This window comes from Motilibacter aurantiacus, from assembly GCF_011250645.1.
GTDB lineage: Bacteria > Actinomycetota > Actinomycetes > Motilibacterales > Motilibacteraceae > Motilibacter_A > Motilibacter_A aurantiacus.
On the sequence record NZ_JAANNO010000001.1, the window covers coordinates 618,053 to 848,244 of the forward strand.

A 230,192-nucleotide genomic window follows, 5' to 3' on the forward strand; every position below is an offset into this window, starting at 1 on the left:
ACTGCGAGGAGGGCGCCGCCGCTGCCGTCGGCTGCGTCCAGGGGCCTGCGGGCGCCGCCGGGCGACGGGCCCGGCGGCGATAGCCTGCCCCCGCCGACCCAGCCCGACCGGAGGAGCAGCCCTCGTGGACGTCGCGATCCTCGGCGCGACCGGGGACATCGGCCGGCAGCTCTGCACGCAGCTGGTCGAGCGCCAGGTCATCCCCTCCACGTCCCGCCTGCAGCTCGTGGGCCGGGAGGACGGGCCGAGCGCCCGCGCCGCCCACGGCCTGCGGACCGACCTGGTGGACGCGTACGACGAGGTCGCCCCGCTGATCGACGTGGCGCTGCGCGCCGAGGACGTCGTGGCGGACGTGGTCGTGATCGCCGCCGGGCGCACGCTCGTCCCCAGGCGCAACGCCGACCGCAACGAGCTGGCGGCGAAGAACGTCGAGGTCTTCCGGGCGTACGCCGACGCGCTGGCGAGGTACGGCAGCGGCCACGAGGTCGTCATCGTCGTGTCCAACCCCGTGGAGCTGGCAGTGGCGGTGTTCGCCGAGCGGCTCGGCCGGCACCGGGTGATCGGCATGGGGGCCTGGCTGGACACCCTCCGCTTCCGACGGGAGATCGCCCTGTCGCTGGGCGTACGCCGCCAGCAGGTCACGGGGTTCGTGGCCGGCCAGCACGGGACCGAGATCGTCCCGCTCTGGTCCACCGTCCGGGTGCACGGCATGGACGCGGACGAGCGGCGGACGCGGATGGCGGCGCTGCGCGGGCCGCGGACGATGGCGACGTTCCCGGCGGAGCTCAGCGCCGTGAAGGGCCGGCTGCTCGCGGAGGCCGAGACCGACATGCACGCGGCGTTCCGGCTGGTCGACGGCTGCCCGCCGGACGTCCGGGCCGCCATGCGCCCGTGGCTGACGCAGATGTCCGGTGCGAAGACGGCGACCGCCACGGCGAGCGCGACGGTCGACCTCGTGGACACGGTGCTCGACGGGCGCGACATCGTCGTCGCGGGGCAGGTCCGGCTCGACGGGGAGCACGGGCTCTCGACGGTCGTCGGGGTGCCGATCGTCCTCACGCCGTCCGGCTGGAGCAAGGTGATCCTCGACGAGCTCCCGCCGGACGAGGAGGCACGGCTCAGCGAAGCCGCCGAGCGCATCGACGAGGGGCTGCGCCCGTGGACGACAGCATGAGCGATCAGGAATCGTCGTTCACCGAACGGCGCTGGGTGTTCCTCGCCGACAGTGCGGACCAGCCCGGCGCCCTGACGAGCATCACCGGGGTCTTCTCGACCCGGGGCGTGAACTTCGACAGCGTCGCCACGAGCACCAGCACGCCGGGGATCGGCACGGTGGTCGGCCTCTTCCGGGCCTCGGAGCGGCGCTGCCAGCAGCTGGCCCGCACGCTTCGGCGGCTGGAGGCGGTCCAGCGCGTCACGCTCCGCCCGGCCGAGGACCCGTCGGTCCGCGCGGCGGCGGTCGTGCGCATGCCCGAGTCCGGGACGTTCACCCCCTCGGCCGCCACCGCCACCACGTGGACAGGTGACGGCAGCGCGGAGCGCCCCCTGCTCGTGCAGGGCTCGCTGCGGGCCGTCGAGCGGGTCGTCGAGGAGGCGCGGCGCTCCGGCGGCACCGCGACGCTCACGGTCCTGGCGCTCTGAGCGCTGCCCGTCAGCCCGCCCGAAGCAGCTGCTCGCGCAGCCGGGCCGCGTCGGCGGCGGGCGGCAGGCCGTACGCCCGCCGGTACTCGCGGCTGAACTGCGTGGCGCTGCTGTAGCCGACGGCGCCCGCCACCGCCGCCGCGGTCGACCCGCCCGCCACGAGCAGCCGGCGGGCTTCCTGCAGCCGCAGGCGTCTCTGGAACTCCAGCGGGCTCATGCCGGTCGCCGCCCGGAAGCGGCGGTGCAGCGTCGCCACGCTCATGTGGGCGACGGCCGCCAGCTCCTCCACCCGCACCGGCCGGGAGTAGTTCGACCGCAGCCAGCCGGTCGCCGCGCGCACCCGCGCCACGGCGGAGCCCGCGACGACGGACTGGCGCAGGGCCGGCCCGAGCGGGCTGGTCAGCAGCCGGTAGAGCACCTCGGCCTCGAACCGCCCGGCCAGGGCGGGGACGTCCGTCGGGGCGTCGAGGAGGCGTACCCAGCGGGTGACGGCCTCGACCAGCTCCGGCGCCATCGGCGCGACGCAGACGGCTTCGGCGGGCGCCTCGGCGGTGGCCGTGTCCCCGAGCTCGAGCAGCAGGCCGGCCAGCACGTCGACGTCGAGCCGCAGCACCGCGGAGCGGTAGGGCACGCCCTCGAACTGCGCCGCCACCGGCAGGTCGTGGGAGCTGAGGAACATCTGCCCGGCCGTGGCGACCCAACTGCGCTCTCCCGCCGTCGTGCGCTTGGAGCCCGACGCCACGAAGCAGACCATCGGCTCGTAGACCATGTCCAGCGTGCCGGGCGGCTCGTCGACGCGGACCACGGTCAGCCGCGGCACGAGGGTGTCGGACCAGAAGGCGCCCGCATGACGGGCGACCACGGCAGCGAGCGGGTCCAGCACGGGCACTCCCGGAGTGAGCGGATCAGGCAACACTATGCGGCTCGCGGCTCATGACGCCGACGCGAGCGGTCCCTAGCGTCGACGGCATGACGAAGAACCCGCACACGCTTGCGCATCGCACGCTCGGCACCGAGGGGCTCGAGGTCGGTGCGATCGGCCTCGGCACGATGGGCCTGACCATGGCGTACGGCGCGCCTGCAGACGAGGCGGCGGCGATCGCCACCATCCACCGGGCGTACGAGTCCGGTGTGACCCTCTTCGACACGGCCGAGCTCTACGGCATGGGCACCGGCAGCAACGAGCAGCTCGTCGGCCGCGCGGTCCGTGGCTTCCGTGACGAGGTCGTGCTGGCCACGAAGTTCGGCTTCGACCTCACCGACCCCGAGCAGGTCGGGGTCGCGCTCGACAGCCGGCCGGAGCACATCCGCGAGGTCGCCCACGCGAGCCTGCGCCACCTGGGCACGGACGTCCTCGACGTGCTCTACCAGCACCGGGTCGACCCGGACGTGCCGATCGAGGACGTGGCAGGGACCGTCGGCGAGCTCGTCGCCGAGGGCAAGGTGCGCTTCTTCGGCCTGAGCGAGGCGGGGCCCGACGTCATCCGGCGCGCCCACGCCGAGCACCCGGTGTCGGTGGTGCAGACGGAGTACTCGGTCTTCGAGCGCGCGGTCGAGGCCGACGTGCTGCCCGCGCTGCGCGAGCTGGGCATCGGCTTCGTGCCCTACTCGCCGCTCGGCCGGGGCTTCCTCACCAGCGACGTGAAGCCCGCCGCGGAGTACGCGGAGGACGACATGCGGCGCTGGGACGACCGGTGGCAGCCGGGCAACTACGAGGCCAACCTCGAGGCGGTACGCCGGCTGATCGGGCTGGCGGCGTCGAAGGGCGTCGCGGTCACGCAGTTGGCGCTGGCCTGGCTGCTCGCGCAGGGCGACGACGTCGTGCCCATCCCCGGCACGCGGAGCCCGCACCGGGTCGAGGAGAACGTCGCCGCCGCCGCCGTCGAGCTCACCCCGGCCGACCTGGCCGAGATCGCTTCCACGCTGCCGCACGGGGCGGCCGGCTCGCGCTACCCGGCCGCCATGATGCCGAGCTGGGAGACGGCCGCGCGCTGAGCGGGCGCGCAGGAGGGTCAGGCCGTGCCGGCCGCCAGCTCCCGGCTCCGGTCCCGGGCCGCCTCGAGCGCGGTCAGCAGCGCGGCGCGCACGCGGTGGTTCTCCAGCTCGCGGATGGCCGCGATCGTGGTGCCGGCCGGGGAGGTGACCGCCTCGCGCAGCGCGACCGGGCTCTCCCCGGCCTCGCGCAGCATGCGCGCCGAGCCGACGGCGGTCTGCACGACGAGCTCGTGGGCGACCGAGCGCGGCAGCCCCAGCAGCAGGCCGGCCTCGATCATCGCCTCGCACATGTAGAAGAAGTACGCCGGCCCGCTGCCCGACAGCGCGGTGACGGCGTCGAGCTGGTACTCCGGCACCTTGAGCACGCGCCCGACCGGGGTCAGCAGCTCCTCGACGTAGGACAGGTGCTCGGGCGTCGCGTGCGCGCCGGCGCTGAGCACGCTCATCCCCTCGTCGACCAGGACAGGGGTGTTGGGCATGACCCGGACGACGGGGGTGCCGGCGGGCAGGTGCCCCTCGAGCCAGGCGGTCGGCAGGCCCGCGGCGACCGACACGACGAGCGTCCCGGGTCGCAGCTCCGGGCCGACCTCGGCGAGCAGCGTGCCCATGTCCTGCGGCTTGACCGCCAGCACCACCGTCGAGGCCGCCCGGGCGGCCTCGACGTTCGACACCACCTCGACGCCGTGCCGGGTGCGCATCTCCTCGGCCCGCTCGGGCTCCTGCGTCGTCGCCAGCAGGTCGTCGGCCGTGTGACCCGAGCGCAGCAGCCCCGCGATGAGCGCGCCGCCCATCTTGCCGGCGCCCAGCACCGCGATACGTCGTCCAGTCAGCCTCGCGTTCATGGGAGCATGCTGGCAGAGCACCGGATCAGCGCGTACGCCGCCGCAGCGTCGCCGCTCCGAGCCCGAGCGCGGCGAGCACGCAGGCCACGACCACGACCAGGTCGCGGGTCAGGGTGCCGGTGACGTCGCCGGACGTCGTCAGCCGTTGCATCGCGTCGACCGCATAGGTCAGCGGCAGCACGCCAGACACCGCCTCCAGCACGCCGGCCATCGACTCGCGCGGGGCGAGCAGCCCGCAGAGCAGCACCTGCGGCAGGACGACGGCCGGCAGGAACTGCACGGCCTGGAACTCGGAGGCCGCGAAGGCGCTCACGAGCAGGCCGATCGCCATGCCGAGCAGTGCGTCGAGCACCGCGACCAGCAGGAGCGCCTGCCATGGGCCGGCGACGTCCAGGCCGAGCACGCCGAGCGCCAGGGCCGTCGCCAGCCCGGCCTGCACCACGGCGACGAGGCCGAACGCCAGCGCGTAGCCCAGGATCAGGTCGAGCTTCGACAGCGGCATCGTGAGCAGCCGCTCGAGGGTGCCCGACGTCCGCTCCCGCAGCGTCGCGACGGACGTCACCAGGAACATCGACACGAACGGGAAGATGCCGAGCAGCGACGCCCCGATGCCGTCGAAGAGCTGCGGCCGGCCGTCGTAGACCCATGCCAGCAGTGCGAGCAGGACGCAGGGGACCACCAGGAGGAGGGCGAGGGTACGCGGGTCGCGGCGCAGCTGGGCCAGGACCCGCGCGGCGGTGGCGAGCGCAGGCCGCGTGCTCATGCCAGCACCTCCTGCCGGTCCACGAGCGCGAGGAACGCCGCCTCCACATCGGCCGCGCCGGTGTGCTCGCGCAGCTCATCGGGTGACGCATCGGCCAGGAACCTGCCTTCCCTCATCAGCAGCAGCCGCTGGCACCGCTCCGCCTCGTCCATGACGTGGCTCGACACGACGAGCGTCACGCCCCGCGCGGCGAGCTCGGCGAACAGCTGCCAGAGATCGCGGCGCAGGACGGGGTCCAGCCCGACAGTCGGCTCGTCCAGGACCAGCAGCTCGGGCGTCCCCAGCAACGCCGCCGCGAGGGAGACCCGGGCGCGCTGGCCGCCGGACAGCCGCGAGACGACGGTCGAGGCGTGGTCGCGCAGCCCGACCTCGGCGAGCACCCGGTCCACGTCCCCGGGCGGGGCGCCGAGGACCGCCGCGAAGTAGCGCAGGTCCTCCCGGACGGTGAGGTCGGCATAGACGCTGGGCGCCTGCGTCACGTAGCCGACGCGGGAGCGCAGCTCCTTGGAGCCGGCCGGCAGCCCGAGCACCTCGACCGAGCCGGACGCCACCACCTGCACGCCGACCACCGCCCGCAGCAGCGTCGACTTCCCGCAGCCGCTGGGCCCGAGCAGGCCCGTGACCGAGCCGCGCTCGATCCGGCAGGACACGCCCGGGAGCACCGCCCGCCCACCACGACGGACGACGAGCTCGCGGGCCTCCACCGCGTACCTCGAATTCATCATGTGATGAATATGCGCCTGTGCGGCGCGGCGGTCAAGACCTGAGCAGCGTCCGCAGCGAGCGCAGTGCCACCGAGAGGCTCGCCAGATCGGGGGCGGCCAGCGCGAGCGCCTGCCGCACCGTGCCGAGCGCCCGGTCGAGCTGCGCCTCCCGGCCGGCGGCCCACGCCTGGACCCGCTCACCGGCCTCGCCCTCGGCGGTCCGGCCCAGGACGTCCGCGGTCAGGGCGGCGAGGATGGCGTAGAGGTCGTAGCGCAGCGAGGAGCGCGCCATCGACTGCCACCGGTCGGACCGGGACAGCCCGCTGACCGCCGTGAGCAGCTCGTCGACCTCGAGCCGGTTGACGAGGGTGAAGCAGACGTCGGCCGTCTCCTCGACCGTGTAGGACGCGTCGCGCGCCACGTCCGTGACGTCGAGGAGCGGGAACGCGTGCAGCAGCACCGCCGCCCGCAGCGCCAGCTCGCGCGGGACGCCCGGCCGCGCCAGCCGATCGGTCGACTCCTCCATCCGCTGCAGCTCTCGCCCACGAAGCAGCTCCGGCACCCGCGGCAGCAGCGCGCCGACGACCGGCGCGTAGCGCCCCCACTCCTGCTCCACGTCGAAGGCCGGCGGCCGCGACTGCAGGAACCACCGGGCGGCCCGGTCCAGCAGCCGCCTCCCCTCCAGCAGCAGCGCACCCTGCGCCTCGGGCGACGCGGCACCGTCGAGCGCCTCGACCTCGCGCCAGAACCCGCCCAGCGCGAACGTCTCGCCCGCCAGGACGTACGCCCGCACGACGTCCTCCACCGGCGCCCCCGTCTCCTCCTGCGCGCGGTGGACGGCGCTCACCCCCGTGCGGTCCACGAGCCCGTTCACCAGGACGGTGGTCACGATCTCGCGGCGCAGCGGGTGCGTCTCGAGGCGGCCACCGAGGCGCTCGACCAGCAGGGGCGGGAAGTAGGAGGAGAGCAGCCGCGCCGTCCAGGGCTCGTCCGGCAGCGACGTCGCCAGCAGGTCGGCGTTGAGCGTGTTCTTGACGTACGCGACGAGCACGGCGTACTCCGGGCTCGTCAGGCCCTTGCCCTCGGCCCGCCGGGCCGCGATCTCCTTGCTCGACGGGAGCCGCTCGAGCCTGCGGTCGAGGATCCCGCGCTCCTCCAGCCGGCGGATCACCCGCTCGTGCACCGAGACCATGGAGGCGGCCTGCATGCGCCCCATGCCGAGGAGCGCGTTCTGCGCGTGGTTCTCCCGCAGCACCAGGGCGGCGACGTCGTCCTCCATGGCCGCGAGCAGCTCGCCCCGCTCCTGCGCGGGAAGGTCCCCGTCCCGGATCGCCGCGTCGATCAGGACCTTGATGTTCACCTCGTGGTCGGAGGTGTCGACGCCGGCGGAGTTGTCGATCGCGTCCGTGTTGAGCCGGACGCCGGCCTGCGCGGCCTCGATGCGGCCGAGCTGGGTCAGCCCGAGGTTGCCGCCCTCGCCGACGACCTGGCAGCGCAGCTGGCCGCCGTCGATCCGGACCGGGTCGTTGGCCTTGTCGCCGACGTCGGCCGCCGACTCCCCGGACGCCTTGACGTAGGTGCCGATGCCACCGTTCCACAGCAGGCCCACCGGCGCCTGCAGGATCGCCCGGATGAGCTCGACGGGCGGCAGGCTCGTCGTCCCCTCGGGCAGCCCGAGCCGCTCGCGCACCTGCGGGGTGACCGGGACCCGCTTGGCGCTGCGCGGGTGGACGCCACCGCCGGCCGAGATCCGGGCGGAGTCGTAGTCCGCCCAGGACGAGCGCGGAAGGACGAAGAGCCGTTCCCGTTCGGCGAAGGCGACGGCCGGGTCCGGGTCGGGGTCGAGGAAGATGTGCCTGTGGTCGAAAGCCGCGACCAGTTTCAGGTGTCGCGAGAGCAGCATCCCGTTGCCGAAGACGTCCCCGGACATGTCGCCGATGCCGACGGCCGTCACGCTCTCCCGCTCCGGGTCCACGCCCAGCTCGCGGAAGTGCCGCTTCACCGACTCCCACGCGCCGCGCGCGGTGATGCCCATCGCCTTGTGGTCGTAGCCGGCCGACCCGCCCGAGGCGAACGCGTCGCCCAGCCAGAACCCGTAGTCCGCGGCGACGCCGTTCGCGAGGTCGCTGAACGTCGCCGTGCCCTTGTCCGCCGCCACGACGAGGTACGCGTCGTCGCCGTCGCGGCGCACCACCTGCGGCGGCGGGACGACCTCGCTGCGGCCGGCGGCCTGCACGATGTTGTCGGTGACGTCGAGCAGCCCCCCGATGAAGGCCTTGTAGCAGCGCTTGCCCTCGGCGAAGACCGCCTCCCGGTCCCCCGCGTCGGCGGGCGGGCGGCGTACGACGAACCCGCCCTTCGCCCCGACGGGCACGATGACGGAGTTCTTCACCGCCTGCGCCTTCACCAGTCCGAGCACCTCGGTGCGGAAGTCCTCCGGCCGGTCGGACCAGCGCAGCCCGCCGCGGGCGACCGGGCCGAAGCGCAGGTGGACGCCCTCGACGTCCGGGGAGTGGACGAAGACCTCGAACGCCGGGCGCGGCTCGGGGCAGTCGGGCACCTGACGGGGGTCGAGCTTGAGCGCCAGCGCCACCCCCGGGCGCTCGTCGTCGAGCCGGAAGTAGTTGGTGCGCAGCGTCGCCAGGATCACGCCGAGCAGCGAGCGCAGGATGCGGTCGTCGTCCAGCGCCTCGACCGCGTCGATCTCCTGCCGGATGCGGGCCGCGAGCCCCTCGGCCACGTCCTCGCGGCCGTCCACCACGGCCGGGTCGTGGCGGGCGGTGAACAGCTGCACCAGCAGCTCGGCGATCCCCGAGTTCCGCAGCAGGGCCTGCTGCACGTAGACCTGGCTGAACGGCAGCCCCACCTGCCGCAGCCACCGGGCGTAGGCGCGAAGCAGCACGACCTGCCGCCACGAGAGCCCCGCCCGCAGCACCAGCGCATTGAACCCGTCGCTGTCGGCCCGCCCGCGCCAGACCGCGACGAACGCCTCCTGGAAGCGGCGCACGGCGGCCGCCCGCGCCTCCGGGCCCGGGTGCAGCAGGCGCGCCTCGTAGCGCAGGCCGAGGTCGTAGACCCAGGCCCGCGGCCCGTCGGCGACCTCGATCTCGTAGGGGCGCTCGTCGTCGACGTCCACGCCCATGCGCGCCAGCAGCGGCAGCACCTTCGACAACGAGACCGGGGCGTCGCGGAACAGCTTGAGCCGCGCCGCCCCCGGCTCCGCGCCGGCGGAGAAGCTGAGCGCCAGCCGGTCGCCCTCCGGGCCCTGCAGCGACTCCAGGTGCGCGATGTCGAGCACCGCCTCGGCCGCGCCGAAGTCCTCCTTGTACGCCTGCGGGAAGGCCCGCCCATAGCGGCGCAGCAGGGCGGCCGCGTCCGTCGGCGAGTGCGCCTCCGTCACGGCAGCGGTGAGCTCGTCCTCCCAGGTGCGGGTCGCGGCCGCCAGGCGGGCCTCGATGCCGGCAGGGTCGACGTCGGGGAGCCGGGCGCCCGGCGGGACCCACGCGACGAAGTGCAGCCGGGCCAGGACCGACTCGGTGACGCGAGCGGTGTAGTCGACGCTCTCCGCGCCGACGGCGTCGCGCAGGACCGCCTCCATCCGCAGGCGGACCGTGGTCGTGTAGCGGTCGCGCGGGAAGTACAGCAGGCACGAGACGAAGCGCCCGTAGTCGTCGCGCCGGACGAAGGCGCGGACGCGGCGCCGCTCCCCGAGCCGGAGCACCTCCAGCACCACCGAGGCGAGCGTCGGGGCGTCGACCTGGAAGAGCTCGTCGCGCGGGTAGGCCTCGAGCACCTGCAGCACCTGACGGCCGGAGTGGCTGGTCGCCACCGTGCCCGCCGCCTGCAGCACGTGCTCGGCCTTGCGCCGCAGCACCGGGATCCGCAGCACGCTCTCGCTGTAGGCCGTGGAGGAGAACAGCCCCAGGAAGCGCCGCTCGCCGACCACGCGCCCCGCCTCGTCGAAGGTCTTGATGCCGACGTGGTCGAGGTAGGCGGGCCGGTGAACGGTGGATCGCGAATTGGCCTTCGTGATGACGAGGACCCGCGGCTCGGCCGCGATGGCGGCGGCCTCCGGGGTGAACCGGCGGACCACGTGCCCCTCGGCCCGGGCCGGGCGGCTCGCCGGCGCGTGCGGCCGCAGGATGCCGAGCTCGGTCCCCGCCACGCGGCGGAGCCCCGCGCCGTCCGGCTCCAGCTCGTAGTCGGCGTAGCCGAGGAAGGTGAAGGAGTTGCGGGCCAGCCAGCGCAGCAGCTCGACCGCCTCCGCCGCCTCCGCCGCGCCGATGCCGGCGGGCGCCCGCGCGGCCAGCTCGTCGGCCAGCCGCAGTGACTGCGCGCGCATCGGCTGCCAGTCCTCGACGGCCACCCGCACGTCGCCGAGCACGCCGTGGACGGCCGCGACGAGCTCCTCGGGGGTGGCACGCCCGCCGTCGAGCTCCAGGTGCATCCACGACTCGGGGGCGCAGCCCTGCGGGCACGCGGCCCCTGCCGCGCCGGCGATCTCCTGCAGCCGGCCGTCGGCGTCCCGCCGGACCGCCAGCTGGGGGTGGAGCAGCCAGGTGATGGCGAACCCCAGCCGCGAGACCAGCGCGGTGAGCGAGTCGACGAGGAACGGCATGTCGTCGGTGACGACGTCGAGGGCCAGCTGCGCGTCGGCGCCCTCGAGCGCGTACGCGCGGGCCAGCGTCTGCGCAGGCACGCGCCGCTCGCCGAGCCCGGCGTGCTCGACGAGCACCGCCTCCGCGTGGCCGTGCCCCTGCTCCTGCAGCTCGTCCGGCGGGACGTGCGCGAAGTACGCCTCGGCCAGCCCCTGCGGGACAGCTGCGCTCGGCGGGGTGGTCTCGGGCAGCTGCGCGCTCATTCCGCGGACTCCTCGGCGACGACGGCGAGTAGGGCGAACACGGGGACACGGGCTTGTTCGGGCGCCACCTGTCTATTCCTACTCCCCCGACAGGTAGCGCTGCAGCGTCGGAGCCACCAGCGCGACCACGTCCTCCTCCGGGGCCGACGCCAGCGGCTCGACCCGGACGACGTGGCGCAGCAGCGCCACCCCCAGCAGCTGGGCGGCTCCCGCCTCCACCCGCAGCCTCCGGTCGGGGTGGTCGGCGATGGGCGAGGCGTCCGCGACGCGGGCGAGCAGGCTGCCCGTGACGAACTCGCGCAGCATCCCCGCGGCCGCCTCGCTGGAGGTCGCCGCCGACAGCAGCCCCAGCAGCGGCTCGCGGGTCGCCGGCTCGGACCAGACGCCCAGGAAGAAGCGCGCCACCCGCTCGCCGAGCCCCTCCGGCGGCCCCGCGAGCACCTCCGGCAGGGCGAGCGCGGGGTCGAACGGCAGCCGCATCGCGGCCACGAACACCTGCTCCTTGCCGGCGAAGTAGTGGTGCACGAGCGCCGGGTCGACCTCCGCCGCCCGGGCGATGCCGCGCAGCGAGGCCTTGTCGTACCCCTTGGCCGCGAACTCCGAGCGCGCCGCGCCGAGGATCCGGTCGCGCGCGTCGGACGTGCCGCTCGGCCGCCCGCGGGGGCTCATCCCGCCCGCCCCCGAGCCAGGTGGTCGCGGGCGAACGCGAGCGCCTCCTCGAGGTCCTGGCGACGGGCGGCCCGGTCGGGCGCGCGCCGGGTGTTGACCTCGACCACCACGGTGCCGGCGAACCCGCCGTGCCCGAGCAGGGCGAGGACCTCCGCGCAGGGCTGCGTCCCGCGCCCCGGCACGAGGTGCTCGTCGCGCCGTGACCCCGAGCCGTCGGCCAGGTGCAGGTGGCCGAGCCGCCGGCCCATCGCATCGAGCGTGGACAGCGCGTCCACGCCGGCCGTGGCCGTGTGGGAGAGGTCGAGGACCAGATGCGGGTACGCCTGCTGCACGGGGTCCCAGCCGGGGGCGTACGCCTCCAGCAGCCGCCCGCGCGCCCGCCACGGGAACATGTTCTCCACCGCGAGCGCCACCTCGGTCCGCTGCTGCCGCTCGGCCAGCCCCTGCACGAACGTGCGCGCGTAGTCCCGCTGCCAGCGGAACGGCGGGTGGATCACGACGGTGCCCGCCCCGAGCTGCTCGGCCAGCGCGTACGACCGCTCGATCTTGACCCACGGGTCGGTGCCCCACACCCGCTGGGTGAGCAGCAACGTGGGCGCGTGGACCGACAGCACGGGGACCCGGTAGTGCGCGGACAGCCGCTCGAGCGCGGACGCGCTCTGGCTCACGGGGTCGTCCCAGACCATCACCTCGACGCCGTCGTAGCCTAGCTCGGCCGCCGCCTCGAACGCCGCGGTGCACCCTTCGGGATAGACCGACGCCGAGGAGAGCGCGACGGGCGGGAGGGCCGCGGTCACGTGGTGGGCAGGGCGTCCAGCCGCCGCAGCAGGATGCCCTCTCGCAGGGCCCAGGGGCAGATGTCCAGCTCCTGCACGCCGAGCAGGTCCATGGCGGCGAGCGCCACCATGGCCCCGGCGAGCAGCTGTGGCGCGCGGTCCTCGCTCACCCCGGGCAGCGCGCACCGCCGGCGCACGGACATCGTCGGCAGCCGCTCCTCGGCCCACTCGGCGAGCGCGTCGCGCTCCAGCACCCGGCGGACGTACGGGCCGTCGGCGTAGGGCGCCGCCCCGCAGAGGCGGGCCAGCGACCGGAACGTCTTCGAGGTGCCCACCACCCGGTCCGGCGTCCCGACGACGAGCACGTCGCGGACGACCTTGCCGAGCTCGGCGCGGATGTGCTTGCGAGCGGCCTTCACGTCCTCGGGCGAGGGCGGGTCACCGCGCAGCCGGTCGCGGGTCACGCGCCCCGCCCCCAGCGGCACCGACACCGCGACCGCGGGCTCCTCCTCGGCCCCGGCCGAGATCTCCAGGCTGCCGCCGCCGATGTCGAGGTCGACCAGCCGGCCGGCGGACCAGCCGAACCACCGGCGCACCGCGAGGAAGGTCAGCCGGGCCTCGTCGCCGCCGGACAGCACCGTGAGCGCGACGCCGGCCTCGTCGCGCACGCGGGCGAGCACGTCCTCGCCGTTGGGCGCCTCGCGGATGGCCGAGGTCGCGAAGGCCAGCATCTGCTCGACGCCCTGGTCGTCGGCGACGTCGACGGCCTCCAGGCAGAACGCCACGAGCTGGTCGGCGCCCTTGCGGGAGATGCTGCCGTCGTCCTCGAGCTGCTCGGCCAGGCGCAGCCGCATGCGATGGGAGTACGCCGCCAGGGGCGGCGCGCCCGGATGGGCGTCGACCACGAGCAGATGGACCGTGTTCGACCCCACGTCGAGGACCCCGAGGCGCACGTCCCGAGCCTAGCCAGCCGCCCGGCCTACCCTGTGGCGGTGCCCGAGGTGCCCCTTGACTTCCCCCGCGCGTGGGTCGAGTTCCCCGACCCCGACGACGCGGCGCAGGTCTACCGCTGCGACCTGACCTGGCTCACCTCGCGGTGGACGTGCATCTTCGGCTCCGGCTGCCAGGGGATCTACGCCGAGCGGCCCGACGACGGCTGCTGCACCCTCGGCGCCCACTTCGCCGACGAGGACGACGAGAAGCGGGTCGCGGAATTCGTGAAGCAGCTGACGCCCGACACGTGGCAGCTGCACGGGCGCGGCCGCAAGCACTGGGTCGAGACCGACGACGAGGGCGCCCGCAAGACCCGGGTCGTCGACGGCGCGTGCGTGTTCCTCAACCGGCCCGGCTTCGCCGGCGGCTACGGCTGCGCGCTGCACACGCTCGCGGTGGGGCTCGGCCGCGAGCCGCTGGAGACCAAGCCGGACGTCTGCTGGCAGCTGCCGGTCCGCCGCTCCTACGACCGGGTCACCCGCCCCGACGACACCGAGGTGCTCGTCACGACCATCGCGGAGTACGACCGGCGTGGCTGGGGCCCGGGAGGGCACGACCTCGACTGGTACTGCACCGGCAACACCGAGGCGCACGTCGGGCGCGAGCCGGTCTACCTGTCCTACCGCGCCGAGCTCGTCGAGCTGATGGGCGCCGCGGCGTACGCGGAGCTGACCCGGCACTGCGAGGAGCGGCTCGCCTCCGCGCTCGTCTTCGCCGCGCACCCGGCCGACGCCTCCGCCGCGCCGCCGCGCAAGCCCCGCCGCAAGGGCAAGGCCGGGGACGCCGAGCCCGCCGCCACCACCTGACCCGCCCCGCGCCCGCCCGCCCGCACGGTCCCGCGCCTCCGACTGCGTGCGGCGCAATGCCGCATCCAGGCGACCCCACGTTGGCGCGATGCCGCAGTCACACCGACCTATCGCCACGATGCCGCATCGGGGCGGGTGGGAACCGGCGCGATGCCGCATCGGGGCGGGTGGGAGGCGCGGGTCAGTCGACGACGGTCGGCCGGGACGGGTCGCGCCACGCCTCGACGCAGATGGCGATCTCGTCGGGCAGGATGCGGGCCGTCGACAGCGGGGGCAGGTCCTGCGGGTCGAACCAGCCCACCTCGAGGATCTCCTTCTCGTCGAGCGGGCCGCCGCGCGAGACCTCCTCGCAGATGAAGAACAGCTTGTACGCGTGCACCGGCATCGGCGGCTGGTGGCCGCGCACCTCGCGGTCGAGCACGGCGGCCAGCCGGACCATCCGGGCCTCGACGCCGGCCTCCTCGCGGATCTCGCGGATCACGTTGGAGGTCGGCGGCTCGAGCACGTCGCACCAGCCACCCGGCAGCGTCCACAGCCCGTCGGACCGCTCGCGGGTCATCAGCAGCCGGCCCTCCGGGTCGAACACCGCGCCGCGCGTGTCGACCTTCGGGGTCGCGTGCCCGCCCTCGGGGTCCACCAGCCGGGCCAGCTCGCCCAGCGGGCCGGCGGTGACGAGGGCGCGCAGCCGCTCGGCCACGTCGCCGACCTGGGCGTACCGCTGCCGGTCGAAGGGGTCCTGGGCGTAGTTGAGGCCGGTCTGCGCGATCGCCGCCAGGTCCACGAACGCCCGGCGCACCGCCTCGGCCGCGTCCGTGCCCGCCGTGACACCAGTGGCCCCGGTGCCACCACTGCCCTCGATGCCCTGCTCGCCCTCGTTGCCCGTCGTGCCATCGGTCTTCGCCATGACCCCGATTCTGCGCAGCCGCGGCCGGGCCGGGTGTGGCCGGTCACCCCCGACTGTCCCCGCCGCCCTCTAGCCTGCCGGGCATGGCGACGAGCAAGGCCGCGAGCTCCAAGGCCACCCCCCGCGGCTACCGCTGCGCCGAGTGCGGCTGGACCACCGCCAAGTGGGTGGGCCGGTGCGGCGAGTGCCAGGCCTGGGGCTCGGTCGAGGAGTCCGGCCCCGTCTCCGGGCCGAGGACGACCGCCGGCCCGGTGACGGCCGCAGCCCGGCCGATCGCGGACGTCGACGTCGAGACCGCGCGCGCCAAGCCGACCCGCATCGGCGAGCTGGACCGGGTGCTCGGCGGGGGCCTGGTCCCCGGCGCCGTCGTGCTGATGGCGGGCGAGCCCGGGGTCGGCAAGTCGACGCTGCTGCTGGAGGTGGCGTCCAAGTGCGCCCGGATCGGCTCCCGGACGCTGTACGTCACGGCGGAGGAGTCCGCGGGCCAGGTCCGGCTGCGCGCGGAGCGGGTCGGCGCGCTCAACGAGCACCTCTACCTCGCCGCCGAGACCGACCTCGGCGCCCTGCTCGGCCACGTCGACGCGGTCCGCCCCCACCTGCTCATCGTCGACTCGGTGCAGACGGTCGCCTCCTCCCAGGTGGACGGCTCGGCCGGAGGCGTGGGCCAGGTCCGTGAGGTGGCCGCCGCGGTCACCCGGGTCGCGAAGGAGCGCGGCATCCCGACCGTCCTCGTCGGCCACGTGACCAAGGACGGCAGCATCGCCGGCCCGCGCGCGCTCGAGCACCTCGTGGACGTCGTGCTGCAGGTCGAGGGCGACCGCTCCTCGCGGCTGCGCATGGTCCGCGCGGTGAAGAACCGCTACGGCCCGACCGACGAGGTGGGCTGCTTCGACCTCGGCGAGAGCGGGATCGTCGAGCTGCCCGACCCGAGCGGGCTGTTCCTCTCGCGCCACTCGTTCCCGGTGCCCGGCACCGCCGTCACCGTGGCACTGGAGGGCCGCCGCCCGCTCGTGGCCGAGGTGCAGGCCCTCGTCGCCCCTACCCCGGCGTCGAACCCGCGCCGTGCGACCAGTGGGGTCGAGGCCTCCCGGGTCGCGATGATCCTCGCGGTGCTGGAGCGGCGCGGCGGGGTCCGGCTGCGCGACGCGGACACCTACGTCGCGACCGTCGGCGGCGTGCGCCTCACCGAGCCGGCCACCGACCTGGCCATCGCGCTGGCGGTCACCAGCTCGGTCCGCGACCTCCCGCTGCCGAAGGGGATCATCGCGCTCGGCGAGGTGGGCCTCGCCGGTGAGGTACGCCCCGCCGCCGGCATCGCACGCCGGCTCGGCGAAGCCGCCCGGCTGGGGTTCACGCGGGCGCTGGTCCCGCTCGGCACCGAGCCCGCCGGCGTCCCGGGCATCGTGGCGATCCCGGTGCCCGACATCGAGACGGCGCTGCGGGCGGTCATGAACACCGCCGAGGCCCCGGGCCGGGCTGCCGCCCGAGCCACCGCGGACGCCGACGGTAGACTCCAGTTGATCACCACTGGTGACCATTGAGGAGCGGCGTGCCAGTCAGCGAACGGCAGGCGGCGGAGGAGCCCCTCCGCCCGATCCTCGCGCTCCTCGCCCCCGGCACGCGGCTGCGTGAGGGGCTCGAGCGCATCCTGCGCGGCCGGACCGGCGCGCTCATCGTGCTCGGCTACGACCGCAACGTCGAGGCGCTCTGCACCGGCGGCTTCGAGCTGGACGTCGAGTTCTCCTCCACCCGGCTGCGCGAGCTGGCGAAGATGGACGGCGCCGTGGTGTGCGACGCCGAGGTGACCAAGATCCACCGGGCCGCCGTCCAGCTCGTCCCGGACCCGTCGATCCCGACCGAGGAGTCCGGCACCCGGCACCGCACCGCCGAGCGGGTGTCCCGGCAGCTCGACGTCCCCGTGGTCTCCGTGAGCGCCTCGATGTCGATCGTCGCGCTCTACGCGGGCGGGCGCCGCTACGTGCTCGAGGACTCGGCGCAGATCCTGAGCCGGGCCAACCAGGCGTTGGCCACGCTCGAGCGCTACAAGCTCCGGCTCGACGAGGTCTCCGGGACGCTGTCCGCTTTGGAGATCGAGGACCTGGTGACGGTCCGCGACGTCAGTGCCGTCGCCCAGCGGCTCGAGATGGTCCGCCGCATCGCCGACGAGATCGAGGGCTACGTCGTCGAGCTCGGCACCGACGGCCGCCTTCTCTCGCTGCAGCTCGAGGAGCTCATCGCCGGCGTGGACGCCGACCGTGAGCTGGTGGCCCGCGACTACCTGCACGGTGCCGGGGGCCGCCGGACGCGCACCGTCGAGGACGTCCTCACCGAGCTCGACTCGCTCGACGCCGCCAGCCTGCTCGACATCGTCGCGATCGCCCGCGCGCTCGGCTTCGCGACCGCGGGCGAGGGCCTCGACGGGGCGGTGAGCCCGCGCGGCTTCCGGCTGCTGGCCAAGGTCCCCCGGCTGCCCGTCGCGGTCGTGGACCGGCTCGTGGAGCACTTCGGCAACCTGCAGAAGCTGCTGGCCGCCAACATCGACGACCTGCAGGCGGTCGAGGGCGTCGGTGAGTCGCGGGCCCGCACGGTCCGTGAGGGGCTCTCCCGGCTCGCCGAGTCCTCGATCCTTGAGCGCTACGTCTGACCCCGCCGCCCGGCCCCAGCAGCTCAGCCTGCCGCCCGCCCTGAGCCGGCCGCTGCCACGCGACGGTCAGAGCGCCTCGACCAGCCCGGCCAGCGACTCCAGGTCCACCTGCAGCACCCGCCCCGGGCCGGGCGCCCCCGGCCGCCGCAGCGCCGCCAGGACGTACGCCGGCAGCCCCTCGGGCAGGTCCGGGTCGGGCTCGAGCCCGTCGTCCTCCAGCTCGGCGAGCACACCGTCGACCACCACGCCGGCCTGCACGGTCGCGAGGACGAGCACGTCCGCGCGGGCCTCGTGCTCACGCAGGTCCACGAGGGGGACGCGCGGGCCCTCCCGGCCCAGGGCGGCGGTCACCGGGGCGCGTACGCCGGTCAGCGGCACGATCTCGGCGTCGCGGAGCACCTCGCGGATCTCCTCCGACCGCACGGCCAGCACCCGCGAGCCCACGAGGAAAGTCACCCAGCCGGCCATGGCGGCATCCTCTCTCGCCGCCGGCTGCACGCCGTCATCGGCCCGCCGCGCAGCGCGGCCGGCCCGGCCGCCAGCGCCGCCTACTGGAGCAGGAAGCGGGCCGCCTCGCTGGTCGCGGTGCCGACGCGGGCGGTCACGACGTACGTCCCGTCGCCGGCGACCGCGCGGCCGGTGCACCCGGGCGCCGATCGCTTGCGCGACCAGGTGACGCTCGTGGACCAGCTCTCCCCGGCCTTCAGCGTGCGCTGCGTGTGCCCGCTGCGGGCGCCGCAGTCGTCCGAGCTCCACACCCGCGCCGGGCCGGACTCGACGACCAGCTCAAGCGCCGCGGACCCGAGGTCGCGCGTGCACGGGCTCTCGGACGTGTTGCGCACGGTCAGGGTGAGCCGGGGGCTCCGGCCCGCCGGGTAGCTGTCGGCGTCGGACTTCGCCGTGACCTCGATCTGCTCGTCGGAGCAGGCCGACCCGTCGACCGGGGCCGACTGCTGCGCGGACGGCTCGTCACCCGCCGAGCCGGACGCGTCCGCGGAGCCCGACGGGCTGCTCGCGTCCGAGGAGGAGGCGGCGGAGGGCTGGGACGTCGGCGCGGTCACCGCGCCGGGGTCGAGGACGACGTCGCCGGCGTTGGCACCGGCCTCGGCGTCCCCGGACGCCTCGCCCCCGCCGTCCGTGCCCTCCGCGTCGCCCGCGTCGCCCGCGGCGACGCCACCGGCGCTGGCCGGCGGGGTCGCGGAGGCCGAGGGCGCCGGGTCGTCGGAGCCCCGCTCGGCCGCGTCGCCCGACCCGCCGGCGAGGACGCGCACGCCCAGCAGCAGGACGACCAGCACGCCGACGACGAGGACCGCCCGGCGCATCCAGTACGTTCCGGGGCTCTCGGGCCCCACCGGCTGCAGCACCACGCGCGACACGCTAGGCCGATCGGATCGCTCCTCCTCGGCACCACGCCGCAGCGCAGCCCTTACGATGCGCTGGAGATGCCCGCCTCGCCCCTGCACGCCCCGGTCCTGGCGTGGTACGACACCGCCGCACGCGATCTGCCGTGGCGGCGACCGGGCACGGCCCCGTGGGCCGTTCTGGTGTCCGAGATCATGCTGCAGCAGACCCCCGTCGCCCGCGTGCTGCCTGCGTGGCAGGCCTGGATGGACCGCTGGCCCACCCCGGCCGACCTGGCTGCCGCCGAGCCGGGCGAGGCCGTCCGGCAGTGGGGCAGGCTGGGCTATCCCCGCCGGGCGCTGCGCCTGCACGAGGCGGCGACCGCCGTGGTGGAGCGCCACGGGGGGCAGGTGCCCGCCGACCACGAGGCACTGCTGGCCCTTCCCGGTGTCGGCAGCTACACCGCGGCCGCTGTCGCCTCCTTCGCCTTCGGTGGGCGGCACGCCGTCGTCGACACCAACGTCCGGCGGGTGCACGCGCGCGCCGTGAGCGGGCGGGCCGAGCCCGCCGCCACGCTCAACGCGGCCGAGACCCGGGTGGCGCACTCCCTCGTGCCGGACGACGCTGCGACAGCGGCGCGCTGGGCCGTCGCGGTCATGGAGCTGGGCGCCCTCGTGTGCACGGCCCGGGTCGCCCACTGCGAGCCGTGCCCCATCCGGCACCTGTGCGCATGGCGAGCGGCGGGCAGCCCACCGTCCCCGCTTCCGGCCCGCCGTGCCCAGACGTACGCCGGCACCGACCGCCAGGCGCGCGGCCGGCTGCTCGCGGTGCTGCGCGAGAGCCCCGGCCCGGTCGACCGGGCGGCGCTCGACGCGGTCTGGGACGATGCGCCCCAGCGCAGACGGGCGCTCGCGGGGCTCGTCGCCGACGGGCTCGTCGAGCTGCTCCCGGGAAGCCTCTACCGGCTGCCGGCCGGTGCTGGAGACTCGACAGGCGTAGCGCGGCGTTCTCTTGGGTAGCGGGCTCGAGGGGTCCCTGAGTCATGCCGGGGCCCAGGTGGGGAGGAAGCACGTGGCGGGGTCGGAGCGGGTGCTCGCCCACCGGGCTGTCGCGTTCGCCCCAGAGCCCGCGAGCGTGCGCCGGGCGCGTTCGGCCGTGTCCGACACCGTCCGCGCGGCGGGCATGGACGAGGACACCGTCGACACCGCCGCCCTCCTCGTGAGCGAGCTGGTGACCAACGCCGTCGTTCACGCCCGGTCCGAGGTCGGCGTCACAGTCACCGTCGCGGGCGACAGCGTGCTGGTCGAGGTCGCGGACCACAGCCCCCACCTGCCGGTGCAGCGGACGTACGAGGACGAGGCCGCCACCACCGGCCGTGGCCTCGGGCTGGTCGAGGTGCTCGCGGCCGACAGCGGGGTCCGCCAGGTCGAGGGCCACGGCAAGGTCGTGTGGTTCACGCTCGGGCCGCCCGGCCCGACGGCCGCCCGGTTTCCCGGAGGGCTGCCGGCGGCGGACCCGCGCCCGCCCCGGCCCGACACAGGCGCGACCGCCGCCGAGCCACCGGACCTGACCGTCCTGCTCGCCTCACTGCCCATCGCGCTCTACTGCACTTTCCAGGAGCACGCGGCGGCGCTGCTGCGCGAGTACCAGCTGACCGTGCTCGACCAGGGCGGCACGGCCGGCGGCGCCGCCGCCGACGAGGCGGCCGCGGGCGGCGAGGCGCTCTCCCTGCTGTCCGAGGCGAGCGCCGACGTCTTCGCCCTGCGCGACTCCGGCCGCGCCGCCGTGGACCACCGGGTCCCGCTGCCGCGGGCCGCGGTCCCCCGCTTCGCCACCCTGCACTCGGTGCTCGACGAGGCGGTCGAGCTGGCCGCCGACGGGCGGCTGCTCGCGCCGCCCAGCCAGCCGGAGATCCGTGCGCTGCGCAACTGGTGCCTGCAGGAGGTGCTCCGCCAGGCCGAGGGCGCGGCGCCCGTCCCGTGGCGCCTGCCGGACGTCAGCCTCTACTCCACCCGCCGCCGGCGGGCCGACTGGGACGACTCGGCGGTGCGGACCTCGCCGCAGGCGCTCGTCGCGGCCGACGACGCCAACCGCATCCTCGCGGTCAGCGAGGCGGCCGCCCGGCTGCTGGGCTGGGAGGTCGACGACCTGGTCGGACAGCGCCTGGTGTGCATCATCCCGCCGCGGCTGCACGAGCTGCACATCGCCGGCTTCGTGCGCTTCCTGCTCAGCGGCCAGCGCCGCATCCTGGGCAAGCCGGTCCCCCTGACGGCGCTGCGCAAGGACGGCAGCGAGGTGCAGGTCCTGATCACGATCGAGCAGCAGCCGGCCCCGCCCGGGCGTACCGTCCTCGTCGCCTCGATGGAGCCGATCGGGAGCCCGCTCGCCTGAGGCCGGTCGCACCCGTCGGCCGTCGCTCGACGGCACCACATCGCCCACGACGAGGAAGGGCCGCCCCCTTGCGGGAGCGGCCCTTCTGCCGTCGTCCGGTCAGAGCGACTTGCTCAGCGTGACCTCGGGCACCGACTTCGGCTCACCACGGAAGGTGAACGTCGCGTCCTTGCCCTCGCCCTCGACGTCGACCGCCACGATCTCGCCGGCCTTGACCTCGCCGAAGAGGATCTTCTCCGACAGGGCGTCCTCGATCTCGCGCTGGATCGTGCGCCGCAGCGGCCGGGCGCCGAGGACCGGGTCGTAGCCACGCTCGGCGAGCAGCTGCTTCGCCTTGTCCGTGAGCACGATGCCCATGTCCTTGTCCCGGAGCCGCTCGTCGAGCCGCGCCAGCATGAGGTCGACGATCCGGATGATCTCGTTCTCGGTGAGCTGGTGGAACACGACGATGTCGTCGATGCGGTTCAGGAACTCGGGCCGGAAGTGCTGCTTGAGCTCGTCCTGGACCTTGGCCTTCATCCGGTCGTAGCCGGTCTGGGTGTCGCCGGCGGCGGCGAAGCCCAGGTTGAAGCCCTTGGAGATGTCCCGCGTGCCGAGGTTGGTCGTCATGATGATGACGGTGTTCTTGAAGTCCACGACCCGGCCCTGGGAGTCGGTCAGGCGACCGTCCTCCAGGATCTGCAACAGGCTGTTGAAGATGTCCGGGTGGGCCTTCTCCACCTCGTCGAACAGGACGACCGAGAACGGCTTGCGCCGCACCTTCTCGGTGAGCTGGCCGCCCTCCTCGTAGCCGACGTAGCCGGGAGGCGAGCCGAACAGCCGCGAGACGGTGTGCTTCTCGGAGAACTCGCTCATGTCGAGCGCGATGAGCGCGTCCTCGTCACCGAAGAGGAACTCGGCCAGCGTCTTGGACAGCTCGGTCTTACCGACGCCGGACGGGCCGGCGAAGATGAACGAGCCACCCGGGCGCTTCGGGTCCTTGAGGCCGGCGCGGGTGCGCCGGATCGCCTGGGAGAGAGCCTTGATGGCCTGCTCCTGGCCGATGACCCGACGGTGGAGCTCGTCCTCCATCTTGAGCAGACGGGCGGACTCCTCCTCCGTCAGCTTGAAGACGGGGATGCCCGTCGCCGTGGCCAGGACCTCGGCGATCAGCTCCTCGTCCACCTCGGCGACGACGTCCATGTCGCCGGCCTTCCACTCCTTCTCCCGCTGCGCCTTCTCGCCGAGGAGACGCTTCTCCTCGTCACGCAGGCGGGCCGCCTTCTCGAAGTCCTGCGCGTCGATCGCGGACTCCTTCTCGCGGCGGACGCCGGCGATGCGCTCGTCGTACTCGCGCAGGTCCGGCGGCGCGGTCATCCGACGGATGCGCATGCGCGAGCCGGCCTCGTCGATCAGGTCGATCGCCTTGTCCGGCAGGAAGCGGTCGGAGATGTAGCGGTCGGCCAGCGTGGCCGCGGCCACGAGCGCCGAGTCCGTGATCGAGACGCGGTGGTGCGCCTCGTAGCGGTCCCGGAGGCCCTTGAGGATCTCGATCGTGTGCGGCAGCGACGGCTCGGCGACCTGGATGGGCTGGAAGCGGCGCTCGAGCGCGGCGTCCTTCTCCAGGTGCTTGCGGTACTCGTCGAGCGTCGTGGCACCGATCGTCTGCAGCTCACCGCGGGCGAGCATCGGCTTCAGGATCGAGGCCGCGTCGATCGCGCCCTCGGCGGCACCCGCACCCACGAGCGTGTGCAGCTCGTCGATGAACAGGATGATGTCGCCACGGGTGCGGATCTCCTTGAGCACCTTCTTCAGGCGCTCCTCGAAGTCACCGCGGTAGCGCGAGCCGGCGACCAGGGCGCCGAGGTCGAGGGTGTAGAGGTGCTTGTCCTTGAGGGTCTCGGGCACCTCGCCCTTGACGATCGCCTGGGCCAGGCCCTCGACGACGGCCGTCTTGCCGACGCCCGGCTCGCCGATCAGGACCGGGTTGTTCTTGGTGCGGCGCGAGAGGACCTGCATCACGCGCTCGATCTCCTTCTCGCGCCCGATGACCGGGTCGAGCTTGCCCTCGCGCGCGGCCTGCGTCAGGTTGCGGCCGAACTGGTCGAGGACGAGGGAGGTCGAGGGCGCGCCCTCCTGCGGGCCGCCAGCGGTCGCCGTCTCCTTGCCCTGGTAGCCGGACAGGAGCTGGATGACCTGCTGGCGGACGCGGTTGAGGTCCGCACCGAGCTTCACGAGGACCTGGGCGGCGACGCCCTCGCCCTCGCGGATCAGCCCGAGCAGGATGTGCTCGGTGCCGATGTAGTTGTGGCCGAGCTGAAGGGCCTCGCGGAGCGAGAGCTCCAAGACCTTCTTCGCCCGGGGGGTGAAAGGGATGTGACCGGACGGGGCCTGCTGGCCCTGGCCGATGATCTCCTCGACCTGCGAGCGCACAGCCTCGAGGGAGATCCCGAGGGACTCCAGCGCCTTCGCAGCGACGCCTTCACCCTCGTGGATCAGGCCGAGCAGGATGTGCTCGGTCCCGATGTAGTTGTGGTTGAGCATCCTGGCCTCTTCCTGAGCCAGGACGACGACCCGCCGCGCACGGTCGGTGAACCTCTCGAACATCTGCACGCTCCTCACGAAGCGGATCGGGCAGTCCCACAGACCCTTGCGCCTGTGCCCCTGTCCTTCCGCATGCTAGCCCCGCGGCCCCTTCCGTGCCCGGCGGTGTCCCAGCACCTGGGTGCCGAGCCCGTCGGACGGAGACGCCGTCGATTTCCCGGGGTCACCGGGTCCAACGGCACCTCACCCCATGGGATTCCACGAACCGCCCCTCGCGTGCATGGGTACGCTCCGGGCGAACAGCGCGCCGGGCTCGGCGGTCGGCCGCCGGAATCGCGGGCGTACGGGGCTGGGCCCGCCGTTGCCGCACGAGCAGGCTCGGAGCAGGGCCCGGCAGCCCTTCCCGGGAGCCCTGCCTTTCTCAGGAGGCCTGCCTTCTCAGGAGCCCTGCCTTCTCAGGAGCCCTGCCTTCAGCGCGCGTCGAAGGCCGGGGAAGCGGCCACTGGCACCGCTCCGCAGCTGCGCTCAGCCCCCTCGAGACCGTCGCGGCCCCCGCGTCTGCGCCGGGCCCACGGCGCTGGGCGCCCGGCGGCGCCGAGGGCTCTCGCGCTCGGCTCAGCCGTGGGCCTTCTCGTACGCCTCGAGGACGGCGGCCGGGATGCGGCCGCGCTCGTTGACCGTCAGGCCGTTCTGCCGCGCCCACTCGCGGATCGAGGCGCTGTCCTGCCGGCGGGCCGGGGCTGCAGCCGGAGCGCTGGAGGCGCGGCTGCCGCGCGAGCTGGAGCGGGCGGTGGAGCGGCCCGAGACGCGGCGGGCGTTGCCGACGTACGGAGCGAGCGCGTCACGCAGCGCCTGCGCGTTGTCCTCGTTGAGGTCGATCTCGTAGGTGACGCCGTCGAGCGCGAACGTGAGCGTCTCGTCGGCGGGGCCGCCGTCGAGGTCGTCCTCGAGCGTGACGATGGTCTTCTGCGCCATTCGTGGTGCCTTTCTCCGCAGTACCCCCGCCGAGAACAATTTGTAGCACGGCGCGGTCGATCACGGCCAATCGAACCACATGGATTGGCCGCGTTCTCCCTCGAATGGGTGCGGCGCGCGCACGAATTCGGGCGGAGGTCAGCTCCGGTCGCGATGCTTCCCGTCCGTCGCGCGGAACGCCGCACGCATGACGAGGATGAAGACGGTGGCCATCACGGCCATAGGGATGACACCTTCGAGGAAGCCGAGCACGCTTCATTCTCCCTCCTCCACCGGGGGTCTGTCACCCGGGCCGCCCCCGATCAGGTGCGGCCGCCACCCCAGGCCTACAGGTGCAGGAGCATCCGGCTGTTGCCGAGGGTGTTGGGCTTCACCCGGCCGAGGTCGAGGAACTCGGCCACACCCTCGTCGTAGGACTGCAGGAGCTGCTCGAAGACCTCGGGAGACACGGGCGTTCCCTCGATCTCGACGAAACCGTGCCGGGTGAAGAAGTCGACCTCGAAGGTGAGGCAGAACACTCTGGCGACGCCCAGCTCGCGGGCGACCTCGATCAAGCGCCGCAGGACGGCCGAGCCCGCCCCCGTGCCGCGCACGGACCGGTCCACGGCCAGCGTGCGCACCTCGGCGAGGTCCTCCCACAGCACGTGGAGCGCTCCGCAGCCGACAACTCGCCCGTCGGCCTCCGCGACCCAGAACTCCTGGACGTCCTCGTACAACGTCACCGTCGCCTTGGACAGCAGGATTCGTTGGGCGGCGTAGAGGTCGACGAGCGCGCGAATCGCCGGGACGTCGGTGGTGCGCGCACGACGCACGACCAGCGGACCGGTCGGGCCGCCCGCGTGGTCGGCGTCCCGGCTCATCGACTCATCCGTTTGCACGAGGCGCTATGGTCCCGATTGCTCACTCGGGGCGTACGAGCGGGAAGAGCACGGTCTCTCGGATGCCCTTTCCGGTGAGCATCATCAACAGCCGGTCGACCCCCATGCCCATGCCCCCCGAGGGCGGCATGCCGTACTCCAGCGCACGCAGGAAGTCCTCGTCCAGGGCCATGGCCTCGGCGTCGCCGCCGGCGGCGAGAAGGGATTGCGCGGTCAGCCGCCGGCGCTGTTCGACCGGGTCGACGAGCTCGGAGTAGGCGGTCCCCAACTCGGCACCGAAAGCGACGAGATCCCAACGCTCCGCAACCCGCGGGTCCTCGCGGTGCGCGCGGGTGAGCGGCGACACGTCCGTGGGGAAATCCTTGTAGAAAGTCGGGAGCACGGTGTGCTCCTCCACGAGGCGCTCGTAGAGCTCCAGCACCACCTGGCCGCGGCCCCACTCCGGCGCGTGCGGGACCCCGGCCTTGTCGGCCAGCGCGCGCAGCTGCTGCTCGGACGTGTCGTTGGTGACCTCCTCGCCGAGCGCCTCGGAGATGGCCGCGTTGACCGTGGTCACCCGCCACTCGCCGCCGATGTCGTGCTCGGAGACCGTGCCGTCGAGCGCGGTGTGGGTCACGACGGTGCCGCCGAGGGCGTCCTGCGCGGCCGTGACCACCAGCTCGCGGGTGAGCCGGAGCATGGTGTCGTAGTCGCCGTAGGCCTCGTACGCCTCGAGCATGGTGAACTCGGGGTTGTGGGTCGAGTCCGCGCCCTCGTTGCGGAAGTTGCGGTTGATCTCGAAGACCTTCTCCACGCCGCCGACGACGAGCCGCTTGAGGTAGAGCTCGGGGGCGATGCGCAGGAAGAGGTCGAGGTCGTAGGCGTTGATGTGGGTGACGAAGGGGCGGGCGTTGGCTCCGCCGTGGACGACCTGCAGCATCGGCGTCTCGACCTCGACGAACCCGGTGCGGGTCAGGGTCGAGCGCAGGCTGCGCACGGCGTCGCTGCGGATCTGCAGCATCCGCCGGGACTCGGGGTTGACGATCAGGTCGACGTAGCGCTGGCGCACCCGGGCCTCGGGGTCGGTCAGCCCCTTGTGCTTCTCCGGCAGCGGGCGCAGGGACTTCGACGTCATCGCCCAGGAGTCGGCGAGCACGGAGAGCTCCCCGCGCCGCGACGTGATGACCTCGCCCTCGACCCCGACGTGGTCGCCGAGGTCGACGTCGGACTTCCACGCGTCCAGGCGCTCCTGCCCGACCGAGTCGAGGCTGAGCATCACCTGCATGTCGTCGGTGCCGTCGCGCAGCGTCGCGAAGCAGAGCTTGCCGGTGTTGCGGAAGAAGATCACGCGACCGGCCACGCCCACGCGCTCGCCGGTGTGCGTGTCGGGCGCGAGGCCGGGGTGCTTCGCGCGCAGCTCGGCGAAGCTCGTGGTGCGCGGGAAGCCGACCGGGTACGGGTCGGCCCCCTCCGCCCGCAGGCGCTCGAGCTTTTCCCGGCGTACCCGCTCCTGCTCGCTCAGACCGTCGGGCTGCAGGGCGTCGGGCTGCTCGTCACTCACCTGTCCAGGCTACCGAGCGGGCGGTCGGCCTTCCGCGCCTGCGCCGCGGTCCTCGGGACGGGGGCTCGACGGGGGCTGAGGACGGTGATCATGACACCCACCGCGCACGAGCCCGCGGTCGAGCCGGGCGCGTCAGGCCGTGGGGTGGTTGCGCTCGAACGCCAGCCGCAGCCCGTGCAGCGTGAGCCACGGCTCGTGCGCGTCGATCGAGGAGGACTCCTCGAGCACGAGAGGGGCCAGCCCGCCGGTGGCGATGACGGTGACGTCGTCGGGGTCGGACGCGAGCTCGCGGGCCATCCGGTCCACGATCCCGTCGACCTGGCCGGCGAAGCCGAAGATGATCCCGGACTGCAGCGCCTCGACCGTGTTGCGGCCGACGACGGAGCGCGGGCGCGCGAGCTCGACCCGCCGCAGCTGGGCACCGCGGGTGCCGAGGGCCTCCACGGAGATCTCGATGCCGGGGGCGATGGCACCGCCCACGTACTCCCCCCGGGACGTCACCGCGTCGAAGGTGGTCGCCGTGCCGAAGTCGACGACGATCGCGGGCCCGCCGTGCAGGTGGACGGCGGCAAGGGCGTTGAGGATGCGGTCGGAGCCGACTTCCTTGGGGTTGTCGGTCAGCACCGGGATCCCCGTCTTCACCCCCGGCTCGACGACGAGCGTCGGGACCGTCGAGTAGTAGCGCCGGCACAGGTCGCGCATCTCCAGCAGCTGCGCCGGGACGGTGGAGCAGACCGCGATGCCGGCGATGTCCTCGTCCGCGCCGAGGGCAGGGTGCTGGCGCAGCAGCGACTGGACGACGACGGCGAGCTCGTCCGCGGTACGCCCAGCGACGGTCGCGATGCGCCAGTGCTCGACGACCTCCGCGCCGTCGAGCAGGCCGAGGACGGTGTGGGTGTTGCCCACGTCGATGGCGAGCAGCACGCTCAGGCCCCGCTTCCGTCGGCGCCCACGGCCCTGCGGCCGGGCTCGTCGAGCGGGCGCAGGTCGAGCCCGATGTCGAGCACCTGGACCGAGTGGGTGAGCGCCCCGACGGCGAGGAAGTCCACGCCGGTCGACGCGACCTTGCGCGCCGTCCCGAGCGTGAGGCCGCCGCTCGCCTCCAGCCGCGCCCGGCCCCCGACGAGCTTGACCGCCCGGCGCAGGTCCGCCGTCGACATGTTGTCCAGCAGGACGAGGTCCGCGCCCGCCTCGACGGCCAGCACGGCGTCCTCGACCGTGTCCGCCTCGACCTCGATGGGCAGGTCGGGGTGGGCCGCGCGGACCCGCTCGAAGGCGGCCACCACGCCGCCGGCGGCCACCACGTGGTTGTCCTTCACCATCGCGGCGTCCGACAGCGACATCCGGTGGTTCTGCCCGCCGCCGCAGCGGACGGCGTACTTCTCCAGCGCGCGCAGGCCCGGGGTGGTCTTGCGGGTGTCGCGGACGGCGGCGCCGGTGCCGCGGACGGCGTCGACCCAGATGGCGGTGAGGGTGGCGATGCCGGAGAGCCGGCCGAGCAGGTTCAGCGCCGTACGCTCCGCGGTGAGCAGGGTGCGCGTGCTGCCCGCGACGCTCGCGATCGCCGTGCCCTCGGCGACGACGGCGCCGTCGGGGACGATCGGGTGCACCACGGCGTCGCCGGCGAGCTCGAAGACGGCCGCGGCCACCGGGAGCCCGGCGACCACCCCGTCGGCGCGGGTCGCCAGGTCGCCGACGGACAGCGCGTCCTCCGGCACGGTCGAGACCGTCGTGACGTCGACGCCGCCGGCGAGGTCCTCGGCCAGGGCCCGGCGCACGAGGTCGACGACGGCCTCCGGGTCGAGCCCCGCGGTGACGAGCGCGTTCCAGGTCTCGTCGCGCAGCGCGCTCATCGGGCGGCCCCGGCAGCGGCCTCGCCGGGGGCGCGCAGCGGCTCCGGGCGTACGTCCAGCCGGCCGTTCGCGAGTGTGGTCACGAGGTGCATCCTCCATGCCTCGTCGTCCCGGGCCGGGAAGTCCTCCCGCCAGTGGCTGCCCCTGGTCTCCTCCCGCCGCGCTGCGGCGGTGGCCAGCGCGGCGGAGACCGTGAGCAGGTTCGTGGCCTCCCAGCACTCGGTGCAGGGCTCGCCGCTGGCCGGCCCGGACAGCTCGTCGATCACCCCAAGGGTGGCCGAGAGGCTCGCCGCGGAGCGCAGCACCCCCGCCCCGTCGGACATCGCGCGCTGCAGCCGGGGGCGTACGCCCGCGTCGAGGACGCCGGCCGGCCGCGGGTCCGGCGCCGGGTCCGCGGGCTCGGGGAGCTCGCCGGCGAGCGTCTCCGCGATGCGGGCGGCGAACACCAGCCCCTCGAGCAGGGAGTTGGACGCGAGCCGGTTGGCGCCGTGGACCCCCGTGCAGGCGACCTCCCCGCAGGCGTACAGCCCGGGGACCGTGGTCCGGCCGCGCAGGTCGGTGCGCACGCCGCCAGAGGCGTAGTGGCAGGCCGGCACGACGGGGACGAGCTCGCGCACGGGGTCGATGCCGTGCTCCCGGCAGCTGGCGAGGATGGTCGGGAAGCGGCGCCGCCACTTCTCCTCGCCGAACCCGCGCCCGTCGAGCCAGACGTGCGGGGCGCCGGTCGCCTGCATGCGTCGCAGCACCGCCTTCGCGACCACGTCGCGCGGGGCCAGGTCGGCCAGCTCGTGCTCGCCCTGCATGAAGCGGTTCCCCGTGTCGTCGACGAGGAATGCGCCCTCGCCGCGCACCGCCTCGGAGACGAGTGGCTGCTGCCCGCCGTAGAGGTCCCCGAGCCAGAGGACCGTCGGATGGAACTGCACGAACTCCAGATCAGTGATCTCGGCCCCGGCGCGCAGCGCGAGCGCGACGCCGTCCCCGGTGGACACCGACGGGTTGGTGGTGGAGGCGTAGACCTGGCCCAGCCCGCCGGTCGCGAGCACCACGGCCCGGCCGAGGGCAGCGCCGACACCGTCACGGGCGCCCTGGCCGATGACGTGCAGGGTCACGCCGCAGGCACGCCCGTCCGCGGAGCGCAGCAGGTCGAGGACCAGCGCCTGCTCCACGATGTCGACCTCGGGGTCGGAGCGCAGCGCCTCCAGCAGGGCACGCTGGACCTCGAGGCCCGTGGCGTCGCCGCCCGCGTGGACGATCCGGTCGCGGTGGTGCCCGCCCTCCCTGGTGAAGACGAGGGCGCCCCTGGAGTCCCGGTCCAGGCGCGCTCCGGCGTCCACCAGCTCGCGCACCCGGGCCGGGCCTTCGGTCACGAGGACGCGCACGGCGTCCTCCTCGCACAGCCCCACGCCCGCGACGAGCGTGTCGCGCAGGTGCTCGTCCGGGCTGTCGTCCGGCCCGAGGGCCGCGGCGATGCCGCCCTGTGCCCACCGGGTGGACCCGGCGTCGAGCCAGGTCTTGGTCACGAGCAGCACGGACAGCCCGGCCCGGCGGGCGCCCAGCGCCGCGGTCAGCCCCGCGATCCCGCTGCCCACGACGACGACGTCCGCTCGTGTCGTCCAGCCGGGCGCCGCCGCCGCGAGCCGCTGCGGCAGCCTCACACCGCCCCCGCGGGGCGCAGCTGTGCCGTGCCGGGGACCGGCTGCGCGGCGTCCCCGCCGACCTCCACGATCGCGTTGGCGTCGTCGACGTGCACGACCCGCGGCTGCAGGCGGCGCGCCTCAGCGTCGTCGACCACCGCGTAGGAGATGAGGATGACCAGGTCGCCCGGGTGGACGAGGTGCGCGGCGGCGCCGTTGATGCCGACGACGCCACTGCCCCGCTCGCCGGGGATGACGTACGTCTCGAGCCGGGCGCCGTTGGTCACGTCCACCACCGAGACCTGTTCCCCGGGCAGCAGGTCGGCGGCGTCGAGCAGGTCGGAGTCCACGGTGATCGAGCCGACGTAGTGCAGGTCCGCGTGCGTCACGGTCGCCCGATGGATCTTCGACTTCAACATCGTGCGAAGCATGCTTCAGCCCTTAGTTTTCGGTAGATCGAGGTTCAGAGGAACGTTGTCGATGAGGCGGGTCTTCCCGACCCGGGCGGCCACGAGCAGGCGCGCCTCGCCGGAGAGCGGCGCGGGCTCGAGCGCCGGGCCGCGCAGCTCCAGGTAGTCGACGACGGCGTCGGGCTCCGCCGCGAGGACGGCGCGGGCGGCGCCGAGCACCGCGTCGGAGCCGCTGCCGGCGGCGTCGGCGCCGGCCCGCAGCGCCGCGGACAGGGCCAGGGCCACGTCGCGCTCGCTCGCGTCGAGGTACTTGTTGCGGCTGGAGAGCGCGAGGCCGTCCGGCTCGCGCACGGTCGGGACGCCGACGACGTCGACGGCGAGGTTGACGTCGCGCACCATGCGACGGATGAGGACCAGCTGCTGGTAGTCCTTCTCCCCGAAGAACGCCACGTCCGGCGTGGTGAGGTGCAGCAGCTTCAGCACGACGGTCAGCACGCCGGAGAAGTGGCCGGGCCGGGCCGCGCCCTCCAGCTGCTCGCCCAGCGGGCCGGGAACGACCCGGACCTGCGGCTCCTCCGGGTAGACCTCGTCGACGCCGGGGGCGAACGCGAGGTCGGCGCCGTGCTCGCCGAGCAGCGTGAGGTCGGCCTGCAGGGTCCGCGGGTAGCGGTCGAAGTCCTCCCCCGCCCCGAACTGCAGCGGGTTGACGAAGACCGTCGCCACCACGGTCCCGGGTGCCCCGACACGCTCGCGGGCAGCGCGGACGAGCGCGGCGTGCCCCGCGTGCAGCGCGCCCATGGTGAAGACGGCCGCGACCGGGCCGCCCCTCCCGGCCAGGGCCGAGCGCAGCTCCGCCCGCGTCGTCACGAGCTGCGGCGCGCTCACGAGCGGCTCCCGGCAAGCACGTCGAGCAGCGCCTCCGCGCGCTCGGGGCTCAGCAGCCCCGCGGCGAGCGCCCGGTCGGCCTGCAGGCGGGCGAGGGCGACGTACGCCGCGGCCGCCTCGGGCGAGACCGCGGACAGCTCGCGCACGTGCGCGGCCACCGTCCCGGCGTCCCCGCGGGCCACCGGCCCGGTGAGCGCCGCGTCCCCGGAGCGCAGGGCGCCGTCGAGCGCGGCGCCGAGCAGGGGCGCGACGAAGCGGGCCGGGTGCTCGACACCGCAGCGGGCGAGCAGCTCGTTCGACTGGGCCACGAGCGTCACGATGCTGTTCGCGGCGCTGGCCAGCGCCGCGTGGTAGAGCGGGCGCGCCTCCTCGGCGACCTCCTGCGGCTCCCCGCCCATCTCGACGACGAGCGCCTGGCCGATGGGCACCAGCGCGGCGGGCGCGGTGACCGCGAAGGAGCAGCCGGACAGCCTGGCGAGGTCGACACTGGTGCCGGTGAACGTCATGGCCGGGTGCAGCGCCAGCGGAAGCGCGCCGACGCGCGTCGCCGGCTCGAGGACCGCGACGCCGTGCCGGCCGCTGGGGTGGGCGATCAGCTGGCCGGGGCGGACGGCCCCCGTCGCGGCCAGGCCCTCGACCAACGCGGGGAGGTCGTCGTCGGGCACCGCGAGCAGGGCGAGGTCGACGTCGGCGACGACCTCGCGCGGGTCGCGCAGCGGCACCCCGGGCAGCAGCGCGTCCGCCCGGGTGCGGCTCGCCTCGGAGACACCGGAGGCGGCGGTCACCGAGTGCCCGGCGGCGCGGAGGGCGGCCCCGAGGACGGCTCCGACGCGGCCGGTGCCGACGACCCCGACGCGGAGCCGCGCCGGGCGCGCGCGGCCGGCGGACGGTTGAGACGAAGACATGGGCGTTCCAGTCCGCGAGGGGTACCAGACGGCGTCAGCCTACTTCGACAGGCGGGATGATCATCTCGTGGCCGGGCCGCTCCCCTACCGAGCAGCGGTCCGGCACGCCCTCTACGGGCCCGCGGGCTTCTACCGCCGGCCCGAAGGCCCGGCCGGCCATTTCCGCACCTCGGTGCACGCCTCCCCGCTGCTGCTGGCCGAGGCGCTGGCTCGCCTGGCGCGGGCGGCCGGGCTGCGCCGCGTCGTCGACATCGGCGCCGGCCGCGGAGAGCTGCTCCTGGCCCTGGCCGAGGCCGACCCCGGCCTTGCCCTGCACGGGGTCGACGTGGCCCCTCGGCCCGACGGCCTGCCCGGGCAGGTCCGGTGGTCCTTCCGGCCGCCGCGCGGCGGGACGGCCCTGCTCCTCGGCCACGAATGGCTCGACGACGTCCCGGTCGACGTCGTGGAGCGGACGCCCGGTGGCGTCCGCACGGTGCTCGTCGACCCGCGGTCGGGCGCCGAGACGCCCGGGCCGCCACCCTCCCCGGCCGATCGGGCCTGGCTGCGCCGCTGGTGGCCGCTCCGGGAGGTCGGGGACCGGGCCGAGGTCGGCCGACCGCGCGACCGGGCCTGGGCCGCCGCGGTCGGGACGTTGCGCGGCGGGCTCGCGGTCGCGGTCGACTACGCGCACCTGCGGGTGGAGCGGGCCGCCGGCGCGTACGCCGCGGGCACGCTGCGGGGGCACCGCGACGGCCGGCTGGTGCCTCCCGTGCCCGACGGCTCGTGCGACGTGACGGCCGCCGTGGCCATGGACGCGGTGGCGGCGGCGGGCCTGGCGGCCGGCGCCCGGGCGTACGTCCTCGCGACCCAGCGCGCGGTGCTCGGCCACCTGCTCCCCGAGCCGGTCGACGGTGGCTTCGCGGCGCTCGAGCGGCGCGCTCGCGTCGCCGAGCTGCGCGACCCCGACGGGCTCGGCGGCTTCTGCTGGCTGGTGCAGGCGGTGGGCGGCTTCGCCCTGCCCGGCCCTCTGGATGGCGTTCCGGGAGCTCGAGGCACAAATGTCTAGAAGCAATTCCCGGTCGTAACGAACAGCATTCCGCTTCATGCCCGGCCGCTGCGACCGATCGGAAAGCACAGCCTCTTTCTCGGTCCCTTCCGCCGCCGCACCGCCCCGGAGACCCCATGTCCACGCGTACCCCCGCCGTCCGCGGCCTCCGCAGCCTCGGAGTCGCACCGAAGATCCTCGTCGCCGTCACGGTGGCGAGCCTCGCCGCGCTCCTCGTCGGGGTGCTCGGGCTGCGCGCCCTGGGCTCCACCGCGGACGACAGCCGCCAGATGTACGAGCAGGACGTCAGCGGCATCTCGCTCGCGCAGGAGATGCGCTTCCAGATGATGACCGTGCGCTTCAACATGGTGAACCTCAACAACGCCAAGACCGAGGAGGACCGGGCGAAGTACACGCAGGGTCGCGACGCCGCGGCGCAGGCCCTGCGCGACACCGCGGAGGCCTACCTCGCGAAGGTCGACCCGAGCGAGCAGGAAAAGGCGCTCCTCACCGGTGCCCTCGCCAACGTCGACGCGTACTTCGACGTCGTGGAGCGGATCGGCCAGGGGACGGCCGAGGAGCAGGCGCAGGCGCTCGCCCAGATCCCGGCGATCACCGGCGGCATCGTGGGCAACCTCGACAAGCTGGCCCAGGCCAACCAGGACAAGGCCGGCGCGAGCGCGAAGAGCGCCGCCGACTCGTACTCCTCGACTCGGGCCACCCTCATCGTGGTCCTGCTGCTCGGCGTGGTGCTCGCGATGGGCGTCGGCGTCGTCATCGCGCGCTCGGTCACCGGCCCGCTCAGCCGGGTGCGCGAGGCGGCCACCCGGCTCGCCGAGGGCGACCTGACCCAGCCGACGGGCGTCAGCCAGAGCGACGAGGTCGGCCAGACCGCCGCCGCCCTGGACTCCGCCCTGGAGTCGCTGCGCCGGGTGATGGGCGCTGTCGTCTCCTCCGCCGACGCCGTCGCCGCCGCGAGCAGCGACCTGTCGAGCTCCTCGGCCCGCATCGCCGCGTCCGCCGCGGAGACCAGCACCCAGTCCGGTGTCGTCTCCGCGACCGCGTCCGAGGTGTCGGGCAGCGTGCAGACCGTCGCCGCCGGCGCTGAGCAGATGGGCGCCTCGATCCGGGAGATCGCGCTCAACACCAACGAGGCCGCCCGCGTCGCGGGCGAGGCCGTCGGCGTCGCCGAGAGCACCACCCAGATGATCTCCAAGCTCGGCGCCTCGTCCGCCGAGATCGGCAACGTCATCAAGGTCATCACCTCCATCGCCGAGCAGACCAACCTGCTCGCCCTCAACGCCACCATCGAGGCCGCACGCGCCGGCGAGGCCGGCAAGGGCTTCGCCGTCGTGGCCGGAGAGGTCAAGGACCTCGCTCAGGAGACCGGGCGCGCCACCGAGGACATCCACAAGCGCGTCCAGGCGATCCAGGAGGACACGGCCAACGCGGTCGAGGCCATCGGCGAGATCGCGGCGATCATCGCCCGCATCAACGACTTCCAGACCACCATCGCGTCCGCCGTCGAGGAGCAGACGGCGACCACCCACGAGATGAGCCGGTCGGTCAGCGAGGCGGCGTCGGGCACGAGCGCCATCGCCCACAACATCACCGGCGTCTCCGCCGCGGCCGAGACGACCAACAGCGCGCTCGGCGCCTCGCAGGCGGCCGTGGCCGAGCTGGCGTCGATGGCCAGCGGCCTCAAGGCGGAGGTCGACCGCTTCACGTTCTGAGGCTCACTCGGGGGGGTGGAGCCCCCGGAGCCCGCTGATCATGGGCAGGTCAGCGCGACACGCCGAGGTGTGCCGCTGATCTGCCCATGATCACCGCCCCAGGGCCGGCCGCGGGAGGGTCAGCGCACCGCCCGGCCGAGGGGCGCTCAGCCCACCGTGACCGGCAGCGTCTCCAGGATGCGGATGATGTAGCCGCGGCCGAGCTCGGGCTCCGCGGCCAGCGCGAGGCGCGGGACGCGGCGTACGAGCTCGGCGAAGACCGTCTGCAGCTCGAGCCGGGCGAGCGGTGCGCCCAGGCAGAAGTGGATGCCGGCGCCGAAGCTGATGTGCGGGTTGGACGAGCGCCCGACGTCCAGCCGGTCCGGGTCCTCGAAGCGCTCCGGGTCCCGGTTGGCCGACCCGAACAGCAGCGCGACCTGGCTGCCACGCGCGACGGGCACCCCGCCGACGTCCGCGTCCTCCAGCGCCCACCGCGAGAAGAGCTGCAGGGGCGTGTCGTAGCGCATGACCTCCTCGACCGCCGTCGGCACCAGGGAGAGGTCCGCACGCAGCCGCTCGAGCTGGTCGGGGTGGCGCAGCAGCGTCGCGACCCCGTTGACCGTGACCCCGACGGTCGCCTCGTGGCCGGCGTTGAGCAGCAGGACGCAGGTGCCGACGAGCTCGTCCTCGGTGAGCCGCTCCCCCTCGTCGACCACCTCGGTCAGCGCGGTGACCAGGTCGTCCTGCGGGCGGGCCCGCCGCTCGGCGGCGAGGGCGCGCAGGTACGCGGCGAACTCCTCGGCGGCCGAGACCGCGCGGGCCTCGTCGTCGGCGGTGGGGCGCAGCTCGTACATCCGGCACATGTCCTGTGACCAGGGGCGCAGCAGGTGGCGGTCCGCCTGCGGCACGCCGAGCAGGTCGGCGATCACGTCCACGGGCAACGGCTCGGCCACGAGCGGCTTGAGGTCGACGGGCGAGCCGTCGGCCCCGGCGGCGAGCAGGTCGTCCACGAGCCCGGTGGCGATCCGGTCGATCGACGCGCGCATGCCCTCGACGCGCCGCGGGGTGAACGCCTTGGCGACCAGCCGGCGCAGCCGCGTGTGGTCCGGCGGCTCGGTGTCGAGCATGCCGTTGCGCACGACGTCCCAGAACGGGGCCAGGTGCAGTGGGTCCTCCGGGCGGCCCATCTCCGCGTGGGTGGCGACCTGGAGGTACGACCGCCCGAACCGCCGGTCGCGCAGCACGGCGTCCACGTCGGCGGCGCGGGCCACGACGTACTGGCCGGTGCGCGGTGACCACGAGACCGGTCCGAGCTTCCGCAGCTCGCCGTAGACGGGGTAGGGGTCGGAGACGAACGCCGGGGAGGCAGGGTCGAAGGCGTCGGGAACCAGCGGCGGAATCATGGTGCGGGCCAGAGTAGGGGGCGCTGACCTGGCCGTCCGGCGAATCGCGCGGCCGTCCCTGGTCAGATGCGCGACGATGAGGACATGTCTGTCCGAGTCGGCACGTCCTCGGCAGCGGGCGCCCTCGCCCTGCTGCTCGCCATCAGCGCCTGCTCCGGCGACGACGGCGAGGAGAGCACGCCGGCCGGGCCGTCCGCCACCTCCCCGGCACCGGTGGGCAGCACGGCTGCCGAGCCGGCGGTGCCGCCGCTGGCCGGGGGTACGCCCGGGGCGCCTGCGCCGGCGGCTCCGTCCGCGCCGGCCGCCGTCACCCCCTCGGCGCCGCGGTCGTCGGGCGCGCCGGGCGCGCCCGCGGCGCAGCCCAGCCCCGCGGGCACCTCGGCCGCCGGCTTCGGCGGCCTCGCCGCGGCCGACCAGCAGGTCGTCGCCCAGGCGCTGGCCCGCGGGCTGAAGGCCGGGCAGCCCGTGGCGGTCGAGCACCGCGCCCAGTTCTCCGACCAGCCGACCCTGGACAGCGTGTCCACCGAGCTGTCCGTCCTCGGGCTGACCGTCACCCCGCTGGCCAACATCCGCGAGGCCGACAGCTTCGAGCTCAGCGCCACGAGCTTCGGCACGCTCGACGAGACGTTCCTGAAGGGCGACCTGGCCGCCGTCCGCGAGGTGGTCGAGCGCAACGGCGGGACCTACACCGGGTGGGACGCCCAGCAGGCGTAGCCGCTCACGGGCCCGGGGCGCGGCAGCGCACCCCGACGCCGACGGGCGACCGGAGGGTCTGGAGCTGCCCGAGCCCGGCGGCGGCCAGGGCGGCCTGCGTGGCGTCGAGGGCCCGGGCCGCCCCGGACGGCGCGGCCGCGTCGTACAACAGGCACAGCGTCCCGCCCGGCCGCAGCGCCGCCGCGAGCACCGCCACCTCCCGCTCCGCGCCCGACGTCCAGAAGACGTTGACGTTCACGGCGAAGGCGCGGTCCACGCTCCCCCGCTCCGGCTCCAGGTCGGCGAGCGCGCACTGCCGGACGGTGAGCCGCCCGGCCTCGACGTGCTCCCGGTTGCGCTGCGCGGCGCGAGCCACGGCGGTCGCGGAGCGGTCGATGGCCAGCAGGTGTCCGGTGGCCAGCCGGGCGCAGACCAGCCCGGCCGCGACGCCTGGGCCGCAGCCGGCCTCGAGCACCCGGTCGGCGGGCTGCGGGTCGAGGACCTCGACCGCCCAGCGCAGGCGGGCGGGGGGCTCGGCGGCGTGTGCGGCCACGAGCCGAGCGTAGGCGCCCCGTCCACCGGCGCCGCGCATCGCGGCCGCGCGGCGCCGCCCGGCCCAGCCGGATGCGCCCCGTTCGTTCGCGTGCTCAACTAGGGCCTCGTGGGGCAGGACTACGAGATGAGCCGACGTACGACCTGCGCGGAGCACGCCGCGTGACGCTGCCCCGTGTCGCGATCCGCTCGATCGAGACCGCCGTGCCCCGCCCGATGCCGCAGCCGGTGCTCCGCGACCTCATGGCCGCCCAGCCCGGGCTCAGCCCGCTGGCGCGCCGGCTCGTGCGCACCGTCTACGACGCGTCGGCCATCGACACCCGGCACACCGTGATCGACGAGCTCGACGGCGTCACGCACGGGGCCCCGCTCTTCGTCGACCCCGGGCGGGCCCTGGTGCTCGCGCCGCCGACGGGCGCGCGCAACGCCGCGTACGCCCGGCTCTCCCGCGACCTGCTCGTGGAGGCGGGGCGGCGGGCACTCAAGGCGGCGGGGCTCGAGGCGTCCGACGTCAGCCACGTCGTGACCGTCTCGTGCACCGGCTTCTTCGCGCCCGGGCCGGACTACGTGCTCGTCCGCGAGCTGGGGCTGCGCCCGTCGACCCGGCGGCTGCACGTCGGCTTCATGGGGTGCTACGGCGTCTTTCCCGCGCTGCGTGCGGCGCGCTCGACGTGCGAGGCCGAGCCGGACGCCGTCGTCCTCGTGGTCAGCGTCGAGCTGTGCACGCTGCACCTGCACGTCGCCGACGACCCGGACACCATCGTCTCCTCCTCGGTCTTCGCCGACGGGGCGGCCGCGGCGGTCGTCACGGCCCGGCCGGCGCCCGCGGGCGAGCCGATCCTCACGATCGACGCCCTCGAGACGGTGCTGACCGAGCAGGGCGAGCAGGACATGGCCTGGACCATCGGCGACCACGGCTTCGACATGGTGCTCAGCAGCTACGTGCCGCGCATCATCGAGGGCGACATCCACGCGGCGCTCGAGCCGCTGCTGGAGGGCCGGCCGGCCGCGCAGATCGAGCACTGGGCGGTCCACCCCGGAGGCCGCGCCATCCTCGACCGCGTGCAGGGGGCGCTCGGGCTCAGCGACGAGCAGCTCGCGCCGTCGCGGGAGGTGCTGCGCGGCTACGGCAACATGTCGAGCGCGACCGTCCTCTTCATCCTGCGCGAGATCCTGTACGCCCCCCTGCCGCCGACGCCGGCCCGGGTGGCCGCCGTCGCTTTCGGGCCCGGGCTGACCGTGGAGACGGCGCTGCTCACGCGGGGAGCCGCCTGATGCCCGGCCTGGCGACGCGCGACACCGAGGCGCGCGAGCTGATGGACGACCCGGCCTGCGACCTCCGGCTGCTGCGGTCTACGTACGCGCAGTTCCGGCTGGTGAACCGGGCCGTGTCCGGATGGCGGCGGGTCTACGTCCGGCGGCTGCGTCCCCTGCTCTCGGCCGACCGGCCGACATCGCTGCTCGACATCGGCTTCGGCGGCGGCGACGTGCCGCGGGCGCTGGCGGGGTGGGCCAGGCGAGACGGGCTGCTGCTCGACGTCACCGCGATCGACCCCGACGAGCGGGCGTGCGCCTTCGCGGCCGCCACCCCGTCGCCCGACGTGCTGTTCCTGCAGGCGACTTCCTCCGACCTGGTCGCCGCCGGGGAGCGGTTCGACCTCGTCGTCTCGAACCACCTGCTCCACCACCTCGACGGCCCCGGGCTCGCCGGGCTGCTGGCCGACAGCGCCGCGCTCGCCCGCCGGCTCGTCGTGCACAACGACATCGAGCGCTCGCCCCTGGCGTACGCCGCCTGGTCGGCCGCCACCTTCCCGCTGCGCGGCCGCTCCTTCGTCCACGTCGACGGGCGGCTGTCGATCCGCCGCAGCTACCGCCGCTCGGAGCTCGCCGCACACGTCCCGGACGGCTGGAGCGTCGAGCGGCAGCGGCCGTACCGGCTCCTCCTGGTGCAGGAGAGAGCATGAACGCCGATGCGCTCGTCCGTGTGGCGGCCGTGAGCTACGCGGCGAACTGCGCACTGGGCACCGCGGCCGCCTCGGGGGTCGACACCCGGCGGGTGCGCTGGCTGCACCACGCGCTCTTCGTCACCACCGCCACGCTGACGGCCACCGCCGCCGGGGCCGGGCTGCTGCAGCGCCGCCCCGCGGCGTACGCCCTGCTGCCCGCCGCGGTCCCGCTCGCGCTCATTCCCCACCTCGGCACGCACGGGCCGCGGCATAGGGTCGTCGCGCTGTCGGCGGCGCCGTTCTACGTCGCCGCCCTCGGACTGAGCAGGAGGTAGGGCGTGGAGCTGCTCGACGCCATCCGTCGACGGAGGACGACCAACGGCGCGATGCTGCCGGACCCGGTGTCCGAGGAGCACCAGCGCATCCTCATGGAGGTCGCCGGGCGCGCGCCGTCGCAGTTGAACAGCCAGCCGTGGCGGTTCGTGCTCGTGGAGGAGCGCGCCACCATCGACGCGATCGCCGACATCAGCGGCGAGAGCATGACGACGGCCATGTCCAACGGCACGTTCTTCGAGCGCTACAAGCCGTACTTCCGCTTCAGCCGCGAGGAGATGGAGCGCCGGCGCGACGGGATGCTGTTCGACAAGCTCCCCGCGCCGCTGCGCCCGTTCACCTCCCAGGTGTTCACCTCGCGGGGGCAGAGGCTGATGAACGCCATGCGGGTGCCGCAGACCCTCGGCAGCGAGAACCGCAAGCTCGTCGCCGGCTGCCCCCTGCTGATGGGCGTCATGCTCGACCGGTCGGAGTACCGCCCCGGCGAGCTGTCGTCGTTCTACTCGGTCTTCAGCATGGGCGCCGCGATGGAGAACATCTGGCTCACGACCGTCGAGCTCGGGATGGGCATCCAGTTCGTCTCGTTCCCGATGGAGGTGCCCGGCCAGTGGGACCGGATCGTCGACCTCCTCCGCGTGCCCGACGACCTCGAGCTCATGGCGGTCTACCGGCTGGGCTACCTCCCGCCGGAGCAGCGCCGACCGGCGATCGACTGGACCAGCTCGCAGCGGAAGCTGGTCTCGCAGTACGTGTTCCGGGAGACCTGCGCGACGCCGCAGACCGGGTGGGACGAGCCGCTGGGCCGGGAGTAGCCCGCCGCGGCACCTGCCGTTCACGTCCGCCGGACACACTGCCCGGGTGAGCTCTGCAGCCGCCGCACCGGAGGGGCCCGCGCTCCGGCGCGAGCTCGGGGTCGCCGACGCCGTCCTCGTCGGGCTCGGCGCGATGCTGGGCGCCGGCGTCTTCGCCGCCTTCGCCCCCGCCGCCGGGGCGGCCGGGACAGGGCTGCTGCTCGCACTGGCCGTCGCGGCCGTCGTCGCCTACTGCAATGCCACGTCGACGGCCGCGCTCGCCGCGGCCCACCCGCAGGCGGGCGGCGCGTACCTCTACGGCCGGCGGCAGCTCGGCCCGGTGTGGGGGTACGTCGCCGGCTGGGGCTTCGTCGTCGGCAAGACCGCCAGCTGCGCGGCCATGGCGCTCACCGCCGGGGCGTACGCCTGGCCGGGGCACCCGCGCCTCGCGGCCGTCGTCGCCGCCGGGGCGCTGACCGCCGTCAACTACCGGGGGATCACGCGGACGGCCGCTCTCAACCGGGCCCTGGTCACGGTCACGCTGGGGTCGCTGGCCCTGGTCGTCGCCGGCTGCCTGGCCGGCGGCGCGACGGACGCGGCCAACCTGCGGCTGCAGGGCTTCGACGGCTACGGGGTGCTGCAGGCCGCCGGGCTGCTCTTCTTCGCCTTCGCGGGCTACGCGCGCATCGCCACGCTCGGCGAGGAGGTGCGCGACCCCGCCCGGACGATCCCGCGCGCCGTGCCCGTCGCCCTCGGCGTCGTCGTCGTGGTCTACGCCCTCGTCGGGGTCAGCGTCCTGCTCGTGCTCGGCGCGGGCGGCGTCGCCACGTCCGCCGCGCCGCTGCGCGACGCGGTGGCCGCCGGCAGCCTCGACGGGCTCTCACCCCTGGTCCGCGTCGGGGCCGTCACGGCCGCGCTCGGGGTCCTGCTCAGCGCCATGGCGGGCGTCGGCCGCACCACGCTGGCGATGGCCCGGGACCGTGAGCTGCCGCCGGCCCTCGCGGCCGTGCACCCGCGCTTCGGCGTGCCGCACCGGGCCGAGCTCGCTCTCGGGGCGGTGGTCGTCGCGATCGTCTGCGTCGCCGACATCCGCGGGGCGATCGGCTTCTCCGGGCTCGGCGTCCTCGTCTACTACGCGGTCGCCAACGCCGGCGCGTGGACGCTGCCGGCGCGTACCGCCCTGCGGCGCCCGGTCGCAGCGGTCGGGCTCACGGGTTGCCTGGTGCTGGCCGCCACCCTGCCCTGGGCGAGCGTCGTGGCCGGGGTCGCCGTCCTGGCGCTCGGCCTGCTGCTGCGGGCTGCTGCCCGCGCCCGGTGACCCCAGCTCCTCGACCGTCGCCGTGGCGCGAGCTCGAGGACAGCCGTCGACCGCCGCGTGTCGTGCGGCGGCCTTGCTCGCGGGCGTCAGCCCTCGGGCCGCTCCGCCCACCGCTCCGGCACGGCCCGCCGGCGGGCCGCCCGTGCCAGCTCCACCTCGCGGGCCAGCAGCTCGCGCGCCTCGACCGCGTCGCGGTGGTCGGCGTACGGGCGGATGCCGGGCGGCAGGTCGATGTGGAGGGAGGCGAGGCCGAGCCGGCGCTGCACCGGGCCCTGCGTCACCCGGACCGACTGCGCCTTGGCGTGCGGCACGACGTCGAGCTCGCGGCGGAGGACGCCGCGCGTCGACACGAACACCTTGTCGTCGGCGCCGACCGCCAGGCCCCTCCACGCGACCGGGTCGATCGAGCGCGCGCGGCGCGGCACGCCGGCCAGGGGCACCGCCTCCGGGCCGGGGTGCGGCCCCACCTCGGCCTGGAGCACCAGCCGGACCAGGTCGTACGCCTCCGCCCGCGGCGCGACCGGCAGCAGCGCGCTGCTCTCCGACGCCGCCTCCTTGCCGTAGCCGGCCACGGACACCTCCACCCGCACCCACCCGCGCGCCCGCCACAGCAGCGGCGAGACGATGCGCAGCGCCTGCACCCGGCCCGGTGGAACGGTCTGGGCGCGCGTCTCCAGCAGCCCGCGCCGCAGCCGAAGCCCGTCCGGCGAACCGGCAATCGTGAAATCGAACTCGCTGATCAGCCGTTGTGCCATCCCGCCGCCGAGGGGGATCAGGACGGGCAGGATCGCGAAGGCGAAGCTCGGCTCGCCTGTCATGGCCACGCCGACCAGCAGCGCCACCGCGAGCACGCCCGACACGATGGTGGGCATCGACAGCAGCACGGAGCCGAGAAGCCGCCCCGGGGGGACCTTGTGCAGCACGACCTCCGGGGCCTCCGGGGCGTCCTCCCCCTCCGCGGCACGGACCCCGGCAGCGCGGGCGAGCAGCTCGGCGCGCAGCCGCACGGCCGCGTCCTCGGACAGGTAGGCGAGGCCACCCTCGCTCGCCTTGCCCCCCACGACCTCCAGCCGCAGCTCCGCCAGCCCCAGCACCCGGCCCAGCAGCGGGCGTACGACGTCGACGGCCTGCAGCCGGTCGAGCCGCACGCGCCGCGACCGCCGGAAGAGCGCGCCGCTCTCGATGAGCAGCTCCTCCCCGTCGAAGCCGAACCGGGTGAACAGCCACGCCACCCAGCCGTAGACGAGGGCGAGCGGCACGACGGCGGCGAGCGCGACGAGCATCGGCAGCGGCGAGCCGCCCCGCCCGTCGGCCGCCTGCTGGCCGAGGATCGCCACGATCACCGCGAGCGCCTTCCAGCCCCGGACGAACGGCGTCAGCGGGTGGAGGCGGCGCAGCTCGACGGCCCGGCCGGTGCCGGCCGCGACGGGCTCGCTCACAGGCCCGCCGCGCGGGCCTCGCCACGGGCGGCCAGCCGGTCGCGCAACCGGGCGGCCTCGGCCGGGGTCAGCCCCGGGATGGACGCGTCGGTCGTGGCCGAGGCGGTGTGCAGCTGGACCCGAGCGACCCCCGCGGCCCGGTCGAGCGGGCCGGCCGTGACGTCCACGAACTGCATCCGGCCGTACGGCACCACCACGAGCCTGCGGAAGAGCACGCCGTTGCGCAGCAGCAGGTCGTCGTCCCGCTCCGCGTAGCCCCACGCCGCCACCTGGCGGCCGACGACGACCCAGGCCCACGCCAGCAGCGCGGCCCCGACGACGACCGGGACCGCCGCCCACCCCGGCGCGGCCACCAGGGCCAGCAGCACCGCGGAGCCCAGGGCCGGGACGCCGATCAGCGCCGCCGCCAGCCCGCGGCGCACGGTCGCCAGCCGCGGCGACACCGGGTGCCACGGGGTGCCGGGCGGGTCGAAGGCGTCAGCACCCGTCGTGTCCACGCTGGGGAGCCTAGGTGCTCGCCCCCCGGCGCCCGGTGACACCATTGCCGCCCGTGCCCGAACTCGTCGTCGGCGTCGGCCTGACGTCTGCCGCAGCCCCGGGAGCCGCCGTCGAGGGCGGCCACCCCTCGCGGGCCGACCTCGTCCTGCCGATCGGCCAGCACCACCCGTCCGCCCACGGCGCGTTCCGGCTGCGGCTGCAGGTCGAGGACGAGGTCGTCGTGGCGGCCGAGCCGGTCGTCGGCTACATGCACCGCGGGGCCGAGAAGCTCTTCGAGGTGCGCGACTACCGCCAGGTCATCGTCCTGGCCAACCGGCACGACTGGCTCTCGGCGTTCGCCAACGAGCTCGGCGTCGTGCTGGCCGTGGAGCGGATGCTCGGGCTCGACCCGCCCGAGCGCGCGGTCTGGGTACGCACCCTGCTCGCCGAGCTCAACCGGGTGCTCGCCGCGCTGATGTTCCTCGCGTCCCCGCCGGACCCGGCGCGTGCCGACGCCGCGACGACGACGTACCCGGACATCCTCGCGCTGCGCGAGACCCTCCAGGCCGTGCTGGAGGAGGTGTCCGGCGGCCGCGTGCACTTCATGTTCAACCGGGTCGGCGGGCTGAAGGAGGACCTGCCGGACGGCTGGACGGGCCGGGCCCGCGCGGCCGTGGCGCACGTGCGGTCCCAGTGGCCGGCGGTCGAGGCCGTGTCGGTCGGGGACGAGCGGTTCCGGGACCGGCTGCGCGGGGTGGGCGTGCTGACCCGAACGGACGCGCTGGCGTACGGCGCGAGCGGCCCGGTCGCGCACGCGAGCGGGGTCGCGGCCGATCTGCGCCGCGACGCGCCCTACCTGGCGTACGGGGAGCTCGACGTCCCCGCCGTGACCCGGGCCGAGGGCGACAGCCTGGCGCGGTTCGAGGTGCTGGCCGAGCAGGCGCGGGTCGCGCTCGACCTGGCCGACGCCTGCCTGGACCGGCTCGCGGCGTTGCCGCCGGGCCCGGTGGACGTCCGGCTGCCGAAGGTGCTGACCGTCCCGGAGGGGTCGGCGTACGCCGTGACGGAGAACCCGCTCGGGCTCAACGGCTACTACCTGGTGAGCCGCGGCGAGAAGGTGCCGTGGCGGCTGAAGCTGCGTAGCGCGTCGTTCGGCAACGTGCAGGCGCTGGAGGCGCTGCTGCCCGGGTGCCGGGTGCAGGACCTGGTGCCGGTGCTCTGCTCGCTGTTCTTCGTCACCGGCGACATGGACCGGTGAGCGCAGCTCAGCCCGCGGGTGTCAGGCGGCGCGGGTGCGGCCGTTGACCCGCCGCAGCGGGATGACGATGGGCAGCGGGCCGGAGTGCGTGCCGGCCGTCCCCGACGCCGGGTAGGCCAGCGCGTGCGACGCGACCGCCGCGGCGTCGCGGGCCGCCTGCGCGGCGACGACCTCCGCCTGGGCCTGCAGCAGCTGCGCCTTCACCGCGCCGAGCCGGGACCTGGTGCCCGAGAGCTCCGCGCGCAGGGCCTGCAGCTCGCCGGTCAGGGCCTCGACCTGGCTGCGCAGCGCGGCGGCCTCGACGGCCAGCTCCGGGGCGGCAGCGGCGGGCTGCGGCACGGCGTGGAGCTCCGGCTGCGGCGCGACAACGCCGGGCGCGGGGGCCGGAGCGGCCTGCGCGAGCGCGGGGGCGGCGGGCGCGGCCGTCACCGCCGGGCGGGCAGCGCGCTGGGCCGGCACCGCGCGTCGCCCGGTGAGGAGCGCCGAGAGCCGCGAGACGAGACGGGCGAAGCGCGAGGGGCGGCGATGCCGGGCAGACATGGGGCCAAGGATACGGGCACCGGCGTGTCCAGCCGACGCGCGGCGCGCGGGCGACCCGTTCGGCTGACGGGCCGCCCGGCACCGGAACGGTGCGCAGACGCCCGCCGGCGCGCTGACCGGGCGGGTCGCCCGGGACCAGCGCGCTCGACGGGGTGCGCGGGAGCGGGACGAGCCGCCCCGGGGCGCTCAGCCCGCGCTGAGCGCGCCGTCGGAGCTGAAGACGAGGCCCAGCGAGGCGCGGCCCTGCTTGAGCGCGGCCTGGGTCAGCGGGCCGCCGGCGTCGAGCGGGGTGAACGACTCGAAGCTCAGGCCGTACGTCTCCTCCAGCCCGGGCTGGCAGAACGGGCGCTCCGGGCACTCGGGCGGCCCGGCGAGGACCAGCCCGGAGCCGCACGCGGCCGCCAGCTCCGAGAGCGTCGAGACCGAGTGCTCGTCGGCGAAGGCCTTGGTGACCGCGAACGCGTTCTGGTCGGCGGCCTCGGAGGCCTCGCCGAACGCCAGCCCGGCCGACTCGCCCAGCCTCGTCAGCGCCGTGACCGTCGCGTCGAGGTCGCTGCTGGCCTGGGCCGGGGCGTTCGCGCCGTTCTCCTGCTTGTTGAGGAACTCGGTCAGCGTCCCGACGTACTCCGGGACGACCTGGACCTGGCCCTTGGTCAGCGCCGGCAGGTAGACCTCGCGGTTGCCGATCGTGCGGGTCGAGGCGTCGAAGCCGGCCGCGTCCAGCGTGAGCGCGTAGATCTCGGCGATCGTCTGGTTCTCGGCGAAGTTCGCCGCGCCGACGACCACCTTGCCCGACCCGCCGGACAGCCCCTGCGCGAGGCCCTTCTCGGCGACGTAGTCCTCGGCGACGTTCGGGGACGTCTCGCGGTCGACGACCACTCGCCGGTTGAGCGCCACCAGGTCGTCGGTGGTCAACACGGCCGAGACCTTGTCCAGCGCGGTGACGAGCGGCTCCGTCGCCGACTTGGCGGTGATCGCCGGGATGATGTTGTCGACCGTCTGCAGCTTCTGGTCGTCGTCGAGCACGACCAGCTCGTCCCCGGCCACCGGCTCGCACGAGCCCGTGCCCGCCGCGGGCGCGCTCCCCGTCGCGCTGGCCGCCGGCGCCGCCGCCCCCTCGTCCGAGGAGGAGCCCTCCTCGCCGCACGCCGCGAGGGCGGTCACGGCGACCGCCACCAACGCCACGCGGAAGGCCTTGCCCCGCCCGCCCTGAATGGTCCTGCGCACCACGTGCTCCTCGCGTCGGTCGCGCCGCCCCTCTGCTCGAGGCGGCGATGGGGGCCACGCGGCTCCCACCGCGACCCACCCCACATGACGGGCGCAGCTGACGCAAGGCGGCTTTCTATTCCGCTCGCATCACGGACGCGCGGGGACGGGATCGGACAGCTCCACCGGCCGAGGACGGCGGGCCGCGAGCGACCGGCCGGGCGTGACGGCCCACTGGGCCGCGGCCAGCAGCCCCTCCGCGGCCAGCGCCAGTGCCGCGACGAGGAGCGCGACGGCGAGCGTCTGCCCGTAGTCCTGCGTGCTGAAGCCGGACCGGATCAGCCGCCCCAGGCCGCCGCCTCCGACGTACGCCGCCAGCGGCGCCGTCGCGAGGACCTGCACCACCGCGGTCCGGATGCCGGCCATGAGCAGCGGCAGCGCCAGCGGGAGCTCGACGCGGAGCAGCGTCTGCAGCCCGGACAGCCCCATGCCGCGAGCGGCCTCCACGACGTCGCGGTCGACGCCCCGCACGCCGACGTAGGCGTTCGCGAGCATCGGCGGCGCCGCGAACAGCGCCAGGGCGTAGATCGTGGGGGCGTTGCCGAGGTCGCCGGTCGCGACGACCAGGATCGTCAGCGCCGCCAGCGTCGGCACGGCCCGGGACGCGTTGGTCAGCGCGACGGTCAGCGTGCCGCCGCGCCCGGCGTGGCCGAGCCAGACACCGAGCGGCAGGGCGAGCACCGCGCCGAGCAGGACGGCCAGCCCGGTGATCTCCAGGTGCTCGACCAACCGGGCCGTGACCCCGTCGGGCCCCTTCCAGTTGAGCGGGTCGTTGAGCCAGGTGAAGGCGTCGGACAGGTAGCTCATGCCGCAGCCCTCCCCCGCGCCCAGGGCACGAGCAGGCGGGTCGCGAGCTGCAGCAGCAGGTCGAGCAGCAGCGCGAGCAGCACGCAGAGCGCGGTGGCGGTGAAGATCTGCGCCTTGTAGAAGTTGTTGTCGAAGCCGCTGACGATCAGCCCGCCCAGCGCGCCGTAGCCGACGACCACGCCGACCGTGACCAGCGCGACGGTGGAGACCGTCGCCAGCCGGATGCCGGTCATCACCGCGGGCAGCGCTATCGGCAGCTCGACCACCAGCAGCATGCGCACCGGGCCGTACCCCATGCCGCGGGCCGCCTCGCGGACCTCGTCGGGCACGCCGTCGAGGCCGGCGAGCACGTTGCGCACGAGCAGCAGCAGGGCGTACATCACCAGCCCGATGAGCACGGTGCGGGCGCCGATGCCGGTCCAGGGCGCCAGCAGCGAGAACAGCGCGAGCGAGGGGATCGTGTAGAGCACGCCCGCGGTGCCGATCACCGGCCCGCGCAGCCACCGCCAGCGCCGCGCGACGACCGCCAGCGGCAGCGCGATCAGCGTCCCGATCACGACCGTCGTCAGCGTCAGCGTGACGTGCTGCTCGAGAGCGGTCAGGATGGTGTCGCGGTTGTCGCGGACGTACCCCCAGTCCACCCAAGGGTTCTGGGCAGCGGAGGAGAGGGCCACGGATGGACGCTACCGGGGATTCGATGATCAGTCTCGACGGCGTGGGCAAGCGCTACGCCGACGGCACGGTGGCCGTGCAGAGCCTCGACCTGGACGTGCGGGCCGGAGAGCTCGTCGCCCTCGTCGGCCCGTCCGGGTGCGGCAAGACGACGACGTTGAAGATGATCAACCGGCTCATCGAGCCGACCAGCGGGCGGATCCTGCTCGACGGCGAGGACGTGACGAGCGCCGACCCGGTCGCGCTGCGGCGGCGGATCGGCTACGTGATCCAGCAGGTCGGGCTCTTCCCGCACAAGACGATCCTGGACAACACCGCCACCGTCCCCCGGCTGCTCGGATGGGACCGCAAGCGCGCCCGCGCCCGTGCCGCCGAGCTGCTCGAGCTGGTGGGGCTGGACCCGAAGCTGTACGCCAACCGCTACCCCGCCCAGCTGTCCGGCGGGCAGCGCCAGCGCGTCGGGGTGGCCCGGGCGCTCGCGGCGGACCCGCCGGTGCTCCTCATGGACGAGCCGTTCGGCGCGGTCGACCCGGTGGTCCGCGACCGGCTGCAGGCCGAGTTCCTCCGGCTGCAGGAGGAGGTCCGCAAGACGATCGTGCTCGTCACCCACGACCTGGACGAGGCGGTCCGGATGGCCGACCGCATCTGCGTGCTGAGCCAGGGCGGGCACGTGGAGCAGTACGACACCCCGTCCAACGTCCTGGGCTCGCCGGCCACCGGCTTCACCGCGGAGTTCGTCGGCGCCGACCGCGGGCTCAAGCGGCTGTCGGTCACCCCCATCGCGGACGGCGACCTCGAGCAGCCCCCCGTGGTCCGCACCTCCGCGCCGGTCGGCGAGGCCGCGCAGGTGCTGCGCCGGGAAGGGGCGGCGTGGGCCGTCTGCCTGGACGACGCCGGGGCGCTGCGCGGCTGGATCGGGGTGGCGGACACCGTGCGGGGGTCGGGCACGGTCGCCGACGTCTGCCACCGGATGGAGGCGTGGGTGCCGGCGCGCGCCTCGCTCAAGCAGGCGTTCCAGGAGATGCTCCAGTACGACGCGGGCTGGGTCGCGGTGCTCGACGGCGAGCGGTACGTCGGCGTGCTCACCCCGCGCACGCTGCACGAGGCGCTCCGGCGCAGCGTCGAGGCGCAGGTCGCGGGCGTACGCCTCGAGGACGCCGCGGTCGACGTCGTCCCCAGCGCCTGACGCTTCGCGCTCCGGCCCGGTGGGCAGGGAGGGGCGGGCGCGGCGAGCGCGGCGCCGGAAAGGGGCCGTCCGATGCCGTTGGAGCTGCAGGCCGGGCTGTGGGGGCTCGTCGGCGGCCTCGCCCTGGTGCTGGGCGCGCTCGTCGCCTGGTTCGTGCGCGTCCCCCAGCGCGTCGTCGCCGCGATCATGGCCTTCGGCGCCGGCGTGCTCATCTCGGCGCTCGCCTTCGAGCTGGTCGACGAGGCCGAGCGCACCGGCGGGCTGGGCCCGACCATCGGCGGCTTCCTCGGCGGCGCTGTCGTCTACTCGCTGGCCAACGTGCTGCTGGCCCGGCAGGGGGCCCGGCACCGCAAGCGCTCGCAGGACCAGCAGCCCTCGGAGGAGGAGGACTCCGGCAGCGGCGCGGCGATCGCGGTCGGGGCACTGTTGGACGGCATCCCCGAGTCCGTCGTCCTCGGCCTGTCGCTGCTCGGCGGCGGCGGGGTCGGGGTCGGGGTCCTCGCGGCGGTCTTCATCTCCAACGTGCCGGAGGGGCTCTCCAGCGCCGCCGGCATGAAGCGGGCGGGGCGCAGCCCGGCGTACGTGTTCGGGGTGTGGGGCGGCATCGCGCTCGCGAGCGGGCTGGCCGCGCTGATCGGCGCGCTCGTCCTGCAGGGCGCCTCGGACGCGACGGTCGCCGCGATCACCGCGGTCGCCGCGGGGGCGATCCTCGCCATGCTGGCCGACACCATGATCCCCGAGGCGTTCGAGAAGGCGGGCCTCTTCACCGGGCTCATCACCACGCTCGGCTTCCTCACCGCGTTCGCCGTCGACCGCGCCTGACGCCGCCGCAAGCCGCTGTCACATTCCCGCCGCCGGCGGTGCTTCAGGAGCATGGAACTGATACGGCACGGAGGAGCGGCCGCGGCCGTGGCCGTGGCGGCCGCAGCGGCGGTGCGCGCGGACACGCCCACCGCGGTCCAGCCCGAACGGAGGGGGCGCGAGGTGGCGGGAACGGCCGGCGGGCCGGTGCGCGCCGACCTGGAGGACGTCTTCCGGCGCGACTACCAGCGGGTGGTCGGCGTCGCCGCGCGCGTGCTGGGCGACCGGCACCAGGCCGAGGACGTCGCCCAGGAGGTCTTCCTGTCCTTCAGCCGCTCGTCCGTTCCGGCCGCCGAGGCGCGCGGCTGGCTCTCGGTCGCCGCGGCCCACACCGCGCTCAACCTCATCCGCTCGGGGCGGCGCCGGGCGTCCCGGGAGGAGACCGCGGCCGCGGCCGAGGAGGCCGTCGTGCCCGACGTCGCGCAGGCCGTGGTGACGCTCGAGGAGCGCCGCCGCGTACGCGCGGCCCTCGCCCGGCTGCCGCGAAAGTCCGCGATCGCCCTCGTGCTGCGGCACAGCGGCCTGAGCTACACCGACGTCGCCACGGCGTTGGACATGTCCCCCGGCAGCGTCGGCACCACCGTGCGACGCGCCGAATCCGCCCTGCGCAAGGAGCTGGACCGTCATGCGTCACCCCACTGAGAGCGCGCTGCGCCGGCTGCTCGACGAGCCCGCCGGCGTGGCGGACGCCGACCGCCGCCACGTGCTCGACTGCACCCGGTGCCTGGGCCAGGTGGCCGAGCAGCGCCGGGACGCCGAGCGCGTCGGGGCCGCGCTCGAGACCCCCGCCCCCGTCGACGTGAAGGCCGGCTGGCAGCGGCTGGCCGCGGCCGCCGCGGCACCGGCGTCCCCCGCCCCGGCCCGGTCGCGGCCCACGCGCCCCCGCGCGCTGCTCCGCCGGCCCGCCGCGGCCGCGCTCGGCGTGGCCGTCGTGCTGGCCGGGGCCGGCACCGCGGCCGCCAACGACTGGCTGACCGTCTTCCGGACCGAGAAGGTCGCCCCCGTCGGCTTCGCCTCGGCCGACCTCGTCGCGCTGCCGGACCTGGAGGCGTACGGCGACATCACCGACGTCTCCGAGCCGCGGCTCAGCAGCGTCGACGACGCGTCCGCCGCCGCGGCGGCGAGCGGGCTCGACGTGCCGCGGGTCGGCGACCTGCCCCGCGGTGTCACGGGCGAGCCGGACTACCAGGTCGGCTCCCGGGCGAGCGCGACGTTCACGTTCTCCGCCGAGCAGGCCGCGCAGGCGGCCGCCGCCACCGGCGAGCAGCTGCCCCCGGTTCCGCCCGGGCTCGACGGCGCGTCGGTCCGGATGACCGCCGGCCCGGGCGTGGCCGAGGTGTGGGAGTCCTCGAGCGGCCTGCCCGCCCTCGTCGTGGCCCGGGCCGTGGCCCCGAGCGCGGACTCCTCCGGGGTGGCGTTCGCCCCGGTGCGCGACTACCTGCTCTCCCTGCCGGGGCTGCCGGTCGAGGTCGCCGCGCAGCTGCGGACCTTCACCGCGGACGGGTCGACGCTGCCGCTGCCGGTGCCGACGGACCAGGTGTCGATGCGCTCGGCGCAGGTCGACGGGGCCGAGGCGACCGTGCTGACCACCCGCGACACGGCGTTCTCGGCCGTCGTGTGGGTGTCGGACGGCCTCGTCACGGTCGTCGCCGGCTCCCCGGACGAGGACGAGCTGCTCACCGTCGCCCGGGAGCTCGGGTGACGGCAGGGCTCGAGGCTCCGGGCGAGGACCGGGCGCTGGGCGCGGAGGCACGGCTGGTCTCCGGCCTGCCCGCCGCGCCCGCGGCGTGGTGCTCGGGCCTGCGCAAGCGGTACGGCAAGCGGCAGGCCGTGGCCGACGTGTCCCTCGAGGTGGGGCGCGGCGAGATCGTCGGCCTGCTCGGGCCGAACGGCGCCGGCAAGACCTCGGTGATCAAGATGCTGCTCGGCCTGGTCCATCCCGACGGCGGCGAGGTCATGCTGCTCGGCCGGCCGGCCGGGGACCCCGCCGCCCGGGCGCGGGTCGGCTACCTGCCCGAGCTCTTCCGCTACCAGCCGTGGCTGAGCGCGGCCGAGGTGCTGGCGCTGCACGTCCGGCTCTCGGGCGCGGACGTGCCGGTGCCCGAGCAGCGCGAGCGGCTCGCGCTCGTCGGGCTCGCCGAGCGGTCCGGGGACCGGGTCGGCGGCTTCTCCAAGGGGATGCAGCAGCGGCTCGGGCTGGCGGTGGCGCTGGTGGCCCGGCCCGAGTTCGTCGTCCTCGACGAGCCGACCAGCGCGCTGGACCCGCTCGGCCGGGCGGACGTACGCGACATCGTGCTCGACCTGCGGGCCAACGGCGTGGCGGTGCTGCTCAACTCCCACCTCATCGGCGAGGTCGAGCGGGTCTGTGACCGCGTCGTCATCCTCGACCGGGGCCGCGTCGCGACCTCGGGGACGCTGACCGAGCTCCTCGGGCAGCGCGAGCTGCGGCTGCAGCTCACGGGGCTGACACCCGCGGCCGAGGCCCTGCTCGCCGCCGCCGGCGTGCTCGAGCGCGCGGGCGAGTGGGTCACGGTCGCGCTGCCGGCCGACGACGACGGAAGCGCGGTTCCGGCGTTGGTCGCCGGTCTGGTCGCCCGGGGAGTCGCGGTGCACGCGGTCGAGCCGGCGCGGATCACGCTGGAGGAGCGGCTGCTCGGCATCCTCCGCTCGTCCTCGGACGGAGGTGCCCGATGAGCACGCTGCGGGTCGTGGGGACCATTGCGGCGCTGACGCTGCGCGAGGCGGCCCGCCGCCGCGTGCTGCTGGCCCTCGGGGTGATGACCGTCCTGCTCCTCGCACTGAGCGCCTGGGGCTTCTCCCGGGTGGCGGCCGAGTCCGGCGACAGCACCCTGACCAGCGGTGAGGCGCGCCTGACCGCGTCCATACTCATCAACCTGGTGATGTTCGGCTTCAGCCTCATCGCCGCGCTCGGGACGGCGTTCCTCGCCGGGCCCACGCTGTCCGGCGAGACGGAGTCGGGCATCGCCCTGTCGGTGCTGGCCCGGCCCATCCGGCGCTCGGCGCTGCTGCTGGGCAAGTGGCTGGGGCTGGTGGCCTTCGGCTGCGGGTTCGTCGTCGTGGCCGGGCTCGCCCAGTGCGTGGTCGTCCACCTCACGGTGGACTACTGGCCCCCCGACCCGGCCACCGCGCTGGCCCTGCTGGGCGGGCAGACCGTCGTGCTGCTCACCCTCGCCCTGCTGCTGTCGACGGCCATCTCCCCCATGGCGTCCGGGGTGGTCGCCGTCGGGCTCTTCGGCACGACCTGGATCGCCGGTGTGGTCGGCGGCATCGGCGGCTCCCTCGACAACGAGGCGGTCGAGCGGGTCGGCTCCGTGTCGCGCATGCTGCTGCCCACCGACGGCCTCTGGCGCGGGGCCATGCACGGCTTCCAGGACCCGTCCGCGCTGGTGCAGTTCGGCGGCGCCGACTCCGAGGCCTTCCCGTTCCTCAGCGTCGCGCCGTTGACCCTCTCCTACCTGGCGTGGGCGGTCGTCTGGGTCGTCATGGTGTGGGCACTCGCCGCCGTGGTCTTCGAGCGCAAGGACCTGTAGCGGTCACCCCGCGGCTCGCTCCCGTCGCGCCAGCCCCGCTCCCCCTGCCCGAGGAGCGAGGCAGGGCCGGCGGGAGCAACGGACGAGGACTTCTCCGGCGCGGATGTCGAGAACGCCGGCCCTGCTCCGTCCCCGGGGCACAGCGGCCAGGATGGGCCGCACCGGCGCGAGGAGACCGACCATGAAGTACCTGCTGCTCAAGCACTACCGGGGAGCCCCCGCTCCGGTGAACGACGTGCCGATGGACAGGTGGGCGCCGCACGAGGTCACGGCTCACGTCCGCTTCATGCAGGAGTTCGCGGCGCGGCTCGTGGAGACCGGCGAGTTCGTCGATGCGCAGGCGCTCGCTCCCGAGGGCACCTGGGTCCGGTACGACGGGGACGGCCGCCCGCCCGTCACCGACGGCCCGTTCGCGGAGACCAAGGACCTGGTCGCCGGCTGAATGGCGATCGACGTCGACAGTCACGAGCGTGCGCTGGAGCTGGCCGCGGAGCTCTCGGCCGCGCCCGGGGCCGGCGGCCGCCCGATCCACGAGTGGCTCGAGCTGCGCCCCTTCCTCACCGAGCCCCCCACCGTCACCGAGTGAGCCTCCCGGGGGACGAGGCCCTGCTGCGCAGCCTGACCCCGGGCGTGCTGGGGGCCCTCGTCCGCCGCGGCGCCGACTTCGCCGCGGCCGAGGACGCCGTGCAGGAGGCGCTGGTGGAGGCGGTACGCAGCTGGCCGGCCGGCCCGCCGCGCGACCCGAAGGGCTGGCTCGTCACCGTGGCGTGGCGCCGCCTCCTCGACATGAGCCGCTCGGACGCCGCCCGGCGGCGGCGCGAGGAGCTCGCCGACGAGGAGCCGGCGCCCGGCCCGGCGCCCGACGTGGACGACACGCTGCAGCTCTACTTCCTCTGCGCGCACCCGTCATTGACCCCGTCGTCCGCGGTCGCACTGACGCTGCGGGCGGTGGGCGGGTTGACCACGCGCCAGATCGCGGCAGCGTACCTCGTGCCGGAGGCGACGATGGCGCAGCGCATCAGCCGGGCCAAGCGCACCGTCGCCGACGTCCGGCTCGACCGGCCCGGCGACGTGGCCACGGTGCTGCGCGTGCTCTACCTCGTGTTCAACGAGGGCTACTCCGGCGACCTCGACCTCGCGGCGGAGGCCATCCGGCTCACCCGCCAGCTCGCGGCCGGGGTCGAGCACCCCGAGGTGGCCGGGCTGCTCGCCCTGATGCTGCTGCACCACGCCCGGCGCGACGCCCGGACCGCTCCCGACGGCAGCCTCGTGCCGCTCGCGGCGCAGGACCGCACCCGGTGGGACACCACGCTGATCGCCGAGGGCGTCGCCGTCCTGCAGGCGGCGCTCGCCCGCGACCGGCTGGGCGAGTTCCAGGCCCAGGCGGCGATCGCCGCGCTGCACGCCGACGCCCCCACTGCCGAGGAGACCGACTGGGTGCAGATCGTGGAGTGGTACGACGAGCTCGCGCGCCTGACCGACAGCCCGGTCGTCCGGCTCAACCGCGCGGTGGCCGTCGGGCAGGCCGACGGCGCACCGGCCGGGTTGCGGGCGCTCGCGCAGGTGAGCCCGACGGTGCCGCGCCACGATGCGGTGGCGGCCCATCTGCACGAGCGCGCCGGCGACCTGCAGGTGGCAGCGGAGCTCTACGTCCAAGCCGCCCGACAAGCCTCCAACTCCCGGGAGAGGGACCATCTGCTGCGGCAGGCCGCGCGGTTGAACTCGCGCGGAACCGCCCGGCGCGAACAAGGGTGAGCGCCGCCCTCCCCGTCCGGGTGGGACCGAGGGACAGGGGAGTGAGATCGTCACGGGGGCCTTCACAGTGCCCGAACCGGCTCACCAGGGAGACGAAGATGTCGGATCGACCGGACCGCGCACGCAACCGACGGGCCGTCCTGGCTCTTGCCCCCGCAGTGCTCCTCGGCGCTCTCGTCCCGTCGCCCGCGAGCGCGGCCGCCCCGGCGCTGACCACCCAGCTGCTGACCGCGGCAGACCTGCCCGGCTTCACGGTCGCGGTGAAGCCCCAGCGCGAGGGCCTCGACGACTTCACGGAGGCCGGGCCGTGCGCCCTCGACGTGCCTGCGAGGTCGGTGGCGGCCTCCACCGTCCTGGACACGTCGACGACGTCGAAGGACAAGCGGCGGACGACGAGCCTGTCGGTCACCGAGACCGCACTGCGGATGCCGTCCGCGGAGGCGGCCGCCGCGGTCTTCGAGCAGATGCGTCGGGTACTGCCCGACTGCCTGCGGGCCGTGCCCGGCGACGAGGACGACGCCGAGGCCGCCCGCATGTCGGTGCGCGTCGGGGCGGCGCGCGCCGTCGAGGGCAGCTCCGCCGGCTTCCGGGTCGATGCCCACCTCAGCTCCACCGTCAGAGAGGACGGGACGCGTTTCACGTCCCGGCAGGCGCTCCGGCAGACCTACTACCTGGCCGGCACCACGATCGTCTCGCTCACGACGAGCCGCAGCGTGTCGGTGGTCCGCGAGAAGTCCATCTCGATCTCGGGCACCCTCGGCCCGGTCGTGAAGCGGGTGGCCGGGCAGGCCGCGGAGGCCGCCGTCGCGAAGGTCGCGGGGTGAGGGCGTGGGAGGACCGCCGGCCGCCGCCGTCCGCTGACCCCCACGGAAGCGACGGCACCGAGGGAGGGCCGGGATGGCAGACGTACTCCTGTTCCACCACGCTCAAGGGCTGACCGCCGGCGTCCAGGCGCTCGCCGGAAGGGCCCGCGCGGCCGGTCACACGGTGCACGTGCCGGACCTCTACGACGGGCGCACCTTCGACGACCTCGGGCCCGGAGTGCGCTACGCGCAGCAGGTCGGCTTCGACACGGTGCTCGAGCGAGGGCGCGCTGCGGCCGACGGGCTGCCGGACGGCCTGGTGTACGTCGGCCTCTCGCTCGGCGTGCTGCCGGCCCAACTGCTCGCGCAGACCCGCCCGGGCGCGCGCGGCGCGGTCCTGGTGGCGTCGTGCGTGCCCCCGGCCGAGCTCGCGAGCGCGTGGCCCGACGACGTCCCGGTCCAGGTGCACGGGATGGACGCCGACCCGGTCTTCGTCGACGAGGGGGACCTGGACGCGGCGCGCGCTCTCGTCGCCACCGCTTCCCAGGGCGAGCTGTTCCTGTATCCCGGCGAGGCCCACCTGTTCGTGGACGAGAGCCTTCCCGCGTACGCCCCGCAGGAGGCCGCGCTGTTCCTCGAGCGCCTGCTCTCGTTCCTCGCCGGACGCTGAGGCCGACAGCGGGCAGGCGCGCTCGGCGGCGCCCTTCCCGCGCCGCCGCTGCGGGGCCAGGATGCAGCCATGACGGCGTGGCGGCTGGTGTCCGGAATGGCCTGGCTCGTGCTGGGCGCCCTCGCGATCGCCTACCGGCAGCACGCCTTCGTCCGGGCGCGCATCGCGGCGCTCGGCGGGGTCGCGCTCGTGGCCATCGGCCTCGCCTCGATCGCCATCGGCATCGCCGGGACGAGCTGACCCTGCGGAGGGCCGGTCTGTGGCAGGGTCCGCCCGGGCCGGCGCCGGGGGCGGCACGATGGCTCATGCGCTCCGAACGCCTCGTTGCCCTGCTCTTCACGCTGCAGAGCCGGCGGTCGGCCACCGTCCCGGAGCTGGCGGCCCAGATGGAGGTGTCCGAGCGGACCGTCCACCGGGACATCGCGGCGCTGCGGGACTGGGGCGTCCCGCTGTGGACCGAGCCCGGCCGGGGCGGCGGCGTCCGGTTGGTCGACGGCTGGCGCTCGCGGCTCGACGGGCTCACCACCCGGGAAGCGGTCGCCCTGCTCACGCTGGGCGCGCCCCGGGCGCTGGCCGGCCTCGGCCTCGGCACCGCAGCCTCCGCGGCGCACGCGAAGGTCGCCGCCACCCTGCCCGGTGCGGTGCGCGAACAGGCCCAGCAGCTGGCCGAGCGGTTCCACCTCGACGCCCCCGGCTGGTTCCGCCGGGAGGACGAGAGCGACGAGCTCGCCACGCTGACGAGCGCGGTCTGGTCCGAGCGCCGGGTACGCGCTCGTTACGGCAGCGGGGACGGGCAGGTGGATCGCGTGCTGAGCCCGCTCGGGCTCGTCCTCAAGGCCGGGACGTGGTACCTCGTCGCCCTGCGCGGCCCCGACGTCCGGACGTACCGGGTCGGCCGCTTCACGGCGGTCGAGGCGCTCGACGAGCGTTTCGAGCGCCCGGCCGGGTTCGACCTCGCGGCCTGGTGGGCCGAGTCGTCCGCGGAGTTCGAGCGCACGCTCCAGCGGGTGGCCGTGCGGGCCCGGCTCAGCCCGCGCGGGCTCCGGGCGCTCCCCCGTGTGCTGGACGCCGACGTCGCCCGGGCCGGCCTGGCGGCCGCCGGCCCGCCGGGGCTGGACGGCTGGGCCGAGGTCGAGCTCCGGCTCGAGGAGCCGGCCGTCGCGGCCGGGCAGCTGCTGGCGCTCGGCGACGACGTCGAGGTCCTCGGCCCACCCGAGGTGCGGTCTGCCTTCGTGGAGCTGCTGGAGGCGATGCTCGCCCGTCACCGGTAGCCGGTCGTGTCCGCCGGCTTGCCTGCGTCCTGGACCTCGACGACGAAGCGCCAGCCGTCCGGGCGGCTCCCGTCGAGGTCGTCGACGTCGTACGCGGTGGCCAGGTCGAAGCTGGACAGCGTCCGGCCGGAGAAGCGTGCGTGCTCCGGGTCGGCGGCGAGCGCGGCCACGCCACGGGCGACGAAGGCGGGCGTCTCCGAGATCGCGAAGTAGGGCTGCTCCTCCAACGCGTCGCGCCAGTTCTCCTCGCGCACCCCGAAGGTGTCGAGCATCGCCTCCGACCGCAGCCATCCCGGGGTCACCGCGACGGCGGTCACGGCGTACGGCTCCAGCTCGGCCGCCTCCCCGACGGCCAGCAGGTGCGCCGCAGCCTTCGCCACGTAGAACGCGAGCGAGGTCCCCTTGCGGTAGCGGGCGTTGTAGTCGGCCGTGCCGTCCGTCAGCTCGACCACGAGGCCGCCCCGCCGGCGGATCACGAGCGGCAGCAGGTGGTGAGCGGTGATGACGTGCGCGTCCAGGCCCAGGTGCAGCATGCGCAGGCTCGCGTCGAGCGGGTGCTCCCAGACCGGCTTGCCCCAGGCGAGGTGCACGTCCCCGCCCCACAGCCCGTCGACGAGCACGTCGACGCGCCCGTGCTCGCGGTCGAGCCGCTCGGCCAGCTCCCGCACCTGCTCCGGCACGAGGTGGTCGACGCGGACCGCGACCCCCCTGCCCCCGGCGTCGTCCACGAGCTGCGCGGTCTGCTCGATGGTCTCCGGGCGATCGACCTCCGACCGCTCGGCGCCGGACGACCTGCCGGTGACGTACACCGTGGCCCCGGCCCGTCCGAGCTCCACCGCGATGGCCCGGCCGGCGCCCCGGGCGCCGCCCGCGACGACCGCGACCCTGTCCTTCAGCGTCTGTGTCATGGGTCGAGGGTCCCGGCCAACCCTGACAAGCGACGTCAAGGTTGATCCACGGGCCCGACCACTGCACGAGCGCGGGGACGTCCCCCAGGGGTCAGGCAGCAGGCCCGGCAGGCCTCGGCCGAGGTGCGGCGAGCGGTGCCGTGCGGCGCACCAGGGCGGCCCACGCCACGAGGATCAGCGCGGCGCCGGCGACGGCGTCGAGCACCCAGTGGTTGGCCGTGACCACGACGACGAGCGCGGTCGTCGCCGGGTACGCCAGAGCGAGCGCCCGCAGCCACGGCCGCGGCGCCAGGTGGGCGAGGACCAGGCCGCACCAGAGCGCCCACCCCACGTGCATCGACGGCATCGCCGCCAGCTGGTTGACCGTCTGCGACGCCCCGCGCACCCCTCCGCCGTGGCCCGCCCACCAACCGACGTCGGAGGTCGCCAGCAGGACGTCCGTGTAGCCCGCGACGAGCCGCGGCGGCGCCGTCGGGTAGGCCAGGTAGCCGACGAGCGCCACCGCGGTGGGCACGACCAGCGCTGCACGCAGCCGGCGGTACTCCCCCGGCCGCCGCCACCACAGCAGCACGAGGACAGCGGGCGTGACGGTGTAGTGCAGGGCGGCGTACCAGTAGGAGGCCGCCACCTCGAGCCACCGGTGCCCGGCGACCGCGGAATTGAGCGTGGCCTCGACGTGCAGGCCGAGCGCCCGCTCGACGTCGAGCAGCTCGCCTGCGTGCCGGAGGGCGACGCCCAGGTCGTCGGTCGCCGCGAGCCGGATGACGTCGTAGGCCAGCAGCATGCCGAGCAGCAGCAGCGCCTCCTGCCACCAGGTGGGGCGCGGGCGGTCCAGCCACCGCCGGACGGCACCGGCCCCGGCGTCCGCACTGACCGGTGCGGACGGGGCGGCCCGCAGGTCGGGCGCTGGCATGGTCATGACTCTCCTCATCGGCACGCAGCGGCGGCGCTGCAGGTCAGGCGCCGACGAGCTCCCGATCGGGGCGGTCGGCCAGCTGCCGGGTGAGCTTCGCGCCCTCCACGTCGACGTTCGGCAGGACGCGGTCGAGCCCGCGCGGCAGCCACCAGGCCTTGTCCCCGAGCAGCGACAGCACCGCCGGCACGATGGTCATCCGCACGACGAAGGCGTCGATCGCCACACCGGCGGCGAACGCGAAGCCGAGCGACTTGATGATCGCGTCGTCGGCCAGGATGAAGCCGAAGAACACCGAGATCATGATGAGCGCGGCGGCGGTCACGACACGCGAGCCGTTCCGCATGCCCGCGACGACCGCGTCGTCCGGCCGGGCGCCGTGGGCGTACGCCTCGTGCATGCCCGCGACGAGGAAGACCTCGTAGTCCATCGCCAGGCCGAACAGGATGCCGATGAGCAGGATCGGCATCAGGCTGACGATCGGCCCGGTCGTCTCGATGCCGAACAGCCCCGCCAGCCAGCCCCACTGGAAGACCGCCACGACGGCACCGAACGTCGCGGCCACGCTGAGCAGGAAGCCGAGCGTCGCCTTGAGCGGCACGAGGATGCTGCGGAAGACCAGCATCAGCAGCAGGAAGGCGAGCCCGACGACGACCGCGAGGTACGGGACCAGGGCGTCGTTGAGCTTCTGCGAGACGTCGATGTTGAGCGCGGTCGTGCCGGTGACCATCAGCTCGGCGTCGGCCGAGCCCGTGAGCGCGGCCGCCCGGTCGCGGATGTCCTGCACCAGGCCCTGCGTGGCCTCCGAGCTCGGCCCGCTGCCGGGGACCAGCGTCATCAGCGCGGTGTCGTCGGCCTGGTTGCCCGCCGGGTCGGTGACCGCGACGACGTCCTCGAGCTGGGCGAGCCCGGCCTTCGCCTGCTGGGCGGCGGCGACGGCCTGCCCGGCGGGCGCCTCGACGACGAGGACCAGCGGCCCGTTGAACCCGGCGCCGAAGCCCTGGCTGAGCTGGTCGTACGCCTTGCGCTGCGTGCTCTCGGGCGCCGCCGTGCTGTCGTCCGGCAGGGCCATCCGCAGGTCGGTGACCGGCAGCGCGACCACGGCGAGCCCGGCGACCGCCAGCCCGAGGACGGGGACCCGGGCCTTGACGACGGCGCGGCCCCACCTCTCGCCGAACGGCACGTGCCCGGACTCGTGCTTGGCGCGCGCCCGCTTCGGCAGCACCCTGCCGCCGGCGAAGCCCAGCACGGCGGGGAGCAGGGTCAGGGCGATGACCACGGCGACCGCGACGGTCGCGGCAGCCGCGAGCCCCATGGCGGTGAGGAACGGGATGCCCACGACGAAGAGCGCGCCGAGGGCGATGACCACCGTGAGGCCGGCGAAGACGACGGCCGACCCGGCGGTGCCGACGGCTCGCCCGGCCGCCTCCTCGCCGTCGACGCCCCTGGCGAGCTCGGATCGGTAGCGGGTCAGGATGAAGAGCGCGTAGTCGATGCCGACGGCGAGGCCGAGCATGAGCGCGAGGGCCGAGGTCGAGGAGCTCAGGTCGAAGAAGCCGGTCGCGACCTGCACCCCGGCGAGGCCGAGGCCGACGCCGAGGATGGCGGTGAGGAGGGGCAGGCCGGCCGCGACCAGGGACCCGAACGTGATCGCGAGGACGACGGCCGCGACCAGGACGCCCATCACCTCGGTGGCGCCGCTGTGCGACGTCTCCTGCGTGGCGTCACCGCCGTACTCGACCTCGAGGCCAGCGGCCTTCGCGGCGTCACCGGCCGCGAAGAGCGCGTCCTTGGCCTCGTGCGTCACGTCACCCGCGCCGACCGAGAAGGTCACGGTCGCGTACGCCGTCCGCCCGTCCTGCGACACCGTGCCCCCGGCGAAGGGGTCGGTCACCGCGGCCACCTGCGGGGCCTCCTGCAGCTGCGCCACCGCGGCTCCGATCGCCGTCTTGGGGCCGGCGGCGTCCAGGCCCTGTGCGCCGGCCTCCGGGGTGGCAGTGAAGACGACGCGTGCCGTGGCGACGTCGCCGGACGAGCCGAGCTTGTCCTCGATGACCTCGAGCGCCCGGCTCGACTCGGTCCCCGGGATCGAGAAGGCGTTCGAGGTGGGGCCGGACAGCGTCGCCGCACCGAGGCCGCCGGCCAGCAGCAGCGCCAGCCACAGCGCGGCGACCAGCCGGCGGCGACGGAAGGCGAGCCTGCCGAGCCGGTAGAGGTACGTGGCCATGTCTGTGCTCCTGAGCTTCCTGGGGTCCGGCGGTGCGTTCTTGCCGCCCGCGCCGTGGCGGAACCAGCTCCACTGCTAGTCGATCGGCAAGCAGAACGTACATCTGAACCTAGCCGGTCGACTAGTTGTTCCTAGCCGAACGGCCAGAGTGACGCTTGCCACTCGGCAAACAGGAACCTCCGGCGGTGACTAGCCTGGGGACATGACGGGGACGGCGGGTGCCTCGCGGGGCGCGCGCACGGGCGACCGGCGCCTCGGACGCGCGGGCGTCGACGAGACGGCCCTGCGGCTCTTCGCCGAGCACGGCGTGGCCGGCACGTCCCTGCAGATGATCGCCGACGCGATGGGCGTCACGAAGGCCGCCGTCTACTACCACTACAAGACCAAGGACGACCTCGTCCTCGGCGTGCTGGCCCCGGTCTTCGCCGAGGTCCGGCGGGTCGTGGAGCGCGCGCAGACCCAGCGCAGCCGGTCCGCGCGCGTGGACACGCTGGTGACCGGGCTGATCGGGATCGTCGTGGAGCAGGGGCCGCGCTACGGCGTCTTCAACGGCGACCTCTACGTCGCCGAGCTGGCGAGCAAGGACCCGTGGCTGCAGTCGGCCGGCCCCCTGGTCACCGAGCTGTTGCTCGGCCCCGACCCGGACACCGCGGGGCTGGTCACGGCCTCCATGTTCTTCGCCTCGCTCACCGGGCCGCTGCGGGACCCGGTGCTCAGCGGCCTGCCGCCCGAGCAGCTGCGCGCCGCGATGCTGGACGGCGCGCACCGGCTGCTGCGCATCCCACGGCGGCCGGCCGGCCGCCCGCCCGGGGCGGACCCCGGCGAGTCAGCCTGAGCGGTTGCCACGCGCAACGGGTAGGACGGCGGGCGAACCCGTCGCACACCCTGGAGGCGCAGTGCAGACCGCGAGGACCTGGCTCATCACCGGCACGTCGCGCGGCTTCGGCCGCGAGTGGGCGGAGGCCGCCCTGCGGCGCGGGGACCGCGTCGTCGCGACCGCTCGCGACACCGGCTCGCTGCAGGGCCTGCAGGAGGCGTACGGCGACGCGGTGCTCGCCCTACCGCTCGACGTCACCGACCGGACGGCGGCGTTCGCGACGGTCGACCGCGCGTTCGAGCACTTCGGCCGGGTCGACGTCGTCGTGAACAACGCGGGCTACGGGCAGTTCGGCATGATCGAGGAGCTGTCCGAGGCCGAGCTGCGCGACCAGATCGAGACCAACGTGTTCGGCGCGCTGTGGGTGACGCAGGCGGCGCTGCCCCACCTGCGCGCGCAGGGCGGCGGCCACATCCTGCAGGTCTCCAGCATCGGCGGCATCTCCGCGTTCCCGAACATCGGCGCGTACCACGCCTCCAAGTGGGCGCTCGAGGGCTTCAGCCAGGCCCTGGCCCAGGAGGTCGCGGACTTCGGCATCCGGGTGACGCTCATCGAGCCCGGCGGCTTCAGCACCGACTGGGGCGGCTCGTCGGCGCGGCACGCGACACCCCTGCCGGCGTACGACGAGTTCCGGGAGAAGGCCGCGGAGCAGCGGCGGCGCCGGACGTCCGCCGCGGGCGACCCGACCGCGTCCGCGGCTGCCGTCCTCAGGCTGGTCGACGCCGAGAACCCCCCGCTGCGGGTCTTCCTCGGCACGGCACCGCTGGGCATCGCCACGGCGGACTACGAGCAGCGCCTGGCCACCTGGCGCGAGTGGGCGTGGCTGTCCGAGCAGGCGCAGGGCTGACCGCCCGGCCCCCACGAGGGGCACGGCCGAGGCCCGCGCCGAGCACGTCGCCCGGCGCCTGACGGAGCGAGGGCGCCCCGAGTCCGGACAGGTGTCGGATGCAGCAGGGTGGACGCGACGGAAGTATGCGCAGAAAGCGCGCCGCTTCCCGAGAGGAACCCGATGATCCGAAGAGTCGCCGCCCTCGGCGCGGCCGTGCTGGCCGCCGCGCTGCTGCCCACCGTCGCCCAGGAGACCGCCACCGCCGCCGTCGGCGAGCCCAGGGTCGTCCCGCTGCAGGTCACCGGCGACGCCGCCGACCGCTTCTCCATGGTCGTCATGGGGGACGGCTACACGGAGGCCGAGCTCCCGGAGTTCCGCGCGGACGTCGAAAAGCACCTCAACGTGCTGTGGAGCATCGAGCCCTTCCGCAGCTACCGCAACTACGTCAACGTCTACCTGGTCGAGGTCCCGTCGGCGGACTCCGGCGTCGACTGCGACCCGGACCTCACCTCGCCGCGCAGGGACACCGCCCTGGGGATGGGCTTCTGGGGCGGCTGCAACCCGAGCAGCGTCCAGCGGCTGCTGACGGTGAACAACACCCTCGCCCGCCAGTACGCCACCCTGGCGACCCCGGACTACGACCAGATCCTCGCGATCGCCAACAGCGACACCTACGGCGGTGCGGGAGGCGCGTACGCCACGGCATCGGGCGGCAACGCACTCTCCGCGCTCATCACCCCGCACGAGCTCGGCCACTCACTCGGTGGCCTGCAGGACGAGTACACCTACTACGGACGAGGTGTCCCGGGCGGACGCTACACCGGCGGTGAGCCCAGCTCCATCCATCACACCCTGCTGACGGAGGAGCAGATGCTGGCGCAGCAGCGCAAGTGGTGGCGCTGGCTCGGCGAGCCCAGCGAGTCCGGCGGGGTGATCGGGCGCTACGAGGGCGGCCAGTACTTCGACAGCGGCATCTGGCGCCCCAGCAAGCACTCGATGATGATCTCGCTGGGCTACTACTTCGACCAGGTCTCCCGCGAGCGCATGACGCAGCGCATCTCCCAGCGCGTCAACCTCATCGAGGACTCGACGCCGACCTCCGCGCCCGTCGGGCGCACCGACGTGCTGTGGGTCGAGACCGCACACCCCGTCCACCACGACCTCGATGTGACGTGGTCCGTCGATGGAACTGTGATTCCCGATACGCAGAACAGCCGTGACCTGGACCTCGAGACGCTCGCGCTCGCACCCGGCTCGCGGGTCACGGCGACGGTCGTGGACCCGACGGCCTTCGTGCGCGACCCGGCCGTGCGCGCGACGATGACCGCGACCCGGGCCTGGACCGTGGGCGAGGCGACGTCGCCCCCCGGCACGACGCCGCTGCGGTTCACGTCGTGGACCCGGACGGAGCGGCCTCTGGGGGCGCAGGACGTCGTCCACGCGGAGACCACGCACCCGGTGGGCTCGGTCCCGACGGTCACCTGGCGGCTCGACGGCACCGTCGTCCCGAGCCCGACGAAGGCGCGCAGCTTCGACCTCGGGGCCCGGGCGATCTCCCCCGGCAGGCACACCCTCACCGCCACCGTCGGGGCAGAGACCCTCACGTGGACGGTCGACTCCGCGCCCCCGACCGTCGGCTACGAGGTCTCCGCGCCGCTCACGACCTTCACCGCAGCGGACGGCACCGCGCACCACGTCTTCAACGAGCAGTTCACGATGGCCCTGCGGCCCACGGACGACGTGGAGGGCTACGTCGTCGGCGAGTTCCGCCGGGACGGGGACGGCTGGCACCACTACTACGGCTGGCCGGACTCCCCGGAGGGGACGCCGTACCACTTCACCCCGCGCGGCACCAACATCGCCGGCCTGGTCTACGGGAGCCTCAGCCCGGAGGGCCTCTCCCCCCAGCCGTGGGAGGAGCGCACGCCGGGCTACGGCACGCACCTTCTGGAGTACCGCGGCATCGACGCCGCGGGGAACATCGGCGGACAGGGCGCTTTCAACGTCTCCGTGCTCCCCTCGACCCCGGCGTGCACGTCGACGGTCACCGGGCGGGTCAGCACTCCACTGAACGTCACTTCTGGTGTCCTCTGCCTCCGGGGCGCCCGCGTCAGCGGGCCGGTGACGGTCGGCGCGGGCGCGTCGCTGATCGCCGACGGAGCCGAGATCCGCGGGCCGGTGACCGCCTCCGGAGCGGGCACGGTCCAGCTGACCGAGACGCTCGTGAGCGGCTCCGTCACGGTCGACGGCGCCACCGGGGGTGTGTCCCTGCTGGGCGCCGAGGTGCGCGGCGCGGTCACGCTCACCGGCAACAACGGCACGGCCTTCGCGCCGGTCGTGGCCGGTACGACGGTGAAGGCGCAGCTGCAGTGCGCCTCCAACGCGGTCGCCCCCGTCGACCTCGGGGTCGCCAACACCGTGAACAGCCGGCGCACGGGGCAGTGCGCCTCCCTGTAGCTGACCGCCGCAACCGGCCCGGACCGGGCGTCTCAGGGCATGAGACGCCCGGTCCGCGCCGTTGACGGGGTGACAGGTCGTCCGAAAGGCTGCAGCCATGTCCGGCACCTGGCTCACGTCCCGCGGTCACATCGACCTGCTGCTCGTCGCCAGCGCCGCCTGTCGGGCCTGCTGACGCGCCTGCCGCCTCGCAGGCACCGGCCCATCCCGCCGCGGGCCGGCCGCGGCCGTACGCCCTGACCCCCCCCCGGCCGGCCGCCCTCCACTCCCACGCCCCGCTTCCGCGTCGGAGCGTTCCCGCACGTCACCCACTCCTGAAGGAGAGCTCTGCCCTCATGCGTCGACCCCACCCCAGGACCGCGCTCGCCGTCCTGACGACCACGCCGCTGCTGGCGGCCCTCGTCGCGGTCCCGTCGGCCGTCCCGGCCTCGGCGACCGCGCTGCCCGAGGTGCCGAGCCGCACGATCGGCTACGACGAGATCCAGGCCTACCCGCGGGAGAACGTCCTGCCGGTGTGGCCGGTCGACGCCGACGACGCGTCGATCGCGATCGGCGTCGTGCCGTACCACGAGATCGCGCCGCGGCTGAACGCCCTGCAGGCCGCCGGCGACCGGGTGTCGGCCGGCGTCGTCGGCAAGTCCTCCTCCGGCTACGACATCTACGCCGTCACGGTCACCTGGCCGGAGACCGCCGCCGAGGCGCGACAGCAGGAGCGGTGGAAGCGCGAGATCGAGAACGAGCCGGCCCAGGCGCAGGACGACGCGCGGCTCAAGGCCGGCTACAAGACGCCGCTCTTCGTCAACGCCAACATCCACGGCAACGAGTGGGAGGGCACGGACGCCGCGCTGCGCGTCATCGAGGAGTTCGCCACGAGCAACGACCCCGAGACCGTCACGCTGCTCAAGCGCAACCGCCTCGTCTTCAACGTCACCGCCAACCCCGACGGACGAGTCCTCGGGACGCGCGCCAACGCGGCGGGCTACGACCTCAACCGCGACCTGACCATCGTGTCGCAGCCCGAGACCGTCGTGATCCGCGACCTCACGATCCAGACCCAGCCGGTCATCGCGCTGGACCTGCACGGCTACGTGTCGCCGACGCTGCTGCACCCGAGCACCCCGCCGCACAACGTCAACGACGAGTACGACCTCTACATCAAGCACGCGCTGCCGAACGCCCTCGGCATCGAGGCCGGCCTCAAGGCCCTCGGCTACCCGGAGACGCAGAGCGCGCGCATCCCCTTCCGCGACGACGCGCCCGGCGTGTGGGACGACTTCCCGCCGATCTACGTCCCCTCGTTCTCCATGCTGCAGAGCAGCATCCCCTACACGATCGAGGCCCCGCTCAACCCGCGCGGCAACCTGACCCCGGCGGAGCGGGTGCGCCGGTCGGGCATCAACACCGACGTCCACGAGGTCGCGATCCGCGAGTCGCTCGACTACATCCAGGAGCACCGCGACGAGGTCCTCTTCGACCAGGCCGAGGTGTTCCGCCGCGGCTGGGCAGGGGAGCCGCAGCGTGACCTGCCCGACGGCTACGTGCCCGGCTGGGGACCGGAGGACAACTACCACACGACGTTCCCGCGCTCTTACGTCATCCCCGTCGGCCGGGGGCAGCGCTCCGACACCGCCGCCGCCCGGCTCGTCGACCTGATCGTCGGCAGCGACGGCCGCGTCACGCAGGCCACCCAGCCCTTCGAGGCCAACGGCAGGAGCTACGAGGCCGGGTCGTACGTCATCGACCTGCACCAGCCGAAGCGCGGCCTGGTGAACTCCCTGCTCGAGCCCGGCGCCGACATCACCGACCGCGTCGACGACCTCTACGCCGGCCCGGCCGCGTGGAGCCAGGCGCTCACCTGGGGCGCGACGGTCGACACGCTGTGGGACGAGCTGCCCGGCGTCCCGACCAGGCGCACGTACGACGGCGTGGCCAAGGGCGGCCTGCCCGCCGGCACCCCGGACCTGCGCCTCGACATCCAGGACGGCGCCGACCTGCTCGCGGTCAACTCCCTGCTCGACCAGGGTGTCGACGTCTACCGCCTCGCCGACGGCTCGGTCGTCGTCCCGCACAGCGGCACCAACCGTCGGCTCGCGGCCGTCGAGACCCGCACCAACAAGGTGACGTTCACCGCCGCCCCCGCGGGCTGGACGGGCACGAAGCTCGACGAGGTCGTCGTCGGCTACCTCGGTACCGTCGAGGAGCGCGACACGCTGCTGGACAACGGCTTCGAGGCCCGCGCCCTGACCGCGAGCAACCTGGCCACGGCCTTGGCCGCGGACATCGACGTGCTGCTCGTCAACAGCAACGTCAACATCGGCGGCCTGAGCGCGCCCAACCGCGCAGCTCTCGACGCCTTCCTCGCCCGCGGCGGCGGTGTCGTCGGGCTCGGCACCCAGGGTGCGACGTTCACGAACGCCACGTCGCTGCTCGACGTGACCGCCACCGCCGGCGCGAGCCTGGCCAGCGGTGTCGTCAACGTGGTGAACAGCAACGGCCCGGTGGCCTCCGGCGCCGCCGCGACCTCCTGGGTCTTCCAGCCGGTCTGGTACACCGACGTCCCGGCGACCGCGACGGTCGAGCAGTCGTACGCCGCCGACCCGCTGCTCTCGGGCTGGTGGGCCTCGACCAGCGCCACCAACGGCCAGGCCGCTGCCGCCGACCAGGCCAGCATCGTCAGCGCGGTGAGCGCCGGCGGCAACGGCGTCGTGCTGATCGGCACCGACCCGACCGTCCGCCTGCACGCCAAGGGGCTGCACTCGCAGCTCGGCCGCGCCATCCTCTTCGCCGCGGAGCGCTGAGCCGCTCCTCCTGACGACCGCTGAGCGGGCCGGGCACGCGACGCGTGCCCGGCCCGTGGCGTCTCCTGACGCGTCTTCCCCCGGCCGTCGGCCGGCTCCCACGTCGCGATCGCCACACGCCGCGGCCGGGGTAGACGCCACCGGGGCGGGCACGGTCCTCGCACAGGACGTCGTCGGAAGGAGACCCCCGTGCGTGCGTTGCGCCTCATGGCGTGGAAGTCCGAGCCGGAGCTGGTCGAGGTCCCCGACCCGGCCCCGGGCCCCGGCCAGGTGGTCGTCCGAGTGGGTGGCGCCGGCGCCTGCCACTCCGACCTGCACCTCATGCACGACTTCGAGGCGGGAACGGTCCCGTGGAGCCCGCCCTTCACCCTCGGCCACGAGAACGCCGGCTGGGTGCAGGCCGTCGGGGACGGCGTGACGGGAGTGCGGGTCGGCCAGCCGGTCGCGGTCTACGGCCCGTGGGGCTGCGGCACCTGCGCGCGCTGCCGGATGGGCATGGAGACGCTCTGCGAGAACGCCCTCCAGTCCCCCGCGCCCGGCGGTGGCGGCGGGCTCGGTGTCGACGGCGGCATGGCCGACCTGATGCTCGTCCCCGACGCCCGCCACCTGGTGCCGCTGCCCGAGGGGCTCGAGCCGGCCACCGCCGCACCTCTCACCGACGCCGGGCTCACGCCCTATCACGCCGTGCGCCGGTCCTGGCCCAAGCTCCCTCCGGGCAGCTTCGCCGTCGTCATCGGAGTCGGCGGGCTGGGCCACGTGGCGGTGCAGATCCTCAAGGCCACCACGGCCACGACCGTCATCGCGGTCGACCGGCGGCCGGAGGCGCTCGAGCTCGCCCGGCGGCACGGCGCGGACCACGCGGTGGCCTCCGACGCCGACGCCGCGCGGACGATCCGCGAGCTCACCCGCGGGCTCGGCGCCGACGTCGTGCTCGACTGCGTCGGCGTCGACGCGACCCTCGCCCTCGGCGCCCAGGTCGCGCGTCCCCTCGGCGACCTCACGATCGTCGGCATCGGCGGCGGCAGCCTGCCGGTCTCGTTCTTCGGCGTGCCGTACGAGGTCAGCATCCAGACGATCTACTGGGGCTCGCGCTCCGAGCTCGTCGAGGTGCTCGACCTCGGCGCCCGCGGGCTGCTCCGGCCGCAGGTCACGAGGTACTCGCTCGACGAGGCGGCCGAGGCGTACCGCAAGCTCGCGGCGGGCGAGGTCGCAGGGCGCGCGGTCGTGACCCCGAACGCGTCCTGACCGCCTTCCCGCCGTGCGGTGCCCCGAGGCCGTGGCGGCCACCGCGGCGCACCTGGCCCGGCTGCAGGAGCAGTCGGGCCACCCGGCCGCCTGACCTGTCGGCATCCGGGAGCCCGCCTCCCCACCGCACGGGCTCCCGGGTGCGCGCCCGCCGCCGCTGCTCGGGGCGACGGCGGGCGCGCTGTCGGTATTCGGAGCCGGCGCTGGCGGGGATGCCCGCTGAGCGCCGTCCCTGCCCCCCGGTCGACGGCTACGGCCGGACGGCGCGGACGAGGTACTGCATCTGCAGCTCGTGGTGGTCCGCCACCCCGTGCGCCGAGTCCAGCGCGTAGATGGCCTCCAGCGGGGTCACGGTGACGTCCTCGAAGCCGGCCTGCTTGACGAGCAGGGCCGTGTCCTCGATGGAGCGCGAGGTGGCGAGCCGCAGCGCGGCAGCGACGGTCTCGTCGTAGAGCAGGGTGAACTCCGGGGTGCCCTCGTCCAGCCCGTCGGGGAACCACGTGGCGTCCACGACCGCGAGCACGCCGCCGGGCCGCAGGACGCGCTTCCAGTTGGCGAGCGCGGTCATCGGCTCGCGCAGGGTCCACATCACGTACCGGTTCGTGATCGCGTCGAAGCTCTCGTCCGGGTACGCCGGGGCGACGGCGTCCCCGAGCTCGATCCGGGGCGGGCTCGCCATGCGCCCGGCGTGCGCCCGCGCGACCTCGACCATGCCCTCGGCGAGGTCGGTCCCGACGACCCGGTGGCCCAGCTCGGCCAGCAGCGTCGACACGTAGCCGCTGCCGGTGCCGAGGTCGAGCACGTCCGCGGGGGCCGCCGGCAGCGCCGCGCAGAACGCCTCGGCCCAGGCCTTCCGGTCGGCCTCGTAGCGCTCGGGGCGCAGCTGATAGGCGTCGTAGGGGACGCTCCGCCCGCTCCAGTAGGCGTTGAGGTTGTCCTGGACGTGCGAAGCGCTGGTCATGCGATCTCCTGGAGTGCGGGGACGGAGAGCGTGTGCTGCGGCCGGAAGAGCAGGTGGAGCTCGCCGTCGACGTCGAGGCGGCGTACCTCCACCTCGTAGACGGGCTCGAGGACGGACGGGACGAGGACCTCGTCGGGGGTGCCGGCGGCGACGACCCGCCCCTTCTTCAGCAGGACGAGCTCGTGGCAGTAGCGGGCGGCGAGGTTGAGGTCGTGCAGCACGACGACCGCCGTGATCCCGAGCGAGCGCACCAGGTCGAGGATCTCGTGCTGGTAGCGGATGTCGAGGTGGTTGGTGGGCTCGTCGAGCAGCAGGTGCTCGGCCTGCTGGGCCAGGGCTCGGGCGAGCAGCACACGCTGCTTCTCGCCGCCGGAGAGGCCGACGAACGGCCGGTCGGCAAGGTGCGTCACCCCGACGCGGTGCAGCGCGTCGGCCACGATGGCCGTGTCCCTGCCCGAGGCCCGCTGGAAGGTCGACAGGTGCGGCGCCCGGCCCAGCATGACCATCTCCGAGACCAGGAGCGGCATGTCCCCGCCGTGCTCCTGGACGACGACGGCGAGCTTGGTCGCCGCCTCGCGCGTGGGCACCTTGCGCAGGTCGGTGCCGTCCAGCAGGACCGTGCCCTGCGACGGCTTCAACGAGGCGTAGAGGGTGCGCAGCAGCGTGGTCTTGCCGCTGCCGTTCGGCCCGATCAGGCCGAGCACCTGCCCCGGCTTCGCCGTCAGGCCGGCCCCCTCGAGGACCTCCGTGCGGCCGTACGCGAAGGAGACCCCGTCGGCGGAGATCACGAGGCGCTGCCGAAGCGGTCGACGATCGCCCGCAGCCCGTCGAGCGCCAGCGGCGACGGCGGCTCGGTGAAGTTGAACAGCTGCGTCATGACGTTGCCGTCCCGGACCGCGGCGAGGTTGCCGGCACCCGGCAGGTCGGTGACCGCCTTCTCGACGGCGGCCGGGTCGCCCTCGGAGTAGAGCAGGACCAGGACGTCGGGGTCCCGGCCGATGAGCTCCTCGAGCGTGACCTCGAAGACGCGCTCGTCGGTGTCGGCGAAGACGTTCTCGAAGCCGGCCGCCTCCAGCTGCGGGTGGGCCATGCTGCGCGTCCCGTAGGCGTACGTCGTGCCGCCGCCGACCGTCGGGTACAGCACCGCGGCCGTGCGACGCTCCCCTGCCGGGGTCTGCGAGGTCGCCTGCTCGACCTCCGCGCGGAAGGCGTCGGCCTTCTGCCGGGCGACGTCCTCGACGCCGAACACCTTGCCGTAAACCAGGAACTGCTCCTCCACGGACGCGAAGGAGGGGTCGGTGGGCGGCTCGGGGCAGAGCGCGGGCTCCTCGAGCAGCGGGATGCCGACGGCGGCGAGCGTCTCCCGGCTGAGGTTGTCGACCGACCCCATGACCAGGTCGGGCTCGAGGTCGAGGACCGCCTCCTTGGAGATCTGCAGGTGTCCGCTGCCGTCGATCTTGTCCGTGAGCAGCGGGACGTCCTCCAGCTCCGCCCACGTGGCGTCGTCGTAGTAGTCGCGGGCGAACGCGCCGGCGCGGGAGATGACCTTGCTCATGACGCCGAGCTCGTGCAGGTAGGGCACCGGCGAGCTCTTGAGCAGCACGACTCGCTCCGGCGCCTTCTCGAACGTGACCTCCTCGCCGCAGTTCTCGACCGTGAGCGGGAACGACCCGCTGCCGGCCGGGCTCCCCGCCGCCGAAGCGGGCGCGGCGGCAGGGGCGGCTGCCTCGTCGCCCGAGCCGCACGCGCTCAGCGTGAGGGCACCGGCGGCCAGGACGGCGGCCACCGCACGGTAGCGCCGGGAGCGGCTGATGCTCATCGTTCTCCTTCAGGTGTTCGCGTTCGTGCGACGTCAGGTGCAGGGCTCACACGCCCGGCGTGTGCAGCCGGCGCACGAGGATCAGGAGGAAGGGCGCGCCCACGAGGGCGGTGACGATGCCGATGGGGAGCTCCTGCGGCTGCAGCACGACGCGTGCGGCGATGTCGGCCCAGACGAGGAAGATCGCGCCCAGCAGTGCCGCGACCGGCAGGGCGCGGGCGTGCGCGGCGCCGATGATGCGGCGGGCGAAGTGCGGGACGACCAGCCCGACGAAGCCGATGCTTCCCGAGGCGGCGACGAGCACGCCGACGCACAGCGAGACCAGCAGCAGCAGCCGGGTGCGGAAGGCCGCCGGCGAGACGCCGAGCGACAGAGCGGTGTCGTCGCCGATAGCGAGCGCGTCCAGCCGCCGTCCCCACACCGTCAGCAGCCCCACGGTCAGCAGGACCACCGCCGCCACGACGGCGAGGGGGCCGTTCCAGGTCGCGAGCCCGAGCGAGCCGAGCAGCCAGAAGAGGACCGACCGCGCCCCCTCCGCAGAGTCGGACGCGAAGATCAGGAAGCTGGTGAGCGCATAGAGCGCGTAGCCGACGGCGACGCCGGCCAGCAGCAGGCGCACCGAGGTCACCCGGCCGGACGTGCGGGCCACCAGGAAGACCAGCGCGGACGCGGCGAGGGCCCCCAGGAAGGCGCTGCCCTGCAGGGCGTACTCGCCGAGGCCGGCGCCGAAGCCGAACAGGATCGCGCCGGCAGCACCGCTCGACGCCCCGGAGTTCACCCCGAGCAGGTACGGGTCGGCGAGCATGTTGCGCACCATCGCCTGCATCGCCGCGCCGCAGACCGCCAGCCCCGCGCCGACCAGCGCACCGAGCAGCACGCGGGGGAAGCGGACCTGCCAGACGATCGCGTCCTGCGACAGGGACCAGGTGCGCTCGCCGGGCAGCCCGAGCAGGTGGTGGCCGACGATCGAGGCCACCGTGCCCGGGCCGATGGCCACCGCCCCCGCGCCGACCCCGACGACCAGCGTGAGGACGAGCAGCGCGGTCAGGCCGGCCAGCCAGGCGACGAACCGGCGGCGCAGCCGGCGCAGCCCCAGGACGTCGCCGCCCGCGGCCACGCTCGCCGCCGCGGACGGCTCGGCGGCGAGGCTCACGAGGACTTGACCGCCACCAGCACCCGGTCCGAGTACCACTGCCACACCGTGTCGACCTCGGCGAAGCCGGCGTCGAGCAGGGCCGCGCGGTGCAGGGCGTACGACGTCGAGCCCTCGGGGCGGGCGACGTAGCGGCTCCGGGCGGCCTCGCGGCGCGCCTCGCGCTCCCGCGCTGCGGCCGCGAGCTCGGGACGGGCGAGCGCCTGCTCCCACCAGCCGTCCCAGTCCCCCGCGCCGCCCTCCACGAACGACTCGGCGTAGTCCGCCGCGTAGGCCTCGTCGGAGACCCGGGTGAGCGTCCCGGCGGCGGGGGCGTACGGCATCCCGTCGCCGTTGAGCAGGACGCCACCGGGCCGCAGCAGTCCGTGAGCGGCGGCATAGACCGCGTGCAGCGAGCCGGGGTCAAGCCAGTGCAGGGCCGTGGTGGAGACGACCGCGTCGAACCCGATGACGGGCAGCGAGCCGGCCCACCCCGGCTCGCGCAGGTCAGCGTCGACGAAGCGCAGCCGCTCCCCCCACACCGGGCCGTACGCTTCGGCGCCGATCGCGAGCAGCACCGGGTCGGCGTCCACCGCGACGCAGGCGGCCCCGGGCAGCGCCCGCAGCAGCCGGTCGGAGGTGGAGCCCGGACCGGCGCCGAGGTCGAGGACACGGGCCTGTGGCCCCGCGAGCCGCGCGACGACGTCGGCCATCACGGAGAAGCGCTCCTCGCGCCGGGGCAGGAAGCCCTGCTGCTGCTCGTCCCAGCTGCGCAGCAGCTCTGCGCTCCAGTCGGCCGCTGTGCCCTGCACGGCCGTCGCCCCGCTCACGTCGTCTCCCTCGCCTCGCCTGCAGTCCGAAGCCCGGGGCGCCAAGAGCTCTCCGGGCGACAGGCCGCCCCGGGTCCGGCACCCACCATGCCCTTACGTGCCCTCTTGATGCAACTGCGAGCTACTTGCAACAAGGTGAACAGCGAGCGAAACCCGCGGCCGCGCCGGCCACATGCGACGGAGTCGGGCAAGAGCTGCTTCGGAGGGGCGAGCGGGGCAGCCGGGGCATCGCCGACGGAGGCGTGCCCACCGGCTGCGCCCGGCTCGGGCGAGCGGCAGTTGATACCCCTGGGGGGTAGGGGTACAGTGGCGGTATGAGGCCCAGCCGACGGGACGAGGAGCACGAGATGACGACAGCGGCCCACGCCACGCCCGGCTACTCCGAGGACAAGGAAGCGCACCTCAAGCGACTGCGCCGCATCGAGGGGCAGGTCCGCGGGCTGCAGCGCCAGGTGGAGAACGACACCTACTGCATCGACGTCCTGACGCAGGTCTCGGCTGCGACCCGCGCGCTGGAGTCGTTCGCGCTGTCCCTGCTCGAGGAGCACCTGCACCACTGCGTCGCCGCGGCGCTGCAGAACGGGGGCGACGAGGCGGACGCGAAGGTCAAGGAGGCGTCCGCCGCCATCGCCCGCCTCGTCAAGTCCTGACCCGGCGACACGCACGTCCCGCCACCCGAGCACCGACCAGAGGAGCAGCACATGACCACCACCACCTACACCGTCACCGGGATGACCTGCGGCCACTGCGTGGGCGCGGTGACCGAGGAGATCAGCCGGCTGCGGGGGGTCACCGACGTCGCCGTCGACCTCAACCCCGGGGGCGCCTCGGTCGTCACCGTCACCTCGTCCGCCCCCCTGGACGAGCCGGCGGTCCGCGAGGCGGTCGACGAGGCCGGCTACGAGCTCACGGGAGCTGCACAGTGACCCCGCCCCGCCGGGAGCTGCCGCTGGGCGCTCGCCTCGGCGGCTTCGCGGCGGTGCTCGCGCTCGCCTTCGCCGGCGCGTACGGCGCCGGCACGGTGCTCGAGGACGGCGAGGCGGCAGCCGGGGCCACGCCGTCGTCCGACCCCAGCCCCGCGCACGGCCACGGCGGCGCACCCGGCACCGGCAGCACCTCCGGCGGGTACGCCCTGTCCCTGCCCAAGGGGTCGGTGCCGGCCGGGGCCACGGTCCCCCTCCAGTTCTCCGTCATCGGGCCCGACGGCACACCGGTGTCCGCCTTCGAGCTGCACGACGGCGCGGCGCTGCGCGTGCTCGTGCTCACCGACGACCTCGCCGACCCGCAGCGCCTCGAGCCGGTCCAGGGCGCCGGCGGCGGCTGGACCGCGCTGGTCGAGCTCGCGGACGCCGGGACGTACCGGCTCGTCGCCGACTTCGTCCCGGCCGAGGGGCCGTCGGCCGGGGCCCGCCAGACCGTGGGGGCCGACCTCGAGGCGCTCGCAGGCCCGGCGCCCGCCGCCCTGGGCCGGGCATCGACGACCGAGCGACCCCAGGAGACACCGTGACCGACACCCAGGTCGCCCGCGAGCAGAGCGTCGAGCTGCTCATCGGCGGCATGACCTGCGCCTCGTGCGCGAGCCGGATCGAGAAGAAGCTCAACCGGATGGACGGCGTCACCGCCTCGGTCAACTACGCCACGGAGAAGGCCAAGGTCACGTACGCCGAGGGGGTGCGCCCCGAGGACCTCGTCGCCACCGTGGAGAAGACCGGCTACACGGCCGAGCTGCCACCGCCACCGAGGAGCTCCGAGGCCGCAGCGGCCGCAGCGGCCGCCGCCGCCGCCGAGCCGGAGGCCGTTGACCTGCTCCGGCGCCGACTGGTGGCCACGGCGGCGCTCAGCCTCCCGGTCCTGCTGCTGTCGATGGTGCCCGCGCTGCAGTTCGACAACTGGCAGTGGGCCGCCCTGACCCTCGCGGCACCGGTCGCGGCCTGGGGGGCGTGGCCCTTCCACCGCGCGGCCTGGGTCAACCTCCGCCACGGCGCCGCCACCATGGACACCCTGATCTCCGTCGGCGTGCTGGCCGCTCTCGGCTGGTCGCTCTACGCCCTCTTCCTCGGCGACGCCGGTGCTCCCGGGATGCGGATGCCGTTCGACCTGTGGCCGGGCGGCGAGCACCGCGGGGACGAGATCTACCTCGAGGTCGCCTCGGTCGTCACCGTCTTCATCCTCGCCGGCCGCTACTTCGAAGCTCGCGCGAAGCGTCGTTCCGGGGACGCGCTTCGCGCTCTGCTCGAGCTCGGGGCCAAGGACGTCGCGGTGCTGCGCGACGGGGTGGAGCTGCGGGCCCCGATCGACCAGCTGTCGACGGGCGACGAGTTCATCGTGCGCCCCGGCGAGAAGCTCGCGACCGACGGGGTCGTGGTGGAGGGCACGTCGGCCGTCGACGCCTCGATGCTGACCGGCGAGCCGGTACCGGTCGAGGTCGGCCCCGGCGACGCGGTCGTCGGCGGCACCGTGAACGCGGGCGGCCGGCTCCTCGTACGCGCCACCCGGGTCGGCGCCGACACGCAGCTGGCGCGGATGGCCCGCCTGGTCGAGGAGGCGCAGAACGGCAAGGCCCAGGCCCAGCGGCTCGCGGACCGGGTGTCGGGCGTGTTCGTCCCGGTCGTCATCACCCTCGCGCTGGCCACGCTGGGGTTCTGGCTCGGCAGGGGCGAGGGGGCCGAGGCCGCCTTCACGGCGGCCGTCGCGGTGCTCATCATCGCCTGCCCGTGCGCCCTCGGGCTGGCCACGCCGACCGCGCTCCTGGTCGGCACCGGGCGCGGGGCCCAGCTCGGGATCCTCATCAAGGGCCCGGAGATGCTCGAGTCCACGCGCCGGGTCGACACCGTCGTGCTCGACAAGACCGGGACGGTCACCGAGGGCCGGATGGCCCTCGTCGAGGTCCTTCCGGTCGCCGGTCAGGATGCGGGCGAACTGCTCGCGGTGGCGGGCGCGCTCGAGGACTCCTCGGAGCACCCCGTCGGCCGGGCGATCGCGGGCGCCGCCAGAGAGCGAGCCGACGCGTTGTCCGCCGTGACCGGGTTCGCGAGCAGCGAGGGCCTGGGCGTGGCCGGCCTCGTGGAGGGGCGCTCGGTCGTGGTGGGCCGTCGGTCCTGGCTGGCGGAGGAGTGGTCCCAGCACGCGCCCGAGGGCCTCGCCCGGGCGGCCGACGCCGCCGCCGCGGAGGGGCGTACGACGGTCTGGGTCGGCTGGGACGGCGCCGTGCGCGGCGCGCTGGTCGTCGCGGACACCGTCAAGCCGACGTCCGCCGAGGCGGTCCGGCGCCTGCGGGAGCTCGGGCTGCGGCCGGTGCTGCTGACCGGGGACAACGAGCCGGCCGCGCGTGCGGTGGCCGCGCAGGTCGGGATCGCCGCGGACGACGTCGTCGCGCAGGTGCTCCCGGCCGGCAAGGTCGATGTCGTACGCCGGCTGCAGGGCGAGGGCAAGGTCGTCGCCATGGTCGGTGACGGGGTCAACGACGCCGCCGCCCTCGCCGCCGCCGACCTCGGCCTGGCGATGGGCACCGGCACCGATGTCGCGATCGAGGCCTCCGACGTCACCCTCGTCCGCGGCGACCTCACGGCCGCCGCCGACGCGATCCGGCTGGCGCGCCGGACGCTCGGCACCATCAAGGGCAACCTCTTCTGGGCGTTCGGCTACAACGTCGCCGCGCTCCCGCTCGCTGCGGCCGGCCTGCTCAACCCGTTGCTGGCCGGCGCCGCCATGGCGCTCAGCTCGGTGTTCGTGGTGTCGAACAGCCTGCGGCTGCGCAGGTTCCGCTGACCGGGCCGGCAGCCGGCCGGCGGTGCTGACCTCCGCCGCGCCAGGGGCACTTCCGCGGTGGCAGGACACCGCGGAAGTGCCCCTGGCATCGCGAAGGTCGCGCCCCGCGCTCAGAACATCGTCTCGCCGATGAAGCCCCCGTCCGCGCACCCCGGCGGGATGGCGAAGACGGCGGACCCGATGGGGATCGTCCACTCGTTGAGCAGGTCCAGCTCGGCCAGGCGCCGCTGCATGGGCACGAACTGGTGGTCCGGGTCGCGCTGGAACGAGGTGAAGATCAGCCCGTGCTGCGACACCGAGCCCGGCTCGACCAGTGCGTCGCCGGGCATGAGGTCGTAGTTGTAGCCGCGGCGGAAGATGCGCTGGCTGGTGTCGTCCATGCGGGCTCGGCGGATGTGGGCGTACTCCGCGATGCGGGGGAAGCCGATCGTGGTCTTCGCCTCGAAGTCGGGCTCGTCGTGCTCGGTACCCCCCGTGAGCGGCGCACCGGTACGCAGGGTGCGCCCCACCGCCTCCTCCCGGCCGCTCCGGTCGAGCCGGTCCCACTTGTCCATCTCGAGCGCGATGCGGCGGACCACCAGGCTGGTGCCGCCGGCCATCCACTCCGGCTCGCCGCGGTTCCACACGAGGTCGGCGAAGTCGGCCGTGCCCGGGACCGGGTTGGTCGTGCCGTCGACCTGCCCGAGCAGGTTGCGCATCGTGGTGCCCGGCATCTGCGAGGCGTGCGCCCGCCGGAAGCCGGTCTGCACCCACGTGACCTTCGCGAAGCTGCGCGCGTCCTTGAGCAGCATGCGCTGGGTGTGGCTCAGCGTGACCGGGTCGTCGGTCGCGATCTGCAGCAGCAGGTCGCCGCCGTTCCACCGCTCCTCCAACCGGTCGACGCCGAAGGGCGGCAGCGGCCGCAGCCAGGCCGGGGCGCCGCCCCTGGGACGGGCGCGCTCGACCAGGCGCGGCCCGAAGCCGAAGGTCACCGTCAGGCCGGCCGGGACCACGGCGAGCTCTGGCTCGGAGTCGGCGAGCGGGGAGAACCCCTGGGTCGCGCGGTGGGCGTCGTCGGTGAGGATGCGCAGCAGCCGCTGCAGGCCGTCCCGATCGACGTCGTCGTCGAGGGTGAGCGAGACCAGCGACTGGTGCGCCTGCGGTTTCATCTCCACGCCGGCCTGGTGCTCGCCGTGGAACGGCACCACGCGCCGTCCGTTCGCCGCGGGGTCCGCCGGGGCCGGAGGCTCCCCGATCGCGGCCCGGGCGTAGCTGCCGCCCACGGACACCGCCGCGCCGACGCCCGCGGCGGCGCCGCCGAGGAGGACCTGTCGTCGGCTCAGCCCGCTCCGCGGCTGCTCTTCCCCGCCGTCAGCTCGTGCCACGGGCGGTCAGGACTCCGCGTCCATGTCCATCGGGGCGCCCGACGTCGCCGCAGTGGGCGCCGGTGTGGAGGGCCCGCCCCCCATCTCCATCTCGCCGCCGGGCACGTAGCGCTCGTTGGCGCCCTGGTAGTCCTTGACCGGCACGGTGAAGGTGTAGTCGCTGCCGTTGGACAGCGTCAGGGTGAACTCGACCTCGTCCCCGGCCTGCAGGGCGCCGTTGAGGCTCATCAGCATGAGGTGGCTCGCCCCCGGCTGCAGGGCGTAGGTCGAGTGCGCCGGGATGACGAACCCGCCGGCCTTCTCCTGCATCATCATCTGGCCGTCGGCGCCCTCGACGGTCTCGTGCAGCTCGATCTCCGGGGACACGTCAGAAGTCGCGGCGGTCACGGTGACCTGCTCGTCGCTGTCGTTGCGGAGCACACCGAACCCGGCCGACATCCCGCTCTCGGCCGCCTTGACCCAGCCGTCCGACATCACCAGCGGGCTCGTCGCCGCGGCGTCCACGGCCCCCGTCGCGGCTGCGGCCACTCCGCCGCTCGTGCCGGAGTCCGAGGACCCGCAGCCGGTCGCGAGGACGAGCGGGAGGGCGAGCAGCAGGGCGGTCGTGCGGCGACGCACGTTCATGAACGGGCTCCTCAGGAGGCTGACGACGAGGCCCGGCCGTCGGCCGGGCGGCGGGAACGGGAGCGGGCGGCCGCGCCGAGGGCGGCGGCGACCAGCAGTCCGGCGAGCGCGCCGAGCAGGCCGTTGCGCAGCAGCCAGGAGCTCGCCGGGCCGGAGCCCGCCGCGACGGGCGCCGCGTCGACGAAGGCGACGGCGTCGTCCGCGGACTCCTCGACCGGCTCGTCACCTGACGCGACGACGGCCACCCTGGCCCCGCCCACGACCTCGCCGACGGCGAAGTCGAACGACTCGCTCAACGGTGAGCCGTCCTCGGACACGACCCGCCACCGGGCCTGGTACCACCCGTCGCCCATGCCGGGGTCGAGCCGCTGGGTGACGACCGAGCCGCGCACCACCGGCTCCCCGGCCGCCCAGTCACGGCCCGCGGGGTCCACGACCATCACCGTGGCCCCGACCTGCAGGGGCGTGCCGCCGAACCGGAGCGTGACGGCGTCCGGCGCGGCGACGAGGCGGGCGTCGCGCTCGGGGCTCTGCGCGACGACCTTGTCGTGCGCCGCGGCCGGCCCCGCGAGAGCCGGCAGGGCCGCGAGGACGAGGACGACGAGCAGCAGGCGCCTGACGTGCACGTCCCACCTCCGCTCGACTCCCGCGTGCATGTGCACTGCCCCGGTAGTCGGCCGGCGCGGCCCGGAAGTTCCCGGGTGTGACGCGCACGACCCGGTGGCCGGTCAGCGGCCGGCGCGGCTCACTGCGCGCCCGACGCCGCCCGGTCGTGCTCCTCGGGCAGCCGCAGCACCCGCTCGAGCAGCAGGCCGGCGACGACGACCAGGCCGGAGGCGACGGCGGCGAAGGCGGCGTCCCAGAGCCTGCGCCCGAACATGTCCGCATCCGGCACGAGGAACACCGCGTAGCCCGCGTAGCCACCGGTCAGCACGGCCCCGACGTGCGACGAGGCCTTCGCCAGGCCCACCAGCCGGGCGGCGGCGAGCGGGTCGACGGGGCGGGCGTGCGGCGCCCCGGCGAGGCGCCGGCGCCAGGCCAGCGCCGACACCCCGAGCCCGAGCGCCACCAGCAGCAGGCCGACGGGGAGCGTCCACGGCACCTCGAGCCACTGCTTCGCCAGCAGGTCGGTGCCGCGCGCGTCGAGCACCTGGAGCAGGGTCCAGGCCGCTGCGGCGCACACCAGCACGGCGGCCACGATCCACGCGATCGACGTCGGGCGGATGCTCGGGCGGGGGTCGCTCACGGCAGCACCAGCGCCAGGTCGTCGCGGCGGCGTACGCCCGCCCGCTCCTCGTCGGCGAGTGCGTGCAGCAGCGCGGACACCGGCCCGTGCCCGGGCAGCTGTGCGGAGGGGTCCGCGGCCGCCCACGGCGCGAGCACGAACGCGCGCTCGGCCGCCCGCGGGTGCGGCAGCGTCAGCTCGGGGCGGTCGGACACGACACCCTCGACGGAGACGATGTCGACGTCGAGAGTGCGCGCCCCCCACCGCTCGGAACGCTCCCGGCCGAACGCCGCCTCCACGCGCTGCGCCTGGGCGAGCAGCGCGTCGGGGGCGAGCGAGGTGTCGGCGAGCACGACGGCGTTGAGGTAGTCCGGCTGCGGCCCGGTGCCCGGGAGCACCAGCGCCACGGTCTCGTAGACGGGGCTGACCGCCCGGAGCACCGTCCCGGGCAGCGCGGCCAGGGCGTACGCCGCCCCCTGCAGCGCGGCCCGCCGGTCCCCGAGGTTCGCTCCGAGCGCCACGACGGCGCGGCGGACGCGGGACCGCTCGACGCGCACGACCACGTCGTCGAAGGGCAGCGGGATCGGCGCGGCCGGCTTGTGCACGGCGACCTGCACCCGCTCGACCAGCGGCCGGGCCAGGCACTCGGCGGCGATCCGCTCGGCGACGGTCTCGATGAGAGCCGCGGGCTCGCCCGCGACGACGGCGGCGGCGTCCTGCGCGACCTCGCCGTAGTTCACGGTCCGGGTGAGGTCGTCGCCGGCGGCAGCGGCGTGCAGGTCGAGGTGGAGCGTGACGTCCACGACGAACTCCTGGCCCAGCGTGCGCTCGGCGTCGAACACGCCGTGCCGGCCGAAGGCCCGCAGCCCGCGCAGCTCGATCCGGTCAGCCGGCATCGGGCCTGCCCCGGCCGCCCGTCGGGTCGTCCTCGTCGTCCAGGGTCGTCTCGTCGTCCGGCGCGTCGTCGTCCTCCTCGGTGGCGAGGATCGGGGACGAGTGGTGGACCTGGATGCGCCAGCCGCCGGCCGTGCGGCGCAGCACCTTGGTCGACACGGCCTGCGCGCCGACGAAGCCGTCGCCCTCGTCGTCGCCGGTCAGCATGCTCTCCGCGCAGGTGACCACCGCGGTGTCACCGTGCACGCGGACCTCGAGGTCGGTGAGGAAGAACTGGACGTACGGGGTTCCCGCCATCACCACCGCCCAGGAGCGCAGCACGGCGCTGCGGCCGCGGACCGCAGGCCAGCCGGGATGGATGCAGACCGTCTCGTCCCCGGCGCTGCCGTCCAGCCACAGCGCGCCCATCAGGTCGAGGTCGCCGTGCTCCACGGCGGTGTAGAGCGAGCGGACCGTGCGCTCGACCGCGCGCACGTCGGCTTCGGCGCTCACGCGCGCCCCTTCCCGGCCGCCTGCACCGCGCGGGCCACGGCGACGGCCGCCCGGTTGGCGCGGGCCTCGTGGACGCGTACGCACCAGGCCCCCGCCGCCGCGGCGAGGGCCGTCACGGCGACCGTGGCGTCCGACCGCTCGGCGACCGGAGCCGGTGCCTGGTCGTCGCCGCTGAGCAGCGTGCCGAGGAACCGTTTGCGCGACGCCCCCACGAGCACCGGGAGGCCGAGCGCCGCGAGGGCGGGCAGCCCGGCCAGCAGCCGCCAGTTGTGCTCCGCGTTCTTGGCGAAGCCGAGGCCGGGGTCGACCACGAGCTGCTCGGGGAGCAGGCCGAGGTCGAGGGCGGCGTCGACGCGCGCCCGCAGCTCCGCGACGACCTCGCCGACGACGTCGTCGTAGACCGCCCGCGACTGCATCGACGTGCTGTGCCCGCGCCAGTGCATGACGACGTACGGGGCCCGGGCGTCGCGCGCCACCTTGGCCAGCTCGGGGTCGGCCAGCCCACCGGACACGTCGTTGACCAGGCAGGCGCCGGCGTCCAGTGCGGCGGCCGCCGTCGAGGCTCGCATCGTGTCCACGCTGACCGGCACGCCCTGGGCGGTGAGCGCGCGCACGACCGGCAGCACGCGGCGATGCTCCTCGTCCTCGGGGACCCGCTGCGCGCCCGGGCGGGTCGACTCCCCGCCGACGTCGACCAGGTCGGCGCCGTCGGCGACCAGCTCGAGGCCGTGGGCGACCGCCGCCCCGGCGTCCATCCAGCGGCCGCCGTCACTGAAGGAGTCGGGGGTCACGTTGAGGACGCCCATGACCAGGCACCGGTCGACGTGCAGCGACTCCGGCAGCCCGGCCGGCCGGGCGCGCAGCGCAGCGTGCGGGCGCGAGGGGGCCACGGTCATCTGCCGAGGATGAGGCTCATCGCCTCGGCCCGCGTCGCGGGGTCCCGCAGCTGCCCCCGGACCGCGCTCGTCACGGTCTTCGACCCAGGCTTGCGCACCCCGCGGGTGGTCATGCAGGTGTGCTCGGCCTCCATGACCACGATCACGCCCCGCGGCTCCAGCACGCGCAGCAGGGCGTCCGCGACCTGGGTCGTGAGCCGCTCCTGCACCTGCAGCCGCCGCGCGTAGACCTCGACGAGCCGGGCGAGCTTCGACAGCCCGGTGATGCGGCCGTTCTCGGCCGGGATGTAGCCGACGTGGGCCGTCCCCCAGAACGGGAGCATGTGGTGCTCGCACGCGCTGGTGAACGCGATGTCCTTGACCAGCACCATCTCGTCGTGGCCCAGGTCGAAGGTCGTGGTGAGGACGTCCTCGGGCTGCTGCCAGAGCCCCGCGAAGAGCTCGCGGTACGCCCGGGCGACCCGGGCGGGCGTCTCGCGGATGCCGTCGCGGTCCGGGTCCTCACCGAGGGCCAGCAGGATCTCGCGGACCGCGCGGCGCACGCGCTCCTCGTCGTACGCCGGGCGGTCCGCGGTGCCGGTCCACGACCGGTCGTCCGAGACGAGGCTCCCGAGGACCGAGCCGTCGAGGTCACGGTCACTGCCGTTCGCGCCGAGTGCGGCGGCAGCCCGCGCCGGGTCGGCGCGGGCTGCGTAGTCGTCGCTGGTCAGGGCAGATCAGCCTTCCGACGGCAGTGGCGAGTCCGGGACGTCCGTCGGCCCGGTGATCCCCATGGACTTCTCGAGCCCGTTGGAGGAGCCGTTGGCCAGCTCCTTGCGCGTCAGGACGGGGCCGGCGCCGGGGCGGAACTTCGGCGAGCCGGTCCAGGCCGGCCGAGCCGGACGACGGCGGACGTTCGCGAAGATCTCCGCGATCTGCTCCTTGTTGAGCGTCTCCTTCTCCATGAGCTCGAGAACGAGGTTGTCGAGGATGTCGCGGTTGTCGACCAGGATCGTCCAGGCCTCCTCGTGCGCCGCCTCGATGAGGCCGCGCACCTCGGTGTCGACGACCGAGGCGACCTCCTCGGAGTAGTCGCGCTGGTGGCCCATGTCGCGGCCGAGGAACGGCTCGCCGCTGGTCTGGCCGAGCTTGATCGCCCCGATGCGCTGGGTCATGCCGTACTGCGTGACCATCGCCCGGGCGACGCCGGTCGCCTTCTCGATGTCGTTCGACGCGCCCGTGGTCGGGTCGGCGAAGACGAGCTCCTCGGCGGCGCGCCCGCCCAGCATGTAGGCCAGCTGGTCGAGCATCTCGTTGCGCGTCGTGGAGTACTTGTCGTCGTCCGGCAGCACCATCGTGTAGCCGAGGGCGCGGCCGCGCGGCAGGATCGTGACCTTGTGCACCGGGTCGGTGTTGTTCAGCGCCGCGGCGACCAGGGCGTGACCGCCCTCGTGGTACGCGGTGAGCTTCTTCTCCTTGTCGCCCATGAGCCGCGTCTTCTTCTGCGGCCCGGCCACGACGCGGTCGATCGCCTCGTCCATCGACGGGGGGTCGATGAGCTTGCGGTCGGCGCGGGCGGTGAGCAGAGCCGCCTCGTTGAGCACGTTGGCCAGGTCGGCGCCGGTGAAGCCGGGCGTGCGCCGGGCCACCGCCATGAGGTCGACGGAGGGGTCGATCGGCTTGCCCTTGGCGTGCACCTGCAGGATCTTGAACCGGCCCTGCAGGTCCGGGCTCTCGACCGCGATCTGCCGGTCGAAGCGGCCCGGGCGCAGCAGCGCCGGGTCGAGGATGTCCGGCCGGTTGGTGGCGGCGATGAGGATCACGCCGCCCTTGACGTCGAAGCCGTCCATCTCGACGAGCAGCTGGTTGAGCGTCTGCTCGCGCTCGTCGTGGCCGCCGCCGAGGCCCGCGCCGCGGTGCCGGCCGACGGCGTCGATCTCGTCGATGAAGACGATGGCCGGCGCGTTGGCCTTGGCCTGCTCGAACAGGTCGCGGACCCGGGAGGCGCCGACACCGACGAACATCTCGACGAAGTCCGAGCCGGAGATCGAGTAGAACGGCACGCCGGCCTCGCCGGCCACCGCGCGGGCGAGCAGCGTCTTGCCGGTGCCGGGCGGGCCGTACAGCAGGACGCCCTTGGGGATCTTCGCCCCGATCGCCTGGAACTTGGCCGGGCTCTCGAGGAACTCCTTGATCTCGTGGAGCTCCTCGACGGCCTCGTCGGCGCCGGCGACGTCGGCGAAGGTCGTCTTCGGCGTGTCCTTGCTGACCACCTTGGCCTTGGACTTGCCGAAGTTCATGACCCGCGAGCCGCCGCCCTGCATCGAGTTCATGAAGAACAGGAACACGATGAAGATCAGCAGGATCGGGACGACGGTCAACAACAGGCTGACGAACCAGTTCTGCCGTGCGACGTCCTCGTCGAAGCCCTGCGGGGGGACGTTGGCGAGCAGCTTGTTGACGATCTGCTGCTGCGTGCCGTCGACGAAGGTGGCGTAGACCTTCTCCGCGTCCGGCGCGCTGTCGATGCGGAAGCCGTCCTTGAGCGTCAGCTCGATGCGCTGGCTGCCGTCGACGACCTTGGCCGACTCGACCTGGCCGGCGTCGATCGCCGCGATGGCGTCCGACGTGTCGACCGCCTTCGCGCCGCTCGAGGAGCGCACCGTCGTGGTGATCAGGACGGCCGCGAGGATGGCAAGGAGCACCCAGAACACGGGGCCGCGGAAGAAGCGTTTGAGGTCCATCGAACCGGGGCGGGTCGCCCCGTCCCTCCTCGAGTAGCAAACGGTCTGCCAGGAACGGTACACCGGGGTACGAGCAGTCGCAGAAAGCTCGCGCTCCACCACACTCCGGAGCACTCTGCCGGTGTCCCACTCGTGCAGCTATCCGGGGCCAACGCCTTCCCGCACGCGGCCGTTCCCACCACCCGCGGCGCTACGCCGTGGGCGTACCGCCCTCCCGCTCCGCTGCCGGTCGCGCAACGGGGTGGGAGACGGTCAGGAGTAGACCGCGGGCGCGAGCAGCCCGACGAACGGCAGGTTGCGGTAGCGCTCGGCGTAGTCCAGCCCGTAGCCCACGACGAACTCGTCCGGGATGTCGAAGCCGACGTACTTCACCGCCACGTCGACCTTGAGCGCGTCCGGCTTGCGCAGCAGCGTCGCGACCTCGATCGAGGCCGGGCCGCGCGACTCCAGGTTCGCGACGAGCCAGGACAGCGTGAGGCCGGAGTCGATGATGTCCTCGACGATGAGCACGTCCCTGCCGGAGATGTCCCGGTCGAGGTCCTTGAGGATCCGCACGACGCCCGAGCTCTTGGTGCCCGAGCCGTAGGACGAGACCGCCATCCAGTCCATCTGGATCGGCGAGCTCAGCTTGCGCGACAGGTCCGCCATCACCATGACCGCGCCCTTGAGCACGCCCACCAGCAGCAGGTCGCGCCCGTGGTAGTCGGCGTCGATCTCGGCCGCCATCTCCTGCAGGCGGGTCTGGATCTCCTCCTCCGTGACGAGCACCCGCTCGAGGTCGCTCCCCATGTCGGCCGCGTTCACGCCGTGCGCCTCCGGTTCAGCTGTTGCCTTGCCCCGCCTCGAGGTCGAGCCTCCCACACCGCCTCCGGGCCTCCACATGCCCGGGCAGCTGGACCGGCCCCTGGCCGTGCCAGGCGACGACCAGCGCCTCCAGCGCGTCGACGTGCACCGCGAACAGCGCCGTGGCCGGGCAGCCCGCGGCCAGCGCCGCGGCGCGCAGGCAGCGGCGGCGCACGGCGGCCGGCAGCGCCTCGAGGGCGACGACGTCGAGCGACCCGTCGGCCGCGGTGAGCGCCGGCAGCTCGCGCTCGGCCCAGCCGTCGAGCGCGTCGGCGTCGTCGCGCAGCAGCCGCGCGGTCCGGGCCAGAGCGGCGGCGACCCCCGGGCCGAGCGACTCCTCCAGGGCGGGCAGTGCGTCCTGCCGCACGCGCACGCGGGCGTACGCCGGGTCGGCGTTGTGCGGGTCCTCCCACGGGTGCAGCCCCAGCGCGGCGCAGGCGGCCCGGGCCGTCGCGCGCGGCAGCCCGAGCAGCGGCCGGCGCCAGAGCCCGCTGGCCGCGGCCATCCCCGCGAGCGAGCGGGCGCCCGACCCGCGGGCGAGCCCCAGCAGCACGGTCTCGGCCTGGTCGTCGAGGGTGTGCCCGAGCAGGACCGCCGCGGCGCCGTGCCGCCCGGCCGCGGCGGACAGCGCGGCGTACCTCGCCTCTCGGGCCGCCGCCTCCGGCCCCCCGGCCCTTCCGACGGTCACGGCGACGACCTCCACCGGGGCCAGCCCCAGCGCCCGCAGCGCGTCCCCCAGCCCGGCCGACCGCACGGCCGACCCCTCCTGCAGGCCGTGGTCGACCACGACCGCGCCGGCGGCCCGGCCCGCGCGCGGGGCGACGAAGGCCGTGCAGGCGGCGAGCGCGAGGGAGTCGGCGCCGCCGCTGCACGCGACGAGGACAGGCCCCGGGGGCGCCCCGGCGAGAGCGTCGCGGACGGCCACGCGCACCGCCGCGACCGCGGGGTCGAGCCGCCCGCCCACGCCCCCTCCCGTTCCTAGAGGACGCGCTTGACCCAGGCCGCCGGGTCGGCGATCTCGGCCGGCAGCGGGAGGGTCTCCGGCCCGGCCCACACCTGGTTGAAGCCGTCCATGCCCGCGCGGTCGAGGACGCCGCGGACGAACGTCGCGCCGTCGCGGTACTGCCGCATCTTGGCGTCGATGCCGATGAGCCGGCGCAGCACCTGCTCACCGGGGCGCCCGGAGCTGCGCCGCTTCTGGAAGCGCTTGCGGATCTGCTCGACGCTGGGGACCACGTCCGGCCCCACCCCGTCCATGACGACGTCGGCGTGGCCCTCCAGCAGGGACATCACGGCGGTCACCCGGTCGAGCGCCTCGCGCTGGGCGGGTGACTGGACCGCCTCGAGCAGCGAGGGCGCGCGCTCGTCGCCGCGGACCGCGCCGTAGACCGCCCGGAAGACCCCGCGCAGCCGGGCGAGCAGGGCCGCCGGCTCGAGGTCGGCGTCGTCGACGAACCCGGTGATCTGGTCGAGCAGGTGGTCGCGCAGCCATGGGCTCGCCCCGAACTGGACGCGGTGGGTCTCCTCGTGCAGGCAGACCCAGAGCCGGAAATCGCTCACGTCGACAGTGAGCTCGCGCTCGGCGGCGACGATGTTGGGGGCGACGAGCAGCAGCCGGCCGCCTGCCGCGTTCGGGGTGAACAGCTCGTACTGCCCGAGCACCTTGCCGGCGAGGAAGGCGAGCAGCCCGCCGGTCTCCAGTCCGGTGAGCACGCTCCCGACGGCCTCGACCACGGGGCTGTCCGGGCCCGTACGCCGCCGCGCGGCCTTCTCCGAGAGCCGGGCCACGAGCGGGTCGAGCACCACCCGGAAGCCCTCGACGTTGGCGCGCACCCATCCGGGGCGATCGACCACCGCGACGGCCGAGGTGCCGCCCTCGGCGACCAGCCCGGTGTACGCCCGCACGTGCGCCTGCGCCTCGGTGGCCCGCTGGCGCAGCTCGGCGACGGCGGCATGCGCGTCGGCCCGGCTGACCTTGGGCCCCTTCGGCACCAGCCGGACGGCGGTCGCCGTCGCGAGGTCCCAGTCGACCGTCACCGACATGCCGCCCCCAGCCCGCCGCTGCGCTCCATGCGGCCACGCTACGGGCTGCCGGGCCCGCGGCCGGGCTGCCTGCGGCGGTTACGCGGTCAGCGTGACGATCCCCGGCGCGACGAGCAGCCCGAGGACGACGAGCGTGACGCCCGCCATCAGCTGGTCGCGGACGACGGTGGCGATGCCGGCGACGACGAGGACCACCGCGAGGACCCACAGCAGCGTGCCCACGTCAGCTCCCGCACCCGCAGCGGGCCAGCGCGGTCGCCGCCTCGTCCAGCGCCTGCCGGGCGTCGAGCGTGCTGCCGGGCACGCGGTCGGCGAGGAAGGCGAAGACCAGCAGCGCGCCGTCGCGGCCACGGACGACCCCGGCCAGCGAGCTGACCCCGGTCAGGGTCCCCGTCTTGGCCCGCACCTGCCCGCGGGCCGCGTCGAGGGCTCCGTCGGGGGCGTAGCGCTCGGCGAGCGTGCCGGTGAGCCCGGCGACGGGAAGCCCGGTGAGCACCGGGCGCAGCTCCGGGTGGCCCGGGGACGCGGCCGCCCGAAGCGCTCCGGCCACCGTGGCGGACGGGAGCCGCGAGCCGCGGGCCAGCCCGCTGCCGTCGAGCAGCAGCGCCCCCTCGACGGGCACACCGGCCTCCCCCGCCGCCGCGAGCACCGCCGCACCGCCGCCCGCCGCCGTCGCCGGGTGCCCGCGCTCGGCGGCGACCAGCCGGGCCAGCCCCTCGGCGAGGTCGTTGTCGCTCTCCTCGAGCATCCGCTCGACCAGTCGCGACACCGGTGGCGACGCGACGGACGCTAGCTCGCCGGCCCCGGCCGGCGCGCCGCCCCGGCCGACGCCCTCCACGACCTGGACCCCCGCGGCCTGCAGCAGCGCGGCGAAGCGCCGGCCCGCTTCGAGGGCGGGGTCCTCGACCCGGGCGTCCTCGCCGGGGCGTACGCGGCCCTGGTCGACGGAGAGGGCGCTGACCGGCGCCGCGATGCCGCCGGGGACGTACCCGGGCTCCCAGTCGGGGCTCACCGCCGGCGCGTCGAACAGGGTGTCGTCGACGCGGAGCCGGATCGCGGCGCCCTCGCCCAGGGCCGCGGCCACCCGGTCGGCGAGCACGTCGAGCCGGGCGTACGCCGTGGTGTCGTCCCCGCGGCCGTAGCCGGCCGACTGCAGGGTGGCGTCCCCGCCGCCCACGAGGACGAGGTCGACCGGCCCCGCGGGCGCAGCCGAGGCGTCGGGCGTGCCCTGGGCGGCCGGGGCCGTCACGACGCGGGTGACGAGCGTGGTGTCGGGCCCGAGCGCCGTGATCGCGGCGGCCCCGGTGAGCAGCTTCGCGACCGAGGCCGGGGTGTGCGCGGCGCCGCCGCGGTCCAGCAGGACGGTGCCGTCGGCCGCGAGGACCGTCGCGCCCAGCGAGCGGCCGAGCGCGGGGTCCGAGAGCGCCGTGCGCAGGGCGCCGGACACCCCGGCTGCGCTGGGCCCGCCCGGCCCGGCCCCGCCAGCGGCCGGTGCGAGGACGGGAGCCGCCGGCGAGGGCAGCGCGGCGGGGGTCGAAGCGGACACCGCCGGACGTTCCGGGCCTCCCCCGTCGAGACCAGCACCGACGAGCAGGCCCCCGGCGGCCGCGACGACGAGGGCAGCCCCGACCCCGGCGACGACGCGTCCACGCACTCCGCGACACTAGCCGTTTGCAGGTAGCAGTCGTCGCTGGAGGACCCCGTGGAGTTCGACGTCCTGATCGAGATCCCCCGAGGGTCGCGCAACAAGTACGAGGTGGATCACGAGACCGGCCGCATCCGGCTGGACCGGATGCTGTTCACCGCCACCCGGTACCCGCACGACTACGGGTACATCGAGGGCACGCTCGGCGAGGACGGCGACCCGCTGGACGCCATGGTGCTCATCGAGGAGCCGACGTTCCCCGGCTGCCTCATCCGCTGCCGGGCGATCGGGATGTTCCGGATGACCGACGAGGCCGGCGGCGACGACAAGGTCATGTGCGTCGTCGCGGGCGACCCGCGCTTCGACCGCGTGCAGGACATCGACGACATGCCCGAGTTCGACCGGCTCGAGGTCCAGCACTTCTTCGAGGTCTACAAGGACCTCGAGCCCGGCAAGTCGGTCGAGGGCGCGACCTGGACCGGGCGCGCCGAGGCGGAGGCCGAGATCGTGCGCTCGCGGGAGCGGCAGGCCGCCGGCGGCCACCCCATGCCGCACCCGCCCGCGCAGGGCTGACCGCAGCCCCAGGCCGGCGCGGGCGGCCCCCAGGGCGGGAGCGCCCTCAGATCTCGGCGATGTCGACGACCACCTTCACGTCGTCGTCGCGGGCGTCCAGCGCCTCGGTCGCGCGGTCCAGCGGGACCCGGCGGGTGATCATCGCGTCGAGCCACGCGGGGTCGGCGTCAGCGAGCGCCCGCGCCCCTGCCTCGTAGTGCCGCCGGTTGGCGTTCACGGACCCGATCACGACGTTGTTCTTCAGCACGATCTCGCGGCCGACGGACGCGGCGTCGAAGGAGATCTCGCTCGCCGGGCCGACCCCGGCCAGGCACACCACGCCGGCGCTGGCCACGCAGGTGAGGGCGCCGGCGACGACGGGGGCCGCGCCGGTGCACTCGACGACCACGTCGGGGGCGAACGTCAGGTCGTCGACCGAGCCGCTGTGGTACTCCGCGCCCAGCCCGCCGACGAGTCGTGGCTTCGGCCCGTCCTCGGCCAGATCCAGCACGTGCGTCTCGAGCCCGCGCTGCACCGCCAGCAGGGCGGCGAGCAGGCCGACCGGGCCTGCCCCGGTGACGAGCGCGGTCCGCGGCCGCCAGTGGCCCCGGTCGCCGACCCGCTCGACCTGCTCCCACGCCTTGGCGACGACCGAGGTGGGCTCCAGCAGGACGCCGCGCAGCCCGAGCGCCGGGTCGACGCGGACGGCGTGGTCGGCCTCCACCCGCCATCGCTGCGCGCAGAAGCCGTCGACCCGCACGATGCCGTGCTCGGAGAACTCGCCGTTCTGGCAGAAGTCCCACTCGCCGGCGGCACAGGCCGGGCAGGGCTCGGGGTCCCGTCGCCGCACGATGCCGACGACCAGGTCGCCTCCGGACAGCCCGTCCGCGCCTCCGGGCTCCAGGACACGACCGAGCGACTCGTGCCCGATGATCAGCCGTTCGCGTCCGGGCGGAGGGTCGCCGTACGTCCCGCCGAGCAGGTCCCCGTCGGTGCCGCACACGCCGACCGCCAGCCCCTCGACCAGAACCGGGCCGAGCGAGGGGTCCGGCTCGGCCACGTCCTCCACCCGGGGATCGCCGGAGCCTGGCTGCACGGTGAGAGCACGCATGGCGCCCAGGCTGTCCGCGGAGGGGACGGCGAAACGCGCAGGCGCAGGACGGACTCGAACGCGGCGGTTCGGGAAGGACGGGCGCGTGCCCCTTGCCTCGGCGACCCCGGTGGGGCGCTTCCTCGAGCGCCGCGGGCTGCTGCGCCCTCCGGCGCTGCAGACCCGCTCGACGCGCACCGCCTCGCGGCTCGAGCTCTTCTTCGACCTGGCCTTCGTCCTCGTGGTGGCCGAGCTGGCCATCTCGGTCCGCGAGGACATCGACGTCGGGAGCGTGCTCCGGTTCGGCGGCCTCTTCGCCGTCGTGTGGTGGTCCTGGATGAGCTCCACCCTCTACGCCAACCGGTTCGACCACGACGACCTGATCTTCCGGCTGAACAAGCTGGGCAGCATGCTCGCGGTCGTCGGGCTCGCCGGGTCGGCCTCCGACGCCACCGGCACGTACGCCACCGAGTTCACCCTCAGCTACGTCGCGCTCCGGGTCCTGCTCCTGCTGCAGTACCTGCGCGCGTACCGGCACGTGCCGGAGGCGCGGGCGGGCATCCTCACGTACGTGGTGGGCACCGGGGCGGGTGCGCTGCTGTGGACGGCCTCGCTCGCGGTCGAGGGCAACGCCAAGCTCGTCCTGTGGGGCGTCGGCCTGGCGGTCGACGCGGCCGCCCCCCTGCTCGTCACGACCGCCCGCGTCCAGGTCCCCCTCCACCTGGAGCACCTGCCCGAGCGGTTCTCGCTCTTCGTGATCCTCGTCCTCGGCGAGCCGGTCGCCGCCGTCGCGCACGGCGTGCACGACGCGTCGTGGGAGGCGGACGCGGTCCTTGCCGGAGCCATCGCGTTCGTGCTCGCGGCCGCCCTGTGGTGGAGCTACTTCGACCTGGCCGGCGCAGCGGCCAAGCACCTGCTGGACGAGGCCGGCGACGAGCACAGCACGGTGGCACACGACGTGTACATCTACGGCCAGCTCCCGCTGGCCCTGTCGATCGCCGCGGTCGGGGCGGGGCTCGAAGGCCTGGTGGTCGAAGGCGCAGCCGACGCGAGCGCGGGCAGCCGCGCCCTCGTCAGCGGCGGCGTCGCGCTCTACCTGCTCTCCGTCGCCCTCACCAACGTCGGGATGCAGCGGCGGGGACGGAGCGGCTGGTGGTGGGCCGCGCTCGCGGCCCTCGTCGCGGCGGCCGACGCGCTGCTCGACCTGCCGGCGCTGGCGGTCGCCGGCGTGCTGGCGGCGCTGCTCGTGGTCGTCGTGGCCTTCGGCCTGGAGCAGCACGCGCGCGGCAACCTCCAGCTGGAGGAGATGTGACTGCTGTCCTCAGGGATGGAGCGTCTCCCCCGCCCGCAGCATCGCCACGAACTTCGCCAGCCGGCGCGCACGCGTCTCGGGCTTCTTGGCGTCGTGCAGCCGGTGCAGGATCGCGTAGCGGTTGGAGGCGTTGAGCGCGGCGAACGCGGCCGCGACGGCGGGGTCGGCGTCGAGCGCGGCCTGCAGGTCCTCGGGCACGGTCGCCGTGCTCGGCGGGTCGTACGCCGCGTCCCACCGCCCGTCCGCCTTGGCCCGCTCGATCTCGGCGAGCCCGGGAGCGCGCATGCGGCCCGCTGCGACGAGGCCCTCGACCCGCTCGCAGTTGACCTTCGACCACTTGCTGCGCGCGCGCCGCGGCGTGAACTTCTGCAGCCACGTCGCCTCGTCGAGGGACGCGGACTGGCCGTCGATCCACCCCCAGCAGAGGGCTCCCTCGACGGCCTCTGCGTAGGTCACACTCGCGATTCCCGAGTTCTTCTTCGCCAGTTGCACCCAGACGCCGGACTGGGAGGCGTGCTCGCGCTCGAGCCACGCCTCCCAGGCCGACGCGTCGGAGAAGGCGAGAACCGGCAGCCCCTGCTTCTCCATGGGTACGTCCTACCAGCGGTCGTGCACCAGCGGGCGGATGTGCTCGTCGTAGATCTCCCGGATCGCGCGCAGCGTGTCCGGCCCGAGCGGGGCCAGCTGCTCGGCCGCGGCGTTGGAGCGGGCCTGGTCGGCGTTGCGCGCCCCGGGGATGACGACCGAGACACCGTCCTGGTCGAGGATCCAGCGCAGCGCGAGCTGCGCGGTCGTGGCCCCCTGCGGGGTCAGCTTGGCGATCTCGCGGGCGGCACGGACGCCCGTCGCGTAGTCGACGCCGGCGAACGTCTCGCCCACGTCGAACGACTCGCCGTTGCGGTTGAAGCTGCGGTGGTCGTTGGCCGCGAACTGCGTGTTCTCGTCGTACTTGCCGGAGAGCAGCCCGCTTGCCAGCGGCACGCGCGCGATGATGCCGACGTTCGCCTCCTTGGCCGCCGGGAGCAGGCGCTCGAGCGGCTTCTGCCGGAAGGCGTTGAGGATGACCTGGACGGTCGCCACCTGGGAGCGGATGATGGCGGTGAGCGCCTCGTCGACGGTCTCCACGCTCACGCCGTAGTGGGCGACGGCCTTCTCCTGGACCAGCGTGTCCATGGCCTCGTAGACCGAGTCCATCGAGTAGACCGCGGTGGGCGGGCAGTGCAGCTGGACCAGGTCGAGGGTGTCGACGCCGAGGTTCTCCCGGCTGCGGTCGGTCCAGGCGCGCAAGTTGTCGATCGTGTACTGCTCGGCGACGAACGGGTCGGCCCGTCGCCCCGCCTTGGTGGCCACCGTGATCGGCCCGTGGGAGCGCTCACCCAGGAAGCGCCGGATGAGCCGCTCGCTGCGCCCGTCGCCGTAGACGTCCGCGGTGTCGATGAAGTTGACCCCGCTGTCGACCGCGGCGCCGATGGTGTCGAGCGCGTCGTCCTCGTTCACCTCGCCCCAGTCGGCACCGATCTGCCACGCCCCCAGGCCGACCACGCCGACCTGGTATCCGGTCTTGCCGAGAGTCCTCTGTTCCATGACCAAGACCGTACGCACCGGGCCGTGCAACCAAACGCGCACCCGTCGGCGTCCCAGTCCGCACAGGCCCCGGAAGGACCGCTTCGGGGGCGTACCGGAAGGACCCAGCATGACCCGCACGACCACCACCCGCACGACCACCACCCGCACGACNNGCACGCACCGCCCTGGCCGCGACGCTCGTCGCTGCCGCCGCGCTGAGCGCTTCCCCCGCGCCCGCGCAGGCCGCCCTGACCGACGACTCGCCCGTCGCCTCGCCATCCGCGGTCGCCGAGGACAGCGTCTACACCGACACCCTGCCCCCCGGGGTCTGGCCGCACCTGGGCGCGCTCCGCTTCGAGCGCGCCGGCCGGCACAGCGGGGCGCTCTCGGGCGCCTGCGTGCCGGCGATACCGGCAGGCATCGAGCGGGTGACCGCCCGCTACACGCCCCCGGAGGGGCGCAGCGCTGGACGAGCCGCTCAGACGGTGGTCGAGCTCGGCACCGCGAGCGCTGCCCGGGACGCGGCGCGCCGCATCGCCAAGCTCGTGCCCAAGTGCGTGCGCAACGGGGAGAACACCCGGGTCTTCCCGCTGGAGGACACGACGGCGAGCACCTGGGCGTGGTCGACGATCACCAGCAGCCCCGGTGACGAGGAGGGCTGGTTCGGCTACATCGGGGTCGGGCACCGCGGCAGCCGGCTGACGGTGACGTACTACGGCCACGGTGGGCAGGACAGCAACTTCCCCGTCGGGACGTTCGAGAAGCTCATCCGGTACGCCACGGCCCGGCTGGGCTGAGCCCCGCAGGTGCCGCTGCGGTTCCCGAGGCCCTGTCGCGGGACGGCCTCGGGAACGGCAGCGGCATCGTGGTGACTGAGCAGCGGTCGTCAGGAGACCGTGACGACCACGTGGTAGTTCACCTTGAAGCTGAGGTTGTCGCCGATGGCGGTCGCCGCCGTGCCGGTCCAGGTGCCGGGGCTGTTCGGCCCGCCGACCATGAAGTCGACCGTGTTGTAGTCGTAGTCGTCGTTCGAGCCGTTCTTGAAGTACCAGTTGCCCTTGCTGAAGGGCCAGTCGTCGAGCACGCTCCCGCAGCCGAAGAGGTCGCAGTCGTTGTCCGCCAGCTGCACGGAGACCTCCCGCCCGTCGTAGCCGTCGTCAGCGGTCCAGGACATCGACGCACCGCCCAGGCCGACGGTCTGGCCGCTGGAGATCGAGCGGTTGGTGAGCAGGCGCTTCTCCTGGCCCCCCATGAGCGAGTGCGCCCAGATCTCGCCCGCGCCGGTGGAGTCCGAGTCGTCGAGCACCTGGACCGAGTCGAGGACGACCGTCGTCTTCTTGGTCCGGGTGACGAAGTTGCCGGTCTCGGTCCAGGACTTGCCGTTGGCGTCGGTGGCCGTGAGCTCGTACAGGTAGCCGGTGCTCGGGCTGAGCGACAGGGTGAGCCCGTGGCTCGTGCTCGCGGCGTTCTCGGTGACCGAGTCGCTCTTGCCCTCGGAGAAGAACGGCGTCGCCGAGAACGTGACCTTGGCCGGGACCGTCGTCTTCAGCGTGACGGACGCATGTCGCAGCCCGGCGGAGATGTGCTTGTCGTAGATGCAGTCCGTCTGGCAGTTGCCGCTGGGCCATTGGATGGGCGGCACCTCGGGGTTCACGACGATGGGACCGTCGACGCCCGGCTGCGGCACGCCCGCGGAGGCGTTGCCGGCGAGCGCGGGCACGGCGGCGAGCGCGAGGGCGAGGACGGTGAAGGCACGGCGGATTCGCATGGAAGGCTCCTGGGGGTCCGGCCCGGGCCGTGTGCCCGGGTGACAGGAGCAATTCCAGCCGCTTTCGCGGCGCCGGTCCTGAGTGGCAGCTACTCCATCGTGCGGGAGGGCTACTCAGCCCTGTCCCACGTCCGGACCCGGTAGCGCAGCCCAGTCGTCGACACGAGCCACTCCGGCGTCGGCCCGTCCTCGACCCAGGTCGCGTCCAGCACGGGCGCGTACGTGTCGCCCGCGAACTCCTCGGCGAGCTCGGTGACGACGGCCCGGCCCGCGAGGGGCAGGCAGGCGGCGTACACCTCTCCGCCGCCGATCACCCAGACGTCGTCACCGGCGAGGGCCTGGTCGACCGAGGACGCGACCTGCGCGCCCGGCAGCTCGCGCACGGTGCGCGACAGCACGACGTTGCGGCGGCCCGGCAGTGGGCGGAAGCGCTCTGGCAGGGACTCCCAGGTGGCCCGGCCCATGACGACGGCGCACCCCGCGGTCAGCGCCTTGAAGTGGGCCATGTCCTCCGGCAGCCGCCAGGGCAGTGCGCCGTCCCGCCCGATGACCCCGTTGGCCGCCTGCGCCCAGACGAGCCCGATCGCCACGGGCGGCGGGTCAGACCGCGACCGCGCCGCTCAGGCGCGGGTGCGAGACGTAGTCGACGACGGTGAAGTCCTCGTAGGCGTAGTCGAACAGGCTCGCGGCCTTGCGCAGCTGCAGGCGAGGGAAGGGGTACGGCGCCCGCGAGACCTGCTCGGTCACCTGCTCGACGTGGTTGGCGTAGATGTGGCAGTCGCCGCCGGTCCAGACCAGCTCGCCCGGCTCCAGGTCGACCTGCTGGGCCACCATGTGGGTGAGCAGCGCGTAGCTCGCGATGTTGAACGGCACGCCGAGGAAGAGGTCGGCCGAGCGCTGGTAGAGGTGACAGGAGAGCCGGCCGTCCGCCACGTAGAACTGGAACATCGCGTGGCACGGCGGCAGCGCCATCTCCTCGAGCTCGGCGACGTTCCAGGCCGAGACGACCATCCGCCGCGAGTCCGGGCTCGTCCGCAGCTGCTCGAGGACGTTGCTGATCTGGTCGACCGTCCCGCCGTCCGGCGTCGGCCAGGCCCGCCACTGCACCCCGTAGACGGGGCCGAGCTCGCCGTCGGGCGCCGCCCACTCGTCCCAGATCGTGACGCCGTTCTGCTGCAGCCACGTCACGTTGCTCTCGCCGCGCAGGAACCACAGCAGCTCGTAGGCGATCGAGCGGAAGTGCACCTTCTTGGTCGTGATGAGCGGGAAGCCCTGCGCCAGGTCGTAGCGCAGCTGCTGGGCGAACAGGCTGCGCGTGCCGGTGCCGGTGCGGTCGGGCTTGACGCTCCCCCCGGTGAGGACCGAGGCGAGCAGCTCCTCGTACTGCGAGTCCGGCGCGCTCATGGCGCGAAGCCTACGTCGGTCAGCGGCGGCGCATCATGCGACGCCGCGGGGCCTCGACGACCGTGTCCTCGGTGGGGGCGTACGCCTCCACGAGGTCGGCGCGGGCGCGCGCCACCCGCGAGCGGATCGTCCCGATCGGGACGCCGCAGACCTCGGCCGCCTCGGCGTACGACAGCCCGAGCGCCTGGGTCAGGACGAACGCCTCCCGGCGGTCGTCGCCGAGCCTGGCGATCAGGTCGGCGAGCTCTACGCTGGAGGTGAGGTCGGCGGTCGGCACGTCGTGGAGGGACTCGTCGAGCACCCCCTCGCGGGCGCGGCGGCGCGTCAGGCCCGACAGGTGGTCCGCGACGCAGCGACGGGCGATCGCGAGCACCCAGGTGGTGGCCGACGCGTCGCCCCGCCAGCGCGAGCGCCCGGTCAGCGTGCGGACGAACGTCTCCTGCACGACCTCGGCGATGTCGTGCTCCGGGGTGCGCGGGCCGAGCAGCGAGGCCACGAAGCGCCAGACCGACGGCTGGAGGGCGCGGACGAAGGCCGCGGCGGCGGCCTCGTCGTCACGCGCCGCGAGCAGCAGCGCGCCGAGGTCGCCGCTCTCCTCGCCGTCTCTGGGCATCGTGCCTCTCCTGCTCGCCGGGGAACGCAGCCGGAGCCGGGCACGTTCACGGGAACTTCCAGCGCCTCGGGGCTGACTAACGGAGCATGCGGTGCGAGGACTTTGCGGAGGCGCTGTCCGCTCAGCTCGACGGCGAGGATAGCCCCGGGGAGCAGGCGGCGATAGCCGATCACGAGAGCACGTGTCCGGACTGTGACGCGCTGGCGCAGCGCATGCGCCGGCTGCACCGGGCCGCCCGCACGGGCTCGGTCCAGGCACAGCCCGACCTCGCCCCCGCAGTGCTCGCGGCGGTCGCGGCCCGGCGCTCGCCGCTCGCCCGCGTACGCCATGGCGGGCTCGCCGTCGCCCGCGCGGTCGGCGCCCGGCTGCGCCCTCGTGGCCTGCCCGACGTGGCCCTGCGCCTGGGCCTGCTCGCGGTCGGGCTCGTCCAGGGCCTGCACTGCCTGGGCCTCGCGCTCGGCCCCGAGCAGACGGCGGCGGCCGACGACGGGCACTCGCACAGCCACGCGCACGGGCACACCCACGGCTCCGGGGGCGCGGCGGCCGCCGTCTCCCACGCCGCCCAGCACCTCGACCGAGACCTTGCGGCGTTCGGCCTCGCCCTGGCCGCGGCGTTCGCGGCCATCGCACTGCGCCCACGGCGCGCGGCCCCGCACCTGCCGTTCCTGGTGACCCTCGTCGGCGCGCTGGCGGTCTTCGTGGCCGTGGACCTCGCCTCCGGCGCCGCGTCGGCTCTGGAGGAGCTCGACCACGCGCTCCCCGTGCTCGGCCTGGCGTTCGTGGCCGCGCTGGCCCGCCGCGAGCGCACCGGGCGGCGCGAGCCGGAGTCGCTGCCGCGGCCCGGGACGCACCGGCCGGGACTGGGCGTGGTCGGTGGCCGGCGCCGGGCCGCCTGAGCCCGGGCGGCCCGGCCGACGCCGATTCGTGACTGAGTATTGTCCGCAGCGCCTCAAGTTTCGCTTCCGTCGCACGGATCCGGGTGGCAATCTGTGCCGGTGCTAGGACTGGCAACGGAGCCGGCGCCCCACCGCAGCAGCGGCCGGGTCGCCCGCGCAGGACTTCTCGCGGCACTGACGACGGCGGGGGTGCTCGGCAGCGCGCTGCCGGCCTCGGCCCACGGCACGCTCGCCGAGGCCACCCCGGCCGACGGGACCAAGGTCTCCGAGCCGCTGGAGGTCGTCGACCTCTACTTCACCGAGGCGATCAACCCCGGCGTCGCGAAGTTCGAGGTGTACGCCCCCAACGGCGAGCGGGTCGACGCCGGGTGGTGGCCCGGCCAGACCCGGCGGCTGCGCGAGCCCGTCCAGGAGTTCAACCTGGTCGACGGCAAGTGGACGCCGGTCTTCTACGACTACGGCTACGGCACCCAGGTCGCGCTCAAGCAGCTGCCGCAGAAGGGGACCTACAGGGTCTCCTACTACAACGTCGCCTCGGACGGCGACGAGGTGAAGGGCGAGCTCACGTTCACGTACTCCGGGGCTCCCACGCAGCCGCGGGTCGTGCAGACGCCTTCCCCGTTGCCCCAGCAGGTGGCACCGCCTGTGGCGAGCGCCGGCGCCTCCGCGCCCGCTGCCGCCGTGCCACAGCCGGCCACGACCCCGGTGGCGCAGGCTCCCGCGGCCGCTCCGGCGAGCGAGGACTCCGGGGGGCTCCCCGTGCCGGCGCTCGTCGCCGCGGTCGTCGTCGTCCTCGGCCTGGTCGTCGGGGCCCGGGTGCTCGTGTCGCGCCGTTCGTCCCCCACCGCCGCGACCGGCACGGGCCGGGCCCGGGGCAAGGCTCCCGCCGCCGGTGGCTCGCGGCCCGCCGCCGCGCGGCCGGCCCCGCCGCGCAGCCGGGCCGGGGGCCAGCAGCCCACGCGCAAGGGCCGCCCCTGACCCAGGGACGGCCCTCGTAGCGGGTGGTGCGGGCTCAGCCGCGGGTCCCCGCCCCCTCCTGGGGGCGTGCCCCGACGACCGGCACGCCCTCGACGGCGGCAGCCCCCTCGTGCTGCTCCACGACCTCGGCCGGCTCCCCGTCGGCCGTCACGTTCGCCCGCCGGAGCGGGACCTCCTTGATGAAGATGACGCAGAGGAAGGCCAGCAGCGCGAACGGCGCCGCGATGATGAAGGTCTCCGCGGCTCCCCTGCCGTAGGCGTCCTCGACGACCGCGCGGACCGGGCCGGGCAGCGTGCCGAGGTCGGGGATCGACGAGCCGCCCGCCTCCCCGCCGGCGGGGACGCCCAGCCTGGCCAGGCCGGAGGTGATCGAGTCCTTCACCTCGTGTCCGAGCACGGCGCCCAGGGCCGAGACGCCGACGGCACCGCCGAGGCTGCGGAAGAAGGCGACGGTCGAGCTGGCCACCCCCAGCTCGCTCACCGGGACGGCGTTCTGCACCGAGAGCACGAGGTTCTGCATGGTCATGCCGACGCCGGCCCCGGAGACGAACATGTAGAGGGCGAGCAGGACGTACGGCGTGTCGGCGCGCATCGTCCCCATGAGGGCGAACCCGATGGTGATGAGGACCGTGCCGGCGACCAGCCAGCGCTTCCACAGCCCGGTCGAGCTGATGATCCGACCGGTGATCGTGGAGGACAGGAACAGCCCGGCGATGAGCGGCAGCGTCATGAGGCCGGCCTTGGTCGGCGAGTCGCCGCGGGCCAGCTGGAAGTACTGGCTGAGGAAGACGGTCGCGCCGAACATCGCGACGCCGACGAACAGGCTGGCGACGGTGGCCAGGGTGATGGTCGAGTTCCTGAACAGCTTCAGCGGGATCACCGGCTCGGCGGCGTGGGACTCCACCCAGATGGCCAGCGCGCCCAGCACGAAGGCCCCGGCGAGCATCGCGGCGGTCTGCCACGAGCCCCAGTCGAAGTTGTGCCCGGCCAGCGACACCCAGATGAGGACCAGCGAGACGGCCGCGGCGATCAGCGTCGCGCCGAGCCAGTCGATGCGGACCTGGCGGCGGACGACCGGCAGGCGGAGGGTCTTCTGCAGGATCACGATCGCGGCGAGCGCGAACGGCACCCCGACTCCGAAGCACCAGCGCCAGCCGAGCCACGAGGTGTCCACGATCACGCCGCCGATGAGCGGGCCGCCGACGGTCGCGACCGCGAAGACCGCGCCGAGATAGCCGCTGTAGCGGCCGCGCTCACGGGGCGAGATCATCGCTGCCATCACGACCTGGGCCAGGGCGGTGAGCCCGCCGGCGCCGATTCCCTGCAGCGCCCGGCAGCCGATGAGCGTCCCGGTGTTCTGCGAGAACGCCGCGGCCACGGAGGCCACGACGTAGATCAGGAGCGCGAGCTGCACGAGCAGCTTCTTGCTGTAGAGGTCGGCCAGCTTTCCCCAGAGCGGGGTCGAGGCGGTCATCGCGAGCAGGGTGGAGGTGACCACCCAGGTGTACGCCGACTGCCCGCCGCCGAGCTCGGCGATGATGCGCGGCAGGGCGTTCGAGACGACGGTCGAGGACAGGATCGCGACGAACATCCCGAGCAGCAGCCCGGACAGCGCCTCCAGGATCTGCCGGTGCGTCATCGGCTGCCCCTGCGTGGATGCCGTGTCCCCCACGGCAGCCGATGTGGTGGTGCTCATGCCCGGTCTCCTCGTGCAGCGGCGGAGCCGGCCGGGGCTCCGGGTGTGGGTGATGTCGGTGCGCCCTCGGTGGCGAGGCGAAGGCAGGTCAGGAGCTGGACCAGGGTCTCCGCGTCCCGTTGGGCCCATGTGTCAAGACGTTGAGCCAGTCGGCCGGCCAGGGCCTCGCGCACGCCGGCGAGCCGGGTCCGCCCGTCCTCGGTGATCCGCAGCCGATGGCTGCGCCGGTCCTCCGGGTCGGGCAGACGCTCGACGAGCCCCTGCGCGGCCAGTTGCCCCGCCTGCCTGCTGATCACCGACAGGTCCACGTGCAGCCGGTCGGCCAGCGCGCTGGGGCGCAGCGGCCCGTCCTGGGCCAGCACGCCCAGCGCGCCGAGCCCGGGCAGCAGCGCCTCCGGGACGGTGCGCACGAGCTCGCGCTTCAACCCGGTGAGCACAGGCAGCTGGTCGATGAGCCGCGAGCAGGTCTCGGTACTCACACCCATCAGGCACCCCCTCATTGCTCGAAGCAACTGTACGGGTACAAGTTGCTTGCCGCAACCAGTATTCCCTGAAGGGCGGAACGTCGAAGGGCCGGGCCTACGCGGTCGGCCCGGCCCTTCGGCCGGTCAGCGAGCGGATGGCGGTCAGCCGGCGGCGTTCAACCGCCCGAGCAGCTCGGCGAACTTGGCGACGTCCTCGGTCGGCCAGGAGTCCAGCATCTGCCGGTAGATGCGTCGCCGGGCCTCGCGCACCGGGGCCAGCCGGCGTGCGCCCTCCTCGGTCAGCACCAGCAGGAAGGCGCGGCCGTCACTCGGGTCGGGGGTACGCCGGACCAGCCCGAGCTCCTCGAGCAGCCGGACCTGCCGGCTGATCGTCGGCTTGCCGACGCCGAAGTAGGCCGCGAGGTCGGTGCCCCGGGACCCCTCGGACTCCGACAGCCGCACCAGCAGCCCGTACGCGTCGGGCTCCATGTCCGGATGGACCTCGCGGGCCAGCTCCTTGGAGGCGGCCCGGGCGCGGCGCAGGAACACCGCGAGCTCGTGCTCCAGGGCGCGGTAGGCCTCGGCATCGACTCCCGGGTCCATGCCCAGCTCTTGGTCGAGGGTGTGCATGGCGTCAGTGCCTGGGCAGCTTGACGACGCTGACGAAGAAGTCGTCGATCTGGCGGACGACCTCGATGAACCGCTCGAAGTCCACCGGCTTGGTCACGTAGGCGTTGGCGTGCAACGAGTAGCTGCGCAACACGTCCTCCTGGGATTCGGACGTCGTGAGGACGACCACGGGGATCAACCGGAGGGCGTCGTCGGCCTTGATCGCGGCGAGCACCTCGCGGCCGTCCATGCGCGGCAGGTTCAGGTCTAGCAGCAGCAGGTCCGGTGTCGGCGCGTCGGCGAACTCGCCCTCCTTGCGGAGGAACTCCATCGCCTTGACCCCGTCGCTGACGACGTAGAGGTTGTTCGCCACCTTGTTGTCCGCGAACGCCTCACGCGTCATCAGCACGTCGCCGGGGTCGTCCTCGACGAGCAGCACGTCGATCGACGTGTGCTGGTCACCCATACCGCGTCCTTCCGCCCTCGATCACTGTGCGTGACCGGACATGTCCGTTGCAGCGTCGGCCAAGGCCGGTGCTCCGTGGTCCGACGGCGGCGGAGTGCCGCGCGTCTCCCCCTGAACGGTGGACGCCCCGGCGAAAGTGCCCATGGCAACGGTTTGATTCGCGGGATCTTCGGGAAGCGCGGGCAGCGTCCAGCGGAAGGTCGTCCCGCTTGCGCCCGTCTGCTCCGTGTCGATCCAGATCCTGCCGCCGTGGAACTCCACGATCTTGCGGCACAGGGCGAGGCCGATGCCGGTGCCCTCGTACTCGTCCTTCGGGTGCAGGCGCTGGAAGATCACGAAGATCCGCTCGGCGTACTGCGGCTCGATGCCGATGCCGTTGTCGCGGCAGCAGAGCTCCCAGACGTCGCCCTCCCGCCGTACCCCGATGTGGACCTGCGGCGCGGCCTCCCCCCGGAACTTCACCGCGTTGCCCACGAGGTTCTGGAAGACCTGCGTCAGCAGGGGCCCCTCGCCACGCACCGTCGGGAGAGGGTCGGAGGTGACCTGCGCACCCGACTCCTCGATGGCGCTGCTCAGGTTGCGCAGCGCATTGCGCAGGCAGGTGTCGAGATCGACCTCGGTCTGCCCGGAGGACATCCGGCCCACCCGGGAGAACGCGAGCAGGTCGTTGATGAGCTGCTGCATGCGCTTGGCGCCGTCGACCGCGAAGGCGATGTACTGGTCGGCTCGCTCGTCGAGCTGGCCCTTGTAGCGCCGCTCGAGCATCTGGCAGAACGACGCCACCTTGCGCAGCGGCTCCTGCAGGTCGTGGGAGGCCACGTAGGCGAACTGCTCGAGCTCGCGGTTGGAGCGCTGCAGGTCCTGCGCCTGCTCCTCGAGACGTGTGCGCGCGTCCTCGATCTCCCCCCGCGCGCGCTCGACCTCCTCCAGCTGCGCGACCAGCCCGCGCCGCATGACGTCGACGTCCTGCCCCAGCGCGACGAACTCCGGAGGCCCGGTGCCGACGACGGCGTGCCGCAGGTTCCCGCTGCGCACCACCCGGGTCTCCGCGGCGAGCTCGCCGACCGGCCGCGTGACCCAGCGCTGCAGCAGGTACCAGAGGGCCAGCGCGACGCCGAACGCGACCAGGGCGCTGGTGATCACGGCGACGAAGAGCAGGTCGGTCTGCGTCCGGAGGTCCTCGCGGGCCTCGGTCCGGCGGTCCTGCAGCACGGCCAGGTAGCTGTTGTAGTCCGTGCGCAGCGTGTCGAAGAGGTCGCGGCCGCGCTCGATCTCGTCCGTGCTGACGGCGGTCGGCCCTCCGAGCCGGACGCTCTCGATGACCGGCTGCGCCCACTCCCGGAACCACCGCCGGGCGTCCTCGCTGGCCCGCGAGTAGGAGGCCTGCAGCTCCGGGTCGTCGTCCACGACGTCCCGGAGGATCTCCAGCCGGCGCTTCGTCACCTCGGACTGCGTCTCGGGCTGGGTCAGGGCCGTCAGCGGCTCCAGGTCGGCCGGGTTGGCGGTGAGCGCGTAGCCACGGACCGCCGTCTCGGCGTCGACCAGGTTGGTGAAGGACTCGGTGGAGGCGATCGTGGCGGCGAAGAAGCGCGTCGCCACGAGGTCCTGGGCGTCGCGCACCTGCAGCAGCAGGGCGAACGAGGCGCCCACCACGGCGAGCAGCACGACGCCGACGACGGCCAGCAGCACCCCGATCCGCCGGCGCAGGCTCCAGCCGGCGGCAGGCGCGTCCCCCGTCACCGCGCGCCCGCGGCCGCCTGTGCCGCGGGCTCGTGCCCCACGACCACGACCGCCAGGTCGTCGGAGAGGTCGCCTCCGTGCAGCTCGCGCGCCCGCGCGATCAGGTCGTCGACGAGCGCGCCGGAGTCCGGGTAGCCCGGGCTCTGCACCGCGAGCGCGAGCAGGCCCGGCACCCCGAGCCGCTCGGAGCCGTCGCCCACGTGGCCCTCGACGATGCCGTCGGTGAAGAGCATCAGCCGCCAGCCGGGCGAGAGCTCGACGATCCTGCTGCCCCACACGACACCGGGCAGCACGCCGAGGGCCGGGCCGACCAGCTCGTCGGGCAGCTGCTCCGGGGACTCGCCGAGCAGCAGCGGCGCCGGGTGGCCGGCGAGGAACACGCGCGCCGAGCTGCGGTCCGGCGCAACCACGACCATGCAGAGGGTGGCGAAGACCTCCTCGGACCGGCGCTCGCGGACCAGCACGTCCTCGAGCACGGGCAGCAGGCGCTCGCGGTCCAGCCCGGCCAGGACCAGGGTGCGCCAGGCGATGCGCAGGCAGACGCCGAGCGCGGCCTCGTCGGGGCCGTGGCCGGCCACGTCACCGATGAGCAGGAAGAGCGTCCCGTCGTCGGTCTCGACGACGTCGTAGAAGTCGCCGCCGAGGACGGCTTCCCGGCCGGGCCGGTATCGCGTCGTGACCCCGATCGTCGGGTCGGCGACCTCCGGGTGCGGCAGCAGCCCGCGCTCGAGGCGGGCGTTCTCCGCGGCGCGCAGCTCCGAGGCGTACAGCGCGCGCAGCTGCTCGTCGGCCCGCTTGCGCTCGATCGCGTAGCGGATCGACCGGCGGAGCAGCTGGCCGTCGACCTGCCCCTTGACGAGGTAGTCCTGCGCGCCGGCTGCGGCTGCGGCCACTCCACGGTGCTCGTCGTCGAGGCCGGTCAGGCAGAGGACCGCGGCGCCGTCGGCGACCTCGAGCACCGCGTGCAGCGCGTCGAGCCCGTTCGCGTCGGGCAGGCCGAGGTCGAGCAGGACGCAGTCGTACGGCGTGGTGCCCGGCCGCTGGAGCCGCTGCCGGGCGGCCGCGACCGTGGTCGCCACGTCGATCTGGACGGGTGCGGCGTCCTCGTCGAGCAGCTCGGACACGAGGAAGGCGTCGCCCTCGTCGTCCTCGACGAGCAGCACCTTCACGACGCCGACGCCGGGTAGGCCCGGAGCGACGTGTGCCTGGTCCACGGAGGCCCCCCTCGTCAGGTCCGTGCGGCTCGGGTGAGTCGGCGGCCGATCTTAGGCGACCCGGGCCGGGCATGTGCCGAAGCCCCGCGGCCGGCAGCCGCGGGGCGTCCGCGGCCCCGGCTACTCCACCGGGCCGGCCTGCCGCGGCAGGGCGCTCTCGGGGACCGGGGCGTGGCCGATGCGGAACACGTCCTGCGGGTCGTACGCCGCCTTCACCTGCCGGAGCCGGGCGTACGTCTGCGCGGGCCAGACCGACGAGAGCTCCTCCCGCCCGATGTCGCCGCTGAAGTTGAGCAGCCGGTCGGGGCGGGCGTACGGCTCGACGGCGCGCACGGTGGCGCGGACCGCCTCGGGCACGATCGCGGCGATCTCGGGCATGAGCACGCCGACGGCGAAGACGGAGAACTCGGCTCCGCGGCCGGCGACGGCGTTGGGCCCGTTGGCGGCGCGGGCGGTGGCCCCGCCGAGGTGGCGGATCTCGGCCAGCAGGACCGGTGTCTGCACGCCGGGGCCGGCAACGGCGAGCAGGGCGTCGACGGCCTCGGGGCGCAGCTCGTCCAGCAGCGCGGAGCGCTCGAAGGCCGGCAGCGGGTCGGTCGGGTCCATGTGGACGGCGGCGACCTCGGTGAAGGGCATCTCGCCGACCGTGTCCATCACCGCCGGCGCGACGGCGCGCATCGGGGCCAGCAGCCGCTCGCCCTCCTCGACGGTGCCGAGGTGCGCGAAGCGCAGGTGCACCACGAACTGGCCGCGCAGCGGCTCGGGGATGCTCGGCAGCGGCGGGAGCCGGAGCAGGCCGATCGACGTGGTCGTGTCCTCCGGCAGGGTCGGCGCCCACTCGCGGTACGCGTGCAGCAGGGCCGGGGCGAGCTCGCCGGGGAACATGATGCCGCCGCCGTGGAACCGCCGGACCGGCACGAGCTCGGTCTCGATCTCGGTGACGATGCCGAAGCCGCCCTTGCCCCCGCGGACGGCCCAGAAGAGGTCGGGGTCGTTGTGGGCGTCCACCCGGCGGACCTCGCCGTCGGCGGTCACGATCTCGAACGCCCGGACGCGGTCCGCCGCGAAGCCGTACTTGCGCGAGATCGGGCCGACCCCGCCGCCGAGGGTCATCCCCACGACGCCGACGGAGGTCGAGGAGCCGCAGACGGCCGCGAGCCCGACCTCGGCCGCCGCCTCGAGAAGGGCCTGCACGCGCACGCCGGCCGCGACCCGGGCCGTCGCCGTGTCGGCCGACACCGACACGGTGTCCAGCCGCTTGGTGCTGACGAGCACGGCGCCGTCGGCAGCGGCGACCGCGCCGTGCCCGGTGGCCTGGACGGCCACGGGCAGGCCGCGCGCCGCCCCGAACCGGACGGCGGCGCTCACGTCCGCGGCCGAGACGGCCGCGACCACGATCGCGGGTCGGTGGGTGGTGGCGAGGTTGAAGGTGGCCACCTCGGCGGCGAACGCCTCGTCCCCGGGCAGCAGCACCTGGCCGTCGACCTCGGCGGCGAGGGCGGCGGCGTCGGCAGCGGTGACGACGGCAGTGGAGGCGGTGGGCATCGAGGACATGGCGGTCATGAGGAAGGCTCCTGCGAGGAAGTCGTTGTGGTGGAGGTCCTGGCCAGCGTGTGCGCGCGGGCTTGAATCGCGCTTGCGACCTGCTTGACCCCACTCGTCCACCGGGATCTCCGGCGGGCACCGCAACGACGGAGCGGCGCCGGCTCGAAGGTGATACGTGCGGCCCCCACCCGACCGACCGCCACGCCCGCCCGGTGGCGCCTACTGTTGCCCGGTGAGATCCGCACGCCGCCCGCCCGCCCACGGGGCCGCCGGGCTGGCGCTCGCGGTCGCCGCGGGGACGGCGGCGGCGTGCGCGCCCGCGAGCGCGTACGACAGCTCCTCGTTCTGCGCCGCGCTCAACCAGGTGCGGGCGTCGACCGCGGAGGTCGGCACGCTGCTCGCCGGCGCCGACGCCGACCAGCGCCGGTCGCTGCGCAACGAGGTCGGCGAGGACGTCGAGTCCCTGCGCGAGGTCGCCGAGGACACCGGCAGCTTCGAGCACTCGGAGGCCGTGCGGCAGGTGGGCGAGGCGTACGCGCGCTTCGACCAGGCCGTGCGCGGCAGCGGTGACTCCGTGGACGCCGAGCAGACGCTGCCGGTCTGGCTGACGCTCGGCCGGCTCGGCGACGCCGCGAAGCTGTCCGCGACGCAGCTCGGGTGCCCGCAGCCGACTCCGCCTCCGACCTCGAGCCCCTCCGGCTCCCCCTCGTCCTCCCCGTCCCCGTCGGGCTCCCCCTCGGCCCCGGCGTCGCCCTCCCCGGGGCCCACCGGCTCCCCGACACCGGGCGCGTCGCCGTCGCCCTCGACGACCGGTACGCCGCAGCCGTCGTCCTCCCCGAGCCCGCGCCCCACGCAGGGCCGGCCCACGCCGGGCGGGACGCTGCCCCCGGGCACGCCGGACTGGCCGGGGCGGATCCTGTAGCCCGCGGGCGACGCCGCACGTCCTCCCGGCCGGGACGACGTCCCACCTGCTGGGACGGGTCGGACGCGTACCCGGCTGATAGGACGCCCCCGCCGGTCGAGCGAATGCGGCATTGGGCCGGTAGGTCCGCCACCGTGCCGCATTCACGCGCTCCGGCGCGGTCCAGGGCAGGGGGTCACCCCAGTCGGGCGGGCGGCGGGTCGTCGACCAGCTGCAGCAGGCCCCACACGAAGACCGCGCGCCACGGCCGCACCGGGCCGGGCCCGAGGGCGTACCACCGGCTGGTCGCGTCGCCCTCCCCCTGCTCGGCCACGTCGTACGCCCGCGCCACGTCCCCCACGACGCACGACCACGGTTGCAGGCCGTGCGGGTCGGCGGGCAGCACCGGGTCGCCGGAGACGCGGGTCAATTCGGTGTGGACCGTCGGCCCCTCCGGCAGCGACACCACCTGCCAGGCCAGGTCGGGCCAGAGCTGCCCGAGGGGCCACCACCGGCGTACGACGGGGAGGTCGCCCAGGGCGAGGCGCTCCTGGCCGGCGGGCGGGCCGAGCACCGCGGAGTACCGCTGCAGGTCGCCGCGGAACGCGCGCGAGTGGCAGAGCCGCTGCCACCGGGTGTGCGCGGCGCGCGCCTCGGCCGGTGTCGCGCCCAGCTCGTCGAGCGCGGTGCGGACGAGCCCGGGGTGGAAGTCGGCCATCCGGCGCAGCAGCACGAGCTGGAACTCGCGGCGGGCCAGGCCTTGCACGCCGAGCAGCTTCCCACGTGGCCGCGCACGGCCGGCCGTGGAGCCGGGCGCCACGGAGCACCCGCCGGAGCGGTGGCCGGATGCTGTCGACCGCCCGGGGACGCGGACGGGCCCGGCCGGGGGCCGGGCCCGTCAGCACGCTGCGCAGGGTCAGCCGCAGGCAGCCCCGTCGAGCGTGACCCCGGACGCCCCGGCTGGCGAGCCGGACGCCGTGAAGCCGAGGGTGAGCGTCTTGCCGGGCTGGACCGTGCTGTTCGACGCCGGCGCCGCGATGGAGACCGACGTCCCGTCCTGCGTCAGCGTGCCCGGCCAGGCCTTGGCCACCGAGACGCCACCGGCCACGGACAGCCCGACCGACCAGCCCGCGACCGGCTTGGTGCCCGTGTTCGTGACGCGGACGGTCGCGGAGAACCCGCCGTCCCAGCTGCTCGTGGACACCGACGCCGAGCACGACGCCGAGCCGGTCCGCTCGTGGGAGAAGAGCCAGTCGAGCATGACGTCGTTCTGGTACGTCGGGACCCACGACCAGTGCGCGTTGACGGGGGTGGTGCCACGCGAGTACGTCGTGAACAGCGTCGGGCTGCCGGCCGCCCGCGCGGCCTGTACCTGCTCGGACGCCTTCGCGTTGGCCTCCGCGCGGGACAGGTTGCCCGCCCACTCACGCCAGGTCGCCGTGCCGCCGGCGGCCTCGATCGCCTCGACGAGCGCCCGGTCCGAGATCGGCCCGGAGTACTGCACCGTGGGGTCGTCCACGGAGTGCGTGGCCCAGAGCGGGAGGTCCTTGAGGACGCCGACCTTGGCCGGGTCGCCCTGCCCGGTCACGAGCAGCGCCGCGGCGAACTTGCGCGGCACCTTCGGCAGCAGCTCCCAGGAGCCGATCGAGCCCATCGAGAGGCCGGTGAGGTAGACCCGGTCCGGGTCGATCGGGTACGTCGCGACAGCCCTGTCGACGATGTCGAGCAGCGCCTGCTGCAGGTCGGCGGGGTTCCAGATGAACGTCCCCGGCGCCCACACGGCGGGCGCCTGCGGCGCGATGACGAAGCTCGGGTCGGTCGACTGCCGGCCGGGCTCGGCGAAGGCGTACGCCAGCTGGTTGCCGACGATCTGCGAGGTGTTGTTCGTGCCCCGCTCACCGACGCCGTGCAGCGCGAGCACGAGCGGGTAGAGCTTCTTGGCCCGCGGCTTGTCGCGGTACGCCTCGGGCGCGAAGAAGCGGTACCGGACCGAGGTGCCCCCGGGCGAGGTGTAGGCCTCGCGGCTGAAGTCGTCGACGACCGGGCTGACGACTCCCGTGTTGACGATCGGGGACGAGGGCGCGTCCAGCTCGAGCCGCCCGCGGCCGTCGAGGACGTCCGCGGTCTGGGTCACCGAATAGGCCCCGGCGAGCGGGTAGAGCTCGGTGAGGAAGCCGGCGAACGAGAAGTACGTCGCCGCCGCACCCGCGTCGCTCGTGGCGAGCTCGAGGATGAGGTACTTGCCCTTCTCCCCCGTAGCCGCCCGCTCGGGCTCGTCGTTGGTGTAGACCCGGGTCACCGTGCGGTTGCGCACCACCGGCGTGCCCTGCCCGCGCAGCGTGGCCTGCACGTCGAAGGCCGAGGTGGGCACGGTGGCGCCCTCGAGGTCGATCGTGCGCTGGTAGCGGATGGCCACGGCCGTGACGTTGTACGCCAGCGGCTGCACCTCCGCGATGACGTCGGCGCCCACCACGGTGTTGTCCGCCGCGGCTGCCGCCGGGGTCGCCCCCAGCGGCAGCGCGACGGCCAATGCCGCCGGCAGGGCCGACGCGAGGAACTTTCCTGTTCTCTGCATCAGGCTTCCTGTGTCGTCGGGCCGGTCAGCCCTCGTTGGCCGTGCCGTCGACCGCGTCGAGCAGGGCGATCAGCGCGGTGGCCGAGCGGACGACCGCCTCGCGGGCGGCCGCGTCGCCCTTGATCTGGTTGCGGGCGCGGTCCACCAGGTGCTGCAGGTACCCGGCGGTGCGGCTCTCGCTGCCCGACAGGCCGAGGCGCTCGGCCCGGTCGAGCCGGTCGAGCAGGCTGGCCTCGACGTGACCGGCGATGCGGCCGGCAGCGGCGTGCTCCTCGATCAGCTCACGCAGGTCCGAGTACCACGCCGGGTCGCGGGTGAAGTTGCCCGGGATGTAGCCGGCGGCGGCGTTGGCGAGCGTGGTCGCGACGAACTCGTCCACGTAGGACTGCACCGTCGGGTAGAGCGCCGCGAGCTGGGCGTCGGTCAGCGGAAGCGAGCTTCCGTCGAGGAAGCAGAACCCGGGGCCGGTGTTGGACCCGGAGTTGACCCGCAGCGGCGCCTCGTGCTGCGCCAGCCGGATGCCGCCGAGCGCCAGGCCCAGGCCGTCGCGGACGACGGTGGTCGATGCGGCCGGCTCGGTCGTGATCTTCGGTGCGGTCGGCGGCTGGGCCCCGTACGCCACCCAGTCCACCGTGTGGTCGTAGACGGCGTTCTGCACCATGTGCTGCGGCACCCGGGACAGCGAGGGCAGGGCACAGGTCTGCGGCTCGCCGGGGTAGCCGCCGGGGTAGGTGCCGATGTCGCGCTTGCGCAGGGGGCCGTAGTCCGTGATGAGCTTCCAGTCGCCGTGCGACGCGCCGGCGACCTCCCAGGAGCGCAGGACCGGCGAGTCGGGCTGCTGACGGGCGGCGACGCTGAGGATGCCACTGGCGACGTCGCCCTCGGAGTTGATCCGGAAGACCGGCCGCGTCGAGCCGGTGCGCAGCACGCCGCCGCCGCCGTGCAGGACGACGGCGTCGAGGATGTTCGACAGCGGGAGGATGCCGTTGTAGTAGTTCGCGAGCCGGCCCGCCGACTGCGAGTGGCCGGTGGCGATGACGTACTGCGGCGCCGGCAGCGAGCCGAGCGGGTCCACGCCCGCGGCCGGGCTGCGCACGGCCTTCACGGCCTGGCTGAAGATGTCGTAGGAGAGCGTGTCGTCGTTGATCGTGCCACCGGCAGTCACGTCGAGGGAGCCGTAGCGGGCCGGGCTCCACGCCTTGAGGCCGGTGGCCGAGTGCACGCCGACGCGCTGGGCGGAGACGCCCACCCACGCGTACCCCTCGCGGAGGAAGTGCTCGTGGCTCTGGAACCAGTCGACCTCCTGGTCCCACTGGTTGCTGACGTTGATCCACTCGGCGACGACGACGCCGTTGAACTTCTTGGCGTCGGTCGGCTTGCGCACCACGATGCGCGTCGAGTAGGGGTGGCCGGTGCTGGTGACCGTGGCGGTGCTCGTGCCGGACTGCGCGTAGCGCGTGGCCTGGCCGGAGATGAAGAACTCCTGCTCCACGTAGCCGGCGCTCGCGAGATCGACGTCGGTGGCGAGGAACGGGTACCCGTGGGCCGGGTCACCGACGGGCGTCGTGCTGGCGACCGGGCCGGTGACGGTGGGGGCCGCGACGCTCGCACCCGTCGCGGTGGACGGGATCGGGGCCTGCCCCTGCGGGCCGAGCCCGACGGCCCCGGCGGGAGCGGCGATCGTGCCCGCGGCCATGGCCACGCCCGCCGCGACGACGGCGGGCCGCAGCAGGCGGCGGGCGGCACGGGGGCGGTGACGGTCGTTCTGGAGAAGCGACATCAAGATCCACCTCGGTGTGGACGTCAGGACGGCCGCAACCTAAAGAGAGCCCGAACACGCTGTCAATGAGCCAGTTCTGGACGAAATCGCCGAGGTAGCGTTCCGCCCCATGTCGAACGCGGCCCCTTTCCGATCGGCAGCGAGCGGCACGCCGGGCTCGCGGTCGGCCGCCGCGCGTGTCGCGGGCCTGCTGCGCGAGCGTGGGCCGCTGACCCGGGCCCAGCTGGCGCGGGCGGCCGGGATGCCGAAGTCGACGGTGGCCGCCGCGGTCGCGGAGCTGGCGGCCGAGGGCGTGGTGCGCGAGCTCGGCGCCGAGGAGCGGGGCGGGCGCGGGCGGCCGGGTGCCCTGGTCTGCCTCGACCCGCGGCGCGGCCTCGTGGTGGGCCTGCAGCTGGGGCTCGTCCACATCCGGGCCGCGGCCGTGGACGTCGCGCACACGGTCCGCGCCGAGCGCGACCGCGCCCTGCGGCCGCACTACTCGGCTGCCGAAGCGCTTCCGGTCGCCGAGCAGCTGGTCCGCGAGACGATCGAGGCCGCCGCGGCCGCGCCCGAGGACGTGCTCGGCCTCGGGCTCGCGGTGCCCCTGGGCCTCACCGACGGGCCCGTGGAGGGGGCGCCGGGCCTACCGCCGTCGACCATGCGCCCCGGCTGGGAGTCGGTGGACCTGGTCGAGGAGCTGCAGGGCCGGCTCGGGCTGCCCGTCGTCCTGGACAACGACAGCAACTGCGCCGCCCGCGGGGAGCTGCTCTGGGGCGCGGCCAAGGGCTACTCGGACGTCGTCTTCTTCAAGCTGCACATCGGGGTGGGCGGCGCGGTGGTGCTCGACGGCAAGGTCCGGCCGGGCCGTTCCGGGACCGCCGGCGAGTTCGGGCACCTCGTCCTCGACCCGGCCGGCCCGCTCTGCCGGTGCGGCAACCGAGGCTGCCTGGAGACGTACGCCGGTACGACCGCCCTCATGCACGACCTGCGTCCCTGGTTCCCGGACGGGCTCACCTTCGACCTGCTGCTGGAGCGCCTGCGGGCCGGGGACCCGGCCTGCCGGCGGGCGGTCGCGGACGCGGCGACGCGGGTCGGTCAGGCGGCCGGGCTGCTGTGCAACGCGCTCGACCCGGAGGCCGTGGTCCTCGGCGGCCCGCTCGTCCGCGCCGGCGACCTGGTCGCGGAGGAGGTCGGCCGCGGCCTGCGCCTGTCGTGCCTGCGGGCGACAGCGGACGTGGACATCGTGCTCGCGACCCTCGACCAGCGCGCCGGCGCCCTCGGTGCCGCCGGGCTCGCGCTCAGCGCCGCTCCGCTGCCCGCCTTTCCCACCCCCCCGCTCCCCCGCTGACCATGCACGACCGTGCCGGTTCTGCGCAGCGCGCGGCCGTGGACAACGGTCGCGGTCGTGCACGGTCAGCGGGGGGAGGGGTGAGGTCAGAGGCGGCGCGAGGCGTCCGGGCCCGTCCCGGGCTGCGCCGTGGCCTCGCGGCCTGCGTCGAGGTCGATCCGCTCCTTGCGGACGTCGGCGCTGACCGTCTCGTCGTGGGTCTCGGTCTCCGTCTCGAGCCGGACCCGCTCGACCGGGACCGTCTCCGTGCTGACGACGGGGCGCTCGGCGTGCAAGGTGACCTCGTGCTCGGCCTCGGAGATGTCCGGGCCGCTCGTCGCGCGGCCGACGTTCTCGGCGGTGACGGGCTCGCTCACGAGCCGGGCGTGCTCGGTCGTCACGGGCACCGTCACCTGCTGCTGCTCGGTCTCGACCCACTTGCGCAGGCGCGCCCGCCCGGTCCGCACGGTCTCCGTGCCTGCCCGCAGCTGCTCCTCCGAGCGGGTCATCGCGTCGTCGGTGGCGTCACCGGAGGACATGGACGCGCCGGTCAGGCCCGAACCCGCCATCTGCGAAGCGACCATCGGCGAAGCAGACATCGCAGAGGTGGGCATCGCAGAGGTGGGCATCGCAGACTCGTCCGCCTCGCCCGCCGGCATGTCAGTGCGCGCCATGCCCGTCTGCGCCATGCCCGTCTGCGCCATGCCTGCGTCAGACCGGGTCATCCCGTAGTAGCGGTAGAGCTCGGCCTCCTGCTCCTCGCTGAGGTGGCCCTCCGCCGGGTCGACGTTCGGCGCGTCCTTCACCATTCCCTTGTCGAAGGGCACGGAGACCTCGTCGCCCTGCAGCTGCGCCTCGGCGACCGGCACGAAGCTCTCGTGGGTCCCGAACAGCCCGGTGTGCACGGTGACCCACTCGGGCCGGCCGCTGACGTCGTCGACGAAGACCTGGCCGATCTTCCCGATCCTCTCGCCGTCCGCGCCCCGGAGCGTGCCGCCGATGACACCGCCCGCCTGCTCCTGCGTGATCATCGCCCTCGCCCTCTCTGTCGGCAGTCTGTCGAGGGACCGGGCACCGCCACCCACGGCGCGGCCCCTGAAGACTCCCGTCCCCGGCGACGGCGGCCCGGAAACGGCGGCCGGCCACCCCGTCCGGGCCCTTTCACGCCGGGACCGCGGCCGCCTCCTCCTGCGCCTGGACGGCGGTGATCGCCACGGTGTGCACGATGTCGGGCACCGTGCAGCCACGCGAGAGGTCGTTGACCGGGCGGCGCAGCCCCTGCAGGACCGGCCCGACGGCGATCGCGCCCGCTGCCCGCTGCACCGCCTTGTAGGTCGTGTTGCCGGTGTTGAGGTCCGGGAAGATGAGCACGGTCGCGTGTCCCGACACCGGGTTGCCGGGCAGCTTCGAGGCGCCCACGCCGGGGTCGACCGCCGCGTCGTACTGGATGGGGCCCGCGAGCGGCAGGTCGGGCCGGCGTGCGGCGACGATCTCGGCCGCCCGGCGCACCTTCTCCACGTCCGCGCCGCTGCCGGAGGTGCCCGTCGAGTAGGACACCAGCGCGACGCGCGGCTCGATGCCGAACGCCGCGGCGGTCTGCGCCGTCGACAGTGCGATCTCGGCGAGCTGCTCGGGGCCGGGGTCGGGGTTGACCGCGCAGTCGGCGAAGGCGAGCACTCGGTCGGACAGGCACATGAGGAAGGTGCTCGACACCAGCGAGACCCCCGGTGCCGTCTTGATGATCTCGAGCGCCGGCCGGATCGTCGCGGCCGTGGTGTGGGCCGCCCCGGACACCATGCCGTCGACGAGCCCGGCGTGCACCAGCAGGGTGCCGAAGTACGACGGGTCCACCACCACGTCGTACGCCGCGTCCAGCGTGACCCCCTTGTGCGCCCGCAGCCGGGCGTACGTCTCGGCGAACTCCTTGCGCAGCGGTGAGGCCGCCGGGTCGAGCACGTCGATCCCGCGCAGGTCGACACCGAGCTGCGCAGCGCGGGCCGACACGGCGTCGGGCTCGCCGAGCACCGTCAGCCGGGCGACGCCGCGGCGCACGATCTCCTCGGCCGCGCGCAGGACCCGGTCGTCCTCGCCCTCGGGCAGGACGATGTGCCGGCGGTCCGAGCGGGCCCGCTCGAGCAGCTGGGCGGAGAACATCAGCGGCGTCACGGCGTCGCTACGGGTGAGCCGCACGCGGCTGGCGAGCTCGTCGGCGTCGACGTTGTCGGCGAAAAGGCCCAGTGCCGCCGCCACCTTGCGCGAGCTCGTGGGGTGGATGTGCCCGCGCAGGCCCTCCAACGCGTGCAGCGTGCCGTACGTGTCCGGCTCGGTGAGCAGCACCGGCAGCCCGGACGGGCGCAGCAGCTCCTCGATGTGCGGGCTGGGGGCGGCGCCGAGGGTGAGCAGCACGCCCGCGGGCGTGGGGAGCGCGGGGCTGGTCGCCGCGGCGGCGGCGGTGACGATGAGATCGGTGCGGTCCCCCGCCGTCACGAGCAGGGTGCCGTCGCGCAGCAGGGGCAGGACCGCGTCCACGTGGCCGGAGCCGACGACGAACGACTCGACCTCGCGCTGCAGGCTCGCGACGTCCCCCGTGATGTGCGCCGCGGCGAGCCGGGTCGAGACCTCCTCGACGGTGGGCGCGGACAGCAGCGCGAGCTCCGGCAGTACGTACGTCGGCGCGTCGGCCGCCGAGCGCTGCTGCTGGGCGCGCAGCACGTCCACGGTCTCCTGGGCGGCCCGGTTCACGATGGTGGCGACGAGGATGCAGCCGTTGTCGCGCAGCACGCCACCCGCCTGCGCCGCGTCGCCGGACACCTCGTGCGGACGCCTGCCGAGCGCGGGGACCAGCGTGATGACGGGGGCGCCGAGGTTCGCGGCGAGGACCGCGTTGAGCTCCAGCTCCGTCGACGGGGAGGGCCCGGTGTAGTCCGACCCGATCGACAGGACCAGGTCGGCACGCTCGGCGAGCGCGGCGTACCGCTCCATCACCCGCTCGACGAGCGGCCCCGGGCCGGCCGCCGTGAGCCGTGCCGCCTCCTCGTACGTCGCGCCCACGCCGGCCTCGGGCGGCTGCGCCAGCGAGTAGCGGGCGCGCAGCAGCTCCACGATGCCGTCGGGGCGCCCCCCGTCCTCGACCAGCGGGCGGAACACGGCCAGCCGGTCGACGTGGCGCGCCAGCAGCTCGAGCACGCCGAGGGCGACGGCCGCCTTGCCCGAGCGCGGGCCGGTCGACAACAGGTAGAGGCTCTGAGCCACGCGGGTCCTCCTGCAGGTCGGTCGTCCCTATCCTGCGCGCCCGCGGCCGCCCCCACACCCCGGGTAGGCGCGGGCGGAGGGCTAAGGCCGCCGGCAACAGGAAGGGCGACGCACCCGCCTGCCGGCGTGGCACGTCGCCCTCCCCTCACCTGCGGCGGCCCGCCCTCACGTGGCAGCGCCGCCCCGGGTCACCTCTTGGCCGCGGCCGAGGTGATCTTCTTGCCGTCCTCGTCGAGGTCGTAGACGCGCTTGCGGTCGCGGTCGAAGTCCTTCTCGATCACGAAGCCGTCGTGCCACTCGCCGTTGGCCTTGCGGGCCTCGTAGCGCATGGTCTCGCCGTCGACGTCGATGAGCTGGTACAGCTGGTTGTCCTCCAGCTGCTTGGTGACCTCGGCGCCGTTGCTCGTCCAGTTGACGCCGCCGTTGAGCTCGTACATCTTCTCGCCCGAGACCGAGACGACGTACACGGTGCCCTGCTGGTTGATGGCGTTCTTGCGGTTGACCGCGAGGTTGCCACGGGCGTACGAGTGGTCGTGTCCCTGCAGGACCAGGTCCACGTTGTACTTCTCGAAGATCGGCAGCCAGTACTTGCGGACGTTCGGGTTGTTGCGCGTGCCGGTCGTGGAGAACGCCGGGTGGTGGTACGTGACGACCGCCCACTCGTTCGGGTTGTCGCGCAGGACCTGCTCGAGCCACGCGGCCGTGGCCTCCATGTAGGCGGTGTTGCCCTGGAGGTTGGTGTTGAGGCCGATGAAGCGGACGCCCTGGTAGTCGGTGTAGTACGTGGTCTCAGGGGCGACCGTGTTGAACGCCGCGGGGCCGTTCTTCGGGAACTCGAACTGCTTGTCCCAGTAGCGGGCCAGCTGGCCACCGCTGTACTCGTGGTTGCCCGGGATGCCGAGCTGGTTGATCATGCCGGTCGTGAAGCCACCGGCGTAGAACCACTCGCCCCACTGGGAGTCGCTGTTCGCCGAGTCGACCAGGTCGCCGGCGTGGACGACGAGCTGGGCCTCGCTGCGGTCGCGGAAGGCCTGCCGGAACACGCGCGAGGCGTGCTGCTTGATGCCGTTCTGCGCGTCGCCGTAGTAGATGAACGAGAACGGCTTAGCCGACGCGGCGGCGGTCTTGAACTGGAACCACTCGGACCAGTTGACGCCGTCGCCGACGCGGTAGGTGTACATCGTCTCCGGCTCGAGTCCGGTGAACGTCGCCGAGTGGAACGAGACCGGGTAGCCGAGGTCGGCCTGGACGGTCGGGCTCGTCGTCGCGGTCAGGCGGGTCGGGGTGAACGACGGGCCACCGGTCGCCTTGGCGATCTCGGCGTAGCCCGGGTTCTCCGTGGCGTCGGAGCGCCACGAGACGCTCTGCGACGTCGCCGGGTCCGTCGTCGGGTTCATGACGACGCGGTCGGGGACCGAGATCGCCTTGTACTGCTCGGCAGCCGGGTACTTGGTCGGCGCGGCGCCGGTGGCCGAGGTGACGACACCGCCGGCGAGGGCGGCGGCGGCGACGCCGACGGCCGAGACGCGTGCAACGCGCGAGTGGTAAACCCGCGAGCGCAGGGAGCTGCTGCTCATCAGTGCTCTGGTCCTCTTCGTCTAGGAGACGCTGATACCGCGAGTGCGGCGGACCAGTCCTAGGTGTGCAGGGTGAACGAAGAGCGACGAGCGAAGGGCCGTGCGCTGAACGCGCGTTCGTCAAACCATGACAGCGGCAGTGTCACCCGACGTTAACCCGGCAGTTGCCCGCGAGTCAGGGAACACCCTCCGGTCGTTCGCCTCCGGCGGCCACCGTGGCGCCCGCCGGCCTGCGAGGAGCAGTCTTCCCCGCACCGGCGCTTATTGCAAGTGTCTCGCAACTACGGCCTCTCGAGGAGAAGCCCGATGCCCGTCCTGTCCCGCGGACGCCGGCTCGGGGTCGGTGCGCTGGCCGCACTGGGCCTCGTCGTCGCCGTGCCCACGGCGGCGTACGCCCATCCCTTCGGCCCGCCGCTCACCGCCCAGCTGAGCGTCGAGGGCAGGACGGTCGAGCTCGAGCTGCACATGCCGAGCGACGACTGGATGGCGATCGCCCAGCTCCTGCAGGTCTTCGACGAGGCCCCCGGGGACACCACCACCACGGGTGAGCAACGACTGGTGCAATCGGAGAAGTTCGCTTCGTATCTGACCGAGAGCGTCCGCGTGTCCCAGGACGGCGACGACTGCGCGCGGAGCGTGACCCCCCGGCCCAGCCTGCTCGAGGACGGCATCGTCGTCGTCGCCGACTGCCCCGAGGCGGTCGACACGGTGACGCTCGACATCACCACCCTGCACGAGGTGCACGCGAACTACCGCACCGTCGTGTCCGGCGCCGGTGCGCCGCAGACCCTCTTCACCAGCTCCGCCCCGACCCACGAGCTGACGCTGACGGGCGGCACGGGCTCGACCCCGCTGCCCGGCCTGCTGACCGCCGGTGGCTTCCTCGCGGCCGCCGCCGCGGCCGCCGTGGCCTTCCCCCTGCTGCGCCGTCGTACCCGAGAGGCTTCCCGTGCCTGACCTGACCGCACTCGACGACCGCCTCGTGCGGCTGTTCGACAACCCGGGCACGCCCTGGCTCGTCCTGGCCGTCGCCCTGGGCGTCGGCGCCCTGCACGCCGTGGCCCCCGGGCACGGCAAGAGCATCACGGCCGCCTACCTCGTCGGCTCCGCCGGCCGCTACCGGCACGCCGCCGCGCTGGGCGCGATCGTCGCCGCGATGCACACCTCCTCGGTCCTGGTCCTGGCGATCGGCTGGGTCGCGCTGTCGGAGGGCACCGCGGTCGGGACCCTGGCCCTCACCGAGTGGCTGCAGGTCGTCGCCGGCGCGGTCTTCGTCGTGGTCGGCGCCGCGCTGGTGTGGCACCGCTTCCGCGGCAGCCGCGGGCACGGCCACTCCCACACCCACGAGCCGCACGGCCGTTCCCACGACCACGCGCACCAGCCCCCCGGCCACGGGAACGAGCCGCACCCCCACGCGCACCCGCACGAGCCGCACGGCGCGACAGCGACCGCAGTGGCGGTCGCGACGCAGACCGAGCAGCACAGCCACGGCCACACGCACGCCGACCCTCACAGCCACAGCCACGGCGGGCGCAGGCACAGCCACGCCCCCGCTCCCGACGTCGTCCCGTGGTCGCGCAAGGGGCTCGTCGCCCTCGGGCTGTCCGGCGGGCTGCTCCCCTCGCCGTCGGCGTTCATGGTCCTGGTGAGCGGGATCTTGGCCAACCGGGTCCCCTACGCGATGCTGCTGATCGCGGCCTTCGCCGTCGGCATGGCGCTCACCCTCACGGCGGTCGGCGCGGCGAGCATCCGCGGCACCGCCCTGCTCAACGAGGCAGGCCGGTCGAGCGGGCTCGCAGCCGCCCTGGCCGTACGCCTGCCCTCGCTCGCCGCGGTCGGCGTGCTGCTCGGCGGCTGCGTCTACCTCGTCCGCGCGACCGCGGCGGTGGCGGCGTGAGCCGGCGCGTCCTGGCCGCGGTGGCCGCCGCCCTGCTGGGCGCCGTGCTGACCGGCTGCACGGTCGGGAACGACGCCGACCTCACGAGCAGCGGCGAGATCAAGGGCGCCGGCTACATCGATCCCGCCTGGTCCGACGCCCGCAAGATCGTGCAGATGTTCCACAACGGCGGCGCTCCGGTCGAGCTGGCCAAGGAGTACGACGAGGGCGACGACCCCGAGGACCTGCTGGGCGAGCCCGGGGGCTACGAGTCGAAGGCGGCCTTCCGCGACAGCCGGGTGCCCGAGCACGACGACCCGATCGCGGCCGGAGGGGTGGTCGAGGTCTTCGAGCTCGACACCGAGGCCCGGGATCGGATCGACGACCTCGAGGCCCGGCTGGCGTCGGGCGAGCTGCCCCACGAGTACCACTTCCTGCACGGCCGGGTGGTCATCCGGGTCTCGGGCAGCCTGGACGAGTACTCCGCGATCGAGCTCGAGACCAACCTGGGCGACTGACCGGTTCGTCGGGCGCGCCGGAGGTGGGCGACGCGCGCCGTCCGGCTCGCGTAGCGTGACCCCCTACGCTGGGCCACCGTCGGAAGGTGTCATGCAGGGCGAACTCGGGGGACGGGCCTCGTGACGACGTACGAGCCCGTCTACGGCCCGGTCGACCTGACGACGTGCGACCGCGAGCCGATCCACGTCCCCGGGTCGATCCAGCCCCACGGCCTGCTCATGGCGGTGGACCCGACGAGCCGCACCGTGGCCGTCGTGTCGGAGAACGTCCGGGACCTGGTCGGCGTCGACGCGGCCGACGTCCTCGGCTCGCGCCCCGCGACCGTGCTGGGCGACACCCTGGCTCCGCTGCTGCGCCGGCGCTCCACCGCCGAGGACCTCATGGAGCCCATCCGGGTCCGCATGCCCCCGGGCCCCGGGCGGCTCGCCGACGCCGAGGTCGACGTGGTGATGCACCGGTCCGGCGGGCTGGTCGTCGTGGAGCTGGAGCCGGCGGAGGCGACCAGCGGCGCCGGGGCCGTCTCCTACCGGGCCGCCCGAGCGGCGATGACCCGGCTGACCGAGACGTCGGACCTGACCGAGCTGTGCGACGCGCTGGCCCGGGAGATCCGGTCGCTCACCGGCTTCGACCGCGTGATGGTCTACCGCTTCGACCCCGAGTGGAACGGCGAGGTCGTCGCCGAGGCCAAGCGGCCGGACCTCAACGCCTTCCTCGGCCTGCACTACCCGGCCACGGACATCCCGGTGCAGGCCCGCGCGCTGTACACCGTCAACTGGACCCGGCTCATCGCCGACGTCGGCTACCGCCCGGTGCCGCTGGTCTCCACGCGCGGCGAGCCGCTCGACCTCTCGCACGCGGTGCTGCGCAGCGTCTCCCCGATCCACATCGAGTACCTCTCGAACATGGGCGTCACCGCGTCCATGTCGGTCTCGCTGCTGCAGGACGGCCAGCTGTGGGGCCTGGTCGCCTGCCACCACTACTCCGGCCCGCACCGCCCGTCGTACGACGCCCGCTCGGCCGCGGAGTTCCTGGGCCAGACGGCCTCCCGGCTCATCGCCGAGCGCCGCCGCTCGGACGAGAGCGTGATGGCGATGATCGCGCAGGCACGGCTCACCCACATCGCCTCTGCTCTCGCCCGGGACACCCGGTCCCCCCTGGAGGCACTCGCCTCCTCCCCCGAGCTGCTCCTCGGCCTGGTGGACGCCGGCGGCGCGGCCCTCGCGACGGAGGACCGCGTGCTCCTCGTCGGGGAGACGCCCGCTCCGGAGGCGGTCGGCCGGATCGCGCGCATCCTCGCGCGCCACGACCCGGGGCTCGCGTCGACCGACAACATCTCCTCCCTCGACCCCGACCTGGACCGCGTCAACGAGCTCGCGGCGGGCGCCCTACGGGTCGGGCTCGGCCCCGACGGCTGGCTGCTGTTCCTGCGCCCGCAGCAGGAACGCGTCGTCGACTGGGGCGGCGACCCGCACAACAAGGCGCTCGCCGCCGCCGAGGGGCCGGACGTCCGGCTCAGCCCGCGCAAGTCCTTCGAGAAGTGGCGCGAGGTCGTACGCGGCCGGAGCCTGCCGTGGGAGCGGTGGCAGCTCGACGCGGCCGAAGGGCTGCGCGCCCACATCACCAGCGCGATCGTCCGCCGCTCGCGCGAGCAGATCGTCATGGCCGAGGCGCTGCAGCGGGCGATCATCCTGCGCGAGGCGCCGGCCCTGCCCGGGCTCGACCTGGTCGCGCGCTACGCGCCGGCGCAGGGCAGCCAGATCGGCGGCGACTGGTGGGACGCGCTGCGGCTCGCGGACGGGCGCATCGCCCTGGTCGTCGGTGACGTGGCGGGGCACGGGGTGGCCGCGGCGGCGGCGATGGCGCAGATCCGGACGGCGCTGCGGGCGTACCTGCTCGACGGGCACGGCCCGGGCGCCGCGCTCGACCGCCTGGACAACCTGGTCGACGCGCTCTTCGTCGGCGACATGGCGACCGCCGTGGTCGCGGCGATCGACCCGGCCGCGCGTACCGCGGAGATCGTGTGCGCCGGCCACCCGCCGCCGGTGCTCGCGCACACCGGTGGCGCGCACGCCCTCGACATCCCGCCACGGCCGCCGCTCGGCGTCGGGCTGCTCGGAGGCTCCACGCCGGTGACGGTCGCGCTGCCCGCCGGCTCCGCCCTCGTGCTCTACACCGACGGCCTGGTCGAGCGGCGCGACGCCTCCGTCTACGACGGGGTGAGCAAGCTGTGCACCACAGCCTCCGGGGGGCCGTCGGACGACCTGCACGGCTGGGCCGACCGACTGCTCGCCGCGGGGGCGGGCAGCGAGGGCGACGACACCACGCTGCTCGTGGCGCGGGTGTCGATTCCCTGAGCCGACGCCGAAGGCCTCCCGTCGCGGCCACCCCGCCGCTAGCCTGACCGCGTGCCGGGCCGGGCCGTGGCGCTGGGCGCCACACTGCGAGCGCTGTTGCGCGGCCGGGTCGCGCGCCCGCACACCTTCCGCGACCGGGTCGACCTGCTCCGTGCGGTCCCCGGCCTCGGGACCCTGCCCGAGGCCGAGCTCGAGCGGCTGGCCCTGCTCCTGGTGCCGCACGTCGTCCACGGGGGCGAGGACGTGATCCGGCAGGGCGAGATCGGCAGCGCCTACTGGATCGTCTGCCATGGGGCGGTGGACGTGATCGTCGACGACGAGGTGGTCTCGACCCTGGGCCCGGGGTGGGGCTTCGGCGACCTGGCCCTGCGAGGCGGGATCCCGCGCTCCGCGACCGTCACCGCGCACGGGCCCACCACGCTCTACTCCCTGGGCCGGTCCGAGTACCTCGCGGCGCTGCAGGCCGCCGGGAGCCCGTAGCCCCTTGGACGTCGTCGCGCTCGTCGAGCGACAGCCAGGCCGTGCGGGTGCCGGCCGCGCGCAGGCCGGACAGCAGGGCTACCACTCTCCAGTCACCCCGGGCTCCTGTCCGCGTGCGTCGTGCGTGGCGATCGTCCGACGCCGACAGGCGGGGCTCAGCGGCGCAGCGCCTCGCACGGCGGTCCCCGCCACGCCGCGCGACGCAGCCGTGCCTGTCGCCGCCGTCGCCGCCGTCGCCGCCGTCGCCGCCGTCGCCGCCGAAGGACGCTCAGCCCGCGCGCAGCCCGCGGGCCTGCCGCACCGCCTGACGCACGGTCCGGGTGGCGGCACGCCGCAGCCCGCGCCGCCGGGCGCGGTAGCTCTTGGGGTGCTCGAGGGCCTCGGCCATCTCGACCAGCGCGCGATCCCGGGACATCCAGGGGCGGCGGGCGCGGCGCAGCGCGCCCCAGACCGGGGAGCGCAGCAGCGCCTCCGGCGGCAGCGCCTCGACGCGGTCGGGGAAGCTCCCCGCGGCGCCCGCCGCGTGCTTCGTGACGATGGCGTCGTAGCGGTCGAGCAGGACGGTGCTCTCGGGGTCGAGCCCGGTGAGCAGCAGCAGCCCGCGCGGCCCGGTGTCCACCGGCAGCAGCGTGAGGTCGGGCCGGTGCTCGCGCAGCACCGAGACGATCCCGTGCGCGTCGTACGCCCCCGTCCCGTCCGTCGAGACCATCCCGTCGAGCACCAGGACGCTGCTGGGGCTGGCCGACAGCTCGAGGTTGATGACGTCGCGCAGCGCCGGCTGCAGGCTGCTCCGGCCGCGCACGAACGCGAGGTCCACGGGCGCGCCGTGGAAGTGCGCGAGCGGCTCCGGACGGGCGAAGTAGTCGTCGCTCGTCGTCCGGTACAGCGCGACGTCGCAGCGGAGGGGGGCGGTGATCGCGAAGCCGGGGTCGATGCCGATCGACCGCGCCCGCGACAGGGCCAGGGCCCCGCCGTCACCGACGCCGATCTCGAGGTACGCCGCCGGCCGCAGCGCGCCGTGCAGCCGTCCGAGGAACTCCAGGTCGGGCAGCTGGCCGGGCAAGAGGCTCCTCGTCAGGCGTCGTGCAGGGACGGCCGCCCACCGGGGGGCCGCCGCGCACGCTAACCCGCGCCCCCGCCCCGGCCAAGCAGGCGCGCGGCGCCTCAGCCGCTGGAGCTGATGTAGCCGATCAACTGCTCGCGCTCGGACTCCAGCTCGTCCATCCGCGACTTCACCACGTCGCCGATGCTCACGATGCCGACGAGCGCGCCGTCCTCGAGCACGGGGATGTGGCGCACGCGGCGCTCGGTCATCTGCGCCATGACCTGGTCGAGCCCGTCCCCGGGGCCGGCCACGGTCAGCTCCGTGGACATGATGTCGCGCACCGGCGCCGGCAGGACGCCGGGCCCGCGGTCGGCCAGAGCACGGACGACATCGCGCTCGGAGGCCACGCCGACGACGCTCATCGCGTCGTCGGTCACGAGCACGGCGCCGATGTTGTGCTCGGCGAGGGTGGCCAGCAGTCCCGCGACCGTGAGGTCCGGCGGGACGGTGACCACGGCCGAGCCCTTGCGGTGGAGCACGTCGCGGACGTACATGGCGCCTCCTGACGCGACCGTCTCGCCGAGCTGCTTACCGGGAAATGTAGTGCCGGGCCGAGGCCTTGAACAGGTGCAGCGGCAGGCTGGGCCCGGGGCTGCTTGCTGCCGTTTGCTCAGGTGTGCCCCACCGCGGCCGATGGCTGGACGTTGGGTAGTGAGCGAGGAGTGTCGTGAACGGGATTTCCGAGGTTCTTGCCGGCGGCAGCGTCCGCAGCGTCTTCCAGCCGATCGTCGACCTCGACAGCGGGTCGGTCGTCGCGTACGAGGCGCTGGCCCGCGGCCCGCGGGGCGAGCTCGAGCGCCCTGACCTTCTCTTCGCCGCGGCCCGCGCCGAGGGCCGGCTGGCCGAGCTCGACGAGCTGTGCCGGCGCGCGGCCCTGCGCGGCGCGGTCGAGGCCGGCGTCGTGCTGCCCCTGACGCTGTTCGTCAACGTCGAGCCCGAGGTGCTGGACAGCGCTCCCCTGGAGGAGCTGCTGGCGATCAGCGTCGACGCGCCCGGCGGGATGCAGGTGGTCCTGGAGATCACCGAGCGCGCGATCGGGACGCGGCCGGCCGAGCTGCTCGCGACCGTGACCCGGCTGCGCGAGGCGGGCTGGCGCATCGCGCTGGACGACGTCGGTGCCGACGACCTCTCGCTCGCCTTCATGCCGCTGCTCCGCCCCGACATCGTCAAGCTCGACCTCCGCCTGGTCCAGCAGCGCCCCGGCCCCGCCGTGGCCGAGATCATGAACGCGGTGAACGCTTACGCCGAGCGGACCGGCGCGCTGATCCTCGCGGAGGGCATCGAGGACGAGTCCCACCTCGCCGTGGCGCGTGCGCTCGGGGCCCGGCTCGGGCAGGGCTGGATGTTCGGCCGCCCCGCGGCGACCCTGAACCCCACCCTTCCCGTGAGCTCGCTCGACCTGCCGCCGGCCGTCGCCTTCACGCCGCAGGCCTCGCCCTTCGAGTGCGTGCCCGAGAGCACCCCCCTGCGCCGCTCCACCAAGCCGCTGCTCATCGAGCTGAGCAAGCACCTCGAGCGCGAGGCGCTGCGGTTCGGCTCCACCTGCATGGTCGTCGCCGCGTTCCAGGAGGCGAAGCACTTCACCGTCTCGACGACCCAGCGCTACCGCGAGCTCGCGGAACGGACCGGCTTCGTGGCCGCGATCGGCGAGGGCCTGTCCGCCGAGCCCGCCGCCGGCGTACGCGGCGCCGACCTGCCCGCCGACGACAAGGTGCGCGGCGAGTGGGACATCGCCGTGCTGTCGCCGCACTTCTCGGCCGCGCTGCTGGCCCGCGACCTCGGCGACCGGGGCCCGGACCTGGAGCGGACCTTCGAGTTCGCGCTGACCTACGACCGCGACGTCGTCGCCGACGCGGCAGCGGCGCTGATGGCCCGCGTCCTGCCGCAGGACCCGGCCGCGCTCGAGGCGCTGCGGGCGACCGCGGCCGGCCTGCCGTCCGCCCAGCCGACGCAGGCCGGCCCGGCGCACCGGACGCGCGAGACGGACTCCGAGCGGACGCTGCGCCGCGCGCTCGCCGCGACGGCCAACGGCGTGACGATCTCCGACGTGACGCGACCGGACCAGCCGCTGATCTACGTGAACACCGCCTTCGAGCGGCTCTCCGGGCTGCGGGCCGAGGACGTCATCGGGCGCAACTGCCGGTTCCTTCAGGGTGAGGGCACCGACCGTGATGCGGTGAAGCGGCTGCGCGAGGCCATCGCCGACGGCCGGGAGATCCGCGAGACGATGCTCAACTACCGCGGGCCGGAGCGCACGCCCTGGTGGAACGAGATCTACCTCGCGCCGGTCTTCGACGACACCGGCCGCGTGGTGCAGTACATCGGCGTGCAGAACGACGTGACCGCGCGGGTCGAGGCCGAGGCCCGGCTCACCCGCGAGCGGGAGCGGGCCGAGGCGTACGCGGCCGAGATCGAGCAGCTGGCCTGGCGGGACCCGCTGACCGGCGTGCTCAACCGCCGCCGGGTGCAGGAGGCGCTGGAGGGCACGATCCTGCACTCGCAGATGAGCGACACCGGCGCCGCCCTGCTCTACCTCGACCTCGACGGCTTCAAGGGGGTCAACGACGACTTCGGCCACGCGGCCGGCGACGAGCTCCTGCGCGTGACCGCCGAGCGGCTCCGGGCCCGGCTGCGCCGCGGGGACCTCATCGCCCGGCTCGGCGGCGATGAGTTCCTCGTCATCCTGCCCGGGCTGGACCAGGCGTCGGCGGGCGTCGAGGGGCGGCGGGTGGCCGACGAGCTGGCGGCGATCCTGTCCGAGCCCGTCCGCACGGGACGTGGGCTGGCCCGGGTCCGCGCGAGCATCGGGGTGAGCTCGTTCCCGCAGGACGGCAGCGGGTTCGACGAGCTGCTGCACGCGGCCGACACCCGGATGTACGCGATCAAGAACGCGAACCGGAGCTCCGGGCTGCACTGACCTCCGGCGGCGGCGCGCCCTGCCGGTAGACCCGCGGCCGCAGCCGCTGCCCCGCGCCCGGGCCGAGCACCACGTCGAAGCCGAGCGGGGCGAGCGCCTCCCGTACGCGCTCGACGGGCAGCGACCCGTGCCGCTCGACGACGAGCCGCAGTCGACCGTCGACGCCGCTGCCCGCAGTGCGGTGGACCGCGAGGATCGTGGTCGACATCGGCTCGTGCAGCGGGTAGCGCGCCCGCGCGACGGCCTCGTCGCGGTGGGCGAGGAGGCGGACGCGCGGGTCGGCGCCGAACTCGGCGGCCAGGGCGGCGCCGCGGTGGTGCGCAGGCTCGTCGGCCGCGCCGGAACGGTGGCGGGAGCGGTTGGCCGACGTGATGTAGAGCAGGTCCGTGCCGGCAGCCGTCAGGGCCGCCGCCAGGAAGTCGTTGCTCGGGCAGGAGTAGCCCGGCGCGATCACCTGCGCGGTCCGTACGCCCTGGTCGGGCTGGGTGAGGTGGTCGGGCACGTCGTCGGCGGCCGGCCCGCGGAACCCGAAGGGGCCGACCCGGAAGAGCGCGTCCACGATCTCGAGCACGTCGTGGCGGGACAGCTCCGGCGGCAGCCGTCGCCAGTCGAAGACGAAGGGGACCCGCGACGGTGTCGTGGTGACGCTGCCGACCTGGCCGCCCGGCCGGCCCTTGAGCAGGTTGACGGCCCGGACGGACCCGGCGTCCGGACGGGTCGAGATGGCGTAGAAGTTCGCGAACCCGTGCGCGACCACGCCGCCCTCGGCGAGGGAGCGCGCCGCCACCGCCCGGTGCACCTGCTCGTCCAGGTAGAGCCAGGCCCGCTTCTCCTGCACCCGCGCAGGAGGCAGCGGCCGGGCCGCCGGCGCGGTCGCGATGCCGGCCCCTGTGTCGGACATTCGGTGCCCCCTCGTGGACGGCGTCCCCTGCGGGACGCGCTCGGGAGGCAGAGGCGCCGGCACCGCGGTCGAGATACATCAGCCGAGCGGCTCGAGCCCTTCGACGTGCCCGGCGAGCCAGGCCGACCACAGCGGGGCCTCCCGCTCGGCCACCGCGTCGCCACCGGGCCCGTAGAAGTAGCCGCGGACCGCTGCCGTCGCGTCCTCGTGGGCGAAGGCGCCCAGCTCGAGCAGGCCCGGATGCGGCGCCTCGACGAGCAGGCACACCGACCGTGAGCCGGTCTCGACCACGCTGCCGACGACCTGGGGAAGCGGGGAGCCGAGGCGTACGGGCGTCCCCGGCGCGGCCTGCGCGAGGCCGAGCCGGCCGAGCAGCTCGGCGCCGACGTCGTCGGGGTCGCGGCCGGCCACGCGCCCGAACACCAGCATGGACGCGGCCCGCCGGCCGGGGAAATGGGTCAGCGCCAGCCGCAGGTTGCGCAGCGCCGCCACCCAGCCCTCGTCGGTGCCTTCGAGCTGCTCCTCCCAACCGTCCCCGCCCCGGAAGAAGCCGCTCGTCAACCGGACGAGGCAGGTGCCGCCGTCCCGGGCCTCGACGAGCAGCTCGGTCGACCACGTGGGCACCGCGGGCGACTCCGGGCCCCAGCCCGGCTCGTCGTACGCGAAGCGGTGCGGCGGGTCCCAGGCGGTCACCACCCCTTCGGAGTCGCCGTACGGGCCGTGGTGGGTCACGATCCGCCCGCCCTCGCGCCCCTCCACCTGTGCGGGCACGAACCAGGTCGAGATCCCGGGGCCGGTGGCGATCGCCTCCCACACCTGCTCCGGGCTGCCCGGCACCTCGACCTCGTGCGCGCTGACGCGCGCCGTGGGCTCCTCCGGGTCGTAGTGGCTCACCGGTCCTCCTCCTGGGCTGCCGGGGTGCCCGCCGGCGCCACGTCGACGTCTGCGGGAACCGGGTGCACACCGACCAGCAGGCGGTGCCACCGGCCGTCCGGAGCGGACTCGTCGTGGTACCTCGCCGCGAGGCGCACGACGGTGGACGCCAGCTCCTCGGCGAACGCGGCTCGGTCATCGGGTGAACGGAACTGCAGGCTCGTGTCGAGCGCTAGCACCGGCAGCCGGGCGTCACGGCCGGCAGCGCTCGCCAGCATGCCGCCGATCTCGCGGACCAGCCGGGCGGCCAGTGCGACGAGGTACGACGCGGAGAGCCGGTCACCCGACGTTCCCGGACGCGCGGCAGCGGCGCCGAGCGCATCGGGTGAGACGACGTAGCCGGCCGCCGACGCCACCAGCCGGCGCTCGGTCAGCCCACCCCACAGCCGGGTCTCCGCGACCTCGACGAGGCCCTGCTCCTCGAGCCGGCGCAGGTGGTAGTTGACCTTCTGCCGGGCCAGGCCCACGCGCTGCGCGAGCTCGGCCGCCGACGCGGGCGCGCGCAGCTCGGCGAGGAGCCGGGCGCGGACGGGGTCCAGCGCGGTGGCCGCTGTCGCGGGCTCGGCGATGACCTCGACGGAGCGCACGGCTCAGCCTCGCCCTTGACAAGATGACTTGTCAAGGGGTCCGGCGCCGGGACCGCGCGGTCGTCGGCGCCACCGCGTCGTCCTTCGTTGATGGCCCGGATGAACCGGCCGCCCGCCCCGGGCGTATCCCGGGTGTGCGGCGTGTGTCGGGGGCTCCCACCGGGGGCCGGTCATGAGTAGCCTCGCGGCCGTGAGGGCGCGCGACGACGACCTGCTGCGCACGCTCCACGCCGAGCACGGCGCCGCGCTCTGGTCCTACGTCGTCGGGCTGACCGCGGGCGACGGGACGCGCGCGCAGCACGTCGTGGAGGAGACCCTGCTGCGGGCCTGGCGAGCCCCCTGGCTGCTCACGCAGCCCGGCGTGTCGGCCCGCGGCTGGCTCTTCAGCACGGCGCGTCACCTGGCCTCCGACGGCACCGGGCGCTCCCGGCCCGGGCTGCACGTCGCCGAACAGCGCAAGCCCGGGTCGGCCCGGGGCGTCCCCGCCCCCACCACGGCACCCGACCGCCAGCTGGTCCTCGCCGCCCTGCGCGGCCTCGCCCCGGAGCACCGCGAGGTGCTCGTCGAGTGCCACTTCGGCAGCGCCTCGGTGGCGCAGGCCGCCGAGCGGCTCGGCCTCCCGCCCGCCGAGGTGAAGGCCCGGATCCGGGACGCGCTGCACGCCCTGCGCCGAGCGGTCACGGAGCTCGGGGGCAGGCCGTGACCGCGCTGGACCCGTTCGAGCTCGACGACGGCGCCTACGTGCTGGGCGCCCTCTCGCCGCAGGAGCACTCCGCGTTCGAGGCCCACCTGTCCGGCTGCGCGCAGTGCCGGGAACGGGTACGCCGGGCCCGCGAGGCGAGCTCGCTGCTCGAGCGCTTGCGCCTCGTCGACCTGCTCACCGTCGCGCCGCCCCCGCCGCTGCACGGGGGCCTGTCCTCCGCAGCCGGCAGGAGGCGTACGCGCCGTCGGCTCGCCCTCGGCGTCGGAGGCCTCGCCGCGGCTGCCGTCGTCGCGTTCGGCGCCCTCGTCGTGCCCGCGCTCGTCCAGGACGACGGCCCCACCGTCCGGGCGATGACCCCGCTGGTCGACACGCCCGTGCGCGCCTCGGCGGCGCTCGCGCCCAGGAGCTGGGGCACCGAGATCGAGATCGACTGCGAGTACGACGACTCGGTGCCCACGACGCTGCCCGAGCGGCTGGAGTACGCCGTCCGCGTCGTCGCGCGGGACGGCGCGCAGCAGACGCTCGGGACGTGGGCGATCTCGCGCGGGGACACCGCGACGTACCGGACGGGGACGTCGCTCGCGAGGGACGAGATCGGCTCGGTGGAGGTGGTGACGACGAAGGGGCGGGCGATCCTCAGCCTGAGCGAGTAGCGCCGCCCGGCTCGGCAGGCCGGCCGCAGGCGCCGACGCCGTCGTCGTGCCGGCCGACCGCGCGACCAGCGGTGCACCGGCCCCTGGAACGACTCAGGGCGCCCACCTGCCGAGGTGGGCGCCCTGAGTCCGAGCGAGCCGCCTATCGGAATCGAACCGATGACCTACGCATTACGAGTGCGTCGCTCTGGCCGACTGAGCTAAGGCGGCAGCACCACGACACGGGGCCGAGGCACGAAGCAAGAGTGTAGCGGGCGCCTCGGGCTGTCAGCAGCGCGTCCCCTCGGCCGGCAGCGTCCCGTCGACGAGGTACGCGTCCACCGCCTCGTCGACGCACGTGCTCCCCGACGCGTACGCGGTGTGGCCGTCACCGTCGAAGGTCAGCAGCCGCCCGGAGTCCAGCTGGCCGGCGAGCGCCTGCGCCCACTCGTACGGCGTCGCGGGGTCGCGGGTGGTGCCGACCACGAGGATCGGAGCCGCGCCCGCCGCGGAGATGGCGTGCGGCTCGGTGTCCGAGCGGGCCGGCCAGGTGGCGCAGGGCAGGCTGCTCCAGCCGAGGAACGCCCCGAAGGTGGGGGCCTGCTGCTCTGCGGCCTCGGCCCGCTGGCGCCAGACCGCGAGGTCGGTGACGGCCGAGGGCTTGTCCAGGCAGTTGACCGCGTAGATGACCTCGTTGCCGTTGGAGCCGTAGGAGCCGTCCTCGCGCCGGTCGGTCTGCGCGTCGGTGAGCGAGAGCAGCGTCGTGCCGTCGCCGTCGAAGGCGTCGGCCAGCGCGACCTCGAGGTACGGCCAGAAGTCCTTGCTGTAGAGGCCGGTGGCGACGCCGAGGGCAGCCAGCGACTGGGTGAGCTCGCGGCCGTCGTCGGTCTCCAGCGGCCGGCGGTCCACGTCGTCGAGCAGCTGGCGGATCTGCGCCAGCCCCGCCTCGCGGTCCCCCGTCAGCGGGCACTCCTCCTGGCCCAGGCAGTCCTCGACGAACGCCCCGAGCGCCGTCTCGAACCCCTTGGCCTGGCCGAGGTTGAGCTCCTCGTCGCTGAGGGTCGGGTCCAGCGCGCCGTCGAGCACCAGCCGGCCGACCTTGTCGGGGAACTGCTCGGCGTAGACCGCGCCGAGGTACGTCCCGTACGACTTGCCGAGGTACGTGAGCGTGTCCTCGCCGAGCGCGGCCCGCAGCACGTCCATGTCCCTGGCCGCGTCGGCCGTGCCCACGTGCGCGAGCAGCTGCCCGGACCTCTCCTCGCACCCCTCGCCGATCAGCCGGCTCTGCTCGGCGAACTCCTCCTCCTCGGACGGGTCGTCGGGCGAGGCGTCGACGGCGAGGAAGGTGTCGGTCTGCGCGTCGCTGAGGCAGTCGACCGGCGCGCTCGTCCCGACGCCGCGCGGGTCGAAGCCGACGATGTCGAAGCGGGAGAGCAGCCTGGTGGAGTAGTTCTCCGCGCTGCGGGCGTAGTCGACACCGGAGCCGCCGGGCCCGCCCGGGTTGACCAGCAGCGAGCCCATCCGCTCGCTCTTGCTGCCCGCCGGTCGGCGCACGACCGACAGCTCGATGTCGCCGTCACCGGGGGCCGCGTAGTCGACAGGGACGCGCAGCTTCGCGCACTGGTAGCTCTCGCCGCAGGCACCCCAGCTGAGCTCCTGGCCGTAGTACCCGGCCAGCGCCGCGTCGCCCTCCGCCGGCGCGGCGCTGCCGGCGGTCGTCGGGGGCTGCGACGGTGCCGCGGCCGGGTCGTCCCCGTCACCGCCGGTGCAGCCGCTGACCAGCAGGACGGCCGCCAGGACCCCGCAGCCGATCAGCCGAGGCCTTCCTGCGCGGCGCGGTCGGCGGGCGGCACGGGCGGGACGACGGCGAGTGGGCACCCGCCCGAGCGTACGCAACGGCCCACCCCGCGCGGATCGTCCGTCCCGCGGCACGGGCGGCGCAGCATGCACCTCCCGCGGCGAGGTGCCGGGTATGCTCCCATTTCCCCTCCGGAGCCGCGAGACGCGCGCCGGCGAGGAGCCTGAAGCAGCCCGGGCCTTGCACAGCGTCTGCCCGCCCGCCTCCGACGGCGCGGCTGCCCTTCCGGAGCCCTGCGTTGAACCAGTTCCTGCGCCTCGACCCCCGCGAGACCCTCGCGAGCCCCGTCCAGCCCGCCGCCGAGGCGACCGAGGCGTACGGGCGCTCGCTCGCCGTCCTGAGCGCCGCTGAGCGTGCTCTCACGCACCGGCCCACCCCCGAGGTCGAGCGGGCGGTGCTGACCGCCAGCGAGTACGTCCTGGCCTGCCGCGTCCAGGCCTGCCGCGCGCTGCTCACCGCCGGCGTCCGGCTCCCGAGCGAGACGCTGCACCACCTCGACATCGACGAGGAGCTCGTGGGCCTGCCCGCGCGTGGGTGGCTGCCACCGGTGCAGGACGCCGCCCGGGCGCCGGGCCGGCTCACCGCGCGGTAGCGCTCTGGCTGGCGCGCGGGCCTCCACGAGATCGTGGTCGCCGGCTCGCCCCCCGGACGGCGAGCCCGTCAGCCGGCCCGCAGCGACAGGGTCATCGCCTCGACCGCGAGCAGCGGCGCGACGTTGGCGTCGATCGCCGTGCGGCAGGCGAGCACGGCCTCGACCCGGCGCAGCGTCGTCTCGGGCGTGCTGGCCCGCGCCACCCGCTCCAGCGCCGGGCGCAGCTCCTCGTTGACCAGGGTCACGGGAGCGCCGAACTGGACCGCCAGCACGTCGCGGTAGAACGACACGAGGTCGACCAGCGCCCGGTCGAGCGAGTCCCGCGAGGTGCGCTTGGCGCGTGTCTTCTGCTGCTTGCCCAGCTCCTTGAGCTGGCCGGCCGCACCGGCGGGCATCGCCTTGCCGGTGGTGCCCTGGCCGAGCGCCCGCGCCAGCTCGGCGGTCTCCTGCTCGTCGAGCCCCGCCGACTCGGCCGCAGCCTCCTCCGTCGCCGCCTCCACGAGGTTCGCCGCCGCCGTCAGGCAGTCGCCGACGCCCTCGACCTGCTGGGGCACCCGCAGCGCCTCGGCCCGGCGCAGCCGAGCCTGCTCGTCGGTGGCGAGCCGACGGGCGCGCCCGATGTGACCCTGCGACGCGCGGGCCGCGAACGCCGCCATCGCCGGGTCGATGCCGTCGCGCCGGACCAGCACCTCGGCGACGGCCTCGGCCGGTGGGGTGCGCAGCCCGAGGTGCCGGCAGCGCGAGCGGATCGTGGGCAGCACGTCCTCGAGGCTGGGGGCGCAGAGCAGCCAGACCGTGCGCGGTGGCGGCTCCTCGAGCACCTTCAGCAGCGTGTTGGCGGCCTGCTCGGTCAGCCGGTCGGCGTCCTCGACGACGATCACCTGCCAGCGGCCGTCCGACGGTCGCCGGGACGCGCGCTCGACCAGGCCGCGGGCCTCGGCCACGCCGATCGAGAGCAGCCGCGTGGTCACGACCTCGACGTCGGCATGGGTGCCCGAGCGCGCGGTACGGCAGGCAGCGCACTCGCCGCACCCGGTGTAGGGGCACTGCAGCGCTGCGGCGAAGGCCCGCGCCGCCAGCGACCGCCCCGACCCTGGCGGCCCGGTGAAGAGCCAGGCATGGGTCATGGCCGGGCCGCTGCCGCCGGCGAGGATCTCGACCGCCGACGCCGCCGCGGCCTGCAGGGCGGCGACGGTGGGCGCCTGCCCGACGAGGTCGTCCCAGACGCCGCTCATCGCGAGAACCACCCGTGCGGGCGGTTGTCGTCCGGCTCGTCGACGTCGTCCTCCTCGTCCTCGGGCGACATGGAGAAGAGCTCGTCGGCGAGGGAGAGCTCACGCGTCGCGTCGTCCGGCACCCGGGCGGGCTCGGGCTGGCGGGCCGGCTCGGCCTGGCGGGCCACGGCGTGCGCCCGGGTGGCCACCGCGTCCGGCGGCAGGACGGGGAGCACGGTCGTGGCCGTGTCGTCACCGGGAGCCGGCTGCGCCGCGGGGGCGCTGCGGGCCGCGCGCTCGCGGGCCAGCTGGGCCTCGCGCTCGGCGCGCAGCCGGGCCTCCGCGGCCTCCCGCTCGGCGCGCGCGGCCGCTTCCCGCTCGCGCCGGGCGGCCTCCTGCGCGGCGAGCCGCTCCTGCTCGCGGCGCTCGGCCTCCTCGCGCTCGGCCCGGGCGGCGGCCTCGCGCTCGCGGCGCTCGGCCTCCTCAGCGGCCCGGGCGGCCATCTCCTCGGCGCGCAGCCGCGCCTGCTCGGCGGCGACCCGGCGGGCCTGCTCGGCCTCCCGGCGCGCCGCCTCGGCTGCCCGTGCGGCCTGCTCGGCGGTCGCCCGCTGGGCGGCCTCGATCGCCTCGGCCGCGCGCAGCTGCTCGACGCGGCGGGCCTCGGCCTCCTCGGCGCGCTTGCGCTCCAGGGCCTCGTGGCGCTCGGCCTCGAGCCGGCGGCGCTCCTCGGCCTGGCGCTGCTCCTCGGCCTGGCGCGCGGCCTCCTGCTCGGCCGCCTCACGCGGGCTCAGCGGGAGCACCCCGCGCAGGCGCTGCTGGATGACGGTCGTGATCTCGGTCGGCCCCTGGGCGGCGTCCACCACGAGGTAGCGCCGCGGCGCGGCGGCCGCGAGCTCCTTGAACCGGCGGCGCACGCGGTCGTGGAAGTCGACCGGCTCGGCCTCGAGCCGGTCGGCCCGGCCCTCGTCGCGAGCGGCCCGGCGTGCGGCGCCCAGCTCGGCCGGCAGGTCCAGCAGGACCGTCAGGTCCGGCACCAGGCCCCCGGTCGCCCAGGCGGACAGCCGGGCGACGTCGCCGTCCGGGAGCTCGCGCCCCGCGCCCTGGTAGGCGATCGAGGAGTCGACGTAGCGGTCGCTGATCACCACCGCCGAGCGGGCCAGGGCCGGGCGCACCACGCGCTCGACGTGCTGGGCGCGGTCGGCGGCGTACAGCAGCGCCTCGGCCCGCACGGACAACGGCCCGGTGGTGGGGTCGAGCAGCAGGGCGCGCAGCCGGGTGCCGATCTCGGTCCCGCCGGGCTCGCGGGTCAGCACGACCTCGTGGCCGCGCTCGCGCAGCCAGGCCGCGAGAGCCGTGGCCTGGGTGGACTTGCCGGCGCCCTCGCCGCCCTCGAGCACGAGGAAGAACCCGGCGCGCTCCTCGACCTCACCTGGGCCGGGCAGCCCCTGCCCGCGCAGCGCGGCGACGAAGTCCTTGAGCACCGGGACCCCGCGCCGGTCGTCCATGGTGCGGAACGACGCGAGCCCCAGCGCGGCGCAGAGCAGGCCGGCGAGCAGCAGCGTCACCTCGGCACCGCCGAGGGTCCAGGTGACCGCGTCGGTGGGGTGCCAGGTGTGCGGCCCGATGGCTGCGGCCAGCAGCGGCGCGAGCGCGAGCACGGCGACCAGCACGACCCGGAGCATCACCGTGAGCGAGGCGAAGACCCGCCCGCGGTGCTCGTCGTCGACCTCGAGGCCGATGAGCGTGTAGGCGATCACCCAGGCGACGCCGGTGCAGGCGCCCATCGCGACCGTGAACAGCACCGCGACGGGGAGGTTCGGGGTGAGCGCGATGACCGCGAGCAGGAAGCCGGCGGCCGTGATCGCGAGGCAGAGCAGCCGGCGCCGGCTGAACCCGGCGACCAGGCGCGGGCCGAGGAACATGCCGAGCGCGAGCCCGAGGAAGACGGCGAAGAAGAGCACGCCGTAGCCCGGGTCACCCGCGCCGAGGTCGCGCACGTAGGTGCGGGCCAGGCCGATGACCGCGCCGCCCGCGGCGAACGCCCCGAGCAGCGCCACGATCAGCCCGCGCACGACCTTGGTGCCGCCGAGGTAGCGCCACCCGTCGGTCAGCGCCTGCCACGCCGACGGCTCGCGACCGTCCTCGCCGGTGGCCGGCTGGCGGGCGGGGATGCCCTTGAGCCGGGCGATGACGACCGCCGCGGCGAGGAAGGTGAGCGCGTTGACCCAGAGCGCGATGGCAAGCGTCAGCGGGGCGTCCTGCGCCTGCCCGAGCCCGCCCGTCGGAAGGGTCAGGACGATGAAGAGCAGGGCCGCCAGCGGGGCGCTGCCGTAGGTCCCGGCCAGGTTGAGCTGGTTGGCCGCCTCGAGCCGCTCGCGCGGCACGAGGTTGGGGACCGTCGCCTCCTTCGCCGGGATGAAGAACAGGCTCGCGGCCTCGTTGAGCAGGGTGGCGACGAAGACCCACCACAGCTCGCCGACGAGCGGGATCGACGCGAGGATGACGAAGCGCGCGGCGTTGGCGACCACCATCGTCCAGCGCCGGTCCAGCCGGTCGGCGACGACGCCGGCCAGGGGGCCGAGCAGCATCGCCGGCGCGAGCCGGAGCAGGAAGACGACGGCGACGGCCAGGTTGGCCTGGGTGTAGTCCCCGCCGGCCAGCGACTGGGCGTACGCGGTCATGGCCAGCAGCCCGAGCCAGTCGCCGAGGCTCGCCACCGACAGGGCCACCCACATGCGGCGGAAGGTGTGCAGCGACAGGACCTCGCGGACGTCGCCCGCGAGGCCGGTCACGGCACCCGTGCTCATCGCTTCACCCTAACCAGGAGGCCCGACAGTCCCGCCCGGCGCGGCTCACGCACCTGCCTTGGCCGTCTTCTTCGCAGCCGCCTTCTTGGCCGGCGCCTTCTTGGCCGTCTTGGAGGCGGCCGCCTTCTTGGCCGGCGCCTTCTTGGCGGCCTTCTTGGTGCTCGGGCCGGCGGCGCGCTTCTCGGCGAGCAGCTCGACGCCGCGCTCGGGGGTGATGCCCTCGACGGTGTCGCCGCGGCGCAGGGTCGCGTTGGTCTCGCCGTCGGTGACGTACGCCCCGAAGCGCCCCTCCTTGACCACGATCGGCTTGCCGCTGACCGGGTCGGTGCCGAGCTCCTTGAGCGGCGGCTTCGCCGCGGCGCGGCCGCGCTGCTTGGGCTGGGCGTAGATCGCGAGCGCCTGCTCCAGGGTGACCGTGAAGAGCTGGTCCTCGGACTCGAGCGACCGGGAGTCGGTGCCCTTCTTGAGGTACGGCCCGTAACGCCCGTTCTGCGCCACGATCTCGTCGCCGCTCTCGGGGTCCTTGCCGACGACGCGCGGCAGGGTGAGCAGCCGCAGCGCCTCGTCCAGCGTGATCGTGTCCAGCGACATGGTCTTGAACAGGGACGCGGTGCGCGGCTTCGCGGACTTCGGCGACCCCTCGGGCAGCACCTCGGTGACGTACGGCCCGAAGCGCCCGGCCTTGGCGACCACGGTGTGCCCGGTGGCGGGGTCGGTGCCCAGCTCGCGGTCGCCCGACGGCGCCGACAGCAGCTCCTCGGCCTTCTCGACCGTCAGCTCGTCGGGCGCGAGGTCGTCGGGGAGCGAGGCCCGCTCCTCGCCACGCTCGATGTAGGGCCCGTAGCGGCCCACCCGCACCGAGATGCCCGCGCCGAGGTCGTAGGTGTTGACCTCGCGGGCGTCGATGTCGCCGAGGTTCTCCACGATGCGCTTGAGGCCGCCGAGCTCGTCCGGCCCGTGCCCGCCGGTGTGCGCGTGGCCCGGCGTGCCCTCGCCGTCGCCGAAGTAGAACCGGCGCAGCCACTCGACCCGGTCGGCGTCGCCGCCGGCGATCCGGTCGAGGTCCTCCTCCATCTCGGCGGTGAAGTCGTAGTCGACCAGCCCGCCGAAGTGCTCCTCGAGCAGCCGCGTCACCGCGAACGCCAGCCACGTCGGGACGAGCGCGCTGCCCTTCTTGAAGACGTAGCCGCGATCGATGATCGTGCCGAGGATCGACGCGTACGTCGACGGGCGGCCGATCGCGCGCTCCTCCAGCGCCTTGACCAGCGTGGCCTCGGTGTAGCGCGCCGGCGGGCTGGTCGTGTGGCCCTCGGGGTCCACGCGCTGCGGCTCCAGCCCGTCACCCTCGCGCATGGCGGGCAGGCGCTGCTCCTGCGCGTCACGCGGGGCATCCTCGTCGCGCCCCTCCTCGTAGGCGGCGAGGAAGCCGCGGAACGAGATGACGGTGCCGGAGGCGGAGAACTCCGCGTCGGAGAACGGGGAGCCCGCGTGCGGGGTGCTGCCGATGCGCACGGAGACCGTCGTGCCGCGGGCGTCGGCCATCTGCGAGGCGACCGTGCGCTTCCAGATCAGCTCGTAGAGCGCGAACTCGTCGCGGGCCAGCTCGCCCGCGACCTCGCCCGGCGTACGGAAGACGTCACCGGCGGGGCGGACCGCCTCGTGCGCCTCCTGGGCGTTCTTGACCTTGCGGACGTAGCGCCGCGGCGCGTCGGGGACGTACTCGGGGCCGTAGAGCGCGCGGGCCTGCGAGCGCGCGGCGTTGATCGCCGACTCCGACAGCGTCGTGGAGTCGGTACGCATGTACGTGATGTAGCCGTTCTCGTACAGCCGCTGCGCGACGCGCATGGTCGTCTGCGAGGACCAGCGCAGCTTGCGGCTGGCCTCCTGCTGCAGCGTCGAGGTGATGAACGGCGCCGCCGGCTTGCGGGAGTACGGCTTCTCCTCCACCGAGCGGACGGTGAACGGGGCGTCCACGAGCCCGGCGGCCAGCTGGGTGGCCTGCGCCTCGTCCAGGTGGGCCACCTGCCCGGCGGCGCGGGTGGTGAGCCGCCCGTCGCTGCCGAAGTCGCGGCCGGTGGCGACCCGGGTGCCGTCGACGGCTGTCAGCCGGGCCGGGAAGGCCTGGCCGGCGCGCTCGAGGACGGCGGAGACGTCCCAGTACGACGCGCTGCGGAAGGCGATGCGCTCGCGCTCGCGCTCGACCACGAGCCGGGTCGCGACCGACTGGACACGGCCGGCCGACAGCCCGGCGCGGACCTTGCGCCACAGCACCGGGGAGACCTCGTAGCCGTAGAGCCGGTCGAGGATGCGGCGCGTCTCCTGGGCGTCGACGAGCGACTGGTCCAGCTCGCGGGTGTTCTCGACCGCCCGGCGGATCGCCTCGGGGGTGATCTCGTGGAAGACCATGCGGCGCACCGGGACGCGCGGCTTGAGGACCTCGAGCAGGTGCCAGGCGATGGCCTCGCCCTCGCGGTCCTCGTCGGTCGCGAGGAAGAGCTCGTCGGCCTCCTTGAGCAGGGCCTTGAGCTCGGAGACCTTCTTCTTCTTGTCGTTGTCGACCACGTAGTACGGCGCGAAGCCGTTGTCGACGTCGACGGCGAACCGGCCGTACGGGCCCTTCTTCATCTCGGCCGGCAGCTCGCTCGGCGTCGGGAGGTCGCGGATGTGGCCCACGCTGGCCTCGACGTCGTAGCCGTCCCCGAGGTAGCCCGCGATCTTGCGCGCCTTCGTAGGCGACTCGACGATGACGAGCCGGCGACCGGTGGCGGTACGGGTGCGGGGCGGCACGAGGAGCCTCTTCCGTGGACGGGGCGGGCAGGAGCGAGCGGGTCGGGCAGGGGACAGGGCGGAGTCTGACCGCATCCCCGCCCCCGCTGTCAAACCCGAATGATCGCCCACTCGTTCCCGGCGGCCCGACAGCGGCGCGCCGGGGAGCGCGTCCGCGTCCCGCCCGCGGTGCACGGAGGGCCTTTGGAGAACGGGGCCCGAACGGGCCGGGAGCCGGGCCGGGAATCGTCGGGCACCAGTTCCGGACCGGATGTCTCAAACCGGGTCGCAGCGGCTCTGCCCTGGGCGAGGACCGCGTCGTCATCGAGTGGCACGGCGGTCGCGGAGCGCAGCGAGAGGGGTTGCCCGGGTGTCGTCCGACACGGGAGGATCCCTCCGAATTGCCACGCTTGCGGCGACGCCGTCCCGGTCCCCGCGGAGCAATCCCCCCTACTCCACCCCGGAGACGCAGTGACCGGATCGACAACCGTCCCTGCCCGGGCTCCGAAGCCCGGGCACCCCCTGCGCTGGAAGCTGCTCGGCATCCTCTGCCTGAGCGTGCTCCTCGTCGCGATCGACAACACGATCGTCAACGTCGCCCTTCCGACGCTCGACCAGGAGATGGCGTCCTCGACCTCCGCCCTGCAGTGGGTGGTCGACAGCTACACCGTCTGCTTCGCCGGGCTGCTGCTGCTCTGCGGCAACATCGGCGACCGGCTGGGCCGCAAGCGCGTCCTGCAGGCGGGCCTCGTGCTGTTCGCCGTCGCGTCGTTCTTCGCCGCGCAGGCCTCCTCCACGGAGGCACTCGTGACGTGGCGCTCGGTCATGGGCGTGGCCGCGGCCCTCGTCTTCCCCTGCACGCTGGCAATGGTGTCGACGCTGTTCCCCGACCGGCAGGAGCGAGCCGCCGCGATCGGCATCTGGGCCGGCGTGGCGGGCCTCGCGGTGGCGCTCGGCCCGGTGGTCGGCGGCCTGCTGCTCGAGCACTTCTGGTGGGGCTCCATCTTCATCGTGAACCTGCCGATCATCGCGCTCTCCCTCGTGCTCGGCGCCCGCTACCTGCCCGAGTCCAGGGACGCCGCGCCCGGGCGCTTCGACCCGTACGGCGCGGTGCTCTCCATCGCGATGGTCGGGCTGCTGGTTCGGACGGTCATCGAGGCGCCGAACCGCGGGTGGACGTCGGCGGCGACGCTGCTCGGCTTCGCCGCGTCGGCCGCGCTCGTCGTGGCCTTCGTCGTGGTCGAGGCGCGCCGGGACAGCCCGCTGCTGGACGTCACGCTCTTCCGGAACCCCCGCTTCTCGGCCGCCAGCGCTGCGATCTCGATCGCCTACTTCGGCCTGTTCGGGTTCATCTTCATGATCACGATGTACTTCCAGCTGATCCGCGACTACAGCACGCTCAAGGCGGGCCTCGCGACGCTGCCGTACGCCGCCGTCATGGCCGGCCTCTCCCCCGTCTCGATCCTCGTGATGAAGAAGATCGGCACGAAGGCCGTGGTCACGATCGGCATGGTGCTCATGGCGGCCGGCTTCCTCGTCGCGGCGCGGGCAGGGCTGGACGCCGACTACTGGACCGTGGTGGTCGTCTCGATGGTCCTCATGGCCGCCGGCATGGCGCTGGCCACGGGGCCTGCGACCGACTCGATCCTCGCCGCGCTGCCGGAGGCCAAGGCGGGGGTCGGCTCCGCCGTGAACGACACGACCCGCGAGCTGGGCGGAGCGCTCGGCGTCGCGGTCGTCGGCTCGGTGATGAGCTCGTACTACGCGAGCAAGCTGGCCGACTCCTGGGGCGGGCTGGGCCTGCCCACCTCGGTGACCGACGCCGCCGACGAGTCGTTGGGCGCCGGGCTGGAGGTCGCCCGCCAGCTGCCCACCGACCAGGCCGGCCCCGCGGTCGACGCCGTCCGCGACTCCTTCATCTCCGGCCTGCACGCCGGGTCGGTCGCGGCGGCCGTCGCCGCGCTGCTCGCGGGCCTCGCCGCGCTGGTCTTCCTGCCCCGCGACGACCGCCCCGCGCCGGAGGCGGCGATCCCGGCGCCGCGTCCCGAGGGCACCGCGCTCCCGGTGCAGGCCGTCGAGCCGGCCGGGCCCACCACTCGCTGAGCCGGCCCCCGTACGCAGGGGCGCCCCCGACCCGGTCCCGGGTCGGGGGCGCTCGTACGTCCGTGGCGGACGCTCAGGCTTTGTCCGGCTCCGGGCGTACGGCGTGGGCGCCGTGCCCGTTCGTCACGTGCGAGCCGGAGCCGTGGGCGGCCGACGCCCCGCACCCGGCGTCCCCGCCCACGAGCGACGTGATGAGCCCGATGCCCCAGAACACCGTGGGGAAGATCGGCCAGGGGAAGCCGAGCCCGAGCACCGCCCACAGGATCCAGAGGCCCGCGTTGACCCCGACGTACGTGACCAGCTTCGCCTTCTGCGTGGCGTCGAGCCGGGCGAGCGCGCCGCCGCGGCGCACGTCCGGGCGGGCCGCGACGAGCGGGGGCAGGTCGGCGAGGAGCGGCTCGAGCTCCCGTGCGGTGCGCGCCCGGCCCGCGACGCCCTGGCGGTCGTCGAGCTCCTCGCGGGTGAGCCGGCCGAGGGCGTAGTGCTCCCCGAGCGCGACGATGACCTCGTCGCGCTCGGCGTCGCCCACCCGCAGCTCGGGAACCGCGCCGGGCGCGGTGACTGGGCGGTGTTCCGTGGAGCCGGGGCCGGTCGTCATGGTGCTCGGCGCTCCTGAGGAAGGGACGTTGCCTGCCGCGAGCCTAACCCCGCGGGCCCCGCCGGCGCACTCCTGCCGACGGCGCCCGCGGACGAGGGGTCAGGCCACGACGTCCGCGACGTCGCGCCCGCCCGGCAGCAGCCCGCCCCGGCGGCCGGCCCGCAGCAGCCCGTCGACGTGCGCCTGCACCTCGGCCTCGGCCTCGTGGACGAAGAAGTGGCCGCCGGGGAACTCGCGCAGCGACGTCGGGGCCGTCGTCAGCGATCGCCACGCGGCCAGCCCCTCCTGGGTCGTGTGGGCGTCGGCCGTGCCTCCCAGCACGTGCACCGGGCAGTCGAGCAGGGGCCCGTCGTGGAACTCGTAGGAGTCGACGAGCTCGAAGTCGGCCCGGATGGTCGGCATGAGCAGCTCGAGCAGCTCCTCGTTGTCGAGGACCACCGCGGGTGTGCCGCCGAGCCGGCGCAGCTCGTCGACGAGCTCGGCGTCGGACAGGGTCGTGCGCCGACGCGCCGCCGGCACCCTGGCCTGCGGGCCGTCGGCCCCGCTCACGACGAGCGCGACCGGCGACACCGGCAGCCGCCGGGCCACCTCGTAGGCGACGTAGGCGCCCAGGCTGTGCCCGAAGAGCGCGTAGCGCGGGCGCAGCACGGGCTCCAGCTCGTCGACGAGGAGGTCCACCAGCTCGAAGAAGCCCTCGACCGGCGCCTCCGCGAACCGCTTGCCGCGCCCGGGCAGCGAAGCGACGTAGGACCGCGCGGTGCCGAGCGCCCCGCGCCAGGACCGGAACGCGCCCGGGTTGCCACCGGCGTACGGGAAGAGGACCAGGTCCACCCCGCCGGGCGTCCCCGGGGCGAGCGGCTCCAGCCAGGCCGATCCTGCGGCGCTCATGCCCGCACCTGCCCCGTCCCGGGCGCGTCGGCGCCCGCCGCGAGGCGGAGCACGAGCCCCGCCGGGGTGCGTGCGGCGTACAGGTCGCGCAGGCCGATCTGCGCGTCGTCGAGCCGGCGCAGCCGGGTCACGAGCTCGATGGCGTCGATGGAGTCACCGCCCAGTTGGAAGAAGTCGTCGTGCAGCCCGATGGCCTGGCGCCCGAGGGTCGACTCCCAGAGCTCGACCATCCGCCGTTCCTCGGGCCGGGTCGGGGGGACGTACGGCGCGGTGGCCGTGGTCGCCAGTGCGCCGAGCTGGCGCTCGAGGGTCTTGCGGTCGACCTTGCCGTTGCCCGACAGCGGAAGCGCGGGCAGCTCGGCGACGACCAGCGGCACCATGTACGCCGGCAGGATCGGGGCGAGGAACTCGGGGAGGTCGACCTCCCCGTCCGTGCCCTCGGCCCGCACCCAGGCGCATGCCAGCCGCTTGTCGGCCAGCTTGTCCCCGAGCGCGAGGACGGTCGTCTCCGCGACGGCGGGGTGGCGCAGGATCGCGCGCTCGACCTCTCCCGCCTCCACGCGGTAGCCGCCGATCTTGAGCTGGAAGTCCGACCGGCCGAGGAACTCGATGTTGCCGTCCGACATCAGCCGGCCGAGGTCCCCCGTGCGGTAGAGCCGCTCGCCGCTGACGGGGTGGCGCACGAACGCGGCGTCGGTCAGCTCCGCCGAGCCCCAGTAGCCGAGCGCCAGCCCCACACCCCTGATGTACAGGTCACCCGTCACCCACGGGGGAGCCGGGCGCAGGTCTGCGTCCAGGACGACGACGTCCTGGTTCTTCATGCCCTTGCCGTAGGGGACGCTGTTCCACGCCGGGTCGACCACCGTGACCGGGTACGTGATCGACCAGATCGAGGCCTCGGTCGCGCCCCCGAGGCTGTGCAGCTCGGCCTTGGGGCACCTCTCCCAGGCTGCGGCCGGGAGCCCCAGCGGGATCCAGTCGCCGCTGAGCAGGACGACGCGCAGCTCCGGGCAGGGCGCGTCCAGGGCGCCGACGAAGAGGTTGAACAGCGCCGGCACGGTGTTCCACACGGTGACGCCGTGCCTGGTGACGAGGTCGATCTGGTGCAGCGGGTCGAGCCGGCGTGCCGGGTCCGGCACCACGAGCGCGCCACCGGCTGCGAGCAGCCCGAAGACGTCGTAGACGGAGAGGTCGAAGCTCAACGAGGACAGCGCGAGCACCCGGTCGGCCGGGCCGACGCCGTAGCGCTCGTTGACGTCGACGATCGTGTTGAGCGCCCCCCGGTGGTCGATCATGACGCCCTTGGGCACGCCGGTCGAGCCGGACGTGAAGATGACGTACGCCAGGTCCTCCGCGCGCACGGTGTGCGACCGCAGCGCGTCCGCGGAGCCCGTGTCCACGTCGTCGACCGTGAGCACCGTCCCGGGGAAGACCTCCGCCAGCCGGTCACGCATCCACGGCTGGGTCAGCAGGCATCGCACGCCCGCGAGCTCGGTGATCGTCAGCAGCCGCTCGGCCGGGGTGTCCGCATTGAGCGGGAGGTACGCCCCCACCGCCACCGTGCCGAGCACGGCCGCGGTCTGCTCCCAGCCCGGCTCCATCATCACCGCCACGGGCTCGCCCGCCCGGACGCCGTGGGCGCGCAGGGCCGCGGCCACACCGCCGGCGCGGGAGGCGAGCTCGGCGTACGTCAGCGTCCGGGTCGGCGAGATCACGGCGTCGGCGTGCGGCGTGGCCTCGAGCGAGGCAAGGAACGGGTCGAGCAGCGTCCCGGCCGGCACGTCCGCGATCTCCAGCGGCGCCGGGGCCTCGAGCGCAGCCGGCCCGTCCCACGCCGCCGGGTCACCGGCGAGCCGGTGCAGCAGAGCGACCCACTCGGCGAACATCGCCTCGACGAAGCCCTCGGGGTAGACGTCGAGCACGACGTCCCAGTTGCAGCGCAGGTCCTCGCCCTGCGCCTCCCAGATGCCCGCGTCCAGCCACACCTGCGACGTCTGCGTGACCCCGAGCTCCGGCTGGTGCCGGACCGGGAAGCTGGAGTCGGGCATGGGGATGCCGAGGGCGCTGGTGAACACGACCGGGAAGTGGGCAGCGCCCGGGCTGTTGTGGTGGCGGGCGTACTCGCGCAGCACCCGCACGCCGCTCATGTCGTTCTCCTCGAGGACCTCCCACAGGTCACGCTGGATTCGACGGGCGGCCTCGACGAAGGCCGGCCGGTCGGCGAGGTCGACGGGCAGGAGCGTGAGCGAGGTGAACTCGCCAGCCACCTGGTCGACCTGGGGGTGGAAGGGCTTGCGGTTGAGGAAGGTGAGGTTGAGCGAGAAGCGCGGGTCCTGCACGCGCCCCGCGAGCACCTGCGCGTACGCCGTGAGGCAGACGCCGCTCGGGGTGAGCCCGTGCTTTCCCGCAGCGCGCTTCAGTGACTCCCAGACCTCCTTCGGCACCCGGGCGTGCAGCCGGGTGAACCGCGGCTCCTGCAGCTCGTCGGGGCGGCGGGCCATCGGAAGGCCGGGGGCGCCGGGCAGGGTGGGGATGCGCCGGTCCCAGTACGCCTTCGTGCGCGCGAACCGCTCGCTCTGCTCGAACTGCCGGTCCGCGAGGACGTAGTCGCGGAACGAGAACTCGAGCTCCGGGAGCGGGAGGCCGTCGTAGATCATGGCCAGCTCGCGGAGCACGAGCGTGAAGCTGGCCGCGTCGAGCAGCAGGGCATCGGTGCTGAAGTGCAGCACCTGCACGTCGCCGGGGAGCAGGCTGATGCGGATGTCGAAGTTCGGCCAGCGCGTCATGTCGAGCTTCTGGTGGGACAGCTCGTCACGCACGTGCTGCAGGCCGGCGTCGATCTCCTCCTGCGCGGCCTCGCGCAGGTCGTGGACGCGCGGGACGTAGTCGGGCACCTCGCGCAGGATCTGCTGCCCGCCGTGGTCCAGGACGACCGCTCGCATCATCTCGTGCCGCTCGATCACCTGGTTGAGCGCGCGGGTGAGGCGGTCGACCTGCAGCCCCTCCGACTGCAGCTCGTCGTAGCTGTGGGTCGAGACGCCGCTGAACTCGAACGCCCCGTCCCGCCCGAGCCAGTAGGCCTGCTGCACGTCGGTGAGCGGGAACGGGTCGTGGCGGTGCTCGGGGTCCGGCTCCACGAGCGGCACTGGGCGGTCGTCCGCGGGCGTGTGCAGCGCGGCGACCCGCTGCACGAGGCCCTCGACGGTCGGGGAGTCGAAGAGCTCCCCCACGCGCAGCCGCACGCCGATCTCGCGGTGCACCCGACTGAGCAGGTCGAGCGCGGTGAGCGAGTGGCCGCCCAGGGCGAAGAAGCTCTCGTCCACGCCGACGTCGTCGAGCCCCAGCACCGCACCGAAGAGGGCGGCCATCGCCTCCTCCTCCGCGGTCCGCGGCAGCACGCGCTCACGCCGCGACCGCGGGACCTCCAGCTGCGACAGCCGGGCGCGGTCGACCTTGCCGCTGGGCAGGTAGGGCAGCTCGTCCGTGAGCAGCAGCTCGGGCACCAGCGCGCCGGGAAGCCGCTGCACGAGCCGCTGCCGCCAGGACGCGGCGTCGGCGGCCCGGACGTCGGGCACCACCCACGCCACGAGCCTCGCGTCCTCCGCCGTGCCGGAGACCAGCGCAGCGGCCTCCCGCACGCCGGGCAGGGCGCGTACCGCCTGCTCGACCTCGCCCAGCTCGATGCGGACGCCACGCAGCTTGACCTGGTCGTCGTTGCGGCCGAGCAGCACCAGGTCCCCGTCCTCGTTCCGGAATCCCAGGTCCCCCGTCTGGTAGACGCGCTGCTCGACGCCCGCCGGGGCCGCCGTCGAGAAGCGCGACTCGTCGGCACTGACGTACCCGGCGCCGAGCCCCCGCCCGCCGACGACCAGTTGGCCCGCGACACCGGGCGGCACCAGCCGGCCGGCGGCGTCGACGACGTAGACCTCGCAGTTCGGCAGGGGCCGCCCGATCGGCATCCTGGCGCCTGCGACCCCCTCCTCGGGGACGCGGAAGATCGTGCTGTCGACCGTCGCCTCCGCCACGCCGTACGTGTTGAAGAGCGCGGTGCCGGGGGCGAGCACGTCGCGCCGCCATTCGGCGGCCTCTGCCGGGGCCCACGCCTCGGACGCCACGACGAGGTTGCGGATGTCGAGCCGTCGTCCGCGGCGCGCCAGCTCCGCCACGAGCCGGCGGAACACGCTGGGCACGAACTCGGCGAAGTCGAAGGACCGCCCGTGCACCAGGTCGGCGAAGCGGGAGGGGTCTGCGGCGGCCTCGGCCTCCACCACGCGCAGGTGCCCACCCGTGCCGAGCGCGCGGGCCACGTCACCGTAGAAGACGTCGAAGCTGCTGCCGGCGAGTTGGAGGCACTCCGGCGCGTCGAGCTCGAAGGCAGAACTCCAACTCCTGAGCATCGCTGCATAGGAGGCGTGCGGGACACGCACTCCCTTCGGCCTGCCGGTCGAGCCGCTGGTGTAGACGAGGTACGCGTCGGCACCGGCCCGGCTCCGCGCCACCGGGGCGGCCGGCAGCTCGGAGAGGATCAGTACCCGGCGTCCGCCCTCGGCGAGCTCGAACCGCTCGAGCACGTGCGTGCGCTCGGTCAGCACGGGTGCGTCGGCGTCGTCGGCCATGGCCCGCAGGCGCCCGACCGGCAGTGCCGGGTCGAGCACGAGGCAGGCCTTGCCTGCCTTCCACACGCCGAGCAGTGCCGCGAACAGGGCCGCCGAGCGCGGCAGCATCACGGCGACGACCGGCGCGTCGCGAAGGCTGTCGAGCACCTGGTCGCGGACGCGGTCGCTGAGCGCGGCGAGCTCGGCGTAGCCGACGGTCCGGTCCGCGTCGGTGACGGCCGGGGCCTGCGGCGCACGCCGGGCGGCGGCCTCGAACGCGTCCACGACGCTCGCGTGCACCGGCTCGAGCACCGGCCCGCGGGAGCGGGCGATCACCTCCTCACGCTGGGCCGGGCCCAGCAGCGGCAGGTCGCGCAGCCGGCTCGCGGGGTCGGCGGCCATGGCGGCGACGAGGCCGCGGTAGGAGTCGGCCAGGCTCTGCACGGTGGCTCGCGAGTAGCGCCGGGTGTCGTACTCGAGGAGCAGCCGGACGCCGTCGTTCTCCTCGACCACGTCGAGCGAGAGGTCGAACTTGGAGGTGCCGAAGTCGAGATCGAGGTAGTCCGCGCGCAAGCCCCCGACCGGCGCGAGGTCGACCGCCGGCTGGAAGGTGAACAGGGTCTGGAACACCGGGTGCACGCCGGCCGACCGCACCGGGTTCGTGAGCTCGACGATGCGGTCGAACGCCACGTCCTCGTGGGCGAAGGCGTCGAGGCTGGAGGCCGCGACGGCGCGGAGCAGCTCGCGCACCGTCATGGCGCCGTCGAGCCGGATGCGCAGCGGGATCGTGTTGACGAACGTCCCGATCAGCTGGTGGGTCGTGCTGTCGGACCGGCCCGAGACCGGGGTCCCCACGACGATGTCGTCCTGGCCCGACCGCTGCTGCAGCAGCACGTCGAAGACGGCGAGCGCCGCGGCGAAGGGGGTGGCGCCCTCGGCCCGGGCCGCCGCGACCAGCGGCTGCCACTCCGGCCCGCGAAGCTCGGCGACCAGCAAGCCCCCCTCCGGCCCGACGGGCGCCGCCGGGCCCTCCACGCTGAGCCGGAGCGGGCCGCCCGGGTCGCGCAGGTAGTCGACCCAGAAGCGCTCGTCGGCGCTCGGGCCCGGCTCCTCGCCGCGCAGCGAGTCGATCTGCCGGCGCAGCTCGTGGCGGGCGCGCTCCCACTGCGCGTAGTCGGGGTACTGCCACTCCAGCGGCTCGAGCTGCTGTCCGTCGAGCAGCCGCAGCAGCTCGCCGAGGAAGACCTTGAGCGACCAGCCGTCGAAGACGATGTGGTGGAACGACAGCACGAGGTAGCTGCGCCCCGCCGCCTGCCGCACCAGGAGCGCCCGCCACAACGGCAGCCTCGAGATGTCGAAGGGGCGCCGGACGAACCCGGCGGCGAGCGCGGTCACCCCCGCCTCGTCGGCGGGGCCGTCCACCACCTCGAGCTCGGGCGCGTACGCCGGCTCGACCTCCAGCCGGGGCGGGTCACCCACGACCCGCGTCCGGAGGATCTCGTGCCGCCGCGCGATCGTGCCGAGCGCGGCCCGGAGCTCCTCGACGTCGACCGCTCTGCTGAGCCGGAAGTAGCCGGGGATGTTGTAGCTGGCGTCCTGCTCACCGGTCCGGGCGAGGTACCAGAGCCGCTGCTGCGCCGGCGACAGGGGCACGGCGTCCGGCCGCGGCGCCGAGCGCAGCGCCTGGAGCCGGGTGCCGTAGAGCGCGTCGAGGACGGCCGTCCGCTTGGCCGGGTCGAGCGCCCGCAGGCGCGTGAGGAAGGTGTCAGTGCTCATCGGTCGCTGCCCCCACCATGTCCGCGATGTCGACGCCCTCGGCGGCCGCGAGGACTGCTGCGATCTCCTCGTCGAGCTCCGGGGCCGCCCGGCGCTGCTCGATCTGGTCCTGGCAGGCGGTCACGAGCTCGTCGAGCGTCGCGCCCTTCAGCAGGGAGACGATGGGCACGTTGACCCGCAAGGCCTTCTCCAGCCGGCCCTTCAGCTCGATGGCGATCATCGAGTCGAGCCCGAGCGAGGTCAGCGGGGTGCCGCCCGGAAGGTCCCCGGCGGCGTACCGGAGGACGCCTGCGGCCAGTCCGCGCACGGAGTCGGCGACGATCGCCGGCCGCTCGGCCTCGTCGGCCTCGTCCAGCCGGCCCATGACCGAGCCGGCACCACCCTGCTCGGCGACGGTGGGCGCCGCGGCCCGCAGGTCGTCGAGCATCCGCGGCGCGAGGCCCAGCGGGTAGCTCGCGACGGCGGTCGGCCAGTCCGGGGCGATGGGCGCGACCTGCGCGAGCCCGGACGCCAGCAGCTGCCCCAGCGCGGCGGTGCCCTGGGCCGACGTGGTCGGGTGCAGCCCCCTGGAGACGAAGAACGAGACGAGGTCGAGCTGGGTGGCCATGCCGACGTCGCCCCACGGCCCCCAGTTGACCGACGTGGCGGGCTCCCCCCGGCCGTGCCGCTCGGAGGCGAGGGCGTCGAGGTACGCGTTGCCTGCAGCGTAGTTCGCCTGTCCGGCAGAGACGACGAGCGACGCGATCGAGGAGAACAGCACGAACAGGTCGAGGCCGGTCGAGAAGACCTGGTCGAGCGCCCAGCCGCCCTGCACCTTCGCCCGGGCGATCGAGCGGAAGTCGTCGTCGGTCATGGACACGAGCAGCTTGGGGATCGACGTGCCCGCCGAGTGCACCACGCCGCGGATCGGCACCCGCCCCTCGCGGTCCCGCCGGTCCCGCAGCTCCGTGAGCGCCCCCACGTCGGCGACGTCGCAGCTGTGCACCTCGACCGAAGCGCCCTTCGCCTCCAGGGCCATGACGGCGCGGACACGCGCGTCCGTGCTCGCCGGCCATTCCGACCGCGGGGGCAGCCCCTGTCGGCCCACCAGCACGACGTGCCGGGCACCGCGCTCGACCATCCATCCGGCGACGACGAGCCCGAGCGCGCCGAGGCCGCCGGTGACCAGATAGGCGCCGTCACGCCGGAAGGGGGCGCAGGCACCACGTCCGACCGGCGCTTCGACCATGCGCGGGACGTGCCGGCGGCCGGCGTACACGCCGACCTGGTCCTCGCTGTCCCCGGAGAGCAGCTGTGCGGCCACCAGCTCGGCGTTCGGCACGCTCGCGCCGTCGATGTCCACGAGCCCGCCCCACAGCGAGGGCAGCTCGACGTGGCCGCCGACCCGGCCGACGCCCCAGACGACCGCCTGCAGGGCGTTGCCGACCGTCCCCATGACGGGCTGGGCCCGTTCGGTGACGAGCCAGAGCCGCGGCGGCTCGGCCTGCCCGCCGTCGGCCCACGCCTGGAAGAGCCGCATGGCCTGCACCCCGGCGGCGACGCCGGCATCCGGCCCCGCGCCCGGGCCGACGCTCAGGGCACCGAGGCCGACGACCCCGCGCACGTCGGCGGCGGCGGCCGCTCGCTCCCGCAGCTCGAGCGTGCCCAGCGTCCCGGTCCAGCGCTCGACGGCCGCGCCCGCGGCCGTCAGCGCGGCCGCCAGGGCGTCGCCGAAGCCGTGCTCGCCGACCAGCACCCACCGGCCGGCCGGGCGCGGCGGCGCGGGAAGCTCCTCCTCGGCCTCGCGCCACTCGACGGTGTAGTGACCCATCGGGGCGGTAGCGGCCGGAGCCGCCTGCACGTCCTGGGCGCGGCAGCCGAGGATCCGCAGCACCGGGGTGCCGTCCGGGGCGTACGCGAAGATGTCGCCCTCGATCGAGCCGCCGTCCGCGCTCTCGCGCACCTCGGCCCGCATCACCAGCTCCGCAGGGACCCGGCCGTGCACGCGGCCCTCGGCCACCTCGACGGGCATGAAGGTCCGCCCCTCGCTGCCGGGCAGGGCTGCCAGGGCGAGGACCTGGAAGGCGGCGTCGATGACCAGGGGGTGGATGACGTAGTCATCGACGGCAGCGGACTCGGTGGCCGAGAGCCGCACCCGGGCGACGGCCTGCGTCCCGTCGCGGCGCAGCTCCTCGATCATCCGGAACTCCGGGCCGTAGTTCAGCCCCAGGCCGCGCAGCTGCGCGTAGACGGCGTCCGCGCCGAGCGCGGGCGCGTGGAGCGGCTCGAGAGCCGGCACCTCGAGCCCGGTCGCGCGGCCGAGGCTGAGCCGTCCGGTCGAGTGCGCCGTCCAGTCCAGCGTCCCGCGACGTGCGCTGCTGACCTCGAACTCCCCTGTGGCAGGGTCGAACGTCAGCCGCACCTGGGGCTGGTCACCCGGCTCGAGGTACAGCGCCTTCCGGAATCGCAGATCCTGGAAGACGATCCCGTCGGCGGTCCCGTAGGACTCCCGGCCCGCCCACACGGCCAGCTCGGTGTAGCCCGCGGCCGGGAAGACGATCTCGTCCTCGATGCGGTGGTCGAGCAGCCAACCCAGGTGCGGGGCATCGAGGTCCGCCTCCCACTCCAGCCCCGCGCCCTCGATGCGCCGCCACAGCAGCGGGTGCGGGCGGGCCGCGGACCGCCGAGCGGAGTCGGGCGTCTCGGCCCAGTGCCGCCGCCGCTGCCACGGGTAGCTCGGGAGCGCGACCTCGGCCGGCTCCGCGCCGAGCAGCGCCTCCCAGTCGAGCTCCACGCCCCAGGAGTACGCCTCACCCGCCGCGCGCAGCAGGGCCTCGCGCTCCGGCGCCTGCCGCCGCAGCGAGGAGGCCGCGCGCACGTCCGCGACGCCCTGCGCCTCCGCCGTCTCCAGCACCGACCGGGTCAGCACCGGGTGCGGGCCGAGCTCGAGGAACGTGCGGGCGCCCAGCCCGAGCAGGGTGCCGACGGCGTCCGCGAACCGGACCGGCTGCCGGACGTTGGCGTACCAGTAGCCCGCGTCGAACGCCGCGCCCTCGCGCAGCTGCCCGGTGACGGTCGAGACGATCGGCGTGTGCCCCGCCGCGGGGGTGATGCCCGCGAGCCGGGCGAGCAGGTCGTCGTGGATCTCTTCCATGTAGAAGCTGTGGTACGGCACCTTGACCGCGAGCTCACGGCAGAAGACCTCTTCGGCCGACAGCTCGGCCGCGAGGCCAGCGATGCTCCCGTCGTCGCCCACCACCGTGATCGCCGTGGGGCTGTTGACCGCCGCCAGGTCGACCCGCCGCTCCGGATGGCGCGCGAGCCGGGCCCGGAGGGCGTCGAGCGGCTCGCCGACCGCCAGGAGCCGGCCCTTGCCGGTGGTCAGCTGCTGGGTCATGCTCCGCGCGTAGCTGACCGTCATCGCGTCCGGCAGCGAGAGCACTCCCGCGGCCCAGGCGGCGGCCGGCTCGCCGGCGCTGTGCCCCACGACCAGGTCCGGCGCGACGCCCCAGCTGCGCCACAGCCGGGTGAGGCCGACCTGCAGCGCGAAGTTGGCCGGCTGCGCGACCTCCGTCTCCTCCATGCGCTCGGGCGCCAGCTCGCCGGTGAAGGCGGACACCAGCGACCAGCCCGAGACCGGGTCGCCGAGAGCCGCGATCTCGTCGACGGCGGCTCTGAAGACGGGCTCGGTGGCGTAGAGCTCGCGGCCCATCCCCGGCCACTGCGGGCCCATCCCGCTGTAGACGAGGACGAGCGGGCCTTCCTGCGCAGGGGCAGCGCCCGCGCCGTCGACCTGCGCCAGAGCGGCAACGAGGTCCTCGACCGACGTGCCGACGACCGCCGCCCGCACCGGGTGATGGTCACGTCGCAGCGCGGCGGTGGCGGCGACCTGCGCCGGCGGGACGGACGTGCCGGCCAGCAGGCCGGCGTACGCGGACGCCAGTTGCGGCAGGGCGGCGGAGGCCCGCACGGACAGCGGCAGCAGGGTCGCCCCGGCCGGTACGGCATCCTGGGCCCGCGGGCGCGGGATGGCGCGGACCGCAGGACGCTCGAGGACGACGTGCGCGTTGGACCCGCCGAAGCCGAAGGAGTTCACACAGGCGAAGCGGTCCTCCGGGCGCAGCGCGGTGGGGCTGGTCGGGATGCGCAGCTGCAACCGGTCGAGGTCGATCGCCGGGTTCGGCGTCTCGAGGTGCAGGTGCGGCGGGACCTGGCCGTGGAAGAGCTCCAGGGATGCCTTGATGAGCCCGGCGACCCCGGCCGCCGCCTCCAGGTGCCCGATGTTGGTCTTCACCGAGCCGAGGAAGCAGCGCTCCCCCGCCGCCCGGCCCTCGCGCAGCACGGCACCGACGGCGTTCGCCTCGATGGGGTCGCCCACCGGCGTGCCGGTGCCGTGCGCCTCGATGAGCGCGACCTGGTGCGGCCGCACCCCCGCCTGCTCCAGCGCACGGCGCAGAAGCTCCTGCTGGGCCGAGCCGTTCGGCACCGTGAGGCCCTCGCTGCGGCCGTCCTGGTTGACGGCACTGCCCCGGATCACCGCGTAGTAGCGACGCCCGCTCTCCCGCATCTCGGCGGCCCGGCGCAGCACCACCGCGCCGGCGCCCTCGCCGCGCACGTAGCCGTCGGCCCGCGAGTCGAAGGCCCGGGAGCGGCCGGTGGGCGAGAGCATCCCGGCCCGCGACTCCGCGATCGTGTACGCGGGGGTGAGCAGAGCGTTGACACCGGCCACGACGGCGAGGTCGCACTCGTCGTTGCTCAGCGCCTGGTGCGCCAGGTGGGCGGCGGTGAGGCTGGACGAGCAGGCGGTGTCGACCGTCACGCTCGGCCCGTTGAAGCCGTAGACGTAGGACAACCGGTTGGCCAGCAGCGTCATCATCGAGCCGGTCGCGGTGTGCGGCTCGACCCCGCGGTAGTCCGTCCCGCCGAGCTGCATGAGCATGTAGTCGAGGGTGAAGCCGCCAACGTAGACGCCGACCCGCGTGCCCACGAGGCCGGCCAGCGGGATGCCGGCGTCCTCGAACGCCTCGTGGGTCACCTCGAGCAGCAGCCGCTGCTGCGGGTCCATGCGCTCGGCCTCACGGGGTGAGATGCCGAAGAACTCGGCGTCGAACCGGTCGACCCCTTCGACGAAGCCGCCCCACTTGGTCCGCGTCTTGCCGCTGCCGTTGCCCGGCGAGTAGAACGACGCGGCGTTCCACCGGTCGGCCGGCACCTCGCTGATGCCGTCGACGCCGTCCATCAGCATCCGCCAGAACTCCTCGGGAGAGCTGGCTCCCGGGAACCGGCAACCGATTCCTGCGACTGCCGTGTGCATGCTGGACAAGGCGGGCTCCTCGCGCGTCGTCGAACTCATCACAATGGGGGCGGAAGGCAGCACTGTGATACGCACGAGCGGGCACGCCCGGCGCAACAGGTGTCAGAGGTACGGGCGGCGCGCCCGCAGGGAGGTCAGCTCCGGCCGGAGGAGGCGAGCCCCGCGCTCTGGACCGTGAGCGTCACGGCCTCCTTGAGCGGCGTCGCGGCTTCACCGAAGGCGGCTGCGTACTTCGAGCTGTCGGCGACGTGCGGGGACGTGTACGTGTAGAAGGTCTCCTTGAGCGCCTTCATCGTCGGGTTGAAGAGGCTCATCAGGTTCATGACCGCGGGGCCCGCGATACGGAACTTCGGTTGTGCGCCCAGCACCTCGCCGAACGCCGTCATCAGCTCGCGGTGGGTGGTCGGCTCCTGCATGGGCGCGTGCCATACCTGGCCGAGCGCCGAGTCCGACGAGGCGACATTGACCATCGCGCGGGCGAAGTCGTCGATGTATGTCATGGTGTGCGGCTGGTCGACCGAGCCGAGCGCGGGCACCGGCTTCCCGGCGGCCAGAGCGGCGAGCTCGGAACGGCCGGCCATCGAGGTCTCGACCCCGGGCCCGTAGAACGACGCGCCGCGGACGACAGCGGTACGCAGGCCGGGCGCATCGAGCACGCGCCGGTCCAACCGCTTGCGCAGCGCGCCCTTCGGCCCGGTGGCGAGCTCGGGGGAGGCCTCGGTGAGCGTGCCCTGCTGCGGGCCGTAGGCGTACAGGTTGCTCGCGAAGACGAGGGTCTTGCCGCTGTCGCGCAGCCCGTCGAGCAAGCCTCCCACCAGCGCGTCGAACTCCTCCACCCAGCTGGTCAGCGGCGGAGCAGCGCACAGGTGCACCACCTCGCAGTCCGCGGCCACGGCGCGCACCTGCTCCGCGTCGCTCGCGTCCAGCTGCCGCCACTCGGCGCCCAGGCCCTCGACCCGGTTGCGGGACGCGGCAACCACCGGGATGCCGCGCGTGCGCAGCTCCTCGACCACGCGGCGTCCGAGCGGCCCGAGACCGATGACCAGCTGCTGGTTGTTCAACGTGTTGCTCCCGTGCGAGAGGTCGGATGGCATGAGCGAGCGCGACCAGGCGCGCCACGCATCGCGTGTCGAGCTGTCCAGGAACGACGATCAGGGCATCTCGACGGAAGCGCATGTTGCGCATTCGCGTTCAGGGGAATCGACATTGCGGACGACGCGGGCCCGGCACCTGGCAGGCCGGCCGACCGAGAGGCCGGCGGGACGAGCACCCTTCCCAGTGCTTCCACGACCGCCCGAGCGGCCACCGTACCCATTGCCGCACTTCTGAACAAGGGGTGCTCACCCCCCAATCCCGGCCAGTCGTAGATCTTTCCGGTCACGTCTCGCCGCCTACGGTCGTAAAGGAGCCGTCCGACCCATGCTTGATGCATCGACTTTCAGGCAGCGGACACAGGTGGCGCCCGTCCGGGACGCTGCCCGGCATCGCCCGCCGGCTCCGCCCGCGCCCAGGCCCGGTCAACTCAGCCATCCATAGTTGGCCGAAGACATCTACACCGATGAAAGGTGCATGTATCAGCGGTGAACTGATCGGTCTCTCCCCGAACGGCACCCGGAATTCCGGAGCCATTGCGTGGCGCGGGTGCGCCGGAAGTGCAAGCATGCCCCCCGTCGCCCGTCCCTCCGCCACGCCCGCACGACCTGCGGGCGCGGTCACGTGGCCCGGTCGCCGGCCCGTCCGGCCGGCGTGAGGACGCGGCCGGAACGCAAGGCTCCGTCTCCTTCTTCAGACAAGGACTTGCTGCATGCTTCGACTTCGAACACCGCTGCTGGCCATGGGCGCAGGCGCGCTCGCCGTCGCGGGAGTGCTGTCCGCGCCGGCCGCAGGGGCCGCCGACGGCGCCGTGACCGTCCTGGCCAGCGGGCTGGAAGGCCCGCGCGAGATCCAGTTCAGCAGCGACAGCAAGCTCGTCGTGGCCGAGTCCGACAACGGCCGGGTCACCGAGCTCAACGTGAGGAACGGCAGGACCAAGGCCCTCGCGACGGGCCTCACCGCCCTGCAGGGCGTCGACGCCCGCGGCAGCGCGCTCTACGTCGCACAGGGCGAGACCGGGATCGGCATCGGCGACCCGACCGACCCGGCCCAGGGGTTCAACCTGGCGGAGGTCAAGCACGGCGACGTCACGCTGGTATCGGACCTGCTGGCCTACGAGAAGGCCAACAACCCCGACGGCCAGGCGCAGTACGCGCCGAACGGCAACCCGTACGAGTCGCTCTCGAACCCGTACTACGTCCTCGCCGACACGTCCAAGATCCTCGTCGCCGACGCCGGCGCGAACGTCGTCTACTCGGTGGACCGGAAGAACGGCCGCACCAAGACGTGGTTCAACCCCGGCGTCGTCACGACCGGCGCCTGCGAGGGGCTGCCGAACAACCCCGGCACGGTGGGCTGCGACCCGGTCCCGACCGGCATCGCGAAGGCTCCCGACGGCACCTACTACGTCTCGACCTTCCAGTCGGAGGTGCCCGAGGCCGGCCGCGTCTACCACGTGCGCGCCGATGGCTCGGTCATCGACTTCCTCGACGGCTTCAGCTCGCCGACCGGGGTCGCCGTCGGTGACGACGGGTCGGTCTACGTCTCGGAGATGCTGCACGGCTTCCCCGGCGGGAGCGAGCCGCCGCCCCCGGGCGCCGACCCCTCCGACATCGGCCGCATCATCAAGGTCGCCCCGGACGCCGAGCGCACCCGCACGTACGCGCAGGTGACGATGCCTTCCGGGCTCGCCTTCCACGACGGCGCGCTGTACGCGTCCGCCTGGTCGGTCGCCGTCTTCATCGGCATGCCGAGCGCCGGGCAGGTCGTCCGGGTCGGGGACGCCGCCTTCGAGCCGGCGGCCTGACCTCCGCATCACCTGCGCCCTGCCGCCCGGAAGGCTCCTTCCGGGCGGCAGGGCGCGCTCACGTCCGGGGCTCGCCTCAGCCGGGCTCGACAGGAACCAGCGTGCCGCAGCGGACCAGCCCGCGCAGCTCCCCGAGCAGCCGTGGCCGCAGCTCCCCCGGGTCCTGCTCGAGCACCTGCGCGACCGCTTCCACCAGCGCGCCCACCGGCAGCGTCCCGTCGCTCGCGCCCACGAGCGCGGCGGCCTCGGTGGAGACGGAGTCGGCCGCCCGCTGCCCGCGCTGCTGGCGAAGCACGATCGTCGACGGCTCCTCCGCCCCCGGCTCGCCGTGCTGCTCCTGCACGACGTCGTCGCGGACGCGGAGCCGCGCCTGCAGCAGGGCCGGGTCGTCGCGCTCGGCCAGCCAGCGCTCGGCGTCCAGCCGATCGCTCAGCCACCAGGCCGCCGGCTGCTCGACCGGGTGCGGCCAGTCGAGCACGACCTGGCGCGCCGGCCCGCTCCCGCGACGGCGGACGAGGAACCAGCCGAACTCGACCGCCTCGACCCCGGCCTCCTCGAGCCCGGCCAGCCAGCGGTCGTAGCGCTCGGTCGCGTCGGACGCGCCCTGCTCGCCGGCGTCACGCAGCCAGGTCGAGACGTACGCCGCCGGGTCCTCCTCGTCGCGGACCACGAGCAGCGACTCGAAGCTCTCGCCGGTCGGGAGCCACCCCCGCGCCCGCTCGTGCGGCTGCTCGCCGCGCAGGCGTACCCAGTCCCCGATCATCACGAAGAGGCCGCCCTCGGCGAGCAGCGGCGGCACCTCGGCCAGCAGCTGCCGGCACAGGGTGTCCAGCGGCAGGCCCGCGTCGCGGTAGGTGTGCACCTCGGGCGCCCCGATGACGAACGGCGGGTTCGACACCACGAGGTCGAACGTCTCCCCCGCGACCGGCTCGACCAGGCTGCCCTCGCGCAGGTCGAGCTCGACCTCGTTGAGCGCGGCGGTCAGCCGGGCGAGTGCGAGCGCGCGCGGCAGGACGTCGGTGGCGACGACGGCACCGGCGTGCCGGGTCAGGTGCAGCGCCTGCACCCCGCCGCCGGTGCCGAGGTCGAGCGCACGTCCCACCCCGTCGCGCGGGGTGATCTGGGCCAGGGTCGCGCTCGCCCCGCCGACTCCGAGGACGTGGTCACGGCGTACCTCCCGGGCCGTGCCGTCCAGCCGGCTGTCCAGGTCCCCGACGACGTACCAGCCGTCCGCGGGGGCATCGTCGGCGCCGTACGGCCGGACGTCGAGCTCGGCGCGGACCCACCCGTCCCGCCGGGTCACTAGCCCGCCCGCGACGGCCGCCTCGAGCGGCAGAGCGGCGGCCGCGTCGTCCTCCGGCACCGGCAGCTGGAGGAGGAAGAGCCGGGCCAGCGTCGTCAGCGGCCGGCCCGCGACCTCCGGCCGGGAGGTGCGGCGGCGCGCCGGCACCCCCTCGTTGCGCTCCAGCGCGGCCTGCGCCGCCGGGCCCAGCAGCTCGAGCACCGCGTCCGCTGTGTAGCCGGCGCGGACGAAGGCGGCTCGCAGCGCACGGGCGTCCTCACGGGACAGGGACGGGAAGGGCCGCTCGGCCCCGCCCGTCCCTGTCGCCGTGCCTGTCGTGGTGCTGGTGCTCTCGGAGCTGGGCGTCACCTGGCGAGGCTAGCGGCCTCCGGCTCGGCGTCACTCGTCGCGGCGGCCAGCCCGCGGCGCCGGCTGACGGTGACGGCGGCGACGATGATCGCCACGGCCAGCAGCGAGATCGCCAGGCGGACGGGCGTGCTCGCGTCCTCGCCGATGCTGAGCTGCACGATCGCCGGCGCGATGAGGACCGCGACGAGGTTCATCACCTTGATGAGCGGGTTGATCGCCGGGCCGGCGGTGTCCTTGAACGGGTCGCCGACCGTGTCGCCGATGACCGTGGCCGCGTGCGCCTCCGAGCCCTTCCCGCCGTGCGCGCCGTCCTCGACGAGCTTCTTGGCGTTGTCCCAGGCACCGCCGGAGTTGGCCAGGAAGACCGCCATCAGCGTGCCGCAGGCGATGGCGCCGGCGAGGTACGCCGCGAGCGCGCCGATGCCCAGCCCGAAGCCGACCGCGATCGGCGCCATCACGGCGAGCAGGCCGGGGGTGGCCAGCTCGCGCAGCGAGTCGCGGGTGCAGATGTCGACGACGCGGCCGTACTCCGGGCGGGTCTGGCCGGTCATGATGCCGGGGTTGTCGCGGAACTGCTTGCGCACCTCGTAGACGACCGCGCCTGCCGCCCGGGAGACAGCGGTGATGGCGAGCCCGGAGAAGAGGAAGACGACGGCCGCGCCGACGACGAGGCCGACGAGGTTGTTCGGGTTCGCGATGTCCAGCGTGAACCGCTGCTGCATCGACTCGCTGAGGGACGCCAGCGAGACGCCCGTGTCGTCGACCGCGGTCTGCCAGGCGTCCGTGTAGGAGCCGAACAGCGCCGTCGCGGCCAGCACGGCGGTGGCGATCGCGATGCCCTTGGTGATGGCCTTCGTCGTGTTGCCGACGGCGTCGAGGTCGGTGAGGATCCGCGCCCCCTTGCCCGTGACGTCCCCCGACATCTCCGCGATGCCCTGAGCGTTGTCCGAGACCGGCCCGAAGGTGTCCATGGCCACGATGACGCCGACGGTGGTGAGCAGGCCACAGCCGGCGAGAGAGATGGCGAACAGCGAGACGATGACCGAGCCGCTGCCGAGCAGGAACGCGCCGTAGACCGCCGCCCCGATGACGAGCGCCGTGTAGACCGCCGACTCCAGGCCGAGGCTGATGCCCGAGAGGACCACCGTGGCGGGGCCGGTGAGCGAGGTCTCGGCGACGTCCTGGGTCGGCTTCTTGTCCGTGCCGGTGAAGTAGCCGGTGAGGGCGAGGATGACCGAGGCCAGGACGATGCCGAGGACCACGGCCACGATGGCGACGACGCGCGGGTTGGCGTCGCTCGTCGTGGCGTCGGTGAGCTCGTCGAAGGAGCCCGGCAGGTAGACGAACGCCGCGATCGCGCACAGCACGGCCGCGACGACCGCGGAGATGTAGAACGCCCGGTTGATCGCGGTGAGGCCGCTCTCCCCGGGACGGGCACGGGTGAGCAGGATGCCGAGCACCGCGGTCACCGCGCCGAGCGCGGGGACGATGAGCGGGAAGACCAGCCCCTCCTCCCCGAACGCCGCCTTGCCCAGGATGAGCGCGGCGACGAGCATCACGGCGTACGACTCGAAGAGGTCGGCGGCCATCCCGGCGCAGTCACCGACGTTGTCGCCCACGTTGTCGGCGATGGTCGCGGCGTTGCGCGGGTCGTCCTCGGGGATGTTCTGCTCGACCTTCCCGACCAGGTCGGCGCCCACGTCGGCGGCCTTGGTGAAGATGCCGCCGCCCACGCGCATGAACATCGCGAGCAGCGCCGCGCCGAAGCCGAAGCCCTCGAGCACGCTGGGCGCGTCGGCGCGGTAGATCAGCACGACGACGGCGGCGCCGAGCAGGCCGAGCCCGACGGTCGCCATGCCGACGACCCCGCCGGTGCGGAAGCCCACCCGCATCGCGTCCTCGGCACCCTTGTCGCGCGCGGCGGCCGCGACGCGCACGTTGGCGCGGACGGCGAGCGACATGCCGAGGTAGCCGATGGCGGCGGAGAACCCGGCGCCGACGAGGAAGAAGATCGAGCGGCCGATGCGCACGTCGGCGTCGCCCGGCAGCGCGAACAGCAGCAGGAACACGATCACGACGAAGACGCCGAGGGTGCGGAACTGCCGATTGAGGTACGCCGCCGCGCCCTCTTGGACCGCCTTGGCGATCTCCTGCATCCGCGTCGTGCCCTCCGCGGCCGCGAGGACCTCGCGGCGGAACACGGCGGCGACGACGAGCGCGACGACGGCCACTGCCGCCACCACTCCCACGATCGTGAGATTTCCGCTCGAGAGCGAGTCCACCGCGCCGCTGTCGGCGGCGATGTGTGGCCCGGGCATACGTCCTCCTTGACGTCGGCACGCGGTCCTCGCGGCGGCTGCCACGGAGGGGCACGCGGGGCTGCTGGCGGGCGGGCCTACCAGTGGCGCGGGAGTTTACGCGTACCCGGGAGGAAGCGGGGCGATCAGCCCCCGGAAGCAGGACGGTGTGTCGAGTCGCGCGGCGTCCGCGGCCGGATACGACGAGTGGCGCACCGCCGGAGCAGTGCGCCACTGGTCGTGCTTCTCCTCGCGCGGGCGGGCTCCGCGCGCACTCCTAGCTCGCGGTCGCCGACGTCGGCGCCACGCCGCCCTTGGCCGAGCCGCTCAGCGGCCACGTCATACGCAGGGCCAGGCCGTCACCCCGGCGCTCCACGGCCAGGTCGTCGACCAGGCCGCTGATCACCGCGATGCCGACGTTGGATGGCAGCGCGCCGCCGTCGAGGCCGTCGGGCGACTCCGCCGTCTCGGCGAGGTCGACGAGCGAGGCGTCCGGCTCGGCGTCGGGCGACGCGGCGTCGACGACCTCGACCCGGAACGACGTGCCGGCGTCGGTCAGCTGCAGGGTCACCGGGACGTCCGGGGAGTGTCGCTGGTGCAGGTCCACCGCTCGCGAGCACGCCTCGCCCACGGCGAGCCGGACCTCGTCGAGCACACCCTCGTCCACCCCGGACCGGCGGGCGACCGCAGCGGCCACCAGCCGCGCGGTGCGGACGTGTGCGGGCAGGGCGCTGAACCGGACCGTGACGGTCGTCATGCTGGGACGGTCCACCGGGTCAGTCGGACGCAGCGAGGGCGTCCTCGACCGAGTCGTGGATCGGGAAGACCTTGGTCAGCCCGGTGATGCGGAAGATCTTCAGGATGCGCTCCTGGGTGCACACCAGGCGCAGCGAGCCGTCGTGGGCGCGGACGCGCTTCAGGCCGCCGACGAGCACACCGAGGCCCGTCGAGTCCAGGAAGTCCACCCGCTCCATGTCCACGACGAGGTGGTACTTGCCGTCCGCAACGAGGTCGACGAGCTGCTCGCGCAGGCGGGGCGCGGTGTAGACGTCGATCTCGCCGCCCACCTCGACGACCGTCTTGTCACCCTCGGGGCGATTCGACAGGGACAGGTCCACGGGTCCTCCATGACGTAACCGAGTCCGGATTGAGCTCCGAGCGCGTCCACGCATTCAACCACCTCCCGTCGGGCCGCTCTCCCGGGGCCACCCTCACGGACCAGCCCCTCGTGCCCGCGGGCGCCCGCGCGACCGCTGCTCCCGGCGCGGCCGGCCGCTTCTGTCGGTGCCGTGAGGCACCCTGGTCCGGTGCCTGTCGACCCGACCGCAGCCGTACGCCGAGGCCCGCTCGGCGCGCTGCTGACCCACTCCGGGCGGGAGGACTCGCTCACCCACGTCGAGCACCTGCCCGCGCGCGTCGCCGACGAGGCCGACTGGCCGGAGTGGGCCGCCCCGGAGCTGGTGGCCGCGCTCGGGAGGGCCGGAGTGGCCCGGCCGTGGCGCCACCAGGCCCGGACGGCCGAGCACGCACGGGCGGGACGGTCGGTGATCGTCTCGACCGGCACCGCGTCGGGCAAGTCGCTCGCCTACCTGCTGCCGGCGGCCACCGCCGTGCTGGAGGGGGCGGCCGCTCCCTCCGGACGGGGGGCCACCGTCCTGTACCTGTCGCCGACGAAGGCGCTCGCGCACGACCAGCTGCGCGCGCTGGGCGAGCTCGGGCTGCCCGCCCTGCGCGCCGCCGCGTACGACGGGGACACCCCCGGCGAGGAGCGGGCGCAGATCCGCGACTGGGCGGCGTACGTCCTGACCAACCCGGACATGCTCCACCGGACGCTGCTGCCCGGCCACGCGCGCTGGGCGACGTTCCTGCGGGCCCTGCGCTACGTGGTGGTGGACGAGTGCCACGGCTACCGCGGGGTCTTCGGCTCGCACGTGGCGGCCGTGCTGCGCCGGCTGCGGCGCGTCTGCGCGCGCTACGGCTCCTCACCGACCTTCGTCCTGGCGTCCGCCACGGTCGCCGAGCCGGCCGCCTTCGCCCGCCGCCTCACCGGTGTGGAGACGGAGGCGGTCACCCGCGACGGCTCGCCCCGCGGCTCGCTCACCTTCGCCCTCTGGCAGCCGCCGCTGTCGGAGGTCCGTGGCGAGGGAGGCGTGCCGGTCCGCCGGACGGCGACGGCCGAGACCGCCGACCTCATGACCGACCTCGTTGTCTCGGGCACGCGGACGCTGGCGTTCGTCCGGTCGCGCAAGGGCGCCGAGTCGGTGTCCATCCAGGCCCGGCGCAGCCTCGAGGAGGTCGACGCCGCGCTGCCGCAGCGGGTCGCCGCCTATCGCGCGGGCTACCTGCCCGAGGACCGGCGTGCGCTCGAGTCCGGGCTCACCAGCGGGCGGCTGCTGGGGGTGGCGTCGACCAACGCGCTCGAGCTGGGCGTGGACGTCAGCGGGCTGGACGCCGTCCTCATCGCCGGCTGGCCCGGCACCCACGCCTCGCTGTGGCAGCAGGCCGGGCGGGCCGGGCGTGCCGGGCAGGAGGCGCTCGCCGTGCTCGTGGCACGCGACGACCCGTTGGACACCTACCTGGTCAGCAACCCGGAGGCGGTCCTCGGCCGCCCGGTCGAGGCCACCGTCCTGGACCCGGAGAACCCGTACGTCCTGGCTCCGCACCTGTGCGCGGCCGCCGCCGAGCTGCCGCTGACCGACGCCGACACGGCATTGTTCGGCGCGGCGATGCCCGGGCTGCTCGACGGGCTCGTCGAGCGCGGGCTGCTCCGCCGCCGGGCGACGGGGTGGTTCTGGACGCGCCACGAGAGCGCCGCCGCCCTGGCCGACCTGCGCGGCACCGGCGGGGCGCCCGTGCGCGTCGTGGAGGCGGGAACCGGGCGGCTGCTGGGAACGGTGGACGCCGGGGCCGCGCACGGCGCCGTGCACGAGGGCGCCGTCTACCTGCACATGGGCCAGGCGCACCTGGTGCGCGAGCTCGACCTGGAGGACGGGGTCGCCGTCGTCGAGGCCGCCGACCCGGACTGGACCACGTCGGCCCGCGACCGGACGGACATCCGCGTCGTCGCCGAGGAGGCGAGCTGCCCCTGGGGGGAGGCGACGCTGTCGTTCGGGACCGTCGACGTCACCAGCCAGGTGGTCTCGTTCCTGCGCCGTCGGGTGCTGACCGGGGAGATCCTCGGGGAGGAGCCGCTCGACCTGCCGGCCCGCCAGCTGCGGACCAAGGCGGTCTGGTGGACTGTCACGGACGAGCAGCTGGCCCGCGCGGGCATCGAGCCCGCCGACGTGCCGGGCGCCGCCCACGCGGCCGAGCACGCGGCGATCGGCCTGCTGCCGCTGTTCGCGACGTGCGACCGCTGGGACGTCGGCGGGGTGTCCACCGCCCTGCACGAGGACACCGGGCGCACCACGGTCTTCGTCCACGACGGTCACCCCGGGGGCGCGGGCTTCGCCGAGCGCGGGTACGCGTCGGCGCAGCGCTGGCTCACCGCCACCCGCGAGGCCCTGCGGGCCTGCCGTTGCCCCGCCGGCTGCCCGGCCTGCGTTCAGTCGCCCAAGTGCGGCAACGGCAACGAGCCACTGGACAAGGCCGCCGCGATCCGGCTGCTGGACGTGCTGCTGGCCGGGAGCACGGTGAGCACCGCCACCACGGGCGGCACGGACGCCACGGGTGGGGCCGCAGGCTCGCACGGGGCGGGAGGCTTCGGCGGGGCGGCAGGCTCGCACGCCTCGGGCGAGCTGCGCCCGGTGCCGGCGGCGGGGGCGGGCCAGCGGGCGGAGGGCGAGGCAGCGCTCGGATCCCGGGCGCGCATCGCCTGACCTGCGGGGCACGCCGCAGCCGCGTGTCGGCGTAGGCATGCCCGGGGCCGGCTCGGGGAACTTCCCGCGGTAGCTCGCCGAAGGAGGATCCCGTGATCGTCATCGCCGTCCTGCTCATCGCCCTGGCGGTGGGCGTCGCCGTCGCCGTGGCCCTGCAGGCCAACGAGGCCGTCACGGTCGACATGCTCGGGGTGTCCGCGGACACCGCCGCCCGCGAGGTCTTCTTCGCCGGTGTGCTCGCCGCCGTCGTGTTCGGAGTGGGGCTCTGGCTGCTCAAGGCCTCCACCGCGCGCGCCCGGCGCCGGCGTCATGAGATCAAGAGCCTCAAGCGCGGGCGCACCCAGGAGGTCGAGCGACTGCAGGCCGAGAAGGCCGAGCTGGAGTCGGCCCTGCGTGAGCAGCGCAGCACCCCGGCCCCGGCGGCCACCGGCAGCACCGACACCACCCCGGCCGGGGGGTCCAGCGCGTTGCCCCGCGACGGCCGGGGCCAGACGGCGCAGTCGCTCGACCTCACCGCCGCGGAGCGCCGCGCCCGGGCCGGCTCGCAGAAGGACCAGGCGTAGCCGGAACCGGGCTGCCCCCAACCCGGCCTCGTGACCGAGGTCGGTTGCGAGCAGGCGCCCGACCGGCGGATCGACGTCGCGCCGGTGGGGGTCCGACAAGGGGGTGCGACGGCGGCTCGCGGGCGCTCGGAGGCGCCCTGCCGAGGCGCGAGGTGACCACCGGGCGCGGGGACGACCGGAGCGGCCGCAGCAACGGTCCAGCTGCGCCCGGCCCGGGCACGCGCGACCGCCGGGCGGGGCCAGCCCGGGACCGCGACCTCGACCGCGACGTCGGCGACGAGTCCGGGTGAGCCGGTCTCCGACAGGCCGGCAAGAGGAGCGAAGGAGACCTCGCACGAGCGGGCCCGCGCGCCGTTCGCGACGGCGATCTCCGCTGCGAGCGTGCACCCGCTCCCCGCCGACCCACCGCTTGCGCTGGTGACCCAACTGCCGGGGCCGACGCCCACCTGCGGCCGGGCGACGGCGGCCAGCGCGGCCAGGTCGGCCGCCGCGGCGGCCCGGTGCCGGGACGTGACGGCCGCCGAGAGCAGTGCCGCCGCACCGGCGACGACCAGGAGCACCGCGCACGAGGCGAGGACCACGACGGTGGCCAGGCCGGCCTCGCCGGCCACCCGCCCGGGCCACTGCTCCCCCAGCCTCGGTGCCGCCGGCCCGGTCGGTGCCCGCACCCCGGTCGGTGCCCGCACCCCGGTCGGTGCCCGCACCCCGGCCGGTGCCCGCACCCCGGCCGGTGATCCCGTCCCGGTCCGTGTTGCCGTCCCCTTCCGCTCGCCCGGGCCGGTCCGCGACGAGGGCCTCACGACGGTGCCGCCGGGATGGCAGGGCCCGGCTCCTCGACCGCTGCCACGGCGTCGACGGAGAGCCGGACGCTGCCCAGGCGGCGCAGGACCCCTGGTGGGCCGACGGCCACGTCGACGGTCACGCGCACGGTGCCGGCCGAGGTCTCGACGCCGACTCGCGCGCCGGACGGGGCCACCGACCGCGCGGCGGCCTCGATGCTGCCCTTCGGCTCGCCCCGGGCCGCGACCCGGGCGCCCGCCCGGGCCGCGTCCGCGCACTGCAACTTGGCCATGCCCACCACAAGCACGAAGAGCGCTGCCCCGAGCACCAGGCAGAGCGCGGGCAGGGCGAGGGCGGCCTCGGCGGTCACGCTCCCCCGGTCCGTGGCCCGCCCTCGCCCTCGGCGCACGTCAGGCCGCCGTCGCGAGCGCTCGCTGCACGACCGAGGTCAGGAGCGAGGAGACCGTGTCGCTGGTGACCACCTTGAGCAGCAGGCCGGCGAAGCCGCAGGCGGCGATCGTGCCGACCGCGTACTCCGCAGTGGTCATGCCCGCGTCCCGCCCGCGCAGGGTGAGTCGTCGCTTCATGGGTCGTCCCTTCGGTAGGTGCTGATGGCATCAGCGGCTGAGCTCCCAGCGTCGGGTTCGCGACGGGTGCGCGGGCGGGGCCGAGGGGCATCTGTGGACGCACTCGCCGGCTGTGGACGAGGAGTGCGCTCAGGCCGCCCCGAGGAGCGGGCCGGCCACACCGAGGACCACCGGCACGACGCCGACGAGGACGAAGGCGGGCAGGAAGCACAGCGCGAGCGGCAGCGCCGCACGGGTCCCCACCCGGGCGGCCGCGGCCTCCGCACGCCACCGGCGCTCGGCCCGCTGCTCGTCGGCCACCCGGCTGACGGTCGGCGCCAACGGGGCCCCGCTCGTGGCGCTGCGACTCACGGCGCGGGCCAGCGGAGCGAGCGCAGGGCGGGCCGTGCCGGCCGCGAGCCAGGCGGTACGCCGATCAGCCCCCAGCCGGACGGCGAGGACCGCCTCGCGCAGGGTCCCGGCAACCGGGCCGCCGACGGCGTCGGCCACCGCGAGCACCGCGGGCTCCAACGGGCATCCGGCGGCCAGGCAGGCTGCGAGCAGGTCGGCCGCCGCCACGGCATCCCCGCTCTCCCTGGCCAGGCCCGCGCGGTCGAGCGCGAGCCGCGGGTCCGCCAGCAGCCGGTACGCCCCGGCCGCCACGAGCGTGCCCAGAGCGGCACCGAGCACACCGCCGACCAGGACGGCCGCCGCGACGCCCACCAGCGCGACCGCCGGCAGGCGTACGCCGGGACGGGCGAGCACAGGCATGCCGGCGGCGCGTGTCGTGGCGGGCGCCCGCGCGGCGTCGATCGCCAGCACCCGGCGAGCGGCGCGTGCCGGGGGTAGGGCGAGGAAGGCGGCGGCGCCGGCGAGCAGGGCGGCCGCCGCGGCGAGCGGGACGGCGTAGGGCGTCACGGCTCAGAGCGGGTCGGCGGCGCGGGCGATGCGCTCGGTCCAGGCCACGCCGAGGACGCTGAGCACGGCTCCGGCCGTCAGGCAGGCGAGCCCCGGCAGCGAGCCGAGGAGCACGTCCAGCGGCGCCGCGCCCAGCAGCGTCCCCATCCCGACCCCGACGACCGGCAGCGCGCCGAGCAGCCGGGCCGTCGACCGCGGGCCGGCGAGCTGGGCCTTGATCGAGCGCCGGGCACCTTCGTCGGCACGCAGCCCGTCGGCGACCCGCTCCAGCGCCACCGCGAGCCCGGCGCCGGTGCCGGAGGCGACCGACCAGCACGCGGCGGCGCGGCGCAGGCCCGAGGCGCCCGGAGTGGACGCCGCCCGCTCGAAGGCGTCGACCGGTGACGCCCCGGCGGCGACGGCCGCGGCGAGCCGGCCGAACGCCGGGTGCTCGGGCAGCCCGTCCACGGCGTCGACCAACGCCGCCGCCGGCGGGGACCCGGCCCGCAGGCTCGCAGCCAGGCCGAGGCAGAGCTCGACCGTGGTGACCCGGACGGCCGCCTCGGCGGTGGCGGCGCGGACCCGCCGGCGGCGCAGCCGCAGGGCCAGCACGGCTGCGCCGGCCAGCAGGCCCGGCACGGGGCCGGCCAGTGCGGCGACGAGCCCGCCCGCAGCGAGCGGTAGCGCGGCGGCCAGGGACGTCGGGCGGCGCTCGGCGGGGCCGACGGGGCCGACGGGGCCGGCCGTAGAGCCCGCAGCTGCGGCACCTGCACCCGAACGCGGCCCCCCGGCGACGGCACCCGCACCGTCACGCCGGGGAGCAGCGCCCGGATCGAGCTGCGCGAGGAACGGCAGCCGGCGGACCGGCGGGCGCACCAGGCACGCAGCGGCGAGCCCCGCGAGCACCACGGCGGCCAGCGCAGGAAGGACAGCGGGAGCAGGAAGCGCACCAGCAGGAAGAGCGGCGAGCACGCCCCCGCCCGCTCGCCCGCCGGTGCTCACCGGCCGCGCCGGGCGAGGAGCAGGTCCAGCTCGTCGGCCGCCGGGCCGGCACCGGCCGGGGTCAGCGCCTCGACGACGGTGCACAAGCCGTCGGCCCCGCGCCTCAGCACGCCCACCGAGGCGACGTGACGACGGCCCTCGCGCCCGCGGGCGACGTGGACGACGGCGTCGAGCGCCGCGCCCAGCTGGCTCGCCACGGCTTCGCGGGTGAGCCCGGCCGAGGTGGCGAGGGCCTCGACGCGGGCAGGCACGTCGGCGGGGGCGTTCGCGTGCAGCGTGCCGCTGCCGCCGTCGTGCCCGGTGTTGAGCGCGGCCAGCAGGTCCACGACCTCGGGGCCGCATCTCAGGGGTTACCACCGTCCTGGCCTTGCCCTTCGCGATCGAAGCGAGAGGCCGAGCGTGAGCGGACGCAGACAAACACCTAGCGGTCTGAGCAGAGGGTTGCGCCGTGCAACACGCTGGGTAGCTGGACGCACGCGGGGGACAAGAACCGACGTTGCCGGTACACGTGCTCGATCACACGTTCGAAAGAGCCCCGAGTTGTCGGCCCCAGTCGGTACGCTGCGGACAGCGGCAGCGGATGGTACACGCCTGCCGAGTCGAACTACAGGCACTGAGGGGTGGCAAGTGTCGTCCGTGACGGAGGCGTCGAAGCTCTCCTACGCCGCAATCAGAGAGTACGCCGAACGGGTTGGCGAGCACTACGCGATCTATGACCGCCTAGGGACAGGAGACGTGCGCGACCTCGTCCGCAAACTCGGGGGCACGGTCGCGTACGGGGACAGCCAGGAGTCGCTACACGTCAACGGCCCAGGTGACTTCATCATCTACTTGCCGCACGTGACCTCATCGCGCCGTGACCGGTTCACCATCGCGCACGAGCTGGGGCACTACTTCCTTCACTACCTGCACCCAGAGCGGGATTCTGCCGCCAGCTTCGGGCGCGGCAGCCGCAACGACGCGGAGACGCAGGCAAACGTCTTCGCTTCATCGTTGTTGATGCCAGAGGAGAAGTTCAAGCGGGCGTACGCCCGCTGTGCTGGGGATGTATTCGCGATAGCGCGCATCTTCGATGTGTCCCCCGCAGCGGTCGAAGTTCGCGCCGAGGTGCTAGGACTCAAGTGACTACACAGGGTCCTCGCTCGTTACTGTTCCTGTCATGCGACATCGTGGGTTCAACTCGCTTCAAGCAACAGCAGGGCAACCTTTGGCAAAAGACGTTCCTCTCATTCTATCGCGAGTTCCCCCAGATGCTGGGTGAACTCACACGGGAGGCGGCATACACCCCCGGCTTCACTCTGTGGAAGCCGGTCGGCGATGAACTCATCTTCACCAGTGAAGTCCGGTCAGAGAAGGACGTCTACGCAGCCGTACGCATCTGGCTCAATGCCATGCAGAGCTATGAAGAAAACGTGCTTAATGACGTGTCCCTCGCCACGAAGGGCGGGGCATTCATTGCCACCTTTCCCGGCCCGGACAGTGAGAGCTCGATTCCCCGCGACCCTCTTACAGAGACCTCAGACAAGGGCGTCGTCGAACTGAACGACGAAGCCCTTGCTTCCCGCTCCCCCGAATATCTGTTCGACTACTTCGGCCCCAGTATCGACACGGGATTCCGCGTTCTCTCAGCCTGCTCCCAGCGGTATTTTACGCTATCCGTGGAGGTCGCCTGGGCGATGGCGCAGTGCGATGCCGATGCAGGAGTGAACACAACGGATTTCCCGTTGGAAGACCTACTGCTACTTGAGACACGTGAGTTTAAGGGTGTTTGGGATGGGCGCGAGTATCCCCTGTTTGCGCTCGACCGGCACCACCTCGACCTCGTGAACGTCGCCCTCGCTCGAATCCGTAACCAGAAGCTCGCAGCGTGGGATGTAGTCAACCTCTGCAAAGAATGCTCGGCGAAGGCGAATTGGCCGTCGAAGCTCTTCTTGCCTGATTCCGAGCACTTGCAATTCAAGGCCCAGCCCGTAGACAGCCTTGCTGCACTACGCTCAAACAGCATGGAGGGCGCAGAGACGGTTCCGGTGGCCAGCGGCGGGGAGTCGCTAAGGGCGGATGCTCCGCTCGGTGGTGGCACGCCACCTCCCACGCCGCTCCCGTCCTCTCCTGAGAGCCCTTGAACGTCCCTGGGGAGTGCCGTCCTACATGCGCCCTAGCAGCGTGACTCAACCGAGCGGCGAGCCTCCCACGACGAGGTCCAGCGCTCGCTGGCCCGGTATGGTGCGCACGTGCGCGACCCAGACGTTCGCAGTGCGCTAGTCACTGCTCTCGCCCAACGGCTTGGCCAGCGGCCGCATGTGCTCGTTCCGGAGGTCGACGTACGCTGGACAGTCCCGGCCCGCTTGGATGCCCTGCTCGTCGCGGACCGGATCTGCGGGTTCGAGATCAAGAGCGATGTCGATTCACTCGCCCGACTACCTCGACAGATCCAGGCGTACGGAGCCGTTGTTGAACGAGCCGTGCTCGTGGTGAGTGAACGTCACCGTGCGGCAGCGCTTGAAGCGGTCCCTCACTGGTGGAGCGTTTGGGTGGCTGGCCTGAAGGGCGAGCACGTGGTCATTCGCAGCGCGAAACGTGGTCGCCTCAACCCGGCGCTAAACCCCTTGGCGGTCTCGACATTCCTGACGCGTGAGGACCTGCTGCACGCTCTACGCAGCCGAGGTCACGCAGGTCTGTCGTCCTTTACGGTTGACCAGCTTCGACAGCAGTTCACCACCGGCATCGCAGCTAGAGAAGCCGTAAGGGTCGCCCGTTCGTACATGATCGAACGGCGAGACTGGCGCGGACGCTCGCTGTTGACGGCGTAGCGACAAACAATCAAGGCGTCCCCGGGGCCGGCGCAGCTGGGGGATTCGCAAGTTGGTCTGCGACGAGCGCAAAATGATGTTCGGCTGCCAACTGCCGCCAGTTTCCTGGCTGAGATTCCTTGTCGGAGTTCGCAGCGATATCGTCCAGCCTCTGGTCAGCCCTGCTTAGGCCCGCGCCCAACCAGTGAGACTGCGTCACAAGATGATCGCAACACACCTTGAAGGCAGCTGCGAGACCGCCGCCCGTAGATGGTACGGCCCTTCGATGCACGTGCATTCGGTCCCCGCTGGAATACCGCAGGTGGCCATACCGCGGTGAAGCGGGCACGGGGTCGGAGGGTGGATAAAGTGCATAATCCCCGTACACCACGTCGAAGCCCTCGTGGGCCAGCCTCAGCCACAACCACCACTCGCGCCGAACCGGCTGCCAATCCCCAACCTGCTGAAACGCGCTGCTCTCAGGCGTTCCCAGCGTGATCAAGCTCCCGTGCTGACCGCCTAGCGCCGCAATCACGGCCTTCGTGTCATTCACAAGGGTGTCAAGCGGGATAACCGAAGCTTCCATGCCGTCGGCCCAGTCGAGTATCACGTCAACCGAAGTAACGGGCACCCCCACACCCTTGGCCACCGTCTGAGGGGCCGAAGCCAGGGCTGCTGGAGCGGAGCGAGCTTCCTGCATCGGCACTCGTAGTGCAGCCCTGCCTGTCTGACTAGCCACCCCGGCAGCGGCGCTGAGCACGGCCGCTGAATCACTTGGGATCAGAACTGGGATAAGCTCCGCAGGCACGCTGGCAAGAGCGTTCAGCGAGTCCAGCAGACGCCACCATGCGGCCCGATTGCTGGTGTCTGCCACCCGGCTGATGTCGGCGTAGAGCGGGTCGTACCAGAGCCGCGCGATGTCGTCCAAGAAGTAGGAGGCGTCCGTTGTAGTGCTCTTGCCGCGCCTACGTACGCCGCTCAGCGGATCGACAGTTGCCTGCCCTGCGCGTTGTAGCTCGAAGAGCGGAGTCAGTTGTAGCGTCGTCGGGGCCCTATTGACCGCCTTGATCTCCGCCTCGCGCGCCTTCAGCGCAGGTACGTACGCCATGCTGCCCAACGCCATCTTCCCGAGCCCCCCCGCCGCCGTTGTCGTGCGGGGATCGAGCTTGCCAGACCGGCACTCGTAGGGCAGACATCTCCGCAAGACGCACTTCTCGGCGTGTCGGCAGCAAACCGCCCGGCGCGAGGTGTGGTCTGCTCGTGCCGCGCGACGACGGCGGTCATCTCTGATGAAGAAGAACGCTCGCCGGAGGCGAGCCCACCCCGGTGGTTGCGCTTGCGCACCGGGGCGGGGGTTCGGGGGCGGAGCCCCCGATGGGGGACTGGGGGGCGAAGCCCCCGCACTCGTGCAAGTGTGAGACGTCTGGGCCGTCGTGAAGTGTCACTTGGCCAGCTGCGATGAGCGCGACGCGCACATGCCCCCTGGGTCCCCCCACATCACAACGCCCGAACGGCGGAGTGACGACCAGGAACCGGAGCCCGCGTGTTTAGGCCACGCTCACCTTCGACATGCAACCGGTTTCGGGTCGATCCATTTGACCCGCTGTCCCATCAACCGGCAGGGGAAAGCAGGCCCCTCTGACGGGCTCGGCCACGGTGATGAGCCGTGCGGAGCGTTCACAGTCGCCCCAGCTGTCTCTATTACGGCAGCTTGCGATCGCAAAGCCGGCCATTACAGGTGGTCGGCGCACGACCGGGGTCACTTGAGGGCAAACTAGTGTGTCCTGGCTCACAAGGGTGGACGTCCCTCTCTGTCGAGAGCTGGCGCAATCCATTCGCGTGATGAGTCAGCTCAGCAGGCTCGTCACCCTCCTTGTCTCACTACCGTTAGGTTCTGTGACACTGCAGGTCAGCGAGGTACGCCCAGCCGGAGGCCCACTGAAGCTCGTCGGGTACGTCAGAGTGAGCACGGAGCGGCAACGCGAACGGGGACACGGTCTTGACGTGCAGACCGCCGAGCTTCGCCGCTGGACCCGTCAGCACGGTCACCAACTACTGGCAGTACACGCTGATGAGGCAGTCAGCGGCACCGTAGACCCGGACGCTCGCCCTGGTCTGACCGATGCGCTAGGAACGATCAGGGAGGGACGCGCGAGCGGCCTGCTCGTATATCGGCTTGACCGCCTGGCTCGCGACCTCATCCTGCAAGAGCAGTTGCTCGCGGAGGTGCGACGGCTCGGCGGGCGCGTCTACTCCACCGCGAGTGGAGAAGACGCTTTCCTCGCGGACGATCCGTCAGACCCAAGCCGCCGACTGATACGCCAAGTGCTTGGCGCGGTGAGCGAGTATGAGCGCGCAATGATCCGTCTACGGTTGCGGGCCGGACAGCGACGCAAGGCAGAGCGCGGAGGGTACGCGGGAGGCGCGCCCGCCTTCGGGCTGCAGGCTCGTGGTGGGGAGTTGGAGCCCCGCGAAGACGAGCAGCGAGCGCTTCAGCGCATGCGTGAACTTCAGTGCGACGGAGCGAGCCTCCGTGCGATCGCCGCCGCCCTCAACGCGGAGGGGTTGAGACCCAAGCGTGCCAGCGTGTGGCACCCAGAGACGGTTCGACGGTCCCTCGGCCGCATCGTCGCTCAACGCTGACCCACGTACGAAGACGTACGAAGAGAGCGAGCTCCTTGCTCAACTTATGCGTTCTAGCACATAGCCTGCGGCGTCCCACCTTCACACAGAAAAATGTCATGCCTTCTTAGGTATAGCCGGGAACACGGCACGACCGCCCCAGTTTTTGCGCGTCGCGGACCTTTCTGCTCACCCGAACGGACGCCTGGTTGCCTCTTGCGATAGGCCGTTCGTAGGAGGCAACGCCCCAGAACGAGCGTTCAAAGAGAAGCACAGGGGCTCTTCACGCTCGTATGATCTTTTGGCCACCGCGACGACGCCCTGGCCATGACTCTCTCGGACATGGCCCGCTTCTGGGCCAAGGTGCTGATCCCGGATCTACCCCTCGACGCCTGCTGGGAATGGCAGGCCGGGCGAAACCGCGGTTACGGCAGGTTCAGCCTGAACGACAAGAGTGTGCTGGCACATCGCGTCGCGTACATCTTGGCCCACGGGTCGATCCCCGACGGCTTGGTCGTTGATCACCTCTGCCGCAATCGCCGCTGCGTACGCCCAGATCACCTAGACGCGTGCACTCAGGGCGAGAACGTTCGACGTGGACGTGCAGGGGAGAACCAGCGGAGCAAGACGCACTGCACGCGAGGGCACGCCTACTCCGGCAGTAACCTGGTCATCCGCGTTCGCAGGAATGGCAGCCGGACACGCGACTGTCGCGAGTGCATGATGGAGCGCAACCGGCGCGCCGGGGCTGCATATCGGGCACGTCGACGCGCAGAGCGCCGGGCATCATGACCGAGCCGTCCCGCAACGAGACGTCGCCCGATGTGCACGCGGCTTGGTCCTCAACGCCCGACGCACGAGCCTACGAACACCTCCTCCGGCTGATCTTCACCAATCTCCCCCAAATGGATGACTAACGTGACGAAGCGAATGACTACCAACGGCGACAGGCCAGCGGCACTCCGGGCCGCCGTGTACTGCCGCGTCTCCACGGTCGACCAGGCGGACGGAACCAGTATCGAGTCTCAGCGAACCAGCGGCGTACGAGAAGTCGAGCGCAGATCATGGATTCTGCACAAGGTGTACGTGGACGCGGGAGAGTCGGGCGGTTCGAGCTCTCGACCGGCGCTGGACGAACTGATGGCGGACGTCCGCGCGGGGCTCATTGACGCCATCATTGTGACGAAATTGGACCGGTTCAGCCGCTCCTTAGCACACCTGGCCCCGACGCTCTCGGCACTTGATGACATGCAGGTTGTTTTCGTGTCGATCGCGGACAACATCGACTCGTCGTCGGCGTCCGGCCGAGCAATGCGCGGCATCCTGGGCGTGTTCGCTGAGTTCGAGCGCGAGCAGATTGCTGAGCGCGGGGTGACCGGCCAGCGAGCCAAGGCTCTCATGGGCGGTTGGCCCGGAGGCTCCCCGCCCTACGGCTACCGGCTCAACGGCGCAGGTCGCACCGCGCAGTGCGTTGCCGACGAGCACGAGCGGCGCGTGATTGGCGTCGCGTGGCGAGCGCTCGTGGTGGAGGGACTGACGACCGGGCAAGTGGCCGGGCTCCTCAACGGGATGGGCCTCACGAGTCGATCCGGAGCGACGTGGACGCACCAGCGTCTGCGCCGTCAGATGGAGCATCGAGGCTTGCTTGGGGAGGTCTGGTGGGGGCAGCCCACTAGACGCTACGGGGCCGGCCACCACACGAAGCTCGACCGCGACGGTGCGCCGAAGTACGGCGACCCCATCCTGATCAATCTGGAGGACCCGCCTCTTTCCAAGGAGGAGTTCGACGATCTGCAGGTGGCGCTGCGGCGGCGAGCGTACGGCTACAAGTCACCCAGCAAGGCCTACCCCAACTCGGGGGCCACCAGCTCGTGCGGCGGACGCTACGGAGGCGTGCACCGGAAGGATCGCCACCTACGGCAGTACCGCTGCGCTAACTCGAAGTGGACCTCGGACGGTCGCGAACGCTGCGATTGCCCGCGGGTTGACGCTGACTGGCTCGATGCAACCGTCTGGGGAGAGGTTGTGACTTTGCTCACATCGCCCGGTCTCCTGTCGCAAATGGCCCACGACTTCCTCGCCTTGGACCGCAGTGTCGATGCTCGGACGGAGGAGGAGAACGACCCGGCGGCACTTCAGAGGCGTGTCGAGGACCTCAAGCGAGCGCAGGTGGCCGAGGTTGCATCTGCCCTCAAAGCGGGCGTGCCCGGGCATCTGATCGCCGCCGCCGTCGCAGTTCTTGACGAGGAGGTGTCGGCTCTCGAACAGCAGCAGGCCCGCGCTGCCGCTCGCGCTGCCGCGAGGACCCTGCAGGCCGAGCTGCGGACGAGCCTTGACGACTTGACGGCGAAGGCGCAGCGAGGCCTCCCAGCGCTGCCGTTGGAGAGGCAGCGGGAGGTGCTAGAGCTGCTAAAAGTTGACGTGCGCGCGATGGACGGCACTCCTCGACCCCGACTGGCGATCTCGGGCGCAGTGCCCCTGCCGCCCTCCGGCCCCCTCTCTCACGCACTGCAAGGATTCGACGGTAACCCGACTGACGCGGCACCTCGGGGCCGCGCACCTCGCCGACGACGAGCCGGTCCGGCCGCATGCGCAGCGCCTGGCGGACCAGCTGTCGCAGCGTGACCTCGCCGGCCCCTTCGACGTTGGGCGCCCGGCCCTCGAGCCGGACCACGTGCGGGTGGTCGGGGGCCAGCTCGGTGGTGTCCTCGGCGATGACGATCCGCTCGCCGGCAGGGACGAGTCCCAGCAGCGCTGCGAGCAGGGTGGTCTTGCCGGCCCCGGTCCCGCCGGTGACGAGCACCGAGGCCCGCGCCCGGACCAGCCCGCGCAGCGCCTGCTCGACCGCAGGCGTCACGGCCCCCACGGCGGCCAGCTGGGTCAGCGAGAGTGGCTTCCGCGCCGGGACGCGCAGGCTCAGACAGGTGCCGCCGACGGCGACGGGCGGGATGACCGCGTGCAGGCGCAGCCCTTGCGGCAGCCGGGCCTCGACCCAGGGCGCGCCGTCGTCGAGCCGGCGCCCGGCGCTGGTCGCGAGCCGCTCGGCGATGCGGCGCACGTCGGACTCGTCCACGAACGCGGCGTCGGCGCGCTCGAGCCCGCCGCCGCGATCGACCCACACGTCCCGCGGCCCGTTCACCAGCACGTCGGTCACGCGCGGGTCCGCGAGCAGGGGCTCGAGCGGGCCGACGCCGGCGAGCTCTGCGCGCAGCGCGGTCGCCGCGGCCAGCACGGGGCCGTCGCCGAGCAGCCCGCGCTCGGCGCGCAGCGCCTCGGCGACGTCCGCGGGGGTGGGCTCGCCCCCGAGGCCGACCAGCCGGGAGCGCACCCGCTCCAGCAGCGCGCCGTCGGGCCGTTCGACGCCCCTCACGCCGCGCGCCGGGTCGAGCATGCCTCGGTGACGAACCGCCGGCAGAACTGCGCGAGCGGGCCGCGCCCGGCGCGTCCCGGCGGCTCCCCGTGCTCGAGGGCGACGGCCAGGCCCGGCTCGGCGCGCAGCTCCCCGGCGAGCGGGAGCCCGAGGGACTCGGCGATGACGTCCGCCGGGAGGCCGCCGGGAGCGGGGCCGCGCACGACGAGGCGCAGGTCGGCGGCCACGACCCCGGCCGCCGCGGCCACTCGCGTGGCGGCGGCGGTGGCGCGTACCTCGGCCGGGACCACCAGGAGCGTGACGTCGCTGGCCGCCAGCGCGCACTCGACGGCTGTGTCCACCCGGCGTGGCAGGTCCACGACGACCAGGTCGCTCGAGCGACGGGCGGCGGCGAGGACGGCGCTCATCGCCGCGCTGGGGACGGCCAGCAGATCCCCACGGTCCCAGCTGAGCACGCCGAGGCCCTCGATCCGCGGCAGCGCGTCGCGCAGCGCCCCGGCCGGGACCCGCCCCGCCGCCCCCTGCAACTGGGGCCACCGCAGCCCGCCGGCGTCCTCGCTGCCCAGGATCAGGTCGATGCCGCCGCCCAGCGGGTCCGCGTCGACGAGCAGGGTCGCGATCCCCTGTCGGGCGCCGGTGACGGCGAGCGCGGCCGCCAGCGTGGTCGCGCCGGCGCCACCGCGGCCGCCGAGCACCGAGACGACCACGCCGCCCCCGGGCCGCCCCTCGGCCGCGTCGGCCAGCCGCTCCATCAGCCACGGCTCCGCCTCGGGCAGCACCGCGACGTGCTCGCAGCCGGCCTCGACCGCGCTCCGCCAGAGGGCCGCGTCCTCACCGGCGCCGCTGCTGTGAGCGACGAGGACAGCACCCTCGCGGCGCGGCAGCGTCACGGCCACTTCACGGGCGAGGTCGGCGCCCACGAGGGCGAGCGCCGCCGCGCCCCAGGCGCCGCGGGCCCGGCGCAGGTCGTCGACGGCATCGCTCACCACGTCACAGCCGATCCCGGCCGCGGCGCACAGCCGCACCAGGTCGTCGGCCAGGCGCGCGTCGGCCGTCACGGCCAGGGCACGGGCGGAGGGGAAGGGCGGTGTCGGCACGGCTGCCTCCGAGGCTCGGGAGTGCCTCGAGAGTGGGCCGCCTGCAGGGGGTCGCGGGCGCTCGGCAATCAGTCTGTGGACGAGCGGCTGCGGCGACGGGAGCTGTGGACGACCCGGGACGCGCGCGTCGAAGGGCGACCGGTGAGCAGGCCGGAACGGCTCGGGACATGGGACAGCCCCCGCTGGGGGGGGTAGCGGGGGCCGTCCACTCCGCCGGTCCGGCTCGGGGGGGAGGAGCCGGTCCCGGGGGTCCGCGAGACCGGGGACTGCTCACCGGCCGCCGTACCATCGTGTACCCGAAGCGGTCATAAGGCAAACGGCACGTCGAACCCGACGCGAATCTTTGGCGAATCAAGCCCGAGCGGCCCCGATGACCAGGATGACGCCCCCGCCGCGTACGTATCCTCGGGGCATGGTCGAGTCCACCGTGCCCACCGGCACGGGCCACGGCGCGGCCTTCTTCGACCTCGACAAGACGATCATCGCGCGCTCGAGCACGCTGGCCTTCAGCCGGTCGTTCTACCGCGGCGGCCTCATCACCCGGCGCGCCGTCGTCCGCAGCTCCTACGCGCAGTTCGTCTACCTGCTCGGCGGCGCCGACCACGACCAGATGGAGCGGATGCGGGCGTACCTCTCCTCGCTCGTCACGGGGTGGGACGTGGCCCAGGTCAAGGAGCTGGTCGCCGAGACGCTGCACGAGCTGATCGACCCGATCATCTACGACGAGGCGGCGACGCTCCTGGAGGAGCACCGGGCCGCGGGCCGGGACATCGTGGTCGTCAGCGCGTCCGGTGCGGAGGTCGTGGAGCCGATCGGCGAGATGCTCGGCGCGTCCCGCGTGGTGGCGACCCGGATGATCGTCGAGGACGGGCGCTACACCGGGGAGATCGAGGCCTACATGGCCGGCGAGGCCAAGGCGGAGGCCGTGCGCCGGCTGGCCGAGGAGGAGGGCTACGACCTCACCGCGAGCTACGCCTACAGCGACTCGGTCACCGACCTGCCGATGCTCGAGGCGGTCGGCCACCCCTCGGTCGTCAACCCGGACCGCGCGCTGCGCAAGGAGGCCCTGTCCCGGGGCTGGCCGGTGCTCGTGTTCACCAAGCCGGTGAGCCTGCGCGACCGGCTGTCCGGGCGCACCGCCCCCGCCCTGGCCACGGCGGCCACGGTCGCCGGCGCCGCGACCGCGGGCTACGTCTGGTACGCCGCCCGCCGCCGCGGGCGCGGCGCGACCGGGTGAGCAGGGCGCACGCCGGCGGGCGCGGCGGGCACGGCCCGTCCCCCGCCACGCTGTACGCCGTGCTGGCCGCCGCGGCGCTGGTGCTCGTCCTCGGCGCCGGAGCCCGGCTGCTGGTCGACGACCGCAGCGAGGCGTCGGCCGGGCAGCCGTCCGCGTCCTCGACCGCGGGCACGAGCTCGGACGACACCTCCGGGCTGACACTCGGGGCCGCCGAGCTGGCCCTCGTCGGGGACGGCCTGCAGGTCTCCGCGCCGCTGCACAACGGCGAGCCCGACCCCGTCACCCTGCTCACCCTCGACGGGCTGCCGGCCGGCCTGCGGGCGCTGCTGCCGGCGGCCGGCCTTCCGCTGCCGCCCGAGTCGACCGGCACGCTGACGCTCGGCTGGGACGGGCCGGACTGCGCTCAGCCCGCGCCCGAGCGGGTCCTCGGCGACGTCCGCTGGACGGCGCGCACCGCGGACGGCGCGACGGCGACCGGCGCGCTGGCGACGGGGCCGGTGGAGGAGGTGTTGCTCTCGACGTGGCTGGACGTCTGTGCCGGACGGCCGACGCAGGGCGGCAACCCGCGCGAGGACGCGGACGACCCGATCGGGGAGGACGTCGATGGCACGTCGTGACGAGCGGACCGCCGCCCGGGCACGCTCGTTCGGTGCGGTGGCCGACGCGTACGACCGGGGCCGGCCGGGCTACCCGGCGGCGCTGGTGCCGTGGCTGCTTCCCACGCTCGTCCCGGGCGAGGCCGGCCCCGCCCCGGACGTGATCGACGTCGGAGCGGGCACGGGCAAGCTCACCCGGGTGCTCGCCGCAGCGGGCGCGCGCGTGACGGCGGTCGAGCCCGACCCGGCGATGGCGCAGGCCCTGCGCGCCCGGGGCGCCGCGGTGGCCGTCCACGTCGCACCGGCCGAGCAACTGCCCCTCCCGGACTCGAGCGCCGACGCCGTGGTCGCCGCGCAGGCCTACCACTGGTTCGACCCGCCGCGCTTCTTCGCCGAGACGGCTCGGGTGCTGCGGCCCGGAGGGCGCGTCGCCCTGGTGTGGAACCGCCGCGACGACCGCGTGGCGTGGGTCGCGCAGCTCAATGAGGTCCTCGGCGACGAGGGCTTCGACACCGTCGACCCGGCCCGCGACCTCAACGCCTCCGGGCGGTTCGGCCCGGTCGAGGAGGCGTCGTTCGAGCACGTGCAGCCGCTGGACGCCGAGCGGCTGCGCGACCTCGCGGCCTCCCGGTCGTACGTCTCCCTGCTGCCCGAGCCGGAGCGCGAGCGGGTGCTGGCCGCGGTCGCCGCGGTGCACGCCGGCGTGGCGGACGCGGATGGGATCGTCCGGCTCCCCTACGTCCTGCGGGCCTTCGCCGCCGACCTGCGCTGAGGCGCACCCCGGGCGGAGTCCCGAGCCCGGCTCCGTCCGGCCACCCCGGATTGGCCGCTGATCGGCGCGGGGCAAGACTGTCCCGAGCAGGGCGAACAGCGGGGCACAGCGACGAGCCGAGGAGGCACCGTGGCCGACCAGTCCGGCGGGGCAGCGCAGAGCGGCGAGGGCCTGTCCAACCTGTTGCACGAGGAGCGCAGGTATCCCCCGGACGAGGGGTTCGCCGCGCAGGCCAACGCCCAGGCCGAGATCTACGGGCGAGCGGCGGCGGACCGGCTGGGCTTCTGGGAGGAGCAGGCCCGCTCCCTGACCTGGGCGCAGCCGTGGGAGCGGGCGCTGGACTGGCAGCCGCCGTTCGCCAAGTGGTTCGTCGGCGGCACGCTCAACGTGGCCTACAACTGCGTGGACCGGCACGTCGAGGCCGGGCACGGGGACCAGGTCGCGATCCACTGGGAGGGCGAGCCGGGCGACACCCGCACCATCACCTACGCGGACCTGCAGCGTGAGGTCTGCAAGACGGCGAACGCGCTGACCGAGCTCGGGGTCGGCAAGGGTGACCGGGTCGCGATCTACCTACCCATGATTCCGGAAGCGGTCTTCGCGATGCTGGCGTGCGCGCGGCTCGGCGCACCGCACTCGGTGGTGTTCGGCGGCTTCTCCGCCGACGCGCTCGCCAGCCGGATCGACGACGCGGACGCGAAGGCGGTCATCACCGCGGACGGCGGCTACCGGCGCGGCAGCCCGAGCGCCCTGAAGCCCGCGGTCGACGAGGCGGTCGCCCGGACGAGCACGGTGGAGAAGGTCCTCGTGGTACGACGGACCGGCGAGGAGGTCGCCTGGACCGAGGGCCGGGACGTGTGGTGGCACGACGTGGTCGACCGGCAGCCGGGCACGCACGCGTACGAGGCCCATGACAGCGAGCACCCGCTCTACATCCTCTACACCTCCGGCACCACCGCGAAGCCCAAGGGGATCCTGCACACCACGGGCGGCTACCTCACCCAGGTCGCGTACACCCACCGCTACGTCTTCGACCTCAAGCCCGACACCGACGTCTACTGGTGCTCGGCCGACATCGGCTGGGTCACCGGCCACTCCTACATCGTCTACGGCCCGCTGGCCAACCGGGCGACGCAGGTGATGTACGAGGGGACGCCGGACACGCCGCACAAGGGCCGGCTGTGGGAGATCGCGCAGAAGTACGGCGTGACCATCCTCTACACCGCGCCCACGCTCATCCGCACGATGATGAAGTGGGGCGAGGAGATCCCGGCCCAGTACGATCTTTCGCGAATCCGAGTTCTCGGAAGTGTCGGGGAGCCGATCAACCCCGAGGCCTGGGTCTGGTACCGCAAGAACATCGGTGGGGACCGCGCGCCCGTCGTCGACACGTGGTGGCAGACCGAGACCGGCGCCCTCATGATCAGCCCGCTCCCCGGTGTCACGACGCTGAAGCCCGGGTCGGCACAACGGCCGCTGCCCGGCGTCTCCGCCGAGGTCGTCGACGACCGCGGGGAGCCCGTGCCCAACGGGGGCGGGGGCTACCTGGTGCTCAACGAGCCCTGGCCCTCGATGCTGCGCGGGATCTGGGGCGACGACAAGCGCTACCAGGAGACGTACTGGTCCCGCTTCCCCGGCGTCTACTTCGCCGGCGACGGCGCGAAGAAGGACGAGGACGGCGACATCTGGCTGCTCGGCCGGGTCGACGACGTCATGAACGTCTCGGGCCACCGCATCTCCACGACCGAGGTCGAGTCCGCGCTCGTCTCGCACCCGGCGGTGGCCGAGGCGGCCGTCGTCGGGGCCACCGACCCCACGACCGGCCAGGGCATCGTCGCCTTCGTCATCCTGCGCGGCAACGTCGCCGAGGACCGCGCTGCGGGCGACGAGATCGTGCAGGAGCTGCGCCGGCACGTCGCGAAGGAGATCGGCCCCATCGCGCGCCCACGGCAGATCCTCGTCGTCCCCGAGCTGCCGAAGACCCGTTCGGGAAAGATCATGCGCCGGTTGCTGCGTGACGTGGCCGAGCAGCGGGCCGTCGGCGACGTGACGACCCTCGCGGACTCGACCGTCATGGAGCTCATCAGCAGCAAGCTCCCGTCGGCGGGCTCCTCCGAGGGCTGAGGGGTCAGCGGGCGACCCGCACGAGCTCCCCCACGCTCGCGACCGACCAGTCCGGGCGCGCAGCCGGCTGTCCCACGCGAGCGGGTGACCGTCGGCGCCCGCAACAGGGAGCCGGCGCGGCTGTCCGGTGCGGGGCGGCCCACGCCGTACACGCCCTCGGGCGCCGCGCCCGGCTCCTCGACGGAGCGTCAGCCGGGCAAGAGCGGGGTGCCGTCGGCGCGGGCGGCGGTCGACGGTGCCTCCGGTCGCGGGCAGGTGCTCTAGGCCAGCTCGCCCCCTCAGCGGAGAGGACGACGTCGGCGGCGCCGTCCGGCACCAGGCCGAGCACCTCGTCCGAGCCGTGCGCGAGGTCGACGACCCGCCGCGTCCTCGCACTCCCGCTTCGGGCAGTCGCCGGGGGCAGGCGCCGCGCCGGCGTTCGCCCGGCTCGCGCCCGGGGTACGGAGCCCGGCAGTATCGGACCGGCAGCAGACCGACGGCGGTCCCGGCCACAGGCAGCGGCGCGCGGGAGCGCGCTCACAGAAGGAGCCCGACGATGACGACCGCGTTCACCAAGCCCGAGTACGGCAAGCCCGGGTACGACGGGCCCGGCGCCACCGTGGCCACCCCTGCCGCCCCGGAGCCCTCGCTGGGCAAGCTCGTCGCGTCCGCGACCAAGGACCTCTCCGCGCTCGTGCGGTCCGAGATCGAGCTGGCGAAGATCGAGATCAAGTCCGAGGCGAAGCACGCCATCGCCGGCAGCGGGCTGTTCGGGGCGGCGGCCTACCTCGGCCTGCTCGCGACCATCCTGCTGAGCATCGCGGCGGCGTACGGCCTGGAGGCCGCCGGCCTGCACCCGGCCCTGGCGTTCCTCGTCGTGGCGGTGGTCTTCCTGCTGCTCGCCGGCGTGCTCGCCCTGATCGGCAAGAAGCAGGTGTCGAAGGTCAGCGCCCCCGAGCGGACGATCCGCACCACCAAGGAGAGCGTGGCCACCCTCAAGGGCGCGGCGAGGGGCTGAGGCGCCCCGCGCGTCCCACGTCACAGGAGGGTCACAAACGCCGGTTCCTGTGGCAGGCTGCGCCCATGGAGGCGCCCGACGCATCGGCGATCCTGCGTGACGGCCCGTGGGAGCACCGCATGGTGGCCGCCAACGGTGCGCGCTTCCACGTCGCCGAAGTGGGCAGCGGCCCGCTGGTCCTGCTGCTGCACGGCTTCCCCGAGTTCTGGTGGGCGTGGCGGCACGCGCTGACCGCCCTCGCGGGCGCCGGCTACCGGGCCGCCGCCATGGACCTGCGCGGCTTCGGCGCCAGCGACAAGCCTCCGCGCGGGTACGACCCGGCCACCCTCGCGACCGACATCGCCGGTGTGGTCCGATCGCTGGGGGCGGCCGACGCCGTCGTCGTCGGCCACGGGCTGGGCGGCATGCTCGCCTGGTCGACCGCGGTCGCGCACCCCAAGGTCGTCCGCCGGCTCTGCGCGGTGAGCGCCCCGCACCCGCGACGCATGCGCGAGGCGCTGCGCGGGGACCCGCAGCAGCTGCGCCGCAGCGGCCACGTCCTCGGGTTCCAGCTCCCCGTGCTCGCCGAGCGCAAGCTGCTGCGCGACGACGCGGCCCACGTCGAGCAGCTGCTGCGCGCCTGGGCCGCCCCCGGATGGCCCAGCGCCGAGGAGGCCGCGGTCTACCGGGCCGCGGCGCAGGTGCCGGGCGTCGCCCACTGCTCGCTCGAGTACTCCCGGTGGGCGGTGCGCTCGCTCCCGCGCCCCGACGGGGTCCGCTTCGCCCGCGCGATGCGCGAGCCGGTCCGGGTCCCGGTGCTGCACCTGCACGGTGCCGCGGACCGTGCCGTGCTCCCGCGCAGCGCCCAGGGGTCGGGGCTGTACGTCGAGGCGCCCTATCGCTGGCGGCTGCTCGGCGGCGTGGGCCACTTCCCGCACGAGGAGAGCCCCGAGGCGTTCGCCGCCGAGCTGCTCGGCTGGCTGGCCGACCCCGAGCCGGACCGTTGAGCGACTCGACCGCGCAGCCGACCCCGCCTCCGGGCGTGCGGCGCGACCGCGACCCCGAAGGCCGCGCGCGCAACGCCCGCCCGCGCGACGCCCTCGGCCGGCCGCTGCCGCACGGGGCCGAGGGCGTCGAGCGCGTACCGGACGACTTCGTGCTCCCGCCGGTCGACGCGTTGGCCGAGGCGCAGCGGCTGATCGACGCGGGGCGCCCGTTCCACGCGCACGAGGTGCTCGAGGGGTCCTGGAAGGCGGCCCCGCCGGAGGAGCGCGAGCTGTGGAAGGGGCTCGCACAGCTCGCCGTGGGTCTCACGCACGCCGAGCGCGGCAACGCCGCCGGGGCCGCGCGCCTGCTGCGACGCGGGGCGCTGCGGATCGCCGGCTCTGCCGAGCATCCGCCCTACGCGATCGCGGTGGACGCACTGGTCGTGTGGGCGCAGGCGCTGGCCGCCGAGGTGGAGCGGGGCGGTGAGGAGCGCACCGTCTCGCGCCGCCCCCAGCTGACCAGCGCCTGACCGAACCGGTCTTGCCGGCTCGGACCGCTCAGGCGCCGAGCAACCGCTCGGCCACGCCCTTCTTCACCTCGGTCGGGCGCTGCTGCTCCCCCGCGTAGGCGCTGATGACGACGAGCGCCCCGGTCAGGCCGGGGATGGCCCACTGCAGCAGGCGCAGCTGCTTCTGGGCGGCCGCGACCTCCGGCGGAGTGCCGCCGGACGGCTCGGTGCCGGACTCGGCGGGGACGTCGGCGTGGGCCGACACCTTGCGGCCGAGGACGCGGCTGTACGCGGTCACGCCGAGCGCGGCGGCGGTGATCCCGGTCTTGAGCAGGCTCATCGACGCCACGCCCTGCTGGGACTTCACCCGCTCCTTGTTGCCGCTCAGCTGAAGGACGCTTCCGAGCAGGTGCGCGCCGATCGCCGCGGCGTTCACCGGCGTCCAGCGGTCCCAGCCGGCGTTGGCGACGGCCCCGGTCGAGCGTGCCCCGGAGGCGGCGCTCGCAGCCGGGTTGAGCGCGACCGCGTTGGCCAGCGTCCCGCCGAACCAGGCGGCGAGCCCGACGTCGTGCAAGGAGCGGGAGACGGTGTTCTGAGCCATGGTGGTTCCTCACTTCGCTGTGCCGGCGTGCGCGTTGACGCGGCAGGGGGCTCCGGCCGGTCGCGGTGCTGCGTCGACGTCGCGGGCCGGAGACGGACGGGGAGGCTCCTTCCCGCCAGGGACGACCCTACGCCGGCGATCTCTGTCCGCGATCCGGGCCGAACCGGCATCATTCAAGATGCGCGGGCCGACGTCTGCCTCTAGAAAGAGGTGCCTTGATCCCCGCGCACGGAGGCGCAGCCATGCCGATCGACCGCCGACAGTTCCTGGGCCTGGCCGGGTACTCGGCCGCGGGCCTCGCGCTCGCCGGCTGCGGCGGCTTCTCCGGGCGGTGACTCCGGCGGGGACGCGGACGAGCTGTCGTTCATGTTCTGGGCCGGCGACGCCGAGCTGAAGGCGTTCCAGTCCCTGGCCGCCGACTTCGAGCAGGCCGAGGGCGTCAAGGTCCGGTTGCAGCAGGTCCCCTTCGCCCAGCTGCTCACGAACGTCGACGCAGGCCTGCAGAGCGGACAGGCCCCGGACGTCTTCCGCGTGACCTACACCGACCTCGGGGTCTACAGCAGCCGCGACGCGCTGCTCGACCTGAGCGGCTCGGTGCCCGGCGACTACGCGAGCGGCTTCAGCCCGGCGCTCTACGCCGCGGTGTCCCGGGACGGCAGGCCCTACGGCGTCCCGCACCACACGGACACCTCGATGGTGCTCGTCAACACCGAGGCCGCCTCCGCGGCCGGCCTCGGCGCCCTGCCGCAGACGTACGACGAGGCGTGGACGTGGGACGAGTTCGCCGCCGCGCTGGACAAGCTGAAGGCGGCAGCGAAGCCGCGCACGTACGCCACGGGGCTCAACCTGCAGCTGGCCGGGGCGTACCGCTGGCTGAACTTCGTCGGGCAGGCGGGCGGCCGGCTGCTCGACGAGAGCCTGCGGGCCCCGGCGATCGACAGCCCGGCCGGGCTGGAGCCGCTGCGCTTCACCCAGGGGCTCTACTCCGGTGGCTACGTGCCGCGCAGCACCTCCGCCAAGGGCGAGTACGTGGGGGACCTGTTCACCGCCGGCACGCTCGCCACCGTCCTGGCCGGCGACTTCCTGCTCGCGGACATCGACAAGGGCGCGTCGTTCGACGTCAGCGCGACGTTCCTGCCGGTGAAGGAGCAGGCGACGGCCGAGCTCGGCGGCAACGCCCTCGTCGCGACCGCGGCCTCCGGGCGCAAGGAGCAGGCGGCGAAGTTCCTGCAGTTCGCCGCCTCGGAGGAGCAGATGGCCAAGTTCTGCGGCGCGACCAACGTGCTGCCGACGCGCACCTCGATCGACGCGGCGGACCTGGACTACGCCGTGCGCCCGGACCTGATGGCGCTCTACCTCGAGCAGTCGCGGGCGATCACGCCGGAGATCGTGCAGCAGGTCACGGTGCCCGAGTTCAACGAGGTCAACGCCGCTCTCGTCGAGCGCCTGGAGCAGGCGTTCAACGGCGGCAGGGACGCGAAGGAGGTCCTGGCCGGGCTGTCCGCCGACATCGAGCAGGTGCTCGCGTCGTGACCGTGCAGGCGCCGCCCGGGCAGGCCGCGCGCACCGCGGCCTTCCCCGGCGCGCCGCCGGCACGACGACGCCGCCGCGGGCGCGCCGTGCGCGAGGGCGCCACGGCGTACCTGCTCATCGCGCCGAACCTCGTGCTCTTCGGCCTGTTCCTGCTGCTGCCCCTGGTGATGACGTTCGTGCTGGCGCTGCAGGAGTCCAGCGGCATCGGCCCGGGGCGCTGGATCGGCCTGGGCAACTACCGGCAGATGGCGTCCGACGACGTCTTCTGGCGGTCCCTCGTCAACACGGCCGTCTTCGTCGCGGTCACGGTCCCCGCGTCGCTGGCCATCGGCCTCGGGCTGGCCCTCCTGCTCAACCGGCCCATCCGTGGCCGGGCCGTCTTCCGGTCGGTGTTCTACCTGCCGTACGTCATCTCCGGGGTCGTCATCGGCCTGACGGCGGACTGGATGTTCAACGAGAACATCGGCGTGGTCAACAAGATCCTCCGGCTGTTCGGCGGCGACGGGGTGGCCTGGCAGTCCTCGCCCCTGCCCGCCTTCGCCTCGCTCGTCGCGGTGATCGTGTGGAGCCACGTCGGCTTCTGCATGGTGATCTACCTGGCGGGGCTGCAGGGCGTCCCGCGCGAGCGCTACGAGGCCGCCAGCGTCGACGGTGCGACCGGCTGGCAGCTGACCCGCCACGTCACTCTGCCGGCGCTGCGCCCCACGACGTTCTTCCTCGTCGTGATGATGGTCATCACGACCTTCCAGGTCTTCGACGTGATCTTCGTCCTCACCGGCGGCGGCCCGGGCAACGCGACCCAGATGCTGGTGACGTACGCGTACGCCGCCGGTTCGGCTCCCGCCAGCAGGGCTACGCCGCGGCGATCGGGGTCGTGATCTACGTGCTGGTACTGGCTTTCACCGTGGTCTGGTGGCGGGCGCACCGGCACCAGGAGGCGGACGCGTGAGCACCCTGACGACCGGGCGGCCGGGCATCCGGCGGCGGCGCGGCCGGGACGCGGGGCGGCTCGGGCTCCTCGTGGTGCTGGCCGTCGTCATGGCCTTCCCGCTGCTCTGGATGCTGCTGACCGCCGTGTCCCCGGACCGCGACCTCAACTCGGCTGACCTGCGCTTCTGGCCTTCGGTGCTGCGGCTCGACAACTTCTCGCGCGCCTGGAACTCGCTGCCGTTCTCGACCTGGCTCGTCAACTCCGTCGCGATCGCGCTGGTGGCCGTCGTCATCACGGTCGCGATCAACCTGGTGGCCGGCTTCGTGCTCGCCAAGATGCGGTTCACCGGGCGCAGCGTCCTGCTGCTCGTGATCGTCAGCACGCTCATGATCCCCGTGCAGGTGCTGATGATCCCGCAGTTCCGCATCGTCGCCGAGCTGGGCTGGGTCAACACCTACTGGGCGGTGATCATCCCGCGGGCGGCCGAGGCGTTCGGCATCTTCCTGTCCCGGCAGTTCATGCTGGCGATCCCCGACGAGCTGATCGACGCGGCCAGGGTCGACGGTGCAGGCACCCTGCGCATCCTGCGCAGCGTGATCCTGCCGCTGTGCAAGCCGCTCATCGCGGTCCTGGTCATCTTCACGTTCATGTACCGCTGGAACGAGTTCGCCTGGCCGCTGATCGTCCTTAAGGACCAGGGCCTCTACACGCTGCCGATCGGGCTGACCTTCCTGCAGGGGCAGTACACGACCGACTACTCCGGCCTCATGGCGATGGCCCTGGTCTCCGCGCTGCCCATGCTTGTCGTGTTCCTGGTCTTCCAGCGCTACCTCGTCGAGGGGATCTCCACGACCGGGCTGAAGTAAGCCCCCGGGGTGGTGCGAACGCCCCACAGCGAACTCACAGCCTGCCCCCAGGGGGGTTGCAGCGGCCCGGCCGAAAGTAGTGGCATGACCGAGACGCACACCGACCGCACCACCAGCTCGCAGCCGTACGACGGCGACTCGCACGGCCCTGACTTCGAGGTCCCCGCCTCGTACTCCTCGGGCGCCGCGCGGAGCAGTGGCGCCTGGTGGGCGGGCCCGGACGGCCGCGCGACCCAGCAGCGCGAGGAGCAGGCCTCCGCGTACGCCGCGCCCGGCCAGTCCCTCGGCTACGGCAGCAGCTACGACACCCCGGCCCACGGTGCGACGCAGTCCGCGTACGCCCCGGCGTACGACCCCTTCGCACCGCCCGCGCAGCCGCCGGCCCCCGAGCGGCCGGCCACCGCGAGGAGCGGGCCCGCCTGGGGCCGGCGGGCGGGGGCGGCCGCGCTCGTCCTGGCCGTCGCGCTGGGCAGCGGCACCGCCGGCGCCGCGATCTCGCAGGCCTTCGACGACGACACGGCCCCCGTCGCCGCCACCGCGGCCCCGGCCGCCTCCGGCAGCGCGGCCTCCACGACGGTGACCGCCCCGACGCAGTCGCTCGCCCAGGTGGCCGCGAAGGTGACGCCGAGCGTGGTGTCCGTGAGCTTCACGAGCAGCGCAGGCCAGGGCGAGGGCTCCGGCGTTGTGCTGTCCTCCGACGGCACGATCCTCACCAACAACCACGTCGTCGCCGCCGCCGCGAACGGCGGGCAGATCACGGTGAAGTTCTCCGACGGCAAGACCGCGCGGGCGACCATCCTCGGCCGCGACCCCTCGACCGACCTCGCCGTCATCAAGGCCGAGGGCGTCTCCGGCCTGACCGCCGCCAGCATCGGCAAGAGCTCGGAGCTGCACGTCGGCGACACGGTCCTCGCGATCGGCAACCCGCTCGGCCTCGAGGGCTCGGTGTCGGCGGGCATCGTCTCCGCGCTCGGCCGCAGCGTCTCCATCCCGGCCGAGGAGGAGCAGCAGCAGCCCGACTCGATGTTCCCCGGCCAGGGTCGGCTGCCACAGGCCTCGGCCGGCGGCGGGACCACGCTCAAGGGGGCCATCCAGACCGACGCCGCCGTCAACCCCGGCAACTCCGGCGGGGCCCTCGTCAACGCCGCGGGCGAGGTGGTCGGCATCAACAGCGCCATCGCCTCGCTGTCGAGCGGCTCCGGCGAGTCCGGCAGCATCGGCGTCGGCTTCGCCATCCCGATCGACACCGCCATGAAGATCGCCGCGCAGCTGGAGAAGGGCGAGACCGTCCAGCACCCGATGCTGGGCGTCAGCGCCGCCGACTCCACGACCGGGGCGGCCGGGGCGCAGATCGGCAGCGTCACCGAGGGCAGCGGCGCGGCCGCCGCGGGGCTCCAGTCCGGCGACATCATCACCGCCATCGACGGGCAGCCGGTCACGGACTTCGACGACCTCAGCGCCACGATCTCGACCCACTCGGTCGGAGACCGGGTGACCGTCGCCTACACCCGCGACGGGCAGAGCCGGACCGCCACGGTCACGCTCGGCTCCTCCGACTGACCCGCCTGTCGCGCCCGCGGCCAGCCGTCCCTCATGCTGGGGAGGCGGGCCGCGGGCGCACCCCTGCGTACCGGACGACCGAGGTGAGGAGACGACGATGGCTGCCGAGGCCCGGCTGCTCGTGGTGGACGACGAGCCCAACATCCGCGAGCTGCTCTCCGCGAGCCTGCGGTTCGCCGGGTTCGACGTGACGACCGCTGCGGACGGGCAGCAGGCGCTGAGCCTGGCCGAGTCCACGCGCCCGGACCTGGTCGTCCTCGACGTGATGATGCCCGGCCTGGACGGCTTCGGCGTGCTGCGCCGGATGCGGGAGAACGGCTCGCGGGTCCCGGTCGTGCTGCTCACGGCCAAGGACGCCACGGAGGACAAGATCGGCGGGCTGACGCTCGGCGCCGACGACTACGTGACCAAGCCGTTCAGCCTGGAGGAGGTCGTCGCCCGCATCCGCGCCGTGCTCCGCCGTGCCGGCGAGGCGGCGCCCGCGGACACCGCCCGCCTGAGCTTCGCCGACATCGAGCTCGACGAGGAGACCCACGAGGTCCACAAGGACGGCGAGCTCGTCCCGCTCTCCCCGACGGAGTTCAAGCTGCTCCGCTACTTCCTGCAGAACCCGGGCCGGGTGCTGAGCAAGGCGCAGATCCTCGACGCCGTGTGGAACTACGACTTCGGCGGGGATGCCAACGTCGTCGAGTCCTACGTCTCCTACCTGCGCCGCAAGGTCGACACGACCGAGCCGCGGCTGCTCCACACGCTGCGCGGGGTCGGGTACGTCCTGCGGCTGCCGCGCGCCTGACCCGGCCGTGAAGCCCGTCACTGCACTGCAGCAACTCAATGCACGTACTCCGCTTCGGGTACGCCTGGTCGGGGCGATGCTCGCGCTGGTCGCCCTGGCGCTCGTGCTGACCGGGCTGGCCGCGACGTCCCTGCTGCGCAGCTCGCTGCAGGGACAGGTCGACACCGATCTGCGCAACGATGCGCCCGACGTCGCCAGGTCCATCCTGGCGACGCTCAGCGGGCAGGCGCCGCGCTCGGACGGCCCCCAGTACTCGATCTACGTCGTCCGCCTCAACGCAGCCGACGGCACCGAGGCCTACACCCAGCTGGGGCGCTCCACGGGCGAGCCCGACCTGCCGCAGATCCCGACGCCCGAAGCCAGGAAGCGCGCGAGCAAGGTCTTCACCGTCCCCTCGGAGTCCGGCGGCGGCACCTGGCGAGCGGTCGTCGTGCCGTACAGCGGCCAGATCTTCTTCACGAAGTCGAACGGCTCGCAGGTCGTCGTGTCGAGCGCGACGGTGGCCGTGAGCCTCAGCGGCATCGACGACACCCTGAAGCGGCTCCGCCTCATCGAGCTCTTCGTCGGCATCGCCGTTCTCGCGCTCCTCGGCGTCGCGGGCTACTTCGTGGTCCGTTCCTCGCTCAAGCCGCTCGTCGACGTCGAGCGCACCGCCGAGGCCGTCGCCGCCGGCGACCTCTCCCGGCGCGTACGCGAGAGCGACCCGCGCACCGAGGTCGGCCGGCTGTCCCGCACGTTCAACTCGATGATCTCGCAGGTGGAAGCAGCATTCCGGAGTCGTGCTGCGTCCGAGGCCAGTGCCCGCTCGTCGGAGGAGCGGATGCGCCGCTTCGTCGGCGACGCCAGCCACGAGCTGCGCACCCCGCTGACGTCGATCCGCGGCTTCGCGGAGCTCTACCGCCAGGGCGCCGTGCAGGAGCGCTCCGACGTCGACCAGGTGATGCGGCGCATCGAGGACGAGGCCCAGCGCATGGGCGGGCTCGTCGAGGACATGCTGCTGCTCGCCCGCCTCGACCAGCAGCGGCCGCTCGAGCGCGCGCGCGTGCATCTCGCGACGCTCGCGAGCGACGCCGTGCTCGACGCCGGGGCGATGGACCCCGAACGGCCCGTCACGCTGGAGACGGTCGGCGCCGACCCGTCCCCCGTCGTCCTCGGCGACGACGCCCGGCTCCGGCAGGTGCTCGGCAACCTGGTCCGCAACGCGCTCGTGCACACCCCGCCGGGCACACCCGTGACGGTACGGGTCGGGACGGCCGACGTGGACGGCACCCGGTGGGCGCTGCTCGAGGTCCGCGACGAGGGGCCGGGGCTGGCGCCGGAGGACGCGGCACGGATCTTCGAGCGGTTCTTCCGGACCGACGCCTCCCGGACGCGCGCAGCGGGCGGCACCGGGCTGGGCCTGTCCATCGTGGCCGCGCTGGTCGCGGCCCACGGCGGGACGGTCGGCGTCGACACCGCGCCCGGCGCCGGCGCAACCTTCCGAGTGCTGCTGCCGCTCGCCCTCGCCGATGCGGTGGCACACATCCCGGAGGCCGAGCTAAAGGGCTTGCCGGGCACCTCGGTCCCCTCCAGCATCTCCCCATGACCCCTGTGCCGGCCCCGCTGCTCCCGACGACGGCCCCGTCGGTCGGCCTGCAGCAGCGGACCGGCCTGCGCCGGAGGCGACGCCTGCCGCTGCCGTGACGGCGGCCCTGCTCGCCGGGCTGGTCGCGGGCTACGGCATCGCCGTTCCGGTCGGGGCCGTCGGCGCCTACCTGGTGGCCCTGACCGCCCGGGCCCGTGTGCTGGTCGGCGCCTGCGCCGCACTCGGCGTCGCGACCGCCGACCTCGTGTACGCGGCGGCAGCCGTGGCCGGGGGCGGGGCTGCCGCCGCAGTGCTCGAGCCCGTCGCCGGGCCGATGGAGCTGGTGTTCGCGGGGGTGCTGCTCGCCGTCTCCGCATCGATCGCGGCCCGCTCCGTCCGGGCGTACCGCGCCCCCGGGCCGACGCCGGCGGGCCCGCCGGCGATGACGCCGGCACGGGCGTTCGGCGCGCTGCTCGGGCTCACCCTGCTGAACCCCACGACCGTCGTCTACTTCACGGCCCTCGTCGCGGGCGGCGCGGCCACGGCGCTCGACGACACGATGGAGCGAACGGTGTTCGTCACGGCGGCGTTCGTCGCCTCCGCCAGCTGGCAGCTCGTGCTGGTCGGTGGCGGCGCGGTGCTCGGGCAGGTGCTCACGGCGCCGCGCGGCCGGCTCACCGCTTCGGCCCTGGCGAGCTCCGCCGTCGCGGGGCAGGCCCTGCTGCTGCTGCTGCGGTAGGCCTGGCACACCCACCCGGCGGCTCGCGCCACGGCCCGGCCGGCACGACCCGGTCGGCTTCCGACACACGCAGAGCGGGGCGCCACCCGTGGGTGGCGCCCCGCTCCCCTGACCGGCCGCTCAGGCGGACGACATCACGTCGTCACGGGTTGGTGCCTGTCGGGGGCCGGATGATCGTCTGGGTGCTGCCGGTCTGCGGAGGCTGCCCACCGGGCGGGTTGTCGGTGTACTGCGCGACGAACACCGCGGCGATGTTGCCCGAGGTGGCGTGCGCGCTGTCCAGCGGAGGCGTCTGGATCGTGCCGGTGCAGCCCGCGGTCGAGTTCTGCGGGTGCCCGTGCGCGTCGTGGCCGAGGATGTAGGCCACCTGGACCCGCGTGCAGTCGACCGGCTGGTCGTCGGTCACGTTCACGGTGAACTGGACCGCGTCGCCGAAGCGGAAGTTGTTGTTGGTCAACGGGGCTCCCGCGGCCGTGCGCAGCTGCAGCTGCACGGTCGGCGGCGCATTGCCGACGCGTACCCGGACCGAGCTGGACGCCCAGCGGCCGGTGCGGTCGGTGACCTTCAGCGTCGCGTCGTAGATGCCGAGCGCCGAGTAGGTGAAGGTCGGGTTGGCGCTGGTGGAGTCGAAGATCCCGTCGGCGTTGAAGTCCCACTGGTACTGCAGGCGGTCGCCGTCGGGGTCGCTGGTGCCCGCGCTGGAGAACGTCACCGTCAGCGGCGCAGTGGGCGCCTGGGACGGCGTCGCCGCCACCCGCACCGTCGGGGTGCGGTTGCCCCGGGTGAAGTCGATGCGCGCGAGCTGCGCCTCGGGGTTCTCCGAGAAGTAGCCGTCGCCGTAGTCGAGGACGTAGAGCGCGCCGTCGGGGCCGAACTCCATGTCCATCGGGTTGTCGACGAGGCCGACCGGCCCGACATCGCGGATGTCGATCAGGTCGCCGCGGCTGTTGATCCGCATCTCCTTGATGTAGTCCCGGCTCCACTCGTAGAACAGTGCGGCGTCGTCGTAGTACTCCGGCCACTTGACCTGCGAGGGGTTCGAGCGGCTGAAGTGGTACATCGGGCCGCCCATCGGGCTGACGCCGTTGCCGCCGACCGTGGTGCCGTTCGGGCCGGTGAAGGGCGAGACGCCGTTGACCTCGGGGAAGAGCGCGCTGTTACCGTAGTCGTACCAGACCTGCGGCTGCTGGACCGGGGGCAGGACCCGCTGGCCCTGGAAGGTGATCTGCGTGCCGCCGGAGGAGATGTCGGCGTTCCACGCGGAGTCGTTCACCGGTGCGCCGCAGTTGAACCACTCACCGGGCGTCCCCTGCGTGCCGGTCGGCGCTCCGACCGGCGGGAAGGTGTAGTCGCGGTACGGGATGTCCGGGGCCATGCAGTAGGGCCAGCCGTAGTTCGCCGGCTCGGTGATGACCATCCACCGGCCGAGGCCCTGCGGCCCGCGGTTCGCGTTGGGGTTCGGCGCGTCCGGGGAGTAGTCACCCAGCAGGAGCTGGTCGGTCTCGCGGTCGACCGCGAACCGGAACGGGTTGCGCAGGCCCATCACGTAGATCTCGGGCCGGGTGTTGGGCGTGCCCTGCCGGAAGAGGTTGCCCTCCGGCACGGTGTAGCCGCCGTTGGCGCCCACCCGGATACGCAGCACCTTCCCGCGCAGGTCGTTCGTGTTGCCCGAGGTGCGCCGGGCGTCCAGGCCGGGGTTCTGGAACGGCGTCGCCGCGATCCCGGTCGGGTTGTCGTTGATCGGGGTGTAGCCCTCGGAGAAGAACGGGTTGGTGTCGTCACCGGTCGACAAATAGAGGTTGCCCTCGCTGTCGAAGTCGATCTTGCCGCCGACGTGGCAGCAGAGGCCGCGGTCGGTCGGCACGTCGATGATCCGCTGCTCGCTGCCGAAGTCGAGGGTGTTGCCCGTCATCTTGAACCGCGAGAGGCGAAGCACTCCGCGGAAGCGGGCGAAGTCGGCGAGGGTGCCCATCATCGGGGCGTCGCCCTCGTTGAACAACGGGGTGCTCGGGTCGTCGAGCGGCGTGTTCAGGGCCGGGGAGTAGTAGACGTACACCCAGCGGTTCTCGGCGAAGTTCGGGTCGACGGCGATGCCCTGCAGGCCCTCTTCGTCGTGCTGGTAGAGCCCGGCGGGGGCCTCGCGGAAGTCCGCGACGAGGGTGTTGAGCCCGGTCCGGGGGTCGTTGACCCGCAGCTGCCCCGTGCGGGCGCTGTGCAGGACGCGGCGGTCGGGAAGGACGGCGAGCGCCATGGGCTCACCGGGGTCCTCGTTCAGCGGGACCCGCTGGAAGTCTGCGGCGGGCGGCATCGGCCGGGTGGCCGGCCCGCGAACGGCGTTGGCGGTGGTGGGCGCGGCGATCGCCGCTGCTCCGAGAGTGACTGCTGCGCAGGTTAGAGCGACTGCTCTCCGCATGAGCTCTAGGTTCCTTTCGTTGATCTTCGTCGACCAACACGCAAGCGCCGGAGGCTTGGATGGCGTCCGGCCAAGGCGGCCTGGCGAGGGCCGACCTCCTCCTTCCCGGCGACGCCGGACCCGGGGTACAGGGGGGACATTAACCCTCATGTCAACCGGGTCAAGGGGCTCCGCAGCCCGCGAGCGGAAACGATTGCTGTCCGCCGTCGCGAGCGCGCTCCTCCGTGAGCAGATGCTTCGCGGGACCAACCGTTCGCCGAGGAGCCCCGGGCCTCTGTTCCTCCCGCACGCAACGGTATTTGCGCAACATTCACGTGCGCTGCCAGCGGTTCCCCGCAGCCGACGCCCCGGCGGGAGCGGGGCCACAATGGAGGGGTGAGCGACTGCTGCGGGCCGTCCGTCCCGACGCCGACCGCCCTCGGGACCGCACCCCAGGGCGCCCCTCTCGACCTGCTGCCCGAGAGCGCCCGGCCACTGCCCTTCGACGTCCCGGCCCGCTCCCCGAAGGACGTGGCCCGCGGGATGGCGCGGATCGCCGGCGGCGAGTTCCTCATGGGCGGCGACGACCCCGACCAGTTCCCCGCCGACGGGGAGGGCCCGGTCCGCGCCGTGCGGCTGTCGGCGTACCTCATCGACACGACCGCGGTGACCAACGCGCAGTACGCGACCTTCGTGAAGGCGACCGGCTACGTCACGGACGCCGAGCGTTACGGCTGGTCGTTCGTCTTCCACCTGCTGCTCGGCCCCGACGCCGCCCCGCACGTCATGGACGGCAGCGTCCCGAGCGCGCCCTGGTGGCGGGCCGTGCGCGGCGCGTCCTGGCGCAGTCCCGAGGGCCCCGGCTCCGACGTGTCGTCCCGGCAGAGCCACCCCGTCACCCACGTGTCGTGGCACGACGCGGCGGCGTACGCGGCCTGGGCGGGCAAGCGGCTGCCGACGGAGGCCGAGTGGGAGATGGCCGCCCGGGGCGGCCTGGAGCAGGCCCGGTTCCCGTGGGGCGGCGAGCTGACCCCGCGCGGCCAGCACAGGTGCAACATCTGGCAGGGCACGTTCCCCACGGTCAACACCCAGGAGGACGGCTACGTCGGCACCGCGCCCGTGAAGGCGTACCGGCCCAACGCCTACGGTCTCTACAACACCTCGGGCAACGTCTGGGAGTGGTGCTCCGACCGCTGGAGCACCAGCTGGCACGCGGAGGAGCGGGAGGAGACCCGGGTCGACCCGGAGGGCCCGCCGACAGGTGAAGCCCGTGTCGTGCGTGGCGGGTCGTACCTCTGCCACGCGTCCTACTGCAACCGCTACCGCGTCGCCGCCCGCACCTCGAACACGCCCGACTCGACCACCGGGCACATGGGCTTCCGGTGCGCCGCTGACGTCACCGCCTGACCTCTTGACCTGCAGCGGGGCGCCCTGCCTCAGGCCCGCAGCCGGGCAGCCACCGTCGGGATGACGACGGCCGCCGCGACCAGGTGGGTCAGCATCAGCAGCGCGCGCGTCGGCCACGCCGCGTCGGCGACGAGGTCGGGGACCAGCGAGAGCGCGGTCAGGGCCACCGTGGCACGCACGAACGTCCGGCGCGGGCGGGCCGCCCACCGCGCCAGCACGGCGGCGAGCACGAGCCCGATCGCCGAGCAGATCGCGGTCAGCACCGCGAACCCGGACACCGGGATCGGCGCCCCGGACACGTCCAGGCTCACGCCGGCAGCCTTGCCCGTCGCGGCGACGGTCATGGTGGCGGCGCTGGCCACGAGCGTGGCGGCGAGAGCTTGGAGCAGGAAGGGCAGCCGCTGCCCGCGGGGCAGGCTCGGGGTGTACGCGGGGGCGGTAGTGGTGGCCATGTCGACTCCTCCGGCGCGGGGCCGGCGAGGTACCGGCCGCTCGTCGGTGCGACGAGCGGGCCAGGCCGGTTTCGACACAGGGGTCGAAGAACTTCCTCGTGGTGTCGGGAAGAGACCGCTTGCGGGCACGAGCGCGTCTCCGATGGGTCGGGGGACACCCCTCGCCCAGGTGTCGCCCGCCAGCAGCCCGCACCTTCGCCGTCGCCGCCGTGGCGCCGGAGCGGTGTCGGCCTTCTGCCCCGGTCAACCGGTGCAAGCAGCGTGGACGACAGGGGGGCAGCAGGTGAAAGAGCCGGAGGGGTGGCAGGAGGACGTCCTGGCCCGCCGGGCAGCGCTGCTGCGGACCGCGCGGCTGCTCACCGGGGGCCCGACTGGCCGAGGACCTGGTGCAGACCGCGCTGGCGAAGGTGTGGCCGCGCCGGCCCGCTGTGACGTGCAGAAGCGCTGCGGCCGGGCCGGCCCTCCCGGCGGCTCCCTCACCTGGGACGACGTGCTCGGAACGGGACGAGCGGCGGCCAACCGGCGCCGGGCCTGCCCGACGGACGCCGACGCGGGCACCCGTTGCGCAGCAGCGCCGGCCGTCCGGCCCCGGGCCCTCGGGCCCGGGGCTCCGCCCACCAGGGCTCAGACGTTGCTGTCCCGGTCCTCGGGCTTCTTCGACGTCTCGATCTCGGTCTCGGTCAGCGGCGCGCCGCTGAGCTCCTCGGACGCGCCGCGCTCTACGCCCTCAGGCGCCTGCTCGCTCATGCGTCCCGGCCTCCTCGTCTCGGTTGCGCTGGTCAGCCCGAGGAGTACCCCGTCGACGGTGTCGTGCACCTGAGGCGCCCACCGATCGGACACCGTCCTCGCGGTCCTCGGCCGCCTGCAGCCGGGCGAGGATCGCCTCGGCGCCGCACCGGGAGCGTGCGGGCCGCCGTGTCGGCCTCGAGCCTTCCGGCCGCCTGCTAGCGCGCCACGAGCGCGATGAGCTCGTCCAGCGATGGACGGGCTGCAGGTGCAGTGGCTGCTCGACCCCGCCGTCGACCTCGATGCGGCGCTCACCACGTTCTACGCGCCCTACCTCCTGCGCACCGGCGCCGTCCCCGGCCGATAGCCGCGGACCACCCCTGCCGTCGGCCGCACCGTGGAGCAGGACGCCACGCTCGCTCGTTGAGGACGGGAGGAAGGGCCCTGTCGCCGCGCCAGCAGTGTGCGACGCTGGAGGACGACCGGTCGAGGAGGGACGTGCAGGGCAGAGCGGGGACGCGCGGGAGCTCGGGCGCGCTCCTCGCTGCCGTCACCGCGGCGTACGCGACCGGCGGGTTCGTGGCCCTGCGCGCGGACAGCGCCGGGGACACCCCTCCCGTCGCCGCCCTCGCGGTCGGCGGCATCGCCCTCGCCCTGTTGCTCTGGCCGCTCGCGGCGCGCACGACCCGGGTCCTCGCGCTGACCGCCGTCCTCGCGGTGGCCCAGATCGGCGCCCAGGCGCTGACGCTGGCCGCCAGCGGCTCGCTCACCACCCACGGCGCGCGCGCCATCGTCTGCTGCCCGCCGACCCCGGCCCCGGGGGCCGGCCCGTTCGCCACGCTCACCGCCCAGGCGGGCTGGGGGCTGTTCGCCGCCCAGTTGGGCGCCTGCCTGGTGCTCGCCCTGCTGCTGCGCGGCGCCCGCCGGCTGGTCGACGGCGCGCTGGACGCCCTCGCGGACGCCGGACGGCTGCTCACGATCCCGCTGCGGCGACTCCTCGACCTGCTCGCCGCGCTCCTCCTCCCGGGCACGCCCGCCGGCCCGCGCCGGGTGCGCGGGGGCCACGACGCCCCTGTCCCGCTCGCGGGCCTGGTCCTGGCCCGGGCGACGGCCCGGAGGGGCCCGCCGAGGGCCCGGGCGCCGCGCCGCGCCCTGCCCAGCCACCTCACCCCGGCCTGACGGCGGGCGACCCGCGACACGGAGCCCGCCGCGGCCCCCTTCCGTGTCCGGAGATGCCTGATGTCCCCTTCTGCCGTGTCGGTACCGCCGACGCCGTCCGCCCCGGCCCTGCCGACTCCCCCGTCCACCTCCTCCCGGCTGCGCCCCGCCCTGGAGTGGTGTGCCGTCCCCGCGCGGCTGCTGCTCGCCGGCGTCCTCGGGTACGCCGCCGTCACCAAGATCGGCGACCCCGCCGCGACCGTGCGCGCGGTCCGCGCCTACGACCTGTTGCCCGGCTGGCTCGAGACCCTCGTCGGGCGCGGGCTGCCCGCGTTCGAGCTCGTGCTCGCCCTGCTCCTCCTCACCGGCGTCGCCCTCCGCCTGGCGGCTTCGGTCACGGCGGGCCTGCTCGTCGTGTTCCTGATCGGCATCGTCAGCGCCGCCGCCCGCGGCCTCGAGATCGACTGCGGCTGCTTCGGTGGGGGCGGCCCGACCGAGGACCCGGCGTACACCGCCGAGATCGTGCGCGACTCGCTGCTGCTCGCGCTCGCCGTGGGGCTCGCGGCCCTCGGCACCTCCCGGCTCGCGCCGCGGCCTCGCGCGCCGCAGCCGCCCGCCGCGACCGAGACGGGCTCCTCGCGCACCGCGGCCCGGCGCGCGCAGGCCGAGAAGGCGCGCTACGCGTCCGCGCTCGACGCGCACCGCTCCCGCCTGCGGCTGGTCTCGCTCGGCGCCGCTGTCGCCCTGCTCGCGGCCCCGCTGGCCGCGATCGCCGTCGCCGAGGCGACCGAGCCCGCCCCGCCGGTCGTCGTGCCGGCGGCGGCCACCGCCTCCGGCGGGATCGCGGTCGGCTCCGCGTCGGCCCCGCGCACGCTCGTGGTGTTCGAGGACCCGCAGTGCCCGTACTGCGGGGAGCTCGAGCGCGGCGAGTCGGCCGACGCCATCGCGGCGGCGGTCGAGGCGGGCAGCGTTCGCGTGGAGTACCGGCTGCGCAGCTTCCTCGGCGACGAGTCCGTGCGCGCCGTTGCCGCCCTGGCCGCCGCGTCGGACGAAGGCAAGTTCCCCGAGTTCCACCGCGCGCTCTACGAGCACCAGCCCGAGGAGCGGACGGGCGGCTACACCGTCGAGGACCTGCTGGAGATCGGCCGCGGCGTCGGCCTGACGGGCGACAGCTTCGAGCAGGCGGTGCGCTCGCAGAAGTACGCCCCTTGGGCCCGGCAGGTCGACGAGCAGGCCAGCAAGGACGGCAACACCAGCACTCCGCAGCTGCGGCTCGACGGCTCGGTGGTCGACGCCGACACGATGTTCGACGCCGGCGCCCTGAGGACGCTGCTGGGCTGAGGCCGCCGGAGCGCTGCGCACGTCGCCGCGTGCGCAGCGCTCCGGCCCCGCTAGCCTCCCGGCGGATCCGAGGCTGCGGAGGCGTACGTGGCGGTGCCGCTCGAGAAGGTCCCACCGGGGCTCGTGGACCTGACGGAGCGGGCCGCGGGCAGCCTCGACAAGCACCGGCTCGCCGGCCACCGGGCGCGCGTCGTCCTGGCCGTCGACCACAGCGGCTCGATGCGCCCGCTCTACCGCAGTGGCCGGGTGCAGGCGCTCGCGGAGCGGGTGCTCGCGCTCGCCACCCGCCTGGACGACGACGGCGCGATAGACGTCGTCCTGTTCGGGACCGAGGCCTGGCGCGCCGGCGCGCTGACGCTGGCCGACTACCGCGGCGGGATCGACCGGATGACCGCCGGGCACCGGTTGGGGCGCACGAACTACGCGGGGGCCATGCACCTCGTGCGCGACATCGCGGGAGCGGGCGACCCGTTCGCGGACCCCTCGGGGGCGTACGCCGTCCCGACGCTCTGCCTCTTCCTCACCGACGGCGCCCCGGACTCACGCACCGCGGCGACCGCGCAGCTCGTCGCCGCCAGCGCGGAAGGCGTCTTCTTCGCGTTCCTCGGCGTCACCGCGAGCCCGGAGGACGCGAAGCCCGCGCGCTTCGACTACCTGCGCCGGCTCGACACCTCCGTCCCCGGCCGGCTCGTGGACAACGCGTCCTTCGTGGAGGCCGACGACGTCGACGCGCTGGACGACGACACGCTGTACGACGCGATCCTGCACGAGTACCCGACGTGGCTGCCGCCGGCCAGGGCGCACGGGCTGGTGCGCTGACTCTCGCGGTGTCAGGGGCACTTCCGCGGTGTCCTGCCACCGCGAAGGACTCCCTGGCACCGCGGGCGTGCACGACCGCCGCTCAGGGCGCCCGAGCCCGCCGGGCGCGACGTCGCGGGGCGTCGTGCACAGCTGACTTCCCCGGCGCGAAGGGCACGTGCGCGGTGGCAGGACACCGCCTTCGTCCCCGTGGCGCCGCGGACGTCACCTCACCCGCCCGCCGCCGGCCGCCCCCCGCTCGGCGGCTGCCCGCCCATGCCGCCCGGCGCCCCGCCACCACTGGGCGGCTGCCCGCCCCCGGTCGGGGTGGTCCTGGTGTCGACGCGGACCGGCAGGGAGACGGTGAGCCCGGCCGACACGTCCCCGGTGACGGTTGCGAGCTGCAGCGCCCCGCCGTCGTCGCCGAAGACGTTGTCGCTGTCGAGGCTGACCTTCGCGAGGTTCGTCACCGAGGCCTCGTAGCCGGGCTGGGCGTACACGGTCTCGCAGGTCGACCTGGGGAGCGCGACCTGCGACGTGGCGATCACGTTCGCCACATCGGTGATGCTGTCGGCGTCCGGATAGACCTCGAAGTGGATGTGAGGCCACCGCCCGTCGTAGCAAGCGGGAAAGACGCTGGTGAACCGCACCGTGCCCGCGGAGTCGGCGATCTGCACGCCGCGCAGGAAGTTCTGGTCCGTGACGCCGTCGGAGTACATCGAGTAGCCGCCCTCGCGAGTGCAGTGCCACACGTACACCGCCACCCCCTCGAAGGGGGAACCGCCGTTCGCGAGATCCGCAACCGTGAGCTCCAGCGTCATCGGCACGCCCTCGGCCGTCCCCGAGGAGTCGCCGAAGCTGGAGCGGATGTCGCTGCGCACGATGCCGCTCTCCTCGAGCACGTCCGGGCCGTTCGACCCGTCCCCGGGGTACGGCCCGGCGGTCTCGTCGGGGATCTCGCCGGTCGCGGAGGTGCTTGCGGTGGCGCTGGGCGTGCTGCCGGTCGTCGCGCTCGCGGAGGAGGCGGCGGACGACGTGCCGCAGGCCGCGAGCCCCAGCCCCAGCGCGCCGAGGCCGAACGCGCGCAGCGCCTGCCTCCGCCCGAGCAGGGTCCCGATGTCGAACCCGAGGCCCTGGTCCACGACCTCCTCGTCCGGTCGCGGCAGCACACGGCCCTCGTAGGTCGGTGTCGATGTCTGGCGCTGGGTCACGGCGGCCCCCTCGTGGTCGGTCCTTGGTGACACCACCTTCTGCGCCCAGCCCGGCACGGCTCTGTCACGAGGCTGTGGGTCGGCTGTGACGCGCTGAGCAGACGCTAAGAGCCGTCGGACCAGGCGTACCAGCCGTCGCCGAGCGGCCGCCACCAGGACAGCGAGAGGTAGCCCTCGTCCGCCAGCCGCTGCAGCCCGCCCTCGGGCAGGTAGGCGAACCCGGCCCGTCCCGTGCCCCCGTCGCCGGTCGCCTCGTCCATCAGCACGCCGCCCGGGACCGGCTCGAGCGAGGTGATCGTGTACGTCCCCAGCCGCAGCGGGGTGGGCTCGCCGTTGCCGCTGGCGAGCACCCGGCGCGCGGCGGCGTCGAGCTCCCCCCGGCCCAGCTCCCACCGCGCGCGCAGCGGCCCGTCCGCGACGGCGAGGCCGAGCACGAGGGCGCCGGCCACCGGCGCGACGAGGAACCACCAGGACCACGGCGCGCGGAGCACGCGGTTCGCGACGAGCCGCCCGGCCCAGACGAGGGCGCCGGCGGCCAGGCCGAGGACGCCGACGAGCCACCACGCCGTGTGCCGACCCGGGTACGAGCCCGACCACAGGTAGGCCGCGGCCGGCAGGACGAGCAGGGCGTGGAACGGCCAGCGGGGGACCGTGCCCCGCTCCTGCTCGCGCCGGGGGCGCGTCACGCCGCGCACGCCCTCGTGTCCACCGCCTTCGTGGCGGCGCGCGCCCCGTCGGCGACCGGCGAGAGCTCGGCGACGGTGAGGGCGTACCCGGTCTCGGCGTCGTCGACGGACTTGGCGAACACCATGCCGATCACGCCTCCGGACGGGGACAGCAGCGGGCCGCCCGAGTTGCCCGGCTGGATGCGGGCGTACAGCGAGAGCACCTCGCGGCTGACGGTCCGGGTGTTGTAGATGTTCGGCCCGCGGGCCTGGATGACCTCGCGCACGCGGGCGGCGTCGAGCCGGAACGGCCCGCCGCGCGGGAAACCGGCGACCACTCCGGAGTCGCCGCGCCCCGCGCCGTCCACCAGCGGCAGCGCCTTCGCCTCGAGGTCGGGGACGTAGAGGACGGCGACGTCGCGGGTGAAGTCGAAGGCGACGACGCGCGCCTTGTAGACCTCGCCGACGCCGCCGACCTGCACGGTCGGCTGCGTCACGCCGGCGACGACGTGCGCGTTGGTGAGCACGTGGTGCTGGGCGTAGACGAACCCGCTGCCCTCGATGCGCCGGTCGCAGTCCTTGGAGGAGCCACTGACCTGCACGATGCTGCGGCGGGCGGCGGCGATGCCGCGGGTCTGCACGACGCCCGCGTCGGGCGGCTCCACCGGCAGGATCCGCTCGGGAGCGAGGCCGCCGAAGACCTGCGGGAAGGACCCGTCGTCGAGCAGCGTGCGGAACGAGGAGAAGAAGTGCTGGCTCGTGTCGGGCATCGCCGAGTCGACCGCGCGCAGCACGTGCGACTCCCCGACCGCCTTGGACAGCCGCGGCAGCTCGGCCCCGCGGACGGCCGTGCCGAGGAACCACGTCACGACGAGCAGCCCCAGCACGCTCAGCAGCGCGCCCAGCGCTGAGTCGACGAGCCGGGCCGGGCCCCAGACGAGGAGGCGGCGCAGCCGCCCCCCGACGCCGGTGAGCAGCAGCTGCCCGAGCACGGCGGCGACCACCACCACCGAGGCCGCGGCGAGCACCTGCCCCGGCCCGGGGCTCCAGTCACCCACGACCCGCGGGGTGAACACCATCGCGGCGACACCACCGCCGAGGAAGCCGACGAACCCGAGCACGGCGACGAGGAAGCCCTGGCGGAAGCCGGACAACGCGAACGAGACGATCGCGACCACCAGCGCGATGTCGAGGATCACGCCCCGTCGCCCCCGCTCGGCCCGCCGTCCGGCACCGGGACCTCCGTGGGCGGCAGCGTGGTCGAGATGTCCAGGGGCTCGGCCGTCTGGTCCCACGGGCGGTCCCAGCCGGCGAGGCGCAGCACCGAGGCGAGCAGGCTGCCCGTGAACCCCCAGACGAGCAGCCCGCGGACGCGGAACGCAGGCCCGACGAAGCCGCTGGACGGGTGCAGCACGCGGAGCCGGTTGGCCGGGTCGACGAGCTCGGCGACGGGCACGCGGTGGACCGACGCCACCTCCGCGGGATCGCCCGGGGCCACCGCGCTGGGCGTACGCCACCAGCCGAGCACCGGCGTCACGAGGTAGCCGCTCGGCGGCAGGAAGAGCGCGGGCAGCTCCCCGAGCACCGCGACGCCGCGCGGGTCCAGCCCGGTCTCCTCGGCGGCCTCGCGCAGCGCGGCCTCGACCGGCCCGGCGTCCTCCTCGTCGAGGCTGCCGCCGGGGAAGGCGACCTGGCCGGGGTGGTGGCGCAGCCCCTCGGCCCGCTGCAGCAGCAGGACGTCGACGCCGTCGGGCCCGCCGCCGAACAGCAGCAGCACCGCCGAGGCCCGGCCGCCCTCGGCCGGGACGGGGTGGCGGCTGAAGTCCTCGCGACGGCCGCCGCGCACGACGCGCGACAGCGGGGCGAGCGCCTCCGGCAGGTCGGAGGCGTCCGAGCTCACGCGAGCGTCCCGAGCGGGGACACGTCCTCGGAGTGCGCGCCGGCGGGCGCCTCGAGCTGCGCAGGCGGCACGTCCTTGACCAGCTTGCGCGCCTTCTCCGGGTCGGTCTCGCCGGTGCCGTACGCCGGGCAGAGCCGGGCGACCGGGCAGGCGCCGCACGCGGGCTTGCGGGCATGGCACGTGCGCCGGCCGTGGAAGATCAGCCGGTGGCTGAGCATCGTCCAGTCGCGCTTGTCGAACAGCGAGCCCACCTCGTGCTCGACCTGGACCGGGTCCTCGGAGGCGGTCCAGCCGAAGCGCCGGGACAGCCGGCCGAAGTGTGTGTCGACCGTGATCCCCGGGATGCCGAAGGCGTTGCCCAGCACGACGTTCGCGGTCTTGCGCCCGACGCCGGGCAGGGTGACGAGGTCCTCGAGCCGGTTGGGCACCTCGCCGTCGAAGCGCTCGACGAGCGCCTGGCCGAGCCCGATGACCGACTGCGTCTTGGCCCGGAAGAAGCCGGTCGGCTGCAGGATCGTCTCGAGGTCCTCGCGGTCGCCCGACGCGAAGTCGGTCGCCGTGCGGTACTTGGCGAACAGGCGCGGCGTCACGGAGTTGACCCGGACGTCGGTCGTCTGCGCGGACAGCACGGTGGCGACGAGGAGCTCGAGCGGATTGGTGAAGTCCAGCTCGCAGTGCGCGTCGGGATAGCGCTCGGCGAGCACCCGGTTGATCCGGCGCGCCCGCCGGACCAGGGCGGTGCGCGACTCGCCGGTCGGAGGCTCCCCTGTCGGCGGTGCCGCGGGCCCGGTGGCCGGGGTCGACGCTCGGGCGGATCGGGAACGCGGCGGCACGGGTGCCAGCCTACGGCGCCCGGGGTGGGTCGTCCGGGTGACCTGGCGCCCTAGCGCCTCAAGCAGTTTGGCGTCAAGGTCGAATTATTCCTCGTCAACGGGCGGTCGTCGCCCCGACCGCCCGTCACTCTAGGAGGCACCACATGTCCGCATCGACGGACCATCCGGCCGGAACGGACGTCCGGAACCCGGCGGGGCCGGTCCGCCGCGGCAGCCAGCCCGCCCCCGCGCGGGTCCCGGCACTCGCGCACCTCTCGCTCGCCCAGCTGCGGGCGTACCGCTCCGACCTCGGCAACGAGGAGAGCCGTGTCTCCTACTGGCGCCGGCTCGTCCAGGCCCGCTGCGACGTGCTCGACTCCGCCCGGCTGCACCGCCCGGACCGGCTGCGCGACGTGCTGGCGCACGGCCAGTCCGGCCCGGCCCGCTCGGCCTTCCTCACCCTCGAGGCGGCCGCTGCCCTGCCCGACCTCGAGGCCCTGCCCGAGCTGCCCGACCTCGTCGCGCTGTGGTCGGCGGTGGACCCGGAGGACAACGAGGCGCGGGCCGAGCTGATGGGCCGGCTGGCGGCCGCGGACGAGGCGCTCTCGGCGTACCGCAAGGGGCTGCACGAGCGGCTCGACCTCGCCACCCGCGAGCTCGTCGCGCGGTACGCGGAGGACCCTCGCCAGTGCCTGGTGGCGCTGCCGCTCTGACCGGCGCGCACGGCAGGGGCGCGCCGGACGGGCCGCGCGCCCCGGTTCCCGGTACCCCGCCGGAAGTTCGGCCAAGATCCGGCGGGGTGCCTCGGTTCCCCGCCGCCGGGTGGGGCAGACTTGCGGCCGTGAGCAGCGACGAGGCTCAGGTCAACGACCACGTACGCCGGGCTCCGCTCTTCGCGGCCCTCGACGACGAGGCCGCCCGAGAGCTGCGCGCCACCATGGAGGAGCGCCATCTCTCCCGCGGCGACATCCTGTTCGGCGAGGGCGACGAGGGCTCGACCCTCTTCGTCGTGACCGAGGGCAAGATCAAGCTCGGGCGCACCGCCGCCGACGGCCGCGAGAACCTCCTCGGCGTCCTCGGGCCCGGCGAGATGTTCGGCGAGCTGTCCGTGTTCGACCCCGGGCCGCGCACCGCGACGGCCACCGCGGTCACCGAGACCACGCTCATCGGGCTCGGCCACGAGGACCTCGACAAGTGGATCCGCGGCCGCCCCGAGGTGGCCTACACGATGCTGCAGTCGCTGGCGCGCAGGCTGCGCCGGACCAACGAGTTCCTCGCGGACCTCGTCTTCAGCGACGTGCCCGGCCGCGTCGCCAAGGCCCTGCTCGACCTCGCCCGCCGCTTCGGCGTCCAGGGCGACGAGGGCGTCCACGTCACCCACGACCTCACCCAGGAGGAGCTGGCCCAACTGGTCGGCGCCTCCCGCGAGACGGTCAACAAGGCGCTGGCCGACTTCCAGCAGCGCGGGTGGATCCGGCACGAGGCACGGGCCGTGGTGCTGCTCGACGTCGACCGGCTGGCGCGCCGCGCCCGCTGAGCCGGCGGGTCAGACGCCGCCCGGCAGGTCGGCCAGGTGCGCGTCGAACGCCACCGTCGACTGCTCGCCGCGCAGGAACCCCTGCGCGACGATCCGCTCGACGGTCGCGAGGTACGCCGATGAGGCGGCGAGCGCCTCGGCGTCCGCCCGCGTCTTCCACAGGGTGACGACCACGCAGTCGTCTCCCTCCCGGCCCATGAGGACGCCGGCGTAGCCCGGCTGCGACCGGAACATCGGGTACGACACCTCGCGGGCGAACCGCTCGTACTCCGCGGCCCGGTCCTGCTCGACCCGCGTACGCCACACCCGCACGATCACGTCGGCTCCTTCCGTCAGCCCCCGCAGGCCGTCCGGGCAGCATCCTGCCGGGTCCGCACCGTCCCCGACGCGGGCCGCCGCAACGGCATCCGGGCCCGGAGGCCGTCAGCACGACCCCCAGGTTCGGACGCGGGTACCGGCCGTGCGTCGGCGAGCGCCTGCCGGTGGCCAGCCTCTACGCTGCCGAACTCCAGCCCGGAGCGACTGTCGCGGGCGCACACCGAGGGGACCGCATGAGCACTCCCGCGCGCCAGAGCAGCGCAGACAGCGCAGACAGCGCCGACAGCGCAGACAGCGCCGGCCTGGCCGAGTTCGGCTACGCCGAGCGGCTGGACCGCAGCATCGGCCGGTTCTCCAGCTTCGCGGCCGGGATCAGCTACATCTCGATCCTCACCGGGACCTTCCAGCTGTTCTACTTCGGCTACAGCGGAGCCGGCCCGTCGTACGTCTGGTCCTGGCCGATCGTCTTCGTCGGCCAGCTGATGGTCGCCCTCTGCTTCGCCGAGCTGGCCGCGCGCTACCCCGTGGCCGGGTCGGTCTACAACTGGGCCAAGAAGCTCGGCACCGCGACGACGGCCTGGCTGGCCGGCTGGACGATGATGGTCGCCTCGATCGTGAGCATCGCCGCCGTCGCGCTGGCGTACCAGATCACGCTGCCGCAGCTCTGGTCCGGGTTCCAGGTCTGGGGCGACGGCACGGGGACGTACGACTTCGCCGTCAACGCCGTGATCCTCGCCGGCGTGCTGATCCTGTTCACCACGGTGGTCAACGCGTACGGCGTGAAGCTCATGACGCGCATCAACAGCACCGGTGTGATCATCGAGCTGGTCGCCGCCGTGCTGATCATCGTCCTGCTCGCCTTCGCCGCCCGCCGCGGGCCGGACGTGGTCACCCAGACCAACGGCGCCGGCGAGGGGCAGTCGCTCGGCTACCTGGGCGCGTTCCTGGTGGCCTCGATCGCCTCGGGCTACGTCATGTACGGCTTCGACACCGCCAGCTCCCTGGGCGAGGAGACGGTCGACCCGCGCCGCACGGCCCCCAGCGCGATCCTGCGCGCGATCAGCGCGTCGTTCGTCCTCGGCGGGCTCATCCTGCTGCTCGCCGTCATGGCCGTGCGCGACGTGAAGGACCCGGCGCTCGGGTCGAGCACCGGCGGCCTGCAGTACGTGATCCTGCAGGCGCTGCCCGGCGGTGTCGGCAAGGCCTTCCTCGTGTGCATCGTCATCGCGATCACCGTCTGCGCGCTCGCCGTCCACACCGCCGCCATGCGGCTGATGTTCGCCATGGCCCGCGACAACAACCTGCCCGCCAGCCCCAAGCTCGCCGCCGTCCACCCGACGCACAAGACCCCGGTCACCGCGGCCGTCGTCATCGGGCTGCTCGCGATGGCCATCCTGCTGGTGAACATCCGGCAGCCGCAGATCTTCACCGTCGTCACGAGCATCGCGATCGTGATGGTCTACCTGGCGTACCTGCTCGTCACGGTCCCGATGCTGGTCCGCCGCCTGCGCGGCGACTGGCCGGGCACCGCCGCCACGGGCCCCGACGGCCGGCGCTACTTCTCCCTCGGCCGGTGGGGCCTGCCGGTCAACGTCCTCGCGGTCCTCTGGGGCGGCTCGATGGCGCTCAACATCGCCTGGCCGCGCCGGTCGGTCTACAACGCCACCGAGCCGTACCACTGGTACCTGCAGTGGGGCGCGTTCGTCTTCGTCGGCGCGATCATGCTCGGCGGCCTCGCGTACTACCTCGGCCGGCAGCGCTCGCGCACCGGCGTGCTCCCCGAGCACGCCGTCGTCCTCCCCGCGGGCCGGCCGCTGGCGCTGGAAGGCGAGGGCAGCTGAGCCGCGGCCCTCGCGGCGGTCAGCGCGCGGCGGGGGCGGCCAGCGCCTGCGGGTCGAAGCGGGCCAGCAGCACCGCCCCCGTCGCCGCCAGGACGACACCGAGCAGGGAGACCGGCAGCCAGCCGTCGCGCACCGCGTCGCCCAGCAGGGCCATGCCCACGAGTGACGGCCCCGCGGTCTGGCAGAGGACCATCGCCCCCGTCGCCGTGATCGCCGAGCCGCGCTGCATGGCGGCCGAGTAGAGCAGGAACGCGACGGTCCCGCCGGCCAGCAGTGAGTACGTCGCCGGGTCGCTCAGGACGTCGGGCGGGAGGAACGTCGGGAGCACCCGCCCGGAGACCGCCACGACGGCGAACCCCATCCCGGACACCAGCCCGAGCAGGAGGGCGCCGCGCGTCCCGGACGCCCGCCCGGCCAGCGCGCCGGCGAGGACGATCCCGGCCACGACGGCCAGCAGCCAGGCGCGCTCCGCCGCCGAGGTCGTCACCTCCCCCTCCTCGCCGCCGCCCAGCGCGAGCAGGGCCAGCCCGGCGCAGACGGCGGCCACCGCGGCGTACTCCTGGCGGTTGAGCGGGGCCTTGAGCAGGCGGGCGCTGAGCAGGGCGGTCACCGCGACGCTCGACCCGATGACCGCCTGGGCGAGGAACAGCGGCATCAGCCGCAGCGCGGCGAAGTGCAGCCCGAACCCGGCGAGGTTGAGCGCCAGCGCCGCGACGAACTCGGGGTGGCGCAGCATGCGCAGCAGCAGCCGCGGGTCGACCGCGTCCGTGACCTGCTCGCGGCGGGCGGCCATGGCCTGCAGCAGCGCGGCCACCCCGAAGGCGACGGCCGCCGTGAGCGCCGTGAGGAAGCCGAGCGCCATGCCGCTACTCGGCCGTCGGGCCGGCGGCCGCCGGCTCGAGCTCGCGGGCGGGGGGTGAGGCCCCCCGGGACCGGCGCCTGGCCGTGAGCCAGAGGCTGAGCCCCACGTAGTAGACGATGTAGGCCAGCGACAGCCCGATCACCACGTCGCTCGGCTCGGGCATCTGCACGAGCAGCACGGCGTACGCGATCAGCCAGAGAGTGCTCAGGACCAGCGTGGGCGCGCGCAGCGTCACCGTCCGCGACGGATAGACGTAGCCGATCGGGACGAAGACCAGGGCCGAGCAGACCAGCAGGATCACCGAGACCGCGGTCGGCCCCAGGCCGAGCACGACCGCGTAGAACGCCACGACGTTCCAGTAGCTCGGGAAGCCCAGGAAGAGGTGGTCGTCGGTCTTGGCGTCCACGCGGCAGAACTGGTAGGTCGACGCGAGCAGCGGGATCGCGGCCAGGACGGTGCCCGCATGCCCGTCGGGCAGGTAGCCCCCGCTCCAGAGCAGCAGCATGGGGGCGAACGCGTAGGTCAGGTAGTCGACGATGTCGTCGAGGCGTGCCCCGTCGAACTCGGGCACGCGCTCCTTGACGCGGACGCGACGGGCCAGCATGCCGTCCGTGCCGTCGATGATGAGCGCGGCCAGCATGAGCCAGAGCGCGCGGACGGCGTCCCCGTCGAAGGCGGCCAGGACGATGAGCAGCGCGATGGCGGCCCCGCTGGCGGTGTACGCGTGCACCGCCCACGCGCCCACCCGCGGCCACACGGTGGTGTCAGTGCTGATCTCGCCCTCGCCTCACGCGTCCGCGGGCGGCTGAGGAGCCCGCCCGACCCTCGCTCGTTGGATGCCGTCGGAACCCCGAACGCTACGGGGGCCCGGCGACCGCGGCCAGTGCCACGCCCGAGCCCGGCAGCGGGCCACGGTCACACAGCGAGCATGGCAGCACATTCCGGGCTCGCGGAGTTGCCTTCTCCCAGGACGCGGACACGTGCACGGCGCTACCTTCGGCGACCATGGAGCAGCCGACCGAGGTCAGGGTCGCCCTCGTGATGAACGGCGGCGTCTCGCTCGCCGTCTGGATGGGCGGCGTCGCGCACGAGATCGACCTCCTCCGGCGGGCGTCACAGGACATCCTGCCCCCGCCCGCCGACTCCCCCGACCTCGCGGTCTACGACGCCTGGCGCGAGCTGTGCCACCGGCTGAACGTCACGGTGGCCGTCGACGTCGTGGCCGGCACGAGCGCCGGCGGGCTCAACGGGGCGCTGCTCGCCACCGCCATCGGGCGCGGGGCTCCGCTGCCCGCGCTCAAGCAGGTGTGGAGCGAGGTCGCCCAGCTGAGCCGGGGCCGGCTGCTGCGCGCCGACGCGCGGTCCGCGCAGCCGAGCCTGCTCGACGGCGGCTACTTCGCCGAGAAGGTCCGGGAGGTCTTCGGGCAGGTCGGCGGCGGAGGCACGGACGAGGAGTCCGCGACCCCGGTCACCCTCTTCGTCACCGCGACCGCGCTCGGCGGGCCTGACCCCTGCGTCGTGGACTCGAGCAACGACGCCTTCGCGGTGGCCGACCACCGCCGGCTCTACCGGTTCAGCCACGACAGCCCCCGGCGCCGCTACGTGCCGGCCGGGCCCGGCGACCTTCCCGACGACCCGGTGGCGCTGTTCCCGCGCGCCGACCAGCAGGCCGGGTTCGCCGACACCGCGGCGCTGAGCCGGGCGGCCCGGGCGTCGGCCGGCTTCCCCGTCGCGTTCGAGCCGGTGCCCGAGCGCGACGCGGAGGTCGACCTGCGCGACTACCGCGTACGCCCGCGGCCCGACGGCCCGGCCACCTGGCTGATGGACGGCGGCGTGCTGGACAACGCGCCGTTCGACCCCGTCCTCGACGAGATCGCGCGGCGTCCGGTCGACCGGCCGTGGAAGCGCGTGCTCGCGTACGTCATGCCATCGGGGTCCGAGCCCTCGCAGCCCGCCGCTGCCGACTCCGAGCTCCCGCCCCAGCCTCCCTGGCTGCGCGTGCTGCTCACCTCGCGCGGGCTGCCCGGCGAGGCCGACCTGCGCAACGACATCGAGCGGCTGCGGGCGCTGTCCCGGGAGGCAGAGCGCTGGGCCCGCCAGCCGCAGCTGCTGTTCGCCGGGCTGCGCGACGGGCGGGAGACGCGCGCCGACTGCCTGGCCGCCGCCCGCCAGCTGCTGCCCGCGTACCGGCAGTCCCGGGTCGACGGCGGTGTCGTCGACGCGCTCTGGGTCTGGGCCAACGGCAGCGACGCGGCCCCCGTCACCCTCGGCCAGATCGCGCCGCTCCCGCCGGACGACGCCCGCGGCTGGGTCCCCGGCCCCGGCGAGGACGCGTTCGAGCGGGCCGCGATCGCGTGGGAGTGGGGCAACGCGGTCGCCGACCGGGCGCTCCGCCTCATGCTGCGCGACGTCGGTGGCTCCCGCACGGTCACGCCCGCCGAGCGCGAGCGGTGCCTGCAGCGGCTCAGCGACGTCCTCGAGTGCGTGGCGGCGCTGCGTGAGCAGGTCAACGCGGGCATCGCCCGGGCCGCGGACCGGTCCGGCCCGGCCGACGCGCTGCGCGCGATCAACGCCGCGGTCGAGGCCGCCGACGTCCCCCGCGTGCTGTGCGCGCTCGTGGGAGCCGGGGCCCGGGCCTATGCGCTCGCCGTGCACGGCAGCGAGGACGCCGCGAGCGAGGTCGTCGTGGACGCCCTCGTCGTCGAGGTGCTCACCCGGGCCTTCGCCGGCCACCAGGCCTTCGAGCGGCCGGTCGGCTTCGACTTCCTGCGGCTCGGGCCCGACGTGGAGAGCCCGGTCGTCCCCGGCCCGGTCGACCCCTCGCTCGAGCCCGACCCGGGGCCGCGCAAGCTCTGGGGGACGCAGCTGCTGCACTTCGGGGCCTTCGGCCGTCCGGAGTGGCGGCAGCAGGACTGGCTCTGGGGGCGGCTCGACGGGGCCGCGCACCTGGCCCGCATGCTCGTGCACGCGAGCGACGCGGCCGGCCCGTCCGCCGTGCCGGAGGCGACCGCAGCGCTGCAGCAGGCCGTCCTGCGGGCGGAGTCGTCCTCGCCGCAACAGGTCACCGCGCACCTGCGCCAGCTGCTCACCCAGCAGACCGGCGGGCAGCTGGCCGGCTGGCGGGCCGACGAGGCGGGCCGCGACACCCTGTCCGACACCGTCGAGGCAGCCCTGCAGCTGCTGCGTACGCGCGACCCCGCCGTCCCGGGCGCCGTCTCGCGGCTGGGCAGCTTCGCGACCACCGTCCTGGCCGACCGGCTGCCTCCCGAGCTCCGGCGCAACCCGCTGCGCCGCGTGGCGCACGGCGCCGCGGGGCCGCTCGTGCGGCGGCGCTTCCGGCGGTGGGTACGCGGCGAGGAGTGAGCCGGCCTCACTGCCCGCGCAGGTACGCCATCGCCCCGCGCGTGGAGTGCAGCGCCGCGCGCCGCAGCCCGGGCGCCAGCCCGGGGTAGACCTGCTGCACCACGTCCTCGGCGGTGGCGGCGCCAGCGGCGAGGGCGGCGCGTACCTGCTCGACCCGGTCCATGCGGTGCTGCAGCAGCTGCCCGGCCGCGTCGGCGATCGACGGCACGACCGGGCCGTGGCCGGGCAGCGCCGGAAGCCCGCCGAGTGCGCGCAGTCGCTCCAGCGAGCCGAGGTACGCCCCCAGCCGGCCCTCGACGACCGTCGGCCCGCGCCCCAGCACCGTGTCGCCGGTCACGATCGCCGGCGCCGCCGGGTCGTCGACCAGCAGGCAGACCGAGTCCTCGGTGTGGCCCGGCGTGGCGAGGACGCGGGCGGGCAGGCCGGGGACGGGGAGAGCCGCGCCGTCCGCGAGCGGCCCGGTGCCGGCGCAGAGCCCGGCGGCGTACGCCGTGACGGGGCAGCCGGTCAGCTCGCGCAGCCGCGCGGCCCCCTCGGCGTGGTCCGCGTGGGCGTGGGTGAGGACCGCGAGCAGGACCGGGCCGTGGGCCGCGACCCGCCCCAGGTGCGCCTCGTCGGCCGGACCCGGGTCCACGACGACCAGCCCGTCACCGGCGCGCAGCAGCCAGGTGTTGGTGCCCTCGAGCGTCATCGGGCCGGGGTTCGGCGCCCGCACCAGCGTGGCCCACCCGGGCACCACCCCGGCCGCCGGTTCCACGGGAATCCAGCTGCGGCGTCAGCCGGCGGGAAGCGCCGGCGTGACCTCGACGACGAGCTCGACCTCGACCGGCACGTCGCGCGGCAGCACGGCGACCCCGACCGCGCTGCGCGCGTGGCGGCCAGCCTCGCCGAAGACCTCCCCGAGCAGCTCGCTCGCCCCGTCGACGACCCCCGGCTGGCCGGTGAACCCGGGAGCGGAGGCGACGAACCCGACGACCTTGACGACGCGGACGACCGCGTCGAGGCCGCCCACGGCTGACGCGACGGCTGCGAGCCCGTTGAGCGCGCAGACCCGGGCGAGCTGCTTGGCCTGCTCCGGGGACACCTCCGCGCCCACCTTGCCGGTCGTGGCGACCTGCCCGTCGACGAGCGGGATCTGCCCGGCGGTGAAGACGAGCGAGCCCGTGCGCACTGCGGGCAGGTACGCCCCGGCGGGCGCCGGAACCGGCGGCAGCGTGAGCCCGAGCGCGGCCAGCCGCTCCTCGGGCCGGGCGAAGGGCTCGCCCGCGGCAGCCGTCACGCCTTCTCCCGCTTGAGGTATGCGACCAGCTGGTCGCCGCCCCCCGGGCCGGGCACGACCTGGACCAGCTCCCAGCCGTCCTCGCCCCAGTTGTCGAGGATCTGCTTGGTCGCGTGCACGAGCAAGGGCACCGTCGCGTACTCCCACTTGGCCATGGCCGCACCCTAGTGGGACACCGCGAACGGGCGGGAGAGTGCTCCCGAGCGTCCGGCTAGGCTCGCGCACCATGCCGTCCGCTGCCGAGGCCCCCGGAGGCCGCCCGCACGGGGCGGCGCCCGCGGGCCCGCACTGGCCCGGCGTGCGGCTGCACGTCGTGACCGGCAAGGGCGGGACCGGCAAGACGACGGTCGCGGCGGCGCTGGCCGTCGCGATCGCCTGGGGTGGCCGGCGCGTCCTGCTCTGCGAGGTCGAGGGCCGGCAGGGCATCGCCCGCCTCTTCGACGTCCCGCCGCTGCCCTACGAGGAGCGGACGGTCGCCGTCGCCCCGGACGGCGGCGAGGTGTTCGCGCTGCCGGTGGACGCCGAGCAGGCGCTGCTGGAGTACCTCGAGCTCTTCTACAAGCTGGGGCGGGCGGGCAAAGCGCTGCGCCGGATGGGGGCGGTCGACTTCGCCACGACGGTCGCGCCCGGGCTGCGCGACGTCCTGCTGACCGGCAAGGCCTACGAGGCGGTGCGCCGGCGCGGCCCGGACGGCGCCCCGACGTACGACGCGGTCGTGCTCGACGCGCCCCCCACCGGCCGCATCACCCGCTTCCTCGGGGTGCACGCCGAGGTGGCCGACCTGGCGAAGGTGGGCCCCATCCGCGGGCAGGCGGACTCGATCATGGAGATGCTGCGCTCGCCGCAGACCGCCGTCCACCTGGTCACCCTGCTGGAGGAGATGCCGGTGCAGGAGACCGCGGACGCCGTGCAGGAGCTCACCGCCGCAGGGCTGCCGGTGGGCGGCATCGTCGTCAACCGGGCACGGCCGCCGCTGCTGACCGACCCCACCCTGGAGGCCGCCGCGCGCGGCACGCTCGACCGGGAGGGCATCGCCGCCGGCCTCGCCGCCAGCGGGGCGCCGTCCGACCCCCGCGTCGTCGACGCACTGCTCGCCGAGGGGCGGGCGCACGCCGAGCGGGTCGCGCTGGAGCGCGCCGAGCGCCGCGCGGTCGACGCCCTGGGGCCGCGGGCCTACACGCTGCCGCTGCTGCCCGACGGCGGGGACCTCGGCGGGCTGTACGCGCTGGCGGCCGCGCTGCGCGAGCAGGGGGCGTACTCGTGACGGGCGAGGCCCACCCGGAGGACGCCGCTGCCGGCGCGCCCTTCGACAGCGTGCCCGAGCGGCCGCGCCCGGAGCCGGGCGCCCCGCCCCGGCTCGACCTCGACCGCACGCTGCGCGACCCGGCCACGCGGGTCGTCGTGTGCTGCGGCTCCGGCGGGGTCGGCAAGACCACCACGGCGGCCGCGCTGGCGCTGCGCGCCGCCGAGCAGGGGCGGCGGGTGGTCGTGCTGACCATCGACCCCGCGCGCCGGCTGGCGCAGGCGCTCGGGCTGCGCGAGCTCGACAACACCCCGCGCCGGGTCGAGGGCGTCGGTGGTGTCACCGGCGGTGCTGCGGACGGCGGTGCTGTGGACGAGCAGGGCGCGGGCGGCAGCCTCGACGCGATGATGCTCGACATGAAGCGGACGTTCGACGAGGTCGTGCTGGCCCACGCCTCGCGCGAGCGGGCCGAGCAGATCTTCGCGAACCCGTTCTACCAGTCACTGTCCTCGAGCTTCTCGGGGACGCAGGAGTACATGGCCATGGAGAAGCTCGGCCAGCTCGTCGCCACCGGGCGGTGGGACCTCATCGTGGTCGACACCCCGCCGAGCCGGTCCGCACTGGACTTCCTGGACGCGCCCCGCCGACTGGGGTCGTTCCTGGACGGGCGGTTCCTGCGAGTGCTGATGGCTCCGGCCAAGGCCGGGGGCAAGGTCTACCTCAAGGCCTTCAGCGCCGGGCTCAGCGTGGTCACCGGCACGGTCACCAAGCTGCTGGGCGCGTCGCTGCTGCGCGACGTGCAGGGCTTCGTCGCCGCGATGGACACGATGTTCGGTGGCTTCCGGGAGCGGGCCGAGGCGACGTACCGGCTGCTCGCGGCGCCGGGGACGGCCTTCGTGGTGGTCGCGGCGCCCGAGCGGGACGCGCTGCGTGAGGCGTCGTACTTCGTGGACCGGCTGGAGCGCGAGCGGATGCCCTTGGCCGGCCTGGTGCTCAACCGGGCCCACCTGGACCCGGCGCCGGAGCTGTCGGCCGAGCGCAGCGTGGCGGCGGCCGAGGTGCTGGAGGAGGCGGGGAGCCACCCGGTCACGGCGGCCCTGCTCCGGCTGCACGCGGACCGGGTCCGGCTGGCCGAGCGGGAGCGGCGCCTGGCGGCCCGGTTCACCGCCGCGCACCCGCGCACCCCGGTGGCCCGGGTGCCCGCGCAGCCGGTGGACGTGCACGACCTGGCCGGGCTGCGGGTCATCGGCGCGGCGCTTGCGGTGCCGGCGTGAGCTCGCTGCTGCGGGCGGGCTGCCGTCGGCGTCGGACGCGCCGCCGGCGGGGGTCAGGCGGAGCGACGGGCCGCGGGGACCGCTTCGATGCCGCCGCTCTCGAACTCCGAGCGTGCGGTGGACAGGAGGGCCTTCCAGGAGGTGACGTTCGGGCGGCGGCGCAGCAGCGCGCGACGCTCACGCTCGGTCATCCCGCCCCAGACGCCGAACTCGGTCCGGTTGTCCAGCGCGTCGGCCAGGCACTCGGTGCGCACGGGGCACCCGCTGCACACGGCCTTGGCGCGGTTCTGAGCAGCGCCCTGCACGAACAGAGCGTCCGGGTCGGCGGTGCGGCAGGCACCACGCGAAGCCCAGTCCTCGTTCCACGTCATGGCGGTCCTCCCCGTCAGGCGGTTTCACCAGTGACGGTAGGTTCGAGGCGCGCGCCGACGACAGCCCCGGACGGGGCAGATCTCCATAGCCCGATATGACTAGCCCGTTAGGGCTAGCGACTGGTCACGGGCTATCTACATCTCTCGTACGGATGCACCAGCGGTCCGCCCGCGCCGGCCCCCATTGTCCCGACTTCGGGCGGCTTCCGCAGCCGGTTGAGCCGTTCGGCCCACCCCCTCCGTGCTCCTGCGGGCGCCTGGTCCCGGGCCGTGCGGCGTGGCCATCCAGAAAGCCGTCCCGGCGCCCCGGCGCCCCTCCCACGCCCGTCGGGCGCCCGCGTCAGGCGCGGGCGAGCCCCCGCGCCCGCCCTTGCGCGCCCGCCCGGCGACGCGGAACCACCCGTTCGGAGCACGACGCGCCCTCGCCACGTTGTCCCTGCGTGCGCCTCTCCTCCCCCGCGTCCCGGCCCTCGCCCCCGGGCCGACCTGCCACCACTCCGCCTGCGCGAGCGCTGCCGCTCCCCGCCCCGGCACGTACCCTGAGCCAATGACCCCGCTGCTGCGCAGCGCCGTCGCCACCCGGCGCGTCCTCGTGTTCGTCGTCCTCAGCGCCGTCGCCGGCCTCCTCGTCGGGGGGCTCGTCCTTCCCGTCGCGGGCGGCGTCGGCCTCCTGGCCCGGGCCAGCTCGGAGCAGTTCCAGGACCTGCCGAGCGACTTCGAGGAGACGCCGCTCCCGCAGACGACGCGGATGCTGACGGCCGACGGCAAGCTGATCGCCCGGTTCTACGACCAGGACCGCAAGGTCGTGTCCCTGGACCAGGTCAGCAAGCGGATGAAGCAGGCACAGCTGGCCATCGAGGACTCCCGCTTCTACGAGCACGGCGGCGCGGACCTGCGCGGCCTGGCCCGCGCGGCGCTCAACAACGCCAGCGGCGGCGGCACGCAGGGCGCCTCGACGCTGACCCAGCAGTACGTCAAGCTCGCGCTCGTCTACAAGGCGCGCCAGGAAGGCGACGAGGAGGCCGAGCGCGCCGCGACCGAGGAGACGGTGGGGCGCAAGCTGCGCGAGCTGCGCTACGCCGTCGCCCTCGAGGAGAAGTACTCCAAGGACGAGATCTTCGAGCGCTACCTCAACATCGCCTACTACGGCGCCGGCGCATACGGCATCGAGACCGCGGCCAACCGCTACTTCAGCAAGCCGGCGAGCAAGCTGACGCTCGAGGAGTCGGCGCTGCTGGCCGGCCTGGTGCAGCGGCCGAACGCCACCAGCCCGGACAAGAAGGAGAACCGCGACGCGGCGATCGAGCGGCGCAACGTCGTGCTCAACCGCATGGCCGAGCTGGGGATGATCAGCCAGACCGCGGCAGCCCGGGCCAAGGCGAAGAAGCTCGTGCTCAAGGAGAGCAACCAGCGCCTCGACTGCGAGCAGGCCTCCAAGCCGTACCAGTTCTTCTGCGACTACGCGAAGAGCGTCTTCCTCAACGACAAGCGGTTCGGGTCGACCTACCAGGCCCGCTACAACCGGCTCTACGGCGGCGGCCTCACCATCCGCACGACGCTCGACAGCCGGATGCAGAACGCCGCCCTGGACGCGGTGCACGAGTGGGTCGACCGCGAGGACCCGGTGGCCGGCGTCGTCGCCATGGTCGAGCCCGGCACCGGCGACGTGAAGTCCATCGCCATCAGCAAGGACTACGGGCGCGGCCCCGGCCGGACCAAGGTCAACCTCGCACTCGGCGCCCCGCTCGGCGCCTCGAAGGGCACCCTCGCCGGGTCGACCTTCAAGATCTTCGTGACCGCCGCGGCCCTGGAGAAGGGGTACGGCTTCTACCACTCGATCTACTCCCCGGCGCAGCTGCGATCCGTCCGCTCCATGGAGACGTGCGACGGCAGCGCGTACGACCCGGGCTGGCAGCCGAAGAACGAGTCCGCGTCCGAGAACGGCAGCTACACCCTCGAGCGCGCCCTCGAGGACTCGGTGAACACCTACTTCGTGCAGCTCGAGGAGCAGATCGGGCTGTGCGAGCCGGTCACCCTCGCCGAGAAGATGGGCGTGCTGCGCGCCGACACCGGCGAGAAGCTCCAGCAGGTGCAGTCCTTCACCCTGGGCACCAACAACGTCGCGCCGCTGAACATGGCCGCGGCCTACGCCACCTTCGGCGCCCGCGGCAAGTACTGCCCCGCGTGGCCGGTCTCGGACATCGACGACCCGAAGCGCCCCAACTTCGAGTACCCGCGGCCCGAGTGCAAGCAGGTCCTCGACGAGGAGGTCGCCGACGCGGTCAACTACCTGGCCGAGCGCGTCGTCGACTCCGGCACGGGCACCGCGGCCAACATCTCCGGCCGCGACGTCGCCGGCAAGACCGGCACCACCAACGGCAAGCAGCAGGCGTGGTTCATGGGCTACACCCCCGAGATCGCCGCCGCGTCGGTCGTCTGGAACCCCTCGCCCCCGCGCGGCGGCTACAGCCTCACCGGCAAGACCATCGGCGGCCAGTACTACTACGACGTCTTCGGCGGGTCGCTGCCCGCGCCCATGTGGCAGGACGCCGTGGGCGCGGCGCTCGACGCGGTCGACGCCCCGTCGACGGACTTCGTCCGCCCGCAAGGCAAGTTCTTCTCCGGCGGCTCCTACAGCTCGAGCTACCGGCACCGGTCCGGCAACAGCTGGAGCTCCAGCGGCAACAGCTGGTCCGGCTCCGGCGACGACGAGGACGAGTGAGGGCCGGGCGCCTGCCGCTGGCCAGGACGACGGCGACGCTGGCCGCGCTCGGGGCGGCGGGGCTGGCGTACGGCGCGGGCTACGAGGCGCGCTCGTTCCGGCTGCGCCGGGTCGAGGTCCCCGTGCTCGCGCCCGGCGCGCGCCCGCTGCGGGTGCTGCACCTGTCCGACCTGCACGTCCTGCCCCGGCAGGGGCGCAAGATCGAGTGGGTACGCCGGCTCGCCGCCCTCGAGCCCGACCTGGTCGTCGACACCGGTGACAACCTCGCCGGCCTCGACTCCGTGCCGGCCGCGCTGGACGCCCTCGGCCCGCTGCTGGAGAAGCCCGGCGTCTTCGTGTTCGGGTCGAACGACTACATCGCGCCCCAGTTCCGCAACCCCTTCGTCTACCTGCGCGAGGGGGGAAGCACCGGGCCTGACGACAAGCCGCGGAACGGCGTGGCGCTGCCGTGGCAGGACCTGCGCGACGCGCTGGCCGATGCCGGCTGGGTCGACCTCGACAACAGCCGCGCCCGGCTGGCCGTTGACGGGCGCGACCTCGAGCTGGTCGGCGTCGACGACCCGCACATCGGCCGCGACCGCTACGCGGACGTGGCCGGGCCCGCGGACCCCGCCGCCGATCTCACGCTGGGGGTCGCGCACGCGCCCTACCGCCGGGTCCTCGACGCGATGTCCGCGGACGGGGCGGGCCTGATCCTGGCCGGCCACACCCACGGCGGCCAGCTGCGCGTCCCGTTCTCCCCGGCCGCGCTGGTCACCAACTGCGACCTGCCCCGCTGGCAGGCCCGCGGCCTCTCCCGCTGGGGCGGCTCCTGGCTGCACGTCTCGGCAGGGCTGGGCAGCTCGCCCTACGTCCCCGTCCGCTTCGCCTGCCCGCCGGAGGCGACGCTGCTGACGCTGGTCCCGGCGTGATCTGAGCCTCGAAGGGCGGATACGAGGGCGAGTCCGCGCTCCGCGTCCGCTATCCTTTCCGAGTTCCACCGGGGTGTGGCGCAGCTTGGTAGCGCGCTTCGTTCGGGACGAAGAGGTCGTGGGTTCAAATCCCGCCACCCCGACAGCACGAGGGCCGTGTCCGCCAGCCGGGCACGGCCCTCGGCGTCTTCCCGGCCTCTGGCCGGGGGGCGGCGTCGCAGCGGCGTCCCCGCAGCTCACACGTGCTCGCGCGCGACCTGCTCGTCCGACGGTGTGCCCCGTGTCCACCACCGCGCACGGCGAAGCCGCAGCGCGTCCAGGTGGCTGACGGCCGGCGTCGCCGTCACGCCGTGCAGCATCACCGAGAACGCGACGGTGAAGCCGACGACGGCCCACAGCTCGCGCGCCGGGAACGCGGCCGACTCCAGCGCGTAGGCCAGGTAGTACAGCGAGCCGATCCCGCGTACGCCGAAGACACCGACGACGACGCGCTCGCGCCGGCCGGCCGGGCTGCCGACCAGCGACAGCGTGCCGACGAGCGGGCGCACGACCAGGACCAGCAGAACCCCGACCAGCGCGAGCTGCCAGGTCAGCGCGCCGAGCAGCCCGTCGGCGAAGGCGACACCGAGCAGCAGGAGGAGCCAGGCGGTGAGCAGCCGCTCGACCTGCTCGACGAAGCCGTGCATCACCCCGTGGTAGCCGTGGGACCGCTCGGCGGCGCGGATGGAGCAGGCCGCGACGAACACGGCGATGAAGCCGTAGCCGTGGCAGAGCTCCGTGACGCCGTAGGCGAGGAAGGTCACCGCAAGCGCCACGAACCCGTCGGCGTGCTCGGAGAGCCGGAGCGCGTTGGCCCGGGCGCGGAAGAATGCACGGCCGAGCAGCCGGCCCACTACGAGCCCGCCCACGACCCCGACGACGACCCGTACCAGCAGGTCCTCGACGGCCCAGCCCCCGACCCGGTCGGCGACCGCGCCGTGACCGGCCAGGGCGATCGCGAGCATGACGAACGGGAAGGCCAGCCCGTCGTTGAGCCCCGCCTCGCTCGTCAGGGCGAACCTGACCTCGTCCTCGCTCTCCTCGGCGTCGGTGGGCTCGCCAACCTGCACGTCGCCGGCGAGCACCGGGTCGGTCGGCGACAGCACCGCGCCGAGCAGCAGCGCGGACGCGGCAGGCAGGCCGGCGACGGCCCACCCGAGCCAGGCGACCAGGGCGATCGTCACGGGCATCGCGATGAGCAGGAGCCGCCAGGTGGTCGCCCAGCGCCGCCACGCGAAGGGCCGGTCGAGCGCCAGGCCAGCGCCCATCAGGGAGACGATGACCACGACCTCGGCGGCGTGCTCGACGAAGGGGCCGTGTTCGACCGGGTCGAGCTCGGGCAGGCCGACGGGGAGCAGGCCGACGACGACGCCCGCCGCGAGGAAGGCCAGCGGCAGGCTGAAGGGCCGCTGCTCAAGCACGCGCGGGAGCGCCGCGGCCAGCAGGGCGCCTGCGCCGGCGAGGGCGAAGATGAGATCGGGTACGTCCACCGGCACCGAGCCTGCCCACCCGGGGCCGCGGCTAGGCCTCCCGGGCCCCGGCCGTGGGGCCGGACCGCGCGGAGCCGCCCGCGCATGGTCTGATGCTCTGCCATGGACGAGCAGACCACGGGGGCGGTCGCGGACTGGGAGCTCCGGTTCCGGGCCGCCCGTGTCTCCCTGCCGGAGTGGGCGCAGGACGCCCCGCACCGGTGCCTCTACGTCTCGAACGCCACCGGCACGTACGAGCTGTACGCCTGGGACCGGGCGGCCGGCACCCACCGGCAGGTGACGTCGCGGCCGAACGGCACGAGCGACGGGGCGCTGACGCCCGAGGGCGAGACCATCTGGTGGTTCGACGACACCGACGGCGACGAGT

General features: G+C 74.3%; 203 protein-coding genes, 2 tRNA genes and 4 pseudogenes (1 of these 209 cut by a window edge). 94 read left to right on the top strand and 115 right to left on the bottom strand.

Going from position 1 to position 230,192, the window contains the following annotated elements:
- Positions 1-124 precede the first annotated feature (124 nt).
- Positions 125-1,174 carry a lactate/malate family dehydrogenase gene (locus G9H72_RS02845; RefSeq protein ID WP_166167025.1) on the top strand — a complete coding sequence of 350 codons (1,050 nt, stop codon included), beginning with the start codon at positions 125-127 and terminating at the stop codon, positions 1,172-1,174.
- The gene (locus G9H72_RS02850; protein WP_166167028.1) at positions 1,171-1,641 is read left to right on the top strand and encodes an ACT domain-containing protein; all 471 of its coding nucleotides are present in this window, start codon (positions 1,171-1,173) and stop codon (positions 1,639-1,641) included. The genes G9H72_RS02845 and G9H72_RS02850 overlap by 4 nt, the downstream gene beginning before the upstream one ends.
- 10 nt (positions 1,642-1,651) lie before the next feature.
- On the opposite strand, the gene G9H72_RS02855 is transcribed toward G9H72_RS02850, so the two are convergent.
- Positions 1,652-2,524, bottom strand: coding sequence for an AraC family transcriptional regulator (locus tag G9H72_RS02855; RefSeq protein ID WP_166167031.1), 873 nt, complete (start codon positions 2,522-2,524; stop codon positions 1,652-1,654).
- 86 nt (positions 2,525-2,610) lie between these two features.
- Here G9H72_RS02855 and G9H72_RS02860 point away from each other — a divergent pair, with 86 nt between their 5' ends.
- The gene (locus tag G9H72_RS02860; RefSeq protein ID WP_166167034.1) at positions 2,611-3,636 is read left to right on the top strand and encodes an aldo/keto reductase; all 1,026 of its coding nucleotides are present in this window, start codon (positions 2,611-2,613) and stop codon (positions 3,634-3,636) included.
- A gap of 17 nt (positions 3,637-3,653) precedes the next feature.
- On the opposite strand, the gene proC is transcribed toward G9H72_RS02860, so the two are convergent.
- The 7 genes from proC to G9H72_RS02895 all read right to left on the bottom strand — a co-directional run bounded on the left by proC (position 3,654) and on the right by G9H72_RS02895 (position 13,204).
- Complete coding sequence (gene proC, locus G9H72_RS02865; RefSeq protein ID WP_166167037.1) at positions 3,654-4,478, bottom strand: pyrroline-5-carboxylate reductase; 825 nt, start codon at positions 4,476-4,478, stop codon at positions 3,654-3,656.
- Between the two features lie 25 nt (positions 4,479-4,503).
- Entirely contained in the window at positions 4,504-5,241 is a 738-nt protein-coding gene (locus G9H72_RS02870) for an ABC transporter permease (protein ID WP_166167040.1), read from the bottom strand.
- Positions 5,238-5,966 carry an ABC transporter ATP-binding protein gene (locus G9H72_RS02875; protein WP_166167043.1) on the bottom strand — a complete coding sequence of 243 codons (729 nt, stop codon included), beginning with the start codon at positions 5,964-5,966 and terminating at the stop codon, positions 5,238-5,240. The genes G9H72_RS02870 and G9H72_RS02875 overlap by 4 nt, the downstream gene beginning before the upstream one ends.
- Before the next feature lie 31 nt (positions 5,967-5,997).
- On the bottom strand, positions 5,998-10,806 hold the full coding sequence (locus tag G9H72_RS02880; RefSeq protein ID WP_166167045.1) for an NAD-glutamate dehydrogenase: 4,809 nt from the start codon (positions 10,804-10,806) through the stop codon (positions 5,998-6,000).
- 78 nt (positions 10,807-10,884) lie between these two features.
- The gene (locus tag G9H72_RS02885) at positions 10,885-11,475 is read right to left on the bottom strand and encodes a TetR/AcrR family transcriptional regulator (RefSeq protein WP_166167048.1); all 591 of its coding nucleotides are present in this window, start codon (positions 11,473-11,475) and stop codon (positions 10,885-10,887) included.
- On the bottom strand, positions 11,472-12,272 hold the full coding sequence (locus G9H72_RS02890) for a sugar phosphate isomerase/epimerase family protein (protein ID WP_166167051.1): 801 nt from the start codon (positions 12,270-12,272) through the stop codon (positions 11,472-11,474). The genes G9H72_RS02885 and G9H72_RS02890 overlap by 4 nt, the downstream gene beginning before the upstream one ends.
- Positions 12,269-13,204 carry a Ppx/GppA phosphatase family protein gene (locus G9H72_RS02895; protein WP_166167054.1) on the bottom strand — a complete coding sequence of 312 codons (936 nt, stop codon included), beginning with the start codon at positions 13,202-13,204 and terminating at the stop codon, positions 12,269-12,271. Before G9H72_RS02895 ends, G9H72_RS02890 begins: the two co-directional genes overlap by 4 nt.
- Here G9H72_RS02895 and G9H72_RS02900 point away from each other — a divergent pair.
- On the top strand, positions 13,163-14,050 hold the full coding sequence (locus G9H72_RS02900) for a hypothetical protein (protein WP_407939525.1): 888 nt from the start codon (positions 13,163-13,165) through the stop codon (positions 14,048-14,050). The genes G9H72_RS02895 and G9H72_RS02900 overlap by 42 nt on opposite strands.
- Before the next feature lie 181 nt (positions 14,051-14,231).
- Here the strand turns inward: G9H72_RS02900 and G9H72_RS02905 are convergent, their stop codons facing one another.
- Positions 14,232-14,954, bottom strand: coding sequence for an NUDIX hydrolase (locus G9H72_RS02905; RefSeq protein WP_166167060.1), 723 nt, complete (start codon positions 14,952-14,954; stop codon positions 14,232-14,234).
- Positions 14,955-15,037: 83 nt separating this feature from the next.
- Between G9H72_RS02905 and radA the strand changes: the two genes are divergently transcribed.
- Entirely contained in the window at positions 15,038-16,495 is a 1,458-nt protein-coding gene (gene radA / locus G9H72_RS02910; protein ID WP_166167063.1) for a DNA repair protein RadA, read from the top strand.
- A gap of 8 nt (positions 16,496-16,503) precedes the next feature.
- Complete coding sequence (gene disA, locus G9H72_RS02915) at positions 16,504-17,598, top strand: DNA integrity scanning diadenylate cyclase DisA (protein ID WP_331271916.1); 1,095 nt, start codon at positions 16,504-16,506, stop codon at positions 17,596-17,598.
- Positions 17,599-17,664: 66 nt separating this feature from the next.
- On the opposite strand, the gene G9H72_RS02920 is transcribed toward disA, so the two are convergent.
- Positions 17,665-18,066, bottom strand: a complete 402-nt coding sequence (locus tag G9H72_RS02920) for a CheW domain-containing protein (protein ID WP_166167069.1) — start codon at positions 18,064-18,066, stop codon at positions 17,665-17,667.
- A gap of 80 nt (positions 18,067-18,146) precedes the next feature.
- Positions 18,147-18,965, bottom strand: coding sequence for a hypothetical protein (locus tag G9H72_RS02925; RefSeq protein ID WP_166167071.1), 819 nt, complete (start codon positions 18,963-18,965; stop codon positions 18,147-18,149).
- A 75-nt stretch (positions 18,966-19,040) separates the two neighbouring features.
- On the opposite strand from G9H72_RS02925, the gene G9H72_RS02930 reads away from it, so the two are divergent.
- Positions 19,041-19,958 (top strand): A/G-specific adenine glycosylase, encoded by a 918-nt coding sequence (locus tag G9H72_RS02930; protein WP_166167073.1) that lies wholly within the window; start codon positions 19,041-19,043, stop codon positions 19,956-19,958.
- Positions 19,959-20,028: 70 nt separating this feature from the next.
- The gene (locus G9H72_RS02935; RefSeq protein WP_331271966.1) at positions 20,029-21,330 is read left to right on the top strand and encodes an ATP-binding protein; all 1,302 of its coding nucleotides are present in this window, start codon (positions 20,029-20,031) and stop codon (positions 21,328-21,330) included.
- Between the two features lie 99 nt (positions 21,331-21,429).
- On the opposite strand, the gene G9H72_RS02940 is transcribed toward G9H72_RS02935, so the two are convergent.
- The 10 genes from G9H72_RS02940 to G9H72_RS02985 all read right to left on the bottom strand — a co-directional run bounded on the left by G9H72_RS02940 (position 21,430) and on the right by G9H72_RS02985 (position 32,933).
- Positions 21,430-23,916 (bottom strand): ATP-dependent Clp protease ATP-binding subunit, encoded by a 2,487-nt coding sequence (locus G9H72_RS02940; protein WP_166167077.1) that lies wholly within the window; start codon positions 23,914-23,916, stop codon positions 21,430-21,432.
- A 552-nt stretch (positions 23,917-24,468) separates the two neighbouring features.
- Positions 24,469-24,828, bottom strand: a complete 360-nt coding sequence (locus tag G9H72_RS02945) for a histone-like nucleoid-structuring protein Lsr2 (protein ID WP_166167079.1) — start codon at positions 24,826-24,828, stop codon at positions 24,469-24,471.
- 326 nt (positions 24,829-25,154) lie between these two features.
- Entirely contained in the window at positions 25,155-25,688 is a 534-nt protein-coding gene (locus tag G9H72_RS02950; RefSeq protein ID WP_166167081.1) for an amino-acid N-acetyltransferase, read from the bottom strand.
- Between the two features lie 40 nt (positions 25,689-25,728).
- The gene (gene lysX, locus G9H72_RS02955; RefSeq protein WP_331271917.1) at positions 25,729-27,246 is read right to left on the bottom strand and encodes a bifunctional lysylphosphatidylglycerol synthetase/lysine--tRNA ligase LysX; all 1,518 of its coding nucleotides are present in this window, start codon (positions 27,244-27,246) and stop codon (positions 25,729-25,731) included.
- Positions 27,247-27,378: 132 nt separating this feature from the next.
- Positions 27,379-28,170, bottom strand: a complete 792-nt coding sequence (locus G9H72_RS02960) for a type III pantothenate kinase (protein ID WP_166167083.1) — start codon at positions 28,168-28,170, stop codon at positions 27,379-27,381.
- A 2-nt stretch (positions 28,171-28,172) separates the two neighbouring features.
- Complete coding sequence (gene nadC / locus G9H72_RS02965; RefSeq protein WP_166167085.1) at positions 28,173-29,099, bottom strand: carboxylating nicotinate-nucleotide diphosphorylase; 927 nt, start codon at positions 29,097-29,099, stop codon at positions 28,173-28,175.
- Positions 29,096-30,748, bottom strand: coding sequence for an L-aspartate oxidase (locus G9H72_RS02970; protein ID WP_166167787.1), 1,653 nt, complete (start codon positions 30,746-30,748; stop codon positions 29,096-29,098). The genes nadC and G9H72_RS02970 overlap by 4 nt, the downstream gene beginning before the upstream one ends.
- 2 nt (positions 30,749-30,750) lie before the next feature.
- Entirely contained in the window at positions 30,751-31,164 is a 414-nt protein-coding gene (gene panD, locus G9H72_RS02975; RefSeq protein WP_166167087.1) for an aspartate 1-decarboxylase, read from the bottom strand.
- Between the two features lie 3 nt (positions 31,165-31,167).
- Positions 31,168-32,028 (bottom strand): pantoate--beta-alanine ligase, encoded by an 861-nt coding sequence (gene panC, locus G9H72_RS02980; protein WP_166167089.1) that lies wholly within the window; start codon positions 32,026-32,028, stop codon positions 31,168-31,170.
- Positions 32,025-32,933, bottom strand: coding sequence for a Rossmann-like and DUF2520 domain-containing protein (locus G9H72_RS02985; protein WP_166167092.1), 909 nt, complete (start codon positions 32,931-32,933; stop codon positions 32,025-32,027). The genes panC and G9H72_RS02985 overlap by 4 nt, the downstream gene beginning before the upstream one ends.
- A gap of 67 nt (positions 32,934-33,000) precedes the next feature.
- On the opposite strand from G9H72_RS02985, the gene G9H72_RS02990 reads away from it, so the two are divergent.
- Positions 33,001-33,978, top strand: a complete 978-nt coding sequence (locus tag G9H72_RS02990) for an SAM-dependent methyltransferase (protein WP_331271919.1) — start codon at positions 33,001-33,003, stop codon at positions 33,976-33,978.
- A 116-nt stretch (positions 33,979-34,094) separates the two neighbouring features.
- Positions 34,095-35,690 carry a methyl-accepting chemotaxis protein gene (locus tag G9H72_RS02995; RefSeq protein WP_166167098.1) on the top strand — a complete coding sequence of 532 codons (1,596 nt, stop codon included), beginning with the start codon at positions 34,095-34,097 and terminating at the stop codon, positions 35,688-35,690.
- Between the two features lie 146 nt (positions 35,691-35,836).
- Here the strand turns inward: G9H72_RS02995 and G9H72_RS03000 are convergent, their stop codons facing one another.
- Positions 35,837-37,072 carry a cytochrome P450 gene (locus tag G9H72_RS03000; RefSeq protein ID WP_166167101.1) on the bottom strand — a complete coding sequence of 412 codons (1,236 nt, stop codon included), beginning with the start codon at positions 37,070-37,072 and terminating at the stop codon, positions 35,837-35,839.
- An 84-nt stretch (positions 37,073-37,156) separates the two neighbouring features.
- Here G9H72_RS03000 and G9H72_RS03005 point away from each other — a divergent pair, with 84 nt between their 5' ends.
- Entirely contained in the window at positions 37,157-37,786 is a 630-nt protein-coding gene (locus G9H72_RS03005) for a ribonuclease E inhibitor RraB (protein ID WP_166167104.1), read from the top strand.
- A 4-nt stretch (positions 37,787-37,790) separates the two neighbouring features.
- On the opposite strand, the gene G9H72_RS03010 is transcribed toward G9H72_RS03005, so the two are convergent.
- Positions 37,791-38,318 carry an SAM-dependent methyltransferase gene (locus G9H72_RS03010; RefSeq protein ID WP_331271920.1) on the bottom strand — a complete coding sequence of 176 codons (528 nt, stop codon included), beginning with the start codon at positions 38,316-38,318 and terminating at the stop codon, positions 37,791-37,793.
- Positions 38,319-38,479: 161 nt separating this feature from the next.
- Between G9H72_RS03010 and G9H72_RS03015 the strand changes: the two genes are divergently transcribed.
- The 5 genes from G9H72_RS03015 to G9H72_RS03035 are packed head-to-tail and all read left to right on the top strand — an operon-like array spanning position 38,480 to position 42,705.
- A complete protein-coding gene (locus tag G9H72_RS03015; RefSeq protein WP_331271921.1) occupies positions 38,480-39,592 on the top strand; it encodes a type III polyketide synthase in 1,113 nt (370 codons plus the stop codon).
- The gene (locus G9H72_RS03020) at positions 39,592-40,281 is read left to right on the top strand and encodes a class I SAM-dependent methyltransferase (protein WP_166167113.1); all 690 of its coding nucleotides are present in this window, start codon (positions 39,592-39,594) and stop codon (positions 40,279-40,281) included. Before G9H72_RS03015 ends, G9H72_RS03020 begins: the two co-directional genes overlap by 1 nt.
- The gene (locus G9H72_RS03025; RefSeq protein WP_166167116.1) at positions 40,278-40,598 is read left to right on the top strand and encodes a hypothetical protein; all 321 of its coding nucleotides are present in this window, start codon (positions 40,278-40,280) and stop codon (positions 40,596-40,598) included. The genes G9H72_RS03020 and G9H72_RS03025 overlap by 4 nt, the downstream gene beginning before the upstream one ends.
- A gap of 3 nt (positions 40,599-40,601) precedes the next feature.
- Entirely contained in the window at positions 40,602-41,408 is an 807-nt protein-coding gene (locus G9H72_RS03030) for a nitroreductase family protein (protein WP_166167119.1), read from the top strand.
- 46 nt (positions 41,409-41,454) lie between these two features.
- Positions 41,455-42,705: an APC family permease gene (locus G9H72_RS03035; RefSeq protein ID WP_166167122.1), complete on the top strand. Its 1,251-nt coding sequence runs from the start codon at positions 41,455-41,457 to the stop codon at positions 42,703-42,705.
- Positions 42,706-42,791: 86 nt separating this feature from the next.
- Here the strand turns inward: G9H72_RS03035 and G9H72_RS03040 are convergent, their stop codons facing one another.
- Both G9H72_RS03040 and G9H72_RS03045 read right to left on the bottom strand, forming a co-directional pair.
- Positions 42,792-44,144 (bottom strand): PH domain-containing protein, encoded by a 1,353-nt coding sequence (locus tag G9H72_RS03040; RefSeq protein WP_166167125.1) that lies wholly within the window; start codon positions 44,142-44,144, stop codon positions 42,792-42,794.
- Positions 44,141-44,641 carry a PH domain-containing protein gene (locus tag G9H72_RS03045; RefSeq protein ID WP_331271922.1) on the bottom strand — a complete coding sequence of 167 codons (501 nt, stop codon included), beginning with the start codon at positions 44,639-44,641 and terminating at the stop codon, positions 44,141-44,143. The genes G9H72_RS03040 and G9H72_RS03045 overlap by 4 nt, the downstream gene beginning before the upstream one ends.
- A 53-nt stretch (positions 44,642-44,694) precedes the next feature.
- Between G9H72_RS03045 and G9H72_RS03050 the strand changes: the two genes are divergently transcribed.
- Positions 44,695-45,879, top strand: a complete 1,185-nt coding sequence (locus G9H72_RS03050; protein ID WP_331271923.1) for an NADH-quinone oxidoreductase subunit D — start codon at positions 44,695-44,697, stop codon at positions 45,877-45,879.
- Positions 45,880-45,900: 21 nt separating this feature from the next.
- On the opposite strand, the gene G9H72_RS03055 is transcribed toward G9H72_RS03050, so the two are convergent.
- From G9H72_RS03055 to G9H72_RS03070, 4 genes are all read right to left on the bottom strand, one after another.
- The gene (locus G9H72_RS03055) at positions 45,901-46,419 is read right to left on the bottom strand and encodes a hypothetical protein (protein WP_166167131.1); all 519 of its coding nucleotides are present in this window, start codon (positions 46,417-46,419) and stop codon (positions 45,901-45,903) included.
- Between the two features lie 186 nt (positions 46,420-46,605).
- On the bottom strand, positions 46,606-47,646 hold the full coding sequence (locus G9H72_RS03060) for a glycine betaine ABC transporter substrate-binding protein (protein ID WP_331271924.1): 1,041 nt from the start codon (positions 47,644-47,646) through the stop codon (positions 46,606-46,608).
- Between the two features lie 129 nt (positions 47,647-47,775).
- A complete protein-coding gene (locus G9H72_RS03065) occupies positions 47,776-48,492 on the bottom strand; it encodes an ABC transporter permease (protein ID WP_166167134.1) in 717 nt (238 codons plus the stop codon).
- Positions 48,489-49,166 (bottom strand): ABC transporter permease, encoded by a 678-nt coding sequence (locus G9H72_RS03070; protein ID WP_166167137.1) that lies wholly within the window; start codon positions 49,164-49,166, stop codon positions 48,489-48,491. The genes G9H72_RS03065 and G9H72_RS03070 overlap by 4 nt, the downstream gene beginning before the upstream one ends.
- Before the next feature lie 23 nt (positions 49,167-49,189).
- On the opposite strand from G9H72_RS03070, the gene G9H72_RS03075 reads away from it, so the two are divergent.
- The 12 genes and pseudogenes from G9H72_RS03075 (at position 49,190) to G9H72_RS03130 (ending at position 59,261) form a co-directional block, all read left to right on the top strand.
- A complete protein-coding gene (locus G9H72_RS03075; protein ID WP_166167140.1) occupies positions 49,190-50,350 on the top strand; it encodes an ABC transporter ATP-binding protein in 1,161 nt (386 codons plus the stop codon).
- A gap of 72 nt (positions 50,351-50,422) precedes the next feature.
- A complete protein-coding gene (locus G9H72_RS03080; RefSeq protein WP_166167143.1) occupies positions 50,423-51,172 on the top strand; it encodes a ZIP family metal transporter in 750 nt (249 codons plus the stop codon).
- Between the two features lie 51 nt (positions 51,173-51,223).
- Positions 51,224-51,853 carry a sigma-70 family RNA polymerase sigma factor gene (locus G9H72_RS03085; RefSeq protein ID WP_166167146.1) on the top strand — a complete coding sequence of 210 codons (630 nt, stop codon included), beginning with the start codon at positions 51,224-51,226 and terminating at the stop codon, positions 51,851-51,853.
- Complete coding sequence (locus G9H72_RS03090) at positions 51,837-52,913, top strand: hypothetical protein (RefSeq protein WP_166167149.1); 1,077 nt, start codon at positions 51,837-51,839, stop codon at positions 52,911-52,913. The genes G9H72_RS03085 and G9H72_RS03090 overlap by 17 nt, the downstream gene beginning before the upstream one ends.
- On the top strand, positions 52,910-53,905 hold the full coding sequence (locus G9H72_RS03095) for an ABC transporter ATP-binding protein (protein ID WP_331271925.1): 996 nt from the start codon (positions 52,910-52,912) through the stop codon (positions 53,903-53,905). Before G9H72_RS03090 ends, G9H72_RS03095 begins: the two co-directional genes overlap by 4 nt.
- Positions 53,902-54,762 (top strand): ABC transporter permease, encoded by an 861-nt coding sequence (locus G9H72_RS03100; RefSeq protein ID WP_166167152.1) that lies wholly within the window; start codon positions 53,902-53,904, stop codon positions 54,760-54,762. The genes G9H72_RS03095 and G9H72_RS03100 overlap by 4 nt, the downstream gene beginning before the upstream one ends.
- 181 nt (positions 54,763-54,943) lie before the next feature.
- Positions 54,944-55,348: pseudogene (locus tag G9H72_RS23310) on the top strand (YciI family protein).
- Positions 55,345-56,517, top strand: coding sequence for an RNA polymerase sigma factor (locus tag G9H72_RS03110; protein ID WP_166167155.1), 1,173 nt, complete (start codon positions 55,345-55,347; stop codon positions 56,515-56,517). The pseudogene G9H72_RS23310 and the gene G9H72_RS03110 overlap by 4 nt, the downstream one beginning before the upstream one ends.
- A 98-nt stretch (positions 56,518-56,615) precedes the next feature.
- A complete protein-coding gene (locus G9H72_RS03115) occupies positions 56,616-57,341 on the top strand; it encodes a hypothetical protein (protein WP_166167158.1) in 726 nt (241 codons plus the stop codon).
- Positions 57,342-57,414: 73 nt separating this feature from the next.
- Positions 57,415-57,990, top strand: coding sequence for a dienelactone hydrolase family protein (locus G9H72_RS03120; protein ID WP_166167161.1), 576 nt, complete (start codon positions 57,415-57,417; stop codon positions 57,988-57,990).
- 69 nt (positions 57,991-58,059) lie between these two features.
- Complete coding sequence (locus tag G9H72_RS03125; protein WP_166167164.1) at positions 58,060-58,230, top strand: hypothetical protein; 171 nt, start codon at positions 58,060-58,062, stop codon at positions 58,228-58,230.
- Positions 58,231-58,295: 65 nt separating this feature from the next.
- On the top strand, positions 58,296-59,261 hold the full coding sequence (locus tag G9H72_RS03130; protein ID WP_166167167.1) for a helix-turn-helix transcriptional regulator: 966 nt from the start codon (positions 58,296-58,298) through the stop codon (positions 59,259-59,261).
- Here the strand turns inward: G9H72_RS03130 and G9H72_RS03135 are convergent.
- The 3 genes from G9H72_RS03135 to G9H72_RS03145 form a co-directional block, all read right to left on the bottom strand.
- Positions 59,252-60,169, bottom strand: a complete 918-nt coding sequence (locus G9H72_RS03135) for an SDR family oxidoreductase (protein ID WP_166167170.1) — start codon at positions 60,167-60,169, stop codon at positions 59,252-59,254. The genes G9H72_RS03130 and G9H72_RS03135 overlap by 10 nt on opposite strands.
- Positions 60,170-60,260: 91 nt before the next feature.
- Complete coding sequence (locus G9H72_RS03140) at positions 60,261-61,088, bottom strand: phosphatase PAP2 family protein (protein WP_166167173.1); 828 nt, start codon at positions 61,086-61,088, stop codon at positions 60,261-60,263.
- 37 nt (positions 61,089-61,125) lie between these two features.
- Positions 61,126-63,309, bottom strand: coding sequence for an MMPL family transporter (locus tag G9H72_RS03145; RefSeq protein ID WP_166167176.1), 2,184 nt, complete (start codon positions 63,307-63,309; stop codon positions 61,126-61,128).
- Between the two features lie 202 nt (positions 63,310-63,511).
- Between G9H72_RS03145 and G9H72_RS03150 the strand changes: the two genes are divergently transcribed.
- The 5 genes from G9H72_RS03150 (at position 63,512) to G9H72_RS03170 (ending at position 71,515) form a co-directional block, all read left to right on the top strand.
- Complete coding sequence (locus G9H72_RS03150; protein WP_166167179.1) at positions 63,512-64,144, top strand: TetR/AcrR family transcriptional regulator; 633 nt, start codon at positions 63,512-63,514, stop codon at positions 64,142-64,144.
- A gap of 61 nt (positions 64,145-64,205) precedes the next feature.
- Positions 64,206-65,033, top strand: a complete 828-nt coding sequence (locus tag G9H72_RS03155) for an SDR family oxidoreductase (RefSeq protein ID WP_166167181.1) — start codon at positions 64,206-64,208, stop codon at positions 65,031-65,033.
- A 162-nt stretch (positions 65,034-65,195) separates the two neighbouring features.
- Positions 65,196-67,472 (top strand): M64 family metallopeptidase, encoded by a 2,277-nt coding sequence (locus G9H72_RS03160; protein WP_166167183.1) that lies wholly within the window; start codon positions 65,196-65,198, stop codon positions 67,470-67,472.
- 335 nt (positions 67,473-67,807) lie between these two features.
- A complete protein-coding gene (locus G9H72_RS03165; protein ID WP_166167185.1) occupies positions 67,808-70,270 on the top strand; it encodes a M14 family zinc carboxypeptidase in 2,463 nt (820 codons plus the stop codon).
- Between the two features lie 189 nt (positions 70,271-70,459).
- Positions 70,460-71,515, top strand: a complete 1,056-nt coding sequence (locus tag G9H72_RS03170; protein ID WP_166167187.1) for an NAD(P)-dependent alcohol dehydrogenase — start codon at positions 70,460-70,462, stop codon at positions 71,513-71,515.
- Positions 71,516-71,765: 250 nt separating this feature from the next.
- Here G9H72_RS03170 and G9H72_RS03175 read toward each other — a convergent pair whose 3' ends face one another.
- Genes G9H72_RS03175 through G9H72_RS03195 form a run of 5 tightly spaced genes read right to left on the bottom strand, consistent with a single transcriptional unit; the run spans position 71,766 to position 76,257 of the window.
- On the bottom strand, positions 71,766-72,476 hold the full coding sequence (locus G9H72_RS03175) for a class I SAM-dependent methyltransferase (RefSeq protein WP_166167189.1): 711 nt from the start codon (positions 72,474-72,476) through the stop codon (positions 71,766-71,768).
- A complete protein-coding gene (locus G9H72_RS03180; protein WP_166167191.1) occupies positions 72,473-73,264 on the bottom strand; it encodes an ABC transporter ATP-binding protein in 792 nt (263 codons plus the stop codon). The genes G9H72_RS03175 and G9H72_RS03180 overlap by 4 nt, the downstream gene beginning before the upstream one ends.
- Positions 73,261-74,295, bottom strand: a complete 1,035-nt coding sequence (locus G9H72_RS03185) for an ABC transporter substrate-binding protein (RefSeq protein ID WP_166167193.1) — start codon at positions 74,293-74,295, stop codon at positions 73,261-73,263. Before G9H72_RS03185 ends, G9H72_RS03180 begins: the two co-directional genes overlap by 4 nt.
- A gap of 46 nt (positions 74,296-74,341) precedes the next feature.
- Entirely contained in the window at positions 74,342-75,448 is a 1,107-nt protein-coding gene (locus tag G9H72_RS03190) for a FecCD family ABC transporter permease (RefSeq protein WP_166167194.1), read from the bottom strand.
- A complete protein-coding gene (locus G9H72_RS03195) occupies positions 75,445-76,257 on the bottom strand; it encodes a class I SAM-dependent methyltransferase (protein ID WP_331271928.1) in 813 nt (270 codons plus the stop codon). Before G9H72_RS03195 ends, G9H72_RS03190 begins: the two co-directional genes overlap by 4 nt.
- Before the next feature lie 314 nt (positions 76,258-76,571).
- On the opposite strand from G9H72_RS03195, the gene G9H72_RS03200 reads away from it, so the two are divergent.
- Genes G9H72_RS03200 through G9H72_RS03215 form a run of 4 tightly spaced genes read left to right on the top strand, consistent with a single transcriptional unit; the run spans position 76,572 to position 80,025 of the window.
- Positions 76,572-76,907 (top strand): metal-sensitive transcriptional regulator, encoded by a 336-nt coding sequence (locus G9H72_RS03200; RefSeq protein ID WP_407939531.1) that lies wholly within the window; start codon positions 76,572-76,574, stop codon positions 76,905-76,907.
- A 51-nt stretch (positions 76,908-76,958) separates the two neighbouring features.
- Positions 76,959-77,183 (top strand): heavy-metal-associated domain-containing protein, encoded by a 225-nt coding sequence (locus G9H72_RS03205; RefSeq protein WP_166167196.1) that lies wholly within the window; start codon positions 76,959-76,961, stop codon positions 77,181-77,183.
- Positions 77,180-77,764 (top strand): hypothetical protein, encoded by a 585-nt coding sequence (locus G9H72_RS03210; protein WP_166167199.1) that lies wholly within the window; start codon positions 77,180-77,182, stop codon positions 77,762-77,764. Before G9H72_RS03205 ends, G9H72_RS03210 begins: the two co-directional genes overlap by 4 nt.
- Before the next feature lie 50 nt (positions 77,765-77,814).
- Positions 77,815-80,025: a heavy metal translocating P-type ATPase gene (locus tag G9H72_RS03215; protein WP_166167805.1), complete on the top strand. Its 2,211-nt coding sequence runs from the start codon at positions 77,815-77,817 to the stop codon at positions 80,023-80,025.
- Between the two features lie 110 nt (positions 80,026-80,135).
- Here the strand turns inward: G9H72_RS03215 and G9H72_RS03220 are convergent, their stop codons facing one another.
- The 14 genes and pseudogenes from G9H72_RS03220 to dacB form a co-directional block, all read right to left on the bottom strand.
- Positions 80,136-81,389 carry a Dyp-type peroxidase gene (locus G9H72_RS03220; RefSeq protein WP_331271930.1) on the bottom strand — a complete coding sequence of 418 codons (1,254 nt, stop codon included), beginning with the start codon at positions 81,387-81,389 and terminating at the stop codon, positions 80,136-80,138.
- 6 nt (positions 81,390-81,395) lie between these two features.
- Entirely contained in the window at positions 81,396-82,013 is a 618-nt protein-coding gene (locus G9H72_RS03225) for a copper chaperone PCu(A)C (protein WP_166167202.1), read from the bottom strand.
- 11 nt (positions 82,014-82,024) lie between these two features.
- Positions 82,025-82,639: a copper resistance CopC family protein gene (locus tag G9H72_RS03230; RefSeq protein WP_166167205.1), complete on the bottom strand. Its 615-nt coding sequence runs from the start codon at positions 82,637-82,639 to the stop codon at positions 82,025-82,027.
- 119 nt (positions 82,640-82,758) lie between these two features.
- Positions 82,759-83,259, bottom strand: a complete 501-nt coding sequence (locus G9H72_RS03235) for a DUF3180 domain-containing protein (RefSeq protein WP_166167208.1) — start codon at positions 83,257-83,259, stop codon at positions 82,759-82,761.
- A complete protein-coding gene (gene folK / locus G9H72_RS03240; protein WP_166167211.1) occupies positions 83,256-84,134 on the bottom strand; it encodes a 2-amino-4-hydroxy-6-hydroxymethyldihydropteridine diphosphokinase in 879 nt (292 codons plus the stop codon). Before folK ends, G9H72_RS03235 begins: the two co-directional genes overlap by 4 nt.
- Positions 84,124-84,624 (bottom strand): nuclear transport factor 2 family protein, encoded by a 501-nt coding sequence (locus G9H72_RS03245; RefSeq protein WP_166167214.1) that lies wholly within the window; start codon positions 84,622-84,624, stop codon positions 84,124-84,126. The genes folK and G9H72_RS03245 overlap by 11 nt, the downstream gene beginning before the upstream one ends.
- On the bottom strand, positions 84,621-85,520 hold the full coding sequence (gene folP / locus G9H72_RS03250) for a dihydropteroate synthase (protein ID WP_231126186.1): 900 nt from the start codon (positions 85,518-85,520) through the stop codon (positions 84,621-84,623). The genes G9H72_RS03245 and folP overlap by 4 nt, the downstream gene beginning before the upstream one ends.
- Positions 85,517-86,074, bottom strand: a pseudogene (gene folE, locus G9H72_RS03255) (GTP cyclohydrolase I FolE); the annotation flags it as partial. The pseudogene folE and the gene folP, both read right to left, overlap by 4 nt.
- A gap of 162 nt (positions 86,075-86,236) precedes the next feature.
- The gene (gene ftsH / locus G9H72_RS03260; protein ID WP_166167217.1) at positions 86,237-88,243 is read right to left on the bottom strand and encodes an ATP-dependent zinc metalloprotease FtsH; all 2,007 of its coding nucleotides are present in this window, start codon (positions 88,241-88,243) and stop codon (positions 86,237-86,239) included.
- 252 nt (positions 88,244-88,495) lie between these two features.
- Positions 88,496-89,047, bottom strand: coding sequence for a hypoxanthine phosphoribosyltransferase (gene hpt, locus G9H72_RS03265; protein ID WP_166167220.1), 552 nt, complete (start codon positions 89,045-89,047; stop codon positions 88,496-88,498).
- Positions 89,048-89,063: 16 nt separating this feature from the next.
- Positions 89,064-90,050 (bottom strand): tRNA lysidine(34) synthetase TilS, encoded by a 987-nt coding sequence (gene tilS, locus G9H72_RS03270; RefSeq protein ID WP_166167222.1) that lies wholly within the window; start codon positions 90,048-90,050, stop codon positions 89,064-89,066.
- A 14-nt stretch (positions 90,051-90,064) separates the two neighbouring features.
- Positions 90,065-91,129, bottom strand: a complete 1,065-nt coding sequence (locus G9H72_RS03275; RefSeq protein ID WP_166167225.1) for a zinc-dependent metalloprotease — start codon at positions 91,127-91,129, stop codon at positions 90,065-90,067.
- A 78-nt stretch (positions 91,130-91,207) separates the two neighbouring features.
- On the bottom strand, positions 91,208-91,351 hold the full coding sequence (locus G9H72_RS03280) for a GPGG-motif small membrane protein (protein ID WP_166167228.1): 144 nt from the start codon (positions 91,349-91,351) through the stop codon (positions 91,208-91,210).
- 1 nt (position 91,352) lies between these two features.
- Positions 91,353-92,783 carry a D-alanyl-D-alanine carboxypeptidase/D-alanyl-D-alanine endopeptidase gene (dacB, locus tag G9H72_RS03285; protein ID WP_166167231.1) on the bottom strand — a complete coding sequence of 477 codons (1,431 nt, stop codon included), beginning with the start codon at positions 92,781-92,783 and terminating at the stop codon, positions 91,353-91,355.
- 48 nt (positions 92,784-92,831) lie between these two features.
- On the opposite strand from dacB, the gene G9H72_RS03290 reads away from it, so the two are divergent.
- Positions 92,832-93,347 (top strand): inorganic diphosphatase, encoded by a 516-nt coding sequence (locus G9H72_RS03290; RefSeq protein WP_166167234.1) that lies wholly within the window; start codon positions 92,832-92,834, stop codon positions 93,345-93,347.
- A 46-nt stretch (positions 93,348-93,393) separates the two neighbouring features.
- On the opposite strand, the gene G9H72_RS03295 is transcribed toward G9H72_RS03290, so the two are convergent.
- Positions 93,394-94,437 (bottom strand): glucose 1-dehydrogenase, encoded by a 1,044-nt coding sequence (locus G9H72_RS03295; RefSeq protein WP_166167237.1) that lies wholly within the window; start codon positions 94,435-94,437, stop codon positions 93,394-93,396.
- A gap of 85 nt (positions 94,438-94,522) precedes the next feature.
- Here G9H72_RS03295 and G9H72_RS03300 point away from each other — a divergent pair, with 85 nt between their 5' ends.
- Positions 94,523-95,728 carry a low temperature requirement protein A gene (locus G9H72_RS03300; protein ID WP_166167240.1) on the top strand — a complete coding sequence of 402 codons (1,206 nt, stop codon included), beginning with the start codon at positions 94,523-94,525 and terminating at the stop codon, positions 95,726-95,728.
- A gap of 9 nt (positions 95,729-95,737) precedes the next feature.
- Here G9H72_RS03300 and G9H72_RS03305 read toward each other — a convergent pair whose 3' ends face one another.
- Together G9H72_RS03305 and G9H72_RS03310 are read right to left on the bottom strand one after the other, a co-directional pair.
- The gene (locus tag G9H72_RS03305; protein WP_166167243.1) at positions 95,738-96,316 is read right to left on the bottom strand and encodes a YdeI/OmpD-associated family protein; all 579 of its coding nucleotides are present in this window, start codon (positions 96,314-96,316) and stop codon (positions 95,738-95,740) included.
- 9 nt (positions 96,317-96,325) lie between these two features.
- A complete protein-coding gene (locus tag G9H72_RS03310) occupies positions 96,326-97,312 on the bottom strand; it encodes an aldo/keto reductase (protein ID WP_166167246.1) in 987 nt (328 codons plus the stop codon).
- 380 nt (positions 97,313-97,692) lie between these two features.
- Between G9H72_RS03310 and G9H72_RS03315 the strand changes: the two genes are divergently transcribed.
- On the top strand, positions 97,693-98,091 hold the full coding sequence (locus G9H72_RS03315) for a hypothetical protein (protein WP_166167249.1): 399 nt from the start codon (positions 97,693-97,695) through the stop codon (positions 98,089-98,091).
- Positions 98,092-98,180: 89 nt separating this feature from the next.
- Here G9H72_RS03315 and G9H72_RS03320 read toward each other — a convergent pair whose 3' ends face one another.
- The 4 genes from G9H72_RS03320 to G9H72_RS03335 all read right to left on the bottom strand — a co-directional run bounded on the left by G9H72_RS03320 (position 98,181) and on the right by G9H72_RS03335 (position 101,079).
- Positions 98,181-99,062: a hypothetical protein gene (locus G9H72_RS03320; RefSeq protein ID WP_166167251.1), complete on the bottom strand. Its 882-nt coding sequence runs from the start codon at positions 99,060-99,062 to the stop codon at positions 98,181-98,183.
- Positions 99,063-99,172: 110 nt separating this feature from the next.
- Complete coding sequence (locus tag G9H72_RS03325) at positions 99,173-99,652, bottom strand: dihydrofolate reductase (RefSeq protein ID WP_166167254.1); 480 nt, start codon at positions 99,650-99,652, stop codon at positions 99,173-99,175.
- Between the two features lie 10 nt (positions 99,653-99,662).
- Positions 99,663-100,466, bottom strand: coding sequence for a thymidylate synthase (locus G9H72_RS03330; protein WP_166167257.1), 804 nt, complete (start codon positions 100,464-100,466; stop codon positions 99,663-99,665).
- 19 nt (positions 100,467-100,485) lie between these two features.
- On the bottom strand, positions 100,486-101,079 hold the full coding sequence (locus tag G9H72_RS03335; protein ID WP_166167260.1) for a sigma-70 family RNA polymerase sigma factor: 594 nt from the start codon (positions 101,077-101,079) through the stop codon (positions 100,486-100,488).
- 86 nt (positions 101,080-101,165) lie between these two features.
- Here G9H72_RS03335 and G9H72_RS23315 point away from each other — a divergent pair.
- The 3 genes and pseudogenes from G9H72_RS23315 to G9H72_RS03345 form a co-directional block, all read left to right on the top strand.
- Positions 101,166-101,261: pseudogene (locus G9H72_RS23315) on the top strand (zf-HC2 domain-containing protein); the annotation flags it as partial.
- A gap of 30 nt (positions 101,262-101,291) precedes the next feature.
- On the top strand, positions 101,292-101,975 hold the full coding sequence (locus tag G9H72_RS03340) for a hypothetical protein (RefSeq protein ID WP_231126188.1): 684 nt from the start codon (positions 101,292-101,294) through the stop codon (positions 101,973-101,975).
- A 99-nt stretch (positions 101,976-102,074) separates the two neighbouring features.
- Entirely contained in the window at positions 102,075-102,953 is an 879-nt protein-coding gene (locus G9H72_RS03345) for a copper resistance CopC family protein (RefSeq protein ID WP_166167266.1), read from the top strand.
- A 34-nt stretch (positions 102,954-102,987) separates the two neighbouring features.
- Here the strand turns inward: G9H72_RS03345 and G9H72_RS03350 are convergent, their stop codons facing one another.
- The 7 genes from G9H72_RS03350 to G9H72_RS03380 all read right to left on the bottom strand — a co-directional run bounded on the left by G9H72_RS03350 (position 102,988) and on the right by G9H72_RS03380 (position 110,705).
- Positions 102,988-104,592 (bottom strand): MDR family MFS transporter, encoded by a 1,605-nt coding sequence (locus tag G9H72_RS03350; protein ID WP_166167817.1) that lies wholly within the window; start codon positions 104,590-104,592, stop codon positions 102,988-102,990.
- A gap of 53 nt (positions 104,593-104,645) precedes the next feature.
- Positions 104,646-105,134, bottom strand: coding sequence for a MarR family winged helix-turn-helix transcriptional regulator (locus G9H72_RS03355; RefSeq protein WP_166167269.1), 489 nt, complete (start codon positions 105,132-105,134; stop codon positions 104,646-104,648).
- A gap of 141 nt (positions 105,135-105,275) precedes the next feature.
- A complete protein-coding gene (locus G9H72_RS03360; protein ID WP_166167272.1) occupies positions 105,276-105,743 on the bottom strand; it encodes a MarR family winged helix-turn-helix transcriptional regulator in 468 nt (155 codons plus the stop codon).
- Between the two features lie 4 nt (positions 105,744-105,747).
- On the bottom strand, positions 105,748-106,188 hold the full coding sequence (locus G9H72_RS03365; RefSeq protein ID WP_166167275.1) for a response regulator: 441 nt from the start codon (positions 106,186-106,188) through the stop codon (positions 105,748-105,750).
- Positions 106,189-106,209: 21 nt separating this feature from the next.
- A complete protein-coding gene (locus tag G9H72_RS03370; RefSeq protein ID WP_166167278.1) occupies positions 106,210-107,928 on the bottom strand; it encodes a sensor histidine kinase in 1,719 nt (572 codons plus the stop codon).
- Positions 107,925-109,142: a PP2C family protein-serine/threonine phosphatase gene (locus tag G9H72_RS03375; protein ID WP_166167280.1), complete on the bottom strand. Its 1,218-nt coding sequence runs from the start codon at positions 109,140-109,142 to the stop codon at positions 107,925-107,927. The genes G9H72_RS03370 and G9H72_RS03375 overlap by 4 nt, the downstream gene beginning before the upstream one ends.
- A gap of 120 nt (positions 109,143-109,262) precedes the next feature.
- Complete coding sequence (locus G9H72_RS03380) at positions 109,263-110,705, bottom strand: FAD-binding oxidoreductase (protein ID WP_231126190.1); 1,443 nt, start codon at positions 110,703-110,705, stop codon at positions 109,263-109,265.
- Positions 110,706-110,919: 214 nt separating this feature from the next.
- On the opposite strand from G9H72_RS03380, the gene G9H72_RS03385 reads away from it, so the two are divergent.
- A complete protein-coding gene (locus G9H72_RS03385) occupies positions 110,920-111,609 on the top strand; it encodes a hypothetical protein (protein WP_166167283.1) in 690 nt (229 codons plus the stop codon).
- 175 nt (positions 111,610-111,784) lie between these two features.
- Here the strand turns inward: G9H72_RS03385 and G9H72_RS03390 are convergent, their stop codons facing one another.
- From G9H72_RS03390 to G9H72_RS03400, 3 genes are all read right to left on the bottom strand, one after another.
- Positions 111,785-112,354 (bottom strand): hypothetical protein, encoded by a 570-nt coding sequence (locus G9H72_RS03390; protein ID WP_166167286.1) that lies wholly within the window; start codon positions 112,352-112,354, stop codon positions 111,785-111,787.
- Between the two features lie 150 nt (positions 112,355-112,504).
- Entirely contained in the window at positions 112,505-114,163 is a 1,659-nt protein-coding gene (locus tag G9H72_RS03395) for a cellulose binding domain-containing protein (RefSeq protein WP_166167289.1), read from the bottom strand.
- 25 nt (positions 114,164-114,188) lie between these two features.
- On the bottom strand, positions 114,189-115,943 hold the full coding sequence (locus G9H72_RS03400) for an alpha/beta hydrolase domain-containing protein (protein ID WP_166167292.1): 1,755 nt from the start codon (positions 115,941-115,943) through the stop codon (positions 114,189-114,191).
- Positions 115,944-116,052: 109 nt separating this feature from the next.
- On the opposite strand from G9H72_RS03400, the gene G9H72_RS03405 reads away from it, so the two are divergent.
- Positions 116,053-117,270: an ROK family protein gene (locus tag G9H72_RS03405; protein WP_166167295.1), complete on the top strand. Its 1,218-nt coding sequence runs from the start codon at positions 116,053-116,055 to the stop codon at positions 117,268-117,270.
- An 86-nt stretch (positions 117,271-117,356) separates the two neighbouring features.
- Here G9H72_RS03405 and G9H72_RS03410 read toward each other — a convergent pair whose 3' ends face one another.
- From G9H72_RS03410 to G9H72_RS03420, 3 genes are all read right to left on the bottom strand, one after another.
- Positions 117,357-118,280 (bottom strand): DUF2382 domain-containing protein, encoded by a 924-nt coding sequence (locus tag G9H72_RS03410; protein ID WP_166167298.1) that lies wholly within the window; start codon positions 118,278-118,280, stop codon positions 117,357-117,359.
- Positions 118,281-118,410: 130 nt separating this feature from the next.
- A complete protein-coding gene (pta, locus tag G9H72_RS03415; protein WP_166167300.1) occupies positions 118,411-120,501 on the bottom strand; it encodes a phosphate acetyltransferase in 2,091 nt (696 codons plus the stop codon).
- A gap of 188 nt (positions 120,502-120,689) precedes the next feature.
- Positions 120,690-122,078, bottom strand: coding sequence for a purple acid phosphatase family protein (locus G9H72_RS03420; protein ID WP_166167303.1), 1,389 nt, complete (start codon positions 122,076-122,078; stop codon positions 120,690-120,692).
- 306 nt (positions 122,079-122,384) lie between these two features.
- Here G9H72_RS03420 and G9H72_RS03425 point away from each other — a divergent pair, with 306 nt between their 5' ends.
- The 5 genes from G9H72_RS03425 to G9H72_RS03445 all read left to right on the top strand — a co-directional run bounded on the left by G9H72_RS03425 (position 122,385) and on the right by G9H72_RS03445 (position 127,307).
- Positions 122,385-123,035 carry a hypothetical protein gene (locus G9H72_RS03425; protein ID WP_166167306.1) on the top strand — a complete coding sequence of 217 codons (651 nt, stop codon included), beginning with the start codon at positions 122,385-122,387 and terminating at the stop codon, positions 123,033-123,035.
- Positions 123,028-123,975, top strand: a complete 948-nt coding sequence (locus G9H72_RS03430; RefSeq protein WP_166167309.1) for a HoxN/HupN/NixA family nickel/cobalt transporter — start codon at positions 123,028-123,030, stop codon at positions 123,973-123,975. The genes G9H72_RS03425 and G9H72_RS03430 overlap by 8 nt, the downstream gene beginning before the upstream one ends.
- Positions 123,972-124,472, top strand: a complete 501-nt coding sequence (locus G9H72_RS03435) for a hypothetical protein (protein ID WP_166167312.1) — start codon at positions 123,972-123,974, stop codon at positions 124,470-124,472. Before G9H72_RS03430 ends, G9H72_RS03435 begins: the two co-directional genes overlap by 4 nt.
- Before the next feature lie 120 nt (positions 124,473-124,592).
- Positions 124,593-126,827, top strand: coding sequence for a SpoIIE family protein phosphatase (locus G9H72_RS03440; protein ID WP_331271931.1), 2,235 nt, complete (start codon positions 124,593-124,595; stop codon positions 126,825-126,827).
- A 51-nt stretch (positions 126,828-126,878) separates the two neighbouring features.
- Positions 126,879-127,307 (top strand): cyclic nucleotide-binding domain-containing protein, encoded by a 429-nt coding sequence (locus G9H72_RS03445; RefSeq protein WP_166167315.1) that lies wholly within the window; start codon positions 126,879-126,881, stop codon positions 127,305-127,307.
- 268 nt (positions 127,308-127,575) lie between these two features.
- On the opposite strand, the gene G9H72_RS03450 is transcribed toward G9H72_RS03445, so the two are convergent.
- Positions 127,576-128,370 carry a class I SAM-dependent methyltransferase gene (locus G9H72_RS03450; RefSeq protein ID WP_166167318.1) on the bottom strand — a complete coding sequence of 265 codons (795 nt, stop codon included), beginning with the start codon at positions 128,368-128,370 and terminating at the stop codon, positions 127,576-127,578.
- 101 nt (positions 128,371-128,471) lie between these two features.
- Positions 128,472-128,906 carry a CBS domain-containing protein gene (locus G9H72_RS03455; RefSeq protein ID WP_166167321.1) on the bottom strand — a complete coding sequence of 145 codons (435 nt, stop codon included), beginning with the start codon at positions 128,904-128,906 and terminating at the stop codon, positions 128,472-128,474.
- Between the two features lie 173 nt (positions 128,907-129,079).
- Here G9H72_RS03455 and G9H72_RS22780 point away from each other — a divergent pair, with 173 nt between their 5' ends.
- On the top strand, positions 129,080-131,329 hold the full coding sequence (locus G9H72_RS22780; RefSeq protein WP_166167324.1) for a diguanylate cyclase: 2,250 nt from the start codon (positions 129,080-129,082) through the stop codon (positions 131,327-131,329).
- Here the strand turns inward: G9H72_RS22780 and G9H72_RS03465 are convergent.
- From G9H72_RS03465 to G9H72_RS03475, 3 genes are all read right to left on the bottom strand, one after another.
- Positions 131,295-132,230: a hypothetical protein gene (locus G9H72_RS03465; RefSeq protein ID WP_231126191.1), complete on the bottom strand. Its 936-nt coding sequence runs from the start codon at positions 132,228-132,230 to the stop codon at positions 131,295-131,297. The two genes, G9H72_RS22780 and G9H72_RS03465, sit on opposite strands and share 35 nt — an antisense overlap.
- Positions 132,231-132,308: 78 nt before the next feature.
- Entirely contained in the window at positions 132,309-133,124 is an 816-nt protein-coding gene (locus tag G9H72_RS03470) for an SRPBCC family protein (protein ID WP_166167327.1), read from the bottom strand.
- The gene (locus G9H72_RS03475) at positions 133,121-133,750 is read right to left on the bottom strand and encodes an ArsR/SmtB family transcription factor (RefSeq protein WP_166167330.1); all 630 of its coding nucleotides are present in this window, start codon (positions 133,748-133,750) and stop codon (positions 133,121-133,123) included. The genes G9H72_RS03470 and G9H72_RS03475 overlap by 4 nt, the downstream gene beginning before the upstream one ends.
- A 190-nt stretch (positions 133,751-133,940) precedes the next feature.
- Between G9H72_RS03475 and G9H72_RS03480 the strand changes: the two genes are divergently transcribed.
- Positions 133,941-134,453: a sigma factor-like helix-turn-helix DNA-binding protein gene (locus tag G9H72_RS03480; RefSeq protein WP_331271933.1), complete on the top strand. Its 513-nt coding sequence runs from the start codon at positions 133,941-133,943 to the stop codon at positions 134,451-134,453.
- The gene (locus G9H72_RS03485; protein ID WP_166167336.1) at positions 134,450-135,106 is read left to right on the top strand and encodes a zf-HC2 domain-containing protein; all 657 of its coding nucleotides are present in this window, start codon (positions 134,450-134,452) and stop codon (positions 135,104-135,106) included. The genes G9H72_RS03480 and G9H72_RS03485 overlap by 4 nt, the downstream gene beginning before the upstream one ends.
- Positions 135,107-135,242: 136 nt before the next feature.
- Here the strand turns inward: G9H72_RS03485 and G9H72_RS03490 are convergent.
- A tRNA-Thr gene (locus G9H72_RS03490) sits at positions 135,243-135,316 on the bottom strand.
- A gap of 57 nt (positions 135,317-135,373) precedes the next feature.
- A complete protein-coding gene (locus tag G9H72_RS03495; RefSeq protein WP_331271934.1) occupies positions 135,374-136,963 on the bottom strand; it encodes an alpha/beta hydrolase in 1,590 nt (529 codons plus the stop codon).
- Between the two features lie 218 nt (positions 136,964-137,181).
- Here G9H72_RS03495 and G9H72_RS03500 point away from each other — a divergent pair, with 218 nt between their 5' ends.
- The gene (locus G9H72_RS03500; protein WP_166167338.1) at positions 137,182-137,535 is read left to right on the top strand and encodes a hypothetical protein; all 354 of its coding nucleotides are present in this window, start codon (positions 137,182-137,184) and stop codon (positions 137,533-137,535) included.
- Between the two features lie 68 nt (positions 137,536-137,603).
- Here G9H72_RS03500 and G9H72_RS03505 read toward each other — a convergent pair whose 3' ends face one another.
- From G9H72_RS03505 to topA, 3 genes are read right to left on the bottom strand one after another with little or no spacing between them, the layout of a single operon-like run.
- Positions 137,604-138,770: a DNA polymerase III subunit delta' gene (locus G9H72_RS03505; protein WP_166167341.1), complete on the bottom strand. Its 1,167-nt coding sequence runs from the start codon at positions 138,768-138,770 to the stop codon at positions 137,604-137,606.
- A complete protein-coding gene (tmk, locus tag G9H72_RS03510; protein WP_196790633.1) occupies positions 138,767-141,556 on the bottom strand; it encodes a dTMP kinase in 2,790 nt (929 codons plus the stop codon). Before tmk ends, G9H72_RS03505 begins: the two co-directional genes overlap by 4 nt.
- 45 nt (positions 141,557-141,601) lie before the next feature.
- Positions 141,602-144,343, bottom strand: coding sequence for a type I DNA topoisomerase (topA, locus tag G9H72_RS03515; RefSeq protein WP_331271935.1), 2,742 nt, complete (start codon positions 144,341-144,343; stop codon positions 141,602-141,604).
- A gap of 450 nt (positions 144,344-144,793) precedes the next feature.
- Here topA and G9H72_RS03520 point away from each other — a divergent pair, with 450 nt between their 5' ends.
- The gene (locus tag G9H72_RS03520) at positions 144,794-146,425 is read left to right on the top strand and encodes an MFS transporter (RefSeq protein WP_331271936.1); all 1,632 of its coding nucleotides are present in this window, start codon (positions 144,794-144,796) and stop codon (positions 146,423-146,425) included.
- A gap of 73 nt (positions 146,426-146,498) precedes the next feature.
- Here the strand turns inward: G9H72_RS03520 and G9H72_RS03525 are convergent, their stop codons facing one another.
- The 5 genes from G9H72_RS03525 to G9H72_RS03545 all read right to left on the bottom strand — a co-directional run bounded on the left by G9H72_RS03525 (position 146,499) and on the right by G9H72_RS03545 (position 160,669).
- Positions 146,499-147,023 carry a DUF1707 domain-containing protein gene (locus tag G9H72_RS03525; protein WP_166167349.1) on the bottom strand — a complete coding sequence of 175 codons (525 nt, stop codon included), beginning with the start codon at positions 147,021-147,023 and terminating at the stop codon, positions 146,499-146,501.
- A gap of 99 nt (positions 147,024-147,122) precedes the next feature.
- On the bottom strand, positions 147,123-147,911 hold the full coding sequence (locus tag G9H72_RS03530; RefSeq protein WP_166167352.1) for a thioesterase II family protein: 789 nt from the start codon (positions 147,909-147,911) through the stop codon (positions 147,123-147,125).
- Entirely contained in the window at positions 147,908-154,282 is a 6,375-nt protein-coding gene (locus G9H72_RS03535) for a non-ribosomal peptide synthetase (RefSeq protein ID WP_166167355.1), read from the bottom strand. The genes G9H72_RS03530 and G9H72_RS03535 overlap by 4 nt, the downstream gene beginning before the upstream one ends.
- Entirely contained in the window at positions 154,272-159,614 is a 5,343-nt protein-coding gene (locus G9H72_RS03540) for a type I polyketide synthase (protein ID WP_331271937.1), read from the bottom strand. The genes G9H72_RS03535 and G9H72_RS03540 overlap by 11 nt, the downstream gene beginning before the upstream one ends.
- A gap of 95 nt (positions 159,615-159,709) precedes the next feature.
- Positions 159,710-160,669: an NAD-dependent epimerase/dehydratase family protein gene (locus G9H72_RS03545; RefSeq protein ID WP_166167361.1), complete on the bottom strand. Its 960-nt coding sequence runs from the start codon at positions 160,667-160,669 to the stop codon at positions 159,710-159,712.
- A gap of 710 nt (positions 160,670-161,379) precedes the next feature.
- Here G9H72_RS03545 and G9H72_RS03550 point away from each other — a divergent pair.
- A complete protein-coding gene (locus G9H72_RS03550) occupies positions 161,380-162,474 on the top strand; it encodes a ScyD/ScyE family protein (protein ID WP_166167364.1) in 1,095 nt (364 codons plus the stop codon).
- 76 nt (positions 162,475-162,550) lie between these two features.
- Here the strand turns inward: G9H72_RS03550 and G9H72_RS03555 are convergent, their stop codons facing one another.
- From G9H72_RS03555 to G9H72_RS03570, 4 genes are all read right to left on the bottom strand, one after another.
- Positions 162,551-164,125, bottom strand: coding sequence for a DUF7059 domain-containing protein (locus tag G9H72_RS03555; protein WP_331271938.1), 1,575 nt, complete (start codon positions 164,123-164,125; stop codon positions 162,551-162,553).
- Positions 164,122-166,443 carry a sodium-translocating pyrophosphatase gene (locus G9H72_RS03560; protein WP_166167367.1) on the bottom strand — a complete coding sequence of 774 codons (2,322 nt, stop codon included), beginning with the start codon at positions 166,441-166,443 and terminating at the stop codon, positions 164,122-164,124. The genes G9H72_RS03555 and G9H72_RS03560 overlap by 4 nt, the downstream gene beginning before the upstream one ends.
- Before the next feature lie 256 nt (positions 166,444-166,699).
- Complete coding sequence (locus G9H72_RS03565; RefSeq protein ID WP_166167370.1) at positions 166,700-167,179, bottom strand: ATP-binding protein; 480 nt, start codon at positions 167,177-167,179, stop codon at positions 166,700-166,702.
- Between the two features lie 19 nt (positions 167,180-167,198).
- Positions 167,199-167,540 (bottom strand): STAS domain-containing protein, encoded by a 342-nt coding sequence (locus G9H72_RS03570; protein ID WP_166167373.1) that lies wholly within the window; start codon positions 167,538-167,540, stop codon positions 167,199-167,201.
- Positions 167,541-167,729: 189 nt separating this feature from the next.
- On the opposite strand from G9H72_RS03570, the gene G9H72_RS03575 reads away from it, so the two are divergent.
- A complete protein-coding gene (locus tag G9H72_RS03575; protein WP_331271939.1) occupies positions 167,730-170,240 on the top strand; it encodes a DEAD/DEAH box helicase in 2,511 nt (836 codons plus the stop codon).
- 92 nt (positions 170,241-170,332) lie between these two features.
- Positions 170,333-170,803, top strand: a complete 471-nt coding sequence (locus G9H72_RS03580) for a hypothetical protein (protein ID WP_166167375.1) — start codon at positions 170,333-170,335, stop codon at positions 170,801-170,803.
- Positions 170,804-171,599: 796 nt separating this feature from the next.
- On the opposite strand, the gene G9H72_RS03585 is transcribed toward G9H72_RS03580, so the two are convergent.
- The 5 genes from G9H72_RS03585 to G9H72_RS03605 form a co-directional block, all read right to left on the bottom strand.
- The gene (locus tag G9H72_RS03585) at positions 171,600-171,953 is read right to left on the bottom strand and encodes a TadE family type IV pilus minor pilin (RefSeq protein ID WP_331271940.1); all 354 of its coding nucleotides are present in this window, start codon (positions 171,951-171,953) and stop codon (positions 171,600-171,602) included.
- 40 nt (positions 171,954-171,993) lie between these two features.
- Positions 171,994-172,170 carry a DUF4244 domain-containing protein gene (locus G9H72_RS03590; RefSeq protein WP_166167381.1) on the bottom strand — a complete coding sequence of 59 codons (177 nt, stop codon included), beginning with the start codon at positions 172,168-172,170 and terminating at the stop codon, positions 171,994-171,996.
- Between the two features lie 129 nt (positions 172,171-172,299).
- Positions 172,300-173,067, bottom strand: a complete 768-nt coding sequence (locus G9H72_RS03595; protein ID WP_331271941.1) for a type II secretion system F family protein — start codon at positions 173,065-173,067, stop codon at positions 172,300-172,302.
- Between the two features lie 3 nt (positions 173,068-173,070).
- Positions 173,071-174,048, bottom strand: a complete 978-nt coding sequence (locus G9H72_RS22200; RefSeq protein WP_166167384.1) for a type II secretion system F family protein — start codon at positions 174,046-174,048, stop codon at positions 173,071-173,073.
- On the bottom strand, positions 174,045-174,374 hold the full coding sequence (locus tag G9H72_RS03605) for an ATPase, T2SS/T4P/T4SS family (RefSeq protein ID WP_331271942.1): 330 nt from the start codon (positions 174,372-174,374) through the stop codon (positions 174,045-174,047). Before G9H72_RS03605 ends, G9H72_RS22200 begins: the two co-directional genes overlap by 4 nt.
- A gap of 301 nt (positions 174,375-174,675) precedes the next feature.
- Here G9H72_RS03605 and G9H72_RS22205 point away from each other — a divergent pair, with 301 nt between their 5' ends.
- The 3 genes from G9H72_RS22205 (at position 174,676) to G9H72_RS03620 (ending at position 176,858) form a co-directional block, all read left to right on the top strand.
- On the top strand, positions 174,676-175,173 hold the full coding sequence (locus G9H72_RS22205; protein WP_166167387.1) for an ImmA/IrrE family metallo-endopeptidase: 498 nt from the start codon (positions 174,676-174,678) through the stop codon (positions 175,171-175,173).
- Complete coding sequence (locus G9H72_RS03615) at positions 175,170-176,171, top strand: hypothetical protein (RefSeq protein WP_166167390.1); 1,002 nt, start codon at positions 175,170-175,172, stop codon at positions 176,169-176,171. The genes G9H72_RS22205 and G9H72_RS03615 overlap by 4 nt, the downstream gene beginning before the upstream one ends.
- A gap of 108 nt (positions 176,172-176,279) precedes the next feature.
- Positions 176,280-176,858 (top strand): sce7726 family protein, encoded by a 579-nt coding sequence (locus G9H72_RS03620; protein WP_166167393.1) that lies wholly within the window; start codon positions 176,280-176,282, stop codon positions 176,856-176,858.
- A 10-nt stretch (positions 176,859-176,868) separates the two neighbouring features.
- Here G9H72_RS03620 and G9H72_RS03625 read toward each other — a convergent pair whose 3' ends face one another.
- Positions 176,869-177,945 carry a beta family protein gene (locus tag G9H72_RS03625; protein WP_166167396.1) on the bottom strand — a complete coding sequence of 359 codons (1,077 nt, stop codon included), beginning with the start codon at positions 177,943-177,945 and terminating at the stop codon, positions 176,869-176,871.
- A 734-nt stretch (positions 177,946-178,679) separates the two neighbouring features.
- Between G9H72_RS03625 and G9H72_RS23320 the strand changes: the two genes are divergently transcribed.
- The 3 genes and pseudogenes from G9H72_RS23320 to G9H72_RS23330 all read left to right on the top strand — a co-directional run.
- Complete coding sequence (locus G9H72_RS23320) at positions 178,680-179,480, top strand: recombinase family protein (protein ID WP_407939534.1); 801 nt, start codon at positions 178,680-178,682, stop codon at positions 179,478-179,480.
- 321 nt (positions 179,481-179,801) lie between these two features.
- Positions 179,802-180,251: an HNH endonuclease signature motif containing protein gene (locus tag G9H72_RS23325; RefSeq protein WP_407939535.1), complete on the top strand. Its 450-nt coding sequence runs from the start codon at positions 179,802-179,804 to the stop codon at positions 180,249-180,251.
- A 138-nt stretch (positions 180,252-180,389) separates the two neighbouring features.
- Positions 180,390-181,472 (top strand): annotated as a pseudogene (locus G9H72_RS23330) (recombinase family protein); the annotation flags it as partial.
- Between the two features lie 178 nt (positions 181,473-181,650).
- On the opposite strand, the gene G9H72_RS03640 reads toward G9H72_RS23330, so the two are convergent.
- Together G9H72_RS03640 and ssd are read right to left on the bottom strand one after the other, a co-directional pair.
- A complete protein-coding gene (locus G9H72_RS03640) occupies positions 181,651-182,850 on the bottom strand; it encodes a TadA family conjugal transfer-associated ATPase (RefSeq protein ID WP_166167405.1) in 1,200 nt (399 codons plus the stop codon).
- Positions 182,826-183,926, bottom strand: coding sequence for a septum site-determining protein Ssd (gene ssd / locus G9H72_RS03645; RefSeq protein ID WP_166167408.1), 1,101 nt, complete (start codon positions 183,924-183,926; stop codon positions 182,826-182,828). Before ssd ends, G9H72_RS03640 begins: the two co-directional genes overlap by 25 nt.
- Before the next feature lie 412 nt (positions 183,927-184,338).
- On the opposite strand from ssd, the gene G9H72_RS03650 reads away from it, so the two are divergent.
- The 7 genes from G9H72_RS03650 to G9H72_RS03680 all read left to right on the top strand — a co-directional run bounded on the left by G9H72_RS03650 (position 184,339) and on the right by G9H72_RS03680 (position 191,147).
- Complete coding sequence (locus tag G9H72_RS03650) at positions 184,339-185,163, top strand: HAD family hydrolase (RefSeq protein ID WP_166167411.1); 825 nt, start codon at positions 184,339-184,341, stop codon at positions 185,161-185,163.
- Entirely contained in the window at positions 185,160-185,780 is a 621-nt protein-coding gene (locus G9H72_RS03655) for a hypothetical protein (protein ID WP_166167414.1), read from the top strand. Before G9H72_RS03650 ends, G9H72_RS03655 begins: the two co-directional genes overlap by 4 nt.
- Positions 185,767-186,531: a class I SAM-dependent methyltransferase gene (locus G9H72_RS03660; protein ID WP_166167417.1), complete on the top strand. Its 765-nt coding sequence runs from the start codon at positions 185,767-185,769 to the stop codon at positions 186,529-186,531. Before G9H72_RS03655 ends, G9H72_RS03660 begins: the two co-directional genes overlap by 14 nt.
- A 129-nt stretch (positions 186,532-186,660) precedes the next feature.
- Entirely contained in the window at positions 186,661-188,655 is a 1,995-nt protein-coding gene (gene acs / locus G9H72_RS03665; protein WP_166167419.1) for an acetate--CoA ligase, read from the top strand.
- A 535-nt stretch (positions 188,656-189,190) separates the two neighbouring features.
- Positions 189,191-189,652, top strand: coding sequence for a phage holin family protein (locus G9H72_RS03670; RefSeq protein WP_166167422.1), 462 nt, complete (start codon positions 189,191-189,193; stop codon positions 189,650-189,652).
- A gap of 65 nt (positions 189,653-189,717) precedes the next feature.
- Complete coding sequence (locus G9H72_RS03675; protein WP_166167425.1) at positions 189,718-190,638, top strand: alpha/beta fold hydrolase; 921 nt, start codon at positions 189,718-189,720, stop codon at positions 190,636-190,638.
- On the top strand, positions 190,635-191,147 hold the full coding sequence (locus tag G9H72_RS03680) for a DUF309 domain-containing protein (protein WP_166167428.1): 513 nt from the start codon (positions 190,635-190,637) through the stop codon (positions 191,145-191,147). Before G9H72_RS03675 ends, G9H72_RS03680 begins: the two co-directional genes overlap by 4 nt.
- Positions 191,148-191,175: 28 nt before the next feature.
- Here the strand turns inward: G9H72_RS03680 and G9H72_RS03685 are convergent, their stop codons facing one another.
- Positions 191,176-191,727, bottom strand: coding sequence for a hypothetical protein (locus tag G9H72_RS03685; RefSeq protein WP_166167431.1), 552 nt, complete (start codon positions 191,725-191,727; stop codon positions 191,176-191,178).
- Between the two features lie 242 nt (positions 191,728-191,969).
- Between G9H72_RS03685 and G9H72_RS03690 the strand changes: the two genes are divergently transcribed.
- The 8 genes from G9H72_RS03690 (at position 191,970) to G9H72_RS03725 (ending at position 199,713) form a co-directional block, all read left to right on the top strand.
- Positions 191,970-192,062, top strand: a complete 93-nt coding sequence (locus tag G9H72_RS03690) for a twin-arginine translocation signal domain-containing protein (protein WP_166167434.1) — start codon at positions 191,970-191,972, stop codon at positions 192,060-192,062.
- A 31-nt stretch (positions 192,063-192,093) separates the two neighbouring features.
- On the top strand, positions 192,094-193,260 hold the full coding sequence (locus G9H72_RS03695; protein ID WP_166167437.1) for an ABC transporter substrate-binding protein: 1,167 nt from the start codon (positions 192,094-192,096) through the stop codon (positions 193,258-193,260).
- Positions 193,257-194,138 (top strand): carbohydrate ABC transporter permease, encoded by an 882-nt coding sequence (locus G9H72_RS03700; RefSeq protein ID WP_166167440.1) that lies wholly within the window; start codon positions 193,257-193,259, stop codon positions 194,136-194,138. Before G9H72_RS03695 ends, G9H72_RS03700 begins: the two co-directional genes overlap by 4 nt.
- Positions 194,139-194,205: 67 nt before the next feature.
- Complete coding sequence (locus G9H72_RS03705) at positions 194,206-195,057, top strand: carbohydrate ABC transporter permease (protein ID WP_331271946.1); 852 nt, start codon at positions 194,206-194,208, stop codon at positions 195,055-195,057.
- A gap of 84 nt (positions 195,058-195,141) precedes the next feature.
- Complete coding sequence (locus G9H72_RS03710) at positions 195,142-196,617, top strand: S1C family serine protease (RefSeq protein ID WP_166167443.1); 1,476 nt, start codon at positions 195,142-195,144, stop codon at positions 196,615-196,617.
- Between the two features lie 97 nt (positions 196,618-196,714).
- On the top strand, positions 196,715-197,410 hold the full coding sequence (locus G9H72_RS03715) for a response regulator transcription factor (RefSeq protein WP_166167446.1): 696 nt from the start codon (positions 196,715-196,717) through the stop codon (positions 197,408-197,410).
- A gap of 76 nt (positions 197,411-197,486) precedes the next feature.
- A complete protein-coding gene (locus G9H72_RS03720; RefSeq protein ID WP_166167449.1) occupies positions 197,487-198,995 on the top strand; it encodes a sensor histidine kinase in 1,509 nt (502 codons plus the stop codon).
- Positions 198,996-199,089: 94 nt separating this feature from the next.
- Entirely contained in the window at positions 199,090-199,713 is a 624-nt protein-coding gene (locus G9H72_RS03725) for a LysE family transporter (RefSeq protein WP_166167452.1), read from the top strand.
- 142 nt (positions 199,714-199,855) lie between these two features.
- Here G9H72_RS03725 and G9H72_RS03730 read toward each other — a convergent pair whose 3' ends face one another.
- Positions 199,856-202,126: a PQQ-dependent sugar dehydrogenase gene (locus G9H72_RS03730; protein WP_166167455.1), complete on the bottom strand. Its 2,271-nt coding sequence runs from the start codon at positions 202,124-202,126 to the stop codon at positions 199,856-199,858.
- Between the two features lie 522 nt (positions 202,127-202,648).
- Here G9H72_RS03730 and G9H72_RS03735 point away from each other — a divergent pair.
- Positions 202,649-203,512: a formylglycine-generating enzyme family protein gene (locus G9H72_RS03735; RefSeq protein WP_166167862.1), complete on the top strand. Its 864-nt coding sequence runs from the start codon at positions 202,649-202,651 to the stop codon at positions 203,510-203,512.
- A gap of 29 nt (positions 203,513-203,541) precedes the next feature.
- On the opposite strand, the gene G9H72_RS03740 is transcribed toward G9H72_RS03735, so the two are convergent.
- Both G9H72_RS03740 and G9H72_RS22210 read right to left on the bottom strand, forming a co-directional pair.
- Positions 203,542-203,964: a DUF6069 family protein gene (locus G9H72_RS03740; RefSeq protein WP_231126194.1), complete on the bottom strand. Its 423-nt coding sequence runs from the start codon at positions 203,962-203,964 to the stop codon at positions 203,542-203,544.
- Between the two features lie 624 nt (positions 203,965-204,588).
- Complete coding sequence (locus tag G9H72_RS22210; protein ID WP_269204974.1) at positions 204,589-204,711, bottom strand: hypothetical protein; 123 nt, start codon at positions 204,709-204,711, stop codon at positions 204,589-204,591.
- Between the two features lie 477 nt (positions 204,712-205,188).
- On the opposite strand from G9H72_RS22210, the gene G9H72_RS03745 reads away from it, so the two are divergent.
- From G9H72_RS03745 to G9H72_RS03755, 3 genes are all read left to right on the top strand, one after another.
- Positions 205,189-205,869 carry a hypothetical protein gene (locus G9H72_RS03745; protein WP_166167458.1) on the top strand — a complete coding sequence of 227 codons (681 nt, stop codon included), beginning with the start codon at positions 205,189-205,191 and terminating at the stop codon, positions 205,867-205,869.
- A 75-nt stretch (positions 205,870-205,944) separates the two neighbouring features.
- On the top strand, positions 205,945-207,189 hold the full coding sequence (locus G9H72_RS03750; RefSeq protein WP_331271948.1) for a MauE/DoxX family redox-associated membrane protein: 1,245 nt from the start codon (positions 205,945-205,947) through the stop codon (positions 207,187-207,189).
- A gap of 87 nt (positions 207,190-207,276) precedes the next feature.
- Positions 207,277-208,008 (top strand): VWA domain-containing protein, encoded by a 732-nt coding sequence (locus G9H72_RS03755; protein ID WP_166167464.1) that lies wholly within the window; start codon positions 207,277-207,279, stop codon positions 208,006-208,008.
- 209 nt (positions 208,009-208,217) lie between these two features.
- Here the strand turns inward: G9H72_RS03755 and G9H72_RS21240 are convergent, their stop codons facing one another.
- The 5 genes from G9H72_RS21240 to nth form a co-directional block, all read right to left on the bottom strand.
- Positions 208,218-209,198, bottom strand: a complete 981-nt coding sequence (locus G9H72_RS21240; protein WP_166167467.1) for an intradiol ring-cleavage dioxygenase — start codon at positions 209,196-209,198, stop codon at positions 208,218-208,220.
- Between the two features lie 104 nt (positions 209,199-209,302).
- Positions 209,303-209,884: a hypothetical protein gene (locus G9H72_RS03765; RefSeq protein ID WP_166167470.1), complete on the bottom strand. Its 582-nt coding sequence runs from the start codon at positions 209,882-209,884 to the stop codon at positions 209,303-209,305.
- Positions 209,881-211,062, bottom strand: a complete 1,182-nt coding sequence (locus G9H72_RS03770) for a MarP family serine protease (protein ID WP_166167473.1) — start codon at positions 211,060-211,062, stop codon at positions 209,881-209,883. Before G9H72_RS03770 ends, G9H72_RS03765 begins: the two co-directional genes overlap by 4 nt.
- Positions 211,059-211,763, bottom strand: coding sequence for an NUDIX hydrolase (locus G9H72_RS03775; RefSeq protein ID WP_331271949.1), 705 nt, complete (start codon positions 211,761-211,763; stop codon positions 211,059-211,061). Before G9H72_RS03775 ends, G9H72_RS03770 begins: the two co-directional genes overlap by 4 nt.
- Positions 211,760-212,596: an endonuclease III gene (gene nth / locus G9H72_RS03780; RefSeq protein WP_331271950.1), complete on the bottom strand. Its 837-nt coding sequence runs from the start codon at positions 212,594-212,596 to the stop codon at positions 211,760-211,762. Before nth ends, G9H72_RS03775 begins: the two co-directional genes overlap by 4 nt.
- A gap of 143 nt (positions 212,597-212,739) precedes the next feature.
- Between nth and G9H72_RS03785 the strand changes: the two genes are divergently transcribed.
- Positions 212,740-213,288, top strand: a complete 549-nt coding sequence (locus tag G9H72_RS03785; RefSeq protein ID WP_196790635.1) for an RsiG family protein — start codon at positions 212,740-212,742, stop codon at positions 213,286-213,288.
- Between the two features lie 128 nt (positions 213,289-213,416).
- Positions 213,417-214,112 (top strand): Crp/Fnr family transcriptional regulator, encoded by a 696-nt coding sequence (locus G9H72_RS03790; protein ID WP_331271951.1) that lies wholly within the window; start codon positions 213,417-213,419, stop codon positions 214,110-214,112.
- A gap of 9 nt (positions 214,113-214,121) precedes the next feature.
- Here G9H72_RS03790 and G9H72_RS03795 read toward each other — a convergent pair whose 3' ends face one another.
- Positions 214,122-214,430, bottom strand: coding sequence for an antibiotic biosynthesis monooxygenase family protein (locus tag G9H72_RS03795; protein WP_166167476.1), 309 nt, complete (start codon positions 214,428-214,430; stop codon positions 214,122-214,124).
- 233 nt (positions 214,431-214,663) lie between these two features.
- Here G9H72_RS03795 and G9H72_RS03800 point away from each other — a divergent pair, with 233 nt between their 5' ends.
- Complete coding sequence (locus tag G9H72_RS03800; protein ID WP_166167479.1) at positions 214,664-216,271, top strand: APC family permease; 1,608 nt, start codon at positions 214,664-214,666, stop codon at positions 216,269-216,271.
- 19 nt (positions 216,272-216,290) lie between these two features.
- On the opposite strand, the gene G9H72_RS03805 is transcribed toward G9H72_RS03800, so the two are convergent.
- Positions 216,291-217,133, bottom strand: a complete 843-nt coding sequence (locus G9H72_RS03805; RefSeq protein ID WP_166167482.1) for a hypothetical protein — start codon at positions 217,131-217,133, stop codon at positions 216,291-216,293.
- Positions 217,134-217,137: 4 nt separating this feature from the next.
- Positions 217,138-217,878, bottom strand: a complete 741-nt coding sequence (locus G9H72_RS03810; protein ID WP_231126195.1) for a CDP-alcohol phosphatidyltransferase family protein — start codon at positions 217,876-217,878, stop codon at positions 217,138-217,140.
- 260 nt (positions 217,879-218,138) lie between these two features.
- Between G9H72_RS03810 and G9H72_RS03815 the strand changes: the two genes are divergently transcribed.
- Positions 218,139-220,496: a DUF3376 domain-containing protein gene (locus tag G9H72_RS03815; protein ID WP_166167485.1), complete on the top strand. Its 2,358-nt coding sequence runs from the start codon at positions 218,139-218,141 to the stop codon at positions 220,494-220,496.
- Positions 220,497-220,503: 7 nt separating this feature from the next.
- Here the strand turns inward: G9H72_RS03815 and G9H72_RS03820 are convergent, their stop codons facing one another.
- Genes G9H72_RS03820 through G9H72_RS20880 form a run of 3 tightly spaced genes read right to left on the bottom strand, consistent with a single transcriptional unit; the run spans position 220,504 to position 221,930 of the window.
- On the bottom strand, positions 220,504-221,259 hold the full coding sequence (locus tag G9H72_RS03820) for an MBL fold metallo-hydrolase (protein WP_407939540.1): 756 nt from the start codon (positions 221,257-221,259) through the stop codon (positions 220,504-220,506).
- Between the two features lie 12 nt (positions 221,260-221,271).
- Complete coding sequence (locus tag G9H72_RS03825) at positions 221,272-221,775, bottom strand: RidA family protein (RefSeq protein ID WP_331271953.1); 504 nt, start codon at positions 221,773-221,775, stop codon at positions 221,272-221,274.
- Positions 221,772-221,930 (bottom strand): DUF4177 domain-containing protein, encoded by a 159-nt coding sequence (locus G9H72_RS20880; protein ID WP_166283477.1) that lies wholly within the window; start codon positions 221,928-221,930, stop codon positions 221,772-221,774. Before G9H72_RS20880 ends, G9H72_RS03825 begins: the two co-directional genes overlap by 4 nt.
- Before the next feature lie 71 nt (positions 221,931-222,001).
- Between G9H72_RS20880 and G9H72_RS21245 the strand changes: the two genes are divergently transcribed.
- Positions 222,002-223,039 (top strand): ArsA-related P-loop ATPase, encoded by a 1,038-nt coding sequence (locus G9H72_RS21245; protein ID WP_231126196.1) that lies wholly within the window; start codon positions 222,002-222,004, stop codon positions 223,037-223,039.
- Positions 223,036-224,292, top strand: a complete 1,257-nt coding sequence (locus tag G9H72_RS21250; protein WP_331271954.1) for an ArsA family ATPase — start codon at positions 223,036-223,038, stop codon at positions 224,290-224,292. The genes G9H72_RS21245 and G9H72_RS21250 overlap by 4 nt, the downstream gene beginning before the upstream one ends.
- Positions 224,293-224,345: 53 nt before the next feature.
- On the opposite strand, the gene G9H72_RS03835 is transcribed toward G9H72_RS21250, so the two are convergent.
- Positions 224,346-224,663, bottom strand: a complete 318-nt coding sequence (locus G9H72_RS03835) for a WhiB family transcriptional regulator (RefSeq protein WP_166167491.1) — start codon at positions 224,661-224,663, stop codon at positions 224,346-224,348.
- 547 nt (positions 224,664-225,210) lie between these two features.
- Between G9H72_RS03835 and G9H72_RS03840 the strand changes: the two genes are divergently transcribed.
- The 3 genes from G9H72_RS03840 (at position 225,211) to G9H72_RS03850 (ending at position 228,439) form a co-directional block, all read left to right on the top strand.
- Entirely contained in the window at positions 225,211-227,385 is a 2,175-nt protein-coding gene (locus G9H72_RS03840; protein ID WP_166167493.1) for a transglycosylase domain-containing protein, read from the top strand.
- A complete protein-coding gene (locus G9H72_RS03845) occupies positions 227,382-228,296 on the top strand; it encodes a metallophosphoesterase (protein WP_231126197.1) in 915 nt (304 codons plus the stop codon). The genes G9H72_RS03840 and G9H72_RS03845 overlap by 4 nt, the downstream gene beginning before the upstream one ends.
- A 69-nt stretch (positions 228,297-228,365) precedes the next feature.
- Positions 228,366-228,439 (top strand) — tRNA-Pro (locus G9H72_RS03850).
- A gap of 93 nt (positions 228,440-228,532) precedes the next feature.
- On the opposite strand, the gene G9H72_RS03855 is transcribed toward G9H72_RS03850, so the two are convergent.
- Complete coding sequence (locus tag G9H72_RS03855) at positions 228,533-229,825, bottom strand: cation:proton antiporter domain-containing protein (RefSeq protein ID WP_166167496.1); 1,293 nt, start codon at positions 229,823-229,825, stop codon at positions 228,533-228,535.
- 102 nt (positions 229,826-229,927) lie between these two features.
- Between G9H72_RS03855 and G9H72_RS03860 the strand changes: the two genes are divergently transcribed.
- Positions 229,928-230,192, top strand: the 5' portion of a protein-coding gene (locus tag G9H72_RS03860) for a S9 family peptidase (protein ID WP_166167499.1). Its footprint extends 1,544 nt past the window's final position; the window shows 265 of its 1,809 coding nt (coding positions 1-265); the start codon lies at positions 229,928-229,930; its stop codon lies beyond the right edge, outside the window.

Bases quoted from the DNA above. Each gene is read 5' to 3' on its own strand.
- nadC (WP_166167085.1), bottom strand. From the start codon at position 29,099: ATGAGCGCGCTGCGCGACGAGACCTGGAACGCGCTCGTCACCGCGGGG.
- G9H72_RS23320 (WP_407939534.1), top strand. From the start codon at position 178,680: ATGAGTCAGCTCAGCAGGCTCGTCACCCTCCTTGTCTCACTACCGTTA.
- G9H72_RS03395 (WP_166167289.1), bottom strand. From the start codon at position 114,163: ATGCAGAGAACAGGAAAGTTCCTCGCGTCGGCCCTGCCGGCGGCATTG.
- G9H72_RS03225 (WP_166167202.1), bottom strand. From the start codon at position 82,013: ATGAACGTGCGTCGCCGCACGACCGCCCTGCTGCTCGCCCTCCCGCTC.
- G9H72_RS03835 (WP_166167491.1), bottom strand. From the start codon at position 224,663: ATGACGTGGAACGAGGACTGGGCTTCGCGTGGTGCCTGCCGCACCGCC.
- G9H72_RS03735 (WP_166167862.1), top strand. From the start codon at position 202,649: ATGGCGCGGATCGCCGGCGGCGAGTTCCTCATGGGCGGCGACGACCCC.
- G9H72_RS03120 (WP_166167161.1), top strand. From the start codon at position 57,415: ATGGCAGACGTACTCCTGTTCCACCACGCTCAAGGGCTGACCGCCGGC.
- radA (WP_166167063.1), top strand. From the start codon at position 15,038: ATGGCGACGAGCAAGGCCGCGAGCTCCAAGGCCACCCCCCGCGGCTAC.
- G9H72_RS03175 (WP_166167189.1), bottom strand. From the start codon at position 72,476: ATGACCAGCGCTTCGCACGTCCAGGACAACCTCAACGCCTACTGGAGC.
- G9H72_RS03650 (WP_166167411.1), top strand. From the start codon at position 184,339: ATGGTCGAGTCCACCGTGCCCACCGGCACGGGCCACGGCGCGGCCTTC.
- G9H72_RS03065 (WP_166167134.1), bottom strand. From the start codon at position 48,492: ATGAGCTACCTGTCCGACGCCTTCACCTGGCTCAACGACCCGCTCAAC.
- G9H72_RS23325 (WP_407939535.1), top strand. From the start codon at position 179,802: ATGGCCCGCTTCTGGGCCAAGGTGCTGATCCCGGATCTACCCCTCGAC.
- G9H72_RS03365 (WP_166167275.1), bottom strand. From the start codon at position 106,188: ATGGGTGACCAGCACACGTCGATCGACGTGCTGCTCGTCGAGGACGAC.
- G9H72_RS03730 (WP_166167455.1), bottom strand. From the start codon at position 202,126: ATGCGGAGAGCAGTCGCTCTAACCTGCGCAGCAGTCACTCTCGGAGCA.
- G9H72_RS02875 (WP_166167043.1), bottom strand. From the start codon at position 5,966: ATGATGAATTCGAGGTACGCGGTGGAGGCCCGCGAGCTCGTCGTCCGT.
- G9H72_RS02885 (WP_166167048.1), bottom strand. From the start codon at position 11,475: ATGAGCCCCCGCGGGCGGCCGAGCGGCACGTCCGACGCGCGCGACCGG.
- G9H72_RS03350 (WP_166167817.1), bottom strand. From the start codon at position 104,592: ATGACGCACCGGCAGATCCTGGAGGCGCTGTCCGGGCTGCTGCTCGGG.
- G9H72_RS03000 (WP_166167101.1), bottom strand. From the start codon at position 37,072: ATGATTCCGCCGCTGGTTCCCGACGCCTTCGACCCTGCCTCCCCGGCG.
- G9H72_RS03150 (WP_166167179.1), top strand. From the start codon at position 63,512: ATGACGGGGACGGCGGGTGCCTCGCGGGGCGCGCGCACGGGCGACCGG.
- G9H72_RS03115 (WP_166167158.1), top strand. From the start codon at position 56,616: ATGTCGGATCGACCGGACCGCGCACGCAACCGACGGGCCGTCCTGGCT.
- G9H72_RS20880 (WP_166283477.1), bottom strand. From the start codon at position 221,930: ATGGCCAAGTGGGAGTACGCGACGGTGCCCTTGCTCGTGCACGCGACC.
- G9H72_RS03815 (WP_166167485.1), top strand. From the start codon at position 218,139: ATGGAGCAGCCGACCGAGGTCAGGGTCGCCCTCGTGATGAACGGCGGC.
- G9H72_RS02860 (WP_166167034.1), top strand. From the start codon at position 2,611: ATGACGAAGAACCCGCACACGCTTGCGCATCGCACGCTCGGCACCGAG.
- G9H72_RS03640 (WP_166167405.1), bottom strand. From the start codon at position 182,850: ATGCTCGACCCGGCGCGCGGCGTGAGGGGCGTCGAACGGCCCGACGGC.
- G9H72_RS03785 (WP_196790635.1), top strand. From the start codon at position 212,740: ATGTCCGCATCGACGGACCATCCGGCCGGAACGGACGTCCGGAACCCG.
- G9H72_RS03160 (WP_166167183.1), top strand. From the start codon at position 65,196: ATGATCCGAAGAGTCGCCGCCCTCGGCGCGGCCGTGCTGGCCGCCGCG.
- G9H72_RS03200 (WP_407939531.1), top strand. From the start codon at position 76,572: ATGAGGCCCAGCCGACGGGACGAGGAGCACGAGATGACGACAGCGGCC.
- G9H72_RS21245 (WP_231126196.1), top strand. From the start codon at position 222,002: ATGCCGTCCGCTGCCGAGGCCCCCGGAGGCCGCCCGCACGGGGCGGCG.
- G9H72_RS03540 (WP_331271937.1), bottom strand. From the start codon at position 159,614: ATGAGTTCGACGACGCGCGAGGAGCCCGCCTTGTCCAGCATGCACACG.
- G9H72_RS03420 (WP_166167303.1), bottom strand. From the start codon at position 122,078: ATGAGCAGCAGCTCCCTGCGCTCGCGGGTTTACCACTCGCGCGTTGCA.
- folP (WP_231126186.1), bottom strand. From the start codon at position 85,520: ATGACCGTGGCCCCCTCGCGCCCGCACGCTGCGCTGCGCGCCCGGCCG.
- G9H72_RS03185 (WP_166167193.1), bottom strand. From the start codon at position 74,295: ATGAGCATCAGCCGCTCCCGGCGCTACCGTGCGGTGGCCGCCGTCCTG.
- G9H72_RS03670 (WP_166167422.1), top strand. From the start codon at position 189,191: ATGACGACCGCGTTCACCAAGCCCGAGTACGGCAAGCCCGGGTACGAC.
- tmk (WP_196790633.1), bottom strand. From the start codon at position 141,556: ATGAGCACGGGTGCCGTGACCGGCCTCGCGGGCGACGTCCGCGAGGTC.
- G9H72_RS03560 (WP_166167367.1), bottom strand. From the start codon at position 166,443: ATGCCCGGGCCACACATCGCCGCCGACAGCGGCGCGGTGGACTCGCTC.
- G9H72_RS03130 (WP_166167167.1), top strand. From the start codon at position 58,296: ATGCGCTCCGAACGCCTCGTTGCCCTGCTCTTCACGCTGCAGAGCCGG.
- G9H72_RS03145 (WP_166167176.1), bottom strand. From the start codon at position 63,309: ATGGCCACGTACCTCTACCGGCTCGGCAGGCTCGCCTTCCGTCGCCGC.
- G9H72_RS03535 (WP_166167355.1), bottom strand. From the start codon at position 154,282: ATGAGCACTGACACCTTCCTCACGCGCCTGCGGGCGCTCGACCCGGCC.
- G9H72_RS03625 (WP_166167396.1), bottom strand. From the start codon at position 177,945: ATGGCGTACGTACCTGCGCTGAAGGCGCGCGAGGCGGAGATCAAGGCG.
- G9H72_RS03360 (WP_166167272.1), bottom strand. From the start codon at position 105,743: ATGCACACCCTCGACCAAGAGCTGGGCATGGACCCGGGAGTCGATGCC.
- G9H72_RS03140 (WP_166167173.1), bottom strand. From the start codon at position 61,088: ATGACCATGCCAGCGCCCGACCTGCGGGCCGCCCCGTCCGCACCGGTC.
- G9H72_RS03550 (WP_166167364.1), top strand. From the start codon at position 161,380: ATGCTTCGACTTCGAACACCGCTGCTGGCCATGGGCGCAGGCGCGCTC.
- G9H72_RS03695 (WP_166167437.1), top strand. From the start codon at position 192,094: ATGTTCTGGGCCGGCGACGCCGAGCTGAAGGCGTTCCAGTCCCTGGCC.
- G9H72_RS02870 (WP_166167040.1), bottom strand. From the start codon at position 5,241: ATGAGCACGCGGCCTGCGCTCGCCACCGCCGCGCGGGTCCTGGCCCAG.
- G9H72_RS03800 (WP_166167479.1), top strand. From the start codon at position 214,664: ATGAGCACTCCCGCGCGCCAGAGCAGCGCAGACAGCGCAGACAGCGCC.
- G9H72_RS03425 (WP_166167306.1), top strand. From the start codon at position 122,385: ATGCCCGTCCTGTCCCGCGGACGCCGGCTCGGGGTCGGTGCGCTGGCC.
- G9H72_RS02945 (WP_166167079.1), bottom strand. From the start codon at position 24,828: ATGGCGCAGAAGACCATCGTCACGCTCGAGGACGACCTCGACGGCGGC.
- G9H72_RS03135 (WP_166167170.1), bottom strand. From the start codon at position 60,169: ATGACACAGACGCTGAAGGACAGGGTCGCGGTCGTCGCGGGCGGCGCC.
- G9H72_RS03405 (WP_166167295.1), top strand. From the start codon at position 116,053: ATGTCGAACGCGGCCCCTTTCCGATCGGCAGCGAGCGGCACGCCGGGC.
- G9H72_RS03085 (WP_166167146.1), top strand. From the start codon at position 51,224: ATGGAACTGATACGGCACGGAGGAGCGGCCGCGGCCGTGGCCGTGGCG.
- G9H72_RS02930 (WP_166167073.1), top strand. From the start codon at position 19,041: ATGCCCGCCTCGCCCCTGCACGCCCCGGTCCTGGCGTGGTACGACACC.
- G9H72_RS02850 (WP_166167028.1), top strand. From the start codon at position 1,171: ATGAGCGATCAGGAATCGTCGTTCACCGAACGGCGCTGGGTGTTCCTC.
- G9H72_RS03545 (WP_166167361.1), bottom strand. From the start codon at position 160,669: ATGCCATCCGACCTCTCGCACGGGAGCAACACGTTGAACAACCAGCAG.
- G9H72_RS03690 (WP_166167434.1), top strand. From the start codon at position 191,970: ATGCCGATCGACCGCCGACAGTTCCTGGGCCTGGCCGGGTACTCGGCC.
- G9H72_RS02995 (WP_166167098.1), top strand. From the start codon at position 34,095: ATGTCCACGCGTACCCCCGCCGTCCGCGGCCTCCGCAGCCTCGGAGTC.
- G9H72_RS02950 (WP_166167081.1), bottom strand. From the start codon at position 25,688: ATGAGCCGGGACGCCGACCACGCGGGCGGCCCGACCGGTCCGCTGGTC.
- G9H72_RS03710 (WP_166167443.1), top strand. From the start codon at position 195,142: ATGACCGAGACGCACACCGACCGCACCACCAGCTCGCAGCCGTACGAC.
- G9H72_RS02920 (WP_166167069.1), bottom strand. From the start codon at position 18,066: ATGGCCGGCTGGGTGACTTTCCTCGTGGGCTCGCGGGTGCTGGCCGTG.
- G9H72_RS03720 (WP_166167449.1), top strand. From the start codon at position 197,487: ATGCTCGCGCTGGTCGCCCTGGCGCTCGTGCTGACCGGGCTGGCCGCG.
- G9H72_RS03380 (WP_231126190.1), bottom strand. From the start codon at position 110,705: ATGACCGCCATGTCCTCGATGCCCACCGCCTCCACTGCCGTCGTCACC.
- G9H72_RS03355 (WP_166167269.1), bottom strand. From the start codon at position 105,134: ATGGGTGTGAGTACCGAGACCTGCTCGCGGCTCATCGACCAGCTGCCT.
- G9H72_RS22210 (WP_269204974.1), bottom strand. From the start codon at position 204,711: ATGAGCGAGCAGGCGCCTGAGGGCGTAGAGCGCGGCGCGTCCGAGGAG.
- G9H72_RS03675 (WP_166167425.1), top strand. From the start codon at position 189,718: ATGGAGGCGCCCGACGCATCGGCGATCCTGCGTGACGGCCCGTGGGAG.
- G9H72_RS03125 (WP_166167164.1), top strand. From the start codon at position 58,060: ATGACGGCGTGGCGGCTGGTGTCCGGAATGGCCTGGCTCGTGCTGGGC.
- G9H72_RS03455 (WP_166167321.1), bottom strand. From the start codon at position 128,906: ATGTACGTCCGCGACGTGCTCCACCGCAAGGGCTCGGCCGTGGTCACC.
- G9H72_RS02940 (WP_166167077.1), bottom strand. From the start codon at position 23,916: ATGTTCGAGAGGTTCACCGACCGTGCGCGGCGGGTCGTCGTCCTGGCT.
- G9H72_RS03660 (WP_166167417.1), top strand. From the start codon at position 185,767: ATGGCACGTCGTGACGAGCGGACCGCCGCCCGGGCACGCTCGTTCGGT.
- G9H72_RS03165 (WP_166167185.1), top strand. From the start codon at position 67,808: ATGCGTCGACCCCACCCCAGGACCGCGCTCGCCGTCCTGACGACCACG.
- G9H72_RS03080 (WP_166167143.1), top strand. From the start codon at position 50,423: ATGCCGTTGGAGCTGCAGGCCGGGCTGTGGGGGCTCGTCGGCGGCCTC.
- G9H72_RS03215 (WP_166167805.1), top strand. From the start codon at position 77,815: ATGACCTGCGCCTCGTGCGCGAGCCGGATCGAGAAGAAGCTCAACCGG.
- G9H72_RS03005 (WP_166167104.1), top strand. From the start codon at position 37,157: ATGTCTGTCCGAGTCGGCACGTCCTCGGCAGCGGGCGCCCTCGCCCTG.
- G9H72_RS03340 (WP_231126188.1), top strand. From the start codon at position 101,292: ATGCGCCGGCTGCACCGGGCCGCCCGCACGGGCTCGGTCCAGGCACAG.
- G9H72_RS03740 (WP_231126194.1), bottom strand. From the start codon at position 203,964: ATGGCCACCACTACCGCCCCCGCGTACACCCCGAGCCTGCCCCGCGGG.
- G9H72_RS02985 (WP_166167092.1), bottom strand. From the start codon at position 32,933: ATGTCTTCGTCTCAACCGTCCGCCGGCCGCGCGCGCCCGGCGCGGCTC.
- G9H72_RS03205 (WP_166167196.1), top strand. From the start codon at position 76,959: ATGACCACCACCACCTACACCGTCACCGGGATGACCTGCGGCCACTGC.
- G9H72_RS03400 (WP_166167292.1), bottom strand. From the start codon at position 115,943: ATGTCGCTTCTCCAGAACGACCGTCACCGCCCCCGTGCCGCCCGCCGC.
- G9H72_RS03100 (WP_166167152.1), top strand. From the start codon at position 53,902: ATGAGCACGCTGCGGGTCGTGGGGACCATTGCGGCGCTGACGCTGCGC.
- G9H72_RS03685 (WP_166167431.1), bottom strand. From the start codon at position 191,727: ATGGCTCAGAACACCGTCTCCCGCTCCTTGCACGACGTCGGGCTCGCC.
- G9H72_RS03055 (WP_166167131.1), bottom strand. From the start codon at position 46,419: ATGTCTGCCCGGCATCGCCGCCCCTCGCGCTTCGCCCGTCTCGTCTCG.
- G9H72_RS02900 (WP_407939525.1), top strand. From the start codon at position 13,163: ATGGACCGTGTTCGACCCCACGTCGAGGACCCCGAGGCGCACGTCCCG.
- G9H72_RS03805 (WP_166167482.1), bottom strand. From the start codon at position 217,133: ATGGCGCTCGGCTTCCTCACGGCGCTCACGGCGGCCGTCGCCTTCGGG.
- G9H72_RS03330 (WP_166167257.1), bottom strand. From the start codon at position 100,466: ATGAGCGCGCCGGACTCGCAGTACGAGGAGCTGCTCGCCTCGGTCCTC.
- panD (WP_166167087.1), bottom strand. From the start codon at position 31,164: ATGCTTCGCACGATGTTGAAGTCGAAGATCCATCGGGCGACCGTGACG.
- G9H72_RS03840 (WP_166167493.1), top strand. From the start codon at position 225,211: ATGACCCCGCTGCTGCGCAGCGCCGTCGCCACCCGGCGCGTCCTCGTG.
- G9H72_RS03590 (WP_166167381.1), bottom strand. From the start codon at position 172,170: ATGAAGCGACGACTCACCCTGCGCGGGCGGGACGCGGGCATGACCACT.
- G9H72_RS03305 (WP_166167243.1), bottom strand. From the start codon at position 96,316: ATGGAGAAGCAGGGGCTGCCGGTTCTCGCCTTCTCCGACGCGTCGGCC.
- G9H72_RS02905 (WP_166167060.1), bottom strand. From the start codon at position 14,954: ATGGCGAAGACCGATGGCACGACGGGCAACGAGGGCGAGCAGGGCATC.
- G9H72_RS03275 (WP_166167225.1), bottom strand. From the start codon at position 91,129: ATGTCGGTGACGGTCGACTGGGACCTCGCGACGGCGACCGCCGTCCGG.
- G9H72_RS03295 (WP_166167237.1), bottom strand. From the start codon at position 94,437: ATGCGTGCTCTCACCGTGCAGCCAGGCTCCGGCGATCCCCGGGTGGAG.
- G9H72_RS03715 (WP_166167446.1), top strand. From the start codon at position 196,715: ATGGCTGCCGAGGCCCGGCTGCTCGTGGTGGACGACGAGCCCAACATC.
- G9H72_RS03410 (WP_166167298.1), bottom strand. From the start codon at position 118,280: ATGATCACGCAGGAGCAGGCGGGCGGTGTCATCGGCGGCACGCTCCGG.
- G9H72_RS03025 (WP_166167116.1), top strand. From the start codon at position 40,278: ATGAACGCCGATGCGCTCGTCCGTGTGGCGGCCGTGAGCTACGCGGCG.
- G9H72_RS03525 (WP_166167349.1), bottom strand. From the start codon at position 147,023: ATGACGACCGGCCCCGGCTCCACGGAACACCGCCCAGTCACCGCGCCC.
- G9H72_RS02880 (WP_166167045.1), bottom strand. From the start codon at position 10,806: ATGAGCGCGCAGCTGCCCGAGACCACCCCGCCGAGCGCAGCTGTCCCG.
- G9H72_RS03335 (WP_166167260.1), bottom strand. From the start codon at position 101,079: ATGCCCAGAGACGGCGAGGAGAGCGGCGACCTCGGCGCGCTGCTGCTC.
- G9H72_RS03020 (WP_166167113.1), top strand. From the start codon at position 39,592: ATGCCCGGCCTGGCGACGCGCGACACCGAGGCGCGCGAGCTGATGGAC.
- G9H72_RS03090 (WP_166167149.1), top strand. From the start codon at position 51,837: ATGCGTCACCCCACTGAGAGCGCGCTGCGCCGGCTGCTCGACGAGCCC.
- ftsH (WP_166167217.1), bottom strand. From the start codon at position 88,243: ATGGACCTCAAACGCTTCTTCCGCGGCCCCGTGTTCTGGGTGCTCCTT.
- proC (WP_166167037.1), bottom strand. From the start codon at position 4,478: ATGAACGCGAGGCTGACTGGACGACGTATCGCGGTGCTGGGCGCCGGC.
- G9H72_RS03075 (WP_166167140.1), top strand. From the start codon at position 49,190: ATGATCAGTCTCGACGGCGTGGGCAAGCGCTACGCCGACGGCACGGTG.
- folK (WP_166167211.1), bottom strand. From the start codon at position 84,134: ATGCCGGCTGACCGGATCGAGCTGCGCGGGCTGCGGGCCTTCGGCCGG.
- G9H72_RS03320 (WP_166167251.1), bottom strand. From the start codon at position 99,062: ATGCGAATCCGCCGTGCCTTCACCGTCCTCGCCCTCGCGCTCGCCGCC.
- G9H72_RS03310 (WP_166167246.1), bottom strand. From the start codon at position 97,312: ATGGAACAGAGGACTCTCGGCAAGACCGGATACCAGGTCGGCGTGGTC.
- G9H72_RS03565 (WP_166167370.1), bottom strand. From the start codon at position 167,179: ATGACGACCGTCACGGTCCGGTTCAGCGCCCTGCCCGCACACGTCCGC.
- G9H72_RS03530 (WP_166167352.1), bottom strand. From the start codon at position 147,911: ATGAGCGCCGCAGGATCGGCCTGGCTGGAGCCGCTCGCCCCGGGGACG.
- G9H72_RS03505 (WP_166167341.1), bottom strand. From the start codon at position 138,770: ATGAGCGGCGTCTGGGACGACCTCGTCGGGCAGGCGCCCACCGTCGCC.
- G9H72_RS03465 (WP_231126191.1), bottom strand. From the start codon at position 132,230: ATGTCCGACACAGGGGCCGGCATCGCGACCGCGCCGGCGGCCCGGCCG.